Raw genomic sequence first — 230,686 nt, 5'->3', positions numbered from 1 at the left:
GGCAGAATCTCACTCTGCACATGAATACGATGTACTTGATTAAGCTGCATATGAAGATAGGATGCGATATCCTCTCCAACAATAGAGTGACATCCGTCATCCAAAACATGAATATCACCAATCTTACTCCGCTTAATACCTAAATTTAAAATAGCACCCATGTAATCACCATGATCAAGTTCTAGAAACTTCTGATCCCCAGAATAAATACTAAGCACAACTAAACCCATACCTTCATCTTCCAGATTACGATAATCAGGCGCAATGATTGCACGGCATCTTTCAGCTCCATCGTAACCACCATCTAAGCGCATATGTACGTCAGGATGCCGATTAACTAACGTTTGCAGGATGAAAGCTTGCCTTGGATCTAAGAAATCCGTAAGCTTCAGCTCATGATATTCACCAGCGTTCACTACCCATTCCCATGCTCTGTCCACAAACTCTCTCTCGTCTTGGTGGAAATGATCTAATATTTCTTTCACCATAACTATACCTAAAAGAATATAGAGCGGATAAGAAATATCAATCCACCTTGTACAAATTGTAATACAAACAACCCAATGATAGGTGAAATATCAATCATGCCCATGATAGGTGGGATGAATCGGCGGAATGGGGCTAAATAAGGTTCAACCAACTTTGTCAGTAACTCACCAATGAAATTATCACGTAAATTCGGAAGCCAAGACATTAATATATAAATCACAATCATGTAACGGTAAATCAGAAACAACATATTAATAATCCGTTCAACTTCGTACAAAACTGGTTCACCTCATTCTGTTATGATCTAAGTTCTTCAGCTAAAATCTCGGAAATATTCCCTTCGATTTCAACCGTATCTGGGGTGCATAGAAATATGTTACCACCAATTTTCGAAATACTTCCACTCAATGCATACACGGTTCCACTAACGAAATCAATAATACGGAATGCTTGATCATTCCGTACACGTTGTAAATTCATAACAACGGTGCGATGGGAACGTAAATGGTCTGCAATCTCCTGTGCTTCATCATATGAGCGTGGCTCGTATAGTACTACTTTAACATTTTTTTGTGAGTGAATGCTAACTACATTACTTCTTTGGTTCTTACGTGGTTCTGTATTCATTGTTCCAAAGTCCTCTTCATCAACGGCAAGAGGCTCACGCTCGATCACTTCTTCTTCCTCCTGCAAGCCCATGAAACTCATAAAACGATTCATAACCCCCATATTTACCCCTCCTCTTTCCCCATTAGAATAGATCCTAAACGTACCCATGTAGAGCCTTCCTCAATCGCGACTTCGAAATCATTCGACATTCCCATAGATAATTCAGTAATAGGTTCACGTGTTAGGGACTGACGGTTAAGTTCATCTCTCAAATTCCTTAGACCCCTGAATATCGGTCGTGTATCTTCAGGATTCCCCTCAAATGGTGCCATAGTCATCAATCCAACGACTCGGATATGTTTGAACGGCTCTATCTCTTTAAGAAAAGACGCTACATTCTCAGGTGCTAAACCATATTTCGTATCTTCTCCTGAAATATTAACTTGAACAAATACTTTTACCTCTATACCTAAGAAACTTGCTCGCTTCTCTAATTCTTTAGCTAGAGACAGGTTGTCTAACGAATGGATATATTGAAATTTATTGATGATGTCCTTCACTTTATTACTCTGAAGATGTCCAATGAAATGCCATACTCCTTCTTCACCTAATGCATTCCACTTCGCTTCAGCATTCTGCCAACGATTCTCACCTACATGAATAAATCCATGACTCATCATCTCAGCAGTCATTTCTAAAGATGCATACTTAGTAACGGCAATCACATTAACATCTTCTCTTAATCTTCCACTTCTTATGCAAGCATCGTTAATTCGAGTTTCTACGTCGTTCATTCGATCTTTCATTGTCAAAGAAAAAACCACCTCACTTTATGCCAATCCAGCTCGCCATGCGTCCTGTAACTCCTCCATCTTTACGATAAGAGAAGAATAAATCATTGCGACAGCTTGTACACCATGTTGTACATTCGATATGAGTCGGCAATATTCCTGCTTCCATCATAATGTGTCGATTCATTTCTTTCAAGTTTAACATACTTTTTCCAGATTCCTTATTCTGATACCAAGATGGAGAATGAAGATCGTTATCCTTATTTCCCTTTTCCAATTTATACACATGTGACATTACTTTGTCATCTACCTCATAACAGCATGAACCAATGGATGGTCCAATGGCAGCTCTAATATCAGCAATATCACTCCCATATTGTTGTTTCATCCTATCCACCATGTTTGATGCTATTCCTGACACAGTGCCCTTCCAACCTGCATGAGCAAGCCCAACGACCTGTTTCATCTGATCATAGAAATAAAGGGGTACGCAATCTGCATAAAAAGAAGTCAACAGTACGCCAGGAACATTTGTTAATAAACCATCTGTATTTTGAAATGCAGACGATCTATCCTTGTTCCCACGGCCTATATCACTTGGGTATACCGTCTCTATATGGTTACTATGAACCTGTTCACCGCAAGTCCATGCATCTAATGAATAGCCAAGTGATTCAACCAAAGCAATCCTATTATTTATCACATCTGTCGAATCATCAGCAACATGAAAGGCACAATTCAGACTATGATATGGGGCCTGACTTGTTCCTCCTTGTCGTCCAGTGAATCCAGCAGTTATAGTTTGGTAAGTATTCCACGGCTCCAACATAAACAACGCAGGGTGATTCTCTTTAGGGTTTTTCAATACAAACGGTTCCATACGCCTCACCTCTGTTCTAGTGTAACATATTTTTTTTCAAAAGAGCCTAATAGTGCGGCCTACGATCATTTCGCTCTATTCGCTCGCTCTCTTTCTCCTCTTTTATAACCTTGATTTCATCTATCTTCACTAACACGACATCTGATCCTATTTTCACAATTTGATGCCAAGGAATAATAATATCACTTCGACCACCAAAGAGCCCCATAAACCTACTGTAACTCGGCACAACGATCGCCTCAATTCTTCCCTGACGGAGGTCAAGTTCTAAATCACTGATCTGGCCCAATCGTTTCCCGTCTATAATGTTAATAACATCCTTCGTTTGAAAATCAGATATTTTCATTTTCATCCCACCATATCTTTTTCTGGAATCTCAACTTCATACCCACACGAAAAGAGACATATGGTTAATATATGTGAATACTGGTTCACTATAACCTATAATCACCTTCCATCTCTGAAATAGGATAACTCTTATCTTCAGAATGATATATTTTCTTATAGCTCAATAAAAAAGGCGATCCCTTGGGATCGCCTTTTTGTTATATTTACAATCTTTACGCTAATACAACTAGCTTTACGATTTCACATGTTTCTGCATTTGCTGGATAGCCGATTTCTCTAACCTTGATACCTGTGCTTGAGAAATACCAATCTCATCTGCAACCTCCATTTGTGTTTTCCCCTCGAAGAAACGCATGGAGAGAATCATCTTTTCTCGTTGCCCTAATCTGTGCATAGCTTCTCTTAAAGCAATTTCCTCAATCCAAGAAACGTCTTTGTTCTTATCATCACTAATCTGATCCATCACATATATCGGATCACCACCATCGTGATAAATCGGCTCGAACAGCGATACAGGATCCTGGATCGCATCCAATGCGAATACTATATCTTCCTTCGGCACATTAAGTAGCGCAGATATTTCAAATATTGTTGGTTCTCTACAATTCTGATTCGTCAAGGAATCGCGGGCTTGAAGTGCCTTATATGCTATATCACGTAATGATCGTGATACTCTTATTGGATTATTATCCCGCAAATACCGTCGAATCTCTCCAATAATCATGGGTACCGCATACGTGGAGAATTTTACATTTTGCGACAAATCGAAATTATCAATAGCTTTCATTAGTCCAATACAGCCTACTTGAAATAAATCGTCGACGAATTCCCCCCGATTATTAAACCTTTGAATAACACTCAGTACTAATCTCAAATTTCCATTGACCAATTTTTCCCTAGCTGAACGTTCATTATGTTGTTGTAAGGCATGAAACAACTCCCGCATTTCCACATTGGTTAGAACTGGAAGCTTCGCTGTATCTACCCCACAAATTTCAACTTTGTTTCGGGTCATGATGATTTACCTCCCAAGGAGAAACATTACTGTACATTATCTCCCGAGAGGCTCATTTTATTCCTAATTTATAGTTCGAGTTCAAAAAGTCATTTTTTGAGCTCGAACTATAAACGCACTATACCATCTTATTAAATTCCTTACGCAGTCGTTTAATAATTCTCTTCTCTAGCCTTGAGATATAGGACTGAGAAATTCCTAGCATATCTGCTACATCTTTTTGTGTCTTTTCCTCACCATCCTGTAATCCGAATCGTAGTTCCATGATAGTCCGTTCTCTTTCGGTTAGCTTCTCAAGTGCTTTATGCAATAATTTACGATCCACTTGCTCCTCAATATTACGATAGATAATATCATTCTCTGTACCCATTACATCAGATAACAATAATTCATTACCGTCCCAATCGATATTTAACGGTTCATCAAAGGAAACTTCACTTCTTATTTTATTATTTCGCCGTAAATACATTAATATCTCATTCTCAATACAACGTGAAGCATATGTGGCAAGTTTAATTTTTTTCTCAGGGTCAAACGTATTCACAGCCTTAATCAGGCCGATAGCTCCAATAGATACCAGATCCTCAATATTAATACCTGTATTCTCAAATTTGCGAGCAATATACACGACCAATCTCAAATTACGTTCAATTAGCATGGCCCGAATTGCAGCATCACCTGTGGATAACCGTTGCAGTAAATATTCCTCTTCGTCACGCGTTAAAGGTGGAGGAAGAGCTTCACTACCACCTATGTAATATATCTCTTCACTCTTTAATCCAATTAAAAAAAGAACACGATAATATTGCAGTTGTGCAACCAATTTCCACTTTGCTAATATCATTTCTTTCCTCCTAAGAGTTTTCTGTAAGAAAACTTTCTTCGTAAGCATAATCTGAGTTTTCTGTAAGAAAACTTTCTCCACAAGTATAATTTGAGTCTTTTGTATGATACATTCCCCTTGGAATAATAGGTCTTATGACCCTCAATGATCTCCCTAGTTAAATTAGATCACAGGTGGGATATGATTGGAAACAACAGCTTGATTGATAGACTTGTTCTCATCCTGAATAAGATCCGGATGAATGATGGCTCTATATGCCTTCTCAGCAGAAAGAGTTCCGCCATCAAGTCCGATCAACACTCTTGAAGTGTTGCTTACTAACCCATTCATGCTAACTTCAACGAAGTCTGGTTTTAATGCTAACATGAACGCTGCACCTCGATTCACACCACGATATGGAACTAACCTCAAACGGTCTTGCCACATAAAGTTCGATTCATGCCCTAGCTCCATAATCAGTTTGTCCGCTTCCCCATCAGCAAGCTTACCTTTCCATGATTCAGGTAGATAATCCTCCCACAAAGAGGCCTCCATCACCATAACAGGTACTCGTGTTAAAGGGTCGCATAACTGATTCCCCGTATCCAGAAGTCCTGTGCAACTCACTTGCTGACCTGCGATGACTACCCTCACTTCCGCTAAATAAACTTGTCTACTATCGAACTTTCGCTTTGATGATTGGACAACTTTAAACCAGTAAATGACGATAAAAAACATAATAATAGTAAACCAAAAGCCAATCTTCAATTCGAAAGCAAGCCCGCCTGATGTCGTGAACCATATACCGTTCCAAATATCACCTGTGTTCTGTAGCAGATAATGAATTCCTATAATTCCACCAGCTGCAGCAAAATTAATCATATAAAAAGATCCCATATTCCTCAAATATTGTTGTAAACTTCCATAACCGAAGGCAATCCACAACATTATTAAGGAAAGTCCGAACTTTATGAGAAAGGTATACATGAACGTAAGTTCTGGCACGAACATCATGATGACATATAAAGCACCTAATAAGGCTGATAGAATGATACGCCACCAAGGCACTTTCAACTTCCGCATCCAACCCGTCAACCACAAAACAGTTGCATCAATAAGTAAATTAACGATAAAAATAAGATCGATATAGACAACCAATGACCCTCACCTGCCTGAACGTTTAATCTAAGAGGTTGTTCAAAAGGTTATCTTTTGAACTCGTATTCTAAGAGGAAGGTAGTCTGCTGTTTCTAAAGCTACTCTTTTTTGGGAGATAAGATTAGTATAGAAAAACCTCCTTCCAAAGTCTGTCTAATCCTGGTAGTCATTTAGGCTTTATTTTTGTCGAAAAACAACAAAAAAAGCCCGATTTCTTAAATACGCAGAAACGGATGCCGTCCTTTTTCAAGGACGATATCCGTCTCTGCCGAAATATAAGAAAATCGGGCTTTCCATATTCTATTATAATCTGTGTAAATTAATCGTTATTCGGACGTGAACGATTCCGTAAAAATGTAGGAATATCCAATTGATCACTAGTTGCCTGATTACCAAATGGACGTAAATTATTATTGGTACTCTTCTCAACAGTTTCATTCTCTGGTGTTCCTACCTTGCGAATTTGAGAATGTGGAAGAACTTGTTTTTGCTCAAATCCAGTGGCAATTACAGTAACCTTAATATCGTCTTTCATCTCTTCATCGATAATGGCACCAAATATCATATTCACATCTGGATCTGAAGCAGAAATAACAATCTCCGCAGCTTCATTCACTTCATAGAGAGATAGATTTGAACCCCCAGTGATGTTCATAATGACACCACGAGCTCCCTCAATAGAAGTTTCCAGCAATGGGCTCATAATAGCTTTACGTGCTGCCTCACCTGCACGATTCTCGCCACTAGCTATACCGATACCCATTAATGCTGATCCACGTTCCGTCATGATCGTCTTCACATCTGCAAAGTCAAGGTTGATCAGACCAGGTACTTTAATAAGATCTGATATCCCCTGTACAGCTTGGCGAAGAACATTATCTGCCTCTCTAAACGCTTCTAACATAGGTGTCTTTTTATCCACAATTTCCAATAGACGATCATTAGGAATAACAATCAATGTGTCTACTTTTTCTTTCAGAGCTTCAATTCCTAGCTCAGCTTGTGAGAATCGTTTCCTACCTTCAAAAGTAAAAGGTCTAGTAACTACCCCTACTGTCAGTGCTCCACATTCTCTAGCAATCTCAGCAATAACAGGAGCAGCACCCGTTCCAGTTCCGCCACCCATTCCGGCAGTGACAAACACCATGTCAGCGCCCTTCAGAGTATTCGAGATCAGATCTCTGGATTCTTCAGCTGCTTTCTTACCAACTTCAGGATTGGCACCCGCGCCAAGACCCCTTGTCAGCTTATCACCAATCTGTAGCTTATGTTCTGATTTGGCCATATGTAGCGCCTGAGCATCTGTATTAACCGTAATAAATTCTACGCCTTGCACACCGTTCTCAATCATTCGGTTAACAGCATTACTACCACCACCACCGACACCAATCACTTTAATCTGAGCTAAGTTCTCCATTTCAAAATCAAATTCCAACATACTGTTCCATCTCCCCCTCATTGTGCATGGATGGCTCGTCCACAGTTATATGAACACCTTATATAAATTCACTAAACATGTTTTTCAAACGCTCCATCATCCCCGGTTTTTGGGGCTTACCTTGATTAGCTGCAGGATTCACTTTATTGTTACGATTAGGTTGCTTCTTATTGTTCACCGTAGTAGTATTACGGACACGATAGTTACGTAGAACATTATGAATGATCCCTACACCGCTAGTAAAACCTGGGTCTCTAACCCCGATATAATCTGGAACGGCAATCCGCACAGAAGCGGAAAGCTCAGCCTGTGCTACCTGTAGAACACCAGGCATCGAAACTGTCCCACCCGTTAGTATATATCCCCCAGGTAATTCCTTGTAACCCAAACGCTTCACTTCTTGATGAAGGAGATAGAATATTTCTTGAATCCGTGGCTCTACAATCGTAGCCAAATCCAGTTGACTAAATTCCTTTTCAACGTTGCTTCCAATTCGAGTTACTTTGAAAATAACATCTGGAGCAGCCGCATCAACTAATGCACACCCGTATTTCAACTTGACCTTTTCAGCTTGATCGGTTAATGTACGTAATCCATAGGCAATATCGTTGGTAACATACTCCCCACCAATAGGTAGTGTAGAAGTGGCTACCATCGTTCCACCTTCAAAAATAGAAATGCTTGTAGTTCCAGCACCAATATCAACAAGTACAGATCCCATCGTTTTCTCGTCTTTGGACAGAGCCATCTGACCTGCACCCAATGACATTAAAACTAAGTCCTTCACTTTTAGACCGGACTTTTCTACACAACGCAAAAGATTATGTATGGCTGTCTTAGCACCCGTAATAATAATGGCCTCTACTTCCAAACGTACGCCAATCATACCTCGTGGATCTTGAATTCCTTCAAGACCATCCACAACGTATTGCTTTGCTACGACATCAATAATTTCCCGATCAGGAGGTAAAGCAACAACTTCAGCGGCTTTGAGCACACGCTCAATGTCTTCTTCACCAATTTCTCGGTCCTCGTTCGATACTGCCACGACTCCGTGGCTTGATTGGAGTCCAATATGATTACCTGATATGCCGACATATACTTCAGATATTTGAATGCCAACCATACGTTCCGCATGTTCTACTGCATTACGGATAGATTGTACAGTTTGGTCAATATCTACAATTGCACCTTTGCGAATTCCCTCTGAGTCGGCAGATCCAACTCCAATAATATTAAAGGTTCCATTATTTACTTCCCCAATAATAGCACGAACTTTGGATGTACCGATGTCCAAACTAACAATGATGTCATTGTTGCTCAACCGTGGCACCTCCTGTTCATTAATAAATTATAAGACCCTTTGTAAGGATACTCTCTACTATATTCAACATATCTTCATCTTTTCCTCTTTTTTCTACATTTTTTTTAGATTGTATATTATACTAAGTATCTAATCAATCATGTAGGATTCAAAGATAAAGGAAAAACCTGTCCATAATTTTAATTGTAGCATTTTTTACTTGGTATTAGTAGTCCCATCCCCATATTCAGAGTCACTATCTAATAGTAAAAAAGGTACATAAGAATCGGCTTCTAGCATTGTAATAAGCCCTGGCTCCTCCGTCTCTGTCACTTGATTAAGATATTCCACTTTATCCTTGAGTAGAGATACCGCTGTAATCACTTCAAACTTAGAACGAGTGTACAGTTTAATACGATCCGGAAAAGAAACTGTAGGAGACGGTATGATCTCAGATATGTCCGATATCAATTGATTCGGAATCTCTCCAAGAGCTTGACTAAGCTGTACTTTATAAGGATCTAATGGATCCCATTTCGTTAAAATAGGCTTCTCCACAGCGATACCACTGCTATCTACAGGAACCATGGCACCACTTGATAAAATAGCCATTAGACTTCCTCCATCTCCCAACTCATAGGCTACCGTTGGATATTCCTGGACTTCTATGCTAATTTTACCTGGAAACTTTTTAACCACCATTACACTCTGAACTGAATCCACTTCCATTAATCGTTGCTTCAAAGTTGAACTAGATACCCCAAAGAATTGATCTCCAACATTAAATTCACCTGCTTGTATCAATTGATCATTGGTAGCAAATAGATTTCCATGAAATTTAATTTCCGTAATTCTGCTAATTGGCGATCTGAAGAAAAGAACAGCTAGTGCGACTACACACAATAACAATAGAATAAGAACAATTTTACGGCTTGTCTTCATTTTTCTTGGTTTATTAGGTTTAAGTGCGGGAATAGACATTTTCGACATATCAACACTCCATAAAATGCCTCTTATCCCCTCAATTCTAGAGGGGATAAGTAGGACCTTAGTTCGCCAAATCTAACTGTTTGGGCACCGGAGTATGCCGCTGAATATCAGCTCCAAGCTTCTGGAATAATATTTCAATATGATCATATCCCCGGTCAATGTGGTGCACCTGCTCTACAATTGTCTTCCCTTGTGCTGCCAAACCGGCAATGACTAAGGCTGCGCCTGCCCTCAAATCCGTTGCTTCAACCGTAGCCCCATATAATCTCTGGACTCCACGTATAAATGCACAATTGAGATCTATAGAAATATCTGCACCCATCACAGTCAACTCGTCGACATGTTTAAATCTTCCTTCAAAAACCGTCTCCTTCATAATACTAAATCCATCTGACAAAGCCAACAATACCATTACCTGGGATTGCAGATCTGTTGGAAATGACGGGTACGGTGATGTCACAATCCGCTCCACTGCTCTGGGCCGGCCCATACAACTTACGGTCATTATATCATTGCATATACCAATTTGAATACCAGCACGCTTTAAGACATGAATTAATGACGTGAGATGCGCAGGATTACAATGAGTTAACGTAACATTTCCACGTGTTACTGCTGCTGCAATCATTACAGTACCTGCTACAATCCGATCTGGAATAATTTCATACGTGCATGGATTGAGCTTCTTAACACCCTGAATCGTGATGGTGTCAGTTCCAGCTCCGATAATACCCGCTCCCATTTGATTCAAGAAATTCTGTAGATCCTGTATTTCGGGTTCTCTAGCTGCATTCGTAATCGTAGTTGTCCCCTCAGCCAAAACTGCTGCCATCATAATATTCTCCGTTGCACCTACGCTAGGGAAATCCAAATGAATATCAGCTCCGACCAATTTACTCGCCCTACAAAGAATCTGTTGGTCTTTTTCTTCAATAGTTGCGCCCAACGCTCTTAATCCTTGTAGATGGAGGTCAATCTTTCGTTCTCCGATCGCGCAACCCCCAGGCTGGTAAATAGTTACTTCCCCAAATCGACCAAGTAAAGGCCCCATAAGAAAAATAGATGAACGCATTTGTTTCATTAAATCTTCTGGTACATGAAACGAATTGGCGGACGACGTATCCACAATGATCACTTCTTGCTCATGCCTTGCTTGGCACCCGAGCCTGCTCAGGATGTTCATCATGACTTCAATATCCAATAGCCGAGGGACATTATGCAAGTGAACTTCACCATCAGTTAGCATACATGCCGCTAGAATTGGTAGCGCTGCATTTTTCGCACCATGGATACGAACGCTTCCTGATAAGGTTTTGCCTCCCTCAATCACCAATTTGTCCAATGCTTCACCTCCGAGTTTACCGCTCACCCACTATAAACACCTCTGGCATCAGTGAGATCCCATACTCAGTAGAAATTCTCTCCTGAATTTCGTGCATAAGGGTGAGCACGTCCTCTGCTGTCGCTTGACCAGTATTCACAATAAAATTGGCATGCTGCAATGAAACTTCTGCTCCACCGACATGATAGCCCTTTAATCCCGCAGCGTCTATTAGCCTTGCTGCATGATCTCCAGGCGGATTACGGAACACGCTTCCTGCACAGCACGATTGTAGCGGCTGAGTGCGACGACGACGTTCTTTAAAGGTTGCTAATGCTGCCGCTATTTCTCTGCGTTCTCCATAACGAAGCCCGAATGTAGCATCTACTACAATTCCCTTATTCTCATGTAGAACAGAGTGACGATAAGCGAATTGCATTTCCTCAGCAGTACATGTCACCAATTCTCCTGTTTCCAGTACAATCTCAGCGGACTTGAATATGCGTGACACATCTGACCCATGGGCTCCAGCGTTCATGTATACGGCTCCACCGACAGAACCGGGAATCCCCCCTGCGAACTCCATACCCGTTAACCCCTGTTTACCTGCCAGTACGCTCAACTTCACTAATGAGCAACTACCACCTGCGGTCACAGTTTCCCCCTGAAAGTTAGCATATTCCAATCCTGAACCCAGTTTGATCACGACTCCGCGGATGCCTTTATCCGACACCAACATATTGGAGCCACGTCCAACCTGTATCCATGGAATATGATGACAATGAAGTAAAGTAAGGAGTTCTCGCAACTGTTCTCTAGTTTCAGAAACGATGAGGGCATCGGCAGGTCCACCGATTTTCCATGTCGTGTGTCTTGTCATAGGTTCATTCAGACTTATTTCCCCGACATTAGCGTTCGTTAATAGTGAAATCCATTGCGGCAATGCAGACTCCTCCTTCACTTCAAATCGTACAAAGTCATCTTTCAATAAATTAGGAGAACTTAAAGTTCTGGTACGATATTGCCGTGTCCCTGGGCGATTGTCACGATTATACGGTATCTTATGTAAGCTTACATGGGTGTGTGACAATCACTTAACAAACGTCGCATTTCCTCAACCATCCGTTTGGCTGAATCCGGTTTACCAAGCTTCTTTGAAGCGTTAGACATCTTTTTATGAAGATCTAAATCCCCCATAATATTTTCAATCGATCGAAACAACTGATCTGCTGTCAAATCTTTTTCCAATATGACTTGAGTGGCTCCTTCCTTCTCTAACATTCTTGCATTAGCTTCCTGATGATTGTTCGTAACATTGGGAGAAGGAATAAGGATGGATGGTATACCTAGTGAATTAATTTCTGCCAAAAAGGAAGCCCCTGCTCGATTCACTATGAGTGACGTTGCCGCCAGTACCTCTGGCATGTTATGTACATAAGGAAGCACATGCAGGTGATTAGGCATACTTCCGAGTTCACTTCGAATTAGTTCACGCGTCTGATCGAAATAATCCTCTCCTGTCACATAAACAAAATGAAGATGCTTTAATGTTTCTAAACGTGGAGCCATTTGAATCATCGCCTCATTGATCACACGCGCTCCTCGGCTTCCTCCGACGATAAGAACGACAGAACTATCCATCGGTATACCTAACGTAGCGAACCCACGATTTCTATTAGCAGAACGTACCGTTGTCGCTCTTGGGTTTCCAGTGTAAATAACATTGTTGGCTTTTGGAAAAAAAGACTGAGTGTTCTCAAAGCTAACCGCAACTGTATTTACATAGCGGCTAAGGAATGAGTTCGTTAATCCCGGAATAGCATTCTGCTCATGAATAATACATGGAATACGCAATTTTGCCGCGGCATAAACAACTGGCCCGCACACATATCCACCCGTACCAACCACAACATCTGGCTTGAACTTCGTTAGTAGCTCTTTCGATGTCTGAACACCTTTAATAAAACGAAAGATCGTTTTTACATTATCAATAGAAAGCTTCCTTCGAAAACCGGTAATATCGATTGATTCAAATGGAATATTCTCCTCAGGGATCAGTTTACTCTCCAACCCCCGGTTCCCACCAATATACAAAAATTCAGACCCAGGCTCCTCTTCCTCACACTGTCTTGCAATCGCAATAGCAGGATATATATGGCCACCTGTTCCACCACCAGATAGAACGACTCTCATCATGTTCACCTCGCATATCGTGATAAATTAAGTAGAATTCCTAGAGCCGTAAGCATCAGGGTAAGTGAGGAACCGCCATAACTAATCAATGGCAACGTAATACCTGTCACAGGCATCAGACCGATAACAACACCAATATTAACGATGACTTGGATAGCAAGCATGCCCACAATCCCAACAGCAAGCAAGCTGCCGAAGCGGTCTGGAATGGTCATCGCAATTCGCATGCCACGCCAGATCAGGATCAGAAACAGTAGTAATACAATCACGCCCCCAATAAACCCAAGCTCCTCAGCCAATATAGAAAATATAAAATCGGTTTGTGGTTCCGGCACATAGCTGTACTTTTGTCGACTCATTCCAAGTCCTAATCCACCAAGCCCACCTGGACCGATCGCATAAAGGGATTGAATGATCTGATATCCTGAGCCTAAAGGATCTGACCATGGATCAAGAAATGCTGTAATTCGCTTCAAACGATAAGGTGCAGCTAGAATTAAGCCAGTAAATCCAGCGATACCAACAAGAGCCAACATCCCAAGATGCTTCATACGTGCACCTGCCGTGAACACGATCATCATAGCAGCCCCGAACATGACACTACCTGTACCTAAATCCGGTTGCATCATAATTAACCCAAATGCCGTAACGATTAATCCTAGTGGAGGCAGAAGGCCTTTGCTAAAAGAAGTAATATTGAAATGTTCCTGACTCAACCATTTCGCAAGAAACAAAATCATTCCAAGCTTCATAAACTCTGAAGGTTGAATGCCAAATGAACTAATACCTAGCCAGCTACGCGCCCCTCCTCGTACATTACCAATCCCAGGGATAAGTACAATCACTAGCAGAACAAAGCAGATCACTAGACCTGCTTTGGCATATTTAGTCCATATTCGATAATCGAGATTTGCTGTAACGAACATAGTAGCAATGCCTAATACCGCAAATAGAAGCTGGCGTTTCACGAAATAAAAGGAATCCCCATAGTTACGGAAACCAAGGACAGAGCCTGCGCTGTAAACCATTATTATCCCAATGGTGAGGAGACCCAGAATACATAATAGGATCCACAGATCTAGTGATGGACGTGTTCGATTCATGAGAAGCCACCTCTTGCTTAAAAAAGTAGGGGCTTATCCACACCCCCCTACTTAAAGATTATGCACCGCCTCTTTAAACATGCGTCCACGTTCTTCATAGGAGGTAAACATATCCCAGCTAGCACAAGCCGGAGATAGAAGTACAATATCGCCCTTCTGTGCTAACGCAGCTGCTTGCCTCACAGCTGTGTTCAATGTTGTTACTGCATCCTCTACAGTATCGACGAGATAAATATCCTTTAATCCGGCAAGCTCAGCTACTTTAGCCATTTTATATTTCGTTTCACCAAGTAAAATGACAGCTCTTACGCGTCCTTGAAAAACCGCAAGTAATTCCATATAGTCAGACCCGCGATCCAATCCTCCAGCAATCAATATAATAGGTTCCTTAAACGATGTAAGAGCCATCGTAGTTGCTTGTGAATTGGTTGCTTTCGAGTTGTTGTAGTATGAGGCACCCGCTACTTCTCCCACGAATTCCAGACGATGCTCCACACCTCGAAAAGATGAGAGCGGTGTGACAAGCTGCTCAACCGGAACACCAGCAACAATCGCAATAGCACACGCCGCAAGGGCATTCTCTACATTGAAACGACCTTTGATACCAATATCCTCTACAGGGATGATCTCGTGAAGTCTTCCTTCATGATCACGATATACAACGCAACGCGTCAGTGAATCCTCTGTATTCTCATGGAATGGAGGACTAACAAATACACCTTCTAGTAACTCTTCTTTTATAGAAAAGGGCATCATCTTACCTTTCAAATGAGGCACTAGTGCTCGACAGGTTGGGTCATCCCAATTGAGGATCGCGGTATCTCCCTTTCCTTGATTTGCAAACAACTTAGCCTTCGAAGTAATATAATCATCCATGTCGCCATGATAATCCAAGTGTGTCTCCGTAACATTAAGAAGACAAGCAATACGTGGTCGAAATTGCTGTGTTCCTTTCAACTGAAAGCTACTTAACTCAATAACCATCCAATCATTGTCAGTAGCCTCTTGTACAGCTTCGCACAGAGGTGTCCCAATATTTCCAGCTACGATGGGAGATAATCCAGCAAAGCTAAAAATTTCGCCTACCCATGTTGTTGTCGTTGTCTTCCCATTGGAACCGGTAATGCCAATCATAGGCGCTTCACATAAATGATAAGCAATCTCTACTTCCGTCACAATTTCAATCCCTAACTCCTTCGCTTTAAGCAAAGGGGGAGCAGAATAGAGAATACCAGGATTCTTCACCACCAGAGCAACGCCAGGATGAATGAGATCATCCGGATGACCTCCACAAATAACAGAAATTCCCAAAGCCTCTAATTCAGAAGCCTCGGGACACTGTTCTTTCTCTTTTCTATCGTTCACCTTTACTATTGCCCCAATTTTATGGAGGACTTTAGCAACCTGTACACCACTTTTTGCTAAGCCTAGAACAACGACTAGTTTGCCTCTATATGTGTCTGGATGATTCATGATTACAACCCCTTGTTAATATAAAGTCCGAGAACTGCAAGTATGGCTCCCACAACCCAAAATGTGATAACAACACGCCATTCCGACCATCCTGAGAGCTCAAAGTGATGATGAATAGGACTCATCTTGAATATACGTTTACCTCTCGTCTTAAATGATGCGACTTGTAGCACCACAGATAGCATTTCTACGACAAATACTCCTCCAATAATAAGAAACAGCAACTCACTCTTGGTCACGATCGCAATCGCACCGATTGCTCCACCTATGCCTAAAGATCCCGTGTCGCCCATGAATACTTTGGCTGGATGCGCGTTAAATACTAAGAAGCCAAGTACAGCACCAATCATTGCAGCCGCACAGAACGCCGCTGGCATGGAAGTTCCCTGAATGGCTACTAAAGCAAAGGCACCTAATGCAATAGCACTAACTCCTGAGAGCAAGCCATCTAATCCATCCGTAAAGTTAACAGCATTGCTGATCGCTAATAACATGATGATGATGAATGGATAATAGAACCATCCACCCCAGTCCCAACCCCATGATGTACCAGGAATGCTAATCGACGTATCGTGACCATTTTGAAATAGTAAAAAACAAATAATTCCTGAGAAAAGCAATTGTCCTAACAATTTTTGGCGAGCTGTCAATCCCATTGACCGTTTAAAGACGATTTTAACATAATCATCAAGAAAGCCTATTAAACCAAATCCAAGTGTCGCAACTAATAATACGTAAAAATCAGTATTAACAATAGAAAATTTCAAGTATGACAATGTAAACGCCAATAATATTACGATTCCACCCATCGTCGGTGTGCCTGCTTTGGCCAAATGGCTCTCAGGTCCATCTTGCCGGACCTGCTGTCCAAATTTCATACGACGTAGCAAAGGAATGAGTATGGGGGCGGCTATCACCGCGAGTATAAAGGATACGCCGATCGTTAGTAGTAATAATTTAATGTCCATGGTTTCACCCCTTCGGTTCGTCAGATCTTCTAGTATTTCTCAATAAGAGCATTCACTACTTCTTCCAACTTCATCCCACGTGAACCCTTCACAAGGACAATGTCTTTCGGTTGAACCTGCTCATTGAGATGTTTAATCAATTCTGCCTTGTCTGTAAATGTAAATACGTTAGTTCTCGAAAGATTCTCACTAGCTGCTTCAGCTATATGTGAAGATAATGGTCCGAATGTATACAATAAATTCACTGTGTCAGTAGTAATATAGCGTCCTATTTCAGCATGATACTCGTTCTCCTGCGCGCCAAGCTCCAGCATGTCCCCGAGCACTGCGATTTTACGTCGAAATCCTTTCATACCATATAGCACATCAATCGCAGCTTTCATCGATGTTGGACTCGCATTATATGCATCATTTAACACCGTTAAGCCATCTGCTGTAACGATTTGTTCAATACGCATACCAGTTAACTGCACGTGCGAGAGTCCTTCTTTCATGTTGTCTTCATTCACATTGAAATAACGTGCAACTGCAAGTGCTGCTAAAGCATTAAGTACGTTATGACGTCCAAGCAATGGAAGATCTAGACTAAGCTCCTTATGAGCATACGATGTAAAAATAATACCTTTACCGTGAAACATCATTCCAGTCGGATAATCATCATTATTTGAATCGATACCAAACGTATATGTTTGTAAATCAACTGGTTTTAGTGTAGCTGAATCAGCTAATATTTGTGGAATCAGAGGCTCATCACCGTTATAAATAAGTAATCCGCCAGGTTTCATTCCACTCACAATTTCTAACTTCGCCAAGGCGATTTCCTCGCGTGATCCCAACTGCAGGAGGTGAGACTCTCCAATATTCGTAATGACAGCAATGTCAGGTTGTGCAATGGTTGAGAGAATGCTGATTTCATCACGTCCGCTCATCCCCATCTCTAGCACTATAATATCTATATCTTCACTCATTCCAAGAATGGTAAGTGGAAGACCAATATGATTATTAAAGTTGCCTTCTGTTTTATGAACCTTGTAAGTCGTCTCAAGAAGTGCTGCTACCATATCTTTCGTTGTCGTCTTACCATTACTTCCTGTAATACCAACTACTTTGCTTCCTATTTCTTTCAAATAGGATTTGGCAAGTAACTGCAATGCTACCAGCGTATCCTCTACCTCAATAACGGCACCGACAGGATGTATACCTCGGTTCCGTTGCCACAACGTTGCACCTGCCCCTTCCGCCAGCCCTCTAGCTGCAAATTCATGCCCATCATACCGTTCACCTACGAGCGGAATGAATAAGCTTCCCTCAGCAATATGACGAGAGTCTGTCGTAACGCCATGAATTAGCTTTTCTGGATCCTGAGTATGCGCGATCGTTCCACCGCACATCACAGCGATCTCACCCAATGTTTTATTAATCACTATTGTAAACTCCTTATCGCTTCCTTGGCAACGACACGATCATCGAACTCAAGCGTCGTCTGTCCAATTTTTTGATAGGTCTCATGACCTTTCCCCGCAATCAATACTACATCTTCAGGGCTTGCCATATCAATAGCCTTTTGAATAGCTGTACGCCGATCTTCAATCAATTGATAGCGATCTTCGGAAATATGATCTTCGACTAGGCCCTGTTCAATTTCCTTTAATATAGCTTCTGGCTCTTCTGTCCGGGGATTATCAGAAGTTACAAAGACCACATCACTATACTTTGCAGCAATTTTTCCCATCAATGGACGCTTCGCTCGATCTCGATCCCCACCGCAACCAAAAACAGTTAGAATGCGTCCTTGTGCGAACTCTTTCACAGTCTTCAAGACATTCTCAAGTCCATCTGGTGTATGAGCATAATCTACAATAACTGCAAATGGTTGGCCTGCATCCACCGCTTCGACACGTCCATCTACACCTGCTAACGATTCAAGACTGCGTCTTATTTCCTCAAGTTCAATTCCTTCAAGTAATGCAGCCGTTATTGCAGCAAGTGCGTTATAAACATTAAATTTACCGACCATTTTTAACTTAATATTTGTGCTTCCTTTGAAGGTAGCAACATGGAATTCAGTGCCCTGCGAGGTAATCGAGATTTGAGTAGCTCGCACATCCGCACTTTCATCTAAACCATATGTCACCACTTCAGAGGACGTAATATTTTTGAAATAATCAGAAGCAGCGTCATCTGCATTCAGCACAGCGAACTTCCGTTTATCTGGACTACTCTGGAAGGAGTTCCCCATTCTAGAAAAGAGTAATCCTTTCGCTTCACGATACTTCTCCATCGTATTATGATAATCCAGATGATCTTGAGTAAGATTAGTAAACACAACTGTGCGGAAGTCAGTCCCCTTAACCCGGCCTTGTTCCAAAGCATGAGAGGATACTTCCATCACACAACAGCGAGTGCCACTTACACCCATATCATGCAAAGAACGCTGTAATTCCAAAGCTTCTGGCGTTGTTCCAGACATTGGGAAGGAACGCCCTCCATAACGCATTTGAATGGTACCAATCAGCCCCGTTTTCATACCATGATCATTCATAATTTTCTCGATTAGATAAGCGGTCGTTGTTTTCCCATTCGTTCCTGTAATTCCAATGACCTTCATTTGTTTGCTCGGTGACCCAAAGAACGAATCTGACAATACAGCCATCGCATAACGGCAGTCTTTTACGATAATCTGTGGCAGGTCAATATCCAATTGGTGTTCTACAACGAGCGCTACCGCCCCTTTGGTCATAGCTTCCTCAGCATAATCGTGTCCATCGACCGTATGACCAGGCAAGCAGATAAATAAATCCCCGGCGATAACTCTCTGAGAATCCGTTTGTATTCCAGATATTGTAATATCGCCATTTCCAATAATGCGTTTGATCATTAAGGTTGAAGCTAATTCATTAAGTCTCATCTCTAAATCCCTCGCTTATTTCAATTGTCGCCAACAAGGACGAATATTACGAACTCCCCATATATATACGAATGGTCGATCCCCGCTCTACTCTGCTGCCCGGTTTGGGCGCCTGACTGACAACGGTTGTACCACTTCCAGATTTAGAGAGGTTGAAATTCATATTGAGCTCCTCATATAAATCCTGAACTGTTGCACCGACAAGATCAGGTACAGTGACAATTGGGGTCTCTCCATATTTATATTCCTTTGTCATTTGATCTTGGCGTTCGGGTACTTTCATGTAGTGAAGTGAATCCTCTAGAATATTCTGCACAATAGGAGCAGCAACAACACCACCGAATTGAATCCCCTTCGGGTTATCAACAGCTGCATACACGACAATTTGTGGATCGTCCGCTGGTGCAAATCCGATAAATGATACGATATGCTCCGAAGCAGAATAACGACCATTGACGACAATTTGCGCCGTCCCCGTCTTTCCGCCAACTCGATATCCATCGATAAAAGCTGGCCGACCTGTTCCTTTAGCTACGACACTTTCCAATGCCTCTCTGACTTTAAGAGAAGTCTCTTCTGAAATAACACGTCTTACCAGTTCCGGTTTATTCTCTTCTACAACCGTATTCGTTTCCGTATTAATCCATGCCTTTGAGATATATGGTTTGTACAGATTCCCTCCATTTATCGCAGCTGAAACAGCCGCCACTTGCTGGATCGGTGTAACGGATACTCCTTGACCGAAAGATGTTGTTGCTAACTCCACAGGACCTACTCGAGACAATTTGAATAATATACCATTCTCTTCCCCATTCAGATCAATACCTGTCTTGGCACCAAAGCCGAAATCTTTTATATATTTAAAAAGAGATTCTTTACCTAGCCTTTGACCTAATGCCACAAACCCTGGATTACAGGAGTTCTCTACAACCTCAAGAAAGGTCTCACTACCATGACCGCCTCTTTTCCAGCATTTCAGAGTAGCTCCTCCTACTTTAACATAACCTGGATCAAAAAAAGTGTCACGCTCCAAATCAACTTTTTTCTCTTCTAATGCGGCTGCGAGCGTTATGATTTTAAAAGTAGAGCCCGGCTCATAAGTCATCCAAATGGGGAGGTTCCGATTATACACTTCAGACGGATACTCCTGATATTGTGCTGGTTCAAACCCAGGTCTGCTAGCCATCCCAAGAATCTCCCCCGTTTTGGGATTCATCGCTATAGCCCAGGTGCCGCGAGCTTGAAACTGAACCATGGCTTGATCTAATTCACGTTCTATAATGGACTGGATGGGTTTATCGATGGTGAGCTCCAGACTCAAGCCATCCTTCGGTTCAGCATATTTCTCCGAGGAACCTGGCATCAATCTTCCCGCTGCATCAGACAAATAGGATACGTTACCATCCAAGCCTTTCAACAGATCATCATACTTTTGCTCAACCCCTGTTATCCCCTGATTATCAATTCCAGTAAACCCGAGAATATGAGCAGCTAGATCACCATAAGGATAATACCTTTTATTATCCTCTGCAACAATGATACCCGGAAGCTTCAAATCACGAATTTTCTGAGCAAGCTCCATCGTGATCTTACGTCCACCGGGTTGTAATTTTTCATTTGATTTTTTCTTCGTTATGATCTTCATAATATTCTCTTGGCTCATACCAAGTAGAGGTGATAATGTCGCCGCTGTCGTTTCGGGATCCTTAATCTGAACGGGAATCACCCATACTGTCGGTGAACTGACATTGTAGGCCAATGCAATTCCATTACGATCTAGAATCTCTCCTCTTTTAGCGGTGAACGGAAGATCTCTACGCCACAGTGCCTCTGCTTTAGCCGATAATTCCTTACCTTGTCCAAACTGTAAATATGCAAGCCTACCTATTAGAGCTGTGAACAGAACGCAAAAGAACAGCAAGCTCCATAGTAGCCTCCGTCTCAGCGTCATATTTGAAACTTTCATCGCATACCCTCCCTAGTGATCCTTACTTCATTTCATGATCCTTATTCCTATCATGATTATTCAGGATTACTAGGGCTTAGAACAAGCTATCTTCCCTACTCTTCTTCTTTTACGTCTTCATTTACATCTTCTTTGACACTTTCATCCATGTCTTCATAAAATGGATTCAAAGTTAATTGTACGATCACATTCCCTTGATCTTGTATTTCTTGTTGCTCAACGACATAGCCTTCACCTTCAACGCTAACTTTCAATTTCATTAACGTCAGCACCTGAAGTGCGTCTCTCAAAGACTCCCCTTTTAAATCAGGAACTTCCATCGTCTTGCTATCTTCAGTTAGAAGGTAGATCCGTTGCCCACCGCTCATTATAGAACCTTTCGCAGGATATTGTCGAATCACATTATTACCTTTTCCTAATGTTTCGTATGCGATACCTGTATTAAGCAATTCACTCTTTGCAGATTCAATCGATTTCCCTGTTAATTCTGGAGTCGTATACTTAATCACTTGCGAGCTACTATCCTTATCTGTACTCTTATTAGAGCCTTCGCTATTAGCTATTCGTGTTTTAGGTACATTCATATACTGAAGAGATTGGCTTACTATCTTTGCAAATACAGGTGCTGCGACTGCACCCCCACCCGCATTAGGATCATTGGGCTCATCCATGATGACAATGACAGCAATTTGGGGATCATTGACAGGAGCATATCCCACAAAGGATACGACTGCTTTTTTGTCATCATAAACACTCTTACCAGCTGCATCTTTAACGAGTTTAACAGCCGTTCCTGTCTTACCTGCTACTCGATATCCTTCGATATAAGCATGGCGACCTGTACCAATCTCTTGGTCTGCAACTACTTGTTCTAGATAACTACCCGTTTCTTTCGCCGTCTCCGGTGATATGACCTGTCGGATCACTTCTGGTTTGGTCACTTCAGTTATCCCTGTATTCGGATCATGAATTTCTTTAATGATATGCGGTTGCATCAATTTCCCACCATTAGCTATCGCAGCGATAGCTGTCACCTGCTGTATCGGAGTAACTAAGACCCCATAACCATAGGATGCCGTTGCAACTTCGACATTCCCGGGTAGATCAATAGGCCAAGAAGCCTCACCAGCCATCTCTATTTCGGTCTTTTGCCCAAAACCGAAGTTATTAATATATTGAAGCAATCGCTCTTTCCCCAACATTTCAAATCCCATCTTTACAAATGCCACGTTACTCGAACGCTTGACTCCTTCTAAGTAGGATATCGTACCCCAACCTGCACGTTTGATATCCTTTAGTGTCGTCTTGGTACCTTGTACTCTGATCTGACCTGATACATACTCGTCTGTCGGTTTAATTAACTTCTCTTCTATCGCACCCGCCAAGGTCACAATTTTAAATGTGGAACCTGGTTCATATAGTGACCTCACTGCATGGTTATAGTATTTCTCCGGTTCTGGTGTTTCCCAGAATGAATTAGGATTGAAAGTAGGCATATTGGCTAAACCTAGCACTTCCATCGTGTTGGGATCTACAGCGATCACAGTCATACTAATCGGTTTGTATTTCTCAACGGCCTCTTTCATGGCATCTTCAATATAATACTGTATCGTATCGTCAATGGTCAGTTGGATATTATTCCCATTTATCGCCGGCACATAGACCTCATCTGCATTGGGCAGTTTATCTAATTGTCCATCACTTTTGTAATTTATCGACCCATTCGTTCCCCTGAGCATATCATCGTAAGTGGCCTCTAATCCTAAGATTGCATCACCATCACGATCTAGATAACCTAATATATGTGCTGCTAAATTGTTTTTAGGATAGTATCGCTTTTGTTCTTTGAGCAATCCAATACCTGCATCTGGTTTCTTTTTATTATTCTTCAATTGAGTCTTTATCTCGGCTATTAACGCAGCTACCTCATCACGCTTAGCCTGATCGACCTTCCAACCTTCCGTACGAACCTCTCTGCTAGTCCGAAGCACACCCTTATCATCAGTTGCTGTTACTAGCTTACGTAGCTCATCCTCATCTTTTCCGAGAATTTGATGTAACCCGGCTACCACTTCTTCCTCGATCCCATTCTCATGAATCACTTTCGGATTCACAGTCACCGTATAGGCAGGTGCATCAATCGCGAGTGCATTACCTTTTCGATCTGTTATCGTACCCCGTGTAGCAGCAATGACATCTTGTTTGGACCAATTCTTAACGGCTAGTTCATGCCATTGATCTCCTTTTACAACTTGAATGATAAATACTCTAGTTATTAAAATAGCAAAAAGGAGGGTTATGCATCCTCCTACAAGCAGTGTGCGTAGCTTTATTCTTTTTATCATGCTTAGTCCTCACATCCACTATTTTTGTGCTGCATCTACTTTAAGATTTCCAGTAGTAACATTTGAACTAGACACACGAGGGACATAAATGACACTAGCCTCCTCGGGAAGTACATACCCTTCTTTAATTGCGGTTTCAACAATCTTTTCTTTCAGAGTTTGCCTCTGAACTTCCAACTGAGAAATCTTAAGTGTATTACCTGAGATCACAGCACTCACTTTTTGGCTCTGTTTATTTAATTCATAAATATGTGCGTACCGCCAAATAACAAGACTTGCCAAAGCGACACACACTAGAACCGTAAATAAATATAGAAGCTTTTCTCTAATCGGAATCGAGGTTCGGCGAGTAATAACTTTTGTCTGCTCACGATATCCAGGAGATACTCGTTCTATTGGTTTTGGTTTTACTGCTAAATTGCCACGCGTATACGCCATTCATTCTCTCCCCCTGAGCTCTCCTGATTATCTTTTAAATGTAGTTCAAAAAGTCAGCTTTTGATCTGCGACTTTTTGAACTTTCACTTTTTCCAAATACAGTTTAATTATAGTTTCTCTGCGACCCGAAGTTTGGCAGATCTTGAGCGAGAGTTCTCTTCAAGTTCCAATTCACTTGGAACGATAGGTTTTCGATTTATTAGTTTAATTTGACCTTGATTTCCGCATACACACATTGGAAAATCAGGTGGGCATGTACATTTCGCAACATAACTGCTAAGTATCTGTTTACAAATACGATCTTCCAACGAATGGAATGTAATAACCGACACTCTTCCTCCTGGTGCCAGGCAACGAACCGCTTGATGCAATCCTTCTTCGAAAGCCCCAAGTTCATCATTTACCGCAATTCTCAGACCTTGAAAACTACGCTTGGCAGGATGTCCCCCTGTTCTTCTCGTAGCTGCTGGAATGCCTTCTTTAATAATCTCGGCTAGTTCTCCAGTAGTTTGTATCGGTTGTTTCTCACGCCGCTCTACGATCAACTTAGCAATCCGTCTAGAGAACTTTTCTTCACCATATTGAAATAACACCCTAGCGATCTCTTGTTCAGACCATGAATTGATAATAATATCCGCTGTGAGCTCTGCCGATTGATCCATTCGCATATCTAACGGAGCATCAAGGTTGTAACTGAACCCACGCTCTCCCTCGTCAAACTGCGGTGAAGAAACACCTAAATCGAACAATATACCATCTACTTGTGGGATACCATCCTTCTCTGGAACAGACTGTTCCTTCAGGGTCTCTTCCAAATTACGAAAGTTTGTTTTCACTAAAGAAACTCTATCGCTATATGGGGCTAATTTCTCCTTAGCATGCTCTAATGCCCAGTCATCTTGATCCAGACCAATTAATCTTCCATATTCTCCAAGCTTTGATGCGATTAAGGAACTATGTCCCGCGCCTCCTAAAGTACAGTCGACATAAATACCATCTCTCTTGATGCGCAATCCTTCTGCTGCTTCTTCTTTGAGCACTGTGATGTGATGAAACAAAATGTAATCCCTCCAAAATATTAAAAATCAAAGTTAAAATCGACTAATTTTTCAGCAATATCGTTAAATGATTCTTCAGATTGATCGTAATATTCATTCCAAATTGGTTTGCTCCATATTTCCATCCGGTTAGATACACCGAGAACAACGCATTCTTTATCCAATTTAGCGTAGTCTCTGAGATTGCCCGGTAGATTTACCCTGCCCTGTTTATCCCATTCACATTCTGTAGCGCCTGAGAAAAAAAATCTAGTGAAAGCCCGTGCCTCAGATTTCATTAACGGAAGTGATTTAAGCTTCTGTTCTAGCAGTGTCCATTCTTCTCTTGGATAGACAAAGAGACATTGATCTAATCCACGAGTCACAACGAATGAGGTCCCTAAAAGTTCACGGAATTTGACAGGGATAATAATCCGCCCCTTATCATCAATGCTATGTTGAAATTCTCCCATAAACATTGTTCCAATCACTCCTTAGTCCGATTTCCCCACTTTGCACCACTTTACACCACTTAACAATACTTTATTCGCCACTAAAAATCAAAGTCCTTCTTTATGAGTTAAATACTGTAAGTGAGTCTAAAGTCTCTAATCCAGCATTTTCCGATAGACTATATTCGGAATTAAAAATGACATATTAAGCATCACACCGCCCTTTCCAAGCAATTTCATCACCTTTTACAATCTCTTAAAGTTCATTAAATATAGGTCTAATGACCCTTATAAAAAATTATACTTTTAGTGTCTAATATGTTATGAGAGTAAGCCATAGAATTAAACTCATTAAAGAAGAACATAAATAAAGGCGACATTCCACTCAAATTTGAATGGAATGTCGCCCTGATTTATTGAATTTTATTTCACGAAATTGGCTCTACACTAAAATCTGGGTTTAACTATTTCGATAAGATCCGTTGTGAAGTAACATAAGAACCACCTTGCTACCGTTCTTAACGCCTACACCAATGTTTCATTATCGTGTTAAACCTAGTTCGTATTCCAACTTTCTAAATAAGTCGCTTGTTCGGGGCTTAACGTATCTAGTGAAATACCCAAGCTTTCTAATTTATATCTTGCCACTTGTTCATCAATAGAATAAGGAACACTAATAACTGCTTTACCCAATTCCTCGTAATGTTCATTCACATATTTAAGAGATAGAGCCTGCAATGCGAATGTCATATCCATAATTTCTGCTGGGTGACCATCACCTGCTCCTAAGTTGACTAAGCGTCCTTCAGCAATCAAATACATCTTGCGTCCGTCCTTAAATTGATATTCCTCAATATTCCGGCGGACAGTACGAACAGAACTAGAGCGAGCAAGAAGTTCTGGCTTATTCACCTCAACATCGAAATGCCCAGCGTTAGCAAGAATTGCTCCATCTTTCATCACATCATAATGCTCACCTGTAATGACATCACGATTACCTGTTACGGTAATAAAGAAATCGCCTAATTTGGCTGCATCAACCATAGTCATAACATGAAATCCATCCATATGAGCCTCAACAGCCCGAATTGGATTCACTTCTGTAACAATGACATTAGCACCCAGTCCTTTAGCACGCATCGCCACCCCTTTACCACACCAGCCATATCCCACAACAACGACTGTTTTACCAGCTACAACTAAGTTCGTTGTCCGATTAATCGCATCCCACACCGATTGGCCCGTACCGTAACGATTATCGAAAAGGTATTTACAATATGCATCGTTGACAGCAACCATAGGCAGCTTAAGCATTTGATCCTTCTCCATAGCTTTAAGCCGTAGAATACCCGTAGTTGTCTCCTCCGCACCACCCCGAATGTTCGCAAGGAGATCGGGTCGTTCCGTATGGAGTATTGTGACCAGGTCACCACCATCATCAATAATAAGATCAGGTTTGGTCTCAAGCAACGTAATCAACATCTTTTTATATTCTGCTGGCTCCGGATTATGCTTAGCCAGCACAGTAACACCATCTTCCACCAATGCAGCACATACATCATCCTGCGTGGAGAGAGGATTACTTCCTGCGATCGTAACTTCCGCCCCGCCTGCCTTCACAACTTTGGCCAAATAAGCTGTCTTTGCTTCCAAATGGAGTGATATGGCTACCTTCAACCCTTTAAAAGGCTGCTCCGCTTCAAATTGCTTACGTATCCGATTAAGGACTGGCATGTGAGCCTCGACCCAATCAATCTTCAAATGGCCTTCAGGCGCTAATGTCATATCTTTAACGATGCTGTTCTTAAGTGATGCAGAATTCATAGTACTCCTCCTAGTAGTTGAAATTACATAAAAATAACGCGATGCTCTTCTGAGTAATCAACCGTCATATCCATCAAATCACTAATCAAAGACAATCCATAGTGATTCAGATATTGATATACATTATATACTCTCTCTTGTGGCTTACCATTAGGAAATAATGAAGCTCCTATCCGATCCCATTGACGAAGCTCCGCATCATGTCGTTGTTCAAGTGCTTCCTTCGACTTACGCTCCAGATATGAAATCTGATCGATAATCTTCCCCTTATTACTCTGTCCCAACGTATATAATCCTTTTTGCAAAATTCCAAGATCATCTATTAACGGCTCATACAATTGTTCAAAAGCTTTCCGTGCTTCCGCAAACTTCTGGTCGATCTGTAATGAATCTTGTTGAGATAACCATTGCTCTCGACGCACTTGTAGATGATGTTGCAAATCCTGAAAAGAAAGGTCGTACTTCTCCATATACTTCAGTTGTGTTCTATCAAGTAGAGTAAAGGACATCCGTGGCAGTAATATCGGCATCTTCAAGCCCATAATTTCAAAAGCTTGTCGTGTAATAGCCCAGTAAGCAATTTCTCCCTGACCTAACACACTCGCAAGGACCGGAAATAGTGAATCTTGCATGATCGGTCGAGTAAGTACATTATTACTGAAACGCTCTGGGTGCTTCTGTAGCACCTCCAGCAGTTGATCCTGTGTGAAGGACACCAGTCCTTTACGATCCATGAATTTACCATCTTGCTTCAACAATAGAAGCCTATCCCCATTATGAAGGTAGAATAAATTGGCACCCTCATCTGATACGTCGGCTTGCAACTTATAACCTAAGGATGTTATCTGATCAGCAGATGAGCGATAAGCATGCGATAATTGTTCATTCTGCTCAATCATCGACTGAAAAATAGGCGCCTCAAGCTTACGTAATCGAGGATCTGCTGAATCTAAGAGTACGAGACCATATTCTCCAAAGATATCACCTAACTGTTTTGCAAATGCATCACTTAGATTATCTGATGTATTCGTTGAATATTGAATTTTAGCCAAAATTTCGCCCTTCACATCACTGTCCGGCAACATCTCTGTCAATGACTTAACGGCTTGATCCCACTCCTGTGGAGAAACAGGAGTATAGCTTACGGATGTACGTGAAGTCATATATTTAGGCAACATAAGCTTAGAAGACTGTTGCTTATCCGCTGTTTTCAAATACGTATGGTTTACCTCATCCCAGTCATGATCTTCACCCGCTATCCAGAATACTGGCACTACGGGACGCTTCAGACGTCTTTCCGCTTCTCTAGCAGTTTGTATAATGGTGATTGCTTTATATATCACAAGCATAGAACCGGTGAACAACCCACTTTGCTGACCACCCGTTACAACCAGTGTACCTGGCTTTTCTAACATATATAGCGATGTATGTACTGCATCGTGAGAGTTATGCTTCTCATTATACTCTTTCAATATCTCAACCAAGGCATGACGATTTACCCGTCTGTCCTCTGTATCATCCAACCATTCCACTCGATCACTCCAGGTCTGATCACAGTGGTAATCTTCACCGTAGAGCGGTATGACTTTCTCATAATGATGAATATAATCATCTGCCAAAGTCGAGCCGCTTTGCAATGGCTCAGAAACAACTTCCATCGGGTATACCTCCTATTCTTACACAATAAAGAAATCCATGAAGATTATCTAAAATTCTTACTTGATTGTATCTAATATGCCTCTTTCAGTCAAAAGGAAGTTCTATACCCCCTGCCTACCACTAACATTCATTCATTTCTTAGAACTAAAAAGACCGTCGAATTCCTCCGACGGCTTAATAATTATTAACGTTATTTGATCAATTAAGCATAAGGAGTTGCAACCCAATGACCTTTTGATACTTCTACAAGCTTTGATTCTACCGAACTTTCATTAGATCCATTAGCAGAATGAATCGGACCCGCAAGATCATCAGGCATGATAATCCGCTTCTTGTTCGCTTCAATCTCTGGATCTGCAATCGGAATTGCTGATAGAAGAGTTTTGGTATACGGATGAATTGGATTACTATACAACTCTTCACTTTCGGCCAATTCAACGATTTTACCTAAATACATAACCGCAACCCGGTCACTAATATGTTTAACCATAGATAAGTCATGAGCAATGAATAAATATGTCAATCCCAATCGATCTTGTAGATCTTTCAGCAGATTTACAACCTGTGCTTGGATAGATACATCCAGTGCAGAAATAGGTTCATCACATATAATAAACTTTGGATTTACAGCAAGCGCACGGGCTATTCCAATACGTTGACGTTGTCCACCTGAGAATTCATGCGGATAACGAGTAGCATGATCAGGATTGAGACCAACCATATCTAGCAGTTCTTCGATCTTCATCTTACGTTCTTTACGACTATCTGTTAATTTATGAATATCAAATGCTTCACCAATAATATCAGACACCGTAAAACGTGGATTCAGTGAAGCGTAAGGATCTTGGAATATCATCTGCATATCGCGACGCATAGCTTTCATTTTGTTAGGTGGAAGTTTATAGATGTCTGTTCCATTGAAACTAACACTACCTGCCGTTGGTTCGTATAATCGAAGTATCGTACGACCTGCTGTGGATTTACCACAACCAGACTCCCCAACAACCCCCAACGTTTCACCTTCGCGAATAGAAAAGTTAATATCATCAACGGCCTTAAGTACACTTCCTTTGCCCACATTGAAATATTTCTTCAATCCGTTGACTTGTATAAGTGGTTGACTCATGATGATTCTCCCTTCTGAGCCATCGGATGCAAGTTCCAACAACGTGCTGTATGTGTGTCACTAAACACTGTCGTCTCTGGATTGTTCGTTACACAGACTTTCATTGCCTCATCACAACGAGCGCAGAATGCACATCCTAGTGGTGGCTTAATGAGATCTGGTGGTGTTCCTATAATAGGAATAAGTGGCTCTCCTTTTTGCTGATCAAGTCTCGGCATGGAACGCAAAAGTCCTCTTGTATAAGGATGCTGAGGATTTTTGAATATTTCCATCACTGTACCCGTCTCTACCACTTCACCTGCATACATCACGATAACTCGATCACACATCCCCGCTACTACCCCAAGATCATGTGTTATCAGAATAATCGATGTTCCTAAGCGTTGTTGCATTTCCTTCATAACATCCAAGATCTGAGCCTGAATCGTAACATCCAAAGCTGTAGTCGGCTCATCAGCGATCAGAAGTGCAGGTCGGCATGCTAAAGCAATCGCGATCATAACGCGCTGGCGCATACCACCTGAGAATTCGTGCGGATATTGATTGAAACGTGCTTCTGCATTCTTTATACCGACAAGTATCAGCATTTCAATGGCTTGTTTTTTCGCTTCACTTGCTGACATCTTCTGATGCTTCATCATAACTTCCGTAATCTGTTTACCTATTCTAATTGTAGGATTTAGGGAAGACATCGGATCTTGAAATATCATCCCAATATCTTTACCGCGAATAGCTTCCATTTGTTTATTGGATTTATTTAAAAGGTTGTCCCCTTGAAATATAATTTCACCTTGTTTAATCCGTGAAGGTGGCGAAGGAATTAAACGCATGATCGTCTGAGCGGTAACACTTTTACCACTTCCTGATTCTCCGACGATAGCCACCGTCTCACCTTTTCCAATTTCAAAGTTCATTCCGCGTACAGCCTGAACTTCTCCCCCATTGACATGAAATGATACGTGCAAGTCTTTCACTTGTAGGATCGGCTCCATGGTTCCACCTCCTATTTCTTTAATTTAGGATCCAGTGCGTCTCGAAGACCGTCACCGAAAATATTGAAACAAAGCATAATTAAACTAATTAGAATGGCTGGAAATAACATCCGCCATGGATAATACTGCCAACCTGTCAGTGCATCATTAATCATCGATCCCAAAGATGCGACAGGAGCTTGAACACCCAGACCCAAGAAACTTAAAAATGCTTCTGCGAATATAGCCGTTGGAACTGATAACGTTAAGGTCACGATAATAGGTCCCACTGCATTTGGAAGAAGATGACGGAATATGAGTCGACCTGAACCCGCCCCCATGGAACGAGCAGCTAACACAAATTCACGATTCTTCAATTGAATCATTTCACCACGTACAATCCACGCCATATTAATCCAACCCGTAATCGTTAATGCAATAATAATTGTACCCAGACTTGGCTCGAGTACAACGAGTAAGAGAATAGTAACCAATAAATATGGAATAGAGTATAAAATTTCAGAGAACTTATTCATAATCTCGTCAACACGTCCGCCGAAGAAACCCATCGTTCCTCCATAAATAACCCCGATAATAAGGTCAATTAGAGCGGCAGCTAAACCAACGGCAAGTGAAATTCTCGCCCCCATCCATGTACGAACAAACATATCACGGCCCAATTCATCCGTACCGAACCAGTGAAGAGAGGAAGGAGGCTGATTGGTATTCATGAGATAATTTGTTTTGTAGTCAAATTGAGAAATCCATGGTCCAATAATAGAAGCTAAAATAATAAAGATCAATATAATAAGAGAAGTCATGGCGAGTTTATTCTGACAAAGTCGTCGCCAAGCATCTCTCCATGCTGACAAGCTCTCTCTCTGAATAATCTCAGACTGCTTCTCATCGGCGCCAATCTTGCGGAAATCTTCAGCTGTTAGTTCAACATGATCTGAAGATGTTGTAGTCTGATTATTAGCCAACCGTTAGCCCTCCTTTCCACCATTTAATTTAATACGCGGATCAATCAACACGTAAGCAATGTCTGTAATAAACCTTGCTAGCATGAGAATGACTCCATAAAATATAGTGACGCCCATAATTAATGTGTAATCACGATTTGTAATCGATTCAACGAATACCTTCCCAATACCACCAATACCAAAAATTTGTTCAATAACGACGGAACCTGTAATAATGTTAGCCGTCATAGGTCCTACGTAAGTCACAACAGGCAATATCCCGTTACGAATAACATGCTTAAACATAATGGAGAACCAGTTCAGACCTTTAGCCTTCGCCGTCTTAATATAATCAGCATGTAAAACTTCAAGCATACTGGATCGTGTTAGACGTGCTATAAAAGCGATAGGTTGTGCTGATAACGCCATCACAGGAAGGACGTAGTCAATGGGCTTATCAAACCCGAGAACATTAAACCAGCCCGCTTTTTCCGCTAAATAATACTGCAATAAAGAAGCGAGTACGAAACTCGGCACAGCCATACCTAGCACAGCTAGTATCATGGCAACATTGTCAATCAATTTCCGATGATAAAGAGCCGCAAGCATACCTAATAGGACCCCAATCACTATCGCCACCACAATCGCTACAGCGCCAAGCTTTAGTGATGTTTGGAATGTATCCATTATAATTTTGGACACATCCTGATTCAATTTCTTCATAGATATTCCAAAGTCACCCGTTGCGATATCACCCAAATACTTAACGTATTGTTGATATAAAGGCTTGTCCAATCCATAATGCTCCATAAGACGGGCTTTCATTTCAACTGAGACTTTCTTTTCAGCTTGAAATGGATCACCCGGAATGGCTTTCATAAGAAAGAACGTTGCAGATATCAATATGAATAAAGATAGAAGCATATACAAAAATTTGTTAGCAACATAACGAACCATTCCCATTTACACCTCCGTTAACAATGTTCATTCTGACATATATATTTATCTTAATAGAAAACAAGAATTAATTCTAATCACTTTATTTGTATTAGATTGAAATCCTTGGAATAATCATGACCACAAACAAAAAACGGGATATATATGGTATTCCACATATATATCCCGAAGTAACTATCTAACTTCACATGTTACATTATTCGAAGTAAGCACGTGAAAAGTCAATTCCACCGCTAAAATCAATGGATACACCTTTAACATTTTCCTTCGTTAGCGATACATTGGTGTAATAGTAAATCGGCATTAGAACTTGTTCATCTTCAATCAGGATTTTTTCAGCTTTAGCCATGCTTTCCATACGGACAGCATTATCTTGTGATACTCGTGCATCTTTAACCAATTGGTCATATTCTGCATTACTAAATCCTGAATCATTATTACCGCTAGTCGTAGTCCAGAGATCAATGAAACTCATCGGATCATTATAATCAGAACTCCAGCCTGCACGTGCAACTTGGTAGTTCAAGTTTTGGCGAGTTTCTAAGAACACACCCCACTCAAGGTTCTCTGTCTTAACAGTAACACCCAAGTTATTACTCCACATATCAGCAACAGCCAAAGCAATTTTCTTGTGGCTTTCACTGGAGTTATAAATCAATGTGACTTCTGGAAGTGTCGTGTAGCCTTCTTCACTCATACCTTCAGCAAGTAATTTCTTAGCTGCTTCGATGTCTTCAGTGAAGAAATCATCTTTATACTCGTTACGGAATTCGTCTACTCCACCTTTAATACCTGGTGGTACGAAACCAAATGCAGGCAATTGTCCACCAAGGGTTACTTTCTCAACGATATTTTGACGGCTGATCGCCATAGCAAATGCCTTACGAATCTTGGCATTGTCAAAAGGTTTCTCAGTTACGTTAAATTCATAGTAATACGTACTTGCAGTCCCTTTAATATCCAATTCATTTGGCAGATCCTTCTTCAATGTTGGAATAGCATCGGAAGGAATTTCACCGTTAGGTGCACCGGCAAATTGAAGTTGTCCACTCTTATAACTTGATAATTCAGCAGCGCCGCTTTCTACAAGTGATGCTTCAATTTTACTTAATTTGATACTAGTGTTATCCCAATACGTATCATTTTTAGTGAATTCAAGTTTTTGACCTGTAGTCCAGTTTGTTAAATTAAACGCACCATTCGTGATCATTGATTTATAATCTGTTGCCCATGCTGCATTATCTTTCACAGAACTATGAACAGGCAAATACGTATAGAAGGAAGTTAGACCCAAGAAATACGGTGTTGGGTTTTCTAATGTTACTTCTAATGTATATTCATCTGTAGCTTTGATTCCCACTTGAGAGAAATCAGTAATCTCTTTAGCATTGAATGCTGTAGCATTCTTAATGTAATCTAATTGATAAGCATAAGGTGGAGCCGGTACTGTCGCAGGGTCTAGAACACGTTGCCATGCGAACACGAAATCGTTAGCAGTTACAGGATCACCATTACTCCATACTGCATCTTTACGTAGATTGAATTTATATTGTAACCCATCCGGAGAAATCTCCCATGACTCTGCAGCCGCGGGAACCTCTTTACCCGCTTCATCCATACGCACTAAACCTTCATACATCAACTTAAGAGCTGTATTCGCTTGGCTATCTTGCGCTTGTCCTGGATCAAATGTGGGTGGTTCCGCACTCATATTAATCTTTAACACCTGATCTTTTGCTTCCACTGGTGTTTCATTGGGTGCATTACTACCTTTATTGGTTGCTCCCTCACGCTCATTGTTCGATCCGCAAGCAGCAAGAACAGTAGTTACGATCATGATGAGTACCAACATACTTAGTAAACGTTTTTGTTTCATCTGTTTGTATCCCCCTAGCAATTTAGTATATGGTAATTGATTATACAACCAGTGGTCAAAAAAATCTACATAACATTACATAAAAATCTTTCTTTTTCTGAAAAACGACATTATAATTACTATTTTCGACATGAATTGAACTTGCAATTACTTTATGACATTGAATTATAAATATATTTAAACAGCACAATCACAGTGAATAAGACATAGCTACACATCATAATAATGAATGCCATTCTCCATACCGCTCTAACCATCCGCTGAACATCTACTTTGCCCTTTATACGATTCTGAGCTCCACCAATCATCCCTACTGCAAGTAAAAGAAACAATAAAATGAGATAAAATCCAACTTGTGTATTGAATGCGTTATTGAATAAAGCAGACACCGAAATGATCAGAAATACTGTTGTGACATCCATAGCTACTAATAGTGCATCATGCTTATTATTCTTCCACTTAAGGTGACTGAAATATACTATTAGGAATGGAAAAAACGGAAGAATGCTCAAAACAATAAAAGATGTAGTTAGAATTTCCATGCTTCAGCTCTCCCTCGCTTTCATACCCTCAATTAATTGAACCATTACTTTGTGATAATTAGCCTCTATCCCTTGTGCCTCGGCCATCGATACGATACTCCCATTAATCCATCGCACTTCAGTTGGCAGACCACCTCTTACGTCTTTAAGCATGGAAGAGTTATTCGCTGCAGTCATTTCACATACCTTTATAATTTGATCCCATAGATCTGAGTCCCAAACGATACCACATGCATCATAAACAACAGTTCCTTCTATAAAGAGCTTTCTCATCATAACCATTCTTTCTTCCGTAACTAACAATTCTCCATTTCTAATTCCCCATATAGCCGTCAAAGGGTTAATAACAGCGTTTATTAATAATTTACGATAAATATACTTAACGATGTCTTTCGACAAATCACATGAAAATCCTGCTTTTTCTAGCGCAATGATCATCTCGTTCTCATCTTTCTTTGAATTGATTTCCTGATCCGAATCCTTATGTACATATCGACCAATCATCGTTAATCCTCGACCTGCATGGAACACCTTATTATGTGACACTTTATACGCTGCCTCGGTTGTAATTGCTGAATAAAGTTGCCATTGCGGAAGCAGCATATTTAATAGTTCTATATGTCCTATCCCATTCTGAAAACATATCATTCCTTTTATTTCTTTCAAAGACTCTCCATCCATCCTCGCCAGTTGTCTAAAAGCTATTTCCTCCACATCTTTTTGCTTGGTCATCAAAAAGATCCATTCACCGGGAACTTTATTCCATTCGTCTATAAAACCATCCAGTATTCCTGTTTCCACCGCAAAAGGACCTGCACCCTTTGTTTGAGAAGCTTCACCACTATCCATGAACAGACCTTCAGTTCTGAGTATAAGCGCTTGTTCTTCACTTCTACACCATACACGAACCTCATTCCCAACAGAAGCTAATTTCCCTGCATAGAGTAGCCCTAGTGAGCCTCCGCCAATAATATCAATTCTCATTTTGCTATCTCCATTCCATTTCTTTTACCCTCGTGTTCTTATTATATCTATATCAACAGAATATTCCATAAAAAAGCCCGTAGTAAGTTTATAATCAACTCACTACGGACTCTTAAATTAATAGGTAACTAGTTATTCAAGACGCTCTAGATTTCCATTGGCATCCATTTTAAATCTTGACCTACTCTCTTCCTCTTCCTCATTCAGAAATGCTAGTCGTCGTGCACGATCCATAATCTGAATCAAAGCCTTGTAATCATCATTGACGACTCGGTAATCCGTCTGAACATCATTCACCTGTTTGGACAGTCTCTCATTGACATGCCGCAGTTGATCTAGCTCGTCATCCTTCTCACGAAGCTCTTTTTCAAGCATCTTCAATTGCCTGCTATTCTCCTGCACTGTCCCTTTCCACTGTCTCAAAAAGCGAATAACCGCTTCCATAGACAATGTCTCTTCATTGATGCCTTCAGCTTTGTAATAATTACTATCGTCTTCCACTTTCATTAAGCTAGCCACCTGAAAATTCATTGCTGAAGGTTGCTTCTTGTAGTAGCTACGTTTTTGCCGCTGTGCCTTAGCGATACTAATCGCTTCTTCATACTTTTTACGAACACAGCTATTCCATCGAAATCCACATGCTGCTGATGTCCTACCAATTTTTTCGCCAACCTCTTCAAATGCAGATAACTGTGTACCACCATCACGAATATGTCGCAAAGTGACTTCCGCCAAAATTAGATCATCCTCTACACTCCATGCATCCTGTCTTACGGCTGTCATGCAATCAAACCCTCCTAACAACGTCCTAAAATAACCATCTTCTTAACCGATTGTTTCGTTTCGGTATGAATGAGGTATTAAAGCTGCTTAATTCATATCTATGCCTCTCGTAGAGTTCATAGAATCTATTTGATACTATTTTGTATTTCCAATTTCATGTATACTCATACACCATCATTCAGAAAGTCTTGAAACATTACATATTATTTCTATAACAAACATCACAATTACTAAGTGTTTTTGCATTTCATCATTTACAGTTAATTCCGTAACCGCTATAATAGATATAGTTAACTTTGACCGTACATAAAGAAAGGGGATATACATGTGGGACGCATGTTTCGAACTCTAGGTTTCTTCACACTCGCAATCGGGCTTATGGCTTTTGCTGGCGGCTTGGTAGAGATGGCGCTGTTGTTCTTTTTACAGACTGCCTTCTTCGTTATTTTAGGTTATTTGAAGTTTACAGAGAGAACCTATATTCTTCTTTTTTGGGTGTACATGATTGTAACTTTCACAGGCTTTAGTTATTGGACTGTATTTGTTATGGATATGCCTGTCTAACTTTTAACTAGTAATCGTTTCACAACAAAACGGCTTTTTCGTCCACTATAAGGACAGAAAGGCCGTTTTTATAGTTTGAAATTAAAGATATAATAACTAAAATGAACCATATTTACATATAGATAATGAGTGACACTGGAAAGGAGGCCAACCTTTTGCAAGAGAGAAAAGTTCACATTATTATTTGGGGTATCCTAGTATCCTTACTCATTTACTCCATTAACTATTCTAATGAAATTATAAATGCAGAACCATTCATTCCAATTGACGAGGAAACGCGGCAGTTACTTGAGAAAAGCTTATCCATTTTGGAGATTGACCATGAAATTGAACGTATCAATAAAAGACAGAATGATATGGAGCAAGAGCAAGAACGGTTACAGTTAGAACTCCTTCAAAAACGCAGTCAAATACAAGACAAACAAGACCGTGCCGGTGACATTATCCGCTCTTACTATATGGGTGAACGTGACTTTCTATATTCCGCTCTACTCTCAATCCACAACATAAGTGAATTCTTTATGGTCTACAACTATTATGATCTCATTATAAACCACGATAAAGAGGTTCTAAGCATATATAGATCACAATATAACGACTTGGAATTAACACAACAAAGAATAGCTCTTAATTCCGATGAATTAAACGACATGAAACTCAAACTCATCTCGCAACGTGATCGTATACTTGTCTTTCAGAAATCAATAGATGGAAGTCTAGAAACAAGTAATAATCCAGAAGCTATGCAAGAAATGATGAATGAATTTAATTTATATTGGGAGAACGTGGGATTATATGAAGTGAAACGGCATTTCAAAGCTCTCGCTTCGGCTATGAACGATTTACCGGAATTTATCCAGAATACAAAAGGTGTCATAAGTGCCAAAGGCTCAACTTACACGATAGACATTACAGAAGATCAATTAAATACTTTTCTACGTTCCAAAAATGAGCTGTTTAATGTATTCGCCTTTCATTTCGGCGACAATTCCATCACCGCTTCTGGTCAAAGCGGCAATCTTTCACTAACGATTGAAGGAAAGTACAGCATTGTGAATGAGCCTAAGAATGGGATTAAATTTCAAGTGGATAAGTTATTATTCAACAATCTGCAACTTCCAGATACGACCTGCCGTGCTCTAGAAGCAGAATTCGATCTCGGGTTTTATCCGCAAAATCTCGTATCATTTCTCAAAGCAACAGAAGTAAAGACTTTGGAGAATCATTTACTTGTCACATTGAAGTTATCTATGTAGCATCCTGTGCAACTTGAGCAGACATAGCTTCTTTGAATTGGTTTACAGTCATTTGTCCAGTAAGCAATAGATTTACATATGTAGATAATTCATTCCATGAAAGGCTCATGGTTTGATTAGTTTTTATTGTACTATCGCTTGGCTCCTGTAATAGTTGTTGCGCAAACGGAATATCCCCTCCATTTACTGACTGATCCTCATAGATCGCAGTCATAGACGGCAAACGGCCCGTTGTGTCCAGCCATTCTTGTTGGATGGAAGTTGAGGTCATATAAGTAATCCATTCTGCAGATTCCTCCGTTAATAACGTCTGGGAAGATACTGCAATCGAACTTCCGCGTAGAAACAATGGTGAATTGTTATAGAATTCCCCTGGCAGCTCCATCTTCAACCCATATTTCAATGATGATTTAGCTTCTGAGTAGGTTGAGAGTTGTAGAGGTATATCTCCATCTCTAAGTAACTGCCAAGCCTCCTGTTGGTTATTACTTATAATGTACAAGTACGGAATCGCCTGTTCTAACCACAATAACGATTCATCATCAAGATTTAGAATGTCAGCTCCCATCCCCCCCATTAACGTAGCCAACGCATAGGGCTTTCCAGCGTCAATTCCAAGTAGCGCTTTATCTAGCCTTTCTTCTTGCTTACTTAATAAATTAGCCCATTCTATCTTCGTGCTGGGGACTTCCATGATTCCCATCTCATCTAGAGCCTTTGGTTGCCATACCATGACATAGGGATCCATATCAAAAGGCGTAGCCCACTGATAACCATTCCACTCTACCGTAGGAAGTAGCATTCTTAGGGCATGACTTCCCGTCGCTCTCTTGAGATAAGATTCAACAGGCAGTAAATATCCTCTCATTGCAAAACCCTTCACCCATTCATTTTCCATCAGTAACACATCAGGCCCTTCGCCCATCGCTAAAGACACCGAAATTTCATCGTATGCCATCTCTTGTGTAAAATTAAAAATCTCAGACTGAATTCCTGTTTCTTGAATAAATCGTTGATTCATCCGCATAAGACTATTAAAATGTTCATCACTTAATTGTACAAATATTTGAATAGGTCCATGATCACTATCTGGATTTGGTGAATCCACAGATAATAGCTTCGATGTGTCATTGCTCGTTTTTCGCGAGTCATTTTGTGTGAAATCAAGACTTGGAGACAAACTCGTTAAGGACAGTAGCAGAATCGCGAATAATAACAAATGATTTTTCCGCTTCATATACCTCCTATCTCCTCTCTAAAACATATGAACCCATCTTAGCAAATAAACACGCCACTTGTCCCACCATTATTTGGCATAACCTAACTTTAAAACATGACGAACTGTGAAGTCATGCACAACTCGACCTCACAGTTCGTCATACCCTATTCACTTATATATTATTGCTCGGGAAATATAAACATTTAGTGCATGTTCAAAAATTCTGCTTTTCAACACCAAAGTGTATGCTTACGATGCTGCGTTTCTTCGAAACGCCTCAGAAGATTGGATGAAGCTAGGTCCTGAGGAGCGGAGCGTAGGTAGTACCTACGTGAGCACCTGAAATGTTTCCGAAGGAAACATACTTCGAAAGCATATGCTAGGACCGGGTGAATTCAATATTCGATGTCGAATACGCTCCTTGTTATACTTCGTGATCAAAAGATGACTTTTTGAAGTTCCTCTAAAGTAAATCTGCTGCAAGTTGGGCTAACTTAGATCGCTCCCCCTTCTCTAATGTAATATGACCACTGATTGGCTGTTCCTTGAATCGTTCCACAATATAGCTTAGCCCGTTACTTGACGCATCTAAATAAGGATGGTCAATTTGTTCAGGGTCGCCCATTAATACGACTTTACTTCCCTCACCTGCGCGGGATACGATAGTCTTCACTTCATGCCTAGATAGATTCTGCGCTTCATCAATAATAATAAATTGACCCGGTATGGATCGACCTCTAATATAAGTAAGTGCCTCAACTTGAATGCTACCTAATCCCATCAATATTTTATCAATATCGCCTGAACGTTTAGTTTCAAATAGAAATTCTAAATTATCATAGATCGGTTGCATCCAGGGTCTCAGTTTCTCCTCCTTTTCCCCAGGAAGATAACCGATATCTTTCCCCATCGGTACAACGGGTCGAGCGATGAGTAGCTTTTTGTATTTATGTTCATCTTCTACTTTAGAAAGACCTGCTGCTAAAGCGATCAGTGTCTTCCCCGTACCCGCCTTCCCCGTAATCGTTACTAATGGAATATCATCATTCAATAGTAACTCCAACGCCATACGTTGTTGTGCATTACGGGCTGAGAGGCCCCATACTGGATCATTACTTAAATAAAGAGGTTCAAGTCTAGTACATTCACTGTTCACTTTGAGGAGCGCAGATTTCCCACTACCCATTTCGTCTTTCAAAATAACAAATTCATGACTATACAAGGGATATGATAATTGAAGAGCTTGAATAAGCAAGAAACGATGACTATAAAATTCATCAATGATTGCTGGATGAACTTTGATCGTTGAATATCCAGAATATAGCTCACTCAGACTTGCAGTACGGTCGGTAAGATAATCTTGTGTAATAAGTCCTAGAACATCCGCTTTAACCCGAACTAACACATCTTTACTAACAATAACTACTGGAGTAGGTTCTGCCTTCTCTTCTTCTTCTAATTGATAATTAAGTGCTACTGCTAATATTCGATTATCATTGTTTATTTCTCCAAATAATTCTTGCATTCTAAGGAAACTTCGGTGATTAAGCTCCACTTTTAGACTACCACCATGGTGTAACTTCACACCGCTATGCAAATGCCCGTATTCTCTAAGTCCATCCAGCAACCTCGATACGGTACGCGCATTCCTCCCTATTTCATCTGGGTTCCTCTTTTTTGAATCAATTTCTTCTAGTACAATAGCTGGTATAACGACATTATGTTCCTCAAAGCTAAATATGGAGTTAGGATCATGCAATAGTACATTCGTATCCAACACATAAATTTTCTTCATGTAAATCCCTCCACAGCACTTTATAATAGATACATAAATTTCTTTGTCTCGGACATGATATCATTATGCTCCAAAAATTCAGTAATGACTTTTTCCGTGAAAGGACGGATGACATATGCGATTATGTCTAAGCTTTTTTCTAGTTTTAACCCTGTTGACTGGCTGTGGTACTACTTCAAAGAATGCATCACCCTCTCCTCAGAGTCACACAATGAATAAGTTATCTGTTAACTCTACATCCAATGAAAAAGCAGGTGAAGCACAGGATCTATCTGACAAAGATCACTTAGAAGCTTTAGCTGAAAGAGTACCAGGCGTTATGAATGCACACTGTGTCATCATGGGCGACACTGCCGTAGTCGGAATCGATGTTGAGGGTAGCTTAACCCGATCACGGGTAGGAACCATTAAATATTCCGTAGCTGAAGCACTTCGGGCTGATCCACGTGGGATGAAGTCATTCGTAACAGCCGATATGGATTTATCCAATCGTATTGCTGAAATAGGCAAACATATTCGAGAAGGACGTCCTGTTTCTGGTTTTGCATCGGAACTTGCAGATATTGTAGGACGTATTATTCCGCAACTTCCAGAAGACGTCAAAACGAAACAAAATCCAGCATCTTCTACAACACCACTTTCTAATATTCAACCTAAGAAATGATGTCCAAGCTGAAGATATTAAAAAAAGCCTAGTGAATAGCTCACTAGGCTTTTTGCATGGCAGAGAATACTTGTCCGTCCAACTTCTCTGAGGCACGTTGGTCATATGTTTTAATATATTGAGGGGCTGATGATAGCTGTGCACCATAAAACAATGCATTTCGCACTGCTTCTATGCTGATGTCGAAACAGCACAGTTTAAAGGGAACTTCCGGCAATGGATCTAGAGCAACAGATGCCCTACCATTGATAGCATGTACCTTACCATCTGTAAACACGGTGATTGTCACCCGTGGATTATTCCTGATGTTCTCGACTAACCGAGATCGATGATCAATTGCTAATCGTAATGTAGAAGCATTTAACGCATAAACCCAAGAAATCGCACTGGAAGTCGGTCCTCCGGTTTCTACATCTATCGTGTTTAACAGGACAAATGTCTCGGATTTCAACTGTGACAACAAAGTATCTGTCATTTGTGTGACGGATTCGGACATAGATCCACCCCCTCTTATACGCTACATTCGATTATCTTCTATTGTATTATATCACAGGTCAAAATTACATCCAAGTTTAAGGATTTAGATGACTAGCGTCCTGATCCTCTATATTCATAGACTTACCAGCAATCTCATCTTGTAAAGCTTGCTTGGCTTGATTTAATTCATCATTGTCAATATAAACGTAAGGGCTCTTCCAATTTCCTGTCACAGGTATAAATTTAACATGATCTTTAGATATATTCCAATAGGTCGAGATAACGTTTTTGAGTTGGATTTGCTCCATATCAATCTCCATGTTCTCATCTACAGCATCAATCACTTTACCTAGCTTAGCTACACCACTAAGTGTTTGCATTTGGTCAATTAGTGAATGAAGAACTTCACTTTGACGCATATTACGACTGAAATCGTCAGATTCCTTCGTTCTAGGCTTACAACCTGAACTAGACTTACGATAGCGGACGTAATCTAATGCATCTCCACCTTTGAGCTTTGCTGGTCCCTTCTTGAGATTAATATCAGTACCATCTGCGTTATCTTTATAACACATATCCATGCTGATATTAACATCCACACCTCCAAGTGCATCAACAACATCACTAAAGCCTTGAAAATTAATAACCGTAGCATAGTCAATAGGATCATCCAAATCCAAATATTCGGAGAACATCCTCTTCATTTCAACTAATGCAGAAATTTCCGACTTCTTCTGCTTGCCTAGAAAGTAAGGATAATAGGCGTTCGCCTTACTCACCTTTCCATCTAGTTCAATTCTGGTATCCCGTGGAATCGAGACTACCGTAGCTGATTTCGTATCTGGATTAAAGGCAGCAATCATCATAACGTCGGTTAGATGGGTTCCTGTCTTAGGACGATAATCCGTTCCTAGAAGGATCATAGTAATCGGCTTTACTTTAGCGGATGCTTCCGGTGCTACCGGATTATCGTTACCAGTATCAAGAATAGTGTTATCCACCTTAAGAGCCATCCAACCTACATAACATGCAACCGCTAAAATAGCCACTATAATTACAACAAGTAAAAATTTCAAAAAAGACTTAAATGCACTCTTTTTCTTCTTTTTTTTCTTCTGCAAACTTTTTGGTTGTATAATTTCGCCGCCACGTTTTCTTGGAGGTAGTTGAGTATTGCTCGGACTCATATTAAACACCTATTTCATTATTTTGAGTTCAAAAGGGGCTCCATCATGAAATACATTCACACATTCTTGGAAGGTGCCTCTTCTTTCTTCTTCTGTCTGCCTTCCACAAAATAGCGAACACGTACAAGGAGCATCAATCCAACGGCAACTAACAAACATTGAATGATCGGTAGCTTGTCAACTTGAAAAATGAGAAGCATACCTGAACCTAATGCCATTAAAACGTATAATATGATCTCTTTCAACAAAGGCAACTTCTGATGTACTCTAAACACCTTATTGTAGACATAAGTGATCAGCAAGAAGATGACAATATAAGAAACAAGAGGATGCTCTGCAAACCATACCTGCATTTAGGTTTCACTCCCTTCATAATGGGGCTCTTGAATTAATTATTAGCTCTGACTCGCCATTTTTCGGTTTTTCTCTGAACGTTCACGTTCACTTTTATTCAATATCTTCTTACGCATACGAATTGATTTAGGTGTAATTTCGCACAATTCATCATCATTCAAATATTCCAATGCTTGCTCCATCGAGAAGATAATTGGAGATTTCATTTTTACAGTTTCTTCTTTATTAGCTGAACGAATATTATTCACTTGTTTCTCTCTACATACGTTTACGACGATATCATTCTCGCGTGTATGCTCTCCCACGATCATACCTTCATAAATTTCAGTACTTGATTCTATGAATAAAGTACCACGATCTTCAATACCTATCATTGCATACACAGTAGAGCTTCCGTTCTCACTAGAAATCAATACACCCTTCGTACGTCCACCAACTTGACCAGAAACGACTGGACCATAGCTATCAAAAGCATGATTCATAACGCCATATCCACGAGTTAGTGTAAGGAATTGTGTACGATATCCGATGAGTCCACGAGCTGGAATAAGGAATTCCAAGCGTACGTTTCCTGAACCAGTATTCACCATGTTAGCCATTTCTGCTTTGCGTTGACCCAAGCTTTCCATTACTGCTCCCATGCTTTCTTCAGGTACATCAATCATCAGACGCTCGATCGGCTCACTCTTGACACCATCGATCTCTCTTACGATAACTGAAGGCTTGGATACTTGTAGTTCAAATCCTTCGCGACGCATGTTCTCAATCAGAATTGTTAAGTGAAGTTCACCACGTCCTGAAACGATAAATGCTTCTGGTGTATCAGTATCCTCTACTCTTAAGCTGACATCTGTTTCTAATTCTTTATAAAGACGCTCACGTAATTTACGGGAAGTAACCCACTTACCTTCACGACCAGCAAAAGGACTATTGTTAACAACAAAAGTCATCTGTAGTGTAGGCTCGTCAATTTTCAGTACAGGCAACGCTTCTGGATGGTCAGGATCTGCAATGGTTTCTCCGATATTAATATCTTTAATACCCGCGATCGCAACAATATCTCCCGCTCCCGCTTCTTCAACCTCAATACGTTTCAATCCTTGGAATCCAAACAACTTCTCTATACGTGCTGTCTTACTTTTTCCATCACGCATAATAACAGTTACGGATTGCCCTTGGCGAATAATACCACGATTAATACGTCCGATAGCAATACGACCCATATATTCGTTATAATCCATCAAAGTTACCAGAAATTGTAGTGGCTCATCTATTTTCTCAGTAGGTGCTGGGATATGATCAAGAATAGTATCATACAAAGCAAGCATCGTTTCATCTTGCTTTTCAGCTACTAAACTCGATGTTCCATTCAACGCTGATGCGTAAACTACTGGGAAATTCAATTGTTCATCTGATGCTCCAAGTTCGATAAACAAATCTAACACTTCATCAATGACTTCAGATGGACGAGCTGCTGGACGATCGATTTTATTAACAACAACGATCGGTGTTAAATTTGATTCAAGTGCTTTACGCAATACGAATTTCGTCTGTGGCATACATCCTTCATAAGCATCAACAACTAGTAATACGCCGTCAACCATCTTCATAATACGTTCAACTTCTCCACCAAAGTCAGCGTGACCCGGTGTGTCCATAATGTTTATCGTAAAATCTTTATACGTAATAGCTGTATTTTTCGCTAGTATAGTAATTCCGCGTTCACGTTCTATATCACCGGAATCCATTGCACGTTCATGATGTGTTTCATTCTCGCGGAAAATCCCCGATTGTTGTAGTAATTGGTCAACCAATGTTGTTTTCCCGTGATCAACGTGGGCTATAATCGCAATATTACGAATCTGTTCTCTTGATTGCATGGTTATTTTACCTATCCCTTCATTCTCAAGTCTCTACACACTTTACAACGTGTCTCACAAAAGAAGCGTCAGGCGACAATGCCGACGCTTCATCATATCTTATATATTATAGTTAATTTTCTGAAAAAATCAAGTTTTTTTCTTGAAAAGTATTCATTTCAAACAAGTTTATAGTTACCATTTACTATTATTCGGACCTCTTCTTCCTAAGATCAACCAGATTCCTACACCTATAAGTATAATTACTAGTAGATAAATCCCCCCTGTTCTCATAAGACTGAACAGAAAGAAAAGAAATGATACTAACCCTATACTAAGAGATACCCATAAAAGCGTATTTGATCGTAAATTCTCATACAAGTAATACTCATACAACCCTATAGCTACGCCAAGAAGTAACGCAGGCCATACATATGCCATCAATCCCCAGCTCCATATATTACATATAACAAATACTAATCCCCATACCGTTAATATGCCACCAGGAATGAGTAGGATAGGCTGTCTCCGACGACTGAAATAAAGCCACTGTAAGGCCAACCCTGCAATCAATATGACCACCGGCCAGAGGGATCGGGTAAGGAAACCAAACACACCAATTTTACCTAATAAAATAACAACAGCGGCGATAATGATCAACAGTCCTAGCTTCATATCTCTTTTAGAAGACATATATACACCCTCTTTTCTCATGGTATGCCCATTCATGTCAGAATCCGGATGAACATATTTTAAGATTATTGTATATGAAATTCGTTTAAAAGACCATGTTGTTAACGCAAAAAAGAACCTGGCGAAAATTCATGTCAAGTTCTTTTTGCTGGTCATGACTATTTAGTTGCGATTTTCCTTACTCCTCCAGACAGAACAACAATAATAGCCAATGCCATAGGTAACACAGAGTGACCATTTGGCCAAAGAGTAGACAGATACCCTCCGAAGCTTGAATCCTGAAGTATCATTTCTCCAGCTGTGTACCCCAATATTCCAGCACCGAAGTAAACAAGGATTGGAAATCGTTGCAACCAATGAATGATAATAGTACTACCGTAGATCACAATCGGTATACTAAGGGCGATCCCAATGACAATTAAGGAGAGATCTCCTTTCGCAAGCCCCGCGATGGCCAATACATTATCAAGACTCATGATGAAATCTGCTGCTATAATGGTGCGTATCGCTTTCGACATCGTTGGTGTCTCACCCAACCTGAGTTCTTTCTTCTCATCAGATAACAACTGGAACGCTATCCACAATAACATAATGCCTCCGAATGCTTGTAGATATGGAATCTTTAGCATCAACACAGCAACAAAGGTGAGGAGACATCTAAGGACAATAGCACCCATAGCTCCCCACCACACTGTTTTTTTGCGCTGAACCGGAGGAAGATCTTTGCTCGCTAAAGCAATGACGACAGCATTATCTCCGCTCAAAACTAAATTAATCACTAGTATTTCCAGTAACAGCCACATCTGCTCCATAGTACAACTCCCCCCATTCATACATGTATGAATGAAATGGGGCTTGTATGCTTATGAAATGATCAATTTATTATTTCCTGAACGATCCGTTTTAGAACCAATCCTCCTGTGCCGCATCCACATCCGCTCTGCTTCCACCTCCGTTTGGGGTAAGCATAACCGTCTCCGTACGTTCTAACGCATCCTGCAACAGTTCCGGAAGATTATTGATCGATCGTTCTATTCGATCTAGAGTACGTATACTCGGATTGGTAGCTGGTGATTTAGAAACAAACAATGTACAACAGTCTTCATAGGGTTGAATAGAAAGGTCATACGTTCCGATCTCTTTAGAAATCTGAATAATCTCATTCTTATCCATCATAATTAAGGGTCTAAGAATGGGAAGCTCTGTTGCGCGTCCAATCGCATTCAAGCTGGATAAAGTCTGGCTAGCTACTTGCCCAAGACTATCCCCTGTTACGATTGCCAACGCCCCTTCTCTTTCGGCCAGTGATGTTGCAATTCGTAACATCGCCCTACGCATTAAAGTAATGATCAAATTATCCTGACCAATTCCAGTAAACGAAGTCTGCACTTCAGTAAAGGGAACGAAGTGAACTTTCATTTCACCCGCATAACCAGATAACACTCTGGCTAAATCTTCAACTTTATTTTTAGCTAATTGACTTGTGAAGGGATAACTGTAGAAATGAACACACTCCACCGTTAATCCTCTACGCATTGAACTCCATGCAGCTACCGGGCTATCGATCCCGCCTGAGAGTAAGATCATCGCTCTTCCGTTGCTTCCTCGCGGGAATCCACCTACGCCTGCGATCACTTCATAAAATATATAGGTTTTTTTCTCTCTAATTTCCACTCTTAGCTCAAGCTCGGGTTGGTGCATACAGACGTTTAGCATTGGAAATTCCTTTAATAAATGTGATCCAACATGAGCGTTCATTTCATGGGATGAATGAGGGAAGCCTTTCCACACACGTCTAGCATGTACTTTAAAAGTAATATCATCTTGTAGATTCATTTCTTGTAAATATCGATGGCTTGTCCGTAGTATATCTTCTAAATCGGGCTCACAGACGATAACTGGACTGATCGAAGAAACTCCAAATACTTTCTTTAGAGCTTGAATCGGTTCTTGTTCTGATTCTCCGTTCAGATATACGTAGATTCTTCCAAACTCACTTCTTAACTTTAGACGTGGATAAGGTTCAAGAACAGACTCCACATGAAGGGTAACCGATTTCTCAAATTTTCTACGATTTTTACCTTTTAGCATAAATTCTCCAAAACGTATTAGTAACATATCATAATTCATTACTTATCACTCTTCCCTTCTTAAAAATGGTTTAAGCTGCTCCATGGCAGTACGAAGTGCATGTTGCAACAAACTTACTTCTTCTTCTGTATGACTATCCCCAAGACTAATCCGAATTCCGCTCGATGCTTCTTCTACGCTCAGTCCCATCGACAATAAAACACGGCTTGGCTCTATTTGTTTGGTTGAGCATGCCGATTTAGTCGACACAAGCATCCCTAGTTCCTCCAATGTATGCAGCAATACTTCAGATTTCATCCCTGGATAAGAGAAATGTACAATATGAGGTGCTGACTTCTCATGGGTATGGAGGTTCAGACCTTGGATATCCCTTATCGTAGCATGAAGTCTGTCACGAATAACCGACACCTTATTCATAAAGGTCTCTTGCTGTTCATTTGCCATCCGCATCGCTTTAGCCATAGCAATAAGCTGTGGGGTATTCTCCGTCCCTGCACGCAATCCAAATTCCTGGGATCCGCCGGTAAGAAGAGGTGTTAACTTTAATCCTTCACGCACGTAAAGCACTCCACTTCCCTTGGGACCACGAAATTTATGTGCAGAGAGTGTGTATAAATCCACTTGCCATCTCTTTAGATCGATAGCCAACTTTCCGAACCCTTGAACACCATCGACATGAAATAACGTTCTTGGATTGCATCTTTTAATTGCCTGTCCAATAGCTTCTATAGGTTGAATAGCTCCCATTTCGTTATTCACATGCATAACACTCACGAGAATCGTATTTTTCTTTATAGCCGCACTAACTAATGCTGGATCGACACACCCCTGAGAATCAACTGGGAGAAAAGTAACTTCATATCCCCATTGTTGTAATTGGAGAAAGCTCTCGTGTACAGAAGCGTGTTCAATCTGTGTAGTAATCACGTGCTTACCACGATTCATATATTGGAGGGCAGCACCCTTAATAGCTAAATTATTGCCTTCAGTTGCTCCTGAAGTAAACACGATCTCCGTTGGCTTGGCATTGAGAGCATTTCCGCAAACTTCACGAGCACGCTTGATCAACTTGATAGCATCATCTCCCAATTGATGCATGGATGATGGGTTACCATAGTGCTTTTTCATAACCTCAGTTATTGTCCGTATAACATCATCATAGGGTGGAGTGCTTGCGGCATGGTCCCAGTAGATCATTATGAACTTCTCCCTTCTTTTTCTTTTCGGAAACGCAAAAAGATCAACCGGCGGAGAGGGTGCAAATCGTCTTGCTGACCTTCACCCTGGTGCCTCCTCGTGTGATCTCTTATCAACCAATATGCAGTTTTCATATATAAAAGTTGTTCAAAAGTTATTTATCGAACTCGCATTTATGCTTCATATTTGGTGCGAGCGTTCTGTACCTTAGCAATATAATTTCTAGTCTCCGATGGGAGTGAATCCAAACGATTCAGTAGTTCTTGATCGGTCGATATTCCAAGACCTTGAATTCTTCCTGGTCCGGCATTATAAGCTGCAAGTGCCACGTCCTCTTCTCCGTTGAATCGTTTTAATTGCTGAGCTAGATACCTTGTTCCTGCATCAATATTCTCTGCTGGATTAAACGAATCTCTAACTCCCAATCCCGCGGCTGTTCCATCCATTAATTGCATTAAACCTTTGGCTCCTGCTGAGGATACTGCCTCCGAATTAAATGACGACTCTGTATCGATAACTGCTTTGATCAATGATTCGGATATTCCATACTGCTGGCTTGCCTGTTGAATCAAATCATTATACTCTGTTGATAAAGACTTTCCAGCATGATCCTTCGATTCAGAGAAGTTCAAATTATCCTTACTCACAACACCAAGCTGTTGCCATAAAAGACCTTCATCCCAAGATACCCCCGCATTGGAAGATACGACTTGATTATCAGAAGATAATTCAGGCGTTGTCATGATCTGGTTCAACACCCCTGCGAAATTAGATCCACTCATTTGAGTATTAAGAATATCCTGTATAAGATCATCTTTATCCTGCACTGTGGCATTCTGTTGTAGGTTAATAAGTTGTTTCGCTGTCACATTATCAATCTGCATAGCTTTATCCCAACTTCCATCATAATCTTCTTCATACATTTTATCATGGGATTAGGTCATACGCTACCTTCTTCATCAAAATTATGTCTAAGGATGCTGTAAAAGTGACTAGCGTCGGTGGGAAGGAACTGGTTATGCTTACGATGTTAGCAGATTAATATCGCCAACGTTATACAAAGTACATTTAATTACTCTCCATATTTTAACTGTACCTTTTGTAAGAAAAACCACCTTACTATGTTAAAAAGGCGAACTCCCTAACCTCACGCGGAGGCTTGGAAAGTTCGCTTAGAAATATCATTTAAAAGAGATTCTAAACCATAATCAGCATTGCACAAAATAATCGATGATATACGAAGTAGCGAAGATGACGGAATTGTCTTGAAGAAGCGGTAGCGCTCGCCTACAAGCTTTCCGTAGGAAAGCTACTTCGAAAGCATATGCTTTGCCCTCTGATTTCAACCGCTAAAGCGGTATACAATCAAGAAATCAAAGGGCAACAGCGATCGGAAGGACAATCCGTCATCATAGCGGTATCCTACACGAGCATTTTCCACGCCCTTTATTATCTTCCAAAAGGAATAAAGAAGAGATAACTAAGTGTAGCTAGTATCCCTAGACCTATCGACCAAGCACCAGTTCCTTTTCTTCCTTGGGAATAGGCATAATATCCGATAAGAACTGATATCGGCCCTAGAACGATGGACCACATAAATAAAGACACAACACCCAACGCAAGACCAACGTACCCAGCGACTTGTCCTGTTCTATCGTCCATCTCTTCGACATCACGATCTTTATTCTCGATCTTATCGTCATGAATACGAACAGGTGTTGATGTCATTTCTGCTGCATACTCCTCTTTATCGTTGTGAGTCAAACGAGGATAATCCGCACGCTTGTACAGATTAGCATGAAGTGTACTCTTTTTGCGAACACCTTCATCTCTTTGTATTGAATCATCTTGAGTTCCTGAACCCTGTTTATCATCGTCCATGCCAGCACCTCCTATTAAATTGACAAGATTTCCTTTACTTAGGCCTAAACGTTAAGCAGCAAGTCGAGGATGACGTATCAGCCTTATCCTGATGAATGACATATGACTCGTCTCCAAATTCTTCATTCAAATTTCTAGTAGCATGAGCATCAATTTCAATCATGATTTTCTCAGCACGACATAAGTTCTGTTCTCCCCAATAATGACAATTACTCACACTGCACCTCACTAATGTTTTGGACTCATTATTCATTTATATCACCTCTTCTTCATTGTTTCCGACAGTGTAGACTGATATGCGGATATGAAGCTGTAAGTTGATGTAAACATACAAAGAATATCCCATTCGTAGTTTTCCAGCTACATCAGCAAGGTAATGAATAAATTTCGAGCTATTTCCTAACGCTAATGAAAACTTTGATGGGTAATAGGAGGTGTTGGAATGTCCCGGCGAGCACGGTTAATTGCAGGACTTATTCTCACAGCAGGATTGATCACAACGCTTATTGTGCTACCTAAGAATGATTCAAATATCAGTACCAGTACTAATAACAGCTCCAAATCACATTCTTCTTCAAAGACTCCAGTCATTAACTCACGACAAGAACACACCATGAAGCAACAAATGATGAGCCAAGATATTTCATCCACAGATACTTTAACTCGGATGGATGCGAAACAGCATCTTACAACGATAGTAAATCAATTCAACACACTTAATCGAAAGGAGATGGGTTCATATATCCAACAATTGCAAAAGACTCATCATCATATTCAACTACTGACCTGGATCGACTTCTCCAGTAAGCGTTCTACTCCATATCAAGCGCAAGACCTTAATTTGGATATGAATAATAATAAACAGTACAACACGTATCACAGATTAGCGAAACACCATTTGCGTAATCACCGCCCCTATGAATCACCTTCATTTCAAGTAAAAGACACCCAATACTTTATCATGGCTGAACCATCCATTCGTGGAAATAAAGGTATTATTTCATTAGTGAGCCAACAGGTTCTAAGCGAAGTATCTAGTCACCAGAAACGTAATTTACGACTAATTCCTTATCCGAAAGAAGGCAACTACCGAATCGAATCTGTGGAGACAAATACGTTACGTGATATTACCGTAAAGACAGGACATGATAATGAAAATGCAAGCCATTATTATGAACATGAAATCGTTGTTCACTTCCGGGAACCTATTTCAGATAAAGAATTAATGACCATCTCCAGTGAGATTCATTCTAAATGGGTGCGCAAAATGGGTTATGCTTACGTATTCCACGCCAAAAACTTGAGCTATTCCGAACTAAAGACTTATTTCACAAATAAATACAAACCTAATTATGTTGAACCTCATTATTTATATCTAACCAATGACTTAAAAGATGAAAGTTCTACGCGTATATCACCTATTATTCCTAATGATCTGTTGTTCTCCAAATATCAATGGAATTTACCTGCGATTGAAACTAACAAAGCTTGGGATTTGTCAAAGGGAAGTGCCGATGTAATCATAGCCGTTGTGGACACAGGCGTAGATCTAGCTCATCCCGACTTGAAGGGGAATCTTGTCGAAGGATATAACGTCATTGATCCATCCAAACCACCTAAGGACGATGTGGGACACGGTACACATGTCTCTGGAATTATAGGTGCCGTGGTCAATAATAATGAAGGGGTAGCCGGAATTAGTTGGTACAATAAAGTGATGCCTGTTAAAGCACTTGACAGCTCGGGAGCTGGTACTACTTATTCCGTAGCAGAAGGTATCATTTGGGCAGCAGATCATGGTGCCAAAGTTATCAACATGAGCCTAGGCAATTATGCTGATTCCGAATTTCTGCATGATGCCATCAAATATGCCTATGACCGAGATATTGTAATTGTAGCTGCTACAGGTAATGACAATACAGAACGACCAGGCTTCCCAGCTGCTTATCCTGAAGTGTTCTCTGTATCAGCAACAGACTCCGATATGAAACGTGCTTCATTTTCTAATTACGGGGATTATATTGATGTAGTAGCTCCAGGCACAAGTATAGCCAGCACCTATCTGAATAATCAGTACGCTGCACTTTCTGGAACGTCGATGGCAAGTCCTCATGTTGCTGCGTTAGCAGGACTCATTAGGTCCAGAAATTCTAATCTCAACAACGAAGAAGTCATGGATTTGATGCGTGAAAGTGTCGTTGACTTAGGTGACAATGGAAGAGATAAATATTTCGGATATGGACAAGTCGATATTTACAAAGCACTTAAAGCAGCAGGAAATGGGTCTTCCTCACTTCAATTTTGGCCACAACAAGTCCAGAATCAAATGCAGTCTGTCATTCGGAAAGATCAATCTTCTAAGTAGCCGTTACCATAACTCTCCCAGCAGAAACGGGGATACCGTCCTTTTTTAAGGAGTTTGCGCTTCCGATGCCAGCGATACTTCGTATCGCTTTAAGGTATCCGTCTCTCCATAGATATAAAAAATAGAGTAACAAGAATCAATTTCATAATTACGCAACCCGATTTAGCTGCATCGGCGATTATGAAATTGATTCAAGTGAAACTTATATTTTCTTATATTTCAAAAAATCCGTGTGCTAAAAACTCGCACGGATTTTTATTCTATTCATTTCAACTCAAAAGTTACCTTTTTGATTTAGATTTCACTTTTGCTTTTGTCGTTGTTACATTGCGTTTTTTATCCTTCCGACCGGACACGCCTACTCTCTCCTCAATTGCTTCATCCGTAGTCACATAATTGTAAATATGTTTGGATACGGGAACGCAATGGTGTCTTTTAACTACTTGAACGGTATGGACTACAGGAACAATTTGAGGGTAAAAGAAGTCTTGAACAACAACAATCGGGTCACAGAATATCGGCTCTACCTGTGGACATTGAAATCTGGAACATTCGCTCATAGGTTATAACTCCTTTCGTGATTTTGATATAGTATATTGTAAAGATCTACCTTTGGATTGTACGAATGACCAACCTGTATGAATCATGCAGGAAGAAGCTCCCTATATGTCCATCCAAATAAAAATGGTGTTGTTCCTCAGTAAATAACTGAAAGAACAACACCATTTAATAGTTATACATATAAGTTGTAGTTGTGAAAGTTTGCCGTAAGCCGGGTCCTGTGTTCTTCGTGGTACATACGGGAACTACCCTCCCACTCCAAACGACAATCATCTATCTAGGCCGAACATTGCTGATCGGCTCAAGCGACCAACCTAAACGCGCCTCGGGCTAAGGTTGCTCCCCTTTGCAGAGAAGCTGCGTTCCATTAGGTCTTGCTCCAAGTGGGGTTTACCAGGAACGAAGTCACCAGCGTTCCTCGGGGTCTCTTACACCTCGGTTCCACCCTTGCCTGTGCTGCTTGCGCAGCCATCGGCGGTCCATTTCTGTGGCACTATCCTTCAACTCGCGCTGACTGGACGTTATCCAGCACCCTGCCCTATGGAGCCCGGACTTTCCTCTCGTGATGCCTTACGCATCACCAGCGATTGTCTGTCAAACTTTCATCGCAACAAATGATAGTATACAGCGAATTTACCGCAGATTCAACCCTAATCAACTTGTAACTTTGGAAAGCACTCCCTTTACATAAATTGAAATGGTTCTGTATTCACTTCGGACACATGTACTTTGGTCTCCACTTTAGCATTTTGAAGCTTTTCTTTCATCCAATCTGCCACTTTAGATTTCATTATTTTCTCCGCATTATGTCCCGGATCAATAATCGCAATACCTGCCATTAAAGCGTCTTGTGCTGTATGATAATCAATATCCCCGGTTACAAGTACATCCGCGCCACGATAAATAGAAGGTGATACATATCTCCCCCCTGAACCACCAAGAACAGCCGCTTTACGAATCGAACGCTGTAGGTCTCCTACCACTCTTACATGGTCCACCTGTAAGTTCTGTTTCACAACCTCAACGAACTCTGCAAGTAGCATCGGTCTGTTCAATTTCCCTACGCGACCAAGACCCAATGTTCTTCCTTTTAGATTCATTGCATAAAGATCATAGGCTACCTCTTCATAGGGATGAGCTTTCAGCATGGCCTGTACTACTTTACTACGGATTCCATGTGGCACAATCGTCTCAATTCGTATTTCTTCAACACGTTCCATTCTTCCTTGCTTACCTATAAATGGATCCGTTCCCTCTAATGGCATAAAGGTTCCGTATCCTTCAACATTAAAGCTACAGTGGCTGTAATCTCCAATCATACCTGCACCTGCACCTAGAATGGCATCTAGAACTTGCTGATGATGGCTCTTAGGCACGAAGACAACCAACTTGGATAATTCCTCTGTATGAAGATCTTCCAATGGAGAGCCATTCTCAATCCCCAGTGCTTCAGCCATCCAATCGTTCATTCCACCTTCTGTAACATCCAGATTAGTGTGGCTTATATAGACTGCAATATCATTCTTGATTAGTTTCTCATATAGTCTACCCATCGGAGTATCTGTTTGTAACTGCTTTAGAGGACGGAATATAATCGCATGATGCGCAATAATCAGATCAACTTCTAGCCTGATTGCTTCCTCAACTACCTCATCGTTCACATCTAACGCAATGAGAACATTGTGAATATCTTTCTGTAACGTTCCTAACTGCAGTCCTATTACATCATCAGGCATGGCTACATGCTTAGGAGCTAGCTGCTCCATATATTGAATTACAGTCTGTCCTTTGGCAAACATGTGAGCACCTCCCTAATCTGCTGAATTTCTTGTGCTAAGACTTCAGATTTAGCCTCGGCTGAGGATAAAGAAGATGTACCTAGAGATTTCAACACTCGTGCAAGTTTATCAAGCTCTGACATCCACTTAGCTGTAAAGATGCCGCTGTTCTCCTTCAATAGCCAAGGACCCATCCGTATTTGAATATCCTTCGTCACTTTTACAATTCCATTAGCACTGTCCACTTCATACTCTTTGTAGACTTCATTATTAGTTAACTTCGCCTCATACGTATTCTCTGGAACAGCTGTTAATATTTCATATACTTTACGGTCCTCTTCCATAATGTGCTCTGATGTTAATACAAATTCGTTATCTAGCAACCAACGTCGAACGATATCTTCACCTACATTGGGTTGCAATATAAGCTGCTTAACACCCTTAAGCTTATCCAAACCTTGCTCCAATATACTTGAGATAAGCGCACCACCCATGCCAGCGATCGTAATAACATCCACTTCACCAGGAGTTACGACATCTAGACCGTCACCAAGCCTAACGGAGATTCTGTCTTTCAGACCAGCTGAAGCCACTTGTTTAGCAGCTGCATCCCGTGGTCCAGCATTAACTTCCCCAGCTACCGCTCGGAGTACCTTGCCACTTTGAATAGCCGCTACAGGTAACATGGCATGATCAGAACCTATATCTGCTAACGTACTTCCCTCTGGAATTTGTTCCATAATAAATTGTAATCTTTTCGATAATTTCATGACGACACCCACACAATCCATTTTTTTCGTGAATAGAAAAGCACCACAAGTACGACAGCAACTTTAAATACACATAGAAGTACGATATTCGTTGGCATTTGATGCCTAAGAAACATCATATCGATTTCAGGTATACACCATAGGGTCAATCCCATACTGAAATATACTTGGGATAGCATCTTATGATGTTGGTGCAACAACCAACTTAGCCATATAAAAAGCATGACCAGTGGAAGCCATAACAACTGCAGTAGAACCCATGTGACATCGGGCATCTGTACAAGACAGAATACTGCATATAATAATAACCATCCAGCTATTCCGCAATAATGTAGCAGGCCAATCCTTAGAATATATCCCATAAGGATCCAAATCGTTCCACATACTGCAATCAGTACCGGTATCCATAGCCCCTCATTCCATGAATGAAGAGCAATCATCGATACCCCTAGAACTAGCATGAATAAGCTGCCTGTACCAGCAAGCACCAGACTAAGCATTCGAGATTTACTCTTATATACACTCGCATAACTATAACAAACTCCGACCACAATAACTGACGTTAACATTTGCATTGGCAAAGAAAAAGCGCTAAAATAAAAACAAATAAAACAAATCAAGGAAATAATTCCAATTGAAAGAAACCATGGAATACTATTACTATGTTTTAAAGATTTTAATCTGGAAGAACTTGATTTCTCGTTCTTCGGTTCTTGATATAAATTAAGAAGGAAGTCACAATATTGCTCTGGTAACAAGCGGCTATCTCGCCAGTGCTCAATTTCGTCTATTATGATTTCTTTTCGTTCTTGTTTCATAAGTTCACCACGTTTCTGACCGGTAAACACCGGCATCTTCAATACGTATGATGATACTATGTCGAAACTATAGATGCACTCCAAGGTCAAATGATGAGTATTTCCAAGCAGAAACGGCTAAGTCGTCCTTTTCCGAGGACGGTACCCGTCTCTGCCGAAATATAAGAAATAGAGTATCAAGTGAAACTTATACTTTCTTATATTCGAAAAAAAAGGACCTTGCTGAGCCAAATAAGCTACAGAAGGTCCAATAAATCATTTTATTCCAAAAAGTCCTTCAGTCTCTTGCTTCGGCTTGGATGGCGTAATTTACGAAGCGCCTTAGCTTCGATCTGGCGAATCCGTTCACGGGTTACACCGAACACTTTACCAACCTCTTCGAGAGTTCTCGTACGTCCATCGTCTAGACCGAAACGCAAACGTAATACATTCTCTTCCCGCTCAGTAAGCGTGTCGAGTACATCTTCTAATTGCTCCTTGAGAAGCTCATAAGCAGCTGCATCGGCAGGTGCCAATGCCTCCTGATCTTCTATGAAATCTCCAAGATGTGAGTCATCTTCTTCCCCGATCGGCGTTTCGAGTGAAACCGGTTCTTGAGCTATCTTCATAATCTCTCGTACCTTTTCAACACTTAACTCCATCTCAATCGCAATTTCCTCCGGTGCTGGCTCACGTCCTAGCTCTTGAAGTAGTTGACGAGATACGCGGATCAGTTTGTTAATGGTTTCCACCATATGAACTGGAATTCGGATTGTCCGTGCTTGGTCAGCAATAGCGCGGGTGATAGCTTGACGTATCCACCATGTAGCATATGTGCTAAATTTAAATCCTTTTCCATGATCGAACTTCTCTACAGCCTTGATAAGACCCATGTTACCTTCTTGAATAAGATCAAGGAACAACATGCCACGTCCAACATACCGCTTTGCAATGCTGACTACAAGCCGTAGGTTAGCTTCTGCAAGACGTCTCTTAGCCTCTTCATCACCTTTTTCAATCCGTTTAGCTAGTTGAACTTCATCATCTGCTGATAGTAACTGAACACGTCCAATTTCCTTCAGATACATACGGACAGGATCATTGATCTTTATCCCTGGAGGTAATGATAGATCGTCAACAAAGACAGTCTCACCCTCCTGTTGTTCTTCAGAGTCATCATTAGGTCGGAGTGTGTTAGAATCTTCTTCGTCATTTTCATTGACTACTTCAATCTCCAAATCGCTCAAATGCTCGTAAAACTCTTCCATTTGCTCAGGATCTTGGTCAAATGGTGACAATTTCTCCATAATATCCTTCATGTTCAATGTCGATTTCTTCTTACCTTGCTCAACCAGTTGATCTTTAACTTGATCCAAAGTCAATTCTGTCTCTATTTCAGTACGTTGATCATTCGCCATAATTCGACTCCCTCCTCCCTAGAAACAATCCAACCATAACGATCATTCACTGTCTCTCTAGGGCAATAATTTCAATTACTATTTGTGCCGCACGTAAAGAATCACCTGAACGCTCCGCGCTCATCATCTCTTCTTTTTTAAGCTCTATTACTCGTTGCTGTGGAACTTTATGAATTTCCCGAATGTAATCGTCCAACAACTCAACACTCCACTCACGGGGTATATCCATCATTGAGATAGAACTAAGTGTCTTCTCCAGTCGGTCGTCATGAAGGGATGAAATAAATCGGCTTATATCCGGGTGTTTACCCTGTGCATAATAGGCATATAGATAAGCAGCAATAGCTGCATGATCTTCAATATTAAAAGCTTCTCCGAGACGCTCACTCACATACTGTGCAACTTCAACATCTTGAAGCATTAAACCTAATATTCTACGCTCTGCTGTGTGATAAGCTGGGAGTAAAGTTGGCATAGCAACCTTCTCTTTTTTATGCCTACCATTATTCCACCCATCGTCAAAATTATCCCCATCTGGCATGTTTTTTTGCATTGTCTGACGAATCAGATTGCTATCCTGCTTAAGACTCTCGTATGAAAGCTGATGTTCTGAAGATAATTCCCGCAGATACACTTCTCTCTCTGTCGAGGATGGTAGTGCTGCAATGATCGGGAGAACTTCCTTCATATAAGCAATCTTCCCATCTTCTTCTAGCAGTATATGGTTTTTTCTCAGATATATAAGTTTAAATTTTGTAGTTGAAACAGCACCCTCAATAATTTGAGTCATAAACCGTTCTGGTCCGTATTTACGTACAAAGTCATCAGGATCGAGCCCATCGCTTAATACAGCAATTTTAATTCTCATTCCTGCACTCTCAACCATCGGAATATTCTTCATAGCTGATGACTGGCCAGCACGATCTCCATCGAAGCAAATCAATAATTCATCAGCCATCGTCTTCATCATTGAGATATGGCCTTCGGTTAAAGAAGTTCCCATCGTCGCAACACCATTCTGTACGCCTGCCTCCCATGCCGCAATAACATCACCGTACCCTTCAAAGAGAACGATTTGCCGCAGCTTGCGGATCGAGCTTTTCGCTTGATGCAGGTTATACAAAATTCGACTTTTGTTAAACAACTTACTTTCAGGTGAATTCAAATATTTAGGTTGGGCATCACCAAGTACTCGTCCAGCAAAAGCAATCACTCTGCCATTTCTATCGTTAATGGGAAATATGACCCTATCCCGGAAACGATCAATATAGCCCGTACCATCACTTCGAACAGACAAAAGTCCTCCCTTGTCCATTTCTTCAAGATCGAAAGAACGTTTAGTCAAAAACTGTACCAACGTATTCCACGAATCTGGTGCATAGCCAATCTGGAACTGATCAATCATCTTATCTGTAAATCCACGTGAACGTAAATAATCCATTGCTGGTTTCCCGTGTTCCGTATTCTTTAGCAAGTAATGAAAGAATTTGGATGACCATTCGTAAGCCTGCAGTAGCCTTTCTCTCTCCGGGTTAGCCGGAATAACTGCATAGCCTTGTACTTCAGGCATCTCAATATGACTTTCCTCTGCCATCATTTTAACCGCTTCAGGGAATGATAATCCTTCCATTTCCATCGTGAATTTGATAGCATTTCCACCCTTGCCACAACCATAACAGTAGAAAATTTGCTTTTCCGGTGTCACGGTAAATGATGGAGTCTTCTCCGAGTGAAACGGACAAAGGCCTTTCATATACTTTCCTTGCTTTGTCAGATGAACGTACTTACCTACCGTATCGACAATATCATTGTGCTCCAAAACAGAGTCGATTACTTTTTCCGGAATATTACCTTGCCCGGCACTCATCTTTACCACCTTCATCTCTTTAGCACGTAAATATTATTCGCTACGACTGACCGTTCTCCTGCAAACTCTCTAAAATTTTTGTCAAATTGTGTTGGAAAAATGTTTTGTCATCTGTTGTAATCGGTCTAGGTCCTTTAGAATGCTTGCCCATTCTCCTTGCCTTCGCTTGGTGATGCCTTCGATCCAACATTAATTCAATATTATCATCTCCATATTGCAATCCTCGGTTTGAGATAACGTAGCAACCTTTAGCTAATGCTAATGCAGCTAATCCATAATCCTGTGTCACTACGATATCACCACGTGTAATATGGTTAGCAATGTAGAGATCTGCACTTTGATCACTCCGATCAACCTGCACAGCAGTAACGCCTTCTTCTTCTCGAATTAGATGATCATAAGATGAGACCATAATAACTGGAATAGAAAACCGGCGTGCAGTAACTGCTATTTCATGTTTAACCGGACAGGCATCTCCATCGACGACAATATGACAATTTATCTGTGTAGTCAGAATATCACCTATTCTACCCTAAATTTAATTCTTACATGGAGAATGTTCAAAAAGTCATTTATACTGAGAATCTGACTTTTTGAACTCGCACTTATTAGTATATATACGCTCTGTACTAGGTAAACTCCTTCTTCTCATCAACTAGTAAATATTTGAAAGTCAGTGAAAGACCTATACTTGCTTACTATTTGTACTGAAGCCTTTTTGTATTTTTGTATATATACCCACTTTTCTTATAGTTACAACACAAGTTTTGAGAAATCCGCAAATTTCTTGAGATCTTGATCGATAGCGGCAAGAAGTGCCAATCGATTATTTCTAATCTTCTCATCCTCTGCCATAACCATAACAGAATCGAAAAATTTAGTAATGGCGCTACGAATTTCTCCTAACGTCTGCAAAGCCTTAAATCCATCACGTCGTTGCAGTGCTACATGATAATCTTCAAGGATAGAATTCCAACCTTTATAAAGCTCCTTCTCCCCTTTTTCTTGAAAAAGAGATTCGCTTATCGTATGGTGTTCAGCTTTCCCGCTCAGATTACTAACACGGTTAAAAGATTCCACTGTCGTCTTGAAGTCTTCTTGATTATTCACAGCGTCCATTAACGCTTCGCCACGTGAGACTACAGAAGCGATATCATCGAAATCCGCTGAAATTACCGCATCTACGACATCGTAACGCAAATTTTCAGAAAGAATCTTTTTCACGCGAAGTCCGAAGAAATCAGTTACAGCTTTACGTATTTCATCGGTGGAAAGCTTCATTTTACGAAGACTTCCATGGATTTCTATACTTATGTTGATCAACTCTGATAAGGAAATCGGAAACTTTTGTGCAAGCATGATTTGTACAATTCCTTGTGCTTGACGTCTAAGAGCATATGGATCTTGTGATCCGGTTGGGATAATACCTACTGAGAAACACCCAATGATCGTATCCATTTTATCAGCAATACTAACGAGCGAACCTACGAGTGAATCAGGTGTATTATCTCCAGCAAAACGTGGTTGATAATGTTGGAATACAGCCTTAGCCACATCTTCCCTCTCGCCAGCTTTACGGGCATAGTCTTCACCCATCACACCTTGCAATTCAGGAAACTCATAAACCATTTGAGTGACAAGATCGAACTTACAGATCTCAGCAGCACGACTTACTGCTTCTGCATCTTCTTGAGAAACCTGTAGTGCAGATGACAGACTGTCCGCAATACGACGGATTCTGCCTACTTTATCAGCAATAGTACCTAACTCTTCATGGAATACAATATTCTCAAGTTTCAACAAGGCGTCCTTAATATGAAGCTTTTGATCCTCCAGGTAAAAGAACTTCGCATCCGACAAACGAGCGCGCAATACTTTCTCATTCCCCTTAGCAATAACATCCAATGAGGTGTTATTCCCATTACGTACAGTCACGAAGAACGGTAGCAATTGATCTTGCTCATTCAATACTGGGAAATAACGTTGATGCTCCCTCATAGAAGTAATTAGAACATCTTGAGGAATTTCTAGAAATGAAGGATCAAACGTTCCGAATAATACCGTCGGTGTTTCAACAAGGAACAAAACCTCTTCAAGCAGATCCTCTTTAACAGCAATCTTCCATTGTTTCTCTTCTGCAAGAGCATCGATTTGATTCACAATCATTTCTTTACGTTCATCGATATTGGCAATGACAGACTGGCTACGAAGAACATCCAAGTAAACAGATGGATTCGTAACAACTACTTCACCACCTAAGAAACGATGTCCTCGTGTTATATTCCCCGATTTCACTCCAGTTATCTCTAAATCAATTACATCATTACCAAACAAGGCAATAAGCCAACGGATAGGTCTGACGAATTTAAAGTCATAGGCACTCCAACGCATATTTTTAGGGAAAGTCATGGATGACAGAATACTCAACAAAGCTTCTGCTAAAACACTGGATGTCTCTACACCTAAATTGCTCTTCGTCACGTAAATATATTCAACCCCATTTAACTCTTGGAACCTAAACTCTGCAGGATCCACCCCTTGACTACGAGCAAAACCTAATGCAGCTTTACTCCATTCGCCACTAGCATCCTGTGCTATTTTACGGGATGGCCCTTTTACTTCTTCCTCTGTATCTTCTTGTTTCTCAGCCACACCTTCAACCAGAACAGCTAAACGACGAGGTGTCGCATAGGCATGTACCGCCCCATGGACGATTCTTGATTGATCCAGCCAGTTAACCAACCGTTCCTTCAACTGATCTACAGCTGCACGTATGAAACGAGCAGGTACTTCTTCCAATCCTATTTCAAACAATAGATCTTTAGCCACGTTGAACCTCTCCTTTCTTGCAGAGTGGGAAGCCTAGTCTCTCACGTTCTTCTAAATGAGTTGCAGCAATCTGACGCGCCAAGTTTCTTACACGCATAATATAACCGGTTCGTTCGGTGACACTTATCGCTCCACGAGCATCAAGCAGATTAAACGTATGAGAACATTTCAATACATAATCATAAGCAGGGAACACTAAATGTTGCTCCATCGCTTTATTAGCTTCTTCTTCATACATATTGAATAATGTGAACAACATTTGGACATCAGATACTTCAAAAGTATACTTGGAATGTTCAACTTCTGCTTGATGAAACACATCTCCATACGTAATACCATTTACCCATTCAAGATCGAATACATTCTCTTTATCCTGAATATATGACGCAAGACGCTCCATCCCATATGTAATCTCTACAGCGACAGGATTCGCATCAATTCCACCAACTTGTTGGAAATACGTAAATTGTGTCACTTCCATACCATCAAGCCATACTTCCCATCCAAGACCCCATGCACCTAAAGTTGGCGCTTCCCAGTTGTCTTCCACAAATCTTATATCATGCTTCAACGGGTCGATGCCAAGACGTTTCAAACTATCCAAATAAATTTCTTGAATATTATCAGGTGAAGGTTTAAGAATGACTTGGAATTGGTGATGCTGATAAAGCCGATTCGGATTCTCTCCATAACGTCCATCCGATGGGCGACGAGAAGGCTCCACATAAGCCACATTCCATGGCTCAGGACCAATCGAATGCAAGTAAGTCATCGGATTCATCGTCCCCGCACCTTTTTCAGTATCATACGGTTGGACAATAATACAGTTTTGCTCTGCCCAGAACTGCTGCAGTGTAAGAATCATCTGTTGAAAATTCATTTAGCATCGCTCCTTTACTTATTCTCATTTCTTTTACATTCTTTCGTCTGCACAACAAAAAAAGCCCTCGTCCCTACGTCTGCTGTACAGACATAGGGACGAGAACTTATATTCCCGCGGTTCCACCCTATTTGATTGTCCCGTAAGCTAAAACTTACAACACAATCCACTTTTATTATTCTTTTCATGCTCCCGAGTTGCCATTTCACGATTCTCCCCCACTAGGCTCACACCATCCCCAGCTCGCTAAACGTACAGGATCAACAATCGTAAATATCCCGATCAATGCATGTTAAAATTCACTTAATCTTATAATATACTAATGGATATTGCCCCATTCGTCAAATTTCATATTTATCCATTTGATCAAGAAAATTTCTGGATTTAAGTTTCACTCCTAATTGTAGATCTATAAAAGCTCTCATAATCAGTTTCAATTCGGCCTTAGTCTCTTCTCTAACAGCAATATTTCCAAGTTGCCTTAAATCAAGTTGTGCAAATACACGCAACATCTTCAGACCTCTTGGAGAAACTTTCATTGCTTGCCGATCAAGATGTCGACATTGTCTACATAACACACCACCAAGTTGAGGACTTATCATTAGTTCCTCATCACTTCGCGAAAGTCCACAAGAAATACATGTATACAGTTCTGGAGCATAGCCCGCCGTTTGTAGTATTTTCATTTCATATACATTGATTATAATTCCAGCGTCCTTCCCTTCCTCCAAAGCGACAAGACAAGCCTTCAACTGCTGAAACCAAAAACTGCCTGTCTCCTCATCATGGAGAATACGATCAAGAAGTTCACAAGCATATGATGCATATGCTGCCATATAGAGATCTCCACGAAGACGATGGTGTGATTCGGTGATTTCACCTGCATTTAGTGTGCCTAATCCCTTACCGCTTCTAAAAAAAACATATTCTCCTAACGTAAACAGCTGCGTCAAGGCAGCATGTCGGCTTTTCACTTTCTTTGCGCCTCGAACAAGAACTCCTATTTTTCCCGTGTTCTCGGTGCAAAGCGTAATGATTTTGTTGCCCTCACCGTAGTCCATGCTGCGGATGACAATCCCTTCCACCCTGTATAGCATGCCTCTTCCCCCAACCATTCACGGAGCAATCTCTCATTCGTTCTCTTCATAATCAACCTTCTCTTCCACCATGACATCGGAAGCGAACAACACTGATTCTGGTGTATGACCTGCTTCTTTAAATAGCAAATAAGCATCCACATCTCCAGTCATCGCAAAATACTTCCACGAAAAATCTCGCATACGTATTCATCCTTTCCTTGAGAATGCATCTGCATCTTCAAATTTAGGATGTGCGATGTTCGTTGTAATATGTGTTGCAAATCCTACCAACCTACTTAGAGGAAGTTCAAAAAATCACCTTTTGATTACGAAATATACCACTATAAATCAAAGTGTTAGCTTCCGCGATGAAATCCGAGGTCTCGAAGAACACGATCCTGATTGCGCCAATCTTTTTTAACCTTAACCCATAATTCAAGGAATATTTTGGATCCCAATAAATTCTGAATATCATGTCTTGCCAGTTGTCCGATCTCTTTCAACATCGCACCTTGTTTACCAATAATAATGCCTTTTTGTGAACTTCTCTCAACAAAAATGACCGCAGATATATGCACCACACCATTGTCTCTGACCTGCATATCTTCGATCGCAACAGCGATAGAATGCGGGACTTCTTCCCTTGTCAGATGGAGAATTTTCTCACGAATAAGCTCGGAACAGACGAATTGTTCTGGGTGATCTGTAATCTGGTCTGCTGGATAATATTGAGGCCCTTCCGGTAGGTATTTCTCCAACTGTTCTAGTAACGTGTTGACATTATTTCCGTTTTTGGCGGATACCGGAATAATCTCAGCGAAATCATACAGCTTACGATACCCTTCAATGAGTGGAAGTAATGCTTCTGGCTCGATGCGATCAATTTTATTTAACACTAGAATGACTGGAGTCTGAACATTTTTAAGTTGCTCAACAATGTAACGATCACCGCCTCCCATTCCTTCAGAAGCATCTACAAGAAAGCATACTGCCTCAACTTCACCTAAAGTGTTAAGAGCTGTCTGATTCATGAAATCACCCAATTTGGACTGTCTTTTATGAATACCTGGTGTATCAAGAAATACAATTTGCATTTTCTCTGTTGTGAATACACCATGGATTTTATTACGAGTCGTTTGCGGCTTATCTGACATAATCGCGATTTTTTGCCCAATAACTTGATTCATTAATGTTGATTTACCTACATTGGGTCTTCCGATGATTCCTATGAAACCTGATTTAAACTTTGCCATTTAATTATTGTCCTCCTAAGGATGGTCCCTCTATAACTACATATTCAATTCCATTGATGTTCTAACTTCTAACGTTCTCTAGATCTGATGGACCAAAATAACCCGGCAGTAATTCGCCAACTGTCGTTTCACGAACATCACCCTTCAGATTTCCTAGAATGACTAACATATTAGGATCACATAATTCTACCATCACTTGCCGGCATACACCACATGGTGCAATGGGTTCTTCTGTATCTCCTACGACGGCTAACGCTTTAAAACTACCCGCTTGATGTCCATCTGCAATCGCCCGGAACATAGCTGTCCGTTCAGCGCAGTTGGTAGGTCCATAAGCGGCGTTCTCAATGTTACATCCGTGATGTACTTGTCCTTCACTATCCAGTAGAGCCGCTCCTACGCCAAAGTGCGAGTAAGGGATATACGCCTTTTCCCGTGCTTTCATAGCTTCTTCTAACAACATAACCGCATCCATCATTTAACCCCCAAACAACTCTACAATCGGTCTGTAGAAGATGATCATTCCTACAATCACTGCAAAAGCCGCAGTAATGAACACAGCTCCTGCAGCAGTATCTTTGGCTGCTTTAGCCAAAGGATGAATATCAAGTGATACCATATCCACAACAGCCTCTATAGCTGTGTTAAACATCTCAGCTATCCACACTAATGTAATAGCCAAAAGTAGGAACAACCATTGTATCGGGCCTACCCCTAGAACGGCAGCAGCTATTATAACGAGCAGGGCAGTAACGCCATGCACCTTCATGTTTCTTTGAGTTGTCATGACATACCTAATTCCTTCCACCGCAAAGCCAAAGGATGAAAGGAAGGGTTTCCTAGCCATTATCGATTCAACCCTACTTGAACTAGAACAGCTTCCTGCTTGCCCATCATTTCGTCCTCGGTAACTTTATCTTGATGATCATAACCAAGTAAGTGCAAAAAACCATGAACAAACAAAAATCCGATTTCGCGTTCTAAAGAGTGACCATATTCTTCGCTTTGTAACTTCGCACGGGTAACGGAAATGATAATATCACCAAGCACTTCCGGAATTCCCTCCATCGTCTCTCCTTCTTCTAATTCATAGACAATTTCAAGTTCATCATCTAGCGAATCATTCATAGCAAAAGAAAGGACATCTGTAGGTCTATCAATACCACGATAATCCCGGTTCAATTCATGGATCTGCTCATCATCCACAAAGGTTAACGCAACCTCCCCGTCGATCACACCCTCGACTTCCCCAGCCTTTTGAAGCGCTAATTCAAGCAAAGTTATTAATGATTCATTAATCTCATACTCCGTCTGCTCGTTATTCCAAGCCAGTTGTAGACTCATATATTAGACACCCTTTCCCTCTTTCTCGTCGATCATCTTCGATGTCTTCTTTATTTCTTCTGGATATTCAATTCTGGAGTGGAATATCCCCATAACGCTTTCCTTCAAACTCTTACCAATAATACCCAATTCCTTCAATGTAAGATCGCACTCATTGAATTGATGATCATCCATACGACTTTTGATTATTTTCTCAATCATCGTCTCAACTTGTTCCACGGTAGGGTTGCGTAATGAGCGTACTGCTGCCTCTACACTATCGGCAATCCCCACAATTGCCGATTCCTTAGACTGTGCCTTGGGTCCAGGGTATCTGAAGTCAATATCTGTGAAATCCGGTTCCACACCCTGCTCTTCTGCCTTCTTCAATGCCTTGTGATAGAAGAAATGTAGAAATGTCGTTCCATGATGTTGTTCAGCAATATCTCTAATAAGCTTAGGTAGCTTATAATCCTTCAGCATTGCTACTCCATCTCGCGCGTGAGCAATAATAATCGATTTACTAAGCTTAGGATCTATCGTATCATGTGGATTCTCCATATGGTTCTGATTCTCAATGAAATAGCTTGGACGTTTCGTCTTACCAATATCATGATAGTATGAACCAACTCTACACAATAATCCATTCGCTCCAATCGCTTCCGCAGCAGCCTCTGAAAGATTTCCTACCATGACACTATGATGATACGTTCCCGGCGTCTCTGTAAGCAATTTACGGAGTAAGGGATGAGTAGGACTAGAAAGTTCCACCAACTTCAATGCAGATAATATTCCAAACGTGACTTCGAAGAAAGGCATTAGCCCTATAACAAGCACAGATGTTAATATCCCGCCCGCAAATGCAAAAGCGATGGTGTACAGTGTCTGCACCTGACTCCATTCCGCACCATCAATTAGGATCATAACAAGTACAGCGATTGATCCGAACAGACTCACCATGATCCCTCCCTTAAGTAGGGTAGATCGCTGGCTTGCCTTATGAATGACAGAAATAGCGACATATGAAACGGTCATTGTAAAGAAACCAAAGTGAAAATCAAAAATATGACCCGTATTAACATTTAATATAATGCTCGACAATATACTAAATATCATAGCGCAAAAGAAAGCCAGTGACATGTCCATCAGCAAGGTTACTAATATTGCCCCCAAAGCCACAGGTGCAAGATATCCTATATAAGGATGAATACTGTTCTGTACAACGCTCACAAGATTCATGGGCACAACCGTAATCATAAATATGAGAATAAGCATCAGTAACTGCGAATTATTATATTTATATTTCTTCGCACTTGACTGACGAATAAACATATGTAATCCGAAAGTCAATAAACAAGAAAACATCAGTAGCCCCAACTGTGGCCAATAATTCACCTCATTCTTAAGCAGCTTATTATCATTCAGAAGAGCATATAATTCTTCCGTAATAAGTTGCCCTTTGCTTACGAGAACGTCACCTTGCTTGATATAGACCGTATCCGTATTCTCACGCGCCGTTACCTGCGCTTCTTTGGTTACTTCTTCATCATAAAATTTATTCGATGTAAGTGTCATACGTGCAAGTTCTTGCACTATTTCACGAGGTATTTTGTTACTCAGCGAGCTTGTACTCACCAGTTCTGCTACTTTAGCTCTAGCGCTCTGTGCGTCCATGATTTGGTCCGTACTTAACCGAGATACAATCTCTCGAGCTACAGGTTTCATCTCTTGGATGTCAGCACTCGTAAGCCTTGGTATTTTTATAAAAGTTTCCTCTGGAATACGATATACCTGTTGATTAATTACTTTTGATATTTCATCCAATATTTTATCCGAATAGGTTCCCGCGTTTCGACTACTCTTTAAAAAATTCTCTACAAAGTCCTCAGCACGTTGCGGAATTTCCTGACGATAAATAGCGACCTTATCTTGATTAGACACCTGATCATCTTGATTAAGTTTATCAATCCGATCAAGAATCTGAACAATTAACGTCTCATTGCGCATAGAAATAATACTGTAAATGGGTTGTACTTGTTCAGCTGCCTTCTCTTGTGCTTTTAATGTCGCCTTACTGTTCGGAATTTGTACCGGTGCGGCAATCTCTTTCTCACTGTATGAACCCAAGCGAATATCATAACGTTCAGGCAGTATTTTAGGCGCAAGAGCTACGTAAAATAACACAATTAATAACAGGAACAAAGTATAGCGTGTTAATACGCTATACTTATAACTAATATCCTTGAAAGAGTATAAGAATGATTTGCCTTGTGAAGGTTCCTTCGAATCCATAGAGTCTATCCCCTCTAACCTTGGTTTTCTGCAGCTCGCTCGTAGGCAACTATAATTTTTTGTACCAGTGAATGGCGGACAACATCTTGCTCTGAGAAATAAATAAATCCAATATCCTCAATTGAACTTAATATGGCATTGGCTTCAACTAATCCAGAGTTCTTGCCTCTAGGAAGATCTATTTGCGTTACATCTCCTGTTATAACCATCTTGGAGCCGAATCCCAGTCGAGTCAAGAACATTTTCATTTGTGCAGCTGTTGCATTCTGTGCTTCATCTAGAATAATAAAGGCATCCTCGAGTGTCCGTCCACGCATATAGGCAAGCGGAGCAATCTCGATAACACCTCGTTCCAGCGCTTTCTCAGTCTGATCTGGGCCCATAACATCATAGAGCGCATCATAAAGTGGACGTAAATAGGGATCTACCTTTTCTTGCAAATCACCAGGCAGAAACCCAAGACTCTCCCCCGCTTCTACAGCTGGACGAGTAAGAATAATACGTTTGACAGAACCTTCTTTAAGTGCAGCAACTGCCAGCACTACAGCCAAGTAAGTTTTACCTGTACCCGCAGGGCCTATTGCAAATACAATATCACGCTTCTTAATCGTCGTGACGTACTTTTTTTGTCCGATCGTCTTGACACGAATAGGTTTACCTCGATAGGTAGTTGTTATTTCGCCCTTGAACAAATCCAGTAGCTGATCTGCCCTGAAATCCTTTGCTAAATCTATCGCGTACATCATATCTCGTTGTGTTAAGATATAACCATTTCGAACTAATTCAAGTAATACATCAAATAACTGTTGAAGCATCTGAACCTCTCGGTCCCCACCACTTATCGTAATTTCGGATTCACGCGAATCAATCTTTGCAGGAATTTCAGCCTCAATCATTTCTAGAAAAATGTCCTGCGGACCAAATATAGCTAATCCTTCAGCTCCATTTTGAAATGATATTTTTGTACTATGTTTTTTCTCCGACAAATATCCTCATTCTCCTTGGTTATATACTATGGGTAGTTCTTCAGCAATTAACTCTTCAACTTCAAAGAGTACTTTCATATAAACTTTACCATTCTCTTGCTTCTCATGCAAAACTTTTCGGCTTATAATCTGCGATCCGCTTCCGTACTTCGCCTTAATATCGCGAATTGCACCTTCTATCCCTTGCTTTTTAGCTTCTTCTATCGTGATCATTTCGCTTCTTTCTTCCATTTCCATCACATGCTCTGTCATCCATCCGATAGGTAATTTAGTTGATCTCCAGGTGAGAGGATCCTGCTCAATCACAACCTCATACTTCTCATATGTCACTTCACCATAACCCCATAATTGAATCCCGCGATTACCTAGAATAAGATAACTTCTATCCTTCATTTCCCCCGTATATACTTTGTGTTTCTGGACCGTAGGCACCTCAATCTTATACTCATGCCATACCAGCCCCTTTACCTCACCCTTGGCAACGACAGCCTCTGAATTCTCTGTATCTCCTAACAAACCAGAGATCAAGATTTGTCCCTTCTTCACTCGACTGTTCTTTGCAACTGTTGGCCGACCCTGCTCAGCATATATACTCGTAATAACAGCATCCGTTCTACTCACTAAATGTCTTGGGCTAAGAAGTGGTCTGGCCTCGGGTATAGAAGATTCCACAACTTGAATCGTAATACTTGTCCCTTGTCGATCAACTCCAACCCATGCAGTCCCAGGTAACTGTCTATTTAATTGTTGTGAGAGCTTGTCCAGATGATTCATCCGATAAACCCATTGCAGAGGGTATATCCCCTCTTGCTTAGCGATCATAAGTATATCTTCCTTGGGTATTTTAACATTGCCTACCACCTTCACTTCCCAAACAAGAGATGATAATAGAAATAAGATAGCGAAAAAGGATACCAGACCAACAGCAAAAAAACGACGTTTCTTCAATCGAATCATTTGAAAGGGTAACCCTATTCTCTTATTCACATGTATACGGCAGCCTGTCCGTTGTAAATGCGGTCTGAGATCATGAAAGTCTTCCACTAACACCTTCATCTCAGCAGTCTGAAATGAAGATGGTTTAACATCCCACACCGGAATCCCAACTTGCGTTAAATCATTTACAAATGATTCTATTTGACCCTTCCTCACTGTTATTTCTACATACCCACGCCAATAAAGTAATGTTGGGACTTTCAATGACTCTCCTCCGCTCCTATGTACTTGATATTCATAACAACTCCTTCGATTAATACTTCCATTGGTAAAATAGATCGAATAATAAGTTCTGACCCCTCTATTTCAAGACTTCCTTCACCTAGTGAAAGAATCAGTTTATTCGGTGAGAAATGAATCACACCCTGGTGATTCTCGATGAAGAGTTCTTTATTACCAACCATCGTTAAACGCGGCAGATTAAAAACAATATCTTTTGGTAAATCCAATTTCTCATATGTCCAATTCCGAAGTTTGCGACTAATCCTGGTCATACGAAGGTCTTCCCCCTTCCTATTACTTTTAACGATATGCGGGATTGACTTATTTTATGAGTGCAAATACTTGGGACGTGTAAACATAAACAATAATTGGTATTGGGTTGTATTTCGATGGCGCCGAGCCTATGACAGGCCCATATAAGAGCTAGGAGGCTCACTCTCGGCTTTCAATAGCATTCCTCCGACAATTTATACTCAAATGATCCAAAGTGACTAGAAGGCACCATATAAAGGCTTGGATTAAGATGATTGCTATTGGAGTACATCTAAATTACTGGAAACTCCACTTTTCAGCGTTATTCCCATTTTTAACTGTAGTTTGTATAACTAATTCTCTCCGCAGCTACTCTAGTCTCACCTTCATGCCCGAAGCATTATTCGTCACTCCAACAACGCCACTCTATGCCTATTCCACTGAATTACATCCGGAATTGAAGATCTTACATGGATTATGGATGGGATTTGGTTCAAGGGTAGAGCGGCAAGCACTCCAAAAATTTTATACTTCCTAAGTGTATGTCAAGGAAAAGGGGTGTCCTTAGCCATTACATTGGCTAAGGACACCCCTTTTTTTATTATCAGATATCTAGTTAATCTAGAGTTTCCGTCTACTGAACGCATGTTTTGCACGTGGTGGTCCTAATATTTCCGACCAAATCAACCCATTCACCGCTGGATTGGAAATTTCAGACAGATAAATCTCCTTACCTTCCTCATCAGAAGTTGCATAAGCATCCCTCTGATCCGAATCTGTTGCAGTGATTTTATCTTGCCTAGCAATCAGTTGTTTTATATCTTGCTGCCTGTTCTCCATCGTATCCTCCCACATTTGAGAGACTCCTTCACCCGTATCATGATCAAGATATGGAGAATACTCACCTTTGTACGCAGATGGTTCCATCAATTTGCGATCGTCTGATTCAGGCATCGAAGGAGACTGTTGCATGTTTTTCTGAGTGTACACTTCCTGTTGTTCGCGATTACCCGGCGAAGTTCTTTCGGTAGAGTCATCACTTTCTACAGTAGGACTAGGACGCAATGATCGTTCCCCACCCCCACCAAACGTTGGCATACTGCTTGGGTCATCCTTCGATTTCGTCTTCCCTTTATTCATTATCGAAGAAATGATACCGAATGCGACGAAGACCAAGATCCCAATATACTCCATGGAATACATCATTCCCTACTTATTATTTTTTGGGATTACCAGAAATATCTCCGCCGTCTCCCATTTTACCAATAGAACCTCTCATTTGAGTATCGGCCTCTATATTTTTAAAGTTCATATAATCCATAACGCCAAGTTGTCCAGATCGTAACGCTTCTGCCATCGCAAGAGGTACGTCCGATTCAGCTTCGACAACTTTCGCTCTCATCTCGATTACACGAGCCTTCATCTCTTGCTCTTGTGCTACAGCCATCGCGCGACGTTCTTCCGCCTTCGCTTGTGCAATTCGCTTGTCAGCCTCCGCTTGTTCCGTTTGTAGAAAAGCACCAATATTTTTACCAACATCAATATCTGCGATATCAATTGATAAAATTTCAAATGCAGTCCCCGCATCCAATCCTTTTGAAAGGACGGTCCGAGAAATCATATCTGGATTCTCTAATACATCTTTATGAGAGTCGCTTGATCCAACGGTAGTTACAATCCCCTCGCCTACACGAGCGATGATAGTTTCTTCACCCGCACCACCAACTAGACGGTCAATATTCGCACGTACGGTAACACGAGCTTTAACTTTCACTTCAATCCCATTTCTTGCTACCGCTGCTACTATCGGTGTTTCAATGACACGTGGATTAACACTCATTTGAACCGCTTGGAGCACATCACGACCAGCTAGGTCAATGGCAGCTGCGCGTTCAAATTCCAAAGGAATATTCGCACGTTGTGCGGCAATCAATGCGTTGACAACGCGGTCAACGTTACCACCTGCGAGATAGTGACTTTCGAGTTGATTAATATCAAGTCCTAGTCCGGCTTTAGTAGCCTTGATCATAGGGTTCACAATTCGACTAGGTGTGACACGACGAAGTCTCATGGCAACAAGTGTAATAATTCTTACGCGAACACCTGAGGATAATGCTGCAACCCATAGCATAATTGGGAAGAAACTGAAAAATACACTTAGCAAGATAATGACAACTACAGCAATCAATAAAATCGGAATCAATGTTGGGTCCATAATTTTATTAGCCTCCATTTATTTCATATTTACTTACTCTACAATAGATTCGACAACAATACGAGATCCTTCTACCTTTACAACATGAATATCGGTATTAACAGCAATAAACTGACCATCTGTAACGACATCCACTCGTTCACCTTCAATGAGTATCGTTCCACTTGGACGAAGAGGGGTGACACTTAACCCTTTTTTTCCAATTAAACTCTCTCTACTTGCAGCTGGTATAAACCCTTTCTCTTTTGACAAAGTGTCACTGAGTATGAATCGATTCCATATGCCACGTTTCTTGAAGATACCGGCCACCGCAATGATAACGATGATAGCGCAGATTACTGCAATTGCTAGCGACCAAGCAACATGAGATGTACTATACGCCGCTCGAACTACACCAACAATAAGACTTACTGAGCCTAATAAACCTAGTATACCAAAGCTTGGAATGAACAATTCAAGAACTAGCAACACAATCCCAATGATAAAGAGAATCCATGTTTCTGATCCCGCAAATCCAGCTACGGAATTACCAAAGAAATAAAGTGTGAATCCAGCAATACCGAGAATACCAGGAACTCCGAATCCAGGAACGATCAATTCGATAATGACACCTGCAATCCCCATAAAGAGAAGCAATGTCATCACAACACGACTCGTCAGAAATTCTGCTATTCTCTCAGAAACAGTATGTTCAACACGGAACACGTCATCCGTAGAGAAACCCACAAAAGTGATCGCTTCTTCTACAGTCTTCGCTGTGTTTTCTGAATACCCTACTTTGAGTGCCTGATCACTCGTAAGCGAAATAATTTCCCCTGGAGTCTTGGTGTAGTCGATTCCCGACATTTCAACAGTCATGTTCAGATCTGCCATACCTTCAGCAATTTTTCGATCACGCCCGTTAATTTCCGCGGCACTACCCATTTTCGATTTCCAATAGGATATCAATTTCGGATCATCAACATATTTCCCCGTCGTTCCATCAACTAGCGCAGCCGCACCAATCATACCTCCCGGCGCCATAACAATAGTATCCGCATTTAAAGCAATATAGCTTCCAGCTGAAGCAGCATTACCACGTATATATGCCAGTGTCTCGATATCGCTTTCGCGAATCAAGGTGCCTATATCTTCAGCTGTATCAATCCGTCCACCAGGTGTATTGATTTCTAGAACAATGAGTGACGCATTCATGCTCTTCGCTTCCTTGAACCCACGTTCCATAAACTTCTGTAATCCTCTTTCGATGTTTTGATCAACGGGAATTATGTATACACTTCCATGCTTATCGGTCTCTACTGGAGATACCATTGTTGCATGAACCGCTTCACCTAATACTGGAATCAGTTGTCCCGCTAATAACAAGATTAAGACTAAGGCAAACCCCATCTTCTTAAGAATTTTCATAACCTAATCCTCCCTCCTCAATTCATCATTACCACTTTAACTAATAATCTAACCAGCTATGGGTGTTAATACGTACTTCATCGTATGAGGTTTCAACAAACAAAAAAACACCCCTTAGAATCAAGGGATGTTCCTGTATGTTTATTGCAGAAATTGTTGAACCAATTGATTCACAAGTTTGCCGTCAGCGAGTCCCTTAACCTTAGGCATCAGGGCACTCATCAATTTCCCCATCTCGGCTTTCGAAGAAGCACCGGTTTCCTGGATGGTCTGCTGTACAATAACTTTAATTTCTTCTTCAGATAGCTGTATGGGTAGATACTGGCCGACTATCTCGATTTCTGCCTTAGCATTTGCGACTAGATCGTCGCGGCCTGCCTTTTCAAATTCTTGGAGGGCATCTTTGCGCTGTTTGATTTCACGACCTAGGATATCAAGCACTTCGGAATCATCCAAAGTTCTTTTTAAATCTATTTCAAGATTCATGATTGTCGAACGAATCATTCTAATAGTGGAGAGTTTGAATTTATCGCGACTCTTCATTGCTTGCTTCATGTCTTCGTTTAATCGTTCGCTAAGATTCATATATGTTAAATCCTTCCTAGAACTTTCTCTTACGAGCAGCCTCAGACTTTAGCTTGCGCTTAACGCTTGGCTTTTCAAAATGTTTACGTTTTTTCACCTCAGCCAATACGCCATCTTTAGCGATGGAACGTTTAAAGCGACGAAGTGCAGCATCGATTGTTTCATTTTTACGAACTTTCGTTTCAGACACCAGTTTTCCCTCCCTCCGACCAGACCGTCCAAGAGTAATAACACGGTTCATCAACTTTTATTATAGGTGAAAGTGAAATAAGGTGTCAACCTTACAACTTTTTTTCATGAAAAATTTCCATCGACTATATTCAATGACATTACTGATGAGAACTAGAAATGCCAGTCAGAGCACCTAATCTCGCACCTCCGAGGAGGTGGTAATGTAGATGGTGTACCGTTTGTTCACCGTCAGGTCCGCAGTTATTAATAAGCCTATAACCTGATTCAGAGACGCCTAATTTGCTCGCAACTTGCTGCGCAACCTGATGGATCTCAGCAATTAGTGGCATATCTTCCAGACTAACCTCGTTCATCGAAGGAATATGCTTCTTCGGTATAATGAGCACATGTATCGGCGCGGCAGGTGTAATATCGTGAAACACTAATATATTCTCATTCTCGAACACCTTTTTTGAAGGAATGCTACCTTCGACTATTTTGCAAAATAAACAATCCACTGAATTCACCCCTTGATCTAATTGGAACACCAAATCAAATTAATATTTATAGCTAAATCTTATTAAATATACCATGTGATAACTTTCCTTACCAATAACTCGAGGGCAGGAATAGAGTATCAAGTAGAAACCGCTATACCGTCTTTTTTCAAAGATAGTGTCCTGTTTAGCGAAAATATAAGAAAATCACCTACAGTAGACAACTTTAGTTGCAAAAAGGTTCACTATTTCCTCAGGAATGCTTGCTATTATACTAAAAATAAGCAAACAACAGACCAGGATTCTTCCAGGTCTGTTGTTTGCTACATTCGAAATGATATTATTAAAAAAAAGGAAGCAAAGTAAGTGTTGTTAGCAACGCCAATGGTAAGACGGCTCGATTAAACCGCCGTCTTCCATATGGATTGTAACCAAATCCAGGCCCCGGATAGTAGCCAGGGATAAATCCGCGTCCATCCAAACCTGGATATCCATCAGAACCCCAAGAGTGACTACCACACCCACAGCTTTGCTGACTTCCATAACCTTGATTTGGTCCGTGACTTGTTGGTTGGAGTTGAGGCTGGTGCCCATAACTTCCAACGGGTGCAGCATTGTTCTCATGGTAACTAGCGTTCTCCATGTGTTCGTGGTGCATTTGTTCATGATGCATTTCATGACCAACCGGTACAGCTAAGTAGAGATGCTCATCGTCCATATTTTCTATAAACCCATCGAAAGTTCTTCCATCCAGTATGACGACTCTCACATAACGATGCATGTGGTGATGACATATTTGCTTAGCTTCAACTTTTTCCATCCGCTCTATTCCTCCTAAATGTTCCATGATCTACTGTCATCATATTCAGGTCTAGGCGAATGGATACTAATAATATTAATTGAAGCTTATACTTGTACTTGCTTATATTTAAAAAAAGACAAAAAAAGAAGAAGTACCTAGTCAGCTAGCATAAGCTGCTTAACGTACGGACCTATGTTAAGGAATAGTAACATTCCATTCCATAAGTCCGCCGAGGTACTTCTTAAGAGATGTCGGTTATTAACTGTATTATAACAACACCTTGTTGCTGTTACTGTGATGAGTATCACATAAGTTGATGTTTTACATATTTTCCATCACAAGTCGTGATCCCCCTCCAGCATTCTCAGCTGGTAGTACGACTAATTTACGAGGCAATCGTGCTCTAAGTTCGGGAACGTGGCTTATAATACCTACGGATAGATGATCGCTGTGAAGGCGTTCTAGTGAAGTGATCACCATCTCGAGCAGATCTGGATCTAACGTACCGAAACCTTCATCCAAGAAGAAGAATTGCAACGGGTATTGACCACGTAATTGAATTTGAGCGGATAGTGCGAGCGCTAAAGACAACGATGTTAGGAATGTCTCACCACCAGATAACGTGGATACCGGTCGGCGGGTCCCTCCGTTAGCATCATCACGAATAACGAAACCGCCTCCTGAATCTACTTCCAGAGCGTAGCGTTGTCTAGTGAGAAAAAGAAGACGTTGCGAAGCAGCCTGACTGACCTGCATCAACTGTTCCTCCGCGATATATTCCACAAAGGCATTCCCCCGTAAACAAGATTGTAGCTTGGATAGTTGCTCTCCCTGAGTCTGACGCTCTACACGTATATTCTCTAATTGCATCCATCTAGAGTGTCGATCTATAACATCTTCCAAATCACGTTCTGCTCTAGCCTTGTGTTGGATCGCTGCTTCATCTGTATTTCGGCATTCATCCAATGTAGCTTTGCAGATATCCCATTCCTCTTCGGTTAATACAATCCCCGAGAGCTTGTCCTCAACATATGCAAGCTGCAACGTCACTTCTCGCTCATTCTCACGGTGTGCTGTAACAACATCCGCATATTTCATCTCTTCTTCTCGCTGTAAACAACATGCCACAACTTCTTCTGCACTAGATAATATGGAAGATGCTAGCATTTGCTCCCATCGACTTAATGCAGCCTTATAATGTTCCACAGCGGAATCAACAGCCTGCTGTGCTATAACAGCAACTTTGATCGCTTCATGCTTCGCATCCTCAGCGGTACGTCGTTCTTTCTGAGATTGTTCCGCTGTTGCCCTTAAGTTCTTGAGTTGCTGAATACATTCCCCAAGTAAGCTTTCGGCTGAATTATCACCAACGTAGGCAAGAAGACGTTCCTCTTTCTCAATCAGCAATTCACGCTTACCCTGCCACTGTGTATTCCATTGAATATGAGCTTTGTCTAGCTCTCCTAGTTGTTGTTCTATCGACTGAACCGCTAGCAACTTGCCTTCCAGAAAAGGAATACTGATCTCAATCCGTTCCTTGAGGGTCTCAGCTTCAGCGTCTTTCTTTTGCATAAGTTCAAATTTCTGTTCAATCTCCATCAGAGGAACTTCAGGAAATTGTTCCACCCACGCTTGATGTAACTTGGTTAATTCAGTTGTTACACGGTCAAGTTTAAATTTCGTTTCAGTATGAATATTTCTTAGAGCATCTACCTCTGCTATATATCTCATATGTTGCTGTTGAAGCATGCCATCACTCTGCTTCATTTCAACGTTCTCCTGCCTTAGGGCTAAAGTCTGTCTTATCAACTCTTGAGATGTCTCTTCCATCTGTTTAATTCTATCTCTCCAGTATGCCAGTGAGAAAAATGCAACTTCACTATCACTCACTTCAGATACTTCCATTCCTGTCACTGTTTGCGGCTCATCCTGTTCAGGTAATACAGCACCAGCTTGCTCCATTAATGTTCGACCCTCCATCATAAGCTGATGAAGCTTTAACCGAAGCTCTTGAAGCTGTAAGTGTACCTTTCGAAGACACGCCATTTGCTCTGTCTGAATGGTCAGTTTCTCTGAACCATCTGTTATTTCTACTGGATGCGGATGATGTTCTGATCCACACACAGGGCAAGGCTGTCCTGTTTGCAACTGTGTAGCCAAGCTCAATGATAGAGCATGCGTCTCAAGGCTCTTTATCTCCTCATGTAACTCCGCCTCTTCTGCCGAGAGCCTTCGGATATCCTGATTAACCGCTTTTTCCTGTCCAATGATGACAGATACATGGGAAGTCAGCCTCTCTATGAAAAGAGCATTATTCGACGCATTGTTCAACAACTCCCGCTCAAAGCTACTTAACTTGGAGCTCATTTCAGCGAGTTTTTTCCCTTGTTGGTCGTATTCATTCGATACGATTTGTTGTTGCTCGTCACTCGATTGAATAATATGCCTACGTTGTATCGCTTTGTGAATTAACTCCCGCTCCTGTGACCTTGTCTCCAGGGGCTTCAAGCTTTCCTGCAATTCAGCCTGCCTTTTCTGCCCTTTATTAAGAAGTTCCTTCTCTTTCAGAAGTTGTTCATGGAGCTCAGACTGCGTTCTCACAACATTCGCTTTCTTCGCATCAAGATCTTGACACTCACTACGAAGAGTATCTCGCTCCTGCTGAAGTTTCACAGCTTGAACCAGCTGATCCTGTCTAATGAGCAACTTGGGTTCTTCTGAAGATAATATAAGCTTAGCTACATCATCCGCTTCCATTGCGCGAAGTAATACTCGTTCTGCTTCTTGTGCTTTACCATGTAATGATGCAGCCTGCGTCTCACGGTTCAGATATTCCTGTTTGCTCTCCTGCATCTGAGTAAGTAAAGGCATTAAATGCTGGGCAGCACTTGCTTTGGATAGCTTATCTTCCAAATCCTTTACTTCTTTCTCCAATGATGAAAGCTGTAACAACTGTTCTTGTCTACGACTACGCTCCAGTTGCCATTCCCATACTTTTGACAATTGCTCTGCTTGGATTGTAATTTCATGAAGTTTGCGTCGAGAAGCTTCCGCATGAAGCACTGCTTCTGATAGTTGCTTCTTAGCTTCTTCAAGGACCTCCTTGCCAGCGTTCCCCAACCCTTGCTGTTCTGCCTCGATATTTCTCAGAGTCGCTTCATTCTCCTTCACACGACGGCTAAGCTTCTGGCCCAATTGATCACCATACTGTTCCAAGTGAAATAATCGTTGCAACATTTGCCTTCTTTCAGTCCCTTTTAAAGACAAGAACTCAGCAAATTTCCCTTGCGGAAGAACAACTGCACGTGTGAAATCATCCATCTTAAGTCCAATCTTGTCTTCAACACAGCGAGTAACGTCTGCCAACTTATCCGCAAGCACCACATCCCCATCTGGAGTAACCTCAATAAATCGGCTAATAGTGTTGCTGATCGATAATTCATTAGATCTCTTAAAGCGCCGTTCAACTCGATATCGCTGTGCCCCTTCGGAGGAATTCAATTCAAAAGTAAAGGAGACAAACAACGAATCTTCCGAGTGATTCATAATTCCCTGTGTTCCGTTGACTGCCCTCTCCACTTTTCCATATAAAGACAGTGTTATCGCATCAAGCAGAGTTGATTTACCACTGCCTGTAGGACCAAAAATACCGAATAACCCCATCTGCGTAAGATCATCGAAATCAATCTGTTGCATTTCACGATAGCTCTGCAGTCCAGCCAGTTTCAGTGTGATCGGCTTCATGTTGCATCCCCTTCTTCCTGAACGGTAGAATTCTCATCAACAAGCTCGAGGAACAATTGTACAAGCCCATCATCAGGCTCCGCTCCCCCTGTTTGCCGCTGATAGAACTTACGGAATATTTCGTGTAATGGCAATCGCGAACGTTCTATTTCCATTTCCATAACCTCCATCTCTGGGTAGATGGGACGGATATGTACTAATCCTTCACGACTCTTACGCAGTCTCTGTATTTCACCAAGTGATAACGCATCATTAAGCGATATTTCCAAATCAATAAATGCATGAGCATCTAATCCCTCATCTAACCAGCGATGTACTTCTTCGAGCCCTCCCTTAGCTTTCCATCGAACTAAAGGTCTGCCACAAGAGAGGAACAATTCTTCAAGAATCGGCTGTCCCCCAGGTGATATATCTAGCATCGTGACCGATTTCGCTTGACCAGCCTCTGAGAAACTATAGGCAAGTGGGGAGCCGCTGTAACGAATCATTCCTTCCCCTTTCACAGCTTGAGATCTATGGAGATGACCAAGGGCCGTATATTGCGCGCCTATTGAAAGTGCCGATGGATCGACAGTATAAGCACCCCCAACCTGTATAGGACGCTCAGAGTCTGATTCTACACCGCCTAAGACGTAAATATGGCTCATCGCCAAGTTAATCGTACTCGGAGTGAATTCACGAGCTAGCATGCCCATTAATTGGCCGACACGAGCGCTATATGCTTGACGCAAATCATCTTCGTTCCCTTCCACTACTAGCAATTCATTCAGTCTGGCTTCAGAAGGATAGGGTAGCGCAGCAATTTTGGCAATTTCCCCTGTACGAGCGGCATGGACCGTCACAGCATTCACGCTGGGCATACCAACTAACGTAATGCCTTGTCGAGTCACTAACGGTGACACAGATGACACTCGCTCAGGTTGATCATGATTGCCGGCAATGACGACAAGCGGTCTTCCACCCGCACTTAACCTTGCAGCGGCCTCATAGAAAAGTTGCTCTGCCGCAGCAGGTGGATTAACAGAATCATACACATCCCCAGCCATTAAAATAAGATCCGCTTGCTGATCATCTGCCATCCGTACTAACTCATCTACGAAATCCTCTTGCTCTTTCATGCGACTGCGCCCCTCCAATGAACGTCCGAAGTGCCAATCGCCGGTATGCAATATACGCATATCATCTCTCCCCTCTGATATCCCCTAAACCTTTGCCCAATGCGACCCATCGAAGAAGTACAGCCACATCTCACTAATTGGCTCACCCATAATGTCCTCTAACGCTTTACCGTAAAGTTCTAGTTGAAAGCGATACTGCTCCACCAAAGGCTCTACCCCACCTCGCTGTTCCAGAACACGATCCGTCTTATAATCAACAAGAATCAACTTGCCATTATCTCTGAAAATACAATCCACAACACCTTGAATTAACACCGTTTCATTCTCCAACTGTCTAGCAGTCACCGAAGATTCCTGTTCATCAGGCGCAGATAATTTCTTTACGATATTTAGTCCTTGATGCGCTTCAACTGCAGAAAGCGCGTAACTGAAAGGCATTTCCCGTTCTACCCAATCCGCAGCAAGCAGCCTTGCTCCAATATCACTTTGAAACATAGCAGCCACTTCCTCTACAGTGATCATCTCCGCCTGTTCCTTCGTGACAATCTGCAATTCGGTAAGCCGTTGGAGTGTTTCTCCTACTATCGCAGAATCTACTGCACCTGTATGCAATGGAATATGCTGCATAAGCGTATGGTAGACGGTTCCCCGCTCCGTGGGACTCATGCTTTTCTTCTCCATAAATTTAGGTCGACGAAGCTGTAATGTTGAATCTTGTTGATTATTCTTCTCCTCCATCCAATCCAAAGACGGAAGTTCCTGCATAGAGAGAATCTTCTTCATCTCTGTAACCGATGTTTTAGCTGACAGCGTACTAGCTATCGCATATGGATATTGCCACTCCAGCTTACTCTCGATGCCATTCGAGCCAGTAGTGGGCAGTTCATCGCTAGCCTCGATGGACGACAGCGGTATTGATTCTCTTTTCAATATGGCTTGCAATTTAAGCTTACGATTCTGCGAAATCTCTTTCTCTCCATCTACACCCAGTATGACATCTTGCGAAAGTTCATCTGCTGAAAGAACGGATATACTCCATACAGAAGGATCGTCGTTCAAAGCAGGCGCAGGAGGCTCTGTAACGCCACCGATCTGTCTTAAAAGCTCTGCATCAGGATGACGAATTAAGGCCGGCCCAATCCAATCCAAATAGCTACGCCCCCTCGATAGCACATAATCAGGAAGCATATAGGGTTGATGTGCCTGAACCTGGGTCCATGCTAATACCTTTTTAGCGAGATCCTTAGCCGTCCCTACTAGTATCAATTTCTCTTTAGGACGAGTTAGTCCTACATACAGCACTCGCATCTCCTCAGCCAGCAGTTCTTGCTGTGAGCGACGACGAATCGCGAGATTCGGTAAAGTTGGATAACTGACTCGCATCTCTTGATCCACGAACTTCGGCCCAAATCCCAAATCTTTATGCATCAGAAAAGAAGAACTCAAATCCTGCTGATTGAAAGTCTTGGCAATGCCCGCTAAGAAAACGACTGGGAATTCCAGACCTTTACTTTTATGAATTGTCATGATTCTTACGGCATTATCTTGCTTGTCTGATCCCCCTGGACTACCTAAATCCGAACCATGGTCACGAAGTCTAGCGATAAAGGTCAAGAAGCGAAACAAACCCCTAGATGCTGTAGTCTGTTCATATTGAACAGCTCTATCGTATAGTGCCGTTAAATTGTTCTGACGATGCCCTCCGCCAGGAAGTCCGCCTACCCAGTCCATATAGCCAGTCTCCCTGTATATATGCCATATCAGGTCTCCTAGACTGCCACGACGCGCTTCATTACGCCACCCCTCCATTTTAAGAAGGAAATCACGTAATTTGAATCTTAGTTTAGAAGAACCTCCATCTTCCGAATTGATCTCCGCTGCTGCTCTCACAGCCTCATAGAATGATCCAGTCGCACACAAGCGAACCTCAGCTAATTCTTCCTCTGTTAGACCAACAATCGGTGAACGAAGGACGCTCGCAAGCGGAATATCTTGCAGCGGATTATCTACCACTTGCAACAAGGACAACATAATCTCAACTTCAGTAGCCTGAAAGTAACCTTGATTCTGTTCCCCATCAGCAGAAATACCCTGTTGACGAAGTTCTTCCATAAACAATGGTCCCCAAATATAAGCAGAACGTAAAAGGATTACTATATCGCCATGAACAATAGGTCGCATCATTTTTAATTCTTTATCATAAATAAATAACGGTTCCCCAGTTTCACCTGTCATTTCTTTGATCTTCGCAGCAATGGCACGTGCTTCGAGTTGAGCAGTCTCCATCTCCACCCACTCGCCTTCTTGAAGAAGGGAGTTCTCTTCATTCTCTGAAGCTTCGTCTTCACCTGATCTACCGCCATTCCCGCGATCAATCAAGAGAAGCTCTGGCGTATAAGTAGACTCCTCTGCACCGTCTGAACTGCTAGGAAATGATGCTCCATATACTAATTCAGCACGTTCGTTATAAGTGATCTCCGCTACACTTTCATTCATTATTTGTCGGAACAATACATTGGCTGCATCCAACACTTGACGTCTACTACGAAAATTCCGAGCAAGGTCGATCACTATTCCTTCATTCTCATCCACGCCGTATCTGCCGTATTTATCTAGAAAAAGTCCTGGATCTGCTAGGCGAAACCGATAAATACTTTGTTTCACATCCCCAACCATAAAGCGATTCCCAGGTGCATCTCTGGAAATCAGCCTTACGATGTCCTCCTGTACGCTATTGGTATCTTGATATTCATCCAATAACACCTCATCGAAGTGGCTTTTATATTCAATGGCGGCATCTGAGGGAAGGAGATGATCCATAGAAGAATCCGGATGTCGTAGGATCTGTAAACAGTAATGCTCCAGATCACTGAAATCGACGAGTCCACGTGACTTCTTCTCTGCTTGATAACGCTGACCGAACAGAATGACAACCTCAGATAATTCCTCCATCACTGGAGCAACCTCATGCAGCTCTGACAGGAAAGCTTCTGCCGAGCGACCGAACAAGGAATTTTTAAGTTCATTCAGTATTTTCTTAACATTGTCCCTCAGTTCCTTGACACGATCCTGTAGAACAGGGTCCGTCTCATCTTTGCGGCAACTCTTTAACTTACCGAAGGAAATCGTTTGAAAGGCATCATAAAGAGCATTCCATGGAAAATCCTCTAGACATTCTCGAAGGGATTCGACCATTTCTAAATCATCTCGTAAATTATCGACATAAGGAGCTGGTCCTCCAGGTAACATCGCTAAAGATATAGCTTGTTGAAGTAATCCTGCCGCCCCTGCAATAGACAAATTGGCATCCTTAACAATGCTGTGAACCCAAGGACTATCATCAAGCTCTGAGGAATCAGAAATGGAGAAATTAGACGCCATCTGACGTAACCAAGCATCTGGCCAAGAGTGACTTCGAGAGAAGTCATATAGCTTCTGAACAAGAAGATAGAGAGCATCATCACTACGTTCACCGCTGAACCAGTCAGCAAGACGTAGAAAGATACCACCGTCCTCTGCCTCACCATACTTTTCCTCAAATAATTGCTCCAGAATTTCCTGACGTAGCAATTCCGCTTCATTCACATTCAGTATGCGGAATCCTGGATCCAAGGGAATCCACTGATAATAGCGACGAATAACTTCCAAACAGAACGAATGAAGTGTAGTAATCGATGCTCTCCCTAGAAGGGCAAGTTGACGACGCAGATGCTCGTTATCTGGCTCTTTCTCAAGCTCCTTATCCAATGCTTCACGAATCCGCTGACGCATTTCAGCCGCTGCTGCCTTCGTAAACGTTGCAACGAGTAGCCGATCAACACTAAATCCTTCTTCTTCATTCATAATTTTTCGAATAATTCTTTCTACTAACACGGCTGTTTTCCCTGAACCCGCTGCCGCTGCTACAAGAATATGATCACCGCTAAGCGAAATGGCCTTCCACTGATCATCGCTCCACATACTACCCTCTGGCTTCACTAGTCCGCTCACGGTGTATCTCCTCCTTGCGTCTTGGACAGCATGTCCCATACTTGTGCTTTGTTCGGTTTACCCATGATATGATATTGACTTCCCTCAATCGTTTCATCGAAATGACAGACCGGCTTATAAGAGCAAAATGTGCAAGCCGTCTCATTCTGAATCCGATAAGGTTCAATTGTTACATCACCTTCTGTAATACGCGTTCCAATCTTCATAATATTGTTCCTTACAGATGACAATAAACTTCCCCATTGTTCCGTACTTGCCACAGCTGCACTGCTATAGAAACTTCCATCGGCTTTCACAGCAACGGGCAGAATCGTAGAATGTCCTTTATCTAACGTTGCATCCATCTGTGCAATAACGTCGCGATCCGCGAGCAAAAGCCCCTTCATTTTGAAACGTTTAAGCAATTCATCTGCTGCTTGCTCCGCATTCATCCCATTCGTAGATTGCAATAATGGATCATGCACATGGAAATACAATGTTCCCGCTGGGATAGCTGCCTGCCCAAGCCAGTCTTCTGAATATGTCAACAATACGTCGAGATAAGTTAACAATTGAAGAGACAGACCATAATACACCTCATGTAGCTTGAGATCATTCTGGCTGGACTTATAATCAATCACTCTCAGCATCATCCCTTGCTCTGTCTGTGCCATATCTACGCGGTCAATCCGACCGACAACTTCCATAATCGAGCCATTCTCCAGTGGAAAAGTAAGCGGAGGTAGCGTCTTCCCAGGACCGAAATCAAGTTCAAGCCCAATAGGTTCAAAGTTACCTCTCCGAGCATGTTCACCAAGAATAATGGATGCTCTGCCGACAATGTTTTTTAATTTTCTTGAAATATAGCCATAGCGCTTGGAACTCAATAAGATTTCTCCCTGCAAGAGGGGTGTTAAGCGATCTACCGCAATACCGGCTTCCAGTCGGCATTCTTCAGGTGTTAGACTCCCCCAACTAACGCTTCGATTCTTTAATTGCGTGGCCATATCACTAAGTGCAGAGTGAAACAATTGACCGATATCAGGCGCCTTTAGTCGATACATCTGACGTTCTTTTAGCTTTAAACCATGTGATGCAAAATGTGAAAATGGACAAGCAACAAATCTCTCCATTCTTGATACACTTGTACGAATTTTGGCTCCATACAACTTGCGGCTCGTGTCTAAGCGCAAAGGTAATGCTTCATTCACATAAAATAACGAGCGAAGTAACATGAACAGAGGTTCGCGCCACTGCTCATGCTGTAAATACCAATTGTAAGCTTCCCACCAAAAGTCAGGAATATCGCTACCTCGCTTCCATTTTTGCAACTGTATAATTAAATGACTCAACGTCTGTTGTGGATTCGTTACAAAGTCTAGCTGTTCTTCAAGGGTTTGTCCTCGCTGAGGTTGCCCCAATAGTGGCTCTTCTTTCAGGAATGGGTACATCTTCTTCACATGTCGAATCACTTCCGAAGGTAAGAGGACTTTGCCCTCTTCATCAGAAGCCGTATAAGATATCCACATATGTTGACTAGCTGAAGTTAACGCATTGTAGATCAAGAATCTTTCATCTAAAAGCTTACGTGAAATGCTTGGAGCTAGCTCCATTCCAGCATCCGATAACAACAGGCGTTCCTGTTCCGTCAGTACGCCATCTTCCTGAAGTATCGCAGGAACAACACCTTCATTGAAGCCCAACAGAAATGTATATTTCACACCACTAGTACGTGTTCTATCCATATTCCCAATTAAGATCTGATCGATGGAAGGTGGAACGAGGGATAATTTCAACTCTGTTAAGCCCGTATCTAATATCCCCGTAAACAAATCGAAGCTAATGTTCTCATCACCCATTAATTCCACCATTTGATCAAGTATATCCAGAATGGCGCCCCATAGTTGCCGATGCTCTTTGGCAGCCTCTGGTTGACCTGCTTCCAAAGCTTCATGACTGAGAAGATCAAGCTTTTGCGGAACATTCGCCTCTTCCAACAACAAATATACGGCTGTACATAAATCTTGAGCAGTCTTAGCTTTCTTCAATCTGTTCTCAAAAGTAAATAGTGGTCCACAGATCGCTGCGCGACAGCGCTCCATCAGTTCAAGAAGCTCTTCGCCTTTCTTCTCTCGATCCACGTTGTCATCACCTTCAAGTGAAAGACTTGGAGTTGCGCTCCATGGGCGTCCATCTGTCCAGCGGTAGCCATGAATCCCACAAGCTAGCACGTAATTCTCTAATCGATCCATATCTTTACGATCAAGAGAGCCATCTAATGGCAGCAATAAATCCGTCTTGATGCAGCGAAATACATCTTCATAGCGCCAGCGTCTTTTCACAATATCAAGTGCTGAACGTATAAACTCTACCAAGGGATGATGTAGCTCACTGCGCTTCTGATCGAGGAAAAAGGGTACGTCATAATCGCGGCAAAGAGGACCTATAATAGGCTCATAATCTCCCAATTGTCGCACAAAAATAGCCATTTCCCTGAACCTAGCACCTTCTTCACGAACGAGGCGAATCATTTCACGCAGTGCTCCCTCGACTTCTGCACGTCGATTAACGGCTGCGTGAATAGAGATGCCGTGAGACTTAGGATGCTCTTGTTGCGAAGAATCACGCCAAGGAATTCGCCGATCAAATCCCCGTTCGAGATGCGCAAGCTCTGGGCTATGTTCAAATCTCGGGAGGTTATCCGAGCTGAGTAGTCTATCCGATGACTCCACACCTAATTCTGCAGCCATTCCTTTTAACTTCACATACGTTGTGGCTGATGGATGAAATAAATCTAACTCATGTGGAAGCATGCCATGGTCCAGAGTTTTATCCAGCGTAAGTGCAATGGTTACAGATGACGCGCATAACATTAATTGCTGCAACACCGTATATTCTTGAGGTGTGAATCCATGAAAACCATCAATCCAAATATCCGCACCCTTCACGTATGAAGAATTCGGAATAGCCCCCGCTAATGTCATCAAATAATCTTCATTATCCATATATAAAGGAGATAACTCTTGCTCGAAATCTCGATAAAGCGTCTCGATATCTCCTAGCTTGTCGCGTAAGATCGGAGTCCCCAAACCATTAGATCTCATCAATGAGAGCTGTTCTGATACATTCGTAGCATCGATACAATAACGCTTCATCTCCGTGTAGAGTTGACCTAGTCTTCCCACGAAACCTACTTGATCCCCCGATGGGCCGAACAGCTTCAATTCTTCTTTACGCCTTTGTATGATCTTGTAGAGCAACATTCTTTTTCCTTCTTCACTAATGCCAACACGCGCCGATCCACCCGTCTCTTGCATGACCCGGTAAGCCAGACGCTGAAAGCTTAACACCTGCGCACGCGCAATCCCTCTCACCGAACCAGATGTCACCAACGCATGCTCAGCTTGAAAAGAACCCTGTTCTGGGACGATTAGGATAATCGGATTACCTTGTGATTCCTTACTAATTCGTGCCGATATATCTTGCAATATATTCGTAGTTTTACCGCTTCCCGAACGTCCTATAAGGAATTGAACCGACATGGGATGCCTCCTTTATATAAGGATGAATTGTCAAGTCTTGTCGCACTCAGATTGACAATTCATCGTATAAACTGACTTATTAAATTGTATTAGAATAGTCGCTTACTATTATAACATACCCTCCACTCAAAGGAACGTACGTTTGGTTTCACTGCTCACATCTATGATAAAATCCACTTTTTAGATTATTACGACTCATAATCCGTTAATCGTTAGTAGATTGGATCCGCAATGATCATGATCGTTTTTATAAAAACGACAAATAAGAATGTCTCCGAAGCATTACTTCAAGACATTCTTAAGTAGGATTTCATAAAGAACTCCAAAAGGGAGAAATAAGATCGCTCATTTCGAAAGTTTGTATCTCTACAAACTTCCGAAATGAGCGATCTCGTGAACAACTTTACTTCAATCTCAAACATGAGGTTATTCTTTCACGCCTCCGAGCGCTACGCCCGCGATAATATACCGGGATAACAGGAAGTAAACCACAAACAGCGGTAAAGCCGTTAAGGCTAGCCCCAAGTAGATCGATCCGAACTCGGTCCTGTAAATATCACCGCGAAGTAGACTGACCATAATCGGCATCGTATATTTCTCCTTCTGTGTCAGCAGAATCAGAGGCATGAACAGGTTGTTCCAATTGGCCACAAAGGCAAAGATAGCCTGCGTCGCCACTGCCGGCACCATCAGCGGCATGATAATCCGGTTAAAGGTGCTGAATTCACTGGACCCGTCTACGCGTGCCGCTTCCACGATCTCTATCGACAGCGTAGCGAGCAGGTATTGGCGCATAAAGAACACGACCGCAGGCGCTGCAATCGCAGGCAGAATCAGTGGAAGAAAGCTGTTTGTCCAATGTATTTTATACATGAACTGATAGAATCCGATTGCACTTGCCTGGGAAGGAATCATCATCACGCACAAAATAAAGGTAAAGAATGGCCCACGCAGCTTCCAGCTATAAGTCACAAGTCCATAAGCCGCTAAGGACGAGAAATAGACCGTTAAGAGGGTTGCTGAAGCAGAGATAACAAAAGAATTCATAAACCCTTGAATGGGATCGAAGCTCTTGTCGAGCAGCACCCGCAGGTTACTCATCAAGTGCGTCGAAGGGAACAGTGAGATACCGCTTTGAATTTCCGGTGTAGAGCGAGTGGCGTTCACAAACATGATCCAAAACGGGAGGATACTGAGTACCGCCAAAGAGATACAGACGACATAGATAATCGTCTTGTTTAATTTACGGGTGACGGTTCCACCTTTTTGATTATTGTTCATGTGCTACGCCCCCCTTTTGGCTGCTCTTGGCGGCTTTTCTATGCATTTTTTCTATTTTTTTTATTTTTGCCGCGTCGCGATCACGCATTAAATAGAACACAAATCCAGACAATATTGCTGAAATCACGAACATGATCATACTGGCCGCTGCAGCGCGATTGTACAAATAGCTTCCCTTAAAGGCTTGCCCATAAATGAACATGGACGTGGTAAGCGTGGAGTCATCCGGTCCGCCCGCAAGGAAGAGCTGCGGAATATCGAACATGGTCAAACCACCGACCATCGATGTAATCAGCGTGAATAACAAAATCGTACGTAAACTCGGCAGCGTGATACGGAAGAAGGTCTGAACTCCGTTTGCGCCGTCAATCGACGCAGACTCGAAGAGTGCAGGATTTATACCCATAACGCCTGCGATCAGAATGATCATGGTGTTGCCATACCACATCCAGAACTGGATGAACGCCACAATGCCCCGCGCTGTCGTCTTATCCTGCAGGAAGAAAATTGGGCCGTCGGACCATCCCATCATTTCAAAAAAACTGTTTATGGGACCCATCGGATAGGCAAACAGAGTGCTAAAAAGAACGGCAATTGTACCCGCTGTGATAATATTAGGCATATAGAGCAGAACTTTGAAAGCACCTTGTCCCTTAATTTTAAGACGCTGGTTCGTGAACCACGCAGTGAGCAATAGCGCGAGAAGGATCTGGGGAACGAAGTTGACAATCCAGAGCAACCCGGTGTTAATTAGAGACTTTCTGAATGAGACATTATCAAAGAGGAGATCTTTGAAGTTCTTAAAAGGATCATCCAAAATCTGTATTGGCTTTGGTATTAATCCCTTTAAATCGGTGAATCCGATGAATGCGGTGTATAAAATAGGATATAGCGAGAAAATAAGAAATGCCAAAACAAACGGTAATGTAAAGATATAGCCATATTTAGAGTAGTTCACACCTTTACGGCGCATGGTCTCCCCCCCTTTAGTTGATATGAAGGGGCGGGATAACTTCCCGCCCCTTCGTTTTCTTTTTATTCGCTGTCGATTTCAAGTTGATCTTTGACTTGCTGCTTGAAGGTTTCGATCGTTTTATCACGGTCCTTGTTGCCCGCAGTATATTCGCGTACTTGTTCACGCCAGAGTCTGTTTATCGTTTCGTCGAACTGGGTCAAGTTCTTGCCTGAAGCGTTGGTGTTAGCCGGAATAAATATGTCGAAAATGTTCTGCCCGCCAAGCAATGGTAATTCACCGTTAGACTTATCCATGACAACGGAGGAAGAAACACTGTCCTTCGCGCCTTGCTCGCCCTCGTTGAACGTTCCGTTAGCCCAGTAATACTGGAGTCCGGTTTCAGAAGTATCGAGTGTTACCCATTTGATAAAGTCCGCAACAGCTTGTTTCTTGGCTTCGTCCTTGGTTACGTCTTTATTGGCGAGCAACCAGGTACCTCCCCAGAAGAAACCTGTTGGTGACTCAGTAACTGCCCAGTCACCATTTGTATCTTTTGCATGGTCGCTTAACGTATAGTTAATGAGCCAAGCAGGACCGAAGAAACCGAAGACCGGTTGGGCACCAGTGCCGGACATATCGGCGTACCAGGCTTCCGTCCAATCTGTCGTGTCGTTGTGGTATCCATTGTCTTTCAGCTTTTTGGAGAGATCAAGGAACTCTTCGCGCTTCGGATCGATATGAAGTTTGCCATCAACAATCCAGCCTTTCTCAGAACTGTTCTCGATCGCATGCCACATATCGCCGTCTCCAGAAACTGCGCCATATCCTTTAGCTTTCAGCTTCGCAGCTGCATCGAAGAATTTATCCCAGCCTGGACCAATTTCAGTCTTGATGGCAGCCGGGTCATCCGTTCCAAACACATCCTTGGCAAGCGAGCGGCGATAGATAAAGGCTCCGCCAGTTGCTTGATAACCGAGGCCTTTCAGCTGGCCGTCTTTACTGCCGATATCAACAGAGTACTGAGCGATGCCCGCGTCCTTAACCATTTGGTCGTCAAGGCCCAGGTCCGCATAGTTGGCGGTAAAGCTGGATGCATCGCCTTGTGTATACTTGAGCACGAACGCCGCTTCAGCTGCAAAAATATCCGGAGCATCTTTCCCGCCAGCGGACAGGGCCTGGTCGATAGCAGGCTGATAAGCTCCATCGGTAGTTGCGATAACCGTAGTTTTGAACTCTACATTCGCCTCAGGATGGATTTCCATATACTTTTTGGTCATGTTCGGAATCTCGTCCGTGAAGCTCCAGAGATTGATGGTAACTTTCGGAGCATCCCCTTTTGATGGAGTCTTAGCAGTGTTAGATGATGGAGCTGGAGTTGAGCTGGATGAGTTTGAATTTCCACCACACGCTGTGAGAGCAGATGATATCACGAGCATTGTAGAGATTCCGACTAAAACACGTTTCATACTTTTCATACTTTGCCTCCCCCTTTTATTGTTTCCTTCGCGTCAATGTAACCGCATCCATAATTATATCCCCTATGCACTTCTGACATAAGGAGCCCTTTATTGGGAAAACTTCCACTTTTTTTGGGTTTTGTTCCCTGCAAAGCATAAATAAAGATATCAGGGGATCATTGACCTTATTTAATTCGTCCAACAAAAAAACTCCCTTCCACTTACAGAAGAGAGCTTGTTCCTAATCCAACTAAATTATAATTCATTTTATTTACTCCGCACTTCAAAAATAGCGAATTTCAGATAATGACCCTCATCCACTCCTAGAATTTGCGGATGATCTTTACCAGCAGCACGCCACTCGATTAGACGGAGAATTTTACCTGCATCCGCTGCCGCCTCTTGTATGGTCTCTAGAAATAAATCTGGACGCATATGGTAAGAGCAACTTGCTGTAACGAGATATCCGCCTTCATTCACAAGTTTCATTCCATGGAGGTTGATGTCTTTGTACCCGCGACAAGCGCCTTGTACTGCACTCTTATTCTTCGCGAATGCTGGAGGATCAAGGATAACCACATCCCATGTTCGACCTTCACTCGTAGCCATCGGCTTGGAGGTATCAATCTTATTCTTTCCTGTCCCTGTATTAGAACGCCTCACTCTCTCTTCTACACCTTTAACCTGTGTACGAAGATATTGAAAGGCATCATCAACAACAAACTCTACCCGATCTGTGAACCCGTTTAATTCTACATTAGCTTGAGCACTTTCAATCGCATGCTGAGAAATATCTAGGCAAGTGACCTTCTTTGCTCCATATTTACAAGCGTGCAATGTGAAACTACCTGTATGAGAGAAACATTCGAGTACCGTCGCCCCATCCCAGTAAGGAAATGTAACGATGCCCCCACTCTTGTTCACAGGCAAATTCTTAATCATGCCATCTTGCTCAACATCCTGCAAAGTAATACCACTTCTTCCACCCCACCCTGTCATCAAAGGTTCAATAGAAGCACGGTTCTCACGCTGATCGAAGAAATATCCAGTCTTCTGACCTTCTACGATATCCACGACAATGGCCAAGCCATTCTCACGCACATTCACATGACGTGGACATTCTCCATATAATGGTCCCTTCACTTGTTCCAAACCTTCCAATTCACGGACAGATACGTCACTACGCTCATATATTCCTTCGGGATGCATGACTTCAATCAAAGATGCCACAATGTCATTGCGGCACTTGTCCATACCCAGCGTCAACAATTGGACCACTAGCACATCACCGAATCGATCTACAATTAATCCAGGCAGAAAATCCGCCTCGCCATAGACCAATCGATAAGCAGTCTCTCCTGGGGTAAATCGTTCACGATGTTGAAGGCAGTTTCGGAATCGCTCCGTAAAAAAGGCCTGATCCATGAATTCCATAGAACGATACGATACGATTCTTACCGTAATCTGCGATGCAGGATTATAATACCCTGTCCCAATATACCTTTTCTGGTGGTTTAGTACGTTAACTAACTGACCTGCTTCTGGCTCACCTTCGACTGTTGCAATTTCACTTTTGAACACCCATGGATGTCCATGTTCTAATCTCTTCTTCTGACTCCGTTGTAAAATAACTGATGCCATTCATCTTCACTCCCTATTATGTACCTGTATCGGTGCTTGTCACCGCAGGTTCTATCATGTTTGTCATGGTTGTCCAATCACAGACATATATTTATTTCAAGGACTTTTTGAACATCCTCTAAAAGGAGAATCATATCCATGTTCCATGCTATTATCTTCCCTGTACTATACGGTTTGGCCATTTTTCTGCTTGGTATGAAAGTGATGGAGTCCGCTCTTTCTCGCTGGGCTGGACCCATGTTAATCTCTCTTCTAAGCAAGGCAACCTCGTCACCCCTCAAAGGCATGCTATTCAGTACTTTCATTACTGGCATTCTACAAAGTAGTACAGCCGTTACGGTCATCACCATAGGCCTCGTAAATGCCGGTCTTCTCACCTATGCTAGAACGCTTGGTATCATTCTCGGTAGCAACATTGGCACTTGCCTCACAACCGAATTAATGGGTTTGCAATTAGGACAACTGGCTCCCCCTTTGCTCCTCATATCCATCACAGTATGGGCTGCTGCTGTGATCGCAAATGATTATACGCCATGGAAATTACGCCAATACAAGCATTTCTTCGAACCTGCCCAATATATATCCCTCATCGTAGCCGGGTTCGCATTAATCATGTTCGGAATCCGTGTCATGCAGTCAATCGGACCTGCATTAGATTCATACGGTGTCTTCGGATGGTTCATTGAACGCGCCTCTCAGAATGTACTCTGGGGAGTCGTTGCCGGAGCATGCCTGACTGCCCTAATCCATAGTAGTGCGGCTGTCATTGGCCTGGCTATGGGACTTGCAAGTTCTGGTGCCCTTCCCGTAGAAGTAGGTATTGCCATCGTCTTAGGATCCAATGTAGGCACATGCGTCACCGCTGTCATCGCCGCTACCGGTAGTTCTCCATCAGGTAAATTTGTCGCTTGGACTCATGTCGTACTGAATGTAGGTGGTGCAGCATTATTCATGCCCTTTATTCAACAATTACATAACGTATCTGCTTGGTTATCCAGCGACTTCGGTAGCCAAATTGCCCATTCACAGACGATATTCAATATCCTCTGTTCGCTCATAGCACTTCCAATATGTTATCTTCCGATCTGGAAAAGGATCGATCGTTCCTCATCCTAAGACTCGCACTTATATAAAATCGAGTTCAAAAGATGACCTTTTGAACATCCTATACACTTATTCCTAACAATGATAGAGCTTTCTTGAGAATGATATCGTTATTACGATATCCGCTTTGCTGCTGGCGACGCCAAGCCTCTTCAGGTGTATACCAGGATACTTCATTTATCTCCTCAATTTGAGGCTTCAGATGACCGCCTGTCGCTTCCACCAGATAATAATGTACTTCTTTATCCACTTCTCCATGAACAGGGTTCTGGTACGTATACGCAATAATATCTACAGGCGAGACAATACTTCCCAGTATACCCGTCTCCTCTTCAATTTCACGCAGAGCTGTCTCCTCGATCGTCTCACCCTGCTCCATCTTCCCTTTAGCTAACGACACTTTACCATAACGGTCTAGTATGAGCTGAATATGAAGTTCCCCATCCTCTTTCTTAAATACGACGCCACCTGCTGAAAATTGTTTGTATGCCACGCTGATGACCCCTTTATATCATATTATCAAGTAGAAACGGCTTCGCCGTCCTTTGTAAGGACAGCACCCGTTTCAGCGGAAATATAAGGAATAGAGTATCAAGTGAAACTTATACTTCCTTATATTTCAAGAAAAATATAAGGATTTCATCTTCTGAAACAGAAAAATGAAATCCTTATCCATATCTCAGTTCATTTATTAACCTACACTGATCAACTTCCCCTTGCACTCGTTGACACCAGCCTCAACCATTTCCACACGACATATTTTACGCTGAAGATCCTCTGGTCCGTCAAAAGTCATCTGCAAATAGTTATCGCTGAATCCCTGTAATTTACCTGAACCTTCTGAACCTTTACGAGCTCCCTCTGGGATGACCTCAAGAACTTGCCCTACAAATTTATTCGCATAGGTAAGCTGCATCTGTTCAGATAAGTCGATCAGATCGTGAACCCGTGCATTCTTGATCTCTTCATCCACCTGGTCCTCCATACGTGCCGCAGGCGTGCCTGTCCGTTTAGAGTATGGGAACACATGCATTTCTGAGAACTGGATCGCCTTCATCAGATCATAGCCATTACGGGACATCTCATCCGTCTCGCCAGGGAAACCGACAATAATATCTGTAGTAATGCCTACATCCGGCATAGCTTGACGAATTAATCCCATTTTATTATAAAATTGTTCTGTTGTATATTTACGTCTCATCCGTTTCAATACTTCATCGTCACCAGCTTGAAGTGGAATATGAAGATGACGACACATCTTCGTAGAACGATTCAAAACATCCAGCATCTTATGATCAATTTGACTTGCTTCAATCGAACTGATTCGAATCCGTTCTAGTCCATCTACCTTATCTAAATCCATCAATAGATCGGATAAATCATACTGATCAAGATCATCGCCATAACCACCGGTATGAATCCCCGTTAAGACCATTTCCTTATAACCAGCTTCCACTAACTGATGAGCCTGTTTAATAATATTCTGCGGATCCCTACTGCGTGATAACCCCCGTGACCACGGTATAATGCAGAATGTACAGAAATTGTTACAACCATCTTGAATTTTGAGAAAAGCGCGTGAGCGATCCGTAAAATCAGGAACATCCATTTCCTCAAATACCCGATTCTTCATAATATTATGAACAGCGTTAACGGGTTCACGCGATTCCTGAATTTCTTTCACAAAAGGAATTATCTTATCACGATCCTGCGTCCCAATGACGAGATCTACGCCTGGAATATCCATGATCTCTGCTGGTGATGTCTGAGCGTAACAGCCCGTAACAGCAATGATTGCGTTCGGATTACGACGAACTGCACGACGAATAATTTGCCGACTCTTCTTATCCCCTGTGTTCGTAACGGTGCATGTATTAATTAAATACACATCGGCTGTCTGTTCGTAATCGATCTGCTCGTATCCCTCGTCCTTAAATAGTTGCCAAATGGCTTCCGTATCATAAAAATTGACTTTACATCCTAATGTATAAAATGCTATGGATGGCATTTTCAAACTCCTCCCATTTCACCAAAATCGTATAATATGCAAGATAGGGCAACCATCCCCGCAGTCTCACAGCGTAAAATGCGACGACCTAGTCCAACACTGACTGCTCCCGCTTCCTCCGCTTTACGGCACTCCCCTTCACTGAATCCACCTTCTGGTCCAACAACAAGTAACACTTTAGGTATACTACTTGCTTCAACACTTTGTATAAATGGTAGCAACGCATCACGCAGTTGTGATCCCTGCTCCTTCTCATAGCAAAAATATACCGCATCATATAGCTTAAATGACTTCATCAACTGCGACCATGTTAGAGGTGGTTCTATCGCTGGAACAATATTACGATGACTTTGCTCCGCCGCTTCTTTACAAATCTTGCGCCACCGTTCTAGACGCTTCTCTTCCTTTTTAGCATCATATTGAACGATCGTACGTTCAGATAGAAAGGGTACAAATGACACAGCTCCAATCTCTGTACACTTCTGTATAACCGTCTCCATCTTATCCCCTTTGGGAAGGCTCTGCGCCAATGTGACCTTCACACGTGCTTCTTGCAACATGTCGAGATGCTCAACGATATTAGCAGTAACTAGACCTTGCTCTAATGACTCCAGCTCAACCACCGCTTCACGCGATAGACCATCACTTACAATGATCTTATCTCCTGCTTTCCCCCTCATTACTCTCGTAATATGACGGGCATCTTCACCTGTAATCTCCACCATGTTGTCCATGAATTGTTCCACAGATATGAAATATCGTTGCATCGCTTATCAACATCCTATCCTTACGTAATTAACCTCCAAACATAACCATGAACATATTAATAAAGTTGAAATACATCGACTGAGCAGCTCCATAGAGTGGGGTTATCGTATAAGCCCGTAGCCCCGGAATGAACAGTATCAATAGAAAAATTAATAGGGACCACTGTTCAAATCGCTTCAGCTTTGCACTAGCTTCACGAGGAACAACATCTTCTAGTATACGGTAACCATCCAATGGAGGTAATGGGATAAGATTAAATAAACACAGAAAGAAGTTCATAATAATAATAAAATAAAACGTGGTCGCAATCGCCTCAGCTAGTTTCAAATTCGTAATTGAACCTAACACGTCAAATTGAATTAGTCCTGCATAAACAAGCGCCCCCAATACAGCGAGCACGAAATTACTCAATGGTCCTGCTAAAGAAACAATTGCACCCATTAGACGTGGTCGCTCGAAATTATCACGATTGACTGGCACGGGTCTCGCCCAACCAAAGCCTGCAATTAGTAACAATATAATTCCAAACAAGTCGAAATGTACGGTTGGATTTAACGTTACACGTCCCAATAGTTTAGCCGTAGGATCGCCGAATTTGTTAGCAAAGTACGCGTGTGAGAACTCATGCACCGTAAAAGCTAACACGATAGCAATTAAGAAAAACGGCATTTTATCGATCGGATAAATCAATATTTCATTTAGAAAATCCATACTTACCTCTTTCTAGCCACGAAGGCAATCCATTCTTCCTCACGATTCACATCGATGATTTCGAAGTTGGATGCTTTAAGCGCATCTTGAACAACGAGTTCTTTATTTTTATATATTCCAGATGTTATAAAAACACCTCCTGGTTGCAACACTTGGTACACATCATCAATAAGCAACAGAATAACCTCTGCTAATATATTCGCAACAACCATATCCACAGGCACGGTAACACCAAGATTCACGCCCTCCTGCTGATGTTTGAATACAGATAGAAGATCGCTTTCTTTAACCGTTATGCTACCTTCCATCCCATTGAATGCCGTATTCTCCATCGCACTATGTACTGCTACTGGATCTAGATCAACAGCTAAGACATGCTTTGCCCCTAGAAGAATTGCACCAATCGCTAATATGCCCGATCCTGTTCCAACATCAATAATCTCTTCTCCGCCCTGAATGACGTCCTCTAATGTACGTAAACAAAGAGATGTGGTCGGATGAGTCCCCGTACCAAATGCCATCCCAGGATCCAAATGAATAAGCTTCTCTCCTTCAGATTCAGGAGTATACTCTTCCCATGTTGGCTTAATGGTTAGACTCTTAGAGACACGTATCGGCTTAAAGTATTGCTTCCAAGCATTGGCCCATTCATCTTCATCAATCACTTTCAGTTCATAGCGAACTTCACCAGTGTCTATATCATACTGGCTCAACTCATCCACCCGCTGCTTCACTATAGGAACAACATTGTCCATATCCATATCCATGGAGAAATACCCTTTAATCACAGCCTGACCTTCGGGTATGTCATTCAAAGGTTGATCATACAGCTCACCATACTTCGTATCTCTTACTTTATTGAGCGTTCCGGATTCTTCAATGGATACACCACCAGCTCCTGCCTCATGCAGGAAATTAGAAATCATTTCAATGGATTCCTCTGTCGTTTGTATCGTAAATTCGTGCCACAACATGTTGTTCTTATCCCCCTCATACCTATGCGTAATTATCATTGTACTATACAAAGGGATCGGTGTACAAAAAAATATGACATTTATAGTAAAAGGCTACGCCATCCTTATTCGGACAGCGTAGCCTTCTTTATATGACATCATGAAATGTAGTTACAAGTTATGTCGGGGATCGATTAATACTTATCCACAAGAGCCCCTAAGACAGCTCCGCGGACATACGGTTGCCCACGAAGAATCTGTATTTCCTTTGCGGTTCCAGTAAGGACAACACCATAAAGTCGAATATCAGTCTCGTCCGGCTGTGATTTCTCCCCCTTCAAATAGTTATAAATTCGATTGAACTCATAATGATATGTCCCATCAAGACCTCGCTCAAGAGAGGATATGAAATCCTTTCCTGTGATTTCTGGACCATCTAGATGAATACCGAATCCATATACCCAACCGTCACTCATTGGATTTGCGTAGCTTATATTGCCGTTTCCATCCTTGTAAGGTTCAAGATACTTTGTATTATCATACGTATCTACCCAATACCACATCTGTGTCAGCTCTGCCGGGATCATAGCCCGTACCTCGGCGAGCGAATAGCTTTTATCAAACGAAATGGCCATCTCCACTAGCTTATCTTCATTCATCTTCTTCACTATAGAAAGATCGTTCAACACCTTATCATTATAATTCACATCGGGAATGTAGAACGCCATTTGCCGCTGTCCATTCTGTCCGTTATAATCACGGGAATATTCAAAATTTTCTTTAAGCATATCAGAGTCGGGAATAGATAGTCTTAATCCGTTGTCACTACCGCTAGGACTAGAGAAGGAAAGTAGTGGTAATACATTATAGACCGTCTTCTTCGTCAGCCATGGAATCGGTACACCTTCAATAACTTTAAACATATTAAATTCGATTCTACCTGATAGAAACCCTGTTTCATCTGTAACCCCTGATACATATTGATTCGGCCCGCTGATCTCTTTAAGCGTATACTCATCCATCACTACATGCTCTGAACTCCAACTCGCAAGATGACCATTGACTATTATCCCGCAGAACAGAACAACTACCGAGACAACTAAAGAAATAGCCATATTTCGGATAAGCGTTCTTCTTTTTGCTTTTTTGATAATATTGGTTAGCTTAATATCATTTTTATTCTCATTTTCCCATGGAGCGGTCATTCTACATCACCTCGATACTTTCTTTGAAATTGTTGACGCGCCTGATATAACCTTGATTTAACATTCTCAACCTTCACTCCGAGCATATCGGATATTTCCCGATAGGAGAGCTCTAATTCATACTTCATAATCAAAATTTCCTTGTGATGAGGCAGGAGTTCGCTTAGTACCAATTCAACCTCTGCCCGTTCCTCTTTCTGTAACAGATTGTCTTCCGGTAAATCCAAGTCTGGTATTTGATAGATTCGATAGGAACTTGAATCCATTTATTCCGGCGACAAAGATCATAGTAGCGGTTGATAGCAACCTTATATAGCCATGCACTTAACTTATTGGCTTCGATTGATTCCAAGTATAAAAAAGCCTTATAGACGGTATCCTGTACGATATCTTCCGCGTCTGCTGGATTAGCTCCCATACGAATTAAGTATTTTCTTATCTCGGTTAACTTAGGTTGAAGTATTTGGTGCAGTTGCCCGGGTTCCATGTTTCACCTCCCATTACATGTATAACGAACAAGGTTTCCAAATGTTATATTTCATCTCATTTTATTACTATGTACTTTCTATGTAGAGCAACAAAGACAACTTTCGGCGTCCTTGGTGGAAGAGTTCATGTACTAGGTGGGAAGGGAATATCTGAGGGCTGCATCTGCTGTTAAAGTCGTGTTCCCTGAATGATCCCCACGAGGATGGAATACAACTTTAAAGGCAGAACGTGAACTTTTCGCTCCACAGCTATTTCCCCGATTTTAACTGTCATCCGTGCACTTATTTCTCGCTAGCCAGCCTATTCTTCTAAATTAAGTGTTGTTTAGGCACTTACTCGCAAGCGTGTTCTCTTATTCCGATTACCGTAGTAAGCAGATTACAGTTTCATTTTTTTAACGGAAGCAGATGCAAGTATGTATGATCATTTAGCTTAAATCTATAAATAAGGGGTAAGCTTCGCTTACCCCAAAACATATACTTTCTACTATATCAAAAAAAGCTCGACCACAGAGGGCCGAGCTTTCAACTTACAATCAATCTCCACGGAACGCTTTCTTCACACGATCAAAAAAGGATTGTTCATGCTCATGTGTCTTTTCACCATCTAATGAAGCAATTTGCCGAAGTAGTTCTTTTTGCTCATCATTTAGATTACTTGGTGTAATAACGACCACTTTAACATGCTGATCACCTTGACCAACACCGCGAAGACGAGGTACACCCTTACCTCTAAGACGGAAGAACGTACCTGTCTGAGTTCCTGCCGGAATCTTGAGCTTTATCTTCTCCGTCAATGTCGGAACTTCAACCTCATCTCCCAATGCTACTTGAGCAAAGGTTAATGGGATCTCACAGTAAATATCGTCCCCTTCACGTTCGAAGAAATCATGATTTTTCACGCGAATGACAATATATAGATCTCCTGAAGGACCTCCACGCAATCCGCCTTCACCTTCACCTGTCATGCGTAATTGTGCTCCGTCATCTACACCTGCAGGGATTTTAACATGAATCTTACGTTGTTTTTTAACTTTTCCTTGCCCATGGCAACTTCCACAACGTTCCTTAATAATCTTACCACTACCACTACAGGTCGAACATGTACGACGGTTGGCCATACGGCCAAATGGTGTATTCTGAATAACTTCTTCCTGTCCACTACCATGACATGTATGACAGGTATTGGGTTTCGTACCGGGTTTAGCTCCAGAACCAAAACATGTATCGCAAGTTTCTGTACGTGGAATAGTAATATCACTCTCTTTTCCAAATACAGCTTCTTTAAATTCGATCGTCATTGTATACTGCAGATCATTTCCCCGTTGTGGCGCATTCGGATCCCGTCTTCCGCCGCCGCCGCCGAAGAACATATCAAATATATCACCCATGCCTCCAAAATCACCACCACCAGAGAAGCCACCGCCCATTCCCTGATTAGGATCGACATGTCCATATTGATCATATCCCGCTTTCTTCTGTCCATCACTCAGAACATCATAAGCTTCCTTGACTTCCTTGAACTTGGCCTCAGCATCATCTGCCTTGTTTACATCCGGGTGATATGTTCGTGCCTGTTTACGATACGCCTTCTTAATTTCTTCATCCGATGCGTCTTTACTGACACCGAGTACTTCGTAGTAATCGCGCTTTCCAGCCACTCTGCCACCCCCACAACATCTCTTTTATCATATCAATAATTACAATCCCATTCTCGCAAAGAGAAAGCCAAAGCACGGGATGCCCCGGCTTTGACCTTCCCTTTCTCCTCCAAGTACTACTTATGAAGGAAACCTTCTATAGGTTACTCTTGTTTCTTATCTTCGTCAACAACCTCATATTCTGCATCCACTACATTATCTTTCTTCGCTTCACCGTCAGCTGCTGCGCCTTCAGCACCTTGTTCTGCTTCGGCAGCTTGCTCATACAGCTTCATAGACAATTGTTGAACAATTTCTGTCAACTCTTCTGCAGCCTTGTTAATTTCTTCAAGGTTATCTGTCTCCAAAGCAGTTTTCACTTTTTCTTTGGCTGCTTCAGCTTTTTCGATTTCAGATGCATCGATCTTCTCGCCTAGATCCTTAATGACTTTATCAGTCGAATAAACAAGTTGGTCAGCATTATTCTTCGCTTCAATCAATTCTTTACGTTGACGATCCTCTTCCGCATGCTCTTCAGCATCCTTCATCATGCGTTCTACTTCTTCATCACTCAAGCCACTTGAAGATGTAATCGTAATTTTTTGGCTCTTATTCGTGCCTTTATCTGTTGCAGATACGTTAACAATTCCGTTCGCATCAATATCAAATGTAACTTCGATTTGTGGTATACCACGTTGTGCTGGAGGAATCTCACCTAGCATGAAGCGTCCAAGGGTCTTATTACCTGCTGCCATTTGGCGTTCACCTTGCAACACATGGATTTCAACACTTGGTTGGTTATCTGCATAAGTTGAGAATACTTGTGATTTACTTGTAGGGATCGTAGTGTTGCGTTCGATCATCTTCGTAAATACACCACCCGCAGTTTCAATACCTAGGGACAATGGAGTTACGTCAAGTAGAACAACGTCTTTCACTTCACCTGTTAGAACTCCGGCTTGAACAGCTGCTCCAAGAGCAACAACTTCATCAGGGTTAACACCTTTATGCGGATCTTTACCAGTCAATTTCTTAATGGCATCTTGTACAGCAGGAATACGTGTAGATCCACCAACAAGAACAATTTTATCTATATCATTCGGAGTCATGCCTGCGTCACTAAGCGCTTGACGAGTAGGTCCTAGTGTACGCTCAACCAATGAATTTGTTAATTCATCGAATTTAGCACGAGTAAGGTTCATTTCTAAATGCTGTGGAACGCCATCAACTACAGTAATAAACGGCAAGGAAATCGTTGTAGTCAATACGCCAGATAATTCCTTTTTCGCTTTTTCTGCAGCATCTTTCAAACGTTGAACAGCTGATTTATCTTTACTTAGATCAATTCCTTGATCTTTTTTGAATTCACTTACGAGGTGGTCAATAACCAATTGGTCAAAGTCATCCCCACCAAGACGGTTATCTCCACTTGTTGCTTTCACTTCAAAGAATCCATCGCCAAGTTCAAGAATGGATACGTCAAACGTACCACCACCAAGGTCATATACAAGAATTGTGTGGTCTTCAGACTTTTCCATACCATATGCAAGTGCCGCTGCTGTTGGCTCGTTAACGATACGTAGAACTTCTAGACCAGCAATTTTACCAGCATCTTTCGTAGCTTGACGTTGGCTATCATTGAAGTAAGCTGGAACCGTAATAACAGCTTGTGTTACCGATTGCCCTAGATATGCTTCTGCATCTGATTTTAACTTTTGAAGAATAATAGCAGAAATTTCTTGTGCTGTATAGTCTTTATCATCAATTTTCTCTTTATGATCTGTACCAATATGACGTTTAATGGACATTACCGTACGGTCAGGGTTAGTAATGGATTGACGTTTCGCTGTTTCACCAACAATACGTTCGCCGTCTTTCTTAAAACCTACAATGGATGGTGTTGTACGTGCACCTTCTGGGTTAGGAATAACAACGGCCTCGCCGCCTTCCATAACTGCTACACAAGAGTTCGTTGTACCTAGGTCAATCCCGATTACTTTACTCATTTTAAAATTCCTCCTTTTTATATATAAAACTTAATTATTCACTAACTTTAACCATCGCTGGACGAAGTAGCTTATCTTTCAAGATATAACCCTTTTGAACTTCCTCAACAACAGTTCCCTCTGGATAAAGGTCGCTTTCCACTTTCATAATAGCCTGATGATACTCCGGATTAAACGGCTGACCTACTGTCTCCATAACAGTTAATCCTTCAGCCTGTAAGGTACTTTCCAATTGACGGAAAATCATGTCCATCCCTTTTGAAAAAGACTCCACCTGCTCATTTGAAACATCGACAGCAAACGCTCGTTCAAAGTTATCCATGATCGGCAAAAGTTCCGTGATTAGCTTGATAGAAGCATATTTAGCGGAATCTTCCTTCTCTTTCTGTGTACGTTTACGAAAATTATCGAAATCAGCTTGGGCACGCAGAACACGTTGTTGATTCTCATCAGCAAGAGCTTGCAGACGCTCTAGCTCAGTTCGTACACCGGGTTCTTGTTCAAGCGAAGACTTTGATTGTTCCTGATTTACTTCTTCTACGATGTCTGTCTCTATTTCTTCTGAAACATTATTTATTTCCTGTTGTTCCTCTTTCATGGTGTCTCCACCTCCTTAACCTAGTTTGAATACAATCACTTGATTATGTTGTGTGAGTTCACTGAGGTGTTCGGTATTCCTAATCATTTAACCGTCCATCCTCTTCCCTCATCTTAATCACATTATGAATACGAAGTATTGCCATTGCGACTTCTCCAGCAGCTTTCAGTCCATGGGACTTGACAAGCGCAGGATCAACAATTCCCTCAAGCTCGTAATTAATAACATGACCTGTGTCGCAATCAATCCCCATACTGTCGCAATCTTCTGTAAGCTGAGCTGCGCGTGCTTCCTCTAATTTCTCAAGAGGATTATAGCCAGCATTTAGCAATATTTGTGACATTGGCTTCCTTAATGCTGCTGCGACAGCTGCAACTCCGAAAGCTTCCATCCCTGTGATTGTTTCTCGCTGACGCTCTAACTCATAGGAAATGGCCAATTCAGTTGTACCTCCACCAGGCAGCACGCCTCCTGATACGGCAGCCTGTAATGCTGACGCCGCATCTCCTGCGATCCGTGCTGATTCCCCCACCACTTCGGCCGTGCTAGCTCCCACGACCACAGTAACGAATGGTTCTTGGTTATTGGCTTGAGATTGCATACGGACACGTTCAAGCTCCTCATCATAAGTTACCTGAGGAGAGTATCCTAATACAAGCTGTAGCTGTTCAGAATTTTTATGTAGCGCTGTACGTCTTACTGGAACAGCCCTCGTCATCTCACATACACGGTTAATATCAACTCGGCTTAATCGCTGAATGACTAGTATACCATGATCAATGCAGAACTGTTCGGCATCAGGATGGATGCCCCGTTCCAATAGAATCACGCCTACCCCGAGTTCACGTAAGCTTAGTAATTCTCTACTGAACTGTTCACGCAGATCCATATAGCGCGCAAATCCAGCCTCCGTAGTTAATACTTCTTCATCTAGAGCCTCTGGCTCGAGTGCATCTTGAAGTACTAATATCCGGACATCCTCCAGTACCTTATTCCCTCGAGAATGCAACGGTTTCTGGCGTAACAACAAGCCTTCATATACTTCGTTATCAGCTTTCTCAATCGCAATTACACAGTTCGCTAAGTTAAATGTGGGTTCCTTCATTCTTTCCACACCTACTTTGGAAGCAGCATCCATCACTAGCCTCACAATATCCCTACGTTCTCGACCCGCTACGTAAACAGTCTTCTCCAATAAAGGATCATATAGCCCCTGAATCATTCTCGTTCGACGCTGTAATGATTGTATCGCAAACTCAATGCCTTGTTGCATACCAGAGACTACTTTGGAAGCCGGAACTCCCTTCATGATCTGCACAACACCTTCTTGTACCAGCGCACCTGCTAGCACAATCGCCGAGGTCGTTCCGTCTCCGACTTTTCTTTGCTGTGATCTTGCCACTTGAATCAGTAAACTGGCTGCAGGATGACTTACATCTATTCTGTCCAAAATAGTAACTCCATCATTGGTAATGATTACTTCTCCTCTGGAACCGACAAGCATAACATCGAGTCCCTTCGGACCGAGTGTACCCTCAACCGCAGAAGTAATCGCGCGGACCGCATTACTATTGTTAAGCAAGGTTGAGTAGCGTTCCTCTCCCTCGCGAAGTGATTGCTGTCCTTGACTCATCTGTTCCACTCCCTATTTGTACCAGTGTGACAATAGTGTTGTCAAATCTTTAGAAATAACCCCCATGATGCTCATGACTCTGGCATACTCCATCCTTGTTGGCCCTAATATTCCAATAGTTCCTAAAGACTCTCCTTCTAATGAATACGTAGCTGTAATCAAGCTACAATCAGCGAATGCCTTATGATCATTCTCTGTACCGATCCTTACCTGAATCCCACTCCCACTAGCACTAGGATCCATCATCTTCATTAAGGTCGGTGTTTCTTCAAGTAGATCTAGAACAGCTTTCACTTTATCGACATCTTTAAATTCGGGCTGCGTAAGCATATTCGTCGTACCACTCAGGTATACTTGGTGTTCACTCTCACGATCCAATATAGAATCCAGAACGATAAGTAGTTCTTCATAGTGCGATGTGTATCTCGCAAGTTCCTCTGCAAGTTCAGAGTATAAACGAGATTTCAACTTAAATAGCGGAACGTTAACAAGCTTACTATTAAGCAAATTCACCACTTTCTCCATTTCTGAAACAGAGACGCCTGGAGGGATGGCTACCGTCTTATTCTCTACTTGTCCTGTACTTGTCACGATGATAGCGACCGCAGTCGTCTCATTGAGTGGAAGCAGCTGGAAATGACGTAGTGACGTATGGAATACTTCTGGACCTAGCAATATCGATGTATAATTTGTCATATGAGAAAGTATTGTAGCTGAGTGCTGAATAACCTGTTCCATTGCATTTAATTTCTCTGCATAAAAGGATCTAATCTTATTGCGCTCAACAGGGTTAATCGCAATCCAAGGAGCCATATGATCTACATAATAGCGATAACCTTTATTGGATGGTATCCTTCCGGCCGAAGTATGGGGTTGTTCAAGAAATCCCAATTCCTCCAGATCAGCCATTTCATTACGAATTGTAGCTGGGCTATACCCAACATCAGCTCTCTTAGATATGCTGCGAGAACCAACAGGTTCGGCAGAACGAATATAATCATCAACAATAACATTCAATATCATTCTTTGACGTTCAGTTAACAACTCTTTCTCCTCCTCGCAGCAATCTTTGTTAAACATATCGTTAGCACTCACAACCATTGAGTGCTAACTGCTAATATAAAAATACCAAACTGACCTATTTGTTGTCAAGTCAGTTCAGTATCTTTAGAACAGCTATTTCATCACAGCAATGCTGTTTACAACAAAAGACGCAGTCAGTCCACACCTTTTCAGGGAAAATTTCTTTCTCTACCACATCAAATCCATTCTTAATAAAAAAGGATACTTCATATGTTAAGGCCATCACTTTGGGAATCTTCCGATTTCTAGCTTCTTCTATTAGGGCAATTACTAACTTGGACCCAATTCCCCGACCCTTATACTCTTCCCCAATACCTAATGATCGTATCTCCACTAAATCATTTCCTAGCTGGAATAATGATCCACAGCCAACAGTTTGACCATCGATCTCCGCTACAATAAATTGATCCAGTTGTTGTTCCAACACCTTACGTGAACGTGGAAGCATTATTCCCTTTTCAGCATATCCTTGTATCATCACAAATAGATACTCTATATCTTCAGGAACCGCTTTCCTGCATACCGCCGACATCCTGCTCTCCTCCTTACACATGCTGCACAATAATATGAATAAATATACAACAGCACGCATAAAAGTTCAAGATGTTAATTTTCCACAAGCGATCCTACGAATTCACCAAACACATCATTGCCGAACAATATTCCCTTATCACTCAATCGATAACCTTCATCGGTCATGTCAAGAAGTCCCGTATTCACCATCTTCTCAAGTTGCTTGGCAAACACGACATCCATCTGTACTTCAAACTGTTCTTCGAAATGAGCTTTGGTTACGCCCTTGAGCACTCGTAATCCAACCATTAAGAAATCCTCCATGGCTTCTTCTTTCGATATAAGAAAGCTATCTAGACGTGGGAGGCCTTGTTTCACTGCCTCGACATAGGGATTGACCCCTTTTATATTCATGTGACGCTTTCGACCTACGTATCCATGCGCACCCGCACCAAGACCGTAATAATCCTCATTTAGCCAGTACGTCATATTATGTCTGCTTTCAAATCCTGGCTTGGAAAAATTACTGATTTCATATTGATCATAGCCCGCTTGCTTCATCCGATCCATCAATAAAAGATACATCTGAAGCTCATCATCCTCATGCGGTAATGGCAACTGATTCTTCTGATACATCGTATGGAAAAGCGTGTTTTCTTCTACTTTTAAGCTATATATTGAATAATGGTTTAGATTAAGCTCCAGCGCCTTTGTCACGCTCTCTGCCAGCATCTCTAATGTCTGATTCGGAAGTCCAAACATCAGATCAATAGACATGTTATCAAATCCTGCTTTACGGGCATTCTCTAAACTGTGATAGACATCATCTGTATTATGAATCCGTCCAATGTCTGAGAGTAACTTATTCTGAAATGCTTGAACACCGAAGCTAACACGGTTCACACCGCCTTCTCTCATCACTGTCAATTTCTCCAAATCTGTCGTCCCAGGATTGGCTTCCATAGAAAACTCAATATCATCTGACCAGTCTGGGAAATGAGTACGTACCGAGTTCAGGAAATATTTCATCTCATCAGGTTTCAGAACTGTCGGTGTTCCTCCACCAACAAAGATACTTTTGATTTGTCCCGGGGGAGTGTGTGCAACTGTTAATTCCATTTCTCGATCTAAGGCAACCAAATAATCCATTACGGGCTGATCCTTCAATACATATGAATTAAAGTCACAGTAGAAACACTTATTGGTGCAAAAAGGAATATGCAAATAAATCGCTTGAGGTTTACGGCTTCCCTGATAAACATTTTGCTTATGATGCTGAAGTTCAGCCATAATAATTACCTCCCAAAATTTTACTTATTTTTTCTTAGAAAAGGGGGGGCCGCAGCGGCCCCCCTGTAAATAGTTTCACTCTATATACATATAACATACTTCAGCTGATCAGTCGTCGACTTTCAATACCGCCATAAATGCTTCCTGCGGAACTTCAACGCTTCCGACCTGCTTCATGCGCTTCTTACCTTCTTTCTGCTTCTCAAGCAGCTTCCGTTTCCGTGAAATATCTCCGCCATAACATTTAGCCAATACGTTTTTGCGCATAGCTCTTACTGTTTCCCGCGCAACGACTTTCGTTCCGACTGTAGCTTGAATAGGTACCTCGAACATTTGACGAGGAATAATTTCACGTAGCTTTTCACAAATAACACGTCCACGATTGAATGAGCGATCCCGGTGAACGATGAATGAAAGTGCATCCACTTGCTCATTGTTAAGCATGATATCCATTTTGACAAGATTCGATCTACGGTATCCGGATATTTCATAGTCGAAAGATGCATACCCCTTCGTACCGGACTTTAACTTATCAAAGAAATCATAGACAATTTCCGAGAGTGGAACTTCATAAATGATCGTAACACGATTAGCGTCTAAGTACTCCATATTAACGAACTCTCCACGTTTGTTCTGGCACAGCTCCATAACCATTCCTACATAATCATTCGGTACGATGATGGATGCCTTAACATAAGGTTCTTCCACATGATCAATTTTACTAAGCTCCGGATAATTAGATGGGTTATCAATCTGAATCAAATCCCCATTGGTCATTGCGATCCGATAGATAACACTCGGTGCAGTTGTGATCAGCGGGATATTGAATTCACGCTCAATTCGCTCTTGAATGATCTCCATATGAAGTAACCCTAAGAATCCACAACGGAATCCAAAGCCAAGTGCACTCGATGACTCGGGTTCAAAACTGAGAGATGCATCATTTAGCTGAAGCTTCTCTAGTGCTTCCCGTAAATCGACATATTCCGATGTCTCAATCGGATACAGACCGCAATATACCATCGGATTGATTGTCCGATATCCCGGTAGCGCTTCTGCTGTCGGATTCTTCAGACTAGTTACTGTATCCCCTACACGTGTATCCCCTACATGCTTAATCCCGGCAATGATAAAGCCGACATCTCCCACTTTCAGCTCATCCACGATGGTCATGCTAGGCATGAAGGCACCAACCTCGATGACTTCAAACGTTTTGTTAGTTGCCATCATCTTAATCTGGGATCCTGCTTTTATACTCCCATCCACTACACGGATATAGACGATAACGCCCTTATATGGGTCATAATGCGAGTCAAAGATCAAAGCTTTCAACGGTTGTTCTGGATCTCCCACCGGAGATGGAACCTGCTTTACGATCTGCTCCAAAATTTCCTTGATACCAATGCCTGCCTTCGCTGAAGCTAGTACAGCTTCGCTTGCATCCAACCCAATAACATCCTCAATTTCCTGTCTTACGCGTTCTGGATCTGCGTTAGGTAGATCAATCTTGTTAATAACAGGTAAGATCTCCAAGTTGTTATCCAGTGCTAAATAGACATTCGCGAGGGTCTGAGCCTCAATTCCCTGTGCAGCATCTACGATGAGCAATGCGCCTTCACAGGCTGCTAGACTTCGAGATACTTCATACGTAAAATCTACGTGCCCCGGTGTGTCAATTAAGTTTAGAATATATTCTTCACCATCGTCGGCACGATATAATAAATTAACGGCCTGTAACTTAATCGTAATTCCCCGCTCGCGTTCAAGGTCCATCTTATCCAGCACTTGCTCCTGCATTTGGCGGGAAGACAATGCGCCAGTATACTCTAGAATACGGTCAGCCAAGGTAGATTTACCATGGTCTATATGGGCAATGATACTAAAATTACGAATTTTCTTTTGTCTCTCAAATACGTCCTTCATTCGTTACCCCCACAAACAGCCTGATGTTTCAATCACCTCATTATAACAGTTGTAGATTAGACGGGCAATGCCAGGCAAATAATTACTCGATAACATCACACTTATTCTGTGATGGAACTGAATAGAGATACGACGAAACGTATGCCCTCTTGAGATCCCTTTTGTAATAGGTTCGCTGTTTTATCCGCCAAAACATCCACTGACGATTTTGAACTCTCGGGTATCAATATTTCCTGTGGTGTTTTATCTGCATAGTCCGTAACCGTCGCCTTCTCCTGTATAGAAACCTCACTAGACTGCGTATCTGGCATAACCGGTTGGAATGTAATGGTATACGTACCTGCTACACCCGGATTGGAATTAATTTGGGGCAACGGCAAGGTAACCTCCTGTATGGAGTTCGTATTAGCCACTACACTCTGCTTGGGAGCCGTAGGCCTATTGGGACTAGCAAACTGCATCCCCACAAGAATACCTATACCAGCCCATATCCCAATAACCCACAGCCTTTTGCTAAAACGAGACATGTTCGATTCCTCCTTCATCTATTGAATTCGCATTTTAACCACCGTTATTTGTACTTATTTCAGATGTCACAGTGCTTGCTTTCTTCGCCTTCTGATCTTCGAAATATACATCCGCTATAATGCCAGCCAGAATACGAGATGTACGCTCCAGTTCCTCATTGGTGTTATCAACTCCACCGATTTCAATGACAATGCTATTAGGGGATAGGGACTGATTGTATTCACCATTGCCCTGTTCTGCTGTTTTCCCCCAAATGCCTCGAGAAATACCAGGATAAGCAGCTTCCAGTTTCTTATGAATGGCATTTGCGTAAGCTTCGTTTTGGCGCCAGTTCTTATTCGCATGGCCAATAATGAAATACATTTGAGCATAACTTACACCTTTAATTACGGTTGTCGTCTTCTCATGTCGCGCAGAATCGCGATGAATATCGAGTAAATATGTTATTTTTTCATTTTGTCCAATGGCCTCTTTAACAGCTTCACGAGAATATTTATAAGAATAGTTCCAATTGTATTCTTTTATATAAGTTGGATAATCATCCTGAAGATGTATCGTACCTATTCCTTTTGCCTTAAGCTCCTTAGCTATAAACGCCCCTACTTGCATCACATTTTTGGTAGGCATCTCTGAACTAGGATTAGTACTAACTGTTCCTAGTAATGGATTAAAAGCTTCACGAGGATGCGAATGATAGATTAGAATTTCACTGTTCTCAACAGTGGGAGTCTCTGTCTTTGTTGGTGGTAGCAGATTTTCCGGATTCGCAATCTCACTTGGCTTGATAACTGGACCTTGAATAATGATGCCTTCTTGAGATTTTGCACTCGCTACAGCTGTAGTAGCATCAGGATGATAATCTTTGGGGGCTTCCATGTTCTTATTTCCAGACGCACTTCGGAGTAGAACGGGATTATTACTATCCATACCAGGCAACTCCCTTGCCAACAGCGTTTTAGGATCCCGAAGATTTACACTTGTTAGCAATTGAAATACGAATGTACCCATTTTCTCGCCAGAAAGTGGAGATGATTCTTTACCTTTATTTAAATGGGGCATTTCCATACTCAACATATCCATGAAAAGTTCACTTGTTAGAGATGATGCGAAGCCCTTCATAGATGCCACCGGAGATGAATTAAGTCTCTGCTCTGCCATACCTCCAAGACCTAGTAATATGAAAAAAACGATTGAACTCAACATCAAAACTATGAATGTGCGTCCCATTGTTAGAATCGACAGCCATTTAGCTCTCCATTTGTGTATATTCCAAATTTGAAACCACTCTTTTTTCATTCTAATGTCCTCCTGAACTCTCTTATACTCTAAATCTATGAACTTGAGAGATTTACTAGAACCAAAAATTAAGAAAAACGCCTTTCGGCGTCCTTGTTTGGGGAGTTGATGTCGTAATTTAAGAAGGTCATATACTGAAGAACGAGCCTATCTAAGGATGCTGCGAAAGATACTAACGTGGTTGGGAAGGGAGCTTATGCTTCCCAACCACGTTACCCTACACCAATGAATCAGTGTGTATAAGCTCCAACGTTTGTAGGATCAACCGCTTCATGCAGAGCTGCATTTAGACCAGTAGCAACGATATTGGCCATGTCTTCTATAAACTCATCAATTTCCTTAGGCGTCACAATTAGGTCGTGTCCGAGAGGCTCTAGCACTTCTTTAACTAAGGCTAGCCGCTCTCCTTCGGGCATATCATCTAGCATCCCCATAATTTCTTTCGTATGATCTGTTTCCCGATCAAGATGCTTCTTCATCAAGTCGATGGCATTGTTTACGATCGTAGATGCGTAACAAACTGTAGGTACTCCAATAGCAACGCAAGGAACACCTAATACTTCCTTAGTTAATCCACGTCGCTTATTACCAATACCCGATCCGGGATGGATACCAATATCAGCAATTTGGATCGTAGTGTTGACCCTTTCAAGTGATCTGGATGCTAGTGCATCCACAGCAATAATCAGATCTGGTTTCGTACGATCTATAATGCCTTGTACAATTTCACTTGATTCAATACCTGTTACACCAAGTACACCAGGGGCAATCGCGCTCAATTGACGGTATCCTGGAGCAACCTGATCAGGTACCAATTCGAAATAGTGACGTGTGACTAATATATTCTCTACGACGAGTGGCCCAAGAGAATCCGGAGTCACATTCCAGTTCCCAAGACCGACAACCAAGACAGAACTAGTCTTTTGTATACCAATCAATGTGAGGAAATCTTCAAACTCTTGAGCAAACACCTCAGCTACTCTTCCTTGCAATCCTGTATCACCACCACGTAGTCCAGGTACTTCAATCGTCACATAGTGACCCTTCACGCGACCAATCATCTTCGATCCTTCTTCGTTAAGTACATTTAAGCGAGTGACTTTAATTCCATCATTCTCCGTGACTTCTTCATCTACACCTGAAATAGGGGCGCTGTATCTTGATTCCGCCATTTCCTTCGCATCTAAAGCAAGATCTGTTCGAACACTGTAATTTTGCAAATCTAATGTCATCCTATTTCCACCTCCTGCTTCTTCCTACTGATAGTGTGCGAGAGAAGGAGGTTGTTTATACACTATAAGTATTGCTTTTTAATGTATCACATGCTAAAATATTTTAAGTTGTGAATCATGTCGATCTATCGAATGTCTTTCAGGAGGTGAATGCAATGCCAAATATTAAATCCGCTATCAAACGTGTGAAAGCAAATGACAAACGTCATGCGCTCAATGCTTCCCAAAAATCCGCTCTTCGTACAGCTGTTAAAGCTGCTGACAACGCGCTGGTAAATAATGAAGTTGAAGGTGCAAATGCTGCTATTCAATTGGCTTCCAAAAAGTTGGATAAAGCTGTAACTAAAGGCTTGATCCACAAGAATGCAGCTGCTCGCAAGAAATCACGCTTGGCGAAAAAACTTAACGCTCTTAATGCTCAAGCATAAGAAGCGCTATTCATACGACAGATGCAAAAGTCCTGAACAGCAGGTAAGCTGATCAGGACTTTTTATCATTCCTATGTAGCACCTAGTCGCCTACTCGAAGTAAGAATAGTTCTAAACCAAGGACCTTATCTATTCGTCCCGTCTTCATGTGGTAATCTAAATCTGCAAGTCTGCTTAATATTCGCCTCAAATCTTCAAATTTGAACTTGCGTGCTTGTTCACCTGCAATTTTAACCGCATAAGGATGAAGCCCAAGCTGCGAAGCAATTTGCGCTTGGGAATAACTTTGCCCCGTCAATTCCTTCACTTGTAGAACCATACGAAACTGTCTTGTAATGAGTGCCGCAATCTTAATCGGCTCTTCCCGCTGCTTGAGTAGTTCATAAAAGATACTCAACGCTTGTTCTAACCTCAAATTAGCAATATTCTCAACAAGGGAAAAGACATTCTGCTCTGTGCTACGTGCAACTAACTGCTCCACCGTATCACACTCTATCGTTCCACCTTCACCTGAATATATACAGAGCTTGTCTAGTTCGGATGACAACTTCTGAAGCTGTGTCCCCGCGTTTCTAATAAGGATCTCAGCCGCTCCTGCTGCTAGAGTACACCCTCTCTGCTTCGTCTCCTTTGCAATCCATCCTAATAGTTCATCGCCCCCTAGCGAAGCAAATGATAGGACAACACTCGCAGCCTTCAGCGCCTTGACGACCTTCTTCCGTTCATCTAATTTATCGTGATACACCAGAAATATAAGGATGCTATATTCCGCAGGATTCTTCAAATACTCCAATAGTGCTTCAATTCGATGTTCTATTTTTCCACCCTCTTTACCAGCAGTAAAGATAGATGCATCTCGAACAAATATTAACTTGCGCGGCACCATAAAAGGTAATGTCTCTGCTTCTTCAATAACAACCTGTATTGGAGTTTCTGCTAAATCATAGTTCACAATGGCGAAATCGCGGTCTTCCTTTTCAATTAATTGATCCACCAATAAAGAACTAAACTTCTTTATTTGATATTTCTCCGATCCATAAAGTAAATATACAGGAGATACATCCCCTTGTTTGATCGCTTTGGTCGCTGTCTTAATATCGATGATAAATCCCCCCCTCTTTCCTCTCTATACATGATCCCTAGAATGATTCTATCAAAAAAAGGGCTTTCCAACCACAACAAAGGAACCTCGAGTCTTCACTCAGGGCTCCTTCTCTCCGGCCGTCCATTCCAAATCTATATTATGGGGTAGTCACAACTTCAGCTACATGGGAGTAAGTATAGACTGACGTTTTGCCGTCGAGCTCTATTTGGTACGTAAACACGGTACTGTCCATCGACCACTCACCCATTACCCAAGTTCCCACTAGATCAATACTTTGAATAACGTTCTTTTCACTTACATTTCCAACAGACACTCTATATATCGCCAACTTCTGTTTCTCGAGATTCTGATTCTCCAGAACGGCAGTCAATGTCCCATCAGGTGAATCCAATGAAATAGATGCTGAAGCAGTCTCTGGAGCTATAGCTACATGGCTACTGAATCCTGTAATATCATCCATAATACGTTGCTTATTTGGAACAGGATCTACAATCAATGCTTGTAAAGGTTCACTGGCTCGGTCACCCATTGCCACTTCATCTTCCAAAGCCTTCTCTGAAGAATCCAATATGTCTGTTTGTTCCATCCTAGCAATAGATGGTTCATCCACAGCTTCTGAAGTTGGATTTGAAGTTGGATTTGAAGTCAGATTTAAATCCTGATCTTGTTGATCCTGCTTAGTTGAATCCGAGGCTACCACTTTCTTATCACTTATTAACGGTTCACTTGATTTCCCTTTCTCCGAATTCTCAGGTGATAAGGCCACTGTATCTTGTTCTAATTCGGCAGGTTCCGGTGATGGAGTGCCAAGTTCATCCTTCACACCCTCAGCAGGTGACAAGTCTCTATTTGCTACAGCTCCTGAATCATTCGCAGTAGTCGTAGCAGCATTACTCGCCGTACTATTCTTCATAGACATAGCTCCGTCTTCCGCACTCATGGTTGATTCCATCCTTGTAGAATCTGATTCTTTATATTGGACCTGCGCATCTGATAACTGTTGTGGAGAATAACTATAAATAGCTACACCTAAAATCCCTACCGCAGCCGCAACCCCGATCAATGTTCTTGTAACTCCCGTTGTAGGGTAGCGTTTCTTCCGCTTATTCATATATGCTACTGGAATCATCTCTGCGGGTTGAATCTCTTCGGAAGCCGCCTTCTCAAGGCGGGCACGATCCAGTGCATCAAGTTGAGGCATAATAGCATCCACCAAACTATATTTGGGTACGACGAGCGGAAGTTTCTCTAGTTCCTGGGTTAGAGCCTTCAGCGTACGAAAGGCTTCTGCACATTGTTGACAACCAGCAATATGTCCCAACATTTCTGCCACCTCTTCTTCATTAAGGTCGTTATCCAAATATCGGTGCATCGATTCTACCACCCCTGTACATCTCATCCTGACACACCTCCTTTCTGATACTCTTGTAGCATGCCCTGTAATTGTTTTCTTGCCCTAAATAAATATGATTTCACCGTGTTTAATGGAAGATCCAAACATTCAGAAATTTCATTATATGAAAGATCCTGTATGTATCTCAACACAATAACATTTCTATGATGCTCTGGAAGTTGATTGATAGCCTCTCGAATGTCTTCCGCCACATAAGAGGACAGAACTAAATGCTCGACATCCTGTTTATCTTCAAAATCAAATTCATGCTCATCTATGGATACCGTTGGCTTATTACGCCTGAACTTATCGATACATATATTGGTCACAATCCGTTGTACCCATGTTTTAAATTTCGCCTTTTCTTCATAGGAGTCAATTCGAGTATAGATACGGATTAATGCCTCCTGTGCAGCATCCAAAGCATCTTGTTCATTATTTAGGATATAATAGGCAGTGCGATATACATGTTGTTCAATATCACGTAATAGGGTAATTAGAGCGTCGCGATCGCCCGATTGAGCGGCTCTTATGAGTCCAAGCTCTACCACAAAGGATCCCCCTCTCCCTGTAATCTTACTGACGTGTAAGACCAGCAAATTGTTGCATTTTTTTTAAATAGTAAAAAGACTTCTATGCGAATCTTACAAGAGTACGATCCGGAGTTCAACCCTAATAAACAAGGAAATCCAATTTCAGCCTACTTTAATTTATTTCTGACCCATACTTTGTGATTCAAATGGAACTTCATTTGAATCTCTCCTTGCTGATCCGTACGAAAGATGTCCATACCATGTTCAGTAATCCGATCAAGCACTTCAGGTCTAGGATGACCATAAGAATTGTTGACCCCCGCAGAAATAACTGCAGCTGTTGCCTGCCAACGAGCTAGCCATTCTTCAGAAGTTGATGTTTTACTACCATGATGGGCAATTTTAATAATATCGGCTCCCTCTAATACAGTTGCCACACTGGCTTCATTCCTCAGTATATTCTTCTCACTTGCTATATCCATATCCCCAGTTAATAACACACGGATACCATTCATATCGAGCATTAATACTAGAGATGAATGATTCTGATCCTTTACTACAGGCAACTCCATTTGCTCATCTTGTGTCATTTCAGGTGATAGAAATATCATCTCCGTGTACTCATCAGGTTGCATCACCATCGTATGATGAACAGCATAAATGGGTATGTCTTTTACTAGAGCCGTTAATAGTAACTTTTCCATTGTAGCCGTATTTGTAAGTGTACCATTAAATAATAAAGCTTTCACTGGAATATGCTCCACAACAGCCTGTAAACCACCTATATGATCCTGATCCCCATGGCTAAGCACTACAGCATCAAGATGATGGATACCTCGTTTTTTCAACAATGGCACAACCACTTTTTCTCCCACTTCGAAAGGGACTTTACGATTCTTCCAAGAGTCCTCTGGCTTCCTGAAACTTACGGTACCTCCACCATCCACAAGAATATTTTTCCCTTTAGGCGTTGTAATAAGAATACTATCCCCTTGACCAACATCCAGAAATGATACTAGTCCAGCTCCATTCAATGGCTCTGGTTGGTACCCAATATATAATAAAAATATAAATATGAGCAATAGTGGGGCAACAATGAACTGCTTCCATGTAAGCTTGCTACATCGTGCTTCTGGCTTCCGTCGCTGACAATCAGGTACATCTTCAAGTGGGACTGTATCATCAACAGACATTGGAGAGGATTGAGCATGTTGTACCCATAAATCCGTTAATCTAAGTAGAACATACAATAAAACATAATAACTACAGATCCATAATATAGAGGGTGATGGCCATATCATTATGAACACTGGGTGCATATTCATCCATTCTACTACCGTAAAGGTAATGTTATCGAGCCATTCTGCAACCCAGGCTAGACACCTCCCTGCGGATACCCATATCGAACCGATTGCTAAAGAAGCCATCCCCAGTGGCATGACTAAAAAAGAGATGAGTGGAACCAACAGTAGATTAGCCACGACAGATAGTAAGGAGAATTGGTTGAAATAATATATAGTCAGTGGAAAAGACGTCAGCTGAGCGATGACAGTCACTCCTAATGCACCTGCAAATTTACGGGGCAACCGTGTCAGCATTGACATGACTAGTGGCACATATATGATCAGACCTAGTGTAACGATAAAGGAAAGTTGAAAACTAACATTTAATAATAAGTAGGGATTCCATATTAACATCAGGAGGGCCGCAGCACTAATAATGTGAAGCCCGTCTTTCAACAACCCTTGTCTTACTGCATAAAGAGTAATCATGCTCATGATACCAGAACGAACAACAGAGGGACTGAACCCTGTTAGAAGAACATAGCAAGGGACTAGCAGAATAACGATTGTAAGTACTGTTTCACGGGAAAGTCTGAACAACGATAGCAGAATCATTAAGCACGCAACATATACAGCCACATGAGTACCTGATACAGCCAATATATGTGTTAATCCTAATTGAGAGAATTGACCATACGTCGCAGGGTCTACATCATCTTGCATCCCAATGATCAGACCTTTCATATATCCAGCGTGAGGCTCGCGGAACAATTCATCGATCTTGGATGCCATCTTCTCTCTTAACAGATCATTCACGCGAAATAACGACATCACACTCCAAGAAGTCGGTGCCACAACTGCTGTGTTCTGTACTCCTTTTACCTTCATGATCCAATGTATTTCTTTCGTTCGTAAATAATTTCTATAGTCGAAACCATCATAATTACGAGCAACTGCTGGAACTTCAAGAGAACCACTTAACTTAATGGTATCACCACGCTGCCATTTCCCGACCTCTTGCTGCTCCTCCTTCGTCAGAAGCTTCACCTGTACTAGCACGGTCTCCGATACGACTGATGAGTTTATTTCAGATAAATTGACGTTCATATCTGCTCGATCCCCATCTACTATCACCGTCGTTACAATCACACCCTCTGCGTCGACGCTCATCTCAGAAAGTCCGGTTATATCCTGTTGCACAGCAGAAGCCAATGACGTTACGTTAGTATGATCATGCCATTCCCAGTATCCACCTGAAAGGGTAATTGCCGTCCACATCATTAGAACGACTCCCCACCTCTTTTTTAGAAGCATCTTAAAAGCTAGTAGTAATACCGTCATCCCTATCCATAACCAACCAAGTCTATAACCTGAATATAGGCAAGCAACGCTGCTTCCAACAACCCAGCATAGAGTACATAACAACAAGGGTCTACCCTGCATCCATATCACATTCCTTATTTAGAAAATAAAAAGAATCTCCTTTGCGATGATCGTCGCAAAGGAGATTCTTTCTCCAATATTGTGAACTTATATATTTAGTTCGTTACAATTGTTATCGTATCTCCAGGGGGTTCAAAGGATTGTAACTGGCGAACAATAATGCCTTTGCTATGCATCATAGATGTTACCTTATCTGTATCTTTAGGATAGGAACGATGAAATACAATTTCAACGACCCCACTATTTGCCAGCATATTTGCACAGGTCCAACAGGGTTCATCTGTGACATAAACTGTACTACCCTCTCGATCTACACGATCAGTAAAAAGCAATAAGTTCTGTTCAGCATGAATCGTTCGAATACAACGTTGTTTCCTAATCATTTTCTCTTCCCCATCCACATAGACCAGGGATACATCCTCTGCTATCATACAACCAGCCTCAGAACAATCCGGCATGCCCATTGGTGCTCCATTATACGCTGTCCCCAGTAGTTTCTTCCCTTGAACAAGTACAGCACCTACATGTCGACGAGCACAACGAGAACGAGTAGATACCATATAAGCGATATCCATGAAATACGTATCCCAGTCTTTACGTGTATCTGTCATCTTATTCCCCTCCATTTTATACTTTCATATTAACCTATAGTTCTACATATGGAGTTATTTTCTCCAACATTTTTTCTCCAATTCCTTTCACATTAACGAGATCAGATATTTTCCGAAAGGAACCCTTTTCATTGCGATAATCCAATATCGCCTGTGCCTTTTTTTCTCCTATACCTGGAAGTTCCTTTAATTGTGACAACCCAGCTGTATTCACGTTTATTTTATTGTTATTTGAAACTTCGGACGACATCGCTGTAGGTAGACTTGTCTCATTAGTAGCAACTTCTAGAACCTCCTGCTTGTCCACATCGACTATCGGATCAGAAGATGACGAGTTAACGACACCCTCATTCTTTATTGCTGAAACATTATTCGACATACCTGTCTGCGGCTCTTGTTTCAAAGTTTCGGTCTCATTATCTTCTCCCAATGCTTGCGCTATTTGCAAGTTCAACGGTTCCCAATCCTCAATACCGTCTTTCCCCCCCACACCAGATAATACAATATATCCGCTACTTAATAGGGCAACCACAACATAGACCCCCTTATGTATACGTCTCATCACAATGCACCTCTATCACATTAGATTTGAATAACAACACAACATTTCGACAGGATCATCTTAAGATAAATAAAATTACTTGATCAGATCTGTTATTTCGTCATGAGGCAAAGGTACTAGCGCATATATTATGAAGTAGGATTATGTCATTAATATAACTTTGAAAGGAGGAAATGTTCTGATGAAGGTAGGATTGATTGGAACCGGCAGTATGGGAAGCACTTTATTAGATGCTTTCATTCATTTCGGAGCACTTCAACCTCAACAACTATTCATAAGTAACCGTACAATAAAGAAGTCCCTTGCACTCTCTGAGCGCCATGAAGGACTAAATGTATGTCGCAATAATATTCAGACTGTAAGATGCAGTGATGTTCTATTCATTTGTGTTAAACCTCTTCAATTCCCTTCATTAATTCAAGAAATTAAAAATGACCTTCGACCGAACCAACTAGTCATATCTATTACTAGCCCTGTGCAACTGGCACATTTGGAGAGTAGTCTATGTTGTAAGATCGCCAAAGTCATTCCAAGCGTAACTCATAAGGTCGGTAGTGGTGCTTCATTAGTTATGTATGGAAGCCGAATCGAAGAGAAAGATAAGCAATTTCTGCATGATCTACTCTCTTCATTCAGCAAACCGTTGGAAATAAAAGAATCACAGGCACGCATTAACTCAGATTTTTCTAGTTGTGGCCCTGCTTTTATGAGCTTCTTCTTATCTAAATGGATCGATGCCGCCATAGAGATGACAGGCAGTTCCCGTGAAGAAGTCACCTGTCTTGCCAGTGAGATGATACTAGGAACAGGTAAGCTATTAACCCAAGGTGGGTTAACGCCACTCCAGCTACAAGAACTAATCGCCGTCCCTGGCGGAATTACCGCTCAAGCTTTACTTCAATTAAATCACAACCTAGATGGTGTATTCCACCAGCTAATTACTACAACCCATCATAAATATGATGAAGATGTAAAGGAGTTAGATAAATTGTTCGGTCGACCTGAAATTAACTGACCACAATATTAACTAATTTCCCTGGAACAGCAATCACTTTACGAATGGTTTTTCCTGCTATCGCTTGCTCCACGCTAGGTAGTGACAGACTATGCTTTTGCAATGCCTCTTGGTCCATATCTTTTGCAACCAGCGCACGCTGTACAATTTTTCCGTTCACTTGTATAACAATCTCAACCTCAGAATCTACCGTCCAGGCTTCGTCAAATGTTGGCCATTCAACAAGAGAGATGCTCTCAACATGCCCAAGGCGCTGCCACAATTCTTCGGAGATGTGCGGTGCCATTGGGGACAGAAGCTGTACAAACTGCTCAACAGCTTGACGAGGCAATTGTTCCGTTTTGTAAGCTTCATTAACAAAGATCATCAATTGGCTAATCGCTGTATTAAAGCGCAGGTTATCCAAATCTTCGCTAACTTTCTTAATCGTTTTATGCCATACACGTTTAAATTCATCGCTGCCTTGGCCGTCAACAATTTTACTTTGAAGATTGCCTTCTTCATTAATAATTAGTCGCCATACTCGAGCAAGGAAACGATGGCTTCCTTCTACGCCGTTCATACTCCATGGCTTCGTAGCTTCTAATGGTCCCATAAACATTTCGTATATACGAAGTGTATCTGCACCATGACTTTCAACGATTTCATCTGGATTCACTACATTTCCACGTGATTTACTCATCTTCTCATTATTGGTACCTAGAATCATTCCTTGGTTTACGAGCTTATGGAATGGTTCTTTGGTATCAACTATACCAAGATCGTATAGCACCTTATGCCAGAATCGTGCGTATAGCAAGTGAAGTACAGCATGTTCTGCTCCACCGATATACAGGTCTACCGGAAGCCATTGTTGTTGCTTATCCTTAGAACAGAGCTCCTCATCGTTATGAGGATCAATGAAGCGTAGATAATACCAGCAACTGCCTGCCCATTGAGGCATTGTATTCGTCTCACGTCTAGCCTTCATTCCTGTCTCAGGATCAATCGTCTCTACCCAGTCAAGCACATTAGCAAGCGGTGATTCTCCCGTACCTGATGGCTTGATTTGGTCTACATCTGGTAGAACTAACGGTAATTGATCGACCGGTACGGTCTTCATTGTTCCGTCTTCTAGATGAAGAATTGGGATAGGCTCTCCCCAATATCTTTGGCGACTAAACAACCAGTCACGTAGACGATATGTGATTTTACCTTCGCCTTTGCCGTTTTCTTCTAGCCATTTAATCATTGTTGCCATGGCCTCTTCATTCTTTAAGCCATTAAGCAATTCAGAGTTGACATGTTCTCCGTCTCCGCTATATGCCTCTTCTTCGATATTCCCGCCTTTAACTACTTCTATAATTTCTAATCCGAACTGTTTAGCAAATTCCCAGTCACGAGTATCATGACCTGGTACTGCCATAATAGCTCCCGTTCCATATCCTGCAAGAACATAATCTGCGATCCAGATTGGCATCGTTGCACCATTCACCGGATTAACTGCATATGCCCCTGTAAAGACCCCTGATTTATCTTTAGCCAAATCCGTCCGTTCCAGATCACTTTTGTGCGATGCCTGAGTTTTATAGGTCTCAACCGCAGCCAATTGCTCTGGTGTTGTAATAACGGTAACCAATTCATGCTCAGGAGCTAGAACACAATAACTTGCGCCGAACAAAGTATCTGGTCGTGTTGTAAATACCGCTAAGTTTGCATCGTGACCTTGAATATCAAATCTCACTTCTGCTCCTTTAGACTTACCGATCCAATTACGTTGCATATCTTTAATACTTTCGGACCAATCTAACTCCTCTAAATCTTCCAATAAGCGATCCGCATACTCAGTAATCTTGAGCATCCATTGTCTCATCGGTTTACGAACGACAGGATGACCTCCACGTTCACTTAATCCATCAATAACTTCTTCATTCGCTAGTACCGTACCTAATGCTGGGCACCAATTGACAGGCACTTCAGCTACATACGCAAGCCCTTTATTAAATAACTGGATAAATATCCATTGTGTCCATTTATAATACTTCGGATCCGTCGTACTAATCTCTCTATCCCAGTCATATGAGAAGCCTAGAGATTTAATCTGACGACGGAAATTGTTAATATTCTTAACTGTGATATCCCTTGGATGTTCTCCTGTGTCTAAAGCATGTTGCTCAGCAGGTAGCCCGAAAGCATCCCAGCCCATAGGATGAAGAACGTTATAACCTTTCATCCGTTTATAGCGTGATACAATATCTGTTGCCGTATAACCCTCAGGATGCCCTACGTGAAGCCCCGTACCTGATGGATAGGGAAACATATCCAAAGCGTAAAACTTCGGTTTCGTTGGATCTTCACCCGTTTTAAATGTCTCATGTTCATCCCAATATTGCTGCCATTTCGGTTCAATAATTAATGGTTGATAGCCTTGACCTTGTTGTTGCTGTTCATTCATGGCTTATTATTCCTCCTTCATAATCGCGTACATGATCTAAATCTAACTCATTTGTCCATCAAAAAAACCTCTACATCCTTAGCGTTTGATCGCTAGGGACGAGAGGTTTGATTCCCGTGGTACCACCCTAGTTAGCGGAATACATTCTTTGTCTTCCACTCACTTTGAACCCTTAACGCGGGTGAGACGATGATACTTACTATATAGAAAAGTCGACGATCTTAGTCACCGGATCGACAATGCCTTCCATATTCATATCATTACTCCGAGGCAAGTTCACTTCAATTTATCAACCGGCTTGCAGCAACCGCCGGCTCTCTGGATGATATTTCGAAATTAGTACTCCTCATCAACGTTTAAAATATGCATTTTGATGAATCAAATTATACAGAACCAACAATATTAAGTCAACAAGTGTATCTTCTACTTACTCCTAGTCCAATAGTTGTACGAAGTACATTTAAATCCTCTTTATATCCTTAATTGCTAATTTTAGTTGCACAGAGTACATCTAGTTACTGATAAATCCCCACTTTTCTCTATTTTCCCTTATTTAACTGTATCTTTGCATCTATTTTTCTCCACCTCACCTTTTCCTCTAAAATAAGTGTATCTTCTACAACTGCCCATGCACTTCTACCTCCAATCCTAAGTGAAGTCCTTTTCCGAAGACTTTCTGGTACAACATAGCGATCATCAATTTTCTTGTTACTATAAGAACAGGAAATGTATAAATCCAATCACATATACAAATACTACCCATTGTCTTTCCAAAACTACTTAAGGGAGTGTTCATATGCGAGAAGGATTGATTCCTGCTGTTCTTGGAACTGTCGTATCTGCATCAGGTGCCGCAATGCTTGGAAGCAAGTATAAACTTGCTGCGTATGGTGTACTTGGCTTTGGTCTAGCACATATCATCCTGGGAAGTATCGACCTTGTTGAACATCGTTGAGGAATGGAAAGACAGCGAAACATAAGACCATCTCTTATGGTTCAAATGGAGAATAGCAAGAACAAGCCTTGGATCAAAGGATCCAAGGCTTGTTTATTCATGCTCTACTGTGGGTTCGTTGTCCATAGACCAGCGCTTTTCACAAAAACACGATCTGGAAGCTTCAAAGTTGCAATAGCCAATTCAGCCACATCCTCTGGCTGCATCATATGCTCTTCATTGCCTACTTTCAAGCCGGCATTTTTAGCTAATTCTGTATTCACCGTACTTGGAGTTAACGCAACAACACGTATGTTAAATTTACGAACTTCCTGCAGAACGGATTCAGTAAGCCCCAACATCGCAAACTTAGAAGCACAGTAAGCAGACCCCGTTGCGAACCCCTTCTCACCTGCAGTAGAAGCAATATTGATGATGTTACCACTGTTTTGCTCTACCATTGCTGGAAGTACAGCCCGTGTCACGTAATAGGTTCCCATTAAGTTAACTTGAATCATTCTTTCCCACACTTCAGGATCCATTTCTAATAATGTTCCGAATTCTGCAACCCCGGCATTGTTAACCAATATATCAATTGAACCCAGCTGTTCCTTCAATATCTCTACGGCTTGATCCACTTCATTCTTTATAGAAACATCAGCCGTTGCAATGCTAACTTTCACACCATAAGCTTCTGTTAATGAATCGCGAAGCACTTCTAAATCTGCCTTTGTTCTTGCGATGAGACCGAGATTGACACCTTCCTTAGCAAGCGAAGTCGCTATGGCTAGACCGATTCCTTTTCCTGCACCAGTAATAATAGCTGTCCTATTCTTCAATTCCATGTCACTCACTCCTTAACAATTCTTCGAGCCAAGCTCGATACTACAGTCTAACATAGCCCATTTATGAAACCAAACAAACAGCCCTACTTCTAAGAGTCGGGCTGTTCCTTATATGTCTATTTAACTGCTACATAGAAAAGTCTCTGTGCATCATCTTCTGCTTCAACCCATTCAAAGTCTGCATATATATGAACATCTCGAAATCCTGCCTTGATGAGTTCAACTCTCATCCATTCCGGATCATATGCACGCTGAACATGAATTTCCTCGAAACGACGATACTGATCTCCGCCTTGTTCAGCACGCACGAAGATTCGTAAATGATGCTCAATCTCACAGCGTCCCACATCCAGATCACAAGTCCATATGTAAGAAACAGTACGTTCGTCAAGCACAAACGGCTGTTCCTCATCATAACGTTTTATCGTATTGGGATGATGTACATCAAATAAGAATGTTCCTCCTGGTTTTAATCCCTCATAAGTACGAGCGAATAAGGAAGTAATATCCGATTCCTCAACAAGATAGTTAATGCAATCACAAAAAGATATGACGGAATCCACTGGCTCTGGTAACTCCCACTCTCTCATATCCTGTTGTACCCAACGTATACTGCCTTCACGAAAGAGACGGTTCCCTCGTGGAGTTCCTTCCATTTTGCCACGAGCAACGGACAACATATCCGATGAGATATCGATACCCGTGACCTCAAATCCAGAATTCACCAACGGTATCGTAATACTGCCCGTTCCACAACCTAATTCAGCAATACGATGAGGCATACCATGTTTCTCCCAAGCCGTCCGTGCAAAACGAATCCAGTCAGGGTATGGCATGTCTTCCATTAACTCATCGTAAACATATGCAAATTTTCGGTAGGATGACATAATGAATGACACCACACTTTCCTTGAATTTACGACGGTTCATCCTCATTCGTATTCGATTCCGGATTCACTAGATATGTCCAATTTTCCTTTTGCGTGATTAGACCTTCTTTTAACAACTTACCGATCGCTCGTTTGAATGCTGATTTACTAATACCAAATCTCTCTTTAATGATATCAGGAGGTGTAGCATCTGAATAAGGCATTCCTCCCCCAGGGCGCTCCTTGAGGAAAGTCAACAATGTCTCGGCATCCAAATCTCTTCCAATTTCTTTCAAAGGAGTCATCGAAAGATTTACTCGTCCATCTTCACGAATATGACTGACACGTACTTGCACTTCCTCGCCAAGGCGAAGCATATGAGTCCGCTCCGAAGAATGAATTAAACCAATCATGCCGAATCCGACGACCCCACCGTCTACAATGACGAATGTGCCCATTTGAAGCGGTTTATACACCGTAGCACTTGCCCATTGGTTTAGTGATGAAGATGGCGCAGCAAAGGTCAGTGGATCAAGTTCATACTCTCCGGCAAGCTTAGCAAGTAATCGCCCTTGTTTATCATGCTCCATCGTGACGAACACAGAATCACCCACACGTGGGTGCAATTCTTTAATCTCTGGCAATTCACGAATAGGTAATAACAATTGACGACCAAGTCCCATTTCGAGGAAACAGCCTAACCGTGGATTAACATCCGCCACTACGAGTTTAGCTAGTTCTCCTAGTACCAAATGAGGCCTTTTCATCGTAGCTGCTAATCGATCTTCTGTATCGAAGAAAATAAACACTTCAAGGATATCTCCGGGTTTTATTTCTCTTGTAATCTCCGTGTAATGGAGTAGCACATCGAAATCAGGCGCATGTAAAAAGAATCCGTAAGGAGATACTTCACGAGCTACTTCAAGCGAGACAACTGTCCCCGCAACTAAACTCATACGATCTCCACGACCTTAGCATCAGACCATAGTTTCTCGATGTTATAAAATTCGCGTTCATCCCGATGGAAAATATGAACAATAACATCTCCTAGATCCATAAGAATCCAACGCGCGCTATCCATTCCTTCAATACCACGGATAGTACTACCCGCATCCATAGCTAATTTACGAATCTCTGTAGCAATCGACTGTACATGTACATCTGAATTACCGTGACAAACTACAAAATAATCGGCAACTAATGAAATCCCTCTTAAGTCTAGTGCAACAACATCCATAGCCTTTTTATCTTGAACACCTGATATGACCAAATCCAACAATTTCTTAGGTTCAATAAATTTCTGATTCATGAATTCGCCTCCATTTTCTTTATTAAATCATTACGCGTTAATACGGTTAAAGGAAATATAATTTGCCTACGTGACACTAATAAGCTAATCGTAGTATCTAGACCCGCTATTAGGCCTACTTCTAAACTATCCTTAGCTAGTTCTCTAATATTATTCACCCCTGGGAAATCTCTTCCCGGTTCGATATAATCAGCCAAGCATACCACTTTATCCAATAAAGTCATCCCAATCCGACCGGATGTATGATATCGGATGGCATCTAACACTTCCATATCCTGTATACCATAATCATGACTTGCTACAAAAGCACCTACTTCAGCATGCCAAAGCTGCTTACTATATAGTAACAATTCATTTGATAACTGATGATCTATAAGAATACCTCTTAATTTCTCTATAGGCCAATACTTAGCTACATCGTGTAAGATCGCAGCTAAATCAGCTTTCACAGGATCTGCCCCATATTGTTCAGCTAGTTTCACAGCTGTCTCCATAACACCTTGTGTATGTTGCCACCGTTTAGCAGGCATTTGAGAAGATACGACTTCAATTAGTTCTTCACGGCTGTACCCCATAAATCCCGCTCCTTAAGATGTAATCATACACATGCTCTGGCACCATATAACGTATGGAATGCCCAGATTCCGCCTTCTCCCTAATGTCAGTTGAAGAAATATCTATAAGTGGCATATCAGCTAATAGTACCTTAGACTGCAAATAGGAAGGTAACGCGTTCAGAGCTAAGGGAGATCCCGGACGCCCTACTCCAATAAACGTTATCAGCTTGGATAAATCCTCAATACGATCCCAATGAGGTAAGTAGTTAACCATATCCGCTCCTATGATAAAATAGAAGTCGAACTCTGTATAGGTCGCCTTGAGCTCCTCTATCGTATCAATAGTGTAGGAAATACCTCCCCTTCTTACCTCTATATCAAGAGTTCGAAAAGAAGGATGATCCTTTATTGCCTCAGCAACCATAGCTAGCCTTTGTTCGCCAGTTGTCCCTGCCTTATCCTTATGAGGTGGTATATGGCTTGGCATGAACCAGACCTCATCTAGTTGATAAGAATCTCTTGCAGATTCCGCTGCAAGCAAGTGGCCGATATGAAGTGGATCAAAGGTCCCCCCCATGATACCGATCTTCATACTAAATCCTCCCTATTTAGGCAGTTGAATTTCTTTGTTATCTTTCGATTCTTTATAAAGTACGATCACTTTCCCAATAACCTGAACCAACTCAGCGCCAGACTTCTCAGCCAATTCGGCTCCAATCTCAGCACGATCCTCAAGGCATGTATTCAAAACTGTCACCTTCATAAGTTCTCTCTTCTCAATAGCCTCTACGATATGTCGAATCAAATGATCATTTGTTCCATTCTTACCTACTTGGAATACAGGATCCAAATGATGCGCTAGTGAACGTAGATAACGTTTCTGCTTTCCGTTTAACATGTAATATTCAAACTCCTTCTATTCAATTCTATTCAATTATTCTATTATTTACTTAATAATCAGTTCTGGAGACTATGCAGGACAGCCTGCCTCATCTGATCAATCGGTGCAGGCAGGCCCGTCCAGTATTCAAGAGCATACGCTCCCTGATTGATAAACATTCCAAGCCCTCCATGTATAGTGCAGCCTCTCTCATGGCTTCTTTTCAGCAATTCAGTTGTTAGCGGATTATATATCAAATCGCTGACGATAATGCCACTTGGAATACATTCTGGATCGATAGCCGATTGGTCCATGTGTGGATGCATACCAATCGAAGTTGTATTAATCACAATATCCATACCTGTCAGAAATGAGGGTGATTTATCTATAGCAATACCATAAATATTCCCCAAAGAATTCCATTCCTCTGCCAGTTGAACTGCTTTATCCTCCGTACGATTAGCTATTACGATCGTCTTCGGTTCTTCTTGTGCCAACGCGTGAACAATTCCGCGTGCGGCACCACCTGCTCCTAAGACCATAATTGATTTCCCACGCAAACTAACATGCGTTTCGTCCTTTAACGATCGAACATATCCGATACCATCCGTATTGTAACCCGTAAGATAACCATTATCATTCACAATCGTATTCACAGCGCCAATCATAGTTGCTGATTCATCCAGTTGATCCACGTAAGCCATCACGTCTACTTTATGCGGAATGGTCACATTAATTCCACGGAAGCCTAACTCTTTCATTCGCGAGATAGCCTGGCCTAGGTCTTGACGACTCACATGAAGGGGGATGTATTCACCCTCTATGCCAAGCGCTGCTAATGCCGCATTATGCATTACTGGAGATTTCGAGTGTGCGATAGGATCTCCGATCACAGCAAGGCGCAAAGAGTTGTTAGGTTGTGAACATAATTCGCTCCATAACATCTGCTTATTTCACCCACTCTCTGGTCAGTTTAAGTTATGACATATTGGCACTCCATTATATCAATGAAGGTCTAGTCAGTACTTTCACACCGCGCGGTGCGTGGATTGCTATGACAGCACCATTGTCACTATTTATCTTAATCCAACCTAGACCTGAAATAAATATATCACTTTGAGAACCGCGTTTAATGCTGAACTCATGCCTTGTCCACTCTGGAAGCTTCGATAAATTCTCCTTGTTAGGTGGAGACAGCATTTCTCCCGCATGGTCTGCATACAGTTCATCCGCACGCTCTAACTTCGTACGGTGGATACCTGTCTGATGACTAAGGAAGCAAGTGAATGATTGACGATCACCTTGAATGAAATCGAACCGAGCCAACGCTCCGAAGAATAGTGTCTGTCCCTCATTCAATTGATACACCATTGGTTTAAGCGGATTCTCTGGCATCGTCGCCCCGAGATCTTCACGGCTTACAAGTTCACTTAAGCGCCATGGATAAACAATACCAGGGGTATCAATAATGTATTGGCCGTCATCAAGCGGTATATTAACCATATCTAGTGTCGTACCTGGATAACGGGAAGTCGTCAATTCTTGTTCAAGATCACTATAATCTCTAATAAGACGATTAATCAAAGTTGATTTACCTACATTCGTTGCCCCTACAACATATACATCCCGATCTCCACGATAGGTAGCAATGGTCTCAAGCAACCGATCAAATCCTTGATTTTTCTTCGCGCTACATAGCACGATTTCTTCCGTTTTGAGTCCATTCTCTTTACTTTGTTGCTGTACCCAGTTCTTGATTCTGTTCCAATTCGTAACTTTCGGAAGAAGGTCGATCTTGTTCACAGCGAGAATAACTGGATTATTCCCGACAAAACGCTGTAATCCAGAGATCATACTTCCTTGGAAATCAAATAGATCAACAATATGAATCACGAGTGCATTCTTATTGCCAATCTGGCTCAACAGCTTCAAGAATTCATCTTGATCCACCGTAACACTAGATGATTCATTATAATTCTTAATACGGAAACAACGCTGACAAATAATTTGTTCTTGTTCTAGCGCCTTAGCCGGCACAAAACCCGGTATATCCGCTTGTTCTGTTTGTAAAGTAATACCACAACCACTGCATCTCATGGCTTCTTGCTCGCCAATAGTTTCTTTCATTCTTATTGTTCCTCCTCAAGCCATAATCCTTTTTTTCGAAGTCGTTTAAGCGCAACGCGCTCCACTCTACGATTGATCCTTGTCGTCCATCCTTCGTCGGCAACCGAGATAGGTTGAACTAACACGGTAAACAGTCCAAGTCGATTACCACCGAACACATCCGTCAACATTTGATCCCCTACCATAATTGTCTCTGTATTCGAAAGTCCCATCATCTTCATACCCTTTTGAAAAGGCTTCAGCGAAGGTTTACGGGCTTCATGCACAAATTGAATGTCCAATGGCGTAGCAAAAGCCGATACTCGCGCCAGATGATTGTTGGAAACAATGATCAATTGAAATCCTCTTTTTTTCACCAGTTCAAACCAAGCAATTAATTCCGGATAGGCAAGTGGTGCTTTGGCACCGACAAGCGTATTGTCCAAATCCGTAATAATCCCCCGGTAGCCCTTTGCATATAGATCTTCCAAGTCGATATCGAATACTGTATTCACCCTTAATTTAGGTATCAGCATTTCAAACAAGTCCAGTCACCTCAGTTTCATACGACAAACTATACCATAATATGATGAGCTATTACAAAAGAAACCGCCCAATTTACGTATGTAAATTGGACGAAGGTATTGCTATCTTTTACTTTTTGCCTTTACAGCTTGTTTAAGCTGATCTGCAAGCTTCTGAACTTCACACCATTCCCCAGCTGCTACAGCCTCTGGGCTATACTTTGCCTTCTCAAAAAGTTCCAGAAGTGACATCAATAATGGTTCCAATGTAGGCTCATTCATCTTCCACTTTAATACAGATTCACGTAACGTATCATGCTGCTCACGTACCATCCCACGCTTACGCAAATATTTTAGCCAACGTTCTGTCTCGATGACCACTTTCTCATTAGGAGTTAACTCCTTACCACGTCGAAGTCGATACATTAGAAAAATCATCGAATGACGGGACCGAAAGCCTACGTACCCAAGCCATATAGAGAGAACAGTCATTGCAGCCACCGCTATCCCTTTTATCCAAGCTGACTTCACACCTGAATCCATCGAACCTTCAATATCATCATCGGACAGTTCCTCTTGTTCATCTATTGGATCCTTATCGCTATCGTCCATTCTTGTAAGTAGAGGCATGTTAAAACCAGGCGTAGCTTCAACAGGAATCCAACCATATGGTCCGTAATAAATTTCTGCCCAAGAATGTGCATCCGCATTCGATACGGTGTACGTATCAGTATCTACATATCCCTGTTGCATCATACGATATTCATCTATTTCAGGCTGCCTGCCCGGAGCATAACCTTTGACCCATCGAGCTGGAATATCAAGAGATCTTGCCATCATAACCATGGATGTTGAGTAATAATCACAGTAACCTTCAAGAATCTCAAATAGAAAACTATCAACGAAATCAGCACTTATTTTACGTGATATATCTGGTGTATTCGTATATTCATAATTCGATTGTAGATAAGCTTGTAATAATGCTATTTTCTGGTATGGTGTCTCAGCTGATTGTGTAATCTCAACCGCAAGTTCCCCAACCCGTTTGGGGAACTCATCCGGTATTTGCAAATAACTTTGTTCTGTTAAATCATTGTACAGATCTTCATAGGATTGTATACTTAATTGTTCAACAGGAATAATAGGAACCTCTGAAGTAAGACTATACGTTGTAGGATATTCTAACTCATTCTCCTGCTTATTCCAATGAAGTTCTGCTTGTGGATTCTTCCATTGAACCCCACCCATTTCTTTCTCACCATCTACCGATTCAACCGTAGAAATTCGATATGCACCAAATAGTACTGGATAAATACTATCCGTTTTGAATGTCATCGTCTGCTCCAGTTTCTCTGTTTCAACTATAAGCTCTGAGTCCCACTTCAACTCTTCACCAACTTGTACATCGTCGAATGAACTAGCCCTACTTATTTCGTTCTCCCAGCCTGTACCAGAATATAGCCTTCTTGTCTCGCCCCGCCAATAACTTCGCTTCAATGATTTCACAGTCATCACCAAGGAGTAATCGAATTCAAATGCACCGCCCAACTCATTATCTTCACGACTGTAGCCGGACATTGAGGGTTGTGCATCATCTATGTTCCCTGGCACTTGTTCGGATTTACCACTAGGAGTCGACGTCTTCCATTCGCTCCAAACGGTGTAAGGATCGGTTAGAACTGGAGATATGTTCGGCATATTAACACCCAAGAGAAAGATGACTGAGAAAATCAGCACAATATGAGCTATCATCTCAAATGGATAATAAAGTAGATGCTTCCAACCTTGCGGATATTTCTGTTTGAAGCGTAGAAGATGATGGCTAACCAACCAGCCCAACATAGCGAATACCATCCATCCAGCTTCATCCCACAGGATTTCGGAAGTGAAAGAATCCAGAATAGCGAGCGCGACAATATTAAGCCCCATAAATATAAGGATCAATCGCTTACTACTTATGAATTTAGCTATCATTAACAACAATGCAGCAGCGATAACGACAAACCCAATATAGGGTTGTGCAGCGACAATAAACAGCTCTATCCGGTTACTCAGCTCACCAATAGGCATGTACAAAGCATATTCAATGAGAGTGCGACGAAGTAGCAGAATAATCAGAACACATTCCGCAACAATCCTGTACACCCTTTTTATTGGGAGCAAAACCTCAATCATTATAATTATGAGAACTGTTCTTCCTACTAATGAGGTCGTTTCTTCGTACCATACGGGTTCTGTGTAAGATAACCATTGCCTAGCAACAATCCATATCCAGAGAAAGGAGAACGCAGCTAACCAATCATATTTCCAAAAAGGTTCACGCTTGGTCATACGAATTCCCCTCCTATTGCCCTAGGTAATTCTTGTAGTGAGGTAACAACATATCCTTGAATTCCACTACTCCGCAATAAAGTGATCCATTCTTTCGCTTTCTTCTCCCCGGAATTAAGAATATGCAAGTGAGACGGACTCAATCTATACGTATTAGCCCAACGAATTAAATCCATTACAGCTTGCCCACTAGTAGGACTAACCAGAACAAATTGAGCCCCCGGTGGAAAGAGACGAGCCGCAGATTCCAGCTTCGGAAGTAATTTCCCTCCCCCATCGGCATTCATATCCACTAGATGATGCTGCATCTTCTGTCGCTCTAATATATTTTCTGAAGGCGCAAAGATCTTCACTTGATTGCCAATTGTGCATAACCCAATACTTATACGTTCGCGTGCTCCATACTCCAATAAGGAAGCTACCGTCGATATAGCAAGTTCAAATTGCTCATTTGTTGTATAATGTGCTGCTGTAGCATCCAGAACGAGCATTGTTTTGGGAACAGATTCATGCTCAAATTCTTTAGACTTCCATGTTCCCGTCTTCGCAGTAGCATTCCAATGAATTCTCGTTAATCGATCACCATATACATAATCCCGTACACCGCTTATTTGAGTCGTTTCCCTACGAGAAGTAGACAACGCAGTCTGCGGACCGGCTGAGCGAGAATTTCGATCAAATAGCTGCCAATATGGAATAAAGACCGTTCGTGGTAAAACACGGAAGTGTGCGGGCGCATGTATCATTCCTTTATGTTCCATAATTCCAAATATATCTTCACTTACACATTCTGTATCCACAAAAGAGTATCGCCCACGTTCCAATGCTGGCGTCTGAAACATAAGCTCAGCATTCCCACGGAAACTTGGGAGCACACTTTCTTCGAAAGACCATGACTGGCCATTATGTCTTTGCAATACTTCTCTTACGATAATATATGGGTATGGAAGAAACCCAGGAATATTCAAGATCAATTTAACTTGCATCTGATCTCCGGCATACAACAAATCGAAATGTTCATCATTTAGTGTAAGCCGACGACTTCCCATTGCCCGGCTAACACCACTGTATCCTCCAATCAGTAAGTAAGCGACAAGCAAGCTGCTCATCCCAAACAACATGGAAGACATCTTCCCACCTTGGAATAGCAGATAGAATAGACTGACAATCCATACAACAACAACCGCCCACAGTCTACGATTGCGCAGTCCCTTTCTAAGGGCACTCACAATATTCTTCATCTCTTTCTAATGCCTCATCATAGCTACAGGCACATTCGTCTGTTGAATAATACTATGGAGTACAGATTCTCTATGAATATTCTCAAGGCGTGATTCAGGACGGAGTAGAATTCTATGTAACAAAATATAAGGAGCAAGGCTCTTAATATCATCTGGAAGTACATAATCTCTTCCTTGAATAAATGCATAGGCTTTGCATGCCAGCATAAAGGATATCGACGCTCTCGGACTAGCCCCTAGTAGAATAGCTTGATGTTCACGCGTCTTACGTATTAATTCAATCATATAATCAACGACCACATCACTCATATGCACATGACGAATTTCTTGCTGCAAGGTAGCAATTTGTTCCATATCAGTGACTGGCTTCAATTCATCGACAGGTTGTCCCATTCGATGCTGCATCACTAACTCTTTCTCGGTAGCTGCATCAGGATATCCTAGATTAATCTTCATCATGAAGCGATCAAGTTGGGCTTCCGGTAAATTATATGTACCTTCGAAATCAATTGGATTCTGTGTCGCAATAAGCATGAAGGGATGAGGCAACTCATGTGTTTCTCCATCTACGGTAACATTGCGTTCCTCCATAACTTCAAGCAGAGCAGATTGTGACTTCGTCGTTGCACGGTTTATTTCATCTACAAGTAATATATTGGTCATGACAGGTCCTGGGCGGAAGTAAAACTGTTGTTCTTTCGGATGAAAAACAGATACTCCCGTTATATCACTTGGCAGAATATCAGGATTACATTGAATACGACGATAATCACCGCTAATGGACTTCGCTAACGCTTTCACTAATTGAGTCTTCCCTGTACCTGGTACATCCTCAATCAGAACATGCCCTCCTGCGAGAAGTGCAGTGAGTAATAGTTGTATTTCTAAAGACTTACCTAATATGCATGATTCCAAATTGGCACGAAGTACCGAAATAACTTGAGTGGACTCTTGAAGTATGGGCATGTCGTAATCAAACCTCCTATATCTTACATTTATTACATTGTAACTGATGATTAGTTTTAAGTATATTGGGCACAATCCCCAATTTGATCGTAAATCTTTACAAATACATAAGCTACCGCCTTCAGTAGCAATTTAAGAAGACGGCCACTTATGCAGTCATATTTCCAATATTAATTAAAAAGACAAATCAGTACAATAACCAACAAAATAAATAACACATATATCACAATGCGTTTTTTCAACGTTAGCTCCATGATATGTGCTCCTTTCTGTTGTTCTTTACGCAATATTCACCCATTGCATGTTATTCCTCGCTAAGGGTATTTGTGCATGTCTATGTAGTGATGACGTGGACATTCTACAATACAAAGTTCATACTAAGTACATTAATTAATTATCGAAATGAGGTATTCTCTCCATGAATCAAAAAACGACGGATTTATTCCGCAAATTAACAGAATTTCCAGCTGCATCAGGATTTGAACGAGAATTACGTACTTGGGTAAAGGAAGCCATGTCTTCATATACCGAAGAGTTTGTACAAGATAGACTTGGAAGCCTATTTGGCGTGCTTCGTGGTGATGAGAGTGGTCCTAAGGTGATGGTAGCAGGGCACTTTGACGAGGTCGGGTTTATGGTAACTGGCATAACACCAAGCGGTATGATTCGCTTTCAACCCCTTGGTGGATGGTGGAGTCAGGCTGTGCTTTCGCAGCGTTTGCACATTATAACCGACAACGGCCCTATTATAGGTGTCGTTGGTTCCACTCCCACTCACCTTCTAGATGAAGCACAGCGTAGCAAACCTGTTGACATCAAATCTATGTATCTGGATATTGGTGCTGATAATCAAGAAGAAGCTGAATCATTCGGTATTCATCCGGGTCAACAAATTGTACCGATCTGCGATTTCACTCCACTTGCCAATCCCAAGAAGATCATGGCCAAGGCATGGGATAACCGCTATGGACTTGGGCTTGCCATTGAATGTCTAGAAGCACTACATAAAGAGAAGCTTCCTAATACACTATATGTCGGTGCAACCGTACAAGAAGAATTGGGATTACGAGGGGCACGTACATCCGCCAACCTCATTCAACCCGATATTTTCTTCGCTTTAGATGCTAGTGCAGCCAATGATATGACTGGTGACAAACAATCCTTTGGACATCTTGGTCATGGTGCATTACTGCGTATTTTCGATCCTACGATGCTTACGCACCGTGGACTCGTAGAATATGTACAGGATACAGCGGAGACGCACAAGATTAAATACCAATACTTTGTGTCGCCAGGCGGTACAGATGCGGGTCAAGTCCATCTTAGTGGCATTGGTGTTCCATCGACAGTGATTGGTATCTGTTCCCGCTACATCCATACATCCTCCTCCATCATCCATACAGATGATTATGATGCGGCGAAGGAATTATTACTTACGTTAGTAAAGAATCTAGATCGCACGACATTAAATACGATTCTGGAGCGGAGTTAAGAGATAGATTCTTCCGATCCCACGTAAAAATAGACCAAACAAAAAACAGTAGCGCAAGGATCGTCACCTTGTCTACTGTTTTTTGTTGAATTCCATACTATGAGCAATCGTTTTCTATATATCACCACTATAATTGTATCACATCTAATCGTTTCTCTTATCGGCATCTGACAAGCCACATGATTGTATTTATCATTTTACTAATCTACTATTAACTTATAGATCATAGATAAGGAGCGTTACAATGGATTTTGTTGCAATCGACTTTGAAACAGCTAATGCCAATAGAGATAGCGCATGTGCTTTGGGACTTGTGGAAGTCAAGTCGGGACAAATTATATCTGAACAAGTCTGGCTCATCGATCCGCAGCAGCGGTTTGATAGTATGAATATTAGTATACACGGTATAACTCCGACCATGGTTAGCGGGCAACCCACTTTCTACGAACTGTGGCCAACATTGCAACCTCTCCTACAGGGAAAATTGATTGTGGCTCATAATGCTTCTTTTGATATGAGTGTTCTACGGTATTGTCTGGATCAATCATCCTTAACCTATCCAACTTTTCAATACTTTTGTACCTATTTAATGGGCAAAAAAATACTGCAGGAGCTCCCCTCTCATAAGTTAAATGTCATAGCCGATTATTTCGGAATTGGGCTGAAGCATCATGACGCCTTAGATGATGCCCGCGCTTCGGCTGCTATTTTATTAAAACTACTAGAGCAGGAGCAGCAATCCGATCCTCTAATGCTCGCACGCAACCATGGATATAACACCGGTACATTGTTCGCAGGAGGTTACACTTCCTTTTCAGCGTTAGGAAAGAAATCAATTCGTAAGAAGACATGAGTGGGAAATTTTCATACTCAATCATGAAAAAGGATGTCTCCGATGAACCTTAGCTACAGGTTCACTGGGGACATCCCTATATTAATTTATTGTCACTCTATGATCGGGAGCGAATTACTTCACCGAGACTAACGTCATGATGACAAGCGCTACCATAATAATACCATAGTCGGAATTATAGGGATCGGCATCAACAATGTTCATAGCTGTATCCAATTATTGTTCGGCTCAGCTTACGGTGTTCGTATCGAGAGTGAGCATGGCTATGGTACAGCCATCCGAATCACCCTGCCCATTCTAGAGAAGCTAGAGGAGCGGTAGTCATAACTTATCAGAGCATATTAAAGGCGACAGCTCATTTTTTCCTGATCTGTCGCCATGTGATATGCAAGAATTTGAAATTTTTATCAGGAAAACACCGCTTGTTTTTGTTTATCATGAATAGTTACAGGTACACCGATTGCAGCACTCTCATAAAAAGCATCGATAATTTCAGAGAAATAAACACCGTCGTCAGCTGGGGCGATTAGGCGTTTCGTTTCATTCTCAATACAATCGACAAAATGCTGAAACTCATTCATTAACTGTAAATTTGGATTCAATTTCAATTTAGGAGTAATATCCAAGCAAATATCGGAGCTTTCACCGAACAACTTCAATACACCGTTAACCAGACTGGCTCCACCTTTTGTTCCCATTAATTCCACATAGAATCGATCTTCCTCAATGTTAGAAGCCCAACTGAAATCAAAGGAAAGAGACGCCCCTCCCTGTAAACTCAAATAACCGGTCGCAGCATCTTCCACGTTGAAAATACCGCCGTCTACTCCTTTATAGCCGTTCCGATTTCGAGTCGTCGTATGAATGAAATTTTGATAAGTGTTACCAACAACGTAGGAAACTTTCGGAAGCCCCATAAGATAAAGGGCTAGATCCAGATAATGAGCCCCGAGATCAATCATAACACCACCGCCAGAATAATCCTTATTCGTAAACCAGGTACCTCTACCCGGAATACCGCTTCGTCTGATCCAGCCTGCTTTGGCACTATAAATATCTCCGAGGTTCCCTTCACTAATCCATTTTTTCAAAAAAACAGCTTCATTGGTGAAGCGGTTATTTAAACCGATCATTACTCTCTTCCCAGATTGGTTCTGTGCCGCCACAATTCTCCGCGCTTCCCCAGCGCTAATGCTGAGCGGTTTCTCACAATGGACATGAATCCCTTGTGAAAGTGCATATTCCGTAATTTCTGCGTGTAGATTGTTGGGTGTAACAATACTCACTATATCAAGCCGTTCTTTGGCAAACATCTCTTTGTAGTCACAGTATACGTTTAAAACCCCGTGTTTCTCTGCCATGCGGGCTGCCTTGTCCCGATTGATATCACAGATTGCCACAACCTCCACATTTGGTAGTGCCAGATAACCATGAATATGCTTCTTCTCCGCATTTCCACCCGCACCAATTAAGGCATATCTCAATTTTCCAGTCATTTTCCTACCTCATTCATGTTGTATTTTACATCTCCAGCAAAAGTTTTTTGAAATACAAAGCCGAATAATCCACACCTTTTTCCGCAAGTTCATCAGGAAGTGCTGATTTACGCGGCTCAATGCTGAGTCCGGCATCATAGCCAACGGCTCTTAGTATTGCTATAAAAGAGGGCCAGTCCGTTTGATCCATACCAGCAGGCGGCTCATCAACCTTATTTCCATTCACCAGCAGCGAACCTTTTAAATGTACGTGATAAAACCGGTGTCCCCAGTCAAGCGTCTCTTTCATATAATCGCCATCAAAAAAGCGAGCATGGGATGGATCGAATTTAATACCAAGCTCCGGTAAATGACCGTGAATAATTCTCCATATTTCCGGAGAGTGTACGAAGTTTACTTTTCGACAGTTATACGTTGAGATCTTAACATTTTTCGTTCTTGCATAGACTAGGAGTTCATTGAAAAACGAAATTGCTGCTGTACAGTTCTCGTAAAAAGACAGCTCCTCTACATAGTTGCAGCCAACGACAAAGCTCTTGCAATTCAGCTTACTTGCCGCATCAATTAGTTTGAAGCACCTGTCCAGTTCATCTTGCAGGATTTCTCCCTTTTCATTAATACGCAGGGATTTCCATCGTCCGATGGAACCGATCTGAACATTATATTTAGCTATCCATTCAGATATTTGCTCTAATTTCCCGCAAAAATCCTCTACGCTGTCTCCTTCATTCACACAAAACTCCAGAAAGTTCAATCCTCTTTTTTGTGCCAAAACAAAGCTATCTTCATTCACAGGAGCGATAATCCCCAAGTTCATAAGCTTCTGACTTCCCTTCTACACTAAAAATATGATAAGTAAATTATTGAACTGTAAATATCCGGTCAGAATCAATTGTTCACGGTTTCAGTTTCGTACATTCTGCTGCCAAGTTGTACCTATTATAGCGTAATCTGATTTTCAGTAAGAATCAAGCTTCAAAAATAAATACAGTCTGTATGATCCCGGTCTATGATTTATGAAATTGATTCAATATAAATTAGAATCACAAAATCCAAGCTGAATAAACAAGCTTGTACCAAGTCTGCTACGTCATCTGTTTAACTACCTAAAATATCGATCAAAGTAATTTCATTTCCTTCTTTATCCGTTCCGATCGGAATCGAACAGTATTTAAATTTCTAATGATTCCTTTTCGGTTACCTTTATTCCCAAAACATTCTATTTGTTTATAAAAGAAGTATCACATCAGATAAAAAAGAAATGACAGGACTAATTTACCCTAATGGTACCAGAAAAACGTTATTTATGAGCAATGGCAAGGACAATCAAGCTCAATATCGAGTATATGAAGTGAGCAGTGGTAAGTTGATCAATACGTTCGATGTTAACAACGTCCGAGCAGTCGGTACGAAAGAACTACAAGCAACCTGGGATGATGATGAAGATAACCAATTCAGACTATCTCGTTATAGTCCAGTACGTCACCTAAATGCTTATAGTACTGCTGAAACAAAAATGGCAAATGCTATACGGGACAAGGTTCTTTCAGAGTAATGGATGACACCATTTACACACCCGTAAATGATCTGATGTCGACACTAAAGGGTGAAGTATCTAACTTAGGCAATGAAACAACAGTATCCCTTAATGAACGTACATTAAAGTTGGACCCGGCAAAAATCATCATTTGGGATAATCATATATTCTATCCATTTAAAGAAATAACATCAGCTTTCAAATTAAAAGTTATAGGGAAAGGGAGAGCACCAACAGATACTGATTATTTAAATAGCTTTGCCGAATTTGAAATTATATCCGAATAATGATCACAGAGTTAAAACCATATACTAAAAACTTCTCCTCTTCCAGACATCGGTTCGCGTTGTCAAATGTCTTGAGGTTGTGAACACGACCTGATGTCATTTTTCAAATTTGGACCGATTATAACTTTATACTGACCTCATCGCTGCTAGCGACCATGATACACTGGTCTAATATCTAATATAATTCTGGTGAATAAAAATAAACCAACCATTGTGATATAACAACGATTGGTTCATACATCTTCATTTTTTTTTACAATCTGCTTCCGCACTCACAGTCAACGCTTCACCTTATAGAACTCATGATACAGCTTCATCAATGCTCGCTTCTCAATCCGCGATACATAGCTACGACTAATACCGAGCTCCTTCGCAATTTCTCGCTGCGTTCGTTCTTCCCCGCCCTGTTCCAATCCGAATCGGCCTTTAATGACTTCTTGTTCCCGAGGGTCCAATATATCCAAATTACGATAGATTTTACTCTTCTCAATCTTCAGTTGTACCAGATCCGCTACGTCATCTGCTTCACTGCCTAAAATATCGATCAAAGTAATTTCGTTTCCTTCTTTATCCGTTCCAATCGGATCATGGAGTGATACATCTTTACGCGTCTTCTTGAGCGAACGTAAATGCATCAATATCTCATTCTCAATACAACGGGCTGCGAATGTCGCCAATTTTGTACCTTTACCCGTTTTGAAGCTTTCAATGGCTTTGATTAATCCAATCGTTCCAATCGAAATGAGATCCTCTAAATCTTCACCTGTGTTATCGAATTTCTTTACGATATGCGCGACCAGTCGCAGGTTATGTTCAATAAGCATATTCCGTGCGTAGCCGTCTCCTTCGGCCATCAACTGCAAGTATTTGCTCTCATCCTTCTCGGATAGTGGCTGGGGAAAAGCATTATTCTTGACGTACGATACCAGTAGTGTTAGCTGTTTAATAAACAGCGCGATCGCTGAGATTAATCCAGGCATTGAACCGAACACCCCCAAGTTGGATTCCGTTAGACAAGAAGCCAATCCCAATCGGCTCCCTATTTAGTCGAACATTGAAGTCTGTTCTTTAGTGTATGTGGGCGAAGGCCTAGAAGTGCATGTACGGGGGAGTGGGGATATAAAATAAAGCCACCTGATGAAGTGGCGGCTTTGTTTGAAATATGAGAGTCTGTAAAATAGCAGTATAAGAAAGGTTGGGGGAAATACATGGGATTATGGACAAAGCAGCAATTACGAGAGTTTATTAAAGAGAATAAACTGGTGTCAGCACAGGATGCCCAAAATGCATTGAAAGAGTTGTTTGCTGAGACATTGCAAGAGATACTATTGTGTTGTCTTGCTCGGAATATGTATAGTTGCATCTCTGGTCTTAGGCTCTCGGCTCGTGAGTGTTAAAGAACTGATAGACGGTTTATTTCACCCAGACATAGACTCCTTCGGGGCAAACGTGGTGCGCAAGAGGATTTCCCGAACCGTTTTCAGTTTACTTTGCGGTGCGGCACCCGGAGTTTCCGGGGCCCTTATGCAAGCGGTCACTCGCAACCCGATTGCAGACCCAAGTATACTGGGAGTTAACACAGGCGCATCATTGTTTGTTGTTTGCGGAAATGCGTTCTTGAACATAAGCACCGCGAATCAATATATATGGCTAGATCTAGCTGGCGCTGCAATTACTGCAGTTTTCGTATTCGGAATCAGCTCGATGGTGCGTGGCGGCTGTTTTTTGCATCATCATACTTCATACAAGCGGCCACTTCTCTCGGAGTCGACACAGACAAGACAAGAGTTGCATTTATTTTGAGTTCCGTCTTCATGATTGCTCTGGCTACCGCTACCAACGGTCCAATAGCCTTTGTCTCCTTCCTTTCGGGACCGATAGCATAATTCAACTTAATGTGCGAGTTTATGAAGCTGATCCAAGAAAACTATATCACGATTGAAAACAGCATATACTTTCCAATTTTCTTGACGGATTGTCCGCATGGCACATAATATATAGCACTAACTAATCCTAACCATCACTTACTTATAGTATGGTTCTTCGTAACACCCTATCAGCGAATTCAGAAGAGCACCCACATGGTGTCTTTGTATCTGCTTAGTCTGCAGTCTAGCTGGCCAATTCCTTTCATGCACGACAATGGCTGGCGTCCTCTGCTCGTTAACTGCCTGATCCTTGTTGTCACGTAGCTACTTCGATACTTTTTTCTTGGCCTCTTTATACTCCTTCTCTACATATATTATTTCTGATTTATTCATTAATTTTTCATTGTTCGATTTCCATGTATGATGGATTTCGTTCCTCCGTAAGCATACATAATTATATCGGTCTGTCGTAAAAATTTTATATTTCTGTTTCAGGCACTCTTTTAAAAAAAATGTGTCTTCGCCGACATTGATCGGATGAAACTTCACATGTTTCCACAGTTTTTTTCGAAATACCAATGTCGATCCCTTTACTCCACTTTTTTTTATAATAAACCTATTTACTTTCATATGAGCTAAGTGAATGGCGAGTGTCTTTTTTTGTTCAAAGTACATGAAGACCGTTCTCTTGCAGACCAGATCCGCACCTTTACGCTGCAAATCTCTTACTTGTTGTGCTAGATAATTGCGAGCATAGTAATCATCATCGTCAAATTTTGCGATAATATTATACTGGCTTTTGTTAATTCCAAAATTCAAGCATTCCCCTAGAGTAATGTGAGGCTTTTTATAAACCGATACATCTTTAGAACGAGCGGCTCTTGCATGCCAATTTTCTATATCCATCTCTTCCCCATTCAAGATAATGATGAGTTCCTTATTCTTAATTTTTTGCCTATCATAGTTTTGAAAAACATTCTCCATAAATTGTTCTCTAATTGAACAACAAATAACTGAGACCATTCGAACCCTCCTTCCGAAAATCATTCATGTTGAACCGTTAAGATAAGGAGCGACCCCCAACAATTCCGAAACCGTCAAGAAACGATAACCTTGATTGGAGAGATTTTCAATGATATACGGAAGGGCGTCCACCGTTCCTGATAACGGACTCCAACCATTATGTTGTAAAATGATAGAGCCCTTTTTAACACCTGAAAGAATATTAGCGGCAACTTGGGTGCCCGAAATGCCTGTCCAGTCAAGGCTATCTACATCCCATAGAATGACTTTGTAGCCAAGGGCTTTGCATTGTTTCATCACTTGCTTATTCGCCTTACCATAGGGGGGACGAAATAAGCGTGGCTTTTGACCGATCAGCTGGTAAATGATATTTGAAGTATCCTCGATTTGTCCGTGGACTTCAGAAGGGGCGATTTTTGTTAAGTCGGGATGATTCCAGGTATGATTAGCTATTTCATGGCCTTCACGGAACATACGCTTAAACATTTCTTGATTACTATCGATGTGTTCACCACAGCACATGAAAGTCGCATTCACATTATAATGATTTAAAATATCTAATATACGTGGTGTGTATAAAGTGTCCGGGCCATCGTCAAACGTGAAAGCCACAACCTTGTCTTTTCGCTTTGCGGCTTTGATTGCTCCCTTTTTCCAGTTGCTTTCGCCCATATCGCCCTCCTCCTCAAGATACTGCACAATAATTAAAGCAAGCACATCAAACGTTTGATTGAGTCCCGGGGAAAGGCTGTAGCCGACATCCGAGTTCAGTTGCGGGAATTAATCCTGCGAATCTCCTAATGCCCCGCTCACTTAAATCTAAATATACTGCTAGTTTATAGTATGTGCACGAGACACTATAGGAACGGCTCTAGTCCTATGAGGAAGACCTAATTTACTAAAAAGATACAAGAGAGAGGAAGCAGCTTTGGAATTCTCTGATTGAGCGAAACTAACGTCAGCGGAGGTAGATTCACTAAGTCAATCATTTAAACATAAGGTTAATATTGGATGGAGAATTATCAAGAAACGAAATTGCTTTAACGATTCAAGAAGGCATCATTACAGGCTCGAATCAACAACTTGCTCCAAAGGATAACGTAACAAGAGAGTAAATGTGCAAGCTTATGAGGATGGAAGGGGCTTTTCTATTCTTCCTCTAACCACATAACCATTTCAACATGTGTTGAATGTTGCAACCTACGTGCCTACCGTTGTTTGGCGACTCGCTTCGACAAACTGGAGCAGAGCTTCCGATCTTTTTGAACGCTAGCTTCGATTATGGTTTGGCTTGCTTAGGTTGTTTGCATAAACGTCCTAAGCCTTTAATCCCTTTCCACCCAGAATCTGCGGCATATATTTTTCAACTTCAATGGCTTCATATGTATAGGCATTCAAGATGCTTTCCATTTCAACTATTTCTAGAATATTGGTGAACCCAATCTGGCGCGCCGCCTGTACTTTTTCCGTTTGTTGGATTAGAATTCCGATTCACATTTCTTCCGATGATCTCATCCAATTAACTCGTCCCACATCACAAACCGCACCCCTTCCTGACATCGGTTCGTGTTCACAACATCTTGACGATATGCGCCACCAGTCGCAAATTATGTTCAATCAACATGTTTCGTGCGTTGCCGTCTCCTTCGGCCATTAATTGTAAGTATTTGCTCTCGTCCTTCTCGGATAGTGGCTGGGGAAAAGCATTGTTCTTGACGTAAGATACAAGTAGTGAAACCTGCTTAATGAACCGCGTTATCGCTGAGATTAATCCAGGCATTGAACCGAACACCCCCAAGTTGGATTCCGTTAGACAAGAAGCCAATCCCAATCGGCTCCCTATTTAGTCGAATAATGAAGTCTGTTCTTTAGTGTATGTGGGCAATGGCCTAGAAGTGCATGTACAGGGGAATTGAAGGCACAAAATAAAGCCGAATGTGTGAAGGTCATTTTCAAAAAGATTCACAATATATGATCAACAGTGGAAATATGTTGTGCCCTATGACTTTAAAGTCCGTAATGGATTCTAGTTACAAATTGAACAGACATTGTTTGTCCTGGATTCAGAGTAAATGCATCTGGATCTAAGGTTACAATAACTCCCATCCGATCAACAATCAAATTTCGAATCGTGCAGCACACAGCTTAACAATTTGGCTGCGTGCCGGGAGTATGGAAGTCACCACTTTAATAATCCTCTGATTTGAGTAGTCAATTTTTTCGCTGCATTCCTATGAGTAGCTTGAGACGGGTGGAAGTCGGCTGCGTATCCATCTGCAGCCCGTTGCACGTCAAACTTCATTGCCGTAATATTGCTGTCGCCAGTTTCCCGGGTATAGCCGTTAACAGCTTGTTCGACATAAGGATACAGTCTATCGCCCATGATCCCCAGTGTACACAGAATCGGGGTATGTGGATTGTTCAGTCTGACCATTTTAAGAAATTCAACATACTCCTGAGCATATTCCATTTGTTTGCCAATATCATCTTTCGTGTATGAATCATCGTTCGTCCCTAGGTTAATGACAATCAGATCAGGCACAAACTTATTGAAATCCCAGCATAAATCTTGGGGCAACAATGTATCGTCAAATTTCCCCTCAGACTTGCCCACTTTTTCATAATAATCCGGAATAAGATGAGTGGTAAGCTTTTGGTCGTTTTCCGTGTAGCCTGTAATGATGCCGTATCCGCTGTACGAAACCATGCTGTAGTCAGATTGAAACTGCTGAGCAGTTAGGTAAGCATAGGTTTTCGTGACATCTTCCGTAGCCGTAGAAAAAGAATGCAACTCATACTCATCATCAACGCCGTAGCCGCAAGTAATGGAGTCCCCGATGAATTCGATTTTATGTATGTTGTCCGATGTTGGCTTAATTCCATCCGCAGCATTAACGGCAATCTCCTGGATCCCTACCGTGGACATCGCTGCCTCTGATAGTTTTGTGATCCTTATTGTGACCTCCTGCTCCGTATCGCTTTCAAATACAATATAAGTTTTCAACGGTTTATTCATTTGATCGTCGATAACCCGTTTTCCGTTTACGCTGATACCAACTCGGGCGAAATTATTATCGGTTGAGGCAATAGCATCACCTTTTAATGTGATTTCTGCCTTTTTACCATGGAATGAAAACTCCACGCCACCGCCTGAGAGTGCTAGCCACAGTACATCGTTGTAATAGTGAGTCCTTCCGATGATTTTCACATGCTTCTCCGTTGCTTTAAATGCTTGAGTATGAGACATCCTTAAACCTTCCTTCATAGCTTCTATATTTGTAACAATAACAAAGGTGCTTTCTGTTTTCAATGAAAGTCTACCACATCTAGCTAGTAATGTTTTAGCCAATAGTAAAAAATTTAGTAGGGTTGTATGATTGGAGTTATTACTTAAAGACTATCACCACAAGGAGGATATCCATGAGCATGTCCAATGGTACCTACGGCTTTCGGTTCGCGGAAGATAAGGAGCTACAGCTATGCGTATTATTTGCTGCCGGGTGTGATTAATCACCACTCCTTCTTATCGCTGGGACGGACAGGAACGGACTGATGGGCCGCTCTTGCTGTTCCAGTACACTCTCTCCGGAGAAGGCGTATTTGAATCAGGGAATCGGTCTCACCGTGTCACTGCCGGACAGGCTTTCCTTCCCGAAATTCCAGGACCCCACCGTTATTATTATCATCAGGAATCCAAAGCCACTTGGGAATTCCTGTTCCTGTTGTTCCGGCCTAATCTGATCCTGCCCCATTGGCGCAAATTCCTCCGTGAAGCAGGTGAAGTACCTCATCTTCCCACAGACTGTGCGCCGGTCCGGCTTCTGAAGATGATTGTAAACGATGCGACGGCAGGCAGAATTTCCGATCCCTTGGTCGCCTCCTCCTGCATCTATCAATTCATGACAGAGTTAGCCAGACTGCAGGTAACTACGCTTCGGAACAGGGACAACTGTGCCGCCGCATGGCGTACGCCTTTATAGCTTCTTGTAAGAAAGAGCCGGTTATTCTAGAATCATCTGGAAACCGGCTTTTCCGTATCACTTTGGATCTGTCAATTTTTTTGCGTAAACTCTTTTAATATGCCCAACCTGTCTTACTTTGTAGTGAATGGCATCTAGAAACACAACTGCTAATTTACATTCACACATAATCAACTCGCTACCGATCTTGCTTGATCCATCTCTAGATTAATAGCCGACACATTTCCTAATCTCTTAACCTTGTTCCAATTGTGCTTATCTCTCGATAGAAAATACGATAGTGTCCCATAAGTAAATAATGTAGCATCAAAAATGGGTTTTATTGGTAACTCTACTAAAAAGAACATTACTATTTTTACGTAATTAAATTGAGTATACACATGACCGTATTTACTGTTAGCCCAATATGCCAATACTTTTGTGAACAATTGAATAGATAGTGATAGTATTAGACAGTAGATGTGATATGTCGTTATCTCACCATAGATAATCAATATAGGAGCCATAACTAATGTAGCAATTCCTAGAGCTGCCATGCCTAAAGAATCCCATAACAAGAACAATGCAAACTTAACACCCATAGATTTAATAAATCCTAATTTATACTTGACTAAACAATCTATGAATCCTTTCTGCCATCTCGTTTTCTGCTTGAATAGATCACTCAAATTTTCAGGAATTTCAGTGTAACACTCTGCCTTTGGAATAAACACCATCTTATAACCCTTATTAGATGTATTAATATATTTCTGTATATGAAGTGTTATTTCCATGTCTTCGCCTAATGTCTTCTTATACCCTCCAATCTCATAGAGCACATTTAATCTAAAAGCTCCAAATGCTCCTGATACGATTGATATTACATTTAGTTTAGATTGTGTAAACTTTCGGATATAGAATGATGTTAGATACTCAGATAGTTGATACTTCAACAAAAAGTTACCTTTAAAATTTGGTTTCCCTTTATTATCAAACATCTGTCCAACATGCACCATTCCACCCGCTGCAATAACCTTCTCATTCTGAAAGCTTTCATTAATATGTTTTAGCGAATTGGCTTCTAAAATGCTATCAGCGTCTAATGTGATAACTACTTCTCCTATTGCGTAATCACCTCCTGCATTTAAAGAATCCGCTTTACCGCCATTCACTTTATCTATAACGATCATGTTAGGATGCTTATTAGAACGGTATACTGTAGTAATAGCTGTGTATTTAAATTTAGAGTTGGGGATAGTGTCATAATCTGGTGTGAGGTCTAATAGTGAAGTGAGTACAGCGAGTGTGTTGTCAGTGGATCCATCATTAATAAATATTGCTTCGTAGTTAGTGTAATTTAGATTATTTAGACCTTCTATACAGCCTTTTAAGACGCTTTCCTCGTTGTAAGCTGGAATTAGTATGGACATTTTTATTTCATCTAAATATAGATTGATGGATCTGTGCTTACTGCTATTTGTATAAGCTAAAGTTATGACTAAATACATCAATTGAAATCCTACAACCAATAAGAATAGTAGTACACCAACTATAACTATACTTAAGCTCATATCACGATCCCTCTCTTACATAGTACCTGACATAATCAATCAACATTGAGTTGGGAAACTTAGTATACTTGTTCGGTTCACCTACCCAATCACCTCCAATGCCTACATTGATATACAGATACATTGCTTCTTGCGGTATTAACTTTCTACCAGTAAAAATAACCTTTCCATCTAATGTGTAAGTCATCTTAGTAGGAGTCCATTCAACTCCGTAAACATGATAGTCTTTTGATAAATCTACACTGTTAGTCATTTTGTATTCTCTTACGCGTTTCCCTTTTCTTTCATCATGTACTACGTTGTATAACTCCTTTGGTTTACTGCCGTCAAGTTCAGCTATGTCAATTTCAGGGTATAAGCTTCCATCTGAAGGCATCATCCATATAGCTGGTATCAATCCTGTTCCACTTGGAAATGTAGCTCTAATTTCAAACTTACCATACATAAAGTGCGCTTTAGTCTTAGTTATAATTGCTCCAGATGTATAGTTAAATTTGCCTGATTTCTGTTTAAGGATACTAATTTTTAGTTTGCCGTTTACAACACTAATATTATTAGGCTTATAATGTTGTTTTCTATTTCCATATCCATTTGCATCATCTAGAGCAATCCAGTTATTATTAGAAAATGTGTTAAATTCATCACTCCATTTCAGTATCCATCTTTTATTTTCGTTGGATGTAGACTTTCTTAGAACGTTCATTTTCTCTAGTTTCTTAACTAGAGAACTCTCAAATCTTTTTTCATCGGGAATAATAAGTGGACTTGAGGCACCGTAAATCGAATTCATGAAATAAATACTGTACAATCCCGCACCTGACGTATATAGAATTGCGAAAACTAATATCAACCATACCCTTTTTCTTAACGTGCTCATCAATAACTTTGATTCCATCTGTATCTCCTTTCAAATAAGATCATCATTTCCTTCATACTCGTTCCCTCTATAGAAGCTTATGTGCTTACCTTATTTTTTAGATCTCTGGAATACTTAAATATTGACACTCATGAAGTAAAACAGACAAAGTTCAACATAAATAACGGCTACTTTTCATTCATAATTGAATGAAAAGTAGCCGTTATCAAAAAATCCATTATTTATATCAGCTAGGAAACCCATACGCACAGAATGATGATTTCTTCCTGTCAAAAGACAAGCCCTAGTTGGAGAGTAAATGGCTGTCGTGTGGAAATTCGTATAACGAAGTCCATCATTGGCTAATTGATCAATATTCGGTGTCGAAATAGCGTTTGATTTCTCCTTGAAATTCATTGGACATTTTCTCTTCTCAGCTCCTCCTTATTTGTGAATCATCTGAATACAAAAAAGAGACTCAACAATGAAAGATTAGTCCTTTCATAATTGAGTCTCTGGTGATCCAGTCGACTACAAATACGTTATTTAATTGGAATGAATGGCGAACTCGTTTTGAATATGAATGAATACTATCAGCTTACAAGATAGTCTATCAATCATTTTTTTACTAATCACATCAAATTAGTTGGTATTTCCAGGTACTCCTTCCAGACGATATTGAGGAACAACTTTCTCAGGTAAAGATTCATTGAACCCTTCTATAATACTGTTCGAGTAAGATTTGTCCATTGAAAAAACCGTTCAACGATCTTTGTGATCGTGAACGGTTCAGTATTATTTTGCTAATCATTTATTCAGCGTAAGGATCTATCGTTTGAATTGTTCCGTCAGCATTATACTTTAGTTCCGTATATTTCACGCAACGTTTGTGATTGACGCCATCAGACAGAGAACAATCATGATAAAAGAGGTACCATTTATCTTCAAACTGGACAATAGAATGATGCGTGGTCCAACCAATAACAGGAGTCAGGATTGTCCCCTTGAATGTATACGGACCCTGCGGGTTCTTGCTAATTCCATAAACCAGTTTGTGTGTAGTCCCCGTGGAGTAAGATAGATAGTAATAGCCATTGTATTTATGTACCCATGGCCCTTCGAAATATCTCCGCTCCTCGTCGCCCGCAAGAATCGGATTCCCTTCTTCGTCCACTATCGAAATTTCAAACGGTTTATCCTTAAATGACAGCATATCCTCGTTTAGCGTTGCCACGAGTGGACCTAACGCAGGCTTGTCTGCTGCGGGCCCCTCAGTTTGCGACGAGTCGAAGCTGCCTGTCTGCCACTTTTCCAATTGCCCTCCCCAGAGACCACCGAAATACATATAGGCTTGGTCATCTTCATCGATAAATACAGCAGGGTCAATGCTATAACTGTCCTTAATATAATTAGGCTCCGGCTTAAATGGTCCTGCAGGTGAGGAAGCCGTAGCAACCCCAATCCGGAAGATTCCGTCTTGATCGCGTGCTGGGAAGAACAGATAGTATACATTGTTCTTGTAAGCAGCATCTGGCGCCCAGAGCTGGCTTGAAGCCCATGGAATATCGCGCAGATGAAGAGCTTCTCCATGATCCACGACAGGAGAATCGAAGTTCTCCATAGATAATACATGGTAATCCTCCATAGCATATTGGTCCCCATTATCGTTATCTGGCCCATCATGATCGAGGTCGTGTGAAGGATAGATATAGATTTTACCTTCAAAAACATGAGCAGACGGGTCTGCCGTATAAATGTGTTTGACTAGTGGTTGGTTTGGTTTAGTGTTTGGTTTCATAGTATACTCCTTTTTAGCTGATTCGCATGTTACCGTGATAGTATCGCGATCATCGTTTTTGAAATCGCTTTCATTTCTTACTTTTATTTTACACTATCCTGCTCTCCACTCCAATACTCATACTAAAGAACTTACTCTAATAATTATAGATAATATGAACAAATAGTAGCCGGCCGTAAGAATAACTCTAACTAGCAGGCTACTATTTGTTCATCAGAGAGCATTCTAGCAAAAAAGAAGAATCCTACTTTACTCCCTTACGGCGGTTGGAGATATCAAGCCAAACAGCGAAAACAAGAATGGAGCCCTTAACTACGTACTGCCAGAATGACTCCAATCCCATCAGTGACATCCCGTTATCGAGCGTGGTCATAACCAATGCGCCTATAATGGCACCTATAATTGTCCCAACACCGCCCATCAATGATGTTCCACCGATGACGCAAGCAGCAATCGCATCCATTTCCGCCATGTTACCGGCAGTGATTGTCGCAGATGCCAAGCGAGAAGTCAAGACAATTGCTGCAATCGAAGCGAGTAGTCCGTTAAGTACAAAAATCAGCATTGTCTTGCGTTTAATATGAATACCTGAAAAACGAGCAGCTTCAATATTGCCGCCAATGGCATAAATATGACGCCCAAACGTGGTCTTCGTCGAAATAATGTAAAAAATGATCGCCAATATAATAACGAAGATAATAGGAAAAGGAATCCCTTTATAATTGTTCATAACGACTACAAACGACACAACTAGTAATGCGAGCACAGACACCTTCGTAATATCTACTCCGAGTGGTGCGATCTCGAAGCCATATTTTTGCCGGGAACGTCGTTTCGTATAGGCAGACCATAGTAGAATTCCCACGGCCAGCAAACCAATAATGATACCAAATCCTTTAGCAAAATATGCATTACCCAGCAATGCAATCATCGGATCAGATACTGGAATCGTCTTGGACTGGGTGACACCCATTAATACGCCGCGGAACACCATCATACCACCCAAAGTAACGATGAAGGCAGGAATCATTTTGTAAGCTACAAGCCATCCTTGAAGCAGACCGAGCACCGCTCCGGCAACCAGTGTCCCAAGAATAACAATAATCGCCGGCAGTTCCAGCCAATTACTCAATATAGCGGCAATTCCTCCCGTCAACCCTACGATAGAACCTACAGAAAGATCAATATGCGCCGCCACAATGACGAGTACCATTCCTATAGCCAGTATGGAGGTCACAGACATTTGTGTGAATAAATTAGATAAATTTCGTGAGGTCAAAAAGGTAGGATTCAGAAGTCCAAACAGTCCCCATAGTAACACCAACGCTCCTACCATGGTATATGCACGCACGTCCATTTCACCAAACAAGCTACTCCAGAGCGATTTTCGGGTCACAGGCATATCCACTCTATCTTGAAGTTCCTTTTGAAGCTGCATCATTATTTCCCTCCTGTGGCGGCTATCATTATATTTTCTTGGGTGGCCTCATGCCATGGAAATTCCTTAACGAATTCCCCTTCGCACATCACCATAATTCTGTCACTCATACCCAGTACCTCAGGCAACTCCGAAGAAATCATAATAATGGCTACACCTTGATCTACCAGTCGATTCATTAAATTATATATTTCGTATTTCGCTCCAACGTCGATACCCCGGGTAGGTTCGTCCATAATCAGGATTTTTGGATCAGACATTAACCATTTCCCGATGACAACCTTCTGCTGATTTCCTCCCGAAAGTGTTCCTACCAACGTTTCCAGCGAAGCTGTTTTCGTCTTTAGATCCTGCACATACTTGCGTCCCCATTTAATCTCTTCATTCTCGTTAATGAAACCTAGCTTTGATACCTTGCCCATCGTGGCCATCGTAGTATTTCGTTTCACATCCATACCCATCACTAGTCCTTGACGCTTGCGATCTTCAGTTACTAGAGCCATTCCTGCCTTTATAGCTTCAGCAACGGATTTAATCTTCACGGTTTTCCCTTCGATTTGTACTTCCCCCACTGCTCTGCCTTCATAAGCACCGAAAAGACTAGTGACAAGCTCTGTGCGTCCCGCACCCATAAGTCCCGCTATTCCAAGAATCTCACCTTTACGTAGTGTGAAATGAATATCCCTGAGCACTCTTTGATTACGCTTTTCAGGATGCCACACGTTATAATGTCTAACCTCAAGCATCATTTCTCCCGGTATACGGTTTACTCGTGGATATCGCTCTGTCAGTTCCCGGCCAACCATTAGGGATACAACCTTATCATCATCCGTCTCCTTACGATCAAGAGTCGCTATAGTACGCCCATCACGGAGTACCGTGATGTAGTCTGCAAGAGCAAAAACCTCAGGCATCTTGTGTGAAATGTATACACAGGAGACACCTTCACTGCGCAGTTGATTCAATATCCCCATGAGGATGGAGACTTCACTTTCAGTTAAAGCTGCTGTTGGCTCATCTAGAATCAGAATTTTTGTATGCTTGGAAAGTGCTTTTGCGATTTCAACTAGTTGCTGCTGGCCAATCCCAAGATGACCTATTTTGACGGTTGGGGAAATATTAAGTCCCACCTTTTTCAACCACACAGAGGTATTATGATACAATTCATCCCACTGAATAACTCCGCGCTTGCATGGTTCAGCTCCTAGAAAGATATTCTCACCTACCGTCATCTCTTTGACGAGCGCAAGCTCCTGGTGAATGATAGCAATTCCGGCTTGTTCAGCGTCGGTTATTTGATGGAACTGCCTACTCTTACCACCAACGATAATCTCACCGCTATAGGTACCGGTCGGATAAAGTCCGCTTAGTACCTTCATCAGCGTTGATTTCCCAGCACCATTCTCCCCGCACAGGGCATGTATTTCTCCCTCCCTAACCTTAAAATTCACACGATCTAGCGCCTTAACTCCGGGAAACTCTTTACTGATGTCTGCCATTTCTAATATATACATTATTCAAGCACCCTTTCTGACCATGAATCAGAATCAGCAGAGAGCGGAACCTTAAGGTTCCGCATTCGCCATTCTACTAGGTTATTGTTTAGGCCATTGGTCCTCAGGAACGTTCTTGTATACTTCCTCCAGTTTGTGAAAGCTATCTTTGATCAGAACGTCCAAATTGTCCTTATTAACCGCAATGGGATCAAGGAGTATGGAAGGGACATCAACCTTCCCGTTATTTACAGTCTTATCCGTCGCGATCTTGTCGCCCTTGGCAGCAGCCATAGCCATCTCAGCAGCTTTTGTTGCAATCGCATTAATCGGCTTATACACGGTCATCAACTGTGTTCCTTCTGCAATGCGTTGTACAGCAGCTAAATCTGCATCTTGACCGGATACTGGAATTTTACCAGCCATCCCTTGGCCAGTTAATGCCTGAATCGAACCTCCAGCCGTACCATCGTTAGCTGCGACCACACCTTGCACGTCATTGTTGTTCGCAGTTAGCGCATTTTCCATATTCTTAAGAGCCTCTTCTGGCTTCCAGTCCTTGGAGAACTGGTCATACACAATCTTGATATCCCCTTTCTCTTCAAGAGGTTTCAATATATTCATTGCGCCTTCCTTGAACATATGAGCATTGTTGTCCGTATCCGCTCCGCCGATATACACGATGTTACCTTTCGGCGCCTGTTCGATCACAGCTGTCGCCTGGAATTCTCCTACACGTACATTATCAAAAGAGATATAGTAGTCCACATCTGCATTGTTAATCAGTCGGTCATACGCTATAACCTTGATGCCTTCCTTGTGTGCTTTCTCCACAATCGGCGCTGTCGCTTCAGCATTGTGCGCAATAACTACGAGTACGTCTACTCCCTGAGAGATTAATTGCTCTGCTTGACTCATCTGTGTAGCATCATCTCCATTGGCTGCAAGAACCTTCACTTCGCCTCCAAGCTCTTCCACTTTAGCAGTGAAAATATCGCGGTCCTTTTGCCAGCGTTCCTCCTTCAAAGTGTCCATAGACATCCCAATAACAATTTTGTCTCCGTCTTTCGCGGCTGTTTTTTCCTTGTTTTGGTTATCCCCATTGGAGACCAATCCACAGCCTGTAAGTGATGATGCCAATAATAGAGCTACCAATCCTAATCGAATAACATTACCGTATTTTCTCACTCTTTCTTCGCCCCTTTTCACCAGTTAAAATATTTGGTTGCGCTTACAAATAAAGCTTAGCATGGGACAACATGCTGTGGCGTGTTCATTACCAGCACATCTTTACTTTCAACCTGCATTACATTGCTGCCTCCTGTAATGAAAGCCAATTGCGAGTCTTTCACAGGACAATTTAGTTATACAACACAAAAAAGTCCTTGTCGGTTAACAAGGACTTTTCTTCTCTAATTGCTGCCGGTATTCACTTGGCGTAATTCCTGTTGCTTTCTTGAAGACCCTGCTAAAATAATTTGGGTCCTTATAACCGACCTCATAGCAAATTTCTTTTATACTGAGACGTTCTTCCACAATCAACCGCTTTGCCTCCTTAATACGAAGCCTGGTAACATAGTCGATGAAAGTCTCTCCTGCATGATGCTTGAATAATTTACTGAAATAATGTGGGCTAAGATTCACATATTCCGCACTTTGCTCCAATGAGATGTCTTCATTATACTTTTGGTCAATATAGAGAAGAGCCCTTTGGAGCACTAGAGACCGACTCTGCTCCCGCTCTTCCTTCAGGCCGTCGATGAAGGAATCGATCCACAATAATGCACTTTTTCGAAGAGCATCGCTATCTTCTTCTACACTCAGAGATGTAATCAGATCGGCCCCATCGCCTGATTGAATCGCACGACACATATACAGCAGAAGTCCTATGACTTCTCCGCGCAAGGTAGCAAATGAACTGACCACTGTTCCTTCCAAAATCGTAAATAGCGAGTCAAATCGCTCTGAGCTCTCCTGTTTGTTGTGACGCAATAGAGCATCAAGTAACTTCTTCTCATCATCCAATGAGATCATCTTTTGCCCTGAACTCTGGATCATATCATCATAATGCCGTACATTTAGCAGCTCTTTATCCTCTGTGCACACTCGAACTGCTTCCCGATAGGATCGACTCACTCCATCCCAGCCTTCCCGAACAGATCCAATTCCTATCGAAAGGGACAACTGGAATCGCTCCTCTATATAGTCCCTAATACGTTCACCCCAGTCTAGAGATATAACACGCTGGGAATAACCAGGTCTGCCAGGTGGAAGAGGATTAAATAAGGCCATCTGATGTCCAACGATAGGTCCGGCGATAGAGGAAAGATTGGGTTTCGTGAAATGCTTAACAGCTTCATAAATTTCCCGCTTGAGCAGTTGGAAATCCTCCCACTCCTTTTTCGTTTGCCTTGAAAAAGATAACACCATTGCATAACCTTTAACCCACTGTAAATTGAGTAAACTAGCCAACTGTTCGAGCTCCACCTCCTGCACCGACTCCAGCATAAGCATGAGTGATAGCTCGTTCTCAGCTAGTGGGATCAGCTGAGACAATTTCTCCTGAATCTCCAGTTGCTCATTTCGTAGACGTTTCTCTGCTTCCTTCTCTGCAATGAACAGCTGTAATACCTGTAGCACTTCCTCTCGTCTGGCTGGTTTAAGCAGGTAGTCACGGACTCCCAGAGCCAGCCCCTCCTTCGCGTAAGAGAAATAATCGTGAGCCGTTATCATTACAATTTTGGTTGAAGGAAGATTTGCTGAAATTTGACGTACAGCCTCAAGTCCTTGAATACCAGGCATCTTAATATCCATAAAAATAAAATCAGGTCGTTCCTCTTCCGCAATCTGAATGGCCTTCCTTCCATTTTCCGCATGATGAAAATGAAAAGTGTTCGGAAAAATATGCCTAATCATCAGCTCCAGACCTTCCCGCTCCAGCGCTTCATCATCCGCAATAAGCAAACTGAACATGAGTCACGTCCTTTCTTATCCATGTAATGTGTTTACCGCGCGATAAGGAATTCTGAACAACACGACTGTCCCTTTACCCTCAACGCTATCGATTTCGATGCTCTGCTCTCCGTTGAAGAATAAATGTAGTCTTTTGAATACATTTTGTGTCCCCAGTCCAGTCGATTGGCCCTTCCTACCCATACTAGGAGTTTCCTCTCGGAAGGATTTGAGAAGTAGATCGACAGTCTCCCTACTCATCCCTACACCGTTATCTCGAATCTCAATTCCTACAGCTTCATCCACATATCCGATTGTGAGCTTTAGTTCGGCGCCCTCTTCCATCTGCTCTATCCCATGTACGAATGCATTTTCCAGAATAGGCTGCAGGGTCAGACATGGAACCATTCCATCCAGTACTCTCTCATCAATTTCCATTACAAAAGAAATTCGGTCACGAAACCGCGCCCTCTGAATATTGATATATTCGGTCACATGTTCAACCTCTTCACGCAACGGTACCGCCTGATCCAGCTTTTGCAAGTTATATCTCAATAAACGGGATACAGATACCGTAAGATCACTTGTCTTGGTCGCTCCCTCAATATAAGCCAACTTGGCTATAGAATTAAGAGTATTAAACAAAAAGTGCGGATTAATCTGGCTTTGCAGCATTTTCAACTCAAGCTCTTTGACCAGACGGTCTTTCTCTAGACTTTTGATATTATCAGCCATCAAACTTTGAATATTATCGATCATGCCATTAAAAGTTCGGCACAAGATGCTGATCTCATCATTGTTCATACTTTCTGGAGCCTTTGTGTCCATCCGTCCCTTCGATATTTGCTTGGCAGTTGCCACCAGCCGTCGGATCGGTCCCGTTATACTACTCGACAGCCATCCTGCTAGAATAATGCTAAGAACTGCGACAGTGATGACCAGTTGAGTTCCAAGTTTATTCAATTTGTCCGTAGTGGACATAATTTCCTGATAAATCGGCTTGTACTGATCCAACTCAATATCGACCAATCCCTGGGCCTCCTCACGTATAAAACGTTCGGTTTGCTCCGCTTCAATGTAAGCCCCTGCCATGGTATTAGAATCTTCATCATCGATCTTGCCAATCATGGTCTCAACTTGTTCTAGAAACGTATCAATAATATTGCGGTAATTCACAAGTGGCAGGTCGCTTCCGCCAATCGTCTCCAATCCATCGAGCTCCTGCCGCAGCTGCTGAACACCTCTCAGATGTTTCTCCACCTCAGGAAAGCTATCCACATCGACCTGCATAATAGACCGGTTCATCGATCGCATAATCTCCCCAACCTCATAAGACACTTCCTTATATAGTAAGATACGATTCATCATTAAATGATAGCTTTCCTGCACATTCTTACCGCTTTCAAACAAGAAAAAGGAAACCGTACTCATCAAAAGCACCAGTAGCGGAATACAAACCAACAGCTTCTTGCGGATACTCACAAGCCCTCCCCCTTCTGAGCATTATGCTTATCTAGCACCATAACCTCTGTATAATATTCAGATCGTAAGGCCTTTCCCTGAAAATGCTCATGGAGGAGCCTGACTGCTGTATCTCCCATTAAAAATGGCTGTTGTGCTACAGTCGCCTTAATCTCACCCTTTAGAATGGCGGCAAGCGTCTCTTCCTGATTATCAAAACCAATGATCGTAAGAGAATCCCGTTTCAAACTTTTCGCAGCCTGAAGAACACCAAGAGCATCTGTTGCACTGGTACCCACCATAATGGTAATATCCGGATGCATCTGCATCATTTCCGCTGCTTGCTGAATCGCTTCCATATGTGAAATGTTGGAGCTACGAACTTCCACAATTTTCAAGTCTTCATATTGCATTACGATGTTTTTTAGCCCTTGTAGTCGCTGCAGCTGATTCTCAGCAAGCTCACTCCCAATAATCACACCTATTTTTCCGTATCCACCTGTAGTCTCTACAACAAGACGTCCTAAGCTTTCGCCTGCCATCTCATTATCGGTACCTACATAAGCCAGCCTTTTGCTAGCCGGAGCATCCGTATCGATGGTTACAACAGGAATTCCACGCTGCACAGCTTTATCTATAACTGGAGTGAATCTCTCACCGTTCAACCCTTGGACGATAATTGCATCTACTCGGGCAGCAATCGCCTTTTCCAGTAAATGAATCTGCTCATCCATGTTATTGCGGACCGGACCCGTAAATTCAATATCAATCCCATACCTTTCCGCGGCCTTCTCCGCACCTTTCTCAATCATTTTCCAGTAAGGATGATAACGTTCCTGCTCAATCAGTACGATATGATAGCGATGTCCCAAATTCCCGGGGTGACCATGTAGTTCCTGAACGATGCTACCCATCTTACCGGATTGATGTGCGAATCCAATAAATTCATACGTCAGGAGTAAAAATAACACAACCACACACGCTAGCCATTTTTTATCCATTATCATTCACCTCAACCATATCCTACTTTTTTATGAAAACGGTTGCAATAGAAATATTCTCTAATACATCACCAACTGTACCGTTCATGATGTCAATTTGGGGGATTTTTCTCAAGAGGATTAAAAATTGATTTTGTAAGTGTACCCTTATTAATTATGAGTGCCAAACAATGCTGTGATCATATTTTTCGGCTGGTTGAAAATACGAAGAAAATAAAAAGAGCTTGTTTTGAGAAAAATATCAAAACAAGCTTTTTTTAAAAGAAGTATGGATTGTCATTCACGATGTAACTGAGAGCTTGTTGCTAAGAACAAGTATTGCCGCATAGCTCCTCATTCTTAGCTCGACTCTCGTTACAACGAACGTTCTTTACTCAATAAAGTCCATTGCCCGAAGCATCAAGAGGATAACCTTCGTTGACTCTGCTCGTGTTGCAGCACCTTCTGGGTTGAATGTGTCCTTTGTTTTCCCCTCCATGATGTTCGCATCAACGATCATGGCAATATCCTCGAAGTAACTTTCGCTCATCTGACCCGCATCTTTGTAAATATCTGTTAGATTACGCTCGGTTTCCTTCACATCAATTTCATGATTGCGCAGGACAACTGCTATGATCGACGCCATCTCTTCTCGCGTAATCGGCTTGTCAGGATAAAATCCGAGTTCTGAGAACTTAGTCAAAATCCCCGCCTGCTTCGCCTGATCGATCGCTTCAAAATACCATTTACTCGAAGCAACATCATCATAAGAATTATTCACATTAGTATGATCTACCACTTCGTTATTTACCGGAAGATTCAAGCTATTGACGATCATCTGCACGAATTCTGCACGCGTGATAAGGTCGTTCGGAGCAAATATCCCCTCTCTTCTCCCAACGATAAGCCCCTTATTACCACTTTCAATCATATATCGCATTCCCCAATGACCAATAATGTCTGAGAACTGAACATGATTGCGAGCCACCACGACAATCCCATCACCTCTCATCAGCACTGCTGCTTCTCTCTCTGTCAGTTTCGCAGGTACAAACGAGAATCCAGCATTCGTATAACGTAGCACTGCATTGCCCTCTTCTAAAGTATGAAGTGTCAAGTTAGCAAAGGTGTTCGTAGCAAGCGCTTGAACCGTGGTGTTATCACGATTGGCGATACCTAGTTTAATGTCATAGAAATCACTAACTAGCATTCCAGAATGGTATTGCTCTTTAAACGATTGTTCCAGCTCTGCCTTCGCAACATCGGACAGCTTGTTGATCGCAAGCGTCAAAATCCCATCGTTCGGTATGGTTTCTTTCATTTGATTGACCAAATCAAACGGCAACGTATAGGTGCCCGAACCGAAAGTGATCAATAATTCAGCCTCTTCATTCTTAGCAAAAAGATCCTTTAGCGTCTGAACGCTTACCAAGAGGTAAACTTCATCCTCATCGCCTGCTTTGACAGTGATTGTTTGATCAGACAGGTCCAGCTGTGAAATATGTTGATCAAATCGTAGGTTGTCATGACGGTCTATCAATCGAATGACACCTCTCGGAACATTATAAACCGATGGTGGTATTTCTACTTTGTTATCTTCATCTTTATCTTTATCTTTATCTTTATCTTTATCTATAATGCCAGGGTTCTGTCCTCCATCTGGAACCTTCGCCTTCGCGATTACGAACGTCAGCTCATCCTCTACCGTTTCTCCCGTTGCAAAGCTAAGCTTCGCCTTCACTGTATACTTACCAGGCGCTGATTCAGTCATCAGCTGTACTGGCGTGCTGCCATCATAGAAGACCGGTTGCCATGAACCGCCGTTCACTTGGTAATTAACATGCGCGATCGTCAGCCCAGTGGAGGAATACGTAGGCAGTGAAACTGCTACCGTTCCTTCGTATGTTCCATCTGTGTTTTGCTGGCCAAGTACACTAAGCACAAGCCGATCTGGTACAACAGCATCTGGAACCTTCGCCTTCGCTATTACGAACGTCAGCTCATCCACTACCGTTTCTCCTGTTGCAAAGCTAAGCTTCGCCTTCACTGTATACTTACCAGGCGTTGATTCAGTCATCAGCTGTACTGGCGTGCTGCCATCATAGAAGACCGGTTGCCATGAACCGCCGTTCACTTGGTAATTAACATGCGCGATCGTCAGCCCAGTGGAGGAATACGTAGGCAGTGAAACTGCTACCATTCCTTCGTATGTTCCATCTGTGTTTTGCTGGCCAAGTACACTAAGCACAAGCCGATCTGGTACAACAGCATCTGGATCTTTCGCCTCCGCTATTTCGAACATTAGCTCATCCTCTACCGTTTCTCCTGTCGTAAAGCTAAGCTCCGCCTTCACCGTATACTTACCAAGTGCTGACTCCGTCATCAATTGCACTGGCGTGCTGCCATCATAGAAGACCGGTTCCCACGAACCGCCATTCACTTGGTATACTGCACTCGCGACGCTCAACCCAGGGGACGCATACGCTGGCAGTGAAATGGTTACCGTTCCTTCGTATGTTCCATCTATGTTTTGCTTACCATGTATACTAAGCACAAGCGGATCTGGTACGACGGCATCTGGATCTTTCGCCTTCGCTATTTCGAACGTCAGCTCATCCTCTACCGTTTCTCCTGTCGTAAAGCTAATCCCCGCCTTCACCGTATACTTGCCAGGCACTGACTCAGTCATCAGCTGCACTGGCGTACTACCATCATAGACGACCGGTTCCCACGAACCGCCGTTCACTTGGTATACCGCACTCGAAACGCTCAACACAGTGGATACATACGCTGGCAGCGAGACATCAACTTCCCCTTCGTATGTGCCATCTGCGTTTTGCTGGCCCTGCACCGTCAGCGTGAATGGATCTGGGATGACTCCCGGGACGCCAATATCGAACCTAACATCGTCAAGCTGATGCTCCATCCCTGATGCCAGTTGCACCTTAGCTTCCACTCGATAGCTCTCAACCTGGCTCAGCTTGGTCAACGTTGTCTCCGCTGTGCCATCGAACGGTACCTCTGTCCAAGCACCATTGTTCACTCGATAGAGTGCCTTGTCAATCTCAAAACCTTCGAGCGCATACGGAAGCATCTTGACCGCAACCGTACCGTTATAACTACCATCTTGCTGCTGGTCTCCCTGTACCTTGAGCTCAAGCTTCACTTTGGCTGTTTCTGTATTGTTGATCGTGAAGATGTAGTCCTTATCTAGCTCTTGTTGATCTGGAAAGCCCACTCGAAGCGTAAAGGTGTTTGACTCCCCATCCAGCGACCCTAACAGACGGTGATCAACAGTCAGATTACCTTTTTGCGCCTTAAGGATGTTGCCAGCATCATCGAGCAATGAAACCATTGTGCCGGAGTTTTCAGCAACGGCAAAAATTCTTGTTTGCTGCAAGTCTTCCGCTTGCAATTGATAATCTGTCGTATCCTTATCAAAGTTCAATTTAATTTCATTCAAACTAACTTGACTCAATGTGGGAGACTTGGGCCCGTTTGTAAGATCTTCCCTAAAATACAAAACTTCTACGGAATGACCGATTTGGCTAAATGAAATGCGCCCGCTTCTTTTCTGCTCTGCAGCTAGACTCAGCAACTGTGAGCTGTTCCACGTGACGAGATATTCCGTTTCGATAATGTTGCCATTGGCATCCATTAAATTTGCCACTAGATTACCAAAACGTAGTACTCCCCTAGTCATATTTTGTACAGTTACTTCAACTTCGGTGTTACGACTCGTATTCGTTTGCTGTACTGTCAATAACACGTCCTTCGTATTGTACTTCACCGAGAGGTTATCGATGTTTACTTTGGCATCATTGTTCGTAGCATCGAACTCAGTAATCACTTTGCCATCCGCATCCTCAATCCAACTATGCACATAAGCCGTTAATCCCTTCTCAGGAATTTCCCACTCATTGGTCAGGGATCGAACACCCACTTCAACTTCATGCATGTAAGCCCCTTGATCAATCAAATCAAGCTCGTCATCATCTGAAATCGTAATGACTGAACCTGCCACTAATTGGTCGGTAGTAAATGACGGTGTCTTAAATACACCAATTTTAACTACTCTTCCTTTATTCGCAAGTGTTGAAGCATTCTTGTTATATAAAGGAACAGCGAACGTCCGTTTCTCATCTTCTTCCTTCGTCAATTTCACCGTTCCAATACCAATATCCGAAATGTCCAGCTTTAGCGTACCATGCTTTGACTGTACTTCTCCGTCTGCAAAAGTAACCTCCACCTTATAGGGGATATCTTTGACCGCTAACGGCACTTCATAGAATAGCTGCCATACCTTACTGCTATTCGGAAATAGGTCTGTATTTTGGAAATCATTGGTTTGCCCATCAAGCTCGATCTTGACTGTCTTCATTTTGCTCATGCCCTGATTCACGATACCCAATTGGATCGGCAAATCATGACCTGAAATAATTTCATTCGGATTGAGCATAATTTCATCGGCATTAAATTTGTTCGTATACGTTTCGGTAACCGTATAAATGCCGCTTACCGTTTTGGATACTACAACTGGTATATCATCTCCACCTGGGTTTTCACCTTTTGGGGTGATCGAGCCAACTTTTTGTGTATCCGTCGTATACGTTGTTCCCAATATTAATGCTTTGATTTCGGTACCAGATGGGTTGCTTACATAGGCATCAACGACATCCGCTTCTGTGTAATCTGGCATAGTAGCAACATCTATTGCACCTGACAAGTAAATTTTCTGGTCATCCACACCAAATTTCACTGCCTTTAATATGTCTCGGGTGACAATCTTGGTTTTGCTAATATCTGCTTCTGGCTCTTTCCATAAAATAGATAGCTGATCAATCCGCTTATTAGCCGCAGGCATCTTCACGAATGAGAAATTCGGATGAATTTTGACGTCATTATATGCTTGCAATATATTCATGCTGTCAACAAAATCATTATAAACTTCCCCATGATTATCGACTGCCAAAAGCTTAATATCATGCTCCATGATACCTGTTTCATCGCCTGTCGTGTGCCATGCGATCACAAACCGCTCAACGCCGTCTGGGAATACAGCACTTGTCAGCTGCGGATTCTCGTTCGCATTCTGATCATCCGTCACCTGCAAGTTTTTGATCGTTCCTTTTGTTTTCCAATTAGTCGCAGTTGCAGATGGATCTGCAGCAGTATCAACGATCGCATAGATGATTTCATTCCCTAAGCCAGCACTAGCGTTTACATCCGTTGAAACAGCAGCATTCTCTTGATTAACCGTGTATACCACTGCAACCGTGCCATCAATATGCATTTCGGCTGACAATCCCATAACACCGCCATTGGTTCCATTGTACAACGTCTCGACATCACTCCACTTGTTCGTTGCTAAGTCGTAGACGGTGTATACAATTTCATCGGATGCAGAGAAATCGAATGGATTGCCGCCATAAGAAGCATAAACGCTGCGGTATGCAACGAATACTTTACCATTGCCCACTGCAACAACAGGTGCGAGGTCTGGCGTCATGTTCGCTGTAAGGCGATGGGATTGCCACTGGGTACCATCGTAGATCGAAGCCATAATCTCCGCACTGTTAGTCATCTTCAGAATCTCGTGGTCGGTCATGCCTTTGTTACTTGCTTGCTCAACCTGCTCCTTCTGCGTGACCCATACTGCTGCCATCAGATTACCTTCACCAGCGATTTGTAACCCGCTGTCACCGTATCCCTTCAAGGATACATCATGAACAATTCCACCTTTACTTTCATACGAATTCCCTTGTTTCATTGCCCAAGAAGCGACCGTATCTTTAATTGCCGTGCTATCCCCATCCGATACATACACAAACATCGAACCGTCTTGTGCTACTTGCGGATTGGAGTAAGGATAGGCATTCGTTTGCAGTGCTGCTGGTGCTTGATTCACAGGATCCAGCCCACGCAGCATGCCATTCGGAGCATTCGACTTGCCCCAAGTTCGCTCATACTCAGCAAGGTAATCCCGATCTTCCAATGTTGTGGATTCGAAAACATGCATATCTTCTTCTCCGATATGGTTCATATAAGCGGTAATCGCCATATCCACATTGGCGGCCGTTAACGGAGTCGTGCCATACGTCTTCCAATAGTCCTGAATTTTGTTCCAGTTATTGAATGCCCACGAGTGACTGTATCGAAGGGAGGCAAAATCATGTTCGATCGAAATAAATAATAATTTCAACACGACCCGTACACCGACGACTCCTCCGAGAGTCAATTTATTGCCATAAAGTACACGTTCATTGCCATCCTGTAAATAATCCCGATTCAGCCAGGTACTTGTATTTTCAACCGTAATGCGTCCGAAAACACCAATCTTAACAGCAACAACGGAATAGTCAAAACCAACTCCACCGAACATTTCAATGTAGGCAATAATGCGAAGTGAAGTCAAATAATCATTGACGCTTTTCAGTTCACTATTTCGCCAAGGCAGCCCCTTCACTTCGTCAAACAGAACGGAAGCTTTGAAATCAACCTCTACTCCCCCGCCAATGGTCAGTGAAAAAGTAACCGGAACGAATCCAGCCATCATATTCCAGTTTTGTGTATATTCGAATCCACCGCCTGCGGTGAATCCGCCCCCATGAACAGTGTTTTCCCATTTGCCCGTCTTATTATTGTATTTCAGCTCACCGATATAATAGCCACCGGCAGAATATAAGACACTACTATCCTTATTTGTTTTTTGCGATTGTTTATACTCTTTTGTCTGTTCGGCCAAATACGTTTGATTCGCGATTTTCTTGGCATCGCCCAAGCCAGGAGCAAACGACGTCGCTGGATTTTGCAGCAGGTCCACAGCACCCGCACCGCCTGTACCTAGAATACTGTCAGAAGACGGTATATTGCCGAGTGAGCCAGATATGATCGTTTTGAAAACTAATGGGTCGTCTGTTGGGATCACCTTCATCGACAACGGTCCCACATCCATTTTCAAATTGGCCATCAATGATAGCGTATCTAAAACCACTTGGTCTCTATTATTCGGATCTTTCGTCCCGCCATTCGCCTTTTCCATCTCGCGTTTTAGTTGCTTTATTTCTTCACTAAGCACTGTCATGTTGATCGTCTCGACACCGATCATGTTGACAAGCTCCGCAGTAGATTGGAAGCTCTGTTTGAACTCGTTCGGCTTATTGTACAATTTATAATGAATCGGTCCAGATTCCGCTTTCTCCAGCCACATCGTATCATTGTTCAATATTTGCTCATGACGTGTAATAACAGTGTCTGAGAAAGGGTACTTCATCGTTTCATAAGACTGCCCTTGAGGACTAGTGCCTGCATCATTCAGCAGCTCCACATAAGCTTCCTGATCTACATTGTCGTCACCCCACCACAAGAATTCAGTTGTAAGGGTAAGCGTTCTAAACTGATCACTCGGACCGAACTTGCCCATATACGACATGATGGATGTTTTTTGTGTGTTCCAAGTATTCGTAATGTATTGATTCACGATTGAAGGATCTTTCAGTTGTTTATTGTGTTCAACTAAGCGAGAGTTTTTCTCACCGAATGCAACCAGATCAGCCTCGTTCGCATTGCCATCCAGCATGAGTAGCTGCGGATAATAGCGATCATCTTCAAACATCACTTCGAAGATCAAATCCAATTGATCCTTCGCCGAAAGGTTCGCAGCGTTCGTCTCCCCTGCTTGCTTAGAGTAAAAATCGGTTGTATCAAAAATCACTTCAAGCCTTCCGTCGTCTCCCAGCGTCTTTGTGATCCCTTCACCACTAATCTCAGTGAGTTCAGCATAGTTATTGTTTTTATAAACACCACCACGATAAGTCACTTTACCGGTATAAGGTTTGCCGTTTGGCATTTTGAAGAAGACCTCTACTTTGGATAATTGACGCAGCTGCAATATATTCATCGGATACAGCTCCATGCTTGCCGGATCTTTTTCTTTGCTTAGCAGCGTTTCGTGATTCAGCACTCCGGTATAAGTGGTGTCATTGAATTGGGATGTGACATACACATCACTCTTAATCCCATTCTCTTCATAAAGTGCAAACTCACCTTTGTTATTACTTGTGAATGATTTCTCAACGCCTGCTGGTGTTTTATATGTCAGAGTTGTTGTTGTTTTAGGATAAAATTGGAATAAGTACAATTTGTCTTGCAACGTTTCTACCGTTACATCCAACTCTGTTTTCATACCGGTTTTGGCATGTGTTGCTGATATCGTTGTTTGGCCATCCTTAATACCAGATAGCATAAAGTCATGCTTTGGTTGATAGGTCTCATAATAGTATTTTTCGATGTTTGCCAATACACCATTGCTTCTAAAGTTAACTACCGCCGCATCATTATTACTTGATTTCCATGCCAATTGATCGGTCATGACCCCTAAGTCTGTATAATCTTGATTGTTGATGCTCATCACATTTTGTAAGCTAATATCACGTTTCAAATCAACGATTTGATCAGGTGTCATGTTCTTGATGCGTTCAATATTGCTCATGAGATGGGACGCGGTTGATTGTCCGTCGATTTGAATTTTCAGTGCGTCACTTTTGTATACTTGCAAATATAGAGAATCGTAGGACCATGTGGCTTCGTAGCTGTCCTTAGCTGCCAATGTGATCGCGTAGACGTCTTTGATTTGCTTATTGCTTGTAACGGGATCGATCTTTAAGTGATACGAGCCACCATCCTCCGTCGCATCAGGACTAGTAAATGTGCCCGCTGCAGAATTGAACGTAATTAAACTGTCTGGAATTAACACGCCGTTTTTCGTCACCTTGAACTCGAACTCGCCTTGATCACTTGTATCGAAATTAGCTAACGTCCATTTCAAATCGATCGGTCCGTTGGTGTCCAAAATAAATTGCCCCATCGATTTGTCCAGCGTAATCGCTGGTGCTTCTGATTTCACCATAATGTAGGCATATGCCGTCAATTTCGTTGTCGGATTAACAGGGTTCGCTGTACTAATCTTCACCGTATAGCTTGGGATGTTTTGCCTTGATATCGTTGTAATAAATTCCTTTGGTATCGTAAACTGTGTCGCATTGATCAGTTCGGCTGTATCTGGTCCTGACCATTGTTTAATCGGTTTTTGTACCGCCAACTCCGTATCATCCCAATACCCTTCATATAACGATACCTCAAAATGAGCATCAGCCGGTGCTTCACCTGGCTTCGCCAACTCGCGGTACTTCGACATTACATTCGTCACCCATAGCAATTCGACCGCTTTATGTTGTGCCGTGTATAATTTGCTCACATAGTCCGGAACCCCAAGTATTGTAGTCCCATTTGCACTTGGGTTAATATAAATATTCTTCGTTGAATCCCTTGGAGTGGGGGCACCCTTTTTACCTCCATTTTTCGCACGAATCTCAAATCTGACATGGCCCGATTTCTTCGGAATAATTATGCCGTCTCTTGTTATGGAAGCAACAGAATCGTCCGTGCTGGTCCATTCGAATTGATCATATCCAATATAAGTCGCATCAAGTGGGTAGCTAAAGTCCAATTGGGTCATTTCTGTTGCATACAAACTCACTTCATTTTCTTTGCCAGAAGGCCAATACTCTGGGTAAATAATTTCCAAACTATAAATATACTTGACCTCTTTTACAGTAAAAGGAACGTACATATCATATAAGAGAGAGAAGTCCTTCACATTCTCTCCACTGGCCAGCGGATCGCGATTATAATAAATCTTGGCACGCAGCTTGCGATCTTTTATATTCGAATCTGTCATTAATTTCACAATGTCTTCTGTTATCTTGTAAGTCCCTTCCAATGCTAGTGGCGATGAGGGTAGACCGTCCGCACCAAGTCTCCAATCCAGTTCAACAATACCTTTGTCTCGATCGGCAAGCGAAACGACTACTCGTTTCTTAATCTCTTCTGGATCTTCACCGCCGTCTATGAGCCAATCCGCTTCACCATCATCGTTTTCTAGATTGACCGTCACCTTCACTGTATCTCCGACACCATAGACCGCTTTATCCAGCTCAAGCGAACCAAAAACATCCGATCGCGCATGATCAATCGTAATGTTATAGTCATTCAATTCTGGCTTTACTTGAATATCATTTAATAAATTGCCGATTAAGCTTTCATCATTTTTAATAGCATAATTCGGATCTGGGTGTCCACTTATAGACATCACTTTCAAATCTTCTGGCTTCATGCCTTTCGTAATAATCGCCTGGTATCCACCAACGAAGGTCATCCCACTGGAGAGTAGTGCCGGATATAAACTTGTATTATATTTTGCAGGTAGGGCAGTGTCTCCATTCGCTAGATGAAGTACAGGGTTACTATTGGTATTGAATAAGGGCGTTTTCATGGCAATAGGAAGATTATATTGAACGTTGATCGGTACAATTTGACCAGTCTTATAATGGCCATCTCTAATATCTATGCTAATTACATTACGATCTGGCCCTAGATTGGACCAACCTTCGAAGTAATTTTGCCCAGTATTAGTAATCGCACCCGGCTCATAAGCGAAATAAGCTCCACCTTCATAAACGTTGAAAAGTCCCCCGCTACATTCTCGCAAATCCCCACACACACTTTGATCGATTCGATCCATATTTTTGAAGTTTGTATAATGAATATAATCCGCTCTTGATCCAGGCAACCAGGCTCTAGCTTGCGGACGAATTTGAGACCCATCCTCATACTCTGACATTATGCGAGTTCCGAACTGAATATCTGCAGATGTGCTCCCTATTTCAAACTTCACTTTAAGAACGCGCGTGCTATCGTGATCTACTGAACCAAAAGCACCATCAATTAACTCAATCTCAAACGAAACTTCTTTATCCTGTTTTTTGTTCAAGCGAAAGTTCTGAACAGAATCACTATAATTACCAAATTGATTGAGAGTATAATGTTGAATAAGCGTTACGACGACTTCATCTTCATAATCACCTGTATCAGCTGTGGATAATGCACTCGGACTAATAGCACTTCCATTCTCCGCTAGCAAATTTCCTGCTTCATCATAAAATCCGAAGCCTTCCTCATTGGCCTGCTCTAGCAGAGAGCCGAGATTATCCAAATGCTCAGATGTAATATTAATATCACCGTTCGGATATGACTGCATTAGTAGCGCTAGCTGATCTTCCATAGCAGTGATTTCTTTCAGGATATTCAGAGCGATCGGCTCACCATCCACTTCTGCTATTTGTGATAGATCTGTGCTCTCATCCTGAAGCAAAACTTTGATTTCATTTAACGTATAATCCTTACCGTTCAAATGAATGTCATGCTGCAAAAATTGACCATTCTCATCGATGAGACCAAAATCCTCAATCGTCTTAAGCATGGTATATGCTTGTTCGGAGCCATACTCATCTATTAAAAACTGCATTAATTCATCTTGCGCAGCAGCCTGTTGAATCGTGCCTCCAATCTCATTTGATTTTGCAAACACTGTAAGGTCCATACTCGTCATAAGGAGCAGCAATACCAAAAAACTAGCTGCAATTCTCTTCCATCGTAAACGTATCATTGAATGCCTTCCTTTCTCCCGAAGCTATTGATTTCTCTATAATAATCATAAAAAGTCTTTCATACTGTAACCACGACTACTTTCTACTTGAATATTAGGTGATTTCCATATGAAATTCTTATTTCAACCTACTTGAGGTTACATGTAATGACAAGCAATTTCATGGAACATGATCAAACTACGCCTCAACCTAAGGTTAAAACGTAGCTCTTCTAATAAGTTCATAAGGAATTTTCCTGATTTGTTGGATCGGAGGTATTCCTCCTCGCAATCTCTGCACAATGAGACGAGCTGCTTCTTCCCCATACTTAGAGAAATGCTGCTCAAACGTTGTTATACCACCTTTGAAATAATTCGTTACGAAATAGTTCCCGTAGCTAACGATCTTCAGTTGCTGAGGAATATGAATCCCAAGCTCCTCTGCTGCAACATAAAAGGCCATCACCACGGTATCGTTAAATACGACGACCGCATCGAGATCGGGATTTCGCTTCAAATAACTCTTCATATCACTGATCATATCCAGCTTCACAAAATCATCATACAATGCTTCGAAGCGGCCTTCTCTTTTAGATTCGATCCACCGCTCCTCGACATGCTTGCCTTCATCTTTTAATGCGTCAATAAGGCCTTCTGCTCTAGCTTTCACTGTCGTATAGTCAAAATGGACAGGCGCATAGTAGCCAATTTTATCGCAGCCCTTCTCAAGTAATAGCCGTCCAATTTTGTACGCGCTGTTGTAGTCATCACCGGTTACAGCGTCGAATAACAAGTTGTCTGGATAGCTATCCACAAATACGATCGGGATATTCAAGGGTACAAGCTCCGCCTGAATATCGGTTCCCCAATAAAAAGGATAAATCATCCCTGCTGGATCGAGTTCTTTCAGTTTCGTCAAAAACACTTCCAATCCATCGGCATCTCTCATACTTTGAATCATCACCATAGAAAACCCTTCTGCTCTCAACACCGACTCCACCCCGGAGATGATATCGGACAAAAGCTGAGAGTCAAAAAGCTCTATATAAAATGGCAATATAAACACGATGTTTTTACTTGGTTGTTCAACTGGATCGATCGGAACCGTTTTAACAAATGTTCCAATACCCTGCATTTTATAAAGCATTCCGATCGCAGTCAGTTCATCCAGTGCTTTTCTAACAGTAATTCTACTCGTATTGAACTCTCGACAATACTCACTTTCACTTGGAATTTTATCGTTCGGCTTATAGGTTCCTTGCTTAATATCTAATACAATTTTCGCTTTAATTTGTTCATACTTCGACATCGCTTTACTCACTATGTATACCTCCCCTACTGCTTACTTATCATTACATGTTATATGCCTACTAAGCACTTAGTCAAGCACCAATAATCGTAGGCCAAAAACCCCCTTACCAATAAATTATTAGTTAGGGGGATGCTATCTTCGTCATTGACGATGTCTTTCATAGCGAGTTGTCGGATTACCCCGCATAGACTCTTTCCTCTCCGCTCCGGATTCTACTCACAAATTACCCGCAATGTTAACTCTCTGACCTCTGCAAGCACATAGGTACCTTTTTCGATCGATGCTCTGGGAATACCGTCTGCATAGCCAATAAATAAATGTCTGAAAATCCAAACCGAAAAGTTCATTAACATAATTCTAATGACTCAACTTTCGCAGAACAAATATCAGCTTAACTATTTGATGTGGCTGGGTAATTTGTACGAATTTCCGTACAGAATCTAAACTTACGGCGCCAATTGGTAACATTTTGTACGATTTTACATACAAACACCACGTTGCAAACTCCACTTGATGATATATTGTACGGTTTTTCATACAAAACCCATGCTACTACCGCCACTTGACAGCTTTTTGTACGATTTCCCATACAAAATCTGCGCTTCTGCAGTAATACGGCTCATTCTACATAGTTGGATATGGCGAACGTCCCATTTGATTCTGCGATCATTAGCCATAATAAGAGAGATTGGGTTGGATAAAATGAAGAAGTACGATGCAGTGCAGGTGACGGAATTGTCCTGAAGAACCGGCAAAGTTCGAAAGGACAATCTGTCATAGTGGCATCATACACATTAGGTATGAATTTTTTCAGTGACTCGTATAACAACTCTAGAAATTGTATACATTTATTCCTTCATTTGTTATATTGTGATCTCCAACGAATTGTTGTTCTTATTGTATACCATTTCCCCTCCCAAGCCTCTAGCAAAAACCTGGGCAGGAACATATGTCACTCCTTTGATTACAATCGGAGCTACACTTGCAGTCTCCGATATACCATTATAAAACACTGTTTTGCTTCCAATGGTCAATGCCATCTTTCTATCTCCCTTTATTACGCCAATCGTCCCGCTATCCTTATCATAAGTAAGAGACGCGCCCATTCCTTCAGCAATCTCGCGGAGTGGGACAAGATTAGTGTTCTGATATATTACCGGTTCATTCCTAAATGTGATTCTCTGGTCATTCACATAAACCTTAAGACCAGACTCTTTATAAGTTGGCTTTGCAGGTTCAGACTTTGAATTCTTCTTGGGGGCTGTTGAACTTGAACTAGATGATGAACCACTTGAAGTAGAACCGCCACCGTTATGATAATGGTATTCTCCTGTTTTTAATCCCCATTTCGCACAGTTGGTACGACAATAATGACCACCACTTGAGTCCGTTCTACCTGGATGTGCAGATACGGTTGCACTGGAAAGAAGTAAAATGAATGCTAAAGAACTAGTAATGACTTTTTTTCTCATGGTTGCTTAACCCCTTATACCGATATCCCTACATTCATCCGAAATAAGCGTGAACCTATCGGGCTCACGCTTCTACTTCGTGCCTCATCGGATTATCGGAGTAGCATCTCCAAGCGAGCACTTACTCCTGCTTCATCTTCCATACGTGACCAATAGCCCTTGAGCTGTACACGGACCGCCTCTATCATATCCGCATCGAGTCCGAGATCGGAATATTGACGACATTGGGGCCACATGTTGATATATACATCTTCGTCTTGAGGTCGATTTCCAAGCAATCCATCCGTTAACGAAAGTGCCTTTGCGTGTGCAGGTAATGATAGCGTCTGTCGACGTATGTGTGACTGCGCCTCGAAAGAACTTAAGCACTTCACAAATTGGTTGGCCAGATCTTGCTGTGGGGAGTCTCTATGAACGGACAGACCCGTGACTACCAACAGTGTATCCGCATTGGTAAGAGTCGGAAGTGGCGCTAGCGCATAATCCAGATTCGAGTTATATAGCCTATTAAGCCCAAAGTACGTAGTCAGAATAATAGAGGCATTACCCTCCAGAAACAATTGTTCTATGTCCGAATTATCCTCCGTCCACAACGATATTGGCCTTCCTTGTTTGTGAATAAGATCACGAGCTATTCGCAATCCTTCCCATAGTGCTGGATCATCGATCGCACGCCTCCCTGGCTCATCTGGACTGAAACGAAATCCATTCTGCAACAAGAAAATCGGCCAGCGATTGATCGATTGAATATGCGTTGCGAAGCCCCATATATCTAAGCGGCTTGTCAGCTTCCGAACAGCATTTAGCAGTGTATACCAGGTCCAAGTTCTGTCAGGTATCTCTATACCGCATTCCACAAAGTGCGCACGATTATAACAAAGAACAAGCGGTGAGAACAAGAACGGCGTTGCGATTAAACGTTGTTTGTTCGGTGATTGAGGATCTAGAAAAGGTATATTTAATTTGGGGTTAGCTGCATCGTTATAGGGAGGTGACGTCAAATGATTAAGACCAGCACTGTGTGAATGCTTCCATCGTTTCATCGTATCCCATGAAGTAACGGTCACCACATCAGCTAGTCCGTGATCTGCATACTCAATTGGAAATGCTGTCGGCATCATTTGTATCCGTACACCCGAATGAACATCCTCGAATGAATCCACTAACTGCTGCAGATCCACTTCCTTAAGTAAAGATGGATGATAAGCGAACCGAAGTGTTGTTTGCCCGAATTCAATTGTAGCCATATCGAAAGATGTGAAATTTCCACTTGCTTCAGGACTATTAGATCCCCTTAACCACATGGAGGGATCATTAACTATATTGCCCACCCGACGCACTTTCGTTATCAAGCCTTCATTGACGAGCCCATCCAATGCACGCCTTACTGACTCTTTATTTAAATGATATTGTTTCCCTAAACGTAGCTCCGAAGGAAGGTAATCATTCGGTTGGATCCAACCATTATAAATTTGGTCTCGAAGTTGAACCACTAACAGCTGAATTCGTTGATTAAATTCAGTTTGAGTTGGTCTTGCCATGATTTCGCCTCATTTACTTATATCTTATCTTGGAAAAAGAGAAGCATCTTCAATGTGAAGCTTACCATAAAATAGATATATATAAAAACGGGTTTTTTTAAGATTAATTATAATTATAGCGAAAATTTAGATATAGCTCATCTTTTTATCCTATATAACCTAGGGTTTATAGACGAGAAATAGACTGTAATAACCCACTTTTCAATATTGACAGCGCTATCATAAGCATCTAGGCTATATAATGTAGCCTAGATGGATTATACAATATTCACGAAAAAAGGAGGAACTTCAATTGAAGTCGAAACGAGTCATTATGATGATATTGAGCATGTTGCTTGTCATACCGGCAGTTACACCGATGATCCAGACAGTGCAAGCACAGCCTACCATTGATTACGCACCGATCGCTATTGAAAATCCAGGGTTTGAACAGGTCAATGATGATGGTAGCTTTCCAGGATGGAATATTCACATTACTGGTGCTGACGATGGCCTTCTTACTGAAGCCGTATCTGTCACCGACAGTACTTATGTTCATTCTGAATTACGCAGTTTGAAGTTAGAAGATCATAGTCCTAAGAAAGGAATCGAATTTAAAAGTAACAAAATCCCAATTGAAGGAGGTAACTTTTATCGAGTAACCACGTCGGTCTATGCTGCTGCGAAAAGTGTAGGTATTTATGTGAAGTATTATGACAGTAGCGGAAAGTTCGTGGTGGACAGCAATATTTTGGCTAACAAACCAATGGCGTGGGAATTAAAACAGCTGGAAGTATTTGCACCTGCAACTGCTTCACATGCGGAGATCTGGTACTATAAATCGCCTGCAGGTGCAGGTACAAAAGTATACATCGATGATGTCGTCTTTGAGAAAAAGATAGAATCCACAGAAGCTGAGCTTGAGGCTCCTTATGAAGATCAATCCGTGGATCTCGGCGAAATGGTGAAGATTGGATTGTCACAAGCCGCTACTTTTGGCATTGGACCAGATGGGAAGCACGAGCAGTATATAACAACGACGGGATCACCAAGTGCTTTCACAGTCGTCGATGCAACTACAGGTGAGCAGAAATTCACCGAACGCGTGGCTGGCGCGAACGATCCCGTTTGGGGTATAGCGAAAGGATCAGATGATAATATTTATTTTGGGTCCTCCGGCAAGCTCTATCGTTACCTAGTCAAGGAAATGAAGATAGAGAACTTGGGAGTTAATCCTACTGGGAACATAACGATCTATGATATCAAAGCAAGTAATGACGGGAAAATATATGGGAGCACATTCCATTCCACTAATATGGGAAAGGTATTCGAATATGACATTGCTCTGGGTATCTTTACAGACCTTGGAGTAAGTAAAGCTGGCCAGAAATATGCACGAGGACTCGGTGTGACAGATCAATATGTTTATGTCGGAGTAGGTGAGTCTGCCCATCTTATGCGTATTGATCGAGCAACAAAAGAAACCATTGAAATTAATATCCCCCCTATTAGCGGTCAGAAAAAGACACTTTCAACAGTAGACATCTACAGCGGACATCTGTTCGTGTACGCCGGCGATAAAGTCTATATTCTGAAAGAAGATGAGAAGAATACATTTGTTAGAGAGCTGCCATTCCAAAATAAAATATCTCCGCCCTCAATATCAGAGCCTAATATCGTCTACTACAAAGTAGGTGAGCAATTATTTAGCTATAATATACTAACGAATAGTGAACCTACGGCAGTCACTGCCATTAAGCAGCCACTTCCTGATACAGAATTTAAAGTTCATCAGTGGATAACACCCACTTCGGGGACTTTTGCAGGTCGCAATGTGCTGTACAGTATGGCGGCTTATGGTGAAACTATCATTTTTGATCCGGCAAATGGAGATTATGCATCCTATGTAGCACAGATTCCAGTCATTGGGACTCCTATTAATACCTTGGAGCATCATGAAGGACTGTTATATATAGGTGGCTTCCAGCGCGGAATGAGTATATATGATATTACTAGCGAAAAGGTTATTCATAATTATCCGACATTCCATCAACCTGAAAGCATTGGTTTCTTTAATGGAGCTGCTTATTTCGGAACCTATACAGGTGCCAAAATGTATCGTATGGATTTATCAGAACCTCTCCAATACAATCAATTCGGCTGGGGCAATCCCGGACTTGCTCTGAAAATTGAAGATCAAAACCGCCCTTATGTCATGACCGGTGGCGATGGGAAGCTATTCGTCGGCACATTCCCATCGGGTAGCCGTTTCGATGGGGCATTGACGATTATGGAAGAAGTTCAAGATGCTCAGAACAAGGTCATAGGTGTGACATCCGAAACATTCTCTAACCCTGCAGAGAATCGCACAATTATTGGATTGGCTTATCATAACGGTAAACTATTCGGCAGCACAACCGCATTCAGCGGCAGTGGCAGTGCGACTCCAGCTCCAATGAATGATAATGCCACTGTATTCCGTTTCAATTTCGATACGAAAAAAATCGAGAATTCATTCACTCCCCAGGTGGATGGGATTGATAGCAAAGTTCAAATTATTGGTGAATTGTCCGTAGGACCCGATGGTCTGATATGGGGCGTATTAGACAGCTTTGTGGATGCAGCGAAGGGTTACAAGGCAGCCATCTTCGCGATGGATCCCGAAACGATGGATATTGTGAAGAGCAAGATCATTACCATGTCTCCCAACACAACAAGTAAATATCGCCCTTACCATCTCCGTTGGGATAATGATGGCATGTTGTATTCAACAATTGGACGAAAACTATTCATAATTGATCCAGAAACATTAAATGCTAAGCAACTGTTGATTGGTAAAACAATTAATTTAATGACAATGGCCGATAACGGAGACATCTATTATGTAGATAATGCGAAGCTGTTTAAACTGCCTAGGAAACAGGATCCTGTAGATCCTGTAGATCCTGTAGATCCTGTAGATCCTGTAGATCCTGTAGATCCTGTAGATCCTGTAGATCCTGTAGATCCTGTAGATCCTGTAGATCCTACGAATCCACCAGGGGAATCATCGGGTTCTATCAACCCGACAACTCCTATTGACTCTAAGAAAGAAACAACGCAGGTCGTGTTGGCCGGTCAGTTAAGCTCTCAGCAAGGAGCAGCAGTGATTAAGGCGAATAATAATACGAATGAACTACTACTACCAACGAACGTAGCAGAGTTAATTGCTGATGAATTGTTGCAAATTGTGCAAGAACACATCATTATTAAGCTGCCGGTCGCTGTGCTAAAAGATCTGATAAACACACTCGGTTCTGCAGAACACGTTAGTTCGTTCATCTCCCTTACGTTAGGCCAACGGAGTACAGAGCAAGCGAAGCATATTGCTAACACCGTACAAGGTGAAGAACATGTTCAGATACAGTTAGCTGGGGCAATCATACCTATAGAATTAAATCTTCAACTTCAATCGGGTGTAAAGCTTCCTTATTCGAAGTTTAAGCAACCAGTGAAATTACAGATCGATATTGGCGAACAAGTCGATGGCAAGCTGCTCGGCATCTACTATATTGATGAGGATGGCAAGCTTGAATTCGTTGGAGGCACAAGAAACGGTAAGTGGATCGAAGCCGATGTGACCCATGGTGGAAATTACGGTGTGTTCGAGTATAACAAGTCGTACACAGACGTACCAAACGACCATTGGGCTGACACAGCTATTCGGACACTGAGTGCCAAGCATGTGTTTAAAGGTGTAACTGAAGCTCAATTTGGTCCAACGGAAACATTAACGAGAGCTCAATTCGTAACGATGCTTGTTCACGCCTTCAATCTTCGGTCAAGTGACACGACGAAAACTAATTTCAACGATATAACATCGGATGCTTGGTATGCCATGGATGTTGCAACTGCAGTCTCCGCTGGTGTTGTAAATGGTGTATCCATGGATCGATTCGATCCATCTGCGTCCATCACGCGTGAACAAATGGCACTCATGCTTCTACGTGCATACGAAAAAGGAAATAATCTTTCAAACATCCAAGAAAAACAACTGCATTCACAATACGCAGACACTTCTGAAATAAGCCCGTGGGCGGAACAGGCCATTACGATTGCGGTTGAGATGGGTTGGATGCATGGCAAAACGCCTAGCACACTAGATCCGGCCAATACGGCTACACGCGCCGAAAGTGCCATGATGATCTATAATGCAATGAAATCAATTTACAAATAATAGATCGAAAGAAAGCCGTTCTAGCATAACATTGCTAGAACGGCTTTCTCGTTGTTTAAGAAATCAGGCATTCCGTAAACAAGTAAACATATTTCCTATTCGCTGAAATTCAATCAGGTCAGCTTCATCATATCCATCTATTTCGTTTGCTCAAGCTTATTAAGAATAAATGATTCAACGACTTTCGCCACGCCGTCTTCCATATTCGTATCTGCTACATAGTTAGCGATTTCTTTAATATCATCGGGCGCATTCCCCATAGCGACACCAAGTCCGGCAAATTTAATCATAGCAAGGTCATTGTAACTATCACCCATTGCAATAACTTCTTCTTGTTTAATGCCTAGTTTCGAAATGAGATGATGTAAGCTCGTCCCTTTATCTACACCAGATTCTGTGAACTCTAAGAAATATGGCTTGGATGTTACGACAGTCAATTTACCTTCGAGTTGTTGTTGTAGTTTCTTTTCTAATATAACTAACTTTTCAGGTGCTCCTACCATTAATACCTTTACCACTGGATCTTGGATCGCTCCAACAAAATCTGCTTGTTCTATTATTTGCATTCCTGTAATTTTAGCTTCAATATCGGTATACTCATTATTCGCTGGCGTTACGATATCATCTCCGACATAAGTGTGAATCCATACGTCCTCTTGTTTACTAATATGGTATAACTCATGCGCCGTTTCGGGCGATAACGTACTGCTGAATATTTGTTCGTTCGTTGCACAGTTAGTAATGTTGGCTCCGTTAAAAGATAGAATGAAACTTCCGTATTTCGCAAGCTCCAATTCCTTAGCAATATGCGTCATTGCAAATGTTGGGCGACCTGATGCAAGAACAACTTTGACTCCTGCCTCTTGTGCGTCCATTAATGCCTTCTTCGTGCGTGGTGAGATCGTATGATCATCCCGGAGCAACGTATCATCCAAATCTAGTACTACCATTTTATAAGTCATCTTATTACGCCCCTTCAAAAAGAATTTTAAATATAAGGACACCCCTATAGGGTGCCCCTTGGTTCAAAATATAAGAAAGTATAAGTTTCACTTGATACAATATTCCTTATATTTCCGCTAAAACGGATGCCATCTTTGAAAAAGGACGGCATTGCCGTTTCTACTTGTTTGCAGTTTTAGTTGACTTCTAGCATCATTTTCTCTAATTCTAACGGTTCGATGTAATTCCCATCTTTGTAAGCTCTCATGTTACCACCTGAGATTTCGTCGATCAGAACAATCTGCTTGTCCTTGTCTACTCTGCCGAACTCCAATTTAATATCATAAAGTTCAATACCTTTCATACTCATCTCAGCCTTAATGATATCACTAATTCGCTTCGTAAGGTCTTTCAGTGTTTCATATTCGTCTGCTGAAAGTATTCCTAGCATATCGAGTGCATCCTTACCAATTGGTGGATCTTGGCGCTCATCATCCTTGAGCGTAACTTCAACAAACCCATCTAAAGACTGACCCTCTTGCGCATATAAGCCATAACGGCGTAAGAAACTTCCAACAGCTCTGTAGCGACAAATAACTTCAAGCCCTTTGCCGAATACGGTTGCTGGTTTTACCGTCATCGTCGCCTCTTCAATATTAGCATCTATATAATGCGTTGGGATTCCCGCTTCTCTCAATTTCTCAAAGAAAAATTTCGTTAAGCTAAGACCTGCCCGCCCTGCCCCTTCTATTACTAATCCAACGGTATTGGCTCCAGGATCAAATACGCCATTCTCTCCAGTTACATCATCTTTAAATTTCAGCAAGTAATGACCATTATCTAACGCGAATACATCTTTCGTTTTACCCTTGTACATTAATTTCATAATGACAGTTCCTCTCCAAATCAGAATTGATACTCTTTTACAGTGTATTATAACATGAAATTCAAACAGCCATTATCCTTCCTCCCCTCCGACCAACCAAAATAATGACAGCCACGAACTAGAACAATCTTGTTCGGAGCTGTCATTATTGATTTACAAAGCGAATCGTCTAGCTATTTAAGGGCTTAAGATACTGAGTCTGGAGCGAAAAACAGTGGCAAATATTCCTTATTCGCTTCCAACATTTCGTCCAACATTTGAATAGCTACTTCCACAGTTGGCACAAGGGGATGATGAGCCATTGCCTGAATAGCTAGCCCCCGGTCTCCTGTCACAGCAGCATCAATGGCGAGTTGCTCGTAAGTTTTGACTGCATGGATAAGTCCTACAGCAGAACGTGGGATCTTCGTCAATTGTAGCGGTAGTGGACCGTTCTTAGTGACCACACAATTGACTTCTATGCTAGCATTGTCCGGTAGGAAGTCAATAATGCCGTTATTCGCCACGTTGAGTGTTTGAATATCGTTAGTACCGTTGTAAAGTGATCTCATCAGGTTCACAGCTGCTTCAGAATAAAAGGCACCGCCACGTTGCTCGAGTTGCTTCGGTTTATCCTGTAGTTCAGGATCTTTGTACAGCTCGAACAGTTCTTCTTCTACTCGTTTGACGACTTCGGCACGGTTCCCGCCACCCTTAACAGATGCAAGTTGCTCTGCCAACATCTCATCAGTCATGTAGAAATACTTCAAATAATATGAAGGTAAAGCACGAAGCGATTGCAGGAATTCTGGATTCCATTCACGTGCAGGCACGTTCTTAGCACTGTATCCAGCTGTGTCTGCCAACATTTCGTCCAGTTTATCCTCACCTTCGACATCAATACGGGTAATCCAATGAAGATGGTTCAGTCCTACAAATTCAGCGTACACTCTTTCAGCTTCAACCCCATACTTAGCTGAAACCTCCTTAATTAGACCTATCGGTGCATTGCATAGCCCGATGCTTTTGACATTAGAATACTTAAGAATAGCTTCAGTTACCATGCCCGCCGGATTCGTGAAATTAAGTAACCACGCGTCAGGAGCCAACTCTTCTATATCCCGGCAGACATCAAGCAGAACAGGGATAGTTCGCAGTGCTTTCATCATCCCCCCAGGACCGGTAGTTTCCTGACCGATGACGCCATATTTCAGCGGAATGGATTCGTCTCGACCACGCGCAGCCAACATACCAACACGCATCTGGGTACTGACAAAGTCTGCTCCTGCAATGGCCTGACGGCGGTCTGTCGTGAGATGAACCTGGATGGAAAGCCCTGATTTCTCAACCATACGCTTCGCTAAATCTCCAACAATATTCAACTTATGCAATCCGGATTCAATATCAACGAGCCACAGTTCACGTACAGGTAGTTCGTCATAATGGAGAATGAAACCCTCTACCAACTCTGGAGTATAAGAAGATCCTCCGCCGATAACAGCTATTTTTAATCCTTGCTTTGTTGCCATTATTGTTCACATCCAATCGTATCGTTTATTTGATAAGTTCAAAATCACAGAAAGACCGCATTCTTTCATGTACCTCTTCGCTAATCGTTAGTCCGTCTTCTTCCATAGCAGACCATAAAGCTCCAACAACTGGTTCAGTCGTTAATGTAACGACTGATGCATGAGGAGCAACTGTAAGTAATGCTTGTTCGATAGGGCCGCGAATCCATCCGCGATCCCCCCTTGTTAGCAGACTTCCGACAAGTACTACGTCAAATGTCTCGTTCCCCATACCTAGCCTATTCACGACAGCTACAGCCGATTTGCCAAGCTCAACGCCTTGATGATTCAGTATTTCTAATGCCACAGCGTCCTCTTTAGCTGCTGCTTCAAATAACAATCTAGCAGCATCTACAGGTACCTGTTTGCCATAATCCTGAAAATCATTAAACATCTTTTCCACCGTCTCGTAACCAAGAAGCTCAAGCAACAGATCGGTTAGTAAAGTAGGTTGCTCCCGGCCATCCCATGCACGGATAACAGAGCGGAATACCTCAATATTCAACGAACCTCCACCACCAAAATCACCATACATATAACTAAATCCACCACATTGATAATCTTCACCCTGTCGATTTCTACCAGCGGAATTCGTTCCCGTACCGCAGATGAGAGAAACACCATATGGATAATTGGTTCCTGCCCGGAGTCCGATCATGGTGTCACAATTAATGGTATAGTTCGTAAATCCAATATTACGAATCATCGGATGCAGAATCATGTAATCCGCTTCACGATCTGCACCAGCAAGACCCAAGTAAGCATGTCGGATGTCTTCTATCTGAAGCCCCGCCTCCGAAAGTGCGCTTAGCGTAGCTTCCCGAATACTATTAGCTGCTATATCACCATTAATCTGGTGGTTACCATTACCACTCTTGCCTTTACCGATCACGTTTCCATATTCGTCAGTAAGCAGGGCGTACGTCTTTGTACCTCCACCATCTATTCCTAAGTAATAAGCCAATGATCGTCCCCCCCTATTAAGATTTACTCCGGACCGTTGATTCTCTTACAATCAGCTTTGGATCAATTTTAATGCTCGAAGCCCGTTTAATCGAGCCGTCTATGCGCTTCAGTAGCATATCAGCCGCGGCGAGTCCGATCTCATCAGCTGGCTGGCGTACTGTTGTTAGATACGGACGAAGCTGTGAAGCTATGTATTGATCATCATAGCCTACGATCGATACTTCCTCAGGAACACTAATCTTTGCTTCCATCAAAGCATTGATCACACCGAGGGCGATATTGTCATCTCCAGCGAATACCGCTGAAGGTAGGTTGCCATCGTTAATCCACTTCCGACAAGTCTCATAACCGAATTGTATTTCGAATTCCCCATGTACCATCTCAAATGGGACGAGCCCTTTCGTCTGTAGCGCCTGCAGAAATCCGTTGCGGCGTTCACGCGTACTCCGGAACATCTCACTACCGCATAGATGGGCAATCGAAGTATGACCCAGATCAAGCAAATGATCTGTTGCTGCATATCCGCCCTTGAAATTGTTAATAGTTACTGAAAAGGCGTCGTTCTCAGGCTTCTGATTGTCAATCAACACATATGGGATATTGCGCCGCTTTAATTCTAGAATATAACTATCTTCTTCCACAGGTGAGAGTAGAATCAATCCATCGACTCGATCTTCCTGAATGAGATAGTGATCTCCGTCCGAACCGATACTATTAGATACTGAAACCGCAAGAAAGTAACCATGCAACGCAAGCACATCGTTAAGTTCCTTGACAACGGCATCGAAGAATGAATCCTGTAAAGTCGTCATAATCAAGCCTATAATACCTGTTTTTCCACGAGCAAGACTCCGTGCAGCCGCATTAGGGCGGTAATCCAGTTCCTTGATCGTGTCGAGCACCTTTTGGCGGTTCTTTGCACGTACCGATTGTACACCGTTTAACACACGGGAGACCGTTACAACTGACAATCCTGACTTTTTGGCTACATCAAATATACTTACCTTCATTTTCATTTTCTCCTTGCGGCAGATTTTTCCGTATCATCATACTTATCCTTAGTATACATGGACGGATGGTTGACCGCTAAGCATATGATTCCGAGCAGAAACTGTATAGATGCGCTGTAAGCGAGTACAAGAAATACGATGAGCCAAGGAGGTATGAGCAAGTCCATCTAAAGCGCCACTCGTAGGCCATCAGTATAAGTAACGGAATCACCAACTTTCTGTATTGTATAAAGTTATAGCGCTTTAACTTTATAGTTATAGATTCATATATTTCACGTTAATAATCTACTATTCACCGCCAAAGTTTAAGTGCTTTAACTTTAGTGGTGTCGTACACCAATATCATAATGGATGCTTTATAAATTAGCAATATCAATTTATTAATATTGAACACGCCTACTACTGTTGATCATACAAAAAGAAGATGTGTCAATACCATTTCTAATGAGTGTCCCAAGCTGATTATTTCAGCTTTTAGGACACCCTTTTCTACGATCAGTTTAGCCGCTAAACTTACTATTTCAAAACATATTGTGATAGCACGCTCTGTACTTCATAAATACTGACATTCTTATTGAATGTCTTAACAATGGGAACCGGACTACTTGAAATGTATATTTTGAGTTCCGCATCAAGATCGAAATGCCCAGCCGTCTCTACGGAATAATGTGAAATACTCTTGTAAGGAATGGAGTGATATTCCATCTTCTTGCCTGTTATCCCCTGCTTATCGATCAGAATTAATCGCTTATCAGTGAATATAAACATGTCACGCACTAGTTTATAGGCTCTCTCGATAACCTCTTGAGATGCTAAGATTTGAGCATACTCCTTCTGAACCTCTGGCAAATCCACTTGAGAAGCATTTCCTAATAGCCCATTTAAGAAACCCATCTGTCATCCCTCCCTATTCCATCTTATTACAATTCATATATGTTCAAATATCTGTTTTCAGACTTAATATACTTCTATATTGACTAAGTAGGTCAAGGTCATCTACAATTAGTAGAATAAAAATTTAATAGGCAAGGTGATTAAGTCATGTCCCAAGATCAACTTCAGTACAACATATTATTGTACTACAAATTTGTTAGTATTCCTGACCCCGCACAATTCACTGCAGATCATTTGAAATATTGTAAAGATCTAGGCGTTAAGGGGAGAATCATTATTGCTGGAGAAGGTATCAATGGTACCTTGTCTGGAACGGTTGAACAAACCGAGCAATATATGAAAGATATGCTTGAAGATCCACTATTTTCTGATATGATTTTCAAAATTGATGCATCTCATGAACATGCTTTCAAGAAGATGTTCGTGCGACACAAGGAAGAACTCGTCACTTTCCGTTATGAGAAGCATTTAGATCCTAATGAATTAAGCGGCAAAAGATTATCTCCTACCGAATTCCATGAACAACTTCAGCAAGACGATGTCATTGTGATCGACGGAAGAAATGATTATGAATTCGAGATTGGTCATTTCCGTAATGCGATCCGCCCTGATGTCGAATCCTTTCGTGAGTTCCCAGAATGGATCCGAAATAATTTAAGCGAACACAAAGATAAAAAAGTACTGACGTATTGCACAGGAGGAATCCGTTGTGAGAAATTGACTGGATTCTTAATGAATGAAGGGTTTAATGATGTTGCACAATTGGATGGCGGAATCGTAACTTATGGAAAGGACCCTGAAGTACAGGGAAGACTCTTCGATGGTAAATGTTACGTATTCGATGAACGCATCTCCGTACCCATTAACCATACTTCTGAAGATGTCATTATCAGCCAATGCCATCATTGCGGTAAGTCAGAAGATCGATACATCAACTGTGGATATACTCTCTGTCATGCCAAACATATATGCTGCGAAGAGTGTGAACAATTACATCGTGGATTCTGCTCAGATGAATGTGAAGAGAATTCCAATAATATGGTACAAAAACAAGTTTAACTATGGAGGGCTCAAATGAATAAACCTGTTGAACTCTCCACTCGAGAACAAATTGTCCATATGCTGAAGACCAAGGCACCTCTAACAGCAAAGAACATCACGAACGAACTACAGATTACTGAAATGGCCGTTCGTCGACATTTGGGCACACTTGAGAGGGACGGATATATTGAATATAATATGGTCCGTCAATCCATGGGTAGGCCTACGGCGCTCTATCGATTAACTGAGTTAGCGGAAGGGTTCTTCCCTAAAACTTATCATAATCTGACCCTAGATTTACTTAGTGAGCTTGAAGCAGAGTCAGGTCAAGAGATGATTAACCTTCTTTTCGAGCGACGCAAGAGCAAGCTTGAGCATAAATATGGGAATACCATGACAGGGCTCCCTTTATCTGAAAGAGTACTTCTACTTACGCAGATTCAGAATGAGAACGGATATATGGCAGAATGCGAAGAAGTTGACGATGGATCTTTTATTATAAAAGAACATAATTGCCCCATTTCTCACATTGCTAATCAATATCAACATGCTTGTCACTGTGAGCTTGAATTATTCAAATCACTTCTACAAGTTGATGTGAATCGTACAGAGTGCTTATCCACAGGTGGTAGCAAATGTTCTTACGTGATCGCTAATTCCAAAGGTTGATCCTAACAAAAATAAGAAGGGCTGTCCCGATGTCATTTTATAATGACTTTTGGGACAGCCCCTCTTTGTTATATAAATAACACAGTTAAAACTCAATGTTGATCAGTAGCTTATATTCCACTTTTATTCATCCGAGGAAGTGGATCCCCTGACGATCAATCGTCCGGAAAGTCGTATTGAATCTATCTCGAACCCATTCATTCGAGCAAGCAACATATTCATCGCCGCTTCTCCTGCTAGTTGACGGGGATAGTCGATAACGGTTAGGGCTGGTGATAGTTGCGAAGACATCAAGATATTCTCACAGCCAGCGATGGCCAGATCATGAGGTACACGGATACCTCTTTCATGACACGAAGCTAAACATCCTGCGGCCATTAAATCGTTGGCGCAGACGATAGCCGAGAAGTCTGATGATTTCCCATCCACTCGGTCAAATAATGCACTGAGCACTGCTTGGGCCTGTTCGAATCGACCCAATCCATCAAGTATTCGCGGTACAAAACCCTCTATATGTAGACCTTCAAGCCGCATAGCTTCGCAAAAAGCATGACATCGAACTGCGTAGTGTAGTGGATCGTCTCTCCCAACAGACATAAAAGCGATCCGTTCATGACCCTGCTGACTTAAATGAGAAAGAAGGCTACGCATCACGGGTAGCCATTCAATGTCGACATATGGAACGTTATTCCTCATCCCTCCATCCCAAGGGGCAGGCTGCATAGCTGATACGATAGGTACCTCAAGTGAACTGAAATATTCGAATGTCTTTTGGCTAAAAGATTGCCCCAGTAGAAGAAGCCCATCCACTCGACCCATCAATAAGCTCCATAACTCTTCTTCTCGATCCGGCTCGTACGTCTGCACAAATACGAAGTATCCATGTTGCTTAGCAGTCGCTTCAATGTGAAGCAACAGTCCCGCCTCAAAAGGATTACCGATATAATGAATCAACACAGCAATTTGCTGTGTTTTCTTCGTCTTGAGGCTCCGAGCTGTCTGATTTGGACGATATCCAAGATCTCGAATGGCTTCTTGTACTCTACGCTTCGTTTCCTCCTTCACGATGTTGCGATTATTTAGCACATATGAAACGACGGCTACGGATACACCGGCACGGTCCGCTACTTCTTGTCTTGTTACCATGATAATGAACTCCTCCGTTCATCCCTTACAAGGCATTAGCTACTTATTTTATTCGATCCTTCTAATCTTTTTTTATCTAGTTTTTATTCGGATTCTGTAACCATTCCTTCAATGGCATCATAGAATCATCAGGTACATAATACTTGAATGGATTGTCACTAATGAACCCTAGTAGTTGCTTGCGAATAGGGCTTGCATCTTTCAGCAGTCGTTCGGAAGGAATCTTATAGTCAATGGGGCGCATCCAAATGGGGCTATAACCGAGAAATAGCTGACGTCTTGTTTCTTTAGAATGGTTAGGGGCCCCAGAATGCCACAAAGTCTGTGGAAAAACAAATACATCGCCGGGATCACCACAGATCTGCATTTCATCCGTTAGCTTTTCTCTTACATTGTCCGAATCAGGTTGGTATACACGGTTATGTGAGCCTGGAATTATCTTCGTATTACCTCGATTCGGTTCAGACATATCGCTCAGGATATAACATACTTTTATATAGTATGTCGACGTAATTCCACCAATACTTGGAAATTTCGGGTGTGGTCCATCCTGATGCCAGTTAATGAAACTATTCGTCGCGGTCTGTACATCTGTCGGGTTAGGCTTCCGAACTGTTAGATGAGAAATATGCAACTGAATATTATACCCGAGTAATTGGACGATAAGAGGTAGCACCGAAGGTTCATCGATCAAAGATGCAATTTCTTCATGACGTTCTACACTGTTATAAATATTGTAAGAAAGGGATTCTGGCTCGTCATCCAATATTCCATCGATAACAGCATTTAACCGTCTTACCTTATCTTTGCTTAATACACCTTTTAGTAATAGATAACCCTCGTCATTAAACTTTTGGATCAATTCCGAACTGAACCTTTTTACCGTTGTCAATTTACATACCTCCTAATTTACTCGTGTAAATTTACTTTAAATTTACTATATTTCACAAAAACTTGTCCTGTCAATTCTAACTTTTAACTATACTTCCGCGAAATTACGCCCTATTCGACGTGTACGATTAGAATAATCGTATCTCTCTCTTGTTTAAATAACACAGTTAAAACTCAATGTTGATAAGTAGCTTATATTTACAACTATGTCGCATCGTGATATAGTCACATTGCGACATATCTACCTGCAACATACCTCTTCATTGTAGCCCTTATTATAAAGCTAACATAATAACAGAAAGGTGATCATTTTGAATATGATTGAAAAAGTGCTGAAAAAGTATGTGCCCATGACAGAAACGGCATTTTATATTCTCCTCTCCTTAACAGAACCCCGTCATGGATATGGAATTATTAAACATGTAGAGGGAATTTCAAGATCACGAATTCGATTAGGATCGGGTACGGTTTACGGGACTCTAACAAAAATGCAGAAAGATGGAATTATCACTGTATTTGCTGACGAAGAGAGAAGAACCGTTTATGAAATTACTGACATTGGCAAAAAGCTAATTACTGTTGAGATAAATAGACTTAAAGAGCTGCACCAGAATGCATTAAAATACGAGGAGGATTTTAATGATTAAAAAGGTTTTTAGACCATTTTGGAGCTATGATGTGAGCAAAACAGAAGAATGGCTCTCATCTATGGCGGAAAAGGGATATCTTTTCGAGAAATTGAATCGAGGAACACGTTGCTTTTTCTTTAAAAAAGGCGATCCAAAAAAAGTAACTTATCGAATAGGCTACGATAAAATAAAGGCTGATTCACTGTCTAGAGCCTTAATAGTTGATGGTTGGATGAAGATTCTGCAAAGCGGACATTGGTATGTACTGTCGAATGATAATCTTCTTGAACAAATAAAGACATTTCCTGTTCGTGAGGGAATCATCAAACATAATAGAGTGATTATGTACATTTTCGGTAGTATTTTAATATATATGGCAACGATGACTATCTTTTTTGTCATTATTATCTCGATTATGTTGTCTATATCAAATGAACCATTAAGTGCTGGTGAACAAGTTGGTAAGAGCCCTTATTGGATTTTAGCATATTGCAATATCGGCGCTGCATTAGCCCTCTGGATTCTTACAATCTATTCTGTCGTCAAAATCAATAAAACCAATAAGAAATTAATCAGTGAAAACATACAATACAACAAACCTCTAGGGATGGTGGATCATGATGAAGGAAGACTAAGTAAGCATGAAGAAAGGCAGTTGAAACATTCAGGGAATATGGTTGTAAAGAGAAGATTGGGATGGATGTACGCTCCGGATAAGCTCGAAGAGTGGCTCGAAACCATGGAAGAACAAGGCTATAACCTTTATCGTATGAGTAAACTAGGGAACAGCTTCTATTTTAGAGTAGGTCGCCCACGCAAGGTAAGTTATTGTGCTGATTTTCAGAATAGTAATACAGATGAAGGCTACAATGACATACACAGGGATTCTGGCTGGAAGAGTGCTTTTATTTCCAATTCCTCCTTTCAAAAATGGTCCATATGGAGCCGTGAATATTCAGAAGGCGAAGAAAGACCACAGCTTTACAGTGACAAATCGCATCATTTAAAACATGCAAGACGCATAGCCATCACCTATTCATGTCTATTTATTCCTTTAATTATCATTTCTATTTATAATATAAGATTAAATATGGAGCTGAGGGTTAATAGTAGCTTTGATAAATTACAATGGATGAGCACGATTTCACTTATGCTTTCTTGTCTCCCCATTGGTTCGTACTTGATCAGAACATGGTTGTATTACAGACGGCTTAGAAAGCGTTATAACTACGATTCGTAACGAAGCAACGAATAAAACCTATCTTTCATGACGAAAGATAGGTTTTATTTCAAGCCGCTTCATTTATCAAAGAGGAGCATACAACAGACTGCTACAGTAACTCTTTACGTAATTGTTCCGGAGATTTCGATGATAGTAGACCAAATGGAATATCATAGACCGTCTTTGCACCGGACTGATCTTGTTTCGCCAATTTATAGGCTGCACGAGCATAAGCTACTAATACACTCGCTGTAAATTCCGGGTTGCTACCAAGCTTCAATCCGAATTCAATAATTTGTGTATTACCGTCTCCAGTTCGACCACTTCGAAGTACATTACCTCCATGAGGCATTGCGGAATGCTTAGCCTGTAATTCCTCTTCAGTAATAAAAGTTACTGTTGTATCATAATCTGCGAAATAGTTAGGCATTTCAACGATCTCTTTTTCAATACGTACAAGGTCTGCACCTTCCTCAGCCACAACATAACAATCACGTAAATGCTTATCACGAGTGGATAGCTCTGGATTCTCACCAGCACGTACTTTAGATACAACAGCTTCAACAGGAATCGTATACTGAATCCCATTCTTGACGCCTTCAACCCGACGAACCGCATCCGAATGCCCTTGACTTACACCGCGACCCCAGAAGGTATATTCTTTACCTTCCGGTAATATCGCTTCCCCTAACATCCGATTTAGCGAGAACAGACCTGGATCCCAACCGGTTGAAATCACACTAACATGTCCGTTCTCCTTAGCTACGACATCCACCTTCGCGAAATAATCAGGAATTAGAGCATGTGTGTCAAAGCTATCCACTGTATGAAACATTTTAGAGAAATATGGACCTTGCTCTGGTAAATCTTTTGCAGAACCACCACATAGAATCATTACGTCAATTGTTCCTTTATACTTTTCAGCTTCTGCAACTTGCAGAACGGGAACACTTGCCGTTACGCCTTGTGGATCACGTCGAGTAAATACAGCCACCAATTTCATATCTGGATTTTGTCGGATTGCTTTCTCTACGCCCTTACCCAAATTACCGTAGCCTACAATTCCTATCGTTATTTGTTGCATATGTTTCCTCCCACTAATTATGTTATAACCGGCATTTCCCTTTTACTGTACCTATTATAAACAGTAATTAGCTTCAAATCCAATTCAAATTAACCAGTATTGCATATAGAATTTATTTATTGGTCGCTTCTGGCTCAGCTTCTTCTCCGTCTCCTTCAATGGCTACACGTGGAGCTGCAACTAAAGCGAGTAACAATTCTTCACTAGTTGGAACTAATGTAATCCCCTTCGGTAACTTCACATCAGTAGCGATTAGCTTGTCGCCGATCTCAAGGTGAGAAATATCAATTTCAATTGCAGATGGAAGTTCCGCAGGCAGGCCTTCAACTTCTAGTTCTGTTACTAGCGTCTGAACAACTCCACCTAATTTACTTGCAGCTGCAATACCTTGATAGTCAATAGCTATTGATGTGCGGAGAGGCACCGACTCTGAAATTTGTAAGAAGTCTGCATGGATCCACTTTCCATTTTTCTTCTGAAAATCTTTTATAATAACGGATAAATCCTTCATACCTTCAACTTGTAACTTAAACATTTCGGAACGTCCTGTTCGAACTACTCTCATTAATTCTCCATCGTCAACATGAACCGAAAGACTCTCTTTATTCAAACCATATACGACAGCAGGAATCCTTCCACTTTCTCTCAACTTCCTAAGTACGGATGGTGGACCATCTTCCAATCTTTTTTCAGCAGTAATCATTAGTAATGTCATTTTTATTCCTCCAATTATAGAATGTATTTGTTACACGCCAAATTACAGGCATACCTATCTATTACCCAATTATTCATATGTTCAAACATCTTTCTATAAATCCAATGATTGTTATTTTAGTAAAATGTATGTTTGTCACAAATTTGTAGCATTTGTAATCCTCTTCCTTGAGTGCAAGTCATCTACTACTATGATATGATATCGAGGGCTGTTCAGCCTTATCATAAATTATTTGGAGGCAACTATGTCATCACAAACGAAACAATCCGTACAAATTATTACTGCAGATCCTAGTGGAATCGGCCTATTTGGCCTGGCGATGGTAACACTTGTCGCATCCTCACAAAAGCTTGGCCTTACAGAAGGTCTTAGCTACATTATTCCCTGGGCTATTTTCCTTGGGGCTTTTGCCCAGCTTTTCGCTTGTGTTCAAGATGCTAAGCATAACAACACCTTTGGAATGACGGCTTTCGGTGCGTATGGCTTTTTCTGGCTTGGTGTTGCCAGCAGTTGGTTGATGAAGTTGGGCGTATTTGGTCCACAGTTGGCTGCAGATATAGATGGCAATCAACTAGGCTTTGCCTTTCTAGGCTATTTAGTGTTCACATTATTTATGACCATTGGCGCTATGGAGACTCACAAAGTACTCTTCACTATTTTTGTATTGATCGATTTCCTTTTCTTGGGATTAACGTTTGATGCTTTTGGTATCGCACCTCATATATTCCATACAATTGCAGCTTACGCTGAAATGGGAATTGCTGTCGTATCGTTATATGGCTGTGGCGCTTCTGTTCTTAATGCTCATTTTGGACGAAGCTTTCTACCCCTTGGTTCGCCATTCGGTATTTTCAAAAAATAAATAAAGACATGCTTCTCTAGACAAGTAGAAACGGCAATGCCGTTCTTTTTTCAAAGAGATTATGCTTTCGATGCTAGCGATACTTCGTATCACTTTAAGGCACTCGTTTCAGCGGAAATACAAGGAATATAGTATCAAGAATCAATTTCATAATTACGCATCCCGATTTAGCTGCATCGGCGATTATGAAATTGATTCAAGTGAAACTTATACTTTCTTATTATTTTCAAAATAAAACATGGCAAACTGAGGTTATCCCCTTAGCCTGCCATGTTTTTTTGCATTATATTCTTTATCAAGAAGAATCTCAATCCTCTTCTTGATAAAGCACCATGATGGATAGCCTTGGAACTAAGACTGTCTCTCCAGCAATCTTCTCCAGTAGTGACGTCCCAGCTTTCTGATCGTTGACTGTTATATTCCAACCCGCTGTGGATCCTGGAATACCTACCGCTACCGTATCCTCGTTCCCATTATAGATAACTACGATATTACGCCATATATCTCCATTGGCATGATCTTTTAGTTGATAAGCAACTACGTTGCCATTACATTGTAATATTTCTAGATGCTTCTCAATTTGCCCCCTAGTACGCATTCGAAAAGCAGGATGATGGTTACGCAGCTCAATCAAACCTTGATAATACTTGAATACAGCCTGGAACTTCCCTTTGTTATCCCACCTAATCCCATTGATCCAATCCCCACTTTGATAACTATTATGATCACCAAATTTGGAGCGTAACATCTCATCCCCTGCATGAATCAGAGGTATTCCTTGTGATGTTAATATGATCCCATTAGCAAGTAAACTCCGTCGAACAGTGTCACTTGTGAGCGGTTCTATAGGATCAACACTTTTATAAGGATCAGCTGTCTCCATTAATTTCACTTCCATGCTGTTCGCATGTAAACCACCGAATACATCTAGCATACCAGCTTCTTGCCGTATTCCCTCAGTCGTTAGCACTTTATCCCATAAGTTCAAGTTATCATGCACCGTCACGTAATTGATTGTCTCCATCGGGAACTCCGCGAAATCATGAATGGATCCGCATACCCCGTTCCATATAGCCCACTCTTTACCAGGCTCTCCTGTAGCAAATCCACGTCCCGTTCCATCACTATCTCCTTTAATCGCACTACGGAAATGATCATTAAACACGGAAAGCTTTGTCCCCCTTTGCGTTCCTTTCAATGTCTGATGAGTAAGCGGGGATAACCCTCCAGTCCATGGTTCACCGTAAATCATAATGCTAGGATCTACTTCGTCATGCAGTTCATCGGTAATTTCTTTCATCGTCAGTGTATCTATAAGACCCATTAGATCAAATCGAAATCCGTCAATGTGGTATTCTTCTGCCCAATATCGCACGGAATCTTTCATATATTTACGTACCATCGGACGCTCCGAAGCAAGCTCATTCCCAACACCCGAACCATTCGAATACGCGCTAGAATGATCTGTTCTATAAAAGTAGCCAGGTACTATCGATTCAAATGGACCTCCTTCAATCAAATACGTATGATTATAAACTACATCCATCACGATGCGTATGCCCTTACTATGCAAAGCTTGAATCATTTCCTTAAGCTCGATAATCCGTATAGCAGGATTACTCGCATCGCTGGCATACGAACCTTCTGGTACATTATAATTTTGGGGGTCATAACCCCAATTGTACTCCGATATAGAAGTACCTTGGTCATCAACCTTCAACTCGTTCACTGTTTTGAAATCAAATACGGGCATGATCTGAACATGCGTTACACCAAGTTCCACCAAATGGTCGATTCCTAACGCATTCCCGTTGACATCTTTTAGTCCGAACTCTGTGAAGGCCTTAAACCCTCCCTTATTCACGAGACCTGAATCTGGATGTATCGAGAAATCGCGTACATGTAATTCATAAAGGATGCTATCTATTGGATGACTAAGCGGTGGCTTCACATCTTCATCCCAGCCCAATGGATCTGTCAATTTCAGATCTACAATGGCCGTTCTTTCTCCATTAGCCGAAACAGCCTTTGCATATGGATCAACCACATAATGAACCTTTCCATCTGTAAATTCTGTTTTATACATGTAGAATAAACCTCTCAAGTCACCCTTGCAGTAACTTGACCATACACCATCAACATCCTTCATCATCACTATTTCAGTACCCTCACTGTGGTTCATCACTTGACCCAGATGATTATAGCGACCTGAATCTTTATATATAACTAAAGACACAAGACTTGCTGTTGGCGCCCATACTTTAAACATGCTTCCTTCCGACGCGTAGCAACATCCCAAATCTCTACCTGCGTAATAACTTGTTATATTGATCATGAAATTTCACCACCATCGTATGTCATATTGAGAACCTTACGACAATCCACATTCCACGTTCAATATATCATATGTGAGTCGGATTCATTTTGTTAGTCGTTTCCTTTTCGATCATACAGTATTCATACTTTCACTTTCTCACAATAACTAAAAAGCAGACCAAGGCTCATTCTGAAGTGCTCCCTGTCCACTTGACAGGAAGCATTTCATTCGACCTTGACCTGCTTTTATTTGTACAACGATCTCTTTTTTCTGAAGTTTGGATTTACACCGACTATTCCTCAGTCCGTGTCTGAGCCTCAATAGGCGTTTTTACCAATTCAGGCACTGATGGCAATGATGCCAATGGCTGCACTTCAGGTTTCTTTTGAGTAAATCCTTTAATCAAACTTTCAATATCAAGCCCAGAGACATTCTTCAACATCGTTGGTGCAGTCGCCATTAGCTCCGTTACATAATTACTAACTCGAGCGGCTCCTTCACCTTTCCCAGTGTCGACCACAGTCAACGTATCGATAGCAGCAAGTGGCTGAGCAATCTTGCCCGCCAATTCAGGCAACATCTTCGTCACGATGTCGAGTATTGCAGCTTCCCCGTACTTTTGGAATGCATCTGCCAATTTCTCTTTCGCCTCAGCTTCCGCGAGACCTTTCAGACGAATAACGTCTGCATCTGCAGTACCGCGTGCACGTTCTGAATCTGCCATCGCTTCCCCGTCCAGTCGCTTCTGTGTTGCAGAAGCTTTGGCCTGCGTCTCGATTGAGTACTGCATAGCATCCGCTTCAAGCATTCTGCGTGCCTTATCTGCCTCTGCTCCAACCTCAACAGAATAACGATCCGCATCCGCTTTCTTCTTCACATCTGCATCGTATTGCATCTGACGAACTAATATTTCCTTTTCCTGCAGATCAACTTCACGATTCTTACGGACAAGCTCTACTTGCATCTGCTCTTCCACCACGATTTGTTTAGCACGCGCTTCTTGAATATGATAGGCCTGATCTGCCTCTGCCTTTGCCGTATCCTGATCTTTCTTAAAGGAAGCCACTTTCAATTCCTTCTCCTTGGATGCTTCAGCGATGTTCGTATCTCTTAATAGTTCTGCCTTCTGCCCTTGCTCTTCGGCATTGGCCTTCTGAATACGTGCATCTCTTACCGCATCAGCCTCAGCAATTTCCGCGTCACGCTTAACGGTAGCAATCCGTGGTTTACCTAGCGCTTCCAAGTAACCATGTTTGTCACGCAAATCCTTAATTGTAAAAGATACAATCTGCAGTCCCATCTTCTTAAGATCGCGCGCAGCTACACCCTGTACTTCCTGTGCAAACTTATCACGATTCTTGTAAACTTCCTCAACGGTCATCATACCTAGAATCGCTCTAAGATGTCCCTCGAGAACTTCTTGCGCTTCACTTCTGAGCGATTCAACTGGCTTACCAATGAATTGTTCAGATGCAGTCACTACGTCTTCAATCGAACCGCCTACCTTAATAATAGCAACACCGTCAGCCATAACAGGAACACCTTGCTCTGTGTATACTTCTGGTGTCGAGACATCTAGTTTATGTGAGAGTAATGAAATGAATTGCGATTGCTGAAATACAGGTAGAATGAATGCCCCACCACCACGTATAATTTTAATTCTACGCCCATCTTCGTCTGAAATATTCTTATTCCCCAAGAAAGAACCCGTAACGATCATTGCCTCATCCGGTCCTACGGTCTTATAACGAGCCCAAAATGCCAAACCAAGTACAATAATGACGGCAATCACAATCGCTGGAATAATCAAATAATCTGGTACTGATTCCATTAACATTAGACATCATCTCCTCTTCTCTTATCAAATTCAGTAACATGCAACACGCCATCTACCTCTTCTACAATAACTACACGGCTACCAGCGGGTAATTCTTCCCCTTCAAGACTAGATGCAATATGTAATACATTCCCCGCTCCCACCTTCACCATGACCTCTCCATAACCAAGTGCAGGAAGTGGTATCGTAATCTCTCCAATTCTTCCGACCAAATCTTGGATGGAGTATCCCGTTGAATTCTCACTATTCTCCATTGGCTTAACATATAAATAGAACACAAGAACCGAGATGAAGATCGCAATCAGTATAGATAGCAACATGTTAGGCACATTATCTAACCCAGAGTAACGAGTTAATAATATACCTGCTCCACCGAACACTGTAATTGCACTTGCTACCACCGTTGGCTTCAGAATATCCACCGACATGAAATCAAGAAAGCCATCAAGTGCACTACTAAGTACATCTCCAAGCAATACGGTTACTAAGGCAAATAATACACCTCCTACCAGACAGCCTAAATAAAGCGCCTCCATCTTACATCCTCCTGTCGGGATCCTTTATGTTCATATTATTGTATACGTGTTACCATTCCCTTTTGTTTCATTTATTTCCTTGTATTCAAAAAAGAGAGTATATAACAGTACCCTTAGTGTAAAAAGGCCCTAGTCTCTGTTGTTTGTATCCTCACAAACAACAGAGACTAGGGACCTCATGAAGACTCCACTATGTTCTCCGTATCCGTCCAATCAAGTTCTTAACCGCAATACTCAAAGTGACATTTCATAAATCTTAATCACATCTTCTTTATGCAATTTATTGAAATTACCGAATGGACCAAAGCGTAGCGCCTTATCAGCCATGATTTCAATTTGGCTTGCATCGATATCATAATCGCTTAAGTGACTTGGCGCACCAATAGAATTCCAGAATGTACGTAACGCTTCAATTCCTTCTATTCCAACTTGCTCATCGCTTTTACCTGATGGATCAATATTAAATACTTGAATGGCTAGTCGCTTGAAGCGTGCAATATCGACGCTCTGGTTATGTTTCATCCAATTCGGGAATAAGATTGCCAATCCGCCACCATGTGGGATATCATACACAGCCGATACAGCATGCTCAATATTATGAGTGGCCCAGTCTCCGGACATCCCCATATTTAGTACACCATTCAATGCCATCGTGCCGCAGTACATAATCGTAGAACGCAACTCATAGTTCTCTAGATCTTCAATTAGCTTTGGAGCCGTATCAATTACTGTGCGCAGGATCGTCTCACAGAAGCCATCCTGAACGGGCGTATTATGCTCTGCATGGAAATAATGTTCTAGCACATGTGACATAATATCTACCATACCGTATACCGTCTGATCCTTCGGAAGTGAGAAAGTATGTACAGGATCCAGAATGGAAAATGCCGGATAAGCGTGTGGACTCCCCCAACCCATTTTCTCCTGTGTCACTTCATTGGATATCACAGAACCGCCATTCATTTCTGATCCGGTTGCGGCCATCGTCAATACCGTTCCCAAAGGAAGCGCTGCTTGTGGACTAGCTTTACGCTCCAAGAAGTCCCACATATCCCCATCATACTTCGCACCTACTGCAATCGCCTTAGCGCAGTCAAGAACACTTCCGCCCCCAACAGCCAGTATGAGTTCAATTCCCTTCGTTTTACACAAATCTACACCTTTATGAACTGTGGACAAGCGTGGGTTAGGTTCTACTCCCCCTTGCTCAGTAACTTCAGCCCCAATCTCATTTAACAACGATATAACATTGTCATAGAGACCACTCCGCTTAATACTACCTCCACCATAAAGAAATAATACTTTCATCCCATATTTAGGAACTTCCGTTTTAAGTGCAGCAAGCGTCCCTCTTCCAAAGATTAGCTTGGTCGGATTATTAAATTCAAATGCTATCATGATATGTCTCGCCTCCAATAATTATTGATATTCCATTGCACCTATAAAGGTTGTTCAAAAAATCATCTTTTGAACTCGCACCTATAGTATAAACCTTTCCCTATACAGGAACAAACCGTCCTTCCTAAGGGGTTGTTCAAAAAGTCACCTTTTGAACTCTCACCTAAATTAGAAGAACGGTCATTGTCACTCATTATATTAGGATTCGTTATATCCCAAATGCTGTAGAAATGCCTTAAACGCTTGCTGCCCTGCTTCTGTTCTCTTATAGACGCCAGCATGGCCCAGAATTTCTACAAATTTATCGCCAACTTCATGCTGAACCAATTGCACAGCCGCATCTTTACTGAACTGATTGCCATGTTCTGCTAGAAGCTTCTCAATCCACTCCAAATGCTGATCCAACACAGGAACTTCTCCAGCTGTAGCAGATGTATATAGCACTTCATCACCACTTAGAATATCTGCTACCAGATCCAACTCTTCTTTTAGTCTTCCTGGCAATATAGCTAGACCCATCACTTCGATCAAGCCGATATTCTCTTTCTTAATATGATGCATTTCTGGATGAGGGTGGAAGATTCCATCTGGATACTGTTCATTAGTACGATTATTACGCAACACCAAGTCCATTTCATATGCGCCATCTTCTGTACGATGAACAATTGGGGTAACGGTATTATGAGGGATGTCCTCCCCTAACTCATTCTTTGTAAAAGCCACAATATCTACATCTGGATCACTATATTGTTTCCAAGATTCATAGATATCATTGGCACTCTCGAGCAGGATCTCACTATCTTGTGACGTAAGGCGCAATACGGACATCGGCCATTTCACAATACTTACAGATACTCCTGGGTAATGGTTGTGCGTGAACGTCACTTCTTTAGGTGCATTCTGTACCGGGAACGTATGACGACCACCTTGGAAATGATCATGTGTCAGGATTGAGCCACCTACAATCGGTAAATCCGCATTCGATCCGATGAAATAATGTGGCATTACATCTACGAAAGATAGAAGTCTTTTCAATGTATCCTTAGTCAACTTCATAGGTACATGATCACGGTGAAAAATAATACAATGCTCATTATAATAAACATATGGAGAGTATTGGAAATACCAAGGTTCCCCGTTCATCTCTAAGGGAATAACCCGGAGATTCTGACGTGCTGGGTGGTTAATACGCCCTGCATACCCCACATTCTCCCGACATAGTTGGCACTTTGGATAGACAGGAGGCGGCAGTAGCTTAGCCATTGCGATCTCTTTCGGATTCTTCTCCGGTTTAGACAAGTTAATGGTCATTTCAATATCGCCATAAGCCGTCTCCTGCTTCCAGTAGACATTTTTGGCCACACGGTCCATACGAATGTAGTTGGAATCTATGCTCAATTTGTAAAAGATATCTGTGGCCGCCTCAATCCCACGTTCAGCCGAAATAGCTTCAAACTCCGCAATCACTTCAGATGGACGGGCCATCAGAAATCCCATGATTTTGGCATCTAACAAATCCCGATAAGTATCACTATTCTCAGGAATTAGCCCTAGTTCATATCCATAGTTGATCAATACATCAATCATGAACTGTGGACTTCCAGCATGTGAATAATCTACTTCTCCTGCGAATGGTTCACTGAAACGAAACAGCTCCATCAGCATATTGCGACTATAATCAATATCTTCTTGTTTCAATAAATTATGCTGATAAGAAAAATGTACAAGACGCTCAATAGCATGTAAAGCTTCATCCTGTTCAGGAGTTCTAGTTGCAATATCCATGTTCATCCCCCTTATTCTCCGTACCCTTGTGGGTGAGACTGATGCCAGCTCCAAGCACTTTGAATAATATTCTCAAGACTATCATGTGATGGCTTCCAACCAAGAACGGTACGTGCCTTCTCCGATGAAGCTACTAATACAGCAGGATCACCGGCACGACGTTCCTGAGTCACTACAGGAATATCAAGACCAGTTACTTTCTTAGCCGTTTCGATCACATCTTTGACAGAGAATCCTTGTCCATTCCCAAGATTGAATACATTGCTATCTTGACCACTTCTCAAATAAGTTACCGCACGATAATGGGCATCTGCCAGATCACTCACATGAATATAATCACGAACACAAGTACCATCTGGTGTCGGGTAGTCCTCACCGAATACAGCAATGTTCTCACGTTGTTTCAGAGCAGCTTGCAATACTAGTGGGATCAGATGGCTCTCTGGTCGGTGATCTTCACCAATACGGCCACTCTCATGTGCACCAGCTGCATTGAAATAACGCAGTGCCACATATTTAATTCCTAGCACTTTATCAAACCATGACATCATACGTTCCATCATCAGCTTGGTCTCACCGTAGACATTCGTTGGCTCTGTCCGATCACCTTCTACAATAGGTACCTTCTCTGGTTCACCATAGGTTGCAGCAGTCGAAGAGAATACAATTTTACGAACATTCGCAGCATCCATCGCTTCAAGCAAACATAATGTACCGAATACATTATTATCATAATATTTCACTGGATTCTGCATACTTTCGCCGACAAGGGAATTCGCTGCGAAATGAATGACCGCATCAATCTCATTCTCACTGAATAGCTTCGCAAGCAACTCCTTATCTCGTAAATCTCCCTCGTACAGCTTACCTCCAAGTAGAGCCTCGCGATGGCCTGTTTGTAGACTATCAATCACAACGACCTCTTCACCAATATCCAGTAATGCAGCCACGGTATGTGAACCAATATACCCAGCTCCGCCTGTTACCAAAATAGCCATATTAGATCTCCTCCTTTAATTCTTTCACGCCATCGCCTACACCGCACACATAGAATTCGCCTTCGAGTCCAGTTCTAGCTTTATAGTGATCGCCGACCTGCTGCACAAATTGTTCCACGGAATCTTCATGCACCAATGATACTGTACAGCCACCGAACCCAGCACCTGTCATCCGCGCGCCAAGTGTACCAGCAATCTTCTGTGCCTCTTCCACCATCACATCTAACTCTGTACAACTCACTTCATACAAATCTCGTAAGGAATCATGAGATTGATTCATGAATTGACCGAATGTTTCAAGATCATTCTTACTTAGCGCTTCCACGGAATCAAGTACCCGTTGATTCTCTTCAATAACATGCTGAGCCCGACGTCTTACCGTCTCATCTTGAATATGAGTCTGCAATGTTTCGAATTGTTCTGGCTTTAAATGTGCCAAGTATTCCAATGATGGAACTTCCTGTTTCAGAATATCTAATGCGACTTCACATTGATGTCGACGTTCATTATAGGCAGAATTCACGAGCCCTCTACGTTTGTTCGTATTCCCAATCACTAGCTTGTATGAACCCGTGCGGAAAGGAACATGTTTATATTCCAATGTATCGCACATGAGTAGAATAGCATGATCTTGCTTGCCGTTCGCCACTGCGAATTGATCCATGATGCCGGAATTCACGCCTACATACTGATTCTCTGCTCTTTGGGATAAACGTGCGATTTCTACGGTGTCCGTTTCTTGTCCTTCCAACGTCAAAATCGCATATGCAGTTACTACTTCAAGGGACGCCGATGATGAGAGTCCTGCTCCATTGGGAATTTCACCATTGAAGTACAAGTCATATCCTTTCGTTAACTTGCATCCAATCTTGCTCAGTTCGACAAGAACACCAATAGGATAATCAACCCATTCACCTGTTTTTTCGTTACCTATATTGTCTATATCTAATGTCAATTCAAATGAAATATTGCCAGAAGAAAGGTGAATTTTATCATCATCTCTTTCTCTAATAATAAGCGTCGTACCAAATTCAAGTGCAGCCGGCAGAACATAACCGCCATTATAATCAATATGCTCACCAATCAAATTCACTCGACCTGGTGCATTAAACACCCGCTCTGGATGATGACCTTTTCCAAATTTACTTATGAACGTTTCCTTCAGTTGTTGAATACTCATTAGCACTCACCTATCCTTTCAATATCGTTATGACCTACACTAAGTATAAAAGATACCATCCACTTTGATAATGCAATCATGTGTGCTTAATATGGATAAATGTGACCTTTAGATCTATAATGAACTCATGTCATTCACATTCATATCAGTAACGAAGAGAGGAATAATACTCCTATGTCACTTCATTCAACCTATTCAGTAGCTGCTAATCCAGTCTCCCACAATGACAATTCACTTCATGTACTTTTTGCTGGGGAGAGTCAAACAGATTCATTACATGCATTAGGTCCAAAAATCTATGATCATTACTTACTACATTATGTGGAGAGTGGAAAGGGAATCTTTCGAACCGAGCAACATACCTATGAACTACATGAAGGTTCCTGTTTCCTCATCCATCCAGGGCAATTAGTCAGCTATGTCTCGGATATAGAGCAACCTTGGTGCTATCGCTGGACAGCCTTTCTTGGGCAGGAAGCGCAACAACGGGTGGAATCCGCTGGTTTCCTAGTGGATCAGTCCGTATTCACCTCTACGAAAGATAAATCTACAATTGCCTCCTCCATAGCTCAAATACAAGAAGCTTTCTATACTAAAAAGGAAAGTGCTCATATGACATCCCTTGGTTATCTATACCTCATTCTTGCTGAAGCACAAAATGAGTTGTCCAGCCACTCACGGCTTACTGGCACAGAATCCCAAGTTCAACGGACCGTTAAGCAGATGATTATGTATATGTCTACACAATTCGCACACCCAGTATCCATTGAACAGATGTGTGATAGCCTTGGATACAATCGCGCTTATCTTTCCAGGATTTTCAAGAAAGAAACAGGATTCTCCCCAGTAACTTATTTATTGAAGCTACGGATCGATAAATCACGTCAGCTACTACGTGAACGTCCTGAACTCTCAATTGAGCAGATCGCATCATCCGTTGGGCTAACAGATGCTCTCTACTTCTCTCGTCAATTCAAACGATTCTGCGGCATGTCACCCAGCATGTATCGTAATGAAACTGGACGACAAATTCAGATTATAAGACAGAAATTATGATCTATAAAAGAAAGCCTGCCATCCTTCTAAGAAGAATAAGCAAGCTTTCTTTATTCGCGTATCTTGTGATCGCACTTAGTTCTCTGTCTTAAGGATATTCTCAATCCGATCCAGTTCTTCTTGAGTGAATTCTAGATTGTCTAATGCAGCCACATTATCTTCAATCTGACTGACACGACTTGCTCCAATTAATACAGATGTTACTTTTCCACCGCGAAGTACCCATGACAATGCAAGTTGAGCTAGACTCTGACCTCTTGCAGCTGCTAATTGATTGAGTGCACGTACTTTTCGTAGTGCCTCTGGTGTAATGTTACTCTCATTTAGGAAGACGGATGAACTTGCTGCCCGTGAATCCTCTGGAATACCATTCAAATATTTATTCGTAAGCAAACCTTGAGCAAGAGGGGAGAATGCTATACTTCCAACTCCATTCTCTTCCAATACATCCTGTAGTCCTTTCTCAATCCAACGATTTAGCATGGAATAACTTGGTTGGTGGATAAGAAGTGGTGTACCTAATTGCTTCAGAATAGCTATCGCTTCTGCCGTTTGTTCAGCTGTATAATTAGAAATACCTATATACAGTGCTTTGCCAGAACGAACGATATGATCCAACGCCATCATCGTCTCTTCAAGCGGTGTCTCTGGATCAAATCGATGGGAATAGAAAATATCTACGTACTCTAGATTCATCCGCTTCAATGACTGATCTAGACTAGACACTAAATTTTTACGTGAACCCCATTCCCCGTAAGGACCAGGCCACATATAGTATCCAGCCTTGGAGGATATCAGCAACTCATCACGATAGGGCTTCAAATCCTGTGCCAATATTCTACCGAATGTCTCTTCCGCTGAACCAGCAGGAGGACCATAATTATTAGCTAAATCGAAGTGTGTGATACCTAAATCAAATGATCTTCTGATCATACTTCGTGCATTCTCATATGTGTCTATGCCACCGAAATTATGCCATAGACCTAAAGTGACCGCTGGAAGCTTAAGTCCAGAACGACCGCTACGGTTATACTTCATCTTGGAGTAACGTTCTTCATTTGCGATATACACCATGACATATCCACCCTTCTATTTGCGAAATATAGTAGTTATAATTGTGTGTTCAAAAAGTCATACTTATAATAGCTTACTTACCTTAGCCATCACTTCTGCAATGGGATCCGTAATAAGTAAATCAGCTTGCTCATCGTAAGGCGTTGGATCTACATTGAGAAGAATCGTCCGATTTCCTTGGAAATAAGATATCAAGTTCGCTGCAGGATGAACAGTCAACGAAGTACCACCAATGATAAGTAGATCTGCCGTTGAGATCGCCTCAATCGACTGGTACAATATTTGCTGGTCTAGTGGTTCTTCATACAATACGACATCTGGCTTAATGACAGCATCACAGGTTGAACAACGCGGAACCTTTGCTTGACTAGTGATAATAGCTCCCAGATCATAATACTGTGAACAGCCCATACAATAGTTGCGATGAATAGATCCATGCAATTCTAATACGTTTGAGCTTCCTGCTTTTTGGTGTAGTCCGTCAATATTTTGCGTAATAACAGCCTGTAACTTCCCTTGCTTCTCGAGAGCAGCCAGTAATTCGTGACAAGCATTGGGGGATGCGTACTCATGGATCATCTTGCTACGATAGAAATCATAGAACACTTCTGGATGTTCAATAAAGAAATGATGACTAAGCATCACTTCGGGCGGATAGGGCGAATGTTGCTCGCTTTGATACAACCCTGCAGCAGAACGGAAATCGGGGATTCCACTCTCTGTTGATGTTCCTGCTCCTCCAAAAAATACAATTCTACTGTTCTCTTGAATCCAAGAGGCCAACGTTTCGATTTGTGTCATATGAGTTGTACCTCCTTCGCTCCCATATCTTTGAACATTCAATCCAAGTTTAATTCGTTCCTTTTGCTAGATGATAAGCGTCCATATATTGCTCAGCTCTTAGGCGCACTTGATTCATGTCCCCCGTCTTAACCGCTTTTGCTGTAAGATCTGATCCTATACTTACTGCCACAGCACCTGCTTTGATCCATTCACCTAGATTCGAGAGTGACACGCCTCCTGATGGCATGAAGTTCGCTTGAGGCATAGGACCTTTCATAGTTTTGATGATCGATGGATCAAATAGATTACCCGGGAATAATTTCATGATATCAACGCCAAGCTCCAACGCTTGTTGTACATCAGCTAATGTCATTAATCCAGGCAAGACAGGTATACGATATAAATTACAAATTTTAATTGTTTCTGGATTCAATGATGGTGCAACAACAAATTCAGATCCTGCGAGTATCGCGGCACGTGCCGTTTGTGGTTCTAACACCGTACCTGCCCCAATTATAGCAAATTTAGACGGATCAGTCGCATTCCAATGATATATCTGGCTTAGCTTTTCAATCGCATGTAACGCTCCAGGCACGGTCAGTGTTACTTCAATAGCTTTAATTCCACCAGCAATAGCCTGCTCTGCCATTTCCACAACTTCATCCGCAGAGTTCCCTCTCAATACCGCAACAACACCACTATCAATCATCTTTTGAATAAGTTGAATCTTTTTCACAATGACAACTCCTAATCCTAATTATATTAGTATTTCGTACATTATCTTTCAATATGAGCCTTATTATTCAAACGAGCATCCACTTGTACCCAAGTAGGTAACGCTTCCCAATCTCCCACTGCTTGAATGACCATAGATCCCATTAAATTACCAAGTCGCGTAGCCTCAATCGCTGAGTACCCTTTAAGCAGACCTGCTAGAAAACCGGCACAGAACCCATCGCCTGCACCCACTGTATCTAATACCTGCTCTGCTTTGAAATATGGAACTTCGCTAAGAACCCCTGCTTCCAGTACATAAGTCAAATCTGGTCCTCCCTTTATAATCGAGATTCCTCGTAACTGTGAGAGTTTCTCGAATATGTAGGAATTATCATCTGTATCATATAATAGTTGAAGTTCATCAAGTCCTGGGAGGAAATAATCCGCTTTCTCTGCAAGACGAAGAAGAACAGGACGTGCCTCTTCCAATGACCATAACTTTAAACGTAAGTTGGGATCGAAGCTAACTTTAACACCAGACTTTTTCGCGATATCGATTGCTGCTTCAACGGTTTCGAGGCCAGACGCACTGATAGCAGCAGTAATTCCTGTTACGTGTAGTATACTCGCAGATTCAATATACACAGGATCCAAATGATGAGGCATCATCCGACTTGCTGCTGATCCCTTACGATAATAATGCACTGAGGATTTGCCGGAGGCGTTTTCACGAATCATTAAACCAGTAGGCTCCTCTTCACTAAACAAGACCTGAGATACATCTACTCCCTCACCACGAATTGACTTATAGATCATATTCCCTAATGGGTCATTCCCTAGTCTTCCAAACCAACCCGCGCGATGCCCTAAACGTGAAACACCGATAGCAACATTACTCTCTGCTCCGCCAAACGATTTAGATAATGTTGAAGCATATTCTAAGCCTCGAGAATCCTGTGCCGTAAAAAGACCCATACTTTCTCCGAATGTAATAATTTCCGGATTCAGCTTCGTAAACGCTTGCATGAAATATCCTCCTCTATGTATTCGTCCTCTTCTTATTGTCGAACGAACCTACGAAGTTGTCAATGCTTAGGGCTGATAAATTTAGTTCATTATTCCGACACAACTGCCCAGAATGAGAGCGTTTACCAATGTGATGTATATCACAATCGTTTTGATGGGAAAGTAGTAATTTTAAATTATAGATAAATAAGAACCTTTAGAGATACAAATACCTTTGGATAGGACGACGGGGGACGACTTCATGGATACTCAAATTGTTAAACAAGGCGAGACTTACTTTCTCAACTTACGATTTCTACTTATTGTTACAGTATTTGTAGCTAACGCTATCGAACCAGTAATCCTACAAATGAGCGGCCTTCATCAATTATTTCTATGGATTCTCACCTTTCATATGCCGTTATTCGTTCTAGTCACAGGCTACTTCGCCAAATCAAGTTTAACAGGTACAATAGGTCGAAGAACATTAATACAAATCGGCTTACAGTATATTATTTTCCAAAGCATTTATTCCTTTCTAAATTATACCGTTTTTCATGTTACTAATACCCATCATTCTTTTTTTGCACCCTATTTATTGTTATGGTTTCTAGCAAGTCACATTTGTTGGCGTCTGATATCGATATCGATGAGAAAACTTTCCCCCACTCAACAAATAATACTATCCTTGACTCTAGGCGTATTAGTAGGTTACTTACCGTTTGATGGCGTGTGGCTCAGCATCAGTCGAACTTTTGTTTTTCTACCTTTTTTTATTATAGGAACCCATTTTAATTTCTCTGCATTCAAGCAGTTAATCACTACTTGGAGAAAAAGGGGCTTCGTCTTTGTATCCCTTGGTCTCTTTGTTATTCTTGGTATATGGGGGTTAAATATCCCTGCAGGTTGGTTATTTGGAAGCATGACTTTTATACAACTTGGTCAACATGAATGGTATGCAGGAATATTCCGCATCGCTCTTTATATTCTTCAATTCATCTCTGCCGCTGCTTTTATGGCTTGGATTCCTATGATCGAAAGTCGGATAACCGACATGGGTCGTCGTACGCTCTATGTGTTCCTACTACACGGATTTATTATTAGGTTGGCTAATATATCTGGATTATATCAACATATTAATACTACTGAATCAGCGGTACTACTCGTCATTACCGCTATAGCTCTAACGATACTATTAGCGCAACCATTTGTCAGACGTATTACACATCCTTTAGTGGAACCGTCTATTCATTGGATCATTCATTTAGAGAATCGAGCATTCCGCCGTTCTTAGATAATAGGCCTATTCGTTTCACTCAGATTATTTGACACTACCTCTATTTATATAATTAGGGGTAGTGTCTTCCTTTTCCATGTCAATTGCTAGAAATAGCATAACATTTATGATAGACTCATTAAAAACCAACTAGGTGTTTACTCTGTTGTGTAACTGCGCTCATGCGGGAAATACTATAAATTCATTTGGGGGAATTAGACATTATGCGACCGAAAAAAATGCGTTCAGATATGATTACGAAAGGCTTCGACCGTGCTCCTCACCGCAGTTTATTACGGGCGGCAGGCGTAAAGGAAGAAGATTTCGGCAAACCATTTATAGCGGTATGTAACTCTTATCTTGACATCGTTCCAGGACATATCCACCTTCAGGAATTCGGCAAGATAGTTAAAGAAGCTATCCGTGAAGCCGGAGGTGTTCCCTTTGAATTCAATACCATTGGTGTTGATGACGGGATTGCCATGGGGCATATCGGTATGCGCTACTCTCTACCGAGCCGTGATATTATCGCCGATTCAGTAGAAACGGTTGTTTCAGCTCACTGGTTCGATGGTATGGTTTGTATCCCTAACTGTGACAAAATCACACCAGGTATGATGATGGGTGCGCTTCGCGTGAATATCCCAACCATCTTTGTTAGTGGTGGACCTATGAAAGCTGGCAAAGACAGTACCGGTCGCTCGATTTCCCTTACCTCTGTTTTTGAAGGTGTTGGTGCACATCAAGCTGGTACTTTATCTGATGAAGGTTTGCTAGAACTGGAACAATTCGGTTGCCCTACCTGTGGATCATGTTCCGGTATGTTCACAGCGAACTCTATGAACTGTCTCGCTGAAGGACTTGGACTTGCACTACCAGGTAATGGAACGATCCTTGCCGTTGCTGAAGAACGGAAGGATTTCGTTAGACAATCTGCTACACAACTAATGGAACTGATCAATCTTGATATCAAACCTAGAGATATCGTTACTATGGATGCTCTTGATAATGCATTTGCACTAGATATGGCAATGGGTGGTTCTACAAATACCGTATTACACACACTAGCGCTAGCACATGAAGCTGGTCTTGAGTACCCGATTGAACGTATTAATGAAGTAGCTAATCGCGTGCCTCATTTAGCGAAACTTGCTCCTGCTTCAGACTGGCATATCGAAGACCTTCACAATGCAGGTGGCGTAAGTGCAATTATAAATGAACTACTGAAGAAACCAGGTGCGATTAACGGAGACTGTATTACTGTATCTGCTAAAACGCTACGTGAGAATGTTGAAGGTTGCGAAATCATTGACCACAATGTCATCCATCCACTAGACAATCCACATTCCGAACGTGGTGGTCTTGCAGTCTTATTCGGTAATATAGCACCTGGAGGTTCCATCATTAAGGTTGGTGCTGTTGATGCTTCCGTCGGCGGCTACCACAAGGGACCAGCCATCTGCTTCGATTCACAGGACGAGGCGCTACACGGAATTACCAATGGTAAGGTTAAAGAAGGACATGTCGTTGTTATTCGCTATGAAGGTCCAAAAGGCGGACCAGGTATGCCAGAAATGCTTGCTCCAACTTCGCAAATTGTCGGTATGGGGCTAGGTGCCAAAGTAGGTCTCATCACCGATGGTCGCTTCTCAGGTGCTTCCCGTGGAATAAGTATTGGACATATTTCTCCAGAAGCTGCTGAGGGTGGACCTATCGCCTTCGTTGAAGATGGCGATATCATTGAGCTTGACTTGAATAATCGTACCATTCAACTTGAAATCGATGATGCAGAATTTGAACGTCGTCGCGCGAATTGGAAAGGTTTCGAACCAAAAGTGAAAACTGGATATCTTGCTCGTTATTCTAAATTAGTAACCAATGCAAGTTCCGGCGCTGTGCTTAAGATCTAATACTATTTCAAACAAAACAAGGGGAGTGCCCCATTAGTAGACTTTTCTACTAATGGAGCACTCCCCTTGCTCTATTAAACATGTATTCGAAAAGTGTACTCCATCGTAAACTTCGCAAATGCTATTCCGTTATCTATCCGTGATGAGGATTATTGTGGTACATTCAATAATTCCGAACTATCCGTAGGTATGATTTTATTTATTATTTCTGAATTCGCCTTACGATGTGATCCATTAACTGCATAATGTTCATACAGATGATCTATGGGCATAATGATCATCTTGGGAACCAACTTAGCTGGTGCTTCCTTCAATCGATTCTGACCTGTTGGATGTATAACACTCATTAGAATCTTCAGATATACCGTTGTTGATTTAGCGAACCAACCATTTGGTAAATCACGAATGCTGAAACCAAACTTCTCAGGTCCACGATTAATCATACTTACACCATAGAGTGCCCTCGTATCCCTTAATTCAGCATTGTCCATTAACTGATAGGCTAATGTCGGTAATTCTTTCTCCATTGTACGAATCATCTGAATGGCCAAATGCACTGTTGACCGTGAGTTCACACCTATCCGAAATAACTTCTGATTATCAAAATGTAACTCAACAATAGTAGCACCCTTTTCTAACGTTGAGCCATTATCTAGAATTACCGTTTCCCCCTTATAGCGACGAAGCCGATAATGAAGAAATGGATCTGTCGGTGTTACTGTCTTAAGCTGGAAGATGAAATGGAACACCGCTTCCCACATTAACCAGAGCTTAACAATGATTTGCTTCCCAATGGATAGCTTACTCTCCGGAGTATTCTCCGTAGATTTAATCATCTCGTCAATACGAATACTTTGCAATTGCCGACGTTCTGCTTCTTGCAGTACTCGCTCCAGCGCTATTAACATTTGCTTAGGTGCATCAGGATTAGCACCGACTGTCGATCCACAATCATGAAGAACCATAACTTCCCCAGGTTTAAGCTTATTTAACATCCGCTTCTCTAATTTGTCCGCACCCGTCTTCTCGCGCCAATCACCGAACATAGATGACCATAATACTATTTTATATTGACCACGTTTATAGACATCAAACATATTCAGAATCCCCCAAGGTGGGCGATAGTAGGTTGCCGATTCCCCCGTTATGGAGAATATGATTTCAGCTGTCATCTTAATCTGTTTGCGCACACTTACAGGTCGCATAAACCAATTAGACTTGTGTATGTAGTTATGAATCCCAATAAGATGTCCTTCTTCATGCATCCTTTTTAATAACTCAGGATGTTGTTCGGCATTTATTCCAACTACAAAAAAAGTCGCCTTAGCATCATATCGCTTGAGCAAATCTAACAATTGTGGCGTATAACGAGGATCAGGTCCATCATCAAAAGTAAGTGCAAATTCTCTTTCACTCTTTCCTTTACGAAACACTCTAAATCCGAATATTCGGGTGATCATACCCGGGATAAATGCATAGAAGGATGAAATATAAAATAACCATAGCATCAAAGTCTGCACACCCATTCACCATCTTTTCTCTGATTGACTTTGTTGTGCTGTTCTTTAGTTAGAAAGCCAATTTTTTATTATGTTCGGCAAAAATCACTATTTATTATTTTATCATAATTAGCAATCAAATAGGTGTTTTTTAAAAAATCATGTACAATGAAACGAGCGATCTATTATCATTTGTCTAAAGGAGATGAGATTTAACTATGCTTCCTCTTTATAAGAAGTATTGGCGTACACTTTTCGATATCGCACTCATTGCTTTGACCGTTTTTTTGACCATGTATATCTTCAGTAAGTTATACCAACTAGCCGCACCCGTATTTTTGTCCTTTATTATTTTCTTATTGATCGAACCACTTGCTAAGTTTCTTCATAAAAAGGGATTAAATAAAGCATTATCATCTGCCATTTCTGTGCTGTTGTTTGTGCTCGTCATTCTTGGAATGCTTCTAGGCGTTGGACTCATCGTAATATCTCAGATTTCAAATCTACAGGATAATCTACCTCATTATACGATGATCATTCAACAACAGTTCACATACTCAATGGAATTTCTACATACCAAAATAGACCTTCTTCCACCAAGCATTTTAGAAAAGGCCAATGAATATTTCACGCTATTAACTGACTTTGCTTCCGGTTTATTAGTGAATTCTTTCAAATATTTTATTTCTATTTTTAGTTCCTTTTCATCTTTCCTTGCCAACTTTGGGATCGCAATTATTCTAGCTTTCTTCCTAAGTGTTGAGATTGACAGCTGGCGTCGTATTGCTAGCGATAAGTCACCTAAGACGATCAAGAACGCCTTCATTTTTCTAAAGGAGAATGTGTTTAAATCTATTGGTTCTTATCTCAAAGCCCAGATGATCATGATCTTGATTTCCTTCGTTCTTTTATATATCGGATTTTTAATATTAAACACAGGAAATTCTTTAACACTAGCCCTAATCTGTGCGATGCTTGATATTCTTCCTCTAGTTGGGATTCCGGTCATTTTCATTCCATGGATTATCTATTTATTCGTTGTGGGAAATACTAGCCTTGCTATTGGCTTGTGCGTACTACTCGTTGTTGTCTTGATCACGCGTCAATTGTTGGAACCCAAAATTTCAGGCAATTCCATTGGTGTAACCTCTGCTTTCTTAATGCTCTCGTTTATGATCATTTCACTGTCTTTATTCGGAATCACTGGGTTAATTCTTTCTCCAATACTACTCATTCTGATCAAAGAATTGTTGCAACAAGGATATCTTCTAAAGTGGATTAGACTGCCGCAAGAAGAATTTGAAGTATCCCCATTCGATATGAATCAACGACCAGTAGCGGAAGCGGATAAGGTATCTGTAGCTGACGATAACACCCCCATAATTTGACCGAAAAGTGCCGTTGCTTTGTTGTGTGTATCAGGAGCTACATTCTGGAATAACACCGCAACGGTATATTTCGGCTGATCTACAGGGCCATACCCTATGAACCATTGATTGTTCTTAGGGTTACCCTTTAATACAACTTGTGCTGTTCCAGATTTACCAGCTAGTGGCCATTCAGCATGAGCTAAAGATTGTCCCGTACCTTCTGTGACCACCTTTCTCATCCATGATCTAAGGAGCCTTGCTGTTTCCGGTGATATGCTACTCTCAGTACTCGGATAAGCATGCGGAGTCAACTTCTTCATAACCTGTCCATTATGATAAGAGATTCGTTCTAGAATTCGCGGTGCTTGAACCTGACCTCTATTAAGTAGTGTCACAACTAAATTAGCCGCTTGTAATGGCGTCATTGTCACATCCCGCTGTCCAATGCCAGTCTGAGCCCTCACCCCGCCATCATGTAAAGAGGCAGAGTCAAAGATTGTTCCTTCTTCTTCATGATCCAAAGGCTTTAACACGGAATATCCAAGGATATCCTTGTGCTCCCACCCTATCCTTCTTCCCATACCAAGTGCCTGAGCAGTTCCTTCAATCTGTGCTGATGTAAGCCTCTCTGCTAAAGTGGCAAATACAATATTACAAGACTCCGCAAAAGCCTGCCCAAGAGCTAAAGTACCATGGCCCTCTTCTTTCCAACAGGATAATCCATACTTCTTATGATGACCATTACAATAAAACTTTTCATTAGGTGATGTTACTCCCGCCTCCAAAGCAGCAGCTGCAATGACTGTTTTAAATATAGAGCCAGGTGTCGTAGCTTGTATTGCTTTGTTATTCCATTCGCCTATTTCCGGATGAATCGCTAATGGATTGTAGAAAGGAACAGACACCATTGCCATAATATCTGCATTATGCGCGTCTAGAACGACTACCGCTCCCTGTTTCATTCCCGATTGTTTCGTAAGCTTCTCAATTTGTTGCTGGAGACGCTTGTCGATCGTCGTTGTAAAACGTAATGGATAGTACGGATTATTCGGAGCCTTCACACGAATACCAGCATCAGATAGCGGTTTGTTCCTTCCATCCACCGTATAATAAGCAATGGTTGGTCCAATCCCCTTTAGAAGCGGCTCTAGTGTCTTCTCAAGCCCTGCTCCCCCGCGCTTCAGGTTCCATCCCATATTATTCGTAAGGGCTGACTTCTCAGCCGAATGTGATAAGTATCCCAACCATTGCATCCCTGATAGGTTATCGTTATACCGTTTTCGAAAAGGTAACACTTTAACACCGCTTACGTCCATTTGTGTAATGAGGTTAGCCTGCGATACGTTTAGAGACATAGGTTCATCCCCTACGTTACTTCGCCATACTGAAGGCTCTCGTAAATCCTGCCATATCTGATAAAAAGAGAGCGTACTTGTCTCTAAACTTTCTGCAATCTTCTCTAGCCTTGATTCCATCGGTCCGCCCTTCATTGTGTCACGATCAATGGGAAATAATATAGCTGCTGGAATCGTTTCATCCGTTAATGACTCGCCATGTCGATCAGTAAATGTCCCTCGACCAGAATCAAGCACGATTGCTCGTTCCCTTTGGAGTACGGACATTTCTTGGAGCGTATATTTACTATTGGGTAATAGCATCGTCCTCATAAATAATTGAATATATACCAGTCGAGACAATAGTATAATTATCATTCCTGTCAATATCACTAAACTGTAAAAGATTCGTTTCTTTTGCTGGAGATTCATAAACATTCCTCTTTTACTTTTTTACTTATAGTGTTTCCCTTTCTACGTGTTAATAGCCATAATTAGATTTAAGTTCACTACCTTACCTCCTTAAGAGAGCATTGAAAAATCCAAACATATTGCTGTAGGATGCCAATATATATCAAACACCAATTAGAGTGATATCTTCTAAATTAAGTAATAAGAACCGGCTATACCGTCCTTTTTCAAGGACGGTATAGCCGGTTCTGTCGAAATATAAGAGATAGAGTATCGAGTGAAACTTATACTCCCTCAATAAATTAAGGTTTTCTCTGTTTTTCTCACTTTTTCTTGGGATTTCATCTTTGACCTACGAAGCCAACTTGGATAATAGTTGACGTATAGTGAATATTTAGGATTAACTCCTAGGCAGGAACATAGGTGGGGTAAACCTTGCTTTAAAATCCTATGGTCGCACTCAGATCTCCATGTACACCCTTGCGGTTACCCTCCCATGTCTCTCGGGGTCTATGCCCTTACATTCCTTCGTTCTACCTCTCAAGGAGTGGAGGCCAGGTTAGCTTTCTTACGGGGTCGAGGCCAGGTTAGCTTTCTTACGGGGTCGAGGCCCTTTAGTATAAAATTCCTCCAGCCTATCCGTGCTTCGTTTATCAAAGCGTTTCCTATGAACTAAGCTTGTCAAACCTTAAACCTATTTACCTCTGACGATATGTTCCTTTGTTGATGCTATAAACTTGTGGATGACTTACGCTGCTTCCCTTTCTTATATTTTCAAAAAGAAGCCACATTGGCCGCTTAATCAATCTACTCCGCTTCCCGCAGTCTCTCGACGATGGTTGCCTTGGACAGCATGCGATAAGCGCTAATCGTTACGATATAGGCAATCACGATCAGGACAAGTATAACAGCGGCAATGGGCCAGACATTCATCCTGAACACGGTAAATTCCAGATTATCCGCTACACTCTTTGCGATTTTGCAGGTCAGAAACATTCCAAGCGTCCCAATAATAAGGGCTGTCAAAAGAATGCTGTAAAACCCTTCGTACACTAACATCCTCTTCATCTGCTTCTTGGTCATTCCGATACTTTCTAAGATCGCAAATTCATTGCGACGAGAGACTACGCCAGTAATAACGGTATTGATATAATTAAGTACGCCGATCAATGCGATAATAAAACTTAAGCCGTAACCTACCGTTTTAAAGATAGTCATAAATCCGGCCATTTCCTTCCTGTAATCCTCTCTCGATTTCACATTAAGACCTGTTGTAGATTCAGCTATAGCCCTTACGGTACGGTCTACTTGATCCAATTTAGCTGGATTCACATGCAAGGTAGCGGAGAGAATTTGCGCGTCGGCAAAGGTGGATTTCATTTCCTTTGCCGGGAGATAGACGTTAAAACCAAATGATGAATACCTTTGAGCTCCCGCCGCATATAACGATTCCAGTTTCAATACTGCCATGACCTCATAGCTTTTTTTTGCGCTTCCCAGCTTGATACTATCACCTGGGTGATAGTACTTGGTATTTACATCTTCAGCAATTATCGCTTCCGTAAGCATGACATAATGACCTGAATCAAACTTTTCACGATCAAATGTACCCTCTATGATCTCGCTCTGCTTCAATACGTCATACCAACCACCGTCAATCCCATGCAATTGTATACTTATAACCCCACTTTTCAATGTTTCGTCAAGAGCAGGATTTGGTTCGGGTGCAGCCCCCAACGGTTCCAGGACAGATCGAATGGTGTCATCCAATGGCAGTCCATCCCATTGATAATAGACCTTATCCAGACTCTCTACTCCATCGATTTCACTCAAACCGCGAGTAACCTCTTCTGACAACATGTATTCGTCAGTGGTGCTTCTTCCCCTTCCATCAAAAGACTCTTCCTTCACTACAAGATCACCCGATATAAAGGTATTCAAATATTTATTGACATCGAATGAAGAAATCACCGTGTAAATAATACTGAATAGAATAATGCTCAGAGACAGAGAGGTAAGCATAAGAAACAACCTTTTCTTATTTCTAAAGATGTTGCCCAGTGACATTCTTGAGAGCCTAGCCCCGTTTACCGATCTTTTCGTTTTCTTTCTGCTGCTACCACTGCGAACTCCAGCATATCTAACTGCTTCCACAGGTGAAATCTTCGATGCCGTTCGCCCCGGCTTACTAGCCGCAATACGAACCGTCATATAAGAAAATAACGCAGCACCAATGAAAATGAACGGATTCACCGAGTAGCTAGCTTCCATCTCCGTCCTGGAAAAAGACGTGGCCATCATAGGAGCCAACCAGCAACCGATTCCGTATCCAATAGCCAACCCAATTGGCAGTGCAACAATGTATAACCAATTAGCCTGAATAGAGATAATCTTTCTAAGCTGTTTCGGCGTTGTTCCAATGGTCTTCAGCAATCCATAGAACTTAATGTCTCGAACGACCGAGATGTGAAAGATGTTGTAAATCAGTAGATACCCACTAAGCATAGTGATAAAGATTAGCACGACATACGGAATCATATTTGTCCAATCTTCAAATATAGATACACTAGAGTAGGCCCAATTCACTCCATAAGGTACATCCACCCCGGCATCGGACAGTACCTTTTGTATCTTTCCCTCGATATCCAAAGAGTTATTAAACATCACATCGAGTCTTATCGTATTGGTGTAGGAGCCGTCTGCCTTCGATACTTTCGTGTCAATGTTGGCGATGTTCTGCTGAACAAAAGCTTCCGAAACATAGGCCAAACCGGACATTGCGACATATTGATCAGCTTCGAAATAACCAGACAATACAAAGTCCTGTGAAATGACTTTATCACCCATAGTTCCATCTATATCGATATCTAGACTCACCTTAGTTCCTAACTCATGAGAAGCTCCCAGCAAATCTAGCTCCCAAGTATTCATAACAATCTCATTCTCTCCAGAAGGTAGCCCACCTTCAATGAAGTGTATAAAGCTATGTTCGGGATTGTTATCGTCTACATAGTTAATTTCCATCCTATTAGATTTAAACGCACCATTTTCAACCACACCTACCAAAGTCGCTCTACTATATTCCTTGATAGAGGGATGATTGATCAGCTTATCAACCTCATCCTGGTTAAGATATTTGAAGCTACCATGGAAGTCACTTCCCGATGTCTTCATATTGGCCAGTTCCATTGATTTATTTATGCTTAGCCCCATTGTAAATATCGAAGTCAGCAGAAGCGTGGTGAGCACAATCGCACACACAATCATGAGGTTTCGCATCGGATTCGCCCTTAAGCTCCTCCGTGCAATATGCGACACACTCTTTGCGTTACCAGTAGAAATCATGAACTCACCCCCTACCAGCTTCAGAGCGGCTCACCATTTGACCGTCCTCAATACGGATCACTCTGTCAGCGGTTTGGGCAATCCCTTCGTTATGGGTGATCATTACGATGGTTTGATTGAATTTCTGACTCATTTGTTTCATGAGAATGAGCACCTCTTGGCTTGTCTTGCTATCCAGATTTCCCGTAGGTTCATCCGCTAAAATAATCGAAGGCTTCGTAGCTAAGGCTCTGGCGATCGCCACTCTCTGCTGCTGTCCCCCGGACAAATTGGCTGGGAGATTATTCACCTTCTCCTTAAGTCCTAGTGTCTCAATGACCTGATCCACATAGCCTTTGTCCACTTTCGCACCATCCAGCTCAATCGGAAGCACAATATTCTCATAAACGTTAAGGATAGGAATCAGATTGTAACTCTGGAATATAAAGCCTACGGATCTTCGTCTGAAAATCGTCAGCTTGTCGTCATTCATGTCCAAGATATCGTTGCCGTCCACGTAAACCTTTCCTTCTGTCGCCCGATCCAACCCACCGAGCATGTGGAGGAGCGTACTTTTTCCACTTCCACTTGTACCAACGATGGCAACAAACTCCCCCTTCTCTACCGTTAACGAAATACCATCTAGCGCTTTCACAACATGAACACCTTGACCATAATACTTCTTTAAATCTTGTATTTGTAAGATCGGCATAATACTTCAGATCATCTCCCTATAACAAAAATAGCTTGTACCTCTAAGTACAAACTAAATCTATCAAATCAATCTAACATTCCCATGTCTGAAATATAACAGTGTTGACACAATCAGATGCTATGCTAACTATGATCGGAGCAAATATATTGAAAAGGTCGACCCCTTTCCCATGATGGAAGAAGCCATGACATATCCTCCCTGAGTGGTTATGATTTCTCTAGCAAGAAATAGCCCAATCCCCACACCCTCGTATTCCCTTGTAGCCTTACATCTGTAGAAACGTTTGAATATGTCATTAAGCTCACACTCATCTATTCCGATCCCTGTGTCCATAATATCCAATCGGATGAACATCTCATTCGCTTGTCCTGATATATGTATTGTCCCCTCTGGTTCACTGTACTTTACTGCGTTCTCCATGATGTTGAACAGAGCTTCGCTTGTCCATTTCATATCCTGTCTAGCTTGAATTGTATGATCACAGTCAATTGTTATTTCAATATTCTTTGCTTGCGCTCGACTATACACCTGTGCCACAGCCTTAGTAATACTCTCGATGACAGGGCACATGGAGGCATGAATCGAAATGATTCCCGTCTCTAACCTAGACATTTTGATGAGCGACTGAATCAGCCAATCTAACTTGTCCGATTGTGACTTAATCTGTGTTATATATTCCCGAATATTATCGTCCAATTGGTTGTTTTCGGCCAGAAGTTGACTGTACATCACGATATTCGATAAGGGGATCTTCGTCTGATGAGAGATATCGGATATTAACTCTTTGATCTTATTCTTCTCAGCTACAACTTTTTTATCATGCATTGTAGAGGAATCAATGTAACGGAGTAATTTATTTTCCATGGATGAAATACTGGTCTCCGCATAACCCGTGACTCGATCATGGCCCGCTATAGCTCCGTCAATCACATCGTCAAGTGTCCGAATCACCCTACCAATTTTGTGTTTGAGTATCCACACGGAGGCTCCTCCAGTTAGTAATACGACGACGATGAACACACATGATATCCAACCGATTGTATTATCAGTACCATATGTAGAGAGTACCGTACCCGTATAGCCTAACACTAGAATAGTAAAGATGAGTGTGAACCATAGGTAGACTCTGTTAAACGCTTGTTCTCCAACTTCATTCATGATCACTACCACCTGCCCATATATACCCTAGACCATAGACAGTTTTGATGTACTTAGGTGAAGATGGTTCGTCTTCAAGTTTTCCCCGTAATCTTCTAATGGTCACAGTCAACGCATTCTCATCTACGTATTCAGCTTCTTGAGTCCAAATCTTATCCATTAACTGTTCTCGTGTTAGAATATTACCCTTATTCATCACAAGGATCTTCAATAACTTCTGCTCGGTCTTACTCAGGACCACAGCTTGGTTAGACTTGCGAAAATCCATATTTCCGAAATCAAATGTCATATGATCAATGGTCAATTTATCTATGCCATGTTGATCCGATCTTCTCAATACGGCCATGACTCGGGCTCTGAGTACCATTAAGCTAAACGGTTTGGTAATGTAGTCGTCCCCCCCAAGTTCAAAGCCCGTCACAATATCACATTCCATATCATTAGCAGTCAAAAATATGATGGGAACCTTCGATTCTCTTCGCAATTTCTCGCAGAAATCCAAGCCACTCCCATCCGGAAGATTCACATCGAGTATGATCAAATCGATCCCACCCGCAGAAAATAATGTCTCAGCCTCAGTCAAATTATGAGCTTGTTTAATCCTAACACCCTCCTGAGCAAGTGTGAGCGCAATTCCCTTATTCAGACTAATATCGTCCTCTACTACAAGTAATGTTGTATCCATATGATTACTCCTCGAAAAAAACTATTTATATTTACCATATCACGATTTTCTACATATTTCCCCAGAATCTTTTTTCAAAAAACGGCTCAAAACCAAAACCAGTGCTTGACGAAATAATCCAAGGTTGAAAATAGAAAAACATCTGCTAATCCTGTAAGGTTGTAAGTCCTACCAAACAACAAAGGAATAAGCAGATACAGACTAAGTATATCAATGAAATCAAAGATCCAATTGAAGCACTTGAAATTTATCGTAACAAGGATCTTGTTGAGAATGCATTCAAGAGCGCTTGAACCTACGTCGCTTATCCGTTTCATCTGATGCAAGTCTGGATGGCAAACTATTTGTAGAATTTATTACACTTCTTTTCCTTTCTT

The 230,686-nt window shown here is 41.7% G+C and carries 190 protein-coding genes, 1 other RNA gene, 6 pseudogenes and 1 other annotated feature (2 of these 198 only partly in view); of the genes and pseudogenes, 27 read left to right on the top strand and 170 right to left on the bottom strand.

What is annotated here, in order from left to right; genetic code table 11:
• The 35 genes and pseudogenes from AC1TO8_RS06155 to AC1TO8_RS05985 all read right to left on the bottom strand — a co-directional run.
• Positions 1 to 488, bottom strand: the 5' portion of a protein-coding gene (locus AC1TO8_RS06155; protein ID WP_482054727.1) for a YlmH family RNA-binding protein. The gene continues 295 nt to the left of window position 1, outside the view; the window shows 488 of its 783 coding nt (coding positions 1-488); the start codon lies at positions 486 to 488; its stop codon lies beyond the left edge, outside the window.
• An 8-nt stretch (positions 489 to 496) separates the two neighbouring features.
• On the bottom strand, positions 497 to 739 hold the full coding sequence (locus AC1TO8_RS06150; protein WP_482055230.1) for a YggT family protein: 243 nt from the start codon (positions 737 to 739) through the stop codon (positions 497 to 499).
• A 34-nt stretch (positions 740 to 773) separates the two neighbouring features.
• Positions 774 to 1,218 (bottom strand): annotated as a pseudogene (locus tag AC1TO8_RS06145) (cell division protein SepF).
• A 2-nt stretch (positions 1,219 to 1,220) separates the two neighbouring features.
• Positions 1,221 to 1,904, bottom strand: coding sequence for a YggS family pyridoxal phosphate-dependent enzyme (locus AC1TO8_RS06140; protein ID WP_482055229.1), 684 nt, complete (start codon positions 1,902 to 1,904; stop codon positions 1,221 to 1,223).
• A gap of 19 nt (positions 1,905 to 1,923) precedes the next feature.
• The gene (gene pgeF, locus AC1TO8_RS06135; RefSeq protein ID WP_482054726.1) at positions 1,924 to 2,769 is read right to left on the bottom strand and encodes a peptidoglycan editing factor PgeF; all 846 of its coding nucleotides are present in this window, start codon (positions 2,767 to 2,769) and stop codon (positions 1,924 to 1,926) included.
• A gap of 46 nt (positions 2,770 to 2,815) precedes the next feature.
• The gene (locus AC1TO8_RS06130) at positions 2,816 to 3,115 is read right to left on the bottom strand and encodes a YlmC/YmxH family sporulation protein (protein WP_482054725.1); all 300 of its coding nucleotides are present in this window, start codon (positions 3,113 to 3,115) and stop codon (positions 2,816 to 2,818) included.
• Between the two features lie 234 nt (positions 3,116 to 3,349).
• Positions 3,350 to 4,132 carry an RNA polymerase sporulation sigma factor SigG gene (sigG, locus tag AC1TO8_RS06125; protein ID WP_482054724.1) on the bottom strand — a complete coding sequence of 261 codons (783 nt, stop codon included), beginning with the start codon at positions 4,130 to 4,132 and terminating at the stop codon, positions 3,350 to 3,352.
• A 118-nt stretch (positions 4,133 to 4,250) separates the two neighbouring features.
• Complete coding sequence (gene sigE, locus AC1TO8_RS06120) at positions 4,251 to 4,976, bottom strand: RNA polymerase sporulation sigma factor SigE (protein WP_482054723.1); 726 nt, start codon at positions 4,974 to 4,976, stop codon at positions 4,251 to 4,253.
• A gap of 162 nt (positions 4,977 to 5,138) precedes the next feature.
• Complete coding sequence (gene spoIIGA / locus AC1TO8_RS06115; protein WP_482054722.1) at positions 5,139 to 6,113, bottom strand: sigma-E processing peptidase SpoIIGA; 975 nt, start codon at positions 6,111 to 6,113, stop codon at positions 5,139 to 5,141.
• A 319-nt stretch (positions 6,114 to 6,432) separates the two neighbouring features.
• On the bottom strand, positions 6,433 to 7,551 hold the full coding sequence (ftsZ, locus tag AC1TO8_RS06110) for a cell division protein FtsZ (protein ID WP_482054721.1): 1,119 nt from the start codon (positions 7,549 to 7,551) through the stop codon (positions 6,433 to 6,435).
• A 58-nt stretch (positions 7,552 to 7,609) separates the two neighbouring features.
• On the bottom strand, positions 7,610 to 8,875 hold the full coding sequence (gene ftsA / locus AC1TO8_RS06105; protein ID WP_482054720.1) for a cell division protein FtsA: 1,266 nt from the start codon (positions 8,873 to 8,875) through the stop codon (positions 7,610 to 7,612).
• 195 nt (positions 8,876 to 9,070) lie between these two features.
• Complete coding sequence (locus AC1TO8_RS06100; RefSeq protein WP_482054719.1) at positions 9,071 to 9,844, bottom strand: cell division protein FtsQ/DivIB; 774 nt, start codon at positions 9,842 to 9,844, stop codon at positions 9,071 to 9,073.
• A 58-nt stretch (positions 9,845 to 9,902) separates the two neighbouring features.
• Positions 9,903 to 11,213: a UDP-N-acetylglucosamine 1-carboxyvinyltransferase gene (gene murA, locus AC1TO8_RS06095; protein WP_482054718.1), complete on the bottom strand. Its 1,311-nt coding sequence runs from the start codon at positions 11,211 to 11,213 to the stop codon at positions 9,903 to 9,905.
• Positions 11,203 to 12,108, bottom strand: coding sequence for a UDP-N-acetylmuramate dehydrogenase (gene murB / locus AC1TO8_RS06090; protein ID WP_482054717.1), 906 nt, complete (start codon positions 12,106 to 12,108; stop codon positions 11,203 to 11,205). Before murB ends, murA begins: the two co-directional genes overlap by 11 nt.
• 128 nt (positions 12,109 to 12,236) lie before the next feature.
• Complete coding sequence (gene murG / locus AC1TO8_RS06085; RefSeq protein ID WP_482055228.1) at positions 12,237 to 13,358, bottom strand: undecaprenyldiphospho-muramoylpentapeptide beta-N-acetylglucosaminyltransferase; 1,122 nt, start codon at positions 13,356 to 13,358, stop codon at positions 12,237 to 12,239.
• A gap of 5 nt (positions 13,359 to 13,363) precedes the next feature.
• The gene (gene spoVE, locus AC1TO8_RS06080; protein ID WP_482054716.1) at positions 13,364 to 14,461 is read right to left on the bottom strand and encodes a stage V sporulation protein E; all 1,098 of its coding nucleotides are present in this window, start codon (positions 14,459 to 14,461) and stop codon (positions 13,364 to 13,366) included.
• A gap of 51 nt (positions 14,462 to 14,512) precedes the next feature.
• Positions 14,513 to 15,934, bottom strand: a complete 1,422-nt coding sequence (gene murD / locus AC1TO8_RS06075; RefSeq protein WP_482054715.1) for a UDP-N-acetylmuramoyl-L-alanine--D-glutamate ligase — start codon at positions 15,932 to 15,934, stop codon at positions 14,513 to 14,515.
• 2 nt (positions 15,935 to 15,936) lie between these two features.
• Positions 15,937 to 16,902, bottom strand: coding sequence for a phospho-N-acetylmuramoyl-pentapeptide-transferase (gene mraY, locus AC1TO8_RS06070; protein ID WP_482054714.1), 966 nt, complete (start codon positions 16,900 to 16,902; stop codon positions 15,937 to 15,939).
• A 29-nt stretch (positions 16,903 to 16,931) separates the two neighbouring features.
• Positions 16,932 to 18,326 (bottom strand): UDP-N-acetylmuramoyl-tripeptide--D-alanyl-D-alanine ligase, encoded by a 1,395-nt coding sequence (locus AC1TO8_RS06065; RefSeq protein WP_482054713.1) that lies wholly within the window; start codon positions 18,324 to 18,326, stop codon positions 16,932 to 16,934.
• Positions 18,326 to 19,810: a UDP-N-acetylmuramoyl-L-alanyl-D-glutamate--2,6-diaminopimelate ligase gene (locus AC1TO8_RS06060; RefSeq protein ID WP_482054712.1), complete on the bottom strand. Its 1,485-nt coding sequence runs from the start codon at positions 19,808 to 19,810 to the stop codon at positions 18,326 to 18,328. The genes AC1TO8_RS06065 and AC1TO8_RS06060 overlap by 1 nt, the downstream gene beginning before the upstream one ends.
• A gap of 46 nt (positions 19,811 to 19,856) precedes the next feature.
• Positions 19,857 to 21,776: a stage V sporulation protein D gene (locus tag AC1TO8_RS06055; protein ID WP_482054711.1), complete on the bottom strand. Its 1,920-nt coding sequence runs from the start codon at positions 21,774 to 21,776 to the stop codon at positions 19,857 to 19,859.
• 95 nt (positions 21,777 to 21,871) lie between these two features.
• Entirely contained in the window at positions 21,872 to 24,121 is a 2,250-nt protein-coding gene (locus AC1TO8_RS06050) for a penicillin-binding protein (RefSeq protein WP_482054710.1), read from the bottom strand.
• An 18-nt stretch (positions 24,122 to 24,139) separates the two neighbouring features.
• On the bottom strand, positions 24,140 to 24,559 hold the full coding sequence (locus tag AC1TO8_RS06045) for a hypothetical protein (RefSeq protein ID WP_482054709.1): 420 nt from the start codon (positions 24,557 to 24,559) through the stop codon (positions 24,140 to 24,142).
• Between the two features lie 107 nt (positions 24,560 to 24,666).
• A complete protein-coding gene (gene rsmH, locus AC1TO8_RS06040; protein WP_482054708.1) occupies positions 24,667 to 25,617 on the bottom strand; it encodes a 16S rRNA (cytosine(1402)-N(4))-methyltransferase RsmH in 951 nt (316 codons plus the stop codon).
• Positions 25,618 to 25,637: 20 nt separating this feature from the next.
• Positions 25,638 to 26,075 (bottom strand): division/cell wall cluster transcriptional repressor MraZ, encoded by a 438-nt coding sequence (gene mraZ, locus AC1TO8_RS06035; protein WP_482054707.1) that lies wholly within the window; start codon positions 26,073 to 26,075, stop codon positions 25,638 to 25,640.
• 528 nt (positions 26,076 to 26,603) lie between these two features.
• Complete coding sequence (locus AC1TO8_RS06030) at positions 26,604 to 27,872, bottom strand: adenosylhomocysteinase (protein WP_482054706.1); 1,269 nt, start codon at positions 27,870 to 27,872, stop codon at positions 26,604 to 26,606.
• Between the two features lie 23 nt (positions 27,873 to 27,895).
• A complete protein-coding gene (bshC, locus tag AC1TO8_RS06025) occupies positions 27,896 to 29,530 on the bottom strand; it encodes a bacillithiol biosynthesis cysteine-adding enzyme BshC (protein WP_482054705.1) in 1,635 nt (544 codons plus the stop codon).
• 203 nt (positions 29,531 to 29,733) lie between these two features.
• Entirely contained in the window at positions 29,734 to 30,657 is a 924-nt protein-coding gene (locus AC1TO8_RS06020; RefSeq protein WP_482054704.1) for an ABC transporter ATP-binding protein, read from the bottom strand.
• Complete coding sequence (locus AC1TO8_RS06015; RefSeq protein ID WP_482054703.1) at positions 30,654 to 31,649, bottom strand: ABC transporter ATP-binding protein; 996 nt, start codon at positions 31,647 to 31,649, stop codon at positions 30,654 to 30,656. The genes AC1TO8_RS06020 and AC1TO8_RS06015 overlap by 4 nt, the downstream gene beginning before the upstream one ends.
• Before the next feature lie 11 nt (positions 31,650 to 31,660).
• Complete coding sequence (locus tag AC1TO8_RS06010; protein WP_482054702.1) at positions 31,661 to 32,611, bottom strand: ABC transporter permease; 951 nt, start codon at positions 32,609 to 32,611, stop codon at positions 31,661 to 31,663.
• A gap of 3 nt (positions 32,612 to 32,614) precedes the next feature.
• On the bottom strand, positions 32,615 to 33,547 hold the full coding sequence (locus tag AC1TO8_RS06005; RefSeq protein ID WP_482055227.1) for an ABC transporter permease: 933 nt from the start codon (positions 33,545 to 33,547) through the stop codon (positions 32,615 to 32,617).
• Between the two features lie 196 nt (positions 33,548 to 33,743).
• Positions 33,744 to 35,423: a peptide ABC transporter substrate-binding protein gene (locus AC1TO8_RS06000; protein WP_482054701.1), complete on the bottom strand. Its 1,680-nt coding sequence runs from the start codon at positions 35,421 to 35,423 to the stop codon at positions 33,744 to 33,746.
• Positions 35,424 to 35,575: 152 nt separating this feature from the next.
• The gene (locus tag AC1TO8_RS05995) at positions 35,576 to 35,965 is read right to left on the bottom strand and encodes a DUF3397 domain-containing protein (RefSeq protein WP_482054700.1); all 390 of its coding nucleotides are present in this window, start codon (positions 35,963 to 35,965) and stop codon (positions 35,576 to 35,578) included.
• Between the two features lie 3 nt (positions 35,966 to 35,968).
• Positions 35,969 to 36,949, bottom strand: a complete 981-nt coding sequence (locus AC1TO8_RS05990; RefSeq protein ID WP_482054699.1) for a ketopantoate reductase family protein — start codon at positions 36,947 to 36,949, stop codon at positions 35,969 to 35,971.
• Between the two features lie 132 nt (positions 36,950 to 37,081).
• Complete coding sequence (locus AC1TO8_RS05985) at positions 37,082 to 37,732, bottom strand: RsfA family transcriptional regulator (protein WP_482054698.1); 651 nt, start codon at positions 37,730 to 37,732, stop codon at positions 37,082 to 37,084.
• 327 nt (positions 37,733 to 38,059) lie between these two features.
• Between AC1TO8_RS05985 and AC1TO8_RS05980 the strand changes: the two genes are divergently transcribed.
• Positions 38,060 to 38,296: a DUF2626 family protein gene (locus AC1TO8_RS05980; protein ID WP_482054697.1), complete on the top strand. Its 237-nt coding sequence runs from the start codon at positions 38,060 to 38,062 to the stop codon at positions 38,294 to 38,296.
• A gap of 155 nt (positions 38,297 to 38,451) precedes the next feature.
• Complete coding sequence (locus AC1TO8_RS05975) at positions 38,452 to 39,552, top strand: coiled-coil domain-containing protein (protein ID WP_482054696.1); 1,101 nt, start codon at positions 38,452 to 38,454, stop codon at positions 39,550 to 39,552.
• Here AC1TO8_RS05975 and AC1TO8_RS05970 read toward each other — a convergent pair.
• Both AC1TO8_RS05970 and AC1TO8_RS05965 read right to left on the bottom strand, forming a co-directional pair.
• Positions 39,545 to 40,789 carry an extracellular solute-binding protein gene (locus tag AC1TO8_RS05970; RefSeq protein WP_482054695.1) on the bottom strand — a complete coding sequence of 415 codons (1,245 nt, stop codon included), beginning with the start codon at positions 40,787 to 40,789 and terminating at the stop codon, positions 39,545 to 39,547. The two genes, AC1TO8_RS05975 and AC1TO8_RS05970, sit on opposite strands and share 8 nt — an antisense overlap.
• A gap of 445 nt (positions 40,790 to 41,234) precedes the next feature.
• Entirely contained in the window at positions 41,235 to 42,566 is a 1,332-nt protein-coding gene (locus AC1TO8_RS05965) for a PhoH family protein (protein WP_482054694.1), read from the bottom strand.
• A gap of 115 nt (positions 42,567 to 42,681) precedes the next feature.
• Here AC1TO8_RS05965 and AC1TO8_RS05960 point away from each other — a divergent pair, with 115 nt between their 5' ends.
• Positions 42,682 to 43,230 carry a YhcN/YlaJ family sporulation lipoprotein gene (locus AC1TO8_RS05960; protein WP_482054693.1) on the top strand — a complete coding sequence of 183 codons (549 nt, stop codon included), beginning with the start codon at positions 42,682 to 42,684 and terminating at the stop codon, positions 43,228 to 43,230.
• Between the two features lie 43 nt (positions 43,231 to 43,273).
• Here the strand turns inward: AC1TO8_RS05960 and AC1TO8_RS05955 are convergent, their stop codons facing one another.
• From AC1TO8_RS05955 to AC1TO8_RS05905, 11 genes are all read right to left on the bottom strand, one after another.
• Complete coding sequence (locus AC1TO8_RS05955) at positions 43,274 to 43,726, bottom strand: pyridoxamine 5'-phosphate oxidase family protein (protein ID WP_482054692.1); 453 nt, start codon at positions 43,724 to 43,726, stop codon at positions 43,274 to 43,276.
• A 76-nt stretch (positions 43,727 to 43,802) separates the two neighbouring features.
• Positions 43,803 to 44,894, bottom strand: a complete 1,092-nt coding sequence (locus AC1TO8_RS05950; protein WP_482054691.1) for an LCP family protein — start codon at positions 44,892 to 44,894, stop codon at positions 43,803 to 43,805.
• Between the two features lie 56 nt (positions 44,895 to 44,950).
• Positions 44,951 to 45,247: a YlaH-like family protein gene (locus AC1TO8_RS05945; RefSeq protein ID WP_482054690.1), complete on the bottom strand. Its 297-nt coding sequence runs from the start codon at positions 45,245 to 45,247 to the stop codon at positions 44,951 to 44,953.
• Between the two features lie 42 nt (positions 45,248 to 45,289).
• Positions 45,290 to 47,128, bottom strand: coding sequence for a translational GTPase TypA (typA, locus tag AC1TO8_RS05940; RefSeq protein WP_482054689.1), 1,839 nt, complete (start codon positions 47,126 to 47,128; stop codon positions 45,290 to 45,292).
• Between the two features lie 174 nt (positions 47,129 to 47,302).
• Entirely contained in the window at positions 47,303 to 47,800 is a 498-nt protein-coding gene (locus AC1TO8_RS05935; RefSeq protein WP_482054688.1) for a hypothetical protein, read from the bottom strand.
• Between the two features lie 158 nt (positions 47,801 to 47,958).
• Positions 47,959 to 48,612 (bottom strand): TerC family protein, encoded by a 654-nt coding sequence (locus tag AC1TO8_RS05930; RefSeq protein ID WP_482054687.1) that lies wholly within the window; start codon positions 48,610 to 48,612, stop codon positions 47,959 to 47,961.
• 91 nt (positions 48,613 to 48,703) lie between these two features.
• Entirely contained in the window at positions 48,704 to 49,930 is a 1,227-nt protein-coding gene (gene thiI, locus AC1TO8_RS05925) for a tRNA uracil 4-sulfurtransferase ThiI (protein ID WP_482054686.1), read from the bottom strand.
• Positions 49,931 to 49,936: 6 nt separating this feature from the next.
• Positions 49,937 to 51,088, bottom strand: a complete 1,152-nt coding sequence (locus AC1TO8_RS05920; protein ID WP_482054685.1) for a cysteine desulfurase family protein — start codon at positions 51,086 to 51,088, stop codon at positions 49,937 to 49,939.
• A 173-nt stretch (positions 51,089 to 51,261) separates the two neighbouring features.
• Positions 51,262 to 52,011 (bottom strand): lytic transglycosylase domain-containing protein, encoded by a 750-nt coding sequence (locus tag AC1TO8_RS05915; RefSeq protein WP_482054684.1) that lies wholly within the window; start codon positions 52,009 to 52,011, stop codon positions 51,262 to 51,264.
• A 526-nt stretch (positions 52,012 to 52,537) separates the two neighbouring features.
• Positions 52,538 to 52,969 (bottom strand): hypothetical protein, encoded by a 432-nt coding sequence (locus AC1TO8_RS05910; protein WP_482054683.1) that lies wholly within the window; start codon positions 52,967 to 52,969, stop codon positions 52,538 to 52,540.
• A gap of 34 nt (positions 52,970 to 53,003) precedes the next feature.
• Entirely contained in the window at positions 53,004 to 53,222 is a 219-nt protein-coding gene (locus AC1TO8_RS05905) for a DUF1540 domain-containing protein (protein WP_482054682.1), read from the bottom strand.
• Positions 53,223 to 53,411: 189 nt separating this feature from the next.
• On the opposite strand from AC1TO8_RS05905, the gene AC1TO8_RS05900 reads away from it, so the two are divergent.
• Positions 53,412 to 55,334: a S8 family peptidase gene (locus AC1TO8_RS05900; RefSeq protein WP_482054681.1), complete on the top strand. Its 1,923-nt coding sequence runs from the start codon at positions 53,412 to 53,414 to the stop codon at positions 55,332 to 55,334.
• 281 nt (positions 55,335 to 55,615) lie between these two features.
• On the opposite strand, the gene AC1TO8_RS05895 is transcribed toward AC1TO8_RS05900, so the two are convergent.
• From AC1TO8_RS05895 to AC1TO8_RS05725, 35 genes are all read right to left on the bottom strand, one after another.
• Complete coding sequence (locus AC1TO8_RS05895) at positions 55,616 to 55,894, bottom strand: hypothetical protein (RefSeq protein ID WP_482054680.1); 279 nt, start codon at positions 55,892 to 55,894, stop codon at positions 55,616 to 55,618.
• A 193-nt stretch (positions 55,895 to 56,087) separates the two neighbouring features.
• An RNA gene (gene rnpB / locus AC1TO8_RS05890) (RNase P RNA component class A) lies at positions 56,088 to 56,498 on the bottom strand.
• An 80-nt stretch (positions 56,499 to 56,578) separates the two neighbouring features.
• Positions 56,579 to 57,694, bottom strand: a complete 1,116-nt coding sequence (locus AC1TO8_RS05885; protein ID WP_482054679.1) for a Nif3-like dinuclear metal center hexameric protein — start codon at positions 57,692 to 57,694, stop codon at positions 56,579 to 56,581.
• Complete coding sequence (locus AC1TO8_RS05880) at positions 57,670 to 58,443, bottom strand: tRNA (adenine(22)-N(1))-methyltransferase (protein WP_482054678.1); 774 nt, start codon at positions 58,441 to 58,443, stop codon at positions 57,670 to 57,672. The genes AC1TO8_RS05885 and AC1TO8_RS05880 overlap by 25 nt, the downstream gene beginning before the upstream one ends.
• Positions 58,440 to 59,303: a hypothetical protein gene (locus tag AC1TO8_RS05875; protein ID WP_482054677.1), complete on the bottom strand. Its 864-nt coding sequence runs from the start codon at positions 59,301 to 59,303 to the stop codon at positions 58,440 to 58,442. Before AC1TO8_RS05875 ends, AC1TO8_RS05880 begins: the two co-directional genes overlap by 4 nt.
• 218 nt (positions 59,304 to 59,521) lie before the next feature.
• A complete protein-coding gene (gene rpoD / locus AC1TO8_RS05870) occupies positions 59,522 to 60,658 on the bottom strand; it encodes an RNA polymerase sigma factor RpoD (protein WP_482054676.1) in 1,137 nt (378 codons plus the stop codon).
• Positions 60,659 to 60,704: 46 nt separating this feature from the next.
• A complete protein-coding gene (dnaG, locus tag AC1TO8_RS05865; RefSeq protein ID WP_482055226.1) occupies positions 60,705 to 62,525 on the bottom strand; it encodes a DNA primase in 1,821 nt (606 codons plus the stop codon).
• A gap of 40 nt (positions 62,526 to 62,565) precedes the next feature.
• Positions 62,566 to 63,039 carry a YaiI/YqxD family protein gene (locus AC1TO8_RS05860; protein WP_482055225.1) on the bottom strand — a complete coding sequence of 158 codons (474 nt, stop codon included), beginning with the start codon at positions 63,037 to 63,039 and terminating at the stop codon, positions 62,566 to 62,568.
• Between the two features lie 239 nt (positions 63,040 to 63,278).
• Entirely contained in the window at positions 63,279 to 65,354 is a 2,076-nt protein-coding gene (glyS, locus tag AC1TO8_RS05855) for a glycine--tRNA ligase subunit beta (protein ID WP_482054675.1), read from the bottom strand.
• On the bottom strand, positions 65,347 to 66,234 hold the full coding sequence (gene glyQ / locus AC1TO8_RS05850) for a glycine--tRNA ligase subunit alpha (protein WP_482054674.1): 888 nt from the start codon (positions 66,232 to 66,234) through the stop codon (positions 65,347 to 65,349). Before glyQ ends, glyS begins: the two co-directional genes overlap by 8 nt.
• Before the next feature lie 341 nt (positions 66,235 to 66,575).
• Positions 66,576 to 67,331: a DNA repair protein RecO gene (gene recO, locus AC1TO8_RS05845; protein ID WP_482054673.1), complete on the bottom strand. Its 756-nt coding sequence runs from the start codon at positions 67,329 to 67,331 to the stop codon at positions 66,576 to 66,578.
• 33 nt (positions 67,332 to 67,364) lie between these two features.
• Entirely contained in the window at positions 67,365 to 67,514 is a 150-nt protein-coding gene (locus tag AC1TO8_RS05840; RefSeq protein WP_482054672.1) for a YqzL family protein, read from the bottom strand.
• Between the two features lie 155 nt (positions 67,515 to 67,669).
• Entirely contained in the window at positions 67,670 to 68,566 is an 897-nt protein-coding gene (gene era, locus AC1TO8_RS05835) for a GTPase Era (protein ID WP_482054671.1), read from the bottom strand.
• A 61-nt stretch (positions 68,567 to 68,627) separates the two neighbouring features.
• Entirely contained in the window at positions 68,628 to 69,041 is a 414-nt protein-coding gene (locus AC1TO8_RS05830) for a cytidine deaminase (protein ID WP_482055224.1), read from the bottom strand.
• Between the two features lie 3 nt (positions 69,042 to 69,044).
• On the bottom strand, positions 69,045 to 69,413 hold the full coding sequence (locus tag AC1TO8_RS05825; protein ID WP_482054670.1) for a diacylglycerol kinase family protein: 369 nt from the start codon (positions 69,411 to 69,413) through the stop codon (positions 69,045 to 69,047).
• Complete coding sequence (ybeY, locus tag AC1TO8_RS05820; protein WP_482054669.1) at positions 69,413 to 69,910, bottom strand: rRNA maturation RNase YbeY; 498 nt, start codon at positions 69,908 to 69,910, stop codon at positions 69,413 to 69,415. The genes AC1TO8_RS05825 and ybeY overlap by 1 nt, the downstream gene beginning before the upstream one ends.
• A 3-nt stretch (positions 69,911 to 69,913) precedes the next feature.
• Positions 69,914 to 72,181, bottom strand: a complete 2,268-nt coding sequence (locus AC1TO8_RS05815; RefSeq protein WP_482054668.1) for an HD family phosphohydrolase — start codon at positions 72,179 to 72,181, stop codon at positions 69,914 to 69,916.
• A 14-nt stretch (positions 72,182 to 72,195) separates the two neighbouring features.
• Positions 72,196 to 73,167 (bottom strand): PhoH family protein, encoded by a 972-nt coding sequence (locus AC1TO8_RS05810; RefSeq protein ID WP_482054667.1) that lies wholly within the window; start codon positions 73,165 to 73,167, stop codon positions 72,196 to 72,198.
• A gap of 6 nt (positions 73,168 to 73,173) precedes the next feature.
• Positions 73,174 to 74,367 (bottom strand): sporulation protein YqfD, encoded by a 1,194-nt coding sequence (gene yqfD / locus AC1TO8_RS05805; protein WP_482054666.1) that lies wholly within the window; start codon positions 74,365 to 74,367, stop codon positions 73,174 to 73,176.
• Positions 74,364 to 74,657 (bottom strand): sporulation protein YqfC, encoded by a 294-nt coding sequence (gene yqfC / locus AC1TO8_RS05800; protein WP_482054665.1) that lies wholly within the window; start codon positions 74,655 to 74,657, stop codon positions 74,364 to 74,366. The genes yqfD and yqfC overlap by 4 nt, the downstream gene beginning before the upstream one ends.
• Positions 74,658 to 75,258: 601 nt before the next feature.
• The gene (locus AC1TO8_RS05795) at positions 75,259 to 75,843 is read right to left on the bottom strand and encodes a hypothetical protein (protein WP_482054664.1); all 585 of its coding nucleotides are present in this window, start codon (positions 75,841 to 75,843) and stop codon (positions 75,259 to 75,261) included.
• Positions 75,844 to 75,853: 10 nt separating this feature from the next.
• Positions 75,854 to 76,852 (bottom strand): flotillin-like protein FloA, encoded by a 999-nt coding sequence (gene floA, locus AC1TO8_RS05790; protein ID WP_482054663.1) that lies wholly within the window; start codon positions 76,850 to 76,852, stop codon positions 75,854 to 75,856.
• A 33-nt stretch (positions 76,853 to 76,885) separates the two neighbouring features.
• Complete coding sequence (locus tag AC1TO8_RS05785; protein ID WP_482054662.1) at positions 76,886 to 78,259, bottom strand: NfeD family protein; 1,374 nt, start codon at positions 78,257 to 78,259, stop codon at positions 76,886 to 76,888.
• A 141-nt stretch (positions 78,260 to 78,400) separates the two neighbouring features.
• On the bottom strand, positions 78,401 to 78,844 hold the full coding sequence (locus AC1TO8_RS05780; protein WP_482054661.1) for a GatB/YqeY domain-containing protein: 444 nt from the start codon (positions 78,842 to 78,844) through the stop codon (positions 78,401 to 78,403).
• Between the two features lie 16 nt (positions 78,845 to 78,860).
• A complete protein-coding gene (gene rpsU, locus AC1TO8_RS05775; protein WP_438346880.1) occupies positions 78,861 to 79,034 on the bottom strand; it encodes a 30S ribosomal protein S21 in 174 nt (57 codons plus the stop codon).
• A 139-nt stretch (positions 79,035 to 79,173) separates the two neighbouring features.
• Positions 79,174 to 79,533 carry a histidine triad nucleotide-binding protein gene (locus AC1TO8_RS05770; protein WP_482054660.1) on the bottom strand — a complete coding sequence of 120 codons (360 nt, stop codon included), beginning with the start codon at positions 79,531 to 79,533 and terminating at the stop codon, positions 79,174 to 79,176.
• A 322-nt stretch (positions 79,534 to 79,855) separates the two neighbouring features.
• Complete coding sequence (locus AC1TO8_RS05765; protein ID WP_482054659.1) at positions 79,856 to 80,332, bottom strand: hypothetical protein; 477 nt, start codon at positions 80,330 to 80,332, stop codon at positions 79,856 to 79,858.
• Between the two features lie 303 nt (positions 80,333 to 80,635).
• Entirely contained in the window at positions 80,636 to 84,058 is a 3,423-nt protein-coding gene (locus tag AC1TO8_RS05760; RefSeq protein ID WP_482054658.1) for an AAA family ATPase, read from the bottom strand.
• A complete protein-coding gene (locus AC1TO8_RS05755; protein WP_482054657.1) occupies positions 84,055 to 85,236 on the bottom strand; it encodes an exonuclease SbcCD subunit D in 1,182 nt (393 codons plus the stop codon). The genes AC1TO8_RS05760 and AC1TO8_RS05755 overlap by 4 nt, the downstream gene beginning before the upstream one ends.
• A 24-nt stretch (positions 85,237 to 85,260) precedes the next feature.
• Positions 85,261 to 89,205, bottom strand: coding sequence for a helicase-exonuclease AddAB subunit AddA (gene addA / locus AC1TO8_RS05750; protein WP_482054656.1), 3,945 nt, complete (start codon positions 89,203 to 89,205; stop codon positions 85,261 to 85,263).
• Positions 89,163 to 92,687 carry a helicase-exonuclease AddAB subunit AddB gene (gene addB, locus AC1TO8_RS05745; RefSeq protein WP_482054655.1) on the bottom strand — a complete coding sequence of 1,175 codons (3,525 nt, stop codon included), beginning with the start codon at positions 92,685 to 92,687 and terminating at the stop codon, positions 89,163 to 89,165. The genes addA and addB overlap by 43 nt, the downstream gene beginning before the upstream one ends.
• Before the next feature lie 426 nt (positions 92,688 to 93,113).
• Positions 93,114 to 93,968 (bottom strand): carbohydrate ABC transporter permease, encoded by an 855-nt coding sequence (locus AC1TO8_RS05740; protein ID WP_482054654.1) that lies wholly within the window; start codon positions 93,966 to 93,968, stop codon positions 93,114 to 93,116.
• Entirely contained in the window at positions 93,958 to 94,941 is a 984-nt protein-coding gene (locus AC1TO8_RS05735) for a carbohydrate ABC transporter permease (protein ID WP_482054653.1), read from the bottom strand. The genes AC1TO8_RS05740 and AC1TO8_RS05735 overlap by 11 nt, the downstream gene beginning before the upstream one ends.
• A 62-nt stretch (positions 94,942 to 95,003) precedes the next feature.
• Positions 95,004 to 96,398: an ABC transporter substrate-binding protein gene (locus AC1TO8_RS05730; protein WP_482054652.1), complete on the bottom strand. Its 1,395-nt coding sequence runs from the start codon at positions 96,396 to 96,398 to the stop codon at positions 95,004 to 95,006.
• 249 nt (positions 96,399 to 96,647) lie between these two features.
• Positions 96,648 to 98,021, bottom strand: coding sequence for a class I SAM-dependent rRNA methyltransferase (locus tag AC1TO8_RS05725; protein WP_482054651.1), 1,374 nt, complete (start codon positions 98,019 to 98,021; stop codon positions 96,648 to 96,650).
• A 138-nt stretch (positions 98,022 to 98,159) separates the two neighbouring features.
• Here AC1TO8_RS05725 and AC1TO8_RS05720 point away from each other — a divergent pair, with 138 nt between their 5' ends.
• A complete protein-coding gene (locus AC1TO8_RS05720; RefSeq protein WP_482054650.1) occupies positions 98,160 to 99,137 on the top strand; it encodes a Na/Pi cotransporter family protein in 978 nt (325 codons plus the stop codon).
• A gap of 49 nt (positions 99,138 to 99,186) precedes the next feature.
• Here the strand turns inward: AC1TO8_RS05720 and AC1TO8_RS05715 are convergent, their stop codons facing one another.
• The 19 genes from AC1TO8_RS05715 to gpr all read right to left on the bottom strand — a co-directional run bounded on the left by AC1TO8_RS05715 (position 99,187) and on the right by gpr (position 119,000).
• The gene (locus AC1TO8_RS05715; RefSeq protein ID WP_482054649.1) at positions 99,187 to 99,618 is read right to left on the bottom strand and encodes an NUDIX hydrolase; all 432 of its coding nucleotides are present in this window, start codon (positions 99,616 to 99,618) and stop codon (positions 99,187 to 99,189) included.
• 198 nt (positions 99,619 to 99,816) lie between these two features.
• A complete protein-coding gene (gene mtaB / locus AC1TO8_RS05710; RefSeq protein ID WP_482054648.1) occupies positions 99,817 to 101,133 on the bottom strand; it encodes a tRNA (N(6)-L-threonylcarbamoyladenosine(37)-C(2))-methylthiotransferase MtaB in 1,317 nt (438 codons plus the stop codon).
• A 2-nt stretch (positions 101,134 to 101,135) separates the two neighbouring features.
• The gene (locus AC1TO8_RS05705) at positions 101,136 to 101,900 is read right to left on the bottom strand and encodes a 16S rRNA (uracil(1498)-N(3))-methyltransferase (protein ID WP_482054647.1); all 765 of its coding nucleotides are present in this window, start codon (positions 101,898 to 101,900) and stop codon (positions 101,136 to 101,138) included.
• 28 nt (positions 101,901 to 101,928) lie between these two features.
• Entirely contained in the window at positions 101,929 to 102,612 is a 684-nt protein-coding gene (locus tag AC1TO8_RS05700) for a site-2 protease family protein (protein WP_482054646.1), read from the bottom strand.
• A 2-nt stretch (positions 102,613 to 102,614) separates the two neighbouring features.
• A complete protein-coding gene (gene prmA, locus AC1TO8_RS05695) occupies positions 102,615 to 103,586 on the bottom strand; it encodes a 50S ribosomal protein L11 methyltransferase (RefSeq protein ID WP_482054645.1) in 972 nt (323 codons plus the stop codon).
• 173 nt (positions 103,587 to 103,759) lie between these two features.
• Positions 103,760 to 104,770, bottom strand: a complete 1,011-nt coding sequence (locus tag AC1TO8_RS05690) for an anti sigma factor C-terminal domain-containing protein (protein WP_482054644.1) — start codon at positions 104,768 to 104,770, stop codon at positions 103,760 to 103,762.
• Entirely contained in the window at positions 104,767 to 105,036 is a 270-nt protein-coding gene (locus tag AC1TO8_RS05685; RefSeq protein ID WP_482054643.1) for an RNA polymerase sigma factor, read from the bottom strand. The genes AC1TO8_RS05690 and AC1TO8_RS05685 overlap by 4 nt, the downstream gene beginning before the upstream one ends.
• Positions 104,934 to 105,188, bottom strand: coding sequence for a sigma factor (locus AC1TO8_RS05680; protein WP_482055223.1), 255 nt, complete (start codon positions 105,186 to 105,188; stop codon positions 104,934 to 104,936). The genes AC1TO8_RS05685 and AC1TO8_RS05680 overlap by 103 nt, the downstream gene beginning before the upstream one ends.
• Positions 105,189 to 105,794: 606 nt before the next feature.
• A complete protein-coding gene (dnaJ, locus tag AC1TO8_RS05675; RefSeq protein ID WP_482054642.1) occupies positions 105,795 to 106,919 on the bottom strand; it encodes a molecular chaperone DnaJ in 1,125 nt (374 codons plus the stop codon).
• A 143-nt stretch (positions 106,920 to 107,062) separates the two neighbouring features.
• Entirely contained in the window at positions 107,063 to 108,904 is a 1,842-nt protein-coding gene (dnaK, locus tag AC1TO8_RS05670) for a molecular chaperone DnaK (protein ID WP_482054641.1), read from the bottom strand.
• A 34-nt stretch (positions 108,905 to 108,938) separates the two neighbouring features.
• Positions 108,939 to 109,502, bottom strand: a complete 564-nt coding sequence (gene grpE / locus AC1TO8_RS05665; RefSeq protein ID WP_482054640.1) for a nucleotide exchange factor GrpE — start codon at positions 109,500 to 109,502, stop codon at positions 108,939 to 108,941.
• 79 nt (positions 109,503 to 109,581) lie between these two features.
• Positions 109,582 to 111,135, bottom strand: coding sequence for a TCP-1/cpn60 chaperonin family protein (locus tag AC1TO8_RS05660; protein ID WP_482054639.1), 1,554 nt, complete (start codon positions 111,133 to 111,135; stop codon positions 109,582 to 109,584).
• A gap of 12 nt (positions 111,136 to 111,147) precedes the next feature.
• On the bottom strand, positions 111,148 to 112,179 hold the full coding sequence (gene hrcA, locus AC1TO8_RS05655) for a heat-inducible transcriptional repressor HrcA (RefSeq protein WP_482054638.1): 1,032 nt from the start codon (positions 112,177 to 112,179) through the stop codon (positions 111,148 to 111,150).
• Positions 112,180 to 112,288: 109 nt separating this feature from the next.
• Positions 112,289 to 112,750: an N-acetyltransferase gene (locus tag AC1TO8_RS05650; RefSeq protein ID WP_482054637.1), complete on the bottom strand. Its 462-nt coding sequence runs from the start codon at positions 112,748 to 112,750 to the stop codon at positions 112,289 to 112,291.
• Positions 112,751 to 112,824: 74 nt separating this feature from the next.
• Positions 112,825 to 114,021: a radical SAM family heme chaperone HemW gene (hemW, locus tag AC1TO8_RS05645; RefSeq protein WP_482054636.1), complete on the bottom strand. Its 1,197-nt coding sequence runs from the start codon at positions 114,019 to 114,021 to the stop codon at positions 112,825 to 112,827.
• A gap of 108 nt (positions 114,022 to 114,129) precedes the next feature.
• Entirely contained in the window at positions 114,130 to 115,944 is a 1,815-nt protein-coding gene (lepA, locus tag AC1TO8_RS05640; RefSeq protein ID WP_482054635.1) for a translation elongation factor 4, read from the bottom strand.
• A 101-nt stretch (positions 115,945 to 116,045) separates the two neighbouring features.
• Positions 116,046 to 116,471 carry a hypothetical protein gene (locus AC1TO8_RS05635; protein ID WP_482054634.1) on the bottom strand — a complete coding sequence of 142 codons (426 nt, stop codon included), beginning with the start codon at positions 116,469 to 116,471 and terminating at the stop codon, positions 116,046 to 116,048.
• A gap of 34 nt (positions 116,472 to 116,505) precedes the next feature.
• Positions 116,506 to 117,768 (bottom strand): stage II sporulation protein P, encoded by a 1,263-nt coding sequence (locus AC1TO8_RS05630; RefSeq protein WP_482054633.1) that lies wholly within the window; start codon positions 117,766 to 117,768, stop codon positions 116,506 to 116,508.
• Positions 117,769 to 117,998: 230 nt separating this feature from the next.
• Complete coding sequence (gpr, locus tag AC1TO8_RS05625) at positions 117,999 to 119,000, bottom strand: GPR endopeptidase (protein WP_482054632.1); 1,002 nt, start codon at positions 118,998 to 119,000, stop codon at positions 117,999 to 118,001.
• A 155-nt stretch (positions 119,001 to 119,155) separates the two neighbouring features.
• Here gpr and rpsT point away from each other — a divergent pair, with 155 nt between their 5' ends.
• A complete protein-coding gene (gene rpsT / locus AC1TO8_RS05620) occupies positions 119,156 to 119,428 on the top strand; it encodes a 30S ribosomal protein S20 (protein ID WP_438346906.1) in 273 nt (90 codons plus the stop codon).
• An 82-nt stretch (positions 119,429 to 119,510) separates the two neighbouring features.
• On the opposite strand, the gene holA is transcribed toward rpsT, so the two are convergent.
• The 6 genes from holA to AC1TO8_RS05590 all read right to left on the bottom strand — a co-directional run bounded on the left by holA (position 119,511) and on the right by AC1TO8_RS05590 (position 126,358).
• The gene (holA, locus tag AC1TO8_RS05615; RefSeq protein WP_482055222.1) at positions 119,511 to 120,530 is read right to left on the bottom strand and encodes a DNA polymerase III subunit delta; all 1,020 of its coding nucleotides are present in this window, start codon (positions 120,528 to 120,530) and stop codon (positions 119,511 to 119,513) included.
• 139 nt (positions 120,531 to 120,669) lie between these two features.
• Positions 120,670 to 121,932, bottom strand: a complete 1,263-nt coding sequence (locus AC1TO8_RS05610) for an anti-sigma factor family protein (RefSeq protein WP_482054631.1) — start codon at positions 121,930 to 121,932, stop codon at positions 120,670 to 120,672.
• Positions 121,929 to 122,477 (bottom strand): RNA polymerase sigma factor, encoded by a 549-nt coding sequence (locus AC1TO8_RS05605; RefSeq protein ID WP_482054630.1) that lies wholly within the window; start codon positions 122,475 to 122,477, stop codon positions 121,929 to 121,931. Before AC1TO8_RS05605 ends, AC1TO8_RS05610 begins: the two co-directional genes overlap by 4 nt.
• 149 nt (positions 122,478 to 122,626) lie before the next feature.
• Entirely contained in the window at positions 122,627 to 125,083 is a 2,457-nt protein-coding gene (locus tag AC1TO8_RS05600; protein WP_482055221.1) for a DNA internalization-related competence protein ComEC/Rec2, read from the bottom strand.
• Between the two features lie 197 nt (positions 125,084 to 125,280).
• The gene (locus tag AC1TO8_RS05595; protein ID WP_482054629.1) at positions 125,281 to 125,796 is read right to left on the bottom strand and encodes a deoxycytidylate deaminase; all 516 of its coding nucleotides are present in this window, start codon (positions 125,794 to 125,796) and stop codon (positions 125,281 to 125,283) included.
• A 34-nt stretch (positions 125,797 to 125,830) separates the two neighbouring features.
• Positions 125,831 to 126,358 (bottom strand): helix-hairpin-helix domain-containing protein, encoded by a 528-nt coding sequence (locus AC1TO8_RS05590; RefSeq protein WP_482054628.1) that lies wholly within the window; start codon positions 126,356 to 126,358, stop codon positions 125,831 to 125,833.
• 181 nt (positions 126,359 to 126,539) lie between these two features.
• Between AC1TO8_RS05590 and comER the strand changes: the two genes are divergently transcribed.
• Positions 126,540 to 127,373 (top strand): late competence protein ComER, encoded by an 834-nt coding sequence (gene comER, locus AC1TO8_RS05585; protein ID WP_482054627.1) that lies wholly within the window; start codon positions 126,540 to 126,542, stop codon positions 127,371 to 127,373.
• Here comER and leuS read toward each other — a convergent pair.
• A complete protein-coding gene (gene leuS, locus AC1TO8_RS05580; RefSeq protein ID WP_482054626.1) occupies positions 127,366 to 129,807 on the bottom strand; it encodes a leucine--tRNA ligase in 2,442 nt (813 codons plus the stop codon). The two genes, comER and leuS, sit on opposite strands and share 8 nt — an antisense overlap.
• A gap of 91 nt (positions 129,808 to 129,898) precedes the next feature.
• Positions 129,899 to 130,169: a binding site (T-box leader), on the bottom strand.
• Between the two features lie 434 nt (positions 130,170 to 130,603).
• Here leuS and AC1TO8_RS05575 point away from each other — a divergent pair.
• On the top strand, positions 130,604 to 130,762 hold the full coding sequence (locus AC1TO8_RS05575; RefSeq protein ID WP_438346914.1) for an asparagine synthase: 159 nt from the start codon (positions 130,604 to 130,606) through the stop codon (positions 130,760 to 130,762).
• Positions 130,763 to 130,866: 104 nt separating this feature from the next.
• On the opposite strand, the gene AC1TO8_RS05570 is transcribed toward AC1TO8_RS05575, so the two are convergent.
• The 13 genes from AC1TO8_RS05570 to AC1TO8_RS05510 form a co-directional block, all read right to left on the bottom strand.
• Positions 130,867 to 131,586: a 3-ketoacyl-ACP reductase gene (locus AC1TO8_RS05570; RefSeq protein ID WP_482054625.1), complete on the bottom strand. Its 720-nt coding sequence runs from the start codon at positions 131,584 to 131,586 to the stop codon at positions 130,867 to 130,869.
• 116 nt (positions 131,587 to 131,702) lie between these two features.
• A complete protein-coding gene (locus tag AC1TO8_RS05565; protein WP_482055220.1) occupies positions 131,703 to 132,473 on the bottom strand; it encodes a class I SAM-dependent DNA methyltransferase in 771 nt (256 codons plus the stop codon).
• A 28-nt stretch (positions 132,474 to 132,501) separates the two neighbouring features.
• A complete protein-coding gene (locus AC1TO8_RS05560; RefSeq protein WP_482054624.1) occupies positions 132,502 to 133,410 on the bottom strand; it encodes a CvfB family protein in 909 nt (302 codons plus the stop codon).
• On the bottom strand, positions 133,407 to 133,763 hold the full coding sequence (gene rsfS, locus AC1TO8_RS05555) for a ribosome silencing factor (protein WP_482054623.1): 357 nt from the start codon (positions 133,761 to 133,763) through the stop codon (positions 133,407 to 133,409). The genes AC1TO8_RS05560 and rsfS overlap by 4 nt, the downstream gene beginning before the upstream one ends.
• Positions 133,760 to 134,338, bottom strand: coding sequence for a bis(5'-nucleosyl)-tetraphosphatase (symmetrical) YqeK (yqeK, locus tag AC1TO8_RS05550; RefSeq protein WP_482054622.1), 579 nt, complete (start codon positions 134,336 to 134,338; stop codon positions 133,760 to 133,762). The genes rsfS and yqeK overlap by 4 nt, the downstream gene beginning before the upstream one ends.
• A complete protein-coding gene (locus tag AC1TO8_RS05545; RefSeq protein WP_482054621.1) occupies positions 134,322 to 134,912 on the bottom strand; it encodes a nicotinate-nucleotide adenylyltransferase in 591 nt (196 codons plus the stop codon). The genes yqeK and AC1TO8_RS05545 overlap by 17 nt, the downstream gene beginning before the upstream one ends.
• Positions 134,913 to 134,924: 12 nt before the next feature.
• On the bottom strand, positions 134,925 to 135,218 hold the full coding sequence (yhbY, locus tag AC1TO8_RS05540) for a ribosome assembly RNA-binding protein YhbY (RefSeq protein WP_438346921.1): 294 nt from the start codon (positions 135,216 to 135,218) through the stop codon (positions 134,925 to 134,927).
• Between the two features lie 59 nt (positions 135,219 to 135,277).
• The gene (gene aroE, locus AC1TO8_RS05535; protein ID WP_482054620.1) at positions 135,278 to 136,144 is read right to left on the bottom strand and encodes a shikimate dehydrogenase; all 867 of its coding nucleotides are present in this window, start codon (positions 136,142 to 136,144) and stop codon (positions 135,278 to 135,280) included.
• Between the two features lie 55 nt (positions 136,145 to 136,199).
• Positions 136,200 to 137,327: a ribosome biogenesis GTPase YqeH gene (yqeH, locus tag AC1TO8_RS05530; RefSeq protein ID WP_482054619.1), complete on the bottom strand. Its 1,128-nt coding sequence runs from the start codon at positions 137,325 to 137,327 to the stop codon at positions 136,200 to 136,202.
• Between the two features lie 2 nt (positions 137,328 to 137,329).
• Positions 137,330 to 137,851 (bottom strand): YqeG family HAD IIIA-type phosphatase, encoded by a 522-nt coding sequence (locus tag AC1TO8_RS05525; RefSeq protein WP_482054618.1) that lies wholly within the window; start codon positions 137,849 to 137,851, stop codon positions 137,330 to 137,332.
• A 102-nt stretch (positions 137,852 to 137,953) separates the two neighbouring features.
• A complete protein-coding gene (locus AC1TO8_RS05520; RefSeq protein ID WP_482054617.1) occupies positions 137,954 to 140,161 on the bottom strand; it encodes a transglutaminase-like domain-containing protein in 2,208 nt (735 codons plus the stop codon).
• The gene (locus tag AC1TO8_RS05515) at positions 140,158 to 141,402 is read right to left on the bottom strand and encodes a DUF58 domain-containing protein (protein ID WP_482054616.1); all 1,245 of its coding nucleotides are present in this window, start codon (positions 141,400 to 141,402) and stop codon (positions 140,158 to 140,160) included. The genes AC1TO8_RS05520 and AC1TO8_RS05515 overlap by 4 nt, the downstream gene beginning before the upstream one ends.
• Positions 141,403 to 141,408: 6 nt before the next feature.
• A complete protein-coding gene (locus tag AC1TO8_RS05510; protein WP_482054615.1) occupies positions 141,409 to 142,368 on the bottom strand; it encodes an AAA family ATPase in 960 nt (319 codons plus the stop codon).
• A gap of 418 nt (positions 142,369 to 142,786) precedes the next feature.
• On the opposite strand from AC1TO8_RS05510, the gene AC1TO8_RS05505 reads away from it, so the two are divergent.
• Positions 142,787 to 143,860, top strand: coding sequence for a M42 family metallopeptidase (locus tag AC1TO8_RS05505; protein WP_482054614.1), 1,074 nt, complete (start codon positions 142,787 to 142,789; stop codon positions 143,858 to 143,860).
• Between the two features lie 244 nt (positions 143,861 to 144,104).
• Positions 144,105 to 144,713: a 3'-5' exonuclease gene (locus tag AC1TO8_RS05500; protein WP_482054613.1), complete on the top strand. Its 609-nt coding sequence runs from the start codon at positions 144,105 to 144,107 to the stop codon at positions 144,711 to 144,713.
• Positions 144,714 to 145,120: 407 nt separating this feature from the next.
• Here the strand turns inward: AC1TO8_RS05500 and AC1TO8_RS05495 are convergent, their stop codons facing one another.
• Together AC1TO8_RS05495 and AC1TO8_RS05490 are read right to left on the bottom strand one after the other, a co-directional pair.
• Positions 145,121 to 146,209 (bottom strand): Gfo/Idh/MocA family protein, encoded by a 1,089-nt coding sequence (locus AC1TO8_RS05495; RefSeq protein ID WP_482054612.1) that lies wholly within the window; start codon positions 146,207 to 146,209, stop codon positions 145,121 to 145,123.
• Between the two features lie 25 nt (positions 146,210 to 146,234).
• Positions 146,235 to 147,002 carry a sugar phosphate isomerase/epimerase family protein gene (locus AC1TO8_RS05490; protein ID WP_482054611.1) on the bottom strand — a complete coding sequence of 256 codons (768 nt, stop codon included), beginning with the start codon at positions 147,000 to 147,002 and terminating at the stop codon, positions 146,235 to 146,237.
• Positions 147,003 to 147,470: 468 nt separating this feature from the next.
• On the opposite strand from AC1TO8_RS05490, the gene AC1TO8_RS05485 reads away from it, so the two are divergent.
• Both AC1TO8_RS05485 and AC1TO8_RS05480 read left to right on the top strand, forming a co-directional pair.
• Positions 147,471 to 147,764 carry a hypothetical protein gene (locus AC1TO8_RS05485; RefSeq protein ID WP_482054610.1) on the top strand — a complete coding sequence of 98 codons (294 nt, stop codon included), beginning with the start codon at positions 147,471 to 147,473 and terminating at the stop codon, positions 147,762 to 147,764.
• Positions 147,764 to 148,033 (top strand): hypothetical protein, encoded by a 270-nt coding sequence (locus AC1TO8_RS05480; protein ID WP_482054609.1) that lies wholly within the window; start codon positions 147,764 to 147,766, stop codon positions 148,031 to 148,033. The genes AC1TO8_RS05485 and AC1TO8_RS05480 overlap by 1 nt, the downstream gene beginning before the upstream one ends.
• A 278-nt stretch (positions 148,034 to 148,311) precedes the next feature.
• Here the strand turns inward: AC1TO8_RS05480 and sigK are convergent, their stop codons facing one another.
• Positions 148,312 to 149,013 (bottom strand): RNA polymerase sporulation sigma factor SigK, encoded by a 702-nt coding sequence (sigK, locus tag AC1TO8_RS05475; RefSeq protein WP_482054608.1) that lies wholly within the window; start codon positions 149,011 to 149,013, stop codon positions 148,312 to 148,314.
• 322 nt (positions 149,014 to 149,335) lie between these two features.
• Between sigK and AC1TO8_RS05470 the strand changes: the two are divergent.
• Positions 149,336 to 149,752: pseudogene (locus tag AC1TO8_RS05470) on the top strand (iron chelate uptake ABC transporter family permease subunit); the annotation flags it as partial.
• 26 nt (positions 149,753 to 149,778) lie between these two features.
• Positions 149,779 to 149,916, top strand: a pseudogene (locus tag AC1TO8_RS05465) (iron chelate uptake ABC transporter family permease subunit); the annotation flags it as partial.
• 309 nt (positions 149,917 to 150,225) lie between these two features.
• On the opposite strand, the gene AC1TO8_RS05460 reads toward AC1TO8_RS05465, so the two are convergent.
• The 4 genes and pseudogenes from AC1TO8_RS05460 to AC1TO8_RS05445 form a co-directional block, all read right to left on the bottom strand.
• Positions 150,226 to 150,924 carry a glycosyltransferase family 2 protein gene (locus tag AC1TO8_RS05460; RefSeq protein ID WP_482054607.1) on the bottom strand — a complete coding sequence of 233 codons (699 nt, stop codon included), beginning with the start codon at positions 150,922 to 150,924 and terminating at the stop codon, positions 150,226 to 150,228.
• Between the two features lie 24 nt (positions 150,925 to 150,948).
• The gene (locus tag AC1TO8_RS05455; RefSeq protein WP_482054606.1) at positions 150,949 to 151,596 is read right to left on the bottom strand and encodes a polysaccharide deacetylase family protein; all 648 of its coding nucleotides are present in this window, start codon (positions 151,594 to 151,596) and stop codon (positions 150,949 to 150,951) included.
• A 907-nt stretch (positions 151,597 to 152,503) separates the two neighbouring features.
• Positions 152,504 to 152,704, bottom strand: a pseudogene (locus AC1TO8_RS05450) (RNA polymerase subunit sigma-70); the annotation flags it as partial.
• A 399-nt stretch (positions 152,705 to 153,103) separates the two neighbouring features.
• Entirely contained in the window at positions 153,104 to 154,171 is a 1,068-nt protein-coding gene (locus tag AC1TO8_RS05445) for an SGNH/GDSL hydrolase family protein (protein ID WP_482054605.1), read from the bottom strand.
• A 316-nt stretch (positions 154,172 to 154,487) separates the two neighbouring features.
• On the opposite strand from AC1TO8_RS05445, the gene AC1TO8_RS05440 reads away from it, so the two are divergent.
• Positions 154,488 to 154,904, top strand: a complete 417-nt coding sequence (locus AC1TO8_RS05440; RefSeq protein ID WP_482054604.1) for an AraC family ligand binding domain-containing protein — start codon at positions 154,488 to 154,490, stop codon at positions 154,902 to 154,904.
• A 170-nt stretch (positions 154,905 to 155,074) separates the two neighbouring features.
• Here AC1TO8_RS05440 and AC1TO8_RS05435 read toward each other — a convergent pair whose 3' ends face one another.
• The 10 genes from AC1TO8_RS05435 to AC1TO8_RS05390 all read right to left on the bottom strand — a co-directional run bounded on the left by AC1TO8_RS05435 (position 155,075) and on the right by AC1TO8_RS05390 (position 167,453).
• Positions 155,075 to 156,454: a glycosyltransferase family 2 protein gene (locus AC1TO8_RS05435; protein WP_482054603.1), complete on the bottom strand. Its 1,380-nt coding sequence runs from the start codon at positions 156,452 to 156,454 to the stop codon at positions 155,075 to 155,077.
• Between the two features lies 1 nt (position 156,455).
• Entirely contained in the window at positions 156,456 to 157,349 is an 894-nt protein-coding gene (locus AC1TO8_RS05430; RefSeq protein WP_482054602.1) for a glycoside hydrolase family 16 protein, read from the bottom strand.
• Positions 157,350 to 157,505: 156 nt separating this feature from the next.
• Positions 157,506 to 157,727, bottom strand: coding sequence for a sulfatase-like hydrolase/transferase (locus AC1TO8_RS05425; RefSeq protein WP_482054601.1), 222 nt, complete (start codon positions 157,725 to 157,727; stop codon positions 157,506 to 157,508).
• A 394-nt stretch (positions 157,728 to 158,121) separates the two neighbouring features.
• Entirely contained in the window at positions 158,122 to 159,108 is a 987-nt protein-coding gene (locus AC1TO8_RS05420) for a glycoside hydrolase family 43 protein (protein ID WP_482054600.1), read from the bottom strand.
• 244 nt (positions 159,109 to 159,352) lie between these two features.
• On the bottom strand, positions 159,353 to 160,546 hold the full coding sequence (locus tag AC1TO8_RS05415) for a sugar ABC transporter permease (RefSeq protein WP_482055219.1): 1,194 nt from the start codon (positions 160,544 to 160,546) through the stop codon (positions 159,353 to 159,355).
• Between the two features lie 2 nt (positions 160,547 to 160,548).
• Positions 160,549 to 162,060 (bottom strand): xylose ABC transporter ATP-binding protein, encoded by a 1,512-nt coding sequence (locus AC1TO8_RS05410; protein ID WP_482054599.1) that lies wholly within the window; start codon positions 162,058 to 162,060, stop codon positions 160,549 to 160,551.
• 81 nt (positions 162,061 to 162,141) lie between these two features.
• Positions 162,142 to 163,227: a D-xylose ABC transporter substrate-binding protein gene (xylF, locus tag AC1TO8_RS05405; RefSeq protein ID WP_482054598.1), complete on the bottom strand. Its 1,086-nt coding sequence runs from the start codon at positions 163,225 to 163,227 to the stop codon at positions 162,142 to 162,144.
• Between the two features lie 204 nt (positions 163,228 to 163,431).
• Positions 163,432 to 165,012 (bottom strand): helix-turn-helix domain-containing protein, encoded by a 1,581-nt coding sequence (locus AC1TO8_RS05400; protein WP_482054597.1) that lies wholly within the window; start codon positions 165,010 to 165,012, stop codon positions 163,432 to 163,434.
• Positions 165,013 to 165,027: 15 nt separating this feature from the next.
• Positions 165,028 to 166,473, bottom strand: a complete 1,446-nt coding sequence (locus tag AC1TO8_RS05395) for a sensor histidine kinase (protein ID WP_482054596.1) — start codon at positions 166,471 to 166,473, stop codon at positions 165,028 to 165,030.
• The gene (locus AC1TO8_RS05390; protein WP_482054595.1) at positions 166,470 to 167,453 is read right to left on the bottom strand and encodes a sugar-binding protein; all 984 of its coding nucleotides are present in this window, start codon (positions 167,451 to 167,453) and stop codon (positions 166,470 to 166,472) included. The genes AC1TO8_RS05395 and AC1TO8_RS05390 overlap by 4 nt, the downstream gene beginning before the upstream one ends.
• 53 nt (positions 167,454 to 167,506) lie before the next feature.
• Between AC1TO8_RS05390 and AC1TO8_RS05385 the strand changes: the two are divergent.
• A pseudogene (locus AC1TO8_RS05385) lies at positions 167,507 to 167,714 on the top strand (DUF3189 family protein); the annotation flags it as partial.
• 109 nt (positions 167,715 to 167,823) lie between these two features.
• On the opposite strand, the gene AC1TO8_RS05380 reads toward AC1TO8_RS05385, so the two are convergent.
• The 4 genes from AC1TO8_RS05380 to AC1TO8_RS05365 form a co-directional block, all read right to left on the bottom strand.
• Entirely contained in the window at positions 167,824 to 178,938 is an 11,115-nt protein-coding gene (locus AC1TO8_RS05380; protein WP_482054594.1) for an S-layer homology domain-containing protein, read from the bottom strand.
• A gap of 196 nt (positions 178,939 to 179,134) precedes the next feature.
• Entirely contained in the window at positions 179,135 to 180,238 is a 1,104-nt protein-coding gene (locus tag AC1TO8_RS05375) for a GntR family transcriptional regulator (RefSeq protein ID WP_482054593.1), read from the bottom strand.
• An 854-nt stretch (positions 180,239 to 181,092) separates the two neighbouring features.
• Entirely contained in the window at positions 181,093 to 181,701 is a 609-nt protein-coding gene (locus AC1TO8_RS05370; RefSeq protein ID WP_482054592.1) for a stalk domain-containing protein, read from the bottom strand.
• Between the two features lie 92 nt (positions 181,702 to 181,793).
• Entirely contained in the window at positions 181,794 to 183,242 is a 1,449-nt protein-coding gene (locus AC1TO8_RS05365; RefSeq protein ID WP_482054591.1) for an ABC transporter substrate-binding protein, read from the bottom strand.
• 292 nt (positions 183,243 to 183,534) lie between these two features.
• On the opposite strand from AC1TO8_RS05365, the gene AC1TO8_RS05360 reads away from it, so the two are divergent.
• Entirely contained in the window at positions 183,535 to 187,437 is a 3,903-nt protein-coding gene (locus AC1TO8_RS05360) for an S-layer homology domain-containing protein (protein ID WP_482054590.1), read from the top strand.
• A gap of 137 nt (positions 187,438 to 187,574) precedes the next feature.
• On the opposite strand, the gene AC1TO8_RS05355 is transcribed toward AC1TO8_RS05360, so the two are convergent.
• From AC1TO8_RS05355 to AC1TO8_RS05330, 6 genes are all read right to left on the bottom strand, one after another.
• Positions 187,575 to 188,399 carry a Cof-type HAD-IIB family hydrolase gene (locus tag AC1TO8_RS05355; RefSeq protein ID WP_482054589.1) on the bottom strand — a complete coding sequence of 275 codons (825 nt, stop codon included), beginning with the start codon at positions 188,397 to 188,399 and terminating at the stop codon, positions 187,575 to 187,577.
• Between the two features lie 176 nt (positions 188,400 to 188,575).
• A complete protein-coding gene (locus tag AC1TO8_RS05350) occupies positions 188,576 to 189,265 on the bottom strand; it encodes a phosphoribosylaminoimidazolesuccinocarboxamide synthase (protein ID WP_482054588.1) in 690 nt (229 codons plus the stop codon).
• Positions 189,266 to 189,450: 185 nt separating this feature from the next.
• Positions 189,451 to 190,773, bottom strand: a complete 1,323-nt coding sequence (locus AC1TO8_RS05345; protein ID WP_482054587.1) for a 6-phospho-beta-glucosidase — start codon at positions 190,771 to 190,773, stop codon at positions 189,451 to 189,453.
• A 25-nt stretch (positions 190,774 to 190,798) separates the two neighbouring features.
• Positions 190,799 to 191,776: an N-acetylglucosamine kinase gene (locus tag AC1TO8_RS05340; RefSeq protein ID WP_482054586.1), complete on the bottom strand. Its 978-nt coding sequence runs from the start codon at positions 191,774 to 191,776 to the stop codon at positions 190,799 to 190,801.
• 16 nt (positions 191,777 to 191,792) lie between these two features.
• Positions 191,793 to 192,788 (bottom strand): LacI family DNA-binding transcriptional regulator, encoded by a 996-nt coding sequence (locus AC1TO8_RS05335; RefSeq protein ID WP_482054585.1) that lies wholly within the window; start codon positions 192,786 to 192,788, stop codon positions 191,793 to 191,795.
• A 516-nt stretch (positions 192,789 to 193,304) separates the two neighbouring features.
• Positions 193,305 to 193,682 carry a PH domain-containing protein gene (locus AC1TO8_RS05330; RefSeq protein WP_482054584.1) on the bottom strand — a complete coding sequence of 126 codons (378 nt, stop codon included), beginning with the start codon at positions 193,680 to 193,682 and terminating at the stop codon, positions 193,305 to 193,307.
• Between the two features lie 147 nt (positions 193,683 to 193,829).
• Here AC1TO8_RS05330 and trhO point away from each other — a divergent pair, with 147 nt between their 5' ends.
• Complete coding sequence (trhO, locus tag AC1TO8_RS05325) at positions 193,830 to 194,741, top strand: oxygen-dependent tRNA uridine(34) hydroxylase TrhO (protein ID WP_482054583.1); 912 nt, start codon at positions 193,830 to 193,832, stop codon at positions 194,739 to 194,741.
• A 15-nt stretch (positions 194,742 to 194,756) separates the two neighbouring features.
• Positions 194,757 to 195,392, top strand: coding sequence for a helix-turn-helix transcriptional regulator (locus AC1TO8_RS05320; RefSeq protein WP_482054582.1), 636 nt, complete (start codon positions 194,757 to 194,759; stop codon positions 195,390 to 195,392).
• Between the two features lie 123 nt (positions 195,393 to 195,515).
• On the opposite strand, the gene AC1TO8_RS05315 is transcribed toward AC1TO8_RS05320, so the two are convergent.
• Both AC1TO8_RS05315 and AC1TO8_RS05310 read right to left on the bottom strand, forming a co-directional pair.
• Entirely contained in the window at positions 195,516 to 196,538 is a 1,023-nt protein-coding gene (locus tag AC1TO8_RS05315; RefSeq protein ID WP_482054581.1) for a LacI family DNA-binding transcriptional regulator, read from the bottom strand.
• Between the two features lie 76 nt (positions 196,539 to 196,614).
• Positions 196,615 to 197,430, bottom strand: coding sequence for a phytanoyl-CoA dioxygenase family protein (locus tag AC1TO8_RS05310; protein WP_482054580.1), 816 nt, complete (start codon positions 197,428 to 197,430; stop codon positions 196,615 to 196,617).
• Positions 197,431 to 197,746: 316 nt separating this feature from the next.
• Here AC1TO8_RS05310 and AC1TO8_RS05305 point away from each other — a divergent pair, with 316 nt between their 5' ends.
• Entirely contained in the window at positions 197,747 to 198,076 is a 330-nt protein-coding gene (locus AC1TO8_RS05305; RefSeq protein WP_482054579.1) for a PadR family transcriptional regulator, read from the top strand.
• On the top strand, positions 198,069 to 199,298 hold the full coding sequence (locus tag AC1TO8_RS05300) for a DUF2812 domain-containing protein (RefSeq protein ID WP_482054578.1): 1,230 nt from the start codon (positions 198,069 to 198,071) through the stop codon (positions 199,296 to 199,298). The genes AC1TO8_RS05305 and AC1TO8_RS05300 overlap by 8 nt, the downstream gene beginning before the upstream one ends.
• 91 nt (positions 199,299 to 199,389) lie before the next feature.
• Here AC1TO8_RS05300 and AC1TO8_RS05295 read toward each other — a convergent pair whose 3' ends face one another.
• The gene (locus AC1TO8_RS05295; protein ID WP_482054577.1) at positions 199,390 to 200,364 is read right to left on the bottom strand and encodes a diaminopimelate dehydrogenase; all 975 of its coding nucleotides are present in this window, start codon (positions 200,362 to 200,364) and stop codon (positions 199,390 to 199,392) included.
• 112 nt (positions 200,365 to 200,476) lie between these two features.
• Positions 200,477 to 201,079 (bottom strand): 50S ribosomal protein L25, encoded by a 603-nt coding sequence (locus AC1TO8_RS05290; protein ID WP_482054576.1) that lies wholly within the window; start codon positions 201,077 to 201,079, stop codon positions 200,477 to 200,479.
• 244 nt (positions 201,080 to 201,323) lie between these two features.
• Here AC1TO8_RS05290 and AC1TO8_RS05285 point away from each other — a divergent pair, with 244 nt between their 5' ends.
• Positions 201,324 to 201,941, top strand: coding sequence for an acetate uptake transporter (locus AC1TO8_RS05285; RefSeq protein WP_482054575.1), 618 nt, complete (start codon positions 201,324 to 201,326; stop codon positions 201,939 to 201,941).
• A 307-nt stretch (positions 201,942 to 202,248) separates the two neighbouring features.
• On the opposite strand, the gene pulA is transcribed toward AC1TO8_RS05285, so the two are convergent.
• From pulA to AC1TO8_RS05250, 7 genes are all read right to left on the bottom strand, one after another.
• On the bottom strand, positions 202,249 to 204,276 hold the full coding sequence (gene pulA, locus AC1TO8_RS05280; protein ID WP_482054574.1) for a type I pullulanase: 2,028 nt from the start codon (positions 204,274 to 204,276) through the stop codon (positions 202,249 to 202,251).
• 274 nt (positions 204,277 to 204,550) lie between these two features.
• On the bottom strand, positions 204,551 to 206,089 hold the full coding sequence (locus AC1TO8_RS05275; RefSeq protein WP_482055218.1) for a flotillin family protein: 1,539 nt from the start codon (positions 206,087 to 206,089) through the stop codon (positions 204,551 to 204,553).
• A 5-nt stretch (positions 206,090 to 206,094) separates the two neighbouring features.
• Positions 206,095 to 206,631 (bottom strand): NfeD family membrane protein, encoded by a 537-nt coding sequence (locus AC1TO8_RS05270; protein WP_482054573.1) that lies wholly within the window; start codon positions 206,629 to 206,631, stop codon positions 206,095 to 206,097.
• A gap of 234 nt (positions 206,632 to 206,865) precedes the next feature.
• The gene (locus tag AC1TO8_RS05265) at positions 206,866 to 208,029 is read right to left on the bottom strand and encodes an iron-containing alcohol dehydrogenase (protein WP_482054572.1); all 1,164 of its coding nucleotides are present in this window, start codon (positions 208,027 to 208,029) and stop codon (positions 206,866 to 206,868) included.
• 198 nt (positions 208,030 to 208,227) lie between these two features.
• Positions 208,228 to 209,814, bottom strand: coding sequence for a UDP-glucose--hexose-1-phosphate uridylyltransferase (locus tag AC1TO8_RS05260; protein ID WP_482054571.1), 1,587 nt, complete (start codon positions 209,812 to 209,814; stop codon positions 208,228 to 208,230).
• Between the two features lie 11 nt (positions 209,815 to 209,825).
• A complete protein-coding gene (galE, locus tag AC1TO8_RS05255; protein ID WP_482054570.1) occupies positions 209,826 to 210,812 on the bottom strand; it encodes a UDP-glucose 4-epimerase GalE in 987 nt (328 codons plus the stop codon).
• Position 210,813: 1 nt separating this feature from the next.
• Positions 210,814 to 211,992, bottom strand: a complete 1,179-nt coding sequence (locus tag AC1TO8_RS05250) for a galactokinase (protein WP_482054569.1) — start codon at positions 211,990 to 211,992, stop codon at positions 210,814 to 210,816.
• A 174-nt stretch (positions 211,993 to 212,166) separates the two neighbouring features.
• Here AC1TO8_RS05250 and AC1TO8_RS05245 point away from each other — a divergent pair, with 174 nt between their 5' ends.
• Positions 212,167 to 213,048 carry a helix-turn-helix domain-containing protein gene (locus AC1TO8_RS05245; RefSeq protein ID WP_482054568.1) on the top strand — a complete coding sequence of 294 codons (882 nt, stop codon included), beginning with the start codon at positions 212,167 to 212,169 and terminating at the stop codon, positions 213,046 to 213,048.
• A gap of 75 nt (positions 213,049 to 213,123) precedes the next feature.
• Here the strand turns inward: AC1TO8_RS05245 and mgrA are convergent, their stop codons facing one another.
• The 4 genes from mgrA to AC1TO8_RS05225 all read right to left on the bottom strand — a co-directional run bounded on the left by mgrA (position 213,124) and on the right by AC1TO8_RS05225 (position 216,648).
• Positions 213,124 to 214,122, bottom strand: coding sequence for an L-glyceraldehyde 3-phosphate reductase (gene mgrA, locus AC1TO8_RS05240; protein WP_482054567.1), 999 nt, complete (start codon positions 214,120 to 214,122; stop codon positions 213,124 to 213,126).
• Between the two features lie 63 nt (positions 214,123 to 214,185).
• Positions 214,186 to 214,923, bottom strand: a complete 738-nt coding sequence (locus AC1TO8_RS05235; protein WP_482054566.1) for an NAD-dependent protein deacylase — start codon at positions 214,921 to 214,923, stop codon at positions 214,186 to 214,188.
• Positions 214,924 to 214,972: 49 nt separating this feature from the next.
• Positions 214,973 to 215,641: a bifunctional 2-keto-4-hydroxyglutarate aldolase/2-keto-3-deoxy-6-phosphogluconate aldolase gene (locus AC1TO8_RS05230; protein ID WP_482054565.1), complete on the bottom strand. Its 669-nt coding sequence runs from the start codon at positions 215,639 to 215,641 to the stop codon at positions 214,973 to 214,975.
• A gap of 41 nt (positions 215,642 to 215,682) precedes the next feature.
• Complete coding sequence (locus AC1TO8_RS05225; protein WP_482054564.1) at positions 215,683 to 216,648, bottom strand: sugar kinase; 966 nt, start codon at positions 216,646 to 216,648, stop codon at positions 215,683 to 215,685.
• Between the two features lie 241 nt (positions 216,649 to 216,889).
• Between AC1TO8_RS05225 and AC1TO8_RS05220 the strand changes: the two genes are divergently transcribed.
• Together AC1TO8_RS05220 and ilvD are read left to right on the top strand one after the other, a co-directional pair.
• Positions 216,890 to 217,921 (top strand): acyltransferase family protein, encoded by a 1,032-nt coding sequence (locus AC1TO8_RS05220; RefSeq protein WP_482054563.1) that lies wholly within the window; start codon positions 216,890 to 216,892, stop codon positions 217,919 to 217,921.
• A gap of 206 nt (positions 217,922 to 218,127) precedes the next feature.
• Positions 218,128 to 219,813, top strand: coding sequence for a dihydroxy-acid dehydratase (ilvD, locus tag AC1TO8_RS05215; RefSeq protein WP_482054562.1), 1,686 nt, complete (start codon positions 218,128 to 218,130; stop codon positions 219,811 to 219,813).
• A gap of 149 nt (positions 219,814 to 219,962) precedes the next feature.
• Here ilvD and AC1TO8_RS05210 read toward each other — a convergent pair whose 3' ends face one another.
• Positions 219,963 to 221,321, bottom strand: coding sequence for a polysaccharide deacetylase family protein (locus tag AC1TO8_RS05210; protein WP_482054561.1), 1,359 nt, complete (start codon positions 221,319 to 221,321; stop codon positions 219,963 to 219,965).
• Positions 221,322 to 221,530: 209 nt separating this feature from the next.
• On the opposite strand from AC1TO8_RS05210, the gene AC1TO8_RS05205 reads away from it, so the two are divergent.
• Positions 221,531 to 222,700, top strand: a complete 1,170-nt coding sequence (locus AC1TO8_RS05205) for an AI-2E family transporter (protein ID WP_482054560.1) — start codon at positions 221,531 to 221,533, stop codon at positions 222,698 to 222,700.
• On the opposite strand, the gene AC1TO8_RS05200 is transcribed toward AC1TO8_RS05205, so the two are convergent.
• From AC1TO8_RS05200 to AC1TO8_RS05180, 5 genes are all read right to left on the bottom strand, one after another.
• The gene (locus AC1TO8_RS05200) at positions 222,637 to 224,448 is read right to left on the bottom strand and encodes a peptidoglycan D,D-transpeptidase FtsI family protein (protein WP_482054559.1); all 1,812 of its coding nucleotides are present in this window, start codon (positions 224,446 to 224,448) and stop codon (positions 222,637 to 222,639) included. The two genes, AC1TO8_RS05205 and AC1TO8_RS05200, sit on opposite strands and share 64 nt — an antisense overlap.
• 786 nt (positions 224,449 to 225,234) lie before the next feature.
• Positions 225,235 to 227,772 (bottom strand): ABC transporter permease, encoded by a 2,538-nt coding sequence (locus AC1TO8_RS05195; protein WP_482054558.1) that lies wholly within the window; start codon positions 227,770 to 227,772, stop codon positions 225,235 to 225,237.
• A 4-nt stretch (positions 227,773 to 227,776) separates the two neighbouring features.
• Positions 227,777 to 228,463 (bottom strand): ABC transporter ATP-binding protein, encoded by a 687-nt coding sequence (locus tag AC1TO8_RS05190; RefSeq protein WP_482054557.1) that lies wholly within the window; start codon positions 228,461 to 228,463, stop codon positions 227,777 to 227,779.
• 129 nt (positions 228,464 to 228,592) lie between these two features.
• Positions 228,593 to 229,624: a sensor histidine kinase gene (locus tag AC1TO8_RS05185; protein WP_482054556.1), complete on the bottom strand. Its 1,032-nt coding sequence runs from the start codon at positions 229,622 to 229,624 to the stop codon at positions 228,593 to 228,595.
• A complete protein-coding gene (locus AC1TO8_RS05180) occupies positions 229,617 to 230,309 on the bottom strand; it encodes a response regulator transcription factor (RefSeq protein WP_482054555.1) in 693 nt (230 codons plus the stop codon). Before AC1TO8_RS05180 ends, AC1TO8_RS05185 begins: the two co-directional genes overlap by 8 nt.
• A gap of 212 nt (positions 230,310 to 230,521) precedes the next feature.
• Here AC1TO8_RS05180 and AC1TO8_RS05175 point away from each other — a divergent pair.
• Positions 230,522 to 230,686, top strand: a pseudogene (locus tag AC1TO8_RS05175) (IS1634 family transposase) (its annotated part continues 98 nt past the right edge of the window); the annotation flags it as partial.

This window comes from Paenibacillus sp. Y859 (assembly GCF_056786405.1).
Note: the sequence above shows the minus strand (reverse complement) of the source record. Positions and strands in the feature narration are given on the sequence as shown.

Coding starts and splice junctions, on each gene's coding strand:
- AC1TO8_RS06150 (WP_482055230.1), bottom strand. CDS start 739: ATGTTGTTTCTGATTTACCGTTACATGATTGTGATTTATATATTAATG.
- AC1TO8_RS06140 (WP_482055229.1), bottom strand. CDS start 1,904: ATGAAAGATCGAATGAACGACGTAGAAACTCGAATTAACGATGCTTGC.
- pgeF (WP_482054726.1), bottom strand. CDS start 2,769: ATGGAACCGTTTGTATTGAAAAACCCTAAAGAGAATCACCCTGCGTTG.
- AC1TO8_RS06130 (WP_482054725.1), bottom strand. CDS start 3,115: ATGAAAATATCTGATTTTCAAACGAAGGATGTTATTAACATTATAGAC.
- sigG (WP_482054724.1), bottom strand. CDS start 4,132: ATGACCCGAAACAAAGTTGAAATTTGTGGGGTAGATACAGCGAAGCTT.
- sigE (WP_482054723.1), bottom strand. CDS start 4,976: ATGATATTAGCAAAGTGGAAATTGGTTGCACAACTGCAATATTATCGT.
- ftsZ (WP_482054721.1), bottom strand. CDS start 7,551: ATGTTGGAATTTGATTTTGAAATGGAGAACTTAGCTCAGATTAAAGTG.
- AC1TO8_RS06100 (WP_482054719.1), bottom strand. CDS start 9,844: ATGTCGAAAATGTCTATTCCCGCACTTAAACCTAATAAACCAAGAAAA.
- murG (WP_482055228.1), bottom strand. CDS start 13,358: ATGAGAGTCGTTCTATCTGGTGGTGGAACAGGTGGCCATATATATCCT.
- spoVE (WP_482054716.1), bottom strand. CDS start 14,461: ATGAATCGAACACGTCCATCACTAGATCTGTGGATCCTATTATGTATT.
- murD (WP_482054715.1), bottom strand. CDS start 15,934: ATGAATCATCCAGACACATATAGAGGCAAACTAGTCGTTGTTCTAGGC.
- mraY (WP_482054714.1), bottom strand. CDS start 16,902: ATGGACATTAAATTATTACTACTAACGATCGGCGTATCCTTTATACTC.
- AC1TO8_RS06060 (WP_482054712.1), bottom strand. CDS start 19,810: ATGAGACTTAATGAATTAGCTTCAACCTTAATGATCAAACGCATTATT.
- AC1TO8_RS06055 (WP_482054711.1), bottom strand. CDS start 21,776: ATGAAAGTTTCAAATATGACGCTGAGACGGAGGCTACTATGGAGCTTG.
- AC1TO8_RS06050 (WP_482054710.1), bottom strand. CDS start 24,121: ATGATAAAAAGAATAAAGCTACGCACACTGCTTGTAGGAGGATGCATA.
- AC1TO8_RS06045 (WP_482054709.1), bottom strand. CDS start 24,559: ATGGCGTATACGCGTGGCAATTTAGCAGTAAAACCAAAACCAATAGAA.
- mraZ (WP_482054707.1), bottom strand. CDS start 26,075: ATGTTTATGGGAGAATTTCAACATAGCATTGATGATAAGGGGCGGATT.
- AC1TO8_RS06030 (WP_482054706.1), bottom strand. CDS start 27,872: ATGAATTCTGCATCACTTAAGAACAGCATCGTTAAAGATATGACATTA.
- bshC (WP_482054705.1), bottom strand. CDS start 29,530: ATGGAAGTTGTTTCTGAGCCATTGCAAAGCGGCTCGACTTTGGCAGAT.
- AC1TO8_RS06020 (WP_482054704.1), bottom strand. CDS start 30,657: ATGAGTCAACCACTTATACAAGTCAACGGATTGAAGAAATATTTCAAT.
- AC1TO8_RS06015 (WP_482054703.1), bottom strand. CDS start 31,649: ATGGAGCCGATCCTACAAGTGAAAGACTTGCACGTATCATTTCATGTC.
- AC1TO8_RS06005 (WP_482055227.1), bottom strand. CDS start 33,547: ATGGTTCGTTATGTTGCTAACAAATTTTTGTATATGCTTCTATCTTTA.
- AC1TO8_RS06000 (WP_482054701.1), bottom strand. CDS start 35,423: ATGAAACAAAAACGTTTACTAAGTATGTTGGTACTCATCATGATCGTA.
- AC1TO8_RS05995 (WP_482054700.1), bottom strand. CDS start 35,965: ATGGAAATTCTAACTACATCTTTTATTGTTTTGAGCATTCTTCCGTTT.
- AC1TO8_RS05990 (WP_482054699.1), bottom strand. CDS start 36,949: ATGAGAATTGATATTATTGGCGGAGGCTCACTAGGGCTACTCTATGCA.
- AC1TO8_RS05985 (WP_482054698.1), bottom strand. CDS start 37,732: ATGACAGCCGTAAGACAGGATGCATGGAGTGTAGAGGATGATCTAATT.
- AC1TO8_RS05970 (WP_482054695.1), bottom strand. CDS start 40,789: ATGAAGCGGAAAAATCATTTGTTATTATTCGCGATTCTGCTACTGTCC.
- AC1TO8_RS05965 (WP_482054694.1), bottom strand. CDS start 42,566: ATGAAGAAAATTTATGTGTTGGATACGAATGTACTATTGCATGATCCT.
- AC1TO8_RS05960 (WP_482054693.1), top strand. CDS start 42,682: ATGCGATTATGTCTAAGCTTTTTTCTAGTTTTAACCCTGTTGACTGGC.
- AC1TO8_RS05955 (WP_482054692.1), bottom strand. CDS start 43,726: ATGTCCGAATCCGTCACACAAATGACAGATACTTTGTTGTCACAGTTG.
- AC1TO8_RS05950 (WP_482054691.1), bottom strand. CDS start 44,894: ATGAGTCCGAGCAATACTCAACTACCTCCAAGAAAACGTGGCGGCGAA.
- AC1TO8_RS05945 (WP_482054690.1), bottom strand. CDS start 45,247: ATGCAGGTATGGTTTGCAGAGCATCCTCTTGTTTCTTATATTGTCATC.
- typA (WP_482054689.1), bottom strand. CDS start 47,128: ATGCAATCAAGAGAACAGATTCGTAATATTGCGATTATAGCCCACGTT.
- AC1TO8_RS05935 (WP_482054688.1), bottom strand. CDS start 47,800: ATGTCTTCTAAAAGAGATATGAAGCTAGGACTGTTGATCATTATCGCC.
- AC1TO8_RS05930 (WP_482054687.1), bottom strand. CDS start 48,612: ATGGAGCAGATGTGGCTGTTACTGGAAATACTAGTGATTAATTTAGTT.
- thiI (WP_482054686.1), bottom strand. CDS start 49,930: ATGAATTATGATATGTTACTAATACGTTTTGGAGAATTTATGCTAAAA.
- AC1TO8_RS05920 (WP_482054685.1), bottom strand. CDS start 51,088: ATGATCTACTGGGACCATGCCGCAAGCACTCCACCCTATGATGATGTT.
- AC1TO8_RS05915 (WP_482054684.1), bottom strand. CDS start 52,011: ATGTATGAAGAAGATTATGATGGAAGTTGGGATAAAGCTATGCAGATT.
- AC1TO8_RS05910 (WP_482054683.1), bottom strand. CDS start 52,969: ATGGACGATGATAAACAGGGTTCAGGAACTCAAGATGATTCAATACAA.
- AC1TO8_RS05905 (WP_482054682.1), bottom strand. CDS start 53,222: ATGAATAATGAGTCCAAAACATTAGTGAGGTGCAGTGTGAGTAATTGT.
- AC1TO8_RS05900 (WP_482054681.1), top strand. CDS start 53,412: ATGTCCCGGCGAGCACGGTTAATTGCAGGACTTATTCTCACAGCAGGA.
- AC1TO8_RS05895 (WP_482054680.1), bottom strand. CDS start 55,894: ATGAGCGAATGTTCCAGATTTCAATGTCCACAGGTAGAGCCGATATTC.
- AC1TO8_RS05885 (WP_482054679.1), bottom strand. CDS start 57,694: ATGTTTGCCAAAGGACAGACTGTAATTCAATATATGGAGCAGCTAGCT.
- AC1TO8_RS05880 (WP_482054678.1), bottom strand. CDS start 58,443: ATGAAATTATCGAAAAGATTACAATTTATTATGGAACAAATTCCAGAG.
- rpoD (WP_482054676.1), bottom strand. CDS start 60,658: ATGGCGAATGATCAACGTACTGAAATAGAGACAGAATTGACTTTGGAT.
- dnaG (WP_482055226.1), bottom strand. CDS start 62,525: ATGAGTGCCGGGCAAGGTAATATTCCGGAAAAAGTAATCGACTCTGTT.
- glyQ (WP_482054674.1), bottom strand. CDS start 66,234: ATGAATTTTCAACAGATGATTCTTACACTGCAGCAGTTCTGGGCAGAG.
- recO (WP_482054673.1), bottom strand. CDS start 67,331: ATGCTATACAGGGTGGAAGGGATTGTCATCCGCAGCATGGACTACGGT.
- AC1TO8_RS05840 (WP_482054672.1), bottom strand. CDS start 67,514: ATGCGAGATTTTTCGTGGAAGTATTTTGCGATGACTGGAGATGTGGAT.
- era (WP_482054671.1), bottom strand. CDS start 68,566: ATGGCAAAGTTTAAATCAGGTTTCATAGGAATCATCGGAAGACCCAAT.
- AC1TO8_RS05830 (WP_482055224.1), bottom strand. CDS start 69,041: ATGGATGCGGTTATGTTGTTAGAAGAAGCTATGAAAGCACGGGAAAAG.
- AC1TO8_RS05825 (WP_482054670.1), bottom strand. CDS start 69,413: ATGGCTAGGAAACCCTTCCTTTCATCCTTTGGCTTTGCGGTGGAAGGA.
- ybeY (WP_482054669.1), bottom strand. CDS start 69,910: ATGAGTCTACAACTGGCTTGGAATAACGAGCAGACGGAGTATGAGATT.
- AC1TO8_RS05815 (WP_482054668.1), bottom strand. CDS start 72,181: ATGGATTCGAAGGAACCTTCACAAGGCAAATCATTCTTATACTCTTTC.
- yqfC (WP_482054665.1), bottom strand. CDS start 74,657: ATGACCAGGATTAGTCGCAAACTTCGGAATTGGACATATGAGAAATTG.
- AC1TO8_RS05795 (WP_482054664.1), bottom strand. CDS start 75,843: ATGATGTATTCCATGGAGTATATTGGGATCTTGGTCTTCGTCGCATTC.
- floA (WP_482054663.1), bottom strand. CDS start 76,852: ATGGACCCAACATTGATTCCGATTTTATTGATTGCTGTAGTTGTCATT.
- AC1TO8_RS05785 (WP_482054662.1), bottom strand. CDS start 78,259: ATGAAAATTCTTAAGAAGATGGGGTTTGCCTTAGTCTTAATCTTGTTA.
- AC1TO8_RS05780 (WP_482054661.1), bottom strand. CDS start 78,844: ATGAATCTTAGCGAACGATTAAACGAAGACATGAAGCAAGCAATGAAG.
- AC1TO8_RS05765 (WP_482054659.1), bottom strand. CDS start 80,332: ATGGAAAAAGTTGAAGCTAAGCAAATATGTCATCACCACATGCATCGT.
- AC1TO8_RS05760 (WP_482054658.1), bottom strand. CDS start 84,058: ATGAAGCCGATCACACTGAAACTGGCTGGACTGCAGAGCTATCGTGAA.
- AC1TO8_RS05755 (WP_482054657.1), bottom strand. CDS start 85,236: ATGCGTATATTGCATACCGGCGATTGGCACTTCGGACGTTCATTGGAG.
- addA (WP_482054656.1), bottom strand. CDS start 89,205: ATGGGACATGCTGTCCAAGACGCAAGGAGGAGATACACCGTGAGCGGA.
- addB (WP_482054655.1), bottom strand. CDS start 92,687: ATGTCGGTTCAATTCCTTATAGGACGTTCGGGAAGCGGTAAAACTACG.
- AC1TO8_RS05740 (WP_482054654.1), bottom strand. CDS start 93,968: ATGAACAATAATCAAAAAGGTGGAACCGTCACCCGTAAATTAAACAAG.
- AC1TO8_RS05735 (WP_482054653.1), bottom strand. CDS start 94,941: ATGCGCCGTAAAGGTGTGAACTACTCTAAATATGGCTATATCTTTACA.
- AC1TO8_RS05730 (WP_482054652.1), bottom strand. CDS start 96,398: ATGAAAAGTATGAAACGTGTTTTAGTCGGAATCTCTACAATGCTCGTG.
- AC1TO8_RS05725 (WP_482054651.1), bottom strand. CDS start 98,021: ATGGCATCAGTTATTTTACAACGGAGTCAGAAGAAGAGATTAGAACAT.
- AC1TO8_RS05720 (WP_482054650.1), top strand. CDS start 98,160: ATGTTCCATGCTATTATCTTCCCTGTACTATACGGTTTGGCCATTTTT.
- mtaB (WP_482054648.1), bottom strand. CDS start 101,133: ATGCCATCCATAGCATTTTATACATTAGGATGTAAAGTCAATTTTTAT.
- AC1TO8_RS05705 (WP_482054647.1), bottom strand. CDS start 101,900: ATGCAACGATATTTCATATCTGTGGAACAATTCATGGACAACATGGTG.
- AC1TO8_RS05700 (WP_482054646.1), bottom strand. CDS start 102,612: ATGGATTTTCTAAATGAAATATTGATTTATCCGATCGATAAAATGCCG.
- prmA (WP_482054645.1), bottom strand. CDS start 103,586: ATGTTGTGGCACGAATTTACGATACAAACGACAGAGGAATCCATTGAA.
- AC1TO8_RS05690 (WP_482054644.1), bottom strand. CDS start 104,770: ATGACCGCTCCATGGGAAAATGAGAATAAAAATGATATTAAGCTAACC.
- AC1TO8_RS05685 (WP_482054643.1), bottom strand. CDS start 105,036: ATGGATTCAAGTTCCTATCGAATCTATCAAATACCAGACTTGGATTTA.
- AC1TO8_RS05680 (WP_482055223.1), bottom strand. CDS start 105,188: ATGGGAGCTAATCCAGCAGACGCGGAAGATATCGTACAGGATACCGTC.
- dnaK (WP_482054641.1), bottom strand. CDS start 108,904: ATGAGTAAAGTAATCGGGATTGACCTAGGTACAACGAACTCTTGTGTA.
- grpE (WP_482054640.1), bottom strand. CDS start 109,502: ATGAAAGAGGAACAACAGGAAATAAATAATGTTTCAGAAGAAATAGAG.
- AC1TO8_RS05660 (WP_482054639.1), bottom strand. CDS start 111,135: ATGAGTCAAGGACAGCAATCACTTCGCGAGGGAGAGGAACGCTACTCA.
- AC1TO8_RS05650 (WP_482054637.1), bottom strand. CDS start 112,750: ATGTCGGCGGTATGCAGGAAAGCGGTTCCTGAAGATATAGAGTATCTA.
- hemW (WP_482054636.1), bottom strand. CDS start 114,021: ATGGCTGAACTTCAGCATCATAAGCAAAATGTTTATCAGGGAAGCCGT.
- lepA (WP_482054635.1), bottom strand. CDS start 115,944: ATGAAGGACGTATTTGAGAGACAAAAGAAAATTCGTAATTTTAGTATC.
- AC1TO8_RS05635 (WP_482054634.1), bottom strand. CDS start 116,471: ATGTCTCGTTTTAGCAAAAGGCTGTGGGTTATTGGGATATGGGCTGGT.
- AC1TO8_RS05630 (WP_482054633.1), bottom strand. CDS start 117,768: ATGAAAAAAGAGTGGTTTCAAATTTGGAATATACACAAATGGAGAGCT.
- gpr (WP_482054632.1), bottom strand. CDS start 119,000: ATGACATTAGATTTGCAAAATTACAGTGTTCGAACAGATCTTGCTTTA.
- rpsT (WP_438346906.1), top strand. CDS start 119,156: ATGCCAAATATTAAATCCGCTATCAAACGTGTGAAAGCAAATGACAAA.
- AC1TO8_RS05610 (WP_482054631.1), bottom strand. CDS start 121,932: ATGAGATGTACAGGGGTGGTAGAATCGATGCACCGATATTTGGATAAC.
- AC1TO8_RS05600 (WP_482055221.1), bottom strand. CDS start 125,083: ATGACGGTATTACTACTAGCTTTTAAGATGCTTCTAAAAAAGAGGTGG.
- AC1TO8_RS05595 (WP_482054629.1), bottom strand. CDS start 125,796: ATGACAGATACACGTAAAGACTGGGATACGTATTTCATGGATATCGCT.
- AC1TO8_RS05590 (WP_482054628.1), bottom strand. CDS start 126,358: ATGAGACGTATACATAAGGGGGTCTATGTTGTGGTTGCCCTATTAAGT.
- comER (WP_482054627.1), top strand. CDS start 126,540: ATGAAGGTAGGATTGATTGGAACCGGCAGTATGGGAAGCACTTTATTA.
- leuS (WP_482054626.1), bottom strand. CDS start 129,807: ATGAATGAACAGCAACAACAAGGTCAAGGCTATCAACCATTAATTATT.
- AC1TO8_RS05575 (WP_438346914.1), top strand. CDS start 130,604: ATGCGAGAAGGATTGATTCCTGCTGTTCTTGGAACTGTCGTATCTGCA.
- AC1TO8_RS05570 (WP_482054625.1), bottom strand. CDS start 131,586: ATGGAATTGAAGAATAGGACAGCTATTATTACTGGTGCAGGAAAAGGA.
- AC1TO8_RS05565 (WP_482055220.1), bottom strand. CDS start 132,473: ATGTCATCCTACCGAAAATTTGCATATGTTTACGATGAGTTAATGGAA.
- AC1TO8_RS05560 (WP_482054624.1), bottom strand. CDS start 133,410: ATGAGTTTAGTTGCGGGGACAGTTGTCTCGCTTGAAGTAGCTCGTGAA.
- rsfS (WP_482054623.1), bottom strand. CDS start 133,763: ATGAATCAGAAATTTATTGAACCTAAGAAATTGTTGGATTTGGTCATA.
- yqeK (WP_482054622.1), bottom strand. CDS start 134,338: ATGGGGTACAGCCGTGAAGAACTAATTGAAGTCGTATCTTCTCAAATG.
- AC1TO8_RS05545 (WP_482054621.1), bottom strand. CDS start 134,912: ATGAAGATCGGTATCATGGGGGGGACCTTTGATCCACTTCATATCGGC.
- yhbY (WP_438346921.1), bottom strand. CDS start 135,218: ATGTTAAACGGAAAGCAGAAACGTTATCTACGTTCACTAGCGCATCAT.
- aroE (WP_482054620.1), bottom strand. CDS start 136,144: ATGTTATGGAGCGAATTATGTTCACAACCTAACAACTCTTTGCGCCTT.
- yqeH (WP_482054619.1), bottom strand. CDS start 137,327: ATGAAAGAAACTATTGGCGAGCAAGAAGCCATGAGATGCAGTGGTTGT.
- AC1TO8_RS05520 (WP_482054617.1), bottom strand. CDS start 140,161: ATGACCAAGCGTGAACCTTTTTGGAAATATGATTGGTTAGCTGCGTTC.
- AC1TO8_RS05515 (WP_482054616.1), bottom strand. CDS start 141,402: ATGAAGAATATTGTGAGTGCCCTTAGAAAGGGACTGCGCAATCGTAGA.
- AC1TO8_RS05510 (WP_482054615.1), bottom strand. CDS start 142,368: ATGCCCATACTTCAAGAGTCCACTCAAGTTATTTCGGTACTTCGTGCC.
- AC1TO8_RS05505 (WP_482054614.1), top strand. CDS start 142,787: ATGAATCAAAAAACGACGGATTTATTCCGCAAATTAACAGAATTTCCA.
- AC1TO8_RS05500 (WP_482054613.1), top strand. CDS start 144,105: ATGGATTTTGTTGCAATCGACTTTGAAACAGCTAATGCCAATAGAGAT.
- AC1TO8_RS05495 (WP_482054612.1), bottom strand. CDS start 146,209: ATGACTGGAAAATTGAGATATGCCTTAATTGGTGCGGGTGGAAATGCG.
- AC1TO8_RS05485 (WP_482054610.1), top strand. CDS start 147,471: ATGACAGGACTAATTTACCCTAATGGTACCAGAAAAACGTTATTTATG.
- AC1TO8_RS05480 (WP_482054609.1), top strand. CDS start 147,764: ATGGATGACACCATTTACACACCCGTAAATGATCTGATGTCGACACTA.
- sigK (WP_482054608.1), bottom strand. CDS start 149,013: ATGCCTGGATTAATCTCAGCGATCGCGCTGTTTATTAAACAGCTAACA.
- AC1TO8_RS05460 (WP_482054607.1), bottom strand. CDS start 150,924: ATGGTCTCAGTTATTTGTTGTTCAATTAGAGAACAATTTATGGAGAAT.
- AC1TO8_RS05455 (WP_482054606.1), bottom strand. CDS start 151,596: ATGGGCGAAAGCAACTGGAAAAAGGGAGCAATCAAAGCCGCAAAGCGA.
- AC1TO8_RS05445 (WP_482054605.1), bottom strand. CDS start 154,171: ATGTCTCATACTCAAGCATTTAAAGCAACGGAGAAGCATGTGAAAATC.
- AC1TO8_RS05435 (WP_482054603.1), bottom strand. CDS start 156,454: ATGAGCTTAAGTATAGTTATAGTTGGTGTACTACTATTCTTATTGGTT.
- AC1TO8_RS05430 (WP_482054602.1), bottom strand. CDS start 157,349: ATGGAATCAAAGTTATTGATGAGCACGTTAAGAAAAAGGGTATGGTTG.
- AC1TO8_RS05425 (WP_482054601.1), bottom strand. CDS start 157,727: ATGAATTTCAAGGAGAAATCAAACGCTATTTCGACACCGAATATTGAT.
- AC1TO8_RS05420 (WP_482054600.1), bottom strand. CDS start 159,108: ATGAAACCAAACACTAAACCAAACCAACCACTAGTCAAACACATTTAT.
- AC1TO8_RS05415 (WP_482055219.1), bottom strand. CDS start 160,546: ATGCAGCTTCAAAAGGAACTTCAAGATAGAGTGGATATGCCTGTGACC.
- AC1TO8_RS05410 (WP_482054599.1), bottom strand. CDS start 162,060: ATGTATATATTAGAAATGGCAGACATCAGTAAAGAGTTTCCCGGAGTT.
- AC1TO8_RS05400 (WP_482054597.1), bottom strand. CDS start 165,012: ATGTTCAGTTTGCTTATTGCGGATGATGAAGCGCTGGAGCGGGAAGGT.
- AC1TO8_RS05390 (WP_482054595.1), bottom strand. CDS start 167,453: ATGGATAAAAAATGGCTAGCGTGTGTGGTTGTGTTATTTTTACTCCTG.
- AC1TO8_RS05380 (WP_482054594.1), bottom strand. CDS start 178,938: ATGATACGTTTACGATGGAAGAGAATTGCAGCTAGTTTTTTGGTATTG.
- AC1TO8_RS05370 (WP_482054592.1), bottom strand. CDS start 181,701: ATGAGAAAAAAAGTCATTACTAGTTCTTTAGCATTCATTTTACTTCTT.
- AC1TO8_RS05365 (WP_482054591.1), bottom strand. CDS start 183,242: ATGGCAAGACCAACTCAAACTGAATTTAATCAACGAATTCAGCTGTTA.
- AC1TO8_RS05355 (WP_482054589.1), bottom strand. CDS start 188,399: ATGACTTATAAAATGGTAGTACTAGATTTGGATGATACGTTGCTCCGG.
- AC1TO8_RS05350 (WP_482054588.1), bottom strand. CDS start 189,265: ATGAAATTAATGTACAAGGGTAAAACGAAAGATGTATTCGCGTTAGAT.
- AC1TO8_RS05345 (WP_482054587.1), bottom strand. CDS start 190,773: ATGGCAACAAAGCAAGGATTAAAAATAGCTGTTATCGGCGGAGGATCT.
- AC1TO8_RS05335 (WP_482054585.1), bottom strand. CDS start 192,788: ATGAAGGTAAGTATATTTGATGTAGCCAAAAAGTCAGGATTGTCAGTT.
- AC1TO8_RS05330 (WP_482054584.1), bottom strand. CDS start 193,682: ATGGGTTTCTTAAATGGGCTATTAGGAAATGCTTCTCAAGTGGATTTG.
- trhO (WP_482054583.1), top strand. CDS start 193,830: ATGTCCCAAGATCAACTTCAGTACAACATATTATTGTACTACAAATTT.
- AC1TO8_RS05320 (WP_482054582.1), top strand. CDS start 194,757: ATGAATAAACCTGTTGAACTCTCCACTCGAGAACAAATTGTCCATATG.
- AC1TO8_RS05315 (WP_482054581.1), bottom strand. CDS start 196,538: ATGGTAACAAGACAAGAAGTAGCGGACCGTGCCGGTGTATCCGTAGCC.
- AC1TO8_RS05305 (WP_482054579.1), top strand. CDS start 197,747: ATGATTGAAAAAGTGCTGAAAAAGTATGTGCCCATGACAGAAACGGCA.
- AC1TO8_RS05300 (WP_482054578.1), top strand. CDS start 198,069: ATGATTAAAAAGGTTTTTAGACCATTTTGGAGCTATGATGTGAGCAAA.
- AC1TO8_RS05295 (WP_482054577.1), bottom strand. CDS start 200,364: ATGCAACAAATAACGATAGGAATTGTAGGCTACGGTAATTTGGGTAAG.
- AC1TO8_RS05290 (WP_482054576.1), bottom strand. CDS start 201,079: ATGACATTACTAATGATTACTGCTGAAAAAAGATTGGAAGATGGTCCA.
- AC1TO8_RS05285 (WP_482054575.1), top strand. CDS start 201,324: ATGTCATCACAAACGAAACAATCCGTACAAATTATTACTGCAGATCCT.
- pulA (WP_482054574.1), bottom strand. CDS start 204,276: ATGATCAATATAACAAGTTATTACGCAGGTAGAGATTTGGGATGTTGC.
- AC1TO8_RS05275 (WP_482055218.1), bottom strand. CDS start 206,089: ATGGAATCAGTACCAGATTATTTGATTATTCCAGCGATTGTGATTGCC.
- AC1TO8_RS05270 (WP_482054573.1), bottom strand. CDS start 206,631: ATGGAGGCGCTTTATTTAGGCTGTCTGGTAGGAGGTGTATTATTTGCC.
- AC1TO8_RS05265 (WP_482054572.1), bottom strand. CDS start 208,029: ATGATAGCATTTGAATTTAATAATCCGACCAAGCTAATCTTTGGAAGA.
- AC1TO8_RS05260 (WP_482054571.1), bottom strand. CDS start 209,814: ATGGATATTGCAACTAGAACTCCTGAACAGGATGAAGCTTTACATGCT.
- galE (WP_482054570.1), bottom strand. CDS start 210,812: ATGGCTATTTTGGTAACAGGCGGAGCTGGGTATATTGGTTCACATACC.
- AC1TO8_RS05250 (WP_482054569.1), bottom strand. CDS start 211,992: ATGAGTATTCAACAACTGAAGGAAACGTTCATAAGTAAATTTGGAAAA.
- AC1TO8_RS05245 (WP_482054568.1), top strand. CDS start 212,167: ATGTCACTTCATTCAACCTATTCAGTAGCTGCTAATCCAGTCTCCCAC.
- mgrA (WP_482054567.1), bottom strand. CDS start 214,122: ATGGTGTATATCGCAAATGAAGAACGTTACTCCAAGATGAAGTATAAC.
- AC1TO8_RS05235 (WP_482054566.1), bottom strand. CDS start 214,923: ATGACACAAATCGAAACGTTGGCCTCTTGGATTCAAGAGAACAGTAGA.
- AC1TO8_RS05225 (WP_482054564.1), bottom strand. CDS start 216,648: ATGCAAGCGTTTACGAAGCTGAATCCGGAAATTATTACATTCGGAGAA.
- AC1TO8_RS05220 (WP_482054563.1), top strand. CDS start 216,890: ATGGATACTCAAATTGTTAAACAAGGCGAGACTTACTTTCTCAACTTA.
- ilvD (WP_482054562.1), top strand. CDS start 218,128: ATGCGACCGAAAAAAATGCGTTCAGATATGATTACGAAAGGCTTCGAC.
- AC1TO8_RS05210 (WP_482054561.1), bottom strand. CDS start 221,321: ATGCTATGGTTATTTTATATTTCATCCTTCTATGCATTTATCCCGGGT.
- AC1TO8_RS05205 (WP_482054560.1), top strand. CDS start 221,531: ATGCTTCCTCTTTATAAGAAGTATTGGCGTACACTTTTCGATATCGCA.
- AC1TO8_RS05200 (WP_482054559.1), bottom strand. CDS start 224,448: ATGAATCTCCAGCAAAAGAAACGAATCTTTTACAGTTTAGTGATATTG.
- AC1TO8_RS05195 (WP_482054558.1), bottom strand. CDS start 227,772: ATGATTTCTACTGGTAACGCAAAGAGTGTGTCGCATATTGCACGGAGG.
- AC1TO8_RS05190 (WP_482054557.1), bottom strand. CDS start 228,463: ATGCCGATCTTACAAATACAAGATTTAAAGAAGTATTATGGTCAAGGT.
- AC1TO8_RS05185 (WP_482054556.1), bottom strand. CDS start 229,624: ATGAATGAAGTTGGAGAACAAGCGTTTAACAGAGTCTACCTATGGTTC.
- AC1TO8_RS05180 (WP_482054555.1), bottom strand. CDS start 230,309: ATGGATACAACATTACTTGTAGTAGAGGACGATATTAGTCTGAATAAG.